The 221255-nt window shown below is 61.1% G+C and carries 217 protein-coding genes, 1 other RNA gene, 1 pseudogene and 1 riboswitch (2 of these 220 running past the window's edge); of the genes and pseudogenes, 97 read left to right on the top strand and 122 right to left on the bottom strand.

The annotated features are described in order from the left end of the window. Together BLU46_RS18400 and BLU46_RS18395 are read right to left on the bottom strand one after the other, a co-directional pair. Window positions 1-68, bottom strand: the start of a protein-coding gene (locus BLU46_RS18400; protein ID WP_093204166.1) for a formate/nitrite transporter family protein. The gene continues 820 nt to the left of window position 1, outside the view; 68 of the gene's 888 nt are visible here — the first part of the coding sequence; its start codon is at window positions 66-68; its stop codon lies beyond the left edge, outside the window. A 76-nt stretch (window positions 69-144) separates the two neighbouring features. Further along, a complete protein-coding gene (locus tag BLU46_RS18395) occupies window positions 145-549 on the bottom strand; it encodes an acyl-CoA thioesterase (RefSeq protein ID WP_003216852.1) in 405 nt (134 codons plus the stop codon). A gap of 198 nt (window positions 550-747) precedes the next feature. Further along, window positions 748-853: riboswitch (S-adenosyl-L-homocysteine riboswitch) on the top strand. Window positions 854-874: 21 nt separating this feature from the next. Between BLU46_RS18395 and ahcY the strand changes: the two genes are divergently transcribed. From ahcY to BLU46_RS18370, 5 genes are all read left to right on the top strand, one after another. Beyond that, complete coding sequence (gene ahcY / locus BLU46_RS18390) at window positions 875-2284, top strand: adenosylhomocysteinase (RefSeq protein ID WP_063026571.1); 1410 nt, start codon at window positions 875-877, stop codon at window positions 2282-2284. A 174-nt stretch (window positions 2285-2458) separates the two neighbouring features. Next, entirely contained in the window at window positions 2459-3304 is an 846-nt protein-coding gene (gene metF, locus BLU46_RS18385) for a methylenetetrahydrofolate reductase [NAD(P)H] (protein ID WP_063033886.1), read from the top strand. Between the two features lie 75 nt (window positions 3305-3379). Next, entirely contained in the window at window positions 3380-4462 is a 1083-nt protein-coding gene (locus BLU46_RS18380; protein WP_063026569.1) for a hypothetical protein, read from the top strand. Between the two features lie 70 nt (window positions 4463-4532). Then, window positions 4533-5336, top strand: coding sequence for a substrate-binding periplasmic protein (locus tag BLU46_RS18375; RefSeq protein ID WP_093204161.1), 804 nt, complete (start codon window positions 4533-4535; stop codon window positions 5334-5336). A 223-nt stretch (window positions 5337-5559) separates the two neighbouring features. Next, the gene (locus BLU46_RS18370) at window positions 5560-7446 is read left to right on the top strand and encodes a DEAD/DEAH box helicase (RefSeq protein ID WP_093204157.1); all 1887 of its coding nucleotides are present in this window, start codon (window positions 5560-5562) and stop codon (window positions 7444-7446) included. A gap of 70 nt (window positions 7447-7516) precedes the next feature. Here the strand turns inward: BLU46_RS18370 and BLU46_RS18365 are convergent, their stop codons facing one another. Together BLU46_RS18365 and BLU46_RS18360 are read right to left on the bottom strand one after the other, a co-directional pair. Next, window positions 7517-8113, bottom strand: a complete 597-nt coding sequence (locus BLU46_RS18365) for a YceI family protein (protein ID WP_010167625.1) — start codon at window positions 8111-8113, stop codon at window positions 7517-7519. A gap of 32 nt (window positions 8114-8145) precedes the next feature. Then, complete coding sequence (locus BLU46_RS18360) at window positions 8146-8697, bottom strand: cytochrome b (RefSeq protein WP_063026565.1); 552 nt, start codon at window positions 8695-8697, stop codon at window positions 8146-8148. 280 nt (window positions 8698-8977) lie between these two features. On the opposite strand from BLU46_RS18360, the gene BLU46_RS18355 reads away from it, so the two are divergent. Further along, window positions 8978-10384, top strand: coding sequence for an adenosylmethionine--8-amino-7-oxononanoate transaminase (locus BLU46_RS18355; protein WP_093204152.1), 1407 nt, complete (start codon window positions 8978-8980; stop codon window positions 10382-10384). Window positions 10385-10475: 91 nt separating this feature from the next. Further along, entirely contained in the window at window positions 10476-11195 is a 720-nt protein-coding gene (locus BLU46_RS18350; protein ID WP_093204148.1) for a 16S rRNA (uracil(1498)-N(3))-methyltransferase, read from the top strand. A 75-nt stretch (window positions 11196-11270) separates the two neighbouring features. Here BLU46_RS18350 and BLU46_RS18345 read toward each other — a convergent pair whose 3' ends face one another. The 3 genes from BLU46_RS18345 to BLU46_RS18335 are packed head-to-tail and all read right to left on the bottom strand — an operon-like array spanning window position 11271 to window position 13806. Next, window positions 11271-12173 (bottom strand): transporter substrate-binding domain-containing protein, encoded by a 903-nt coding sequence (locus BLU46_RS18345; protein WP_017476490.1) that lies wholly within the window; start codon window positions 12171-12173, stop codon window positions 11271-11273. A 27-nt stretch (window positions 12174-12200) separates the two neighbouring features. After that, the gene (locus BLU46_RS18340) at window positions 12201-12554 is read right to left on the bottom strand and encodes a RidA family protein (RefSeq protein WP_093204144.1); all 354 of its coding nucleotides are present in this window, start codon (window positions 12552-12554) and stop codon (window positions 12201-12203) included. 10 nt (window positions 12555-12564) lie between these two features. Continuing rightward, entirely contained in the window at window positions 12565-13806 is a 1242-nt protein-coding gene (locus BLU46_RS18335; protein ID WP_093204140.1) for a D-amino acid dehydrogenase, read from the bottom strand. A gap of 108 nt (window positions 13807-13914) precedes the next feature. On the opposite strand from BLU46_RS18335, the gene BLU46_RS18330 reads away from it, so the two are divergent. Beyond that, window positions 13915-14817, top strand: a complete 903-nt coding sequence (locus BLU46_RS18330; RefSeq protein WP_093204136.1) for a LysR family transcriptional regulator — start codon at window positions 13915-13917, stop codon at window positions 14815-14817. Here BLU46_RS18330 and trhA read toward each other — a convergent pair. Continuing rightward, window positions 14812-15429, bottom strand: a complete 618-nt coding sequence (gene trhA / locus BLU46_RS18325) for a PAQR family membrane homeostasis protein TrhA (RefSeq protein WP_003216828.1) — start codon at window positions 15427-15429, stop codon at window positions 14812-14814. The two genes, BLU46_RS18330 and trhA, sit on opposite strands and share 6 nt — an antisense overlap. A gap of 235 nt (window positions 15430-15664) precedes the next feature. Between trhA and BLU46_RS18320 the strand changes: the two genes are divergently transcribed. The 3 genes from BLU46_RS18320 to BLU46_RS18310 are packed head-to-tail and all read left to right on the top strand — an operon-like array spanning window position 15665 to window position 17725. Beyond that, entirely contained in the window at window positions 15665-16231 is a 567-nt protein-coding gene (locus tag BLU46_RS18320) for a chromate transporter (RefSeq protein ID WP_093204131.1), read from the top strand. After that, window positions 16231-16773, top strand: a complete 543-nt coding sequence (locus tag BLU46_RS18315; protein ID WP_093204126.1) for a chromate transporter — start codon at window positions 16231-16233, stop codon at window positions 16771-16773. Before BLU46_RS18320 ends, BLU46_RS18315 begins: the two co-directional genes overlap by 1 nt. Before the next feature lie 37 nt (window positions 16774-16810). Further along, entirely contained in the window at window positions 16811-17725 is a 915-nt protein-coding gene (locus BLU46_RS18310) for a LysR family transcriptional regulator (RefSeq protein ID WP_017476497.1), read from the top strand. 120 nt (window positions 17726-17845) lie between these two features. On the opposite strand, the gene madM is transcribed toward BLU46_RS18310, so the two are convergent. The 10 genes from madM to BLU46_RS18260 all read right to left on the bottom strand — a co-directional run bounded on the left by madM (window position 17846) and on the right by BLU46_RS18260 (window position 25650). After that, window positions 17846-18610 (bottom strand): malonate transporter subunit MadM, encoded by a 765-nt coding sequence (gene madM / locus BLU46_RS18305; RefSeq protein WP_003216820.1) that lies wholly within the window; start codon window positions 18608-18610, stop codon window positions 17846-17848. A 1-nt stretch (window position 18611) separates the two neighbouring features. Further along, a complete protein-coding gene (gene madL, locus BLU46_RS18300; RefSeq protein WP_003216818.1) occupies window positions 18612-19025 on the bottom strand; it encodes a malonate transporter subunit MadL in 414 nt (137 codons plus the stop codon). A gap of 67 nt (window positions 19026-19092) precedes the next feature. After that, window positions 19093-19998 (bottom strand): malonate decarboxylase subunit epsilon, encoded by a 906-nt coding sequence (gene mdcH / locus BLU46_RS18295; RefSeq protein ID WP_093204122.1) that lies wholly within the window; start codon window positions 19996-19998, stop codon window positions 19093-19095. After that, window positions 19995-20591, bottom strand: a complete 597-nt coding sequence (locus BLU46_RS18290; protein ID WP_093204117.1) for a malonate decarboxylase holo-ACP synthase — start codon at window positions 20589-20591, stop codon at window positions 19995-19997. The genes mdcH and BLU46_RS18290 overlap by 4 nt, the downstream gene beginning before the upstream one ends. After that, on the bottom strand, window positions 20585-21361 hold the full coding sequence (mdcE, locus tag BLU46_RS18285; protein WP_063026546.1) for a biotin-independent malonate decarboxylase subunit gamma: 777 nt from the start codon (window positions 21359-21361) through the stop codon (window positions 20585-20587). Before mdcE ends, BLU46_RS18290 begins: the two co-directional genes overlap by 7 nt. Continuing rightward, window positions 21358-22200 (bottom strand): biotin-independent malonate decarboxylase subunit beta, encoded by an 843-nt coding sequence (locus BLU46_RS18280; RefSeq protein WP_093204112.1) that lies wholly within the window; start codon window positions 22198-22200, stop codon window positions 21358-21360. Before BLU46_RS18280 ends, mdcE begins: the two co-directional genes overlap by 4 nt. Next, window positions 22193-22492, bottom strand: a complete 300-nt coding sequence (locus BLU46_RS18275; protein WP_003216806.1) for a malonate decarboxylase subunit delta — start codon at window positions 22490-22492, stop codon at window positions 22193-22195. The genes BLU46_RS18280 and BLU46_RS18275 overlap by 8 nt, the downstream gene beginning before the upstream one ends. Then, window positions 22492-23340 (bottom strand): triphosphoribosyl-dephospho-CoA synthase, encoded by an 849-nt coding sequence (locus BLU46_RS18270; RefSeq protein WP_093204108.1) that lies wholly within the window; start codon window positions 23338-23340, stop codon window positions 22492-22494. Before BLU46_RS18270 ends, BLU46_RS18275 begins: the two co-directional genes overlap by 1 nt. Further along, the gene (gene mdcA, locus BLU46_RS18265; RefSeq protein WP_076017749.1) at window positions 23341-25011 is read right to left on the bottom strand and encodes a malonate decarboxylase subunit alpha; all 1671 of its coding nucleotides are present in this window, start codon (window positions 25009-25011) and stop codon (window positions 23341-23343) included. A 315-nt stretch (window positions 25012-25326) separates the two neighbouring features. After that, a complete protein-coding gene (locus BLU46_RS18260; protein WP_093204104.1) occupies window positions 25327-25650 on the bottom strand; it encodes a DUF6124 family protein in 324 nt (107 codons plus the stop codon). A 422-nt stretch (window positions 25651-26072) separates the two neighbouring features. Between BLU46_RS18260 and BLU46_RS18255 the strand changes: the two genes are divergently transcribed. Then, the gene (locus tag BLU46_RS18255) at window positions 26073-26360 is read left to right on the top strand and encodes a HigA family addiction module antitoxin (protein ID WP_063026533.1); all 288 of its coding nucleotides are present in this window, start codon (window positions 26073-26075) and stop codon (window positions 26358-26360) included. Between the two features lie 9 nt (window positions 26361-26369). Here the strand turns inward: BLU46_RS18255 and BLU46_RS18250 are convergent, their stop codons facing one another. The 6 genes from BLU46_RS18250 to pilG form a co-directional block, all read right to left on the bottom strand. Beyond that, window positions 26370-26825, bottom strand: a complete 456-nt coding sequence (locus tag BLU46_RS18250; RefSeq protein ID WP_093204100.1) for a chemotaxis protein CheW — start codon at window positions 26823-26825, stop codon at window positions 26370-26372. After that, on the bottom strand, window positions 26818-32658 hold the full coding sequence (locus BLU46_RS18245; protein WP_093204095.1) for an Hpt domain-containing protein: 5841 nt from the start codon (window positions 32656-32658) through the stop codon (window positions 26818-26820). Before BLU46_RS18245 ends, BLU46_RS18250 begins: the two co-directional genes overlap by 8 nt. Before the next feature lie 185 nt (window positions 32659-32843). Beyond that, window positions 32844-34895 (bottom strand): methyl-accepting chemotaxis protein, encoded by a 2052-nt coding sequence (locus tag BLU46_RS18240; RefSeq protein ID WP_063026524.1) that lies wholly within the window; start codon window positions 34893-34895, stop codon window positions 32844-32846. After that, entirely contained in the window at window positions 34892-35416 is a 525-nt protein-coding gene (locus BLU46_RS18235; protein WP_093204090.1) for a chemotaxis protein CheW, read from the bottom strand. Before BLU46_RS18235 ends, BLU46_RS18240 begins: the two co-directional genes overlap by 4 nt. A 12-nt stretch (window positions 35417-35428) precedes the next feature. Next, the gene (gene pilH, locus BLU46_RS18230) at window positions 35429-35794 is read right to left on the bottom strand and encodes a twitching motility response regulator PilH (RefSeq protein ID WP_017476512.1); all 366 of its coding nucleotides are present in this window, start codon (window positions 35792-35794) and stop codon (window positions 35429-35431) included. A 47-nt stretch (window positions 35795-35841) separates the two neighbouring features. Then, window positions 35842-36249, bottom strand: coding sequence for a twitching motility response regulator PilG (gene pilG, locus BLU46_RS18225; protein WP_003213736.1), 408 nt, complete (start codon window positions 36247-36249; stop codon window positions 35842-35844). A 239-nt stretch (window positions 36250-36488) separates the two neighbouring features. Between pilG and gshB the strand changes: the two genes are divergently transcribed. From gshB to BLU46_RS18190, 7 genes are all read left to right on the top strand, one after another. Then, entirely contained in the window at window positions 36489-37442 is a 954-nt protein-coding gene (gene gshB / locus BLU46_RS18220) for a glutathione synthase (RefSeq protein WP_010167673.1), read from the top strand. A 77-nt stretch (window positions 37443-37519) separates the two neighbouring features. Further along, a complete protein-coding gene (locus tag BLU46_RS18215; RefSeq protein WP_093204085.1) occupies window positions 37520-38419 on the top strand; it encodes an energy transducer TonB in 900 nt (299 codons plus the stop codon). Window positions 38420-38486: 67 nt separating this feature from the next. Continuing rightward, window positions 38487-39056 (top strand): YqgE/AlgH family protein, encoded by a 570-nt coding sequence (locus tag BLU46_RS18210; RefSeq protein WP_010167675.1) that lies wholly within the window; start codon window positions 38487-38489, stop codon window positions 39054-39056. Then, the gene (gene ruvX / locus BLU46_RS18205; protein ID WP_003213744.1) at window positions 39056-39493 is read left to right on the top strand and encodes a Holliday junction resolvase RuvX; all 438 of its coding nucleotides are present in this window, start codon (window positions 39056-39058) and stop codon (window positions 39491-39493) included. The genes BLU46_RS18210 and ruvX overlap by 1 nt, the downstream gene beginning before the upstream one ends. Before the next feature lie 84 nt (window positions 39494-39577). Beyond that, on the top strand, window positions 39578-40084 hold the full coding sequence (pyrR, locus tag BLU46_RS18200; RefSeq protein ID WP_003213746.1) for a bifunctional pyr operon transcriptional regulator/uracil phosphoribosyltransferase PyrR: 507 nt from the start codon (window positions 39578-39580) through the stop codon (window positions 40082-40084). A 24-nt stretch (window positions 40085-40108) separates the two neighbouring features. Beyond that, window positions 40109-41113, top strand: a complete 1005-nt coding sequence (locus BLU46_RS18195; RefSeq protein WP_093204081.1) for an aspartate carbamoyltransferase catalytic subunit — start codon at window positions 40109-40111, stop codon at window positions 41111-41113. Further along, window positions 41110-42381: a dihydroorotase gene (locus tag BLU46_RS18190; protein WP_093204076.1), complete on the top strand. Its 1272-nt coding sequence runs from the start codon at window positions 41110-41112 to the stop codon at window positions 42379-42381. Before BLU46_RS18195 ends, BLU46_RS18190 begins: the two co-directional genes overlap by 4 nt. Window positions 42382-42528: 147 nt before the next feature. Here BLU46_RS18190 and BLU46_RS18185 read toward each other — a convergent pair whose 3' ends face one another. Beyond that, the gene (locus BLU46_RS18185; protein WP_003213752.1) at window positions 42529-42957 is read right to left on the bottom strand and encodes an NINE protein; all 429 of its coding nucleotides are present in this window, start codon (window positions 42955-42957) and stop codon (window positions 42529-42531) included. Window positions 42958-43206: 249 nt separating this feature from the next. On the opposite strand from BLU46_RS18185, the gene BLU46_RS18180 reads away from it, so the two are divergent. After that, window positions 43207-43842 carry a C40 family peptidase gene (locus BLU46_RS18180; RefSeq protein ID WP_032868331.1) on the top strand — a complete coding sequence of 212 codons (636 nt, stop codon included), beginning with the start codon at window positions 43207-43209 and terminating at the stop codon, window positions 43840-43842. Window positions 43843-43983: 141 nt separating this feature from the next. Here BLU46_RS18180 and BLU46_RS18175 read toward each other — a convergent pair whose 3' ends face one another. Next, window positions 43984-45018, bottom strand: coding sequence for a type IV pilus twitching motility protein PilT (locus tag BLU46_RS18175; RefSeq protein ID WP_063026516.1), 1035 nt, complete (start codon window positions 45016-45018; stop codon window positions 43984-43986). Between the two features lie 57 nt (window positions 45019-45075). Here BLU46_RS18175 and BLU46_RS18170 point away from each other — a divergent pair, with 57 nt between their 5' ends. The 9 genes from BLU46_RS18170 (at window position 45076) to BLU46_RS18130 (ending at window position 51815) form a co-directional block, all read left to right on the top strand. After that, window positions 45076-45762 (top strand): YggS family pyridoxal phosphate-dependent enzyme, encoded by a 687-nt coding sequence (locus BLU46_RS18170; protein WP_093204071.1) that lies wholly within the window; start codon window positions 45076-45078, stop codon window positions 45760-45762. Between the two features lie 33 nt (window positions 45763-45795). Further along, on the top strand, window positions 45796-46614 hold the full coding sequence (gene proC, locus BLU46_RS18165; RefSeq protein WP_093204066.1) for a pyrroline-5-carboxylate reductase: 819 nt from the start codon (window positions 45796-45798) through the stop codon (window positions 46612-46614). 24 nt (window positions 46615-46638) lie between these two features. Next, on the top strand, window positions 46639-47226 hold the full coding sequence (locus tag BLU46_RS18160) for a YggT family protein (protein ID WP_017476523.1): 588 nt from the start codon (window positions 46639-46641) through the stop codon (window positions 47224-47226). 230 nt (window positions 47227-47456) lie between these two features. Beyond that, a complete protein-coding gene (gene metX / locus BLU46_RS18155; RefSeq protein WP_093204061.1) occupies window positions 47457-48596 on the top strand; it encodes a homoserine O-succinyltransferase MetX in 1140 nt (379 codons plus the stop codon). A 7-nt stretch (window positions 48597-48603) separates the two neighbouring features. Further along, a complete protein-coding gene (gene metW, locus BLU46_RS18150) occupies window positions 48604-49224 on the top strand; it encodes a methionine biosynthesis protein MetW (protein WP_076012994.1) in 621 nt (206 codons plus the stop codon). A gap of 21 nt (window positions 49225-49245) precedes the next feature. Next, entirely contained in the window at window positions 49246-49680 is a 435-nt protein-coding gene (locus BLU46_RS18145; RefSeq protein ID WP_017476526.1) for a DUF4426 domain-containing protein, read from the top strand. Beyond that, window positions 49677-50273: an RdgB/HAM1 family non-canonical purine NTP pyrophosphatase gene (gene rdgB / locus BLU46_RS18140; protein WP_093204057.1), complete on the top strand. Its 597-nt coding sequence runs from the start codon at window positions 49677-49679 to the stop codon at window positions 50271-50273. The genes BLU46_RS18145 and rdgB overlap by 4 nt, the downstream gene beginning before the upstream one ends. Further along, a complete protein-coding gene (gene hemW, locus BLU46_RS18135; protein ID WP_093204052.1) occupies window positions 50270-51472 on the top strand; it encodes a radical SAM family heme chaperone HemW in 1203 nt (400 codons plus the stop codon). Before rdgB ends, hemW begins: the two co-directional genes overlap by 4 nt. A gap of 19 nt (window positions 51473-51491) precedes the next feature. After that, on the top strand, window positions 51492-51815 hold the full coding sequence (locus BLU46_RS18130; protein WP_003213776.1) for a DUF3392 domain-containing protein: 324 nt from the start codon (window positions 51492-51494) through the stop codon (window positions 51813-51815). A 138-nt stretch (window positions 51816-51953) separates the two neighbouring features. Here BLU46_RS18130 and trmB read toward each other — a convergent pair whose 3' ends face one another. The 4 genes from trmB to BLU46_RS18110 form a co-directional block, all read right to left on the bottom strand. Next, window positions 51954-52679: a tRNA (guanosine(46)-N7)-methyltransferase TrmB gene (gene trmB, locus BLU46_RS18125; RefSeq protein ID WP_063026504.1), complete on the bottom strand. Its 726-nt coding sequence runs from the start codon at window positions 52677-52679 to the stop codon at window positions 51954-51956. Between the two features lie 9 nt (window positions 52680-52688). Beyond that, a complete protein-coding gene (locus BLU46_RS18120; RefSeq protein ID WP_093204048.1) occupies window positions 52689-53483 on the bottom strand; it encodes a thiazole synthase in 795 nt (264 codons plus the stop codon). 64 nt (window positions 53484-53547) lie between these two features. Then, on the bottom strand, window positions 53548-53748 hold the full coding sequence (thiS, locus tag BLU46_RS18115; protein ID WP_063026500.1) for a sulfur carrier protein ThiS: 201 nt from the start codon (window positions 53746-53748) through the stop codon (window positions 53548-53550). Between the two features lie 71 nt (window positions 53749-53819). Next, window positions 53820-54197 (bottom strand): DUF423 domain-containing protein, encoded by a 378-nt coding sequence (locus BLU46_RS18110; RefSeq protein ID WP_093204045.1) that lies wholly within the window; start codon window positions 54195-54197, stop codon window positions 53820-53822. Between the two features lie 74 nt (window positions 54198-54271). Between BLU46_RS18110 and mtgA the strand changes: the two genes are divergently transcribed. Next, window positions 54272-54994, top strand: coding sequence for a monofunctional biosynthetic peptidoglycan transglycosylase (gene mtgA / locus BLU46_RS18105; protein ID WP_063026496.1), 723 nt, complete (start codon window positions 54272-54274; stop codon window positions 54992-54994). A 195-nt stretch (window positions 54995-55189) separates the two neighbouring features. Here mtgA and rpoH read toward each other — a convergent pair whose 3' ends face one another. The 4 genes from rpoH to ftsY form a co-directional block, all read right to left on the bottom strand. Beyond that, window positions 55190-56044, bottom strand: coding sequence for an RNA polymerase sigma factor RpoH (gene rpoH / locus BLU46_RS18100; protein ID WP_003176698.1), 855 nt, complete (start codon window positions 56042-56044; stop codon window positions 55190-55192). A gap of 129 nt (window positions 56045-56173) precedes the next feature. After that, window positions 56174-57196, bottom strand: coding sequence for a permease-like cell division protein FtsX (gene ftsX / locus BLU46_RS18095; protein WP_017476532.1), 1023 nt, complete (start codon window positions 57194-57196; stop codon window positions 56174-56176). Continuing rightward, the gene (gene ftsE / locus BLU46_RS18090) at window positions 57193-57864 is read right to left on the bottom strand and encodes a cell division ATP-binding protein FtsE (protein ID WP_017476533.1); all 672 of its coding nucleotides are present in this window, start codon (window positions 57862-57864) and stop codon (window positions 57193-57195) included. The genes ftsX and ftsE overlap by 4 nt, the downstream gene beginning before the upstream one ends. Continuing rightward, window positions 57861-59276 carry a signal recognition particle-docking protein FtsY gene (gene ftsY / locus BLU46_RS18085; protein WP_093204042.1) on the bottom strand — a complete coding sequence of 472 codons (1416 nt, stop codon included), beginning with the start codon at window positions 59274-59276 and terminating at the stop codon, window positions 57861-57863. The genes ftsE and ftsY overlap by 4 nt, the downstream gene beginning before the upstream one ends. 232 nt (window positions 59277-59508) lie before the next feature. On the opposite strand from ftsY, the gene BLU46_RS18080 reads away from it, so the two are divergent. From BLU46_RS18080 to BLU46_RS18065, 4 genes are all read left to right on the top strand, one after another. After that, window positions 59509-60864 (top strand): M16 family metallopeptidase, encoded by a 1356-nt coding sequence (locus BLU46_RS18080; protein WP_093204039.1) that lies wholly within the window; start codon window positions 59509-59511, stop codon window positions 60862-60864. Next, the gene (locus BLU46_RS18075; RefSeq protein ID WP_093204034.1) at window positions 60857-62347 is read left to right on the top strand and encodes a M16 family metallopeptidase; all 1491 of its coding nucleotides are present in this window, start codon (window positions 60857-60859) and stop codon (window positions 62345-62347) included. Before BLU46_RS18080 ends, BLU46_RS18075 begins: the two co-directional genes overlap by 8 nt. Next, window positions 62347-62958, top strand: coding sequence for a 16S rRNA (guanine(966)-N(2))-methyltransferase RsmD (rsmD, locus tag BLU46_RS18070; protein WP_063026488.1), 612 nt, complete (start codon window positions 62347-62349; stop codon window positions 62956-62958). The genes BLU46_RS18075 and rsmD overlap by 1 nt, the downstream gene beginning before the upstream one ends. A 91-nt stretch (window positions 62959-63049) precedes the next feature. Beyond that, window positions 63050-64045: a hydrolase gene (locus BLU46_RS18065; protein WP_093204030.1), complete on the top strand. Its 996-nt coding sequence runs from the start codon at window positions 63050-63052 to the stop codon at window positions 64043-64045. Between the two features lie 120 nt (window positions 64046-64165). Here BLU46_RS18065 and BLU46_RS18060 read toward each other — a convergent pair whose 3' ends face one another. Together BLU46_RS18060 and BLU46_RS18055 are read right to left on the bottom strand one after the other, a co-directional pair. After that, window positions 64166-65020, bottom strand: coding sequence for a sulfurtransferase (locus BLU46_RS18060; RefSeq protein WP_063026484.1), 855 nt, complete (start codon window positions 65018-65020; stop codon window positions 64166-64168). 39 nt (window positions 65021-65059) lie between these two features. Further along, a complete protein-coding gene (locus BLU46_RS18055) occupies window positions 65060-65731 on the bottom strand; it encodes a TetR/AcrR family transcriptional regulator (protein ID WP_003213791.1) in 672 nt (223 codons plus the stop codon). Window positions 65732-65878: 147 nt separating this feature from the next. Between BLU46_RS18055 and BLU46_RS18050 the strand changes: the two genes are divergently transcribed. The 5 genes from BLU46_RS18050 (at window position 65879) to BLU46_RS18030 (ending at window position 70457) form a co-directional block, all read left to right on the top strand. After that, window positions 65879-67306, top strand: a complete 1428-nt coding sequence (locus BLU46_RS18050) for a coniferyl aldehyde dehydrogenase (protein WP_093204025.1) — start codon at window positions 65879-65881, stop codon at window positions 67304-67306. A gap of 28 nt (window positions 67307-67334) precedes the next feature. Further along, window positions 67335-67880 carry a hypothetical protein gene (locus BLU46_RS18045; RefSeq protein ID WP_063026481.1) on the top strand — a complete coding sequence of 182 codons (546 nt, stop codon included), beginning with the start codon at window positions 67335-67337 and terminating at the stop codon, window positions 67878-67880. 33 nt (window positions 67881-67913) lie between these two features. Next, window positions 67914-69509, top strand: coding sequence for a GMC family oxidoreductase (locus BLU46_RS18040; RefSeq protein WP_003213795.1), 1596 nt, complete (start codon window positions 67914-67916; stop codon window positions 69507-69509). Window positions 69510-69623: 114 nt separating this feature from the next. Next, window positions 69624-70103, top strand: a complete 480-nt coding sequence (gene coaD, locus BLU46_RS18035) for a pantetheine-phosphate adenylyltransferase (RefSeq protein WP_003176711.1) — start codon at window positions 69624-69626, stop codon at window positions 70101-70103. A gap of 102 nt (window positions 70104-70205) precedes the next feature. Then, window positions 70206-70457: a YfhL family 4Fe-4S dicluster ferredoxin gene (locus tag BLU46_RS18030; protein WP_003213796.1), complete on the top strand. Its 252-nt coding sequence runs from the start codon at window positions 70206-70208 to the stop codon at window positions 70455-70457. 133 nt (window positions 70458-70590) lie between these two features. Here the strand turns inward: BLU46_RS18030 and mutM are convergent, their stop codons facing one another. Further along, the gene (gene mutM / locus BLU46_RS18025; RefSeq protein WP_017476543.1) at window positions 70591-71403 is read right to left on the bottom strand and encodes a bifunctional DNA-formamidopyrimidine glycosylase/DNA-(apurinic or apyrimidinic site) lyase; all 813 of its coding nucleotides are present in this window, start codon (window positions 71401-71403) and stop codon (window positions 70591-70593) included. 21 nt (window positions 71404-71424) lie between these two features. Further along, a complete protein-coding gene (locus tag BLU46_RS18020) occupies window positions 71425-72237 on the bottom strand; it encodes an HDOD domain-containing protein (protein ID WP_172834596.1) in 813 nt (270 codons plus the stop codon). A 313-nt stretch (window positions 72238-72550) separates the two neighbouring features. On the opposite strand from BLU46_RS18020, the gene BLU46_RS18015 reads away from it, so the two are divergent. From BLU46_RS18015 to ilvD, 4 genes are all read left to right on the top strand, one after another. Further along, window positions 72551-73747, top strand: coding sequence for a class I SAM-dependent rRNA methyltransferase (locus BLU46_RS18015; RefSeq protein WP_003213799.1), 1197 nt, complete (start codon window positions 72551-72553; stop codon window positions 73745-73747). 386 nt (window positions 73748-74133) lie between these two features. Further along, the gene (locus tag BLU46_RS18010) at window positions 74134-75216 is read left to right on the top strand and encodes a SagB/ThcOx family dehydrogenase (RefSeq protein ID WP_093204018.1); all 1083 of its coding nucleotides are present in this window, start codon (window positions 74134-74136) and stop codon (window positions 75214-75216) included. Between the two features lie 122 nt (window positions 75217-75338). Further along, on the top strand, window positions 75339-76538 hold the full coding sequence (locus tag BLU46_RS18005) for an MFS transporter (protein ID WP_093204013.1): 1200 nt from the start codon (window positions 75339-75341) through the stop codon (window positions 76536-76538). A 259-nt stretch (window positions 76539-76797) separates the two neighbouring features. After that, entirely contained in the window at window positions 76798-78639 is a 1842-nt protein-coding gene (gene ilvD, locus BLU46_RS18000) for a dihydroxy-acid dehydratase (protein ID WP_093204006.1), read from the top strand. A 184-nt stretch (window positions 78640-78823) separates the two neighbouring features. Here the strand turns inward: ilvD and BLU46_RS17995 are convergent, their stop codons facing one another. After that, window positions 78824-79882, bottom strand: a complete 1059-nt coding sequence (locus BLU46_RS17995) for an HAD family hydrolase (protein ID WP_093204002.1) — start codon at window positions 79880-79882, stop codon at window positions 78824-78826. Window positions 79883-80123: 241 nt separating this feature from the next. Between BLU46_RS17995 and BLU46_RS17990 the strand changes: the two genes are divergently transcribed. Continuing rightward, window positions 80124-81515, top strand: coding sequence for an L-cystine transporter (locus BLU46_RS17990; RefSeq protein ID WP_093203997.1), 1392 nt, complete (start codon window positions 80124-80126; stop codon window positions 81513-81515). 94 nt (window positions 81516-81609) lie between these two features. Here BLU46_RS17990 and BLU46_RS17985 read toward each other — a convergent pair whose 3' ends face one another. Further along, window positions 81610-82122, bottom strand: a complete 513-nt coding sequence (locus BLU46_RS17985; RefSeq protein WP_093210167.1) for a dihydrofolate reductase — start codon at window positions 82120-82122, stop codon at window positions 81610-81612. Between the two features lie 90 nt (window positions 82123-82212). On the opposite strand from BLU46_RS17985, the gene BLU46_RS17980 reads away from it, so the two are divergent. Both BLU46_RS17980 and BLU46_RS17975 read left to right on the top strand, forming a co-directional pair. After that, window positions 82213-83592 carry a DUF2868 domain-containing protein gene (locus BLU46_RS17980; RefSeq protein WP_093203993.1) on the top strand — a complete coding sequence of 460 codons (1380 nt, stop codon included), beginning with the start codon at window positions 82213-82215 and terminating at the stop codon, window positions 83590-83592. Next, window positions 83585-84958 (top strand): DUF3482 domain-containing protein, encoded by a 1374-nt coding sequence (locus tag BLU46_RS17975; protein ID WP_093203988.1) that lies wholly within the window; start codon window positions 83585-83587, stop codon window positions 84956-84958. The genes BLU46_RS17980 and BLU46_RS17975 overlap by 8 nt, the downstream gene beginning before the upstream one ends. Here the strand turns inward: BLU46_RS17975 and BLU46_RS17970 are convergent. From BLU46_RS17970 to BLU46_RS17940, 7 genes are all read right to left on the bottom strand, one after another. Beyond that, window positions 84955-85509 (bottom strand): phosphonate degradation HD-domain oxygenase, encoded by a 555-nt coding sequence (locus tag BLU46_RS17970; protein WP_093203983.1) that lies wholly within the window; start codon window positions 85507-85509, stop codon window positions 84955-84957. The genes BLU46_RS17975 and BLU46_RS17970 overlap by 4 nt on opposite strands. Beyond that, window positions 85509-86633: a TIGR03364 family FAD-dependent oxidoreductase gene (locus BLU46_RS17965; RefSeq protein WP_093203978.1), complete on the bottom strand. Its 1125-nt coding sequence runs from the start codon at window positions 86631-86633 to the stop codon at window positions 85509-85511. Before BLU46_RS17965 ends, BLU46_RS17970 begins: the two co-directional genes overlap by 1 nt. A gap of 125 nt (window positions 86634-86758) precedes the next feature. Continuing rightward, window positions 86759-87775, bottom strand: coding sequence for a putative 2-aminoethylphosphonate ABC transporter substrate-binding protein (locus BLU46_RS17960; protein ID WP_017476554.1), 1017 nt, complete (start codon window positions 87773-87775; stop codon window positions 86759-86761). 23 nt (window positions 87776-87798) lie between these two features. Then, window positions 87799-89523, bottom strand: coding sequence for a putative 2-aminoethylphosphonate ABC transporter permease subunit (locus tag BLU46_RS17955; RefSeq protein ID WP_063026460.1), 1725 nt, complete (start codon window positions 89521-89523; stop codon window positions 87799-87801). Between the two features lies 1 nt (window position 89524). Beyond that, window positions 89525-90589 (bottom strand): putative 2-aminoethylphosphonate ABC transporter ATP-binding protein, encoded by a 1065-nt coding sequence (locus BLU46_RS17950; RefSeq protein ID WP_063026458.1) that lies wholly within the window; start codon window positions 90587-90589, stop codon window positions 89525-89527. Between the two features lie 225 nt (window positions 90590-90814). Then, window positions 90815-91678 carry a LysR family transcriptional regulator gene (locus BLU46_RS17945; protein ID WP_008438952.1) on the bottom strand — a complete coding sequence of 288 codons (864 nt, stop codon included), beginning with the start codon at window positions 91676-91678 and terminating at the stop codon, window positions 90815-90817. A gap of 16 nt (window positions 91679-91694) precedes the next feature. Next, window positions 91695-93971: a heavy metal translocating P-type ATPase gene (locus tag BLU46_RS17940; protein ID WP_093203973.1), complete on the bottom strand. Its 2277-nt coding sequence runs from the start codon at window positions 93969-93971 to the stop codon at window positions 91695-91697. A gap of 85 nt (window positions 93972-94056) precedes the next feature. Here BLU46_RS17940 and cadR point away from each other — a divergent pair, with 85 nt between their 5' ends. Continuing rightward, on the top strand, window positions 94057-94506 hold the full coding sequence (gene cadR / locus BLU46_RS17935) for a Cd(II)/Pb(II)-responsive transcriptional regulator (RefSeq protein WP_017476559.1): 450 nt from the start codon (window positions 94057-94059) through the stop codon (window positions 94504-94506). 125 nt (window positions 94507-94631) lie between these two features. On the opposite strand, the gene BLU46_RS17930 is transcribed toward cadR, so the two are convergent. The 3 genes from BLU46_RS17930 to BLU46_RS17920 form a co-directional block, all read right to left on the bottom strand. After that, a complete protein-coding gene (locus BLU46_RS17930; RefSeq protein WP_008438950.1) occupies window positions 94632-95465 on the bottom strand; it encodes a thymidylate synthase in 834 nt (277 codons plus the stop codon). Window positions 95466-95516: 51 nt separating this feature from the next. After that, on the bottom strand, window positions 95517-96329 hold the full coding sequence (gene lgt / locus BLU46_RS17925) for a prolipoprotein diacylglyceryl transferase (protein WP_008438947.1): 813 nt from the start codon (window positions 96327-96329) through the stop codon (window positions 95517-95519). Window positions 96330-96395: 66 nt separating this feature from the next. Beyond that, complete coding sequence (locus tag BLU46_RS17920) at window positions 96396-97178, bottom strand: sulfite exporter TauE/SafE family protein (RefSeq protein WP_017476560.1); 783 nt, start codon at window positions 97176-97178, stop codon at window positions 96396-96398. Window positions 97179-97267: 89 nt separating this feature from the next. Between BLU46_RS17920 and BLU46_RS17915 the strand changes: the two genes are divergently transcribed. Continuing rightward, window positions 97268-98014, top strand: coding sequence for an NRDE family protein (locus BLU46_RS17915; RefSeq protein ID WP_093203969.1), 747 nt, complete (start codon window positions 97268-97270; stop codon window positions 98012-98014). A gap of 137 nt (window positions 98015-98151) precedes the next feature. Here the strand turns inward: BLU46_RS17915 and ptsP are convergent, their stop codons facing one another. Beyond that, on the bottom strand, window positions 98152-100431 hold the full coding sequence (gene ptsP / locus BLU46_RS17910) for a phosphoenolpyruvate--protein phosphotransferase (protein ID WP_010167790.1): 2280 nt from the start codon (window positions 100429-100431) through the stop codon (window positions 98152-98154). A gap of 22 nt (window positions 100432-100453) precedes the next feature. Next, window positions 100454-100933 (bottom strand): RNA pyrophosphohydrolase, encoded by a 480-nt coding sequence (locus BLU46_RS17905; RefSeq protein ID WP_003176750.1) that lies wholly within the window; start codon window positions 100931-100933, stop codon window positions 100454-100456. A 143-nt stretch (window positions 100934-101076) separates the two neighbouring features. On the opposite strand from BLU46_RS17905, the gene BLU46_RS17900 reads away from it, so the two are divergent. Continuing rightward, a complete protein-coding gene (locus BLU46_RS17900) occupies window positions 101077-101733 on the top strand; it encodes a histidinol-phosphatase (RefSeq protein ID WP_093203964.1) in 657 nt (218 codons plus the stop codon). A gap of 112 nt (window positions 101734-101845) precedes the next feature. Here the strand turns inward: BLU46_RS17900 and BLU46_RS17895 are convergent, their stop codons facing one another. After that, window positions 101846-102259 carry a DUF2269 family protein gene (locus BLU46_RS17895; protein WP_093203960.1) on the bottom strand — a complete coding sequence of 138 codons (414 nt, stop codon included), beginning with the start codon at window positions 102257-102259 and terminating at the stop codon, window positions 101846-101848. 40 nt (window positions 102260-102299) lie between these two features. Continuing rightward, window positions 102300-103814 (bottom strand): threonine ammonia-lyase, biosynthetic, encoded by a 1515-nt coding sequence (gene ilvA / locus BLU46_RS17890; RefSeq protein ID WP_003213834.1) that lies wholly within the window; start codon window positions 103812-103814, stop codon window positions 102300-102302. A 136-nt stretch (window positions 103815-103950) separates the two neighbouring features. Between ilvA and rpiA the strand changes: the two genes are divergently transcribed. Then, on the top strand, window positions 103951-104622 hold the full coding sequence (gene rpiA, locus BLU46_RS17885) for a ribose-5-phosphate isomerase RpiA (protein WP_008438935.1): 672 nt from the start codon (window positions 103951-103953) through the stop codon (window positions 104620-104622). Window positions 104623-104755: 133 nt separating this feature from the next. Here rpiA and BLU46_RS17880 read toward each other — a convergent pair whose 3' ends face one another. The 4 genes from BLU46_RS17880 to BLU46_RS17865 form a co-directional block, all read right to left on the bottom strand. After that, on the bottom strand, window positions 104756-105661 hold the full coding sequence (locus BLU46_RS17880; RefSeq protein ID WP_093203956.1) for an SdiA-regulated domain-containing protein: 906 nt from the start codon (window positions 105659-105661) through the stop codon (window positions 104756-104758). A 117-nt stretch (window positions 105662-105778) separates the two neighbouring features. Continuing rightward, window positions 105779-106708, bottom strand: coding sequence for an SdiA-regulated domain-containing protein (locus tag BLU46_RS17875; protein WP_063026441.1), 930 nt, complete (start codon window positions 106706-106708; stop codon window positions 105779-105781). 248 nt (window positions 106709-106956) lie between these two features. Continuing rightward, window positions 106957-107622: a fumarylacetoacetate hydrolase family protein gene (locus BLU46_RS17870; RefSeq protein WP_003213842.1), complete on the bottom strand. Its 666-nt coding sequence runs from the start codon at window positions 107620-107622 to the stop codon at window positions 106957-106959. 22 nt (window positions 107623-107644) lie between these two features. After that, complete coding sequence (locus tag BLU46_RS17865; RefSeq protein ID WP_093203951.1) at window positions 107645-109039, bottom strand: FAD-binding oxidoreductase; 1395 nt, start codon at window positions 109037-109039, stop codon at window positions 107645-107647. A 204-nt stretch (window positions 109040-109243) separates the two neighbouring features. Between BLU46_RS17865 and serA the strand changes: the two genes are divergently transcribed. Continuing rightward, on the top strand, window positions 109244-110473 hold the full coding sequence (gene serA, locus BLU46_RS17855; RefSeq protein ID WP_010167810.1) for a phosphoglycerate dehydrogenase: 1230 nt from the start codon (window positions 109244-109246) through the stop codon (window positions 110471-110473). 61 nt (window positions 110474-110534) lie between these two features. On the opposite strand, the gene BLU46_RS17850 is transcribed toward serA, so the two are convergent. Continuing rightward, window positions 110535-110975: a DUF4399 domain-containing protein gene (locus BLU46_RS17850; protein ID WP_063026439.1), complete on the bottom strand. Its 441-nt coding sequence runs from the start codon at window positions 110973-110975 to the stop codon at window positions 110535-110537. Window positions 110976-111109: 134 nt separating this feature from the next. Between BLU46_RS17850 and BLU46_RS17845 the strand changes: the two genes are divergently transcribed. Beyond that, on the top strand, window positions 111110-111889 hold the full coding sequence (locus tag BLU46_RS17845) for a transporter substrate-binding domain-containing protein (RefSeq protein WP_017476568.1): 780 nt from the start codon (window positions 111110-111112) through the stop codon (window positions 111887-111889). Between the two features lie 110 nt (window positions 111890-111999). Here the strand turns inward: BLU46_RS17845 and BLU46_RS17840 are convergent, their stop codons facing one another. Continuing rightward, window positions 112000-112494: a DUF523 domain-containing protein gene (locus BLU46_RS17840; RefSeq protein WP_093210166.1), complete on the bottom strand. Its 495-nt coding sequence runs from the start codon at window positions 112492-112494 to the stop codon at window positions 112000-112002. Window positions 112495-112496: 2 nt separating this feature from the next. Further along, window positions 112497-113129 (bottom strand): 2OG-Fe(II) oxygenase, encoded by a 633-nt coding sequence (locus tag BLU46_RS17835; RefSeq protein WP_076013039.1) that lies wholly within the window; start codon window positions 113127-113129, stop codon window positions 112497-112499. Window positions 113130-113260: 131 nt separating this feature from the next. On the opposite strand from BLU46_RS17835, the gene BLU46_RS17830 reads away from it, so the two are divergent. Then, window positions 113261-114013, top strand: coding sequence for a DUF2059 domain-containing protein (locus BLU46_RS17830; RefSeq protein WP_063026433.1), 753 nt, complete (start codon window positions 113261-113263; stop codon window positions 114011-114013). A gap of 110 nt (window positions 114014-114123) precedes the next feature. Here BLU46_RS17830 and BLU46_RS17825 read toward each other — a convergent pair whose 3' ends face one another. Beyond that, window positions 114124-115065 carry a phospholipase BipL gene (locus BLU46_RS17825; protein ID WP_063026431.1) on the bottom strand — a complete coding sequence of 314 codons (942 nt, stop codon included), beginning with the start codon at window positions 115063-115065 and terminating at the stop codon, window positions 114124-114126. 111 nt (window positions 115066-115176) lie between these two features. Between BLU46_RS17825 and BLU46_RS17820 the strand changes: the two genes are divergently transcribed. The 4 genes from BLU46_RS17820 to BLU46_RS17805 all read left to right on the top strand — a co-directional run bounded on the left by BLU46_RS17820 (window position 115177) and on the right by BLU46_RS17805 (window position 117867). Continuing rightward, a complete protein-coding gene (locus BLU46_RS17820) occupies window positions 115177-115761 on the top strand; it encodes a DUF6436 domain-containing protein (protein WP_017476573.1) in 585 nt (194 codons plus the stop codon). A 113-nt stretch (window positions 115762-115874) separates the two neighbouring features. Beyond that, on the top strand, window positions 115875-116231 hold the full coding sequence (locus BLU46_RS17815; RefSeq protein ID WP_003213864.1) for an EamA family transporter: 357 nt from the start codon (window positions 115875-115877) through the stop codon (window positions 116229-116231). Beyond that, the gene (locus BLU46_RS17810; RefSeq protein WP_008438917.1) at window positions 116231-116644 is read left to right on the top strand and encodes a DMT family transporter; all 414 of its coding nucleotides are present in this window, start codon (window positions 116231-116233) and stop codon (window positions 116642-116644) included. The genes BLU46_RS17815 and BLU46_RS17810 overlap by 1 nt, the downstream gene beginning before the upstream one ends. Then, window positions 116641-117867, top strand: a complete 1227-nt coding sequence (locus tag BLU46_RS17805; RefSeq protein ID WP_063026429.1) for a DegT/DnrJ/EryC1/StrS family aminotransferase — start codon at window positions 116641-116643, stop codon at window positions 117865-117867. Before BLU46_RS17810 ends, BLU46_RS17805 begins: the two co-directional genes overlap by 4 nt. On the opposite strand, the gene BLU46_RS17800 is transcribed toward BLU46_RS17805, so the two are convergent. Both BLU46_RS17800 and BLU46_RS17795 read right to left on the bottom strand, forming a co-directional pair. Continuing rightward, the gene (locus BLU46_RS17800) at window positions 117857-118738 is read right to left on the bottom strand and encodes a hypothetical protein (RefSeq protein ID WP_093203941.1); all 882 of its coding nucleotides are present in this window, start codon (window positions 118736-118738) and stop codon (window positions 117857-117859) included. The two genes, BLU46_RS17805 and BLU46_RS17800, sit on opposite strands and share 11 nt — an antisense overlap. Continuing rightward, window positions 118735-119820 carry a GNAT family N-acetyltransferase gene (locus tag BLU46_RS17795; RefSeq protein ID WP_063026425.1) on the bottom strand — a complete coding sequence of 362 codons (1086 nt, stop codon included), beginning with the start codon at window positions 119818-119820 and terminating at the stop codon, window positions 118735-118737. The genes BLU46_RS17800 and BLU46_RS17795 overlap by 4 nt, the downstream gene beginning before the upstream one ends. A 239-nt stretch (window positions 119821-120059) precedes the next feature. Here BLU46_RS17795 and BLU46_RS17790 point away from each other — a divergent pair, with 239 nt between their 5' ends. Next, entirely contained in the window at window positions 120060-122423 is a 2364-nt protein-coding gene (locus tag BLU46_RS17790; RefSeq protein WP_093203937.1) for a penicillin acylase family protein, read from the top strand. A 132-nt stretch (window positions 122424-122555) separates the two neighbouring features. Here BLU46_RS17790 and BLU46_RS17785 read toward each other — a convergent pair whose 3' ends face one another. Beyond that, window positions 122556-123458, bottom strand: a complete 903-nt coding sequence (locus tag BLU46_RS17785) for an AraC family transcriptional regulator (RefSeq protein ID WP_093203933.1) — start codon at window positions 123456-123458, stop codon at window positions 122556-122558. A 99-nt stretch (window positions 123459-123557) separates the two neighbouring features. Here BLU46_RS17785 and BLU46_RS17780 point away from each other — a divergent pair, with 99 nt between their 5' ends. After that, window positions 123558-123911 carry a carboxymuconolactone decarboxylase family protein gene (locus tag BLU46_RS17780; RefSeq protein ID WP_016973032.1) on the top strand — a complete coding sequence of 118 codons (354 nt, stop codon included), beginning with the start codon at window positions 123558-123560 and terminating at the stop codon, window positions 123909-123911. Here BLU46_RS17780 and BLU46_RS17775 read toward each other — a convergent pair. Next, entirely contained in the window at window positions 123889-124854 is a 966-nt protein-coding gene (locus BLU46_RS17775) for a GlxA family transcriptional regulator (RefSeq protein ID WP_093203929.1), read from the bottom strand. The two genes, BLU46_RS17780 and BLU46_RS17775, sit on opposite strands and share 23 nt — an antisense overlap. Before the next feature lie 267 nt (window positions 124855-125121). On the opposite strand from BLU46_RS17775, the gene BLU46_RS17765 reads away from it, so the two are divergent. Further along, entirely contained in the window at window positions 125122-125763 is a 642-nt protein-coding gene (locus tag BLU46_RS17765; RefSeq protein WP_076013051.1) for an HD domain-containing protein, read from the top strand. A 144-nt stretch (window positions 125764-125907) separates the two neighbouring features. On the opposite strand, the gene BLU46_RS17760 is transcribed toward BLU46_RS17765, so the two are convergent. From BLU46_RS17760 to BLU46_RS17725, 8 genes are all read right to left on the bottom strand, one after another. Next, a complete protein-coding gene (locus tag BLU46_RS17760; RefSeq protein WP_008438909.1) occupies window positions 125908-126795 on the bottom strand; it encodes an ABC transporter permease subunit in 888 nt (295 codons plus the stop codon). Continuing rightward, on the bottom strand, window positions 126792-127712 hold the full coding sequence (locus BLU46_RS17755) for an ABC transporter permease subunit (RefSeq protein WP_003213882.1): 921 nt from the start codon (window positions 127710-127712) through the stop codon (window positions 126792-126794). Before BLU46_RS17755 ends, BLU46_RS17760 begins: the two co-directional genes overlap by 4 nt. After that, a complete protein-coding gene (locus tag BLU46_RS17750) occupies window positions 127709-128851 on the bottom strand; it encodes an ABC transporter ATP-binding protein (protein ID WP_003195240.1) in 1143 nt (380 codons plus the stop codon). The genes BLU46_RS17755 and BLU46_RS17750 overlap by 4 nt, the downstream gene beginning before the upstream one ends. 75 nt (window positions 128852-128926) lie before the next feature. Next, window positions 128927-130021 carry a polyamine ABC transporter substrate-binding protein gene (locus tag BLU46_RS17745; RefSeq protein ID WP_063026413.1) on the bottom strand — a complete coding sequence of 365 codons (1095 nt, stop codon included), beginning with the start codon at window positions 130019-130021 and terminating at the stop codon, window positions 128927-128929. 164 nt (window positions 130022-130185) lie between these two features. Continuing rightward, window positions 130186-131280, bottom strand: coding sequence for a polyamine ABC transporter substrate-binding protein (locus BLU46_RS17740; protein ID WP_026077851.1), 1095 nt, complete (start codon window positions 131278-131280; stop codon window positions 130186-130188). Between the two features lie 208 nt (window positions 131281-131488). Next, entirely contained in the window at window positions 131489-132853 is a 1365-nt protein-coding gene (locus BLU46_RS17735) for an aspartate aminotransferase family protein (RefSeq protein ID WP_093203921.1), read from the bottom strand. Window positions 132854-132911: 58 nt separating this feature from the next. Then, on the bottom strand, window positions 132912-134270 hold the full coding sequence (locus BLU46_RS17730; protein WP_010167850.1) for a glutamine synthetase family protein: 1359 nt from the start codon (window positions 134268-134270) through the stop codon (window positions 132912-132914). A 39-nt stretch (window positions 134271-134309) separates the two neighbouring features. Further along, window positions 134310-135089, bottom strand: coding sequence for a gamma-glutamyl-gamma-aminobutyrate hydrolase family protein (locus BLU46_RS17725; RefSeq protein ID WP_093203916.1), 780 nt, complete (start codon window positions 135087-135089; stop codon window positions 134310-134312). Window positions 135090-135367: 278 nt separating this feature from the next. On the opposite strand from BLU46_RS17725, the gene BLU46_RS17720 reads away from it, so the two are divergent. Next, complete coding sequence (locus BLU46_RS17720) at window positions 135368-136744, top strand: glutamine synthetase family protein (RefSeq protein WP_003213894.1); 1377 nt, start codon at window positions 135368-135370, stop codon at window positions 136742-136744. Between the two features lie 252 nt (window positions 136745-136996). Continuing rightward, a complete protein-coding gene (locus tag BLU46_RS17715; protein WP_093203911.1) occupies window positions 136997-137632 on the top strand; it encodes a TetR/AcrR family transcriptional regulator in 636 nt (211 codons plus the stop codon). A gap of 147 nt (window positions 137633-137779) precedes the next feature. On the opposite strand, the gene BLU46_RS17710 is transcribed toward BLU46_RS17715, so the two are convergent. The 8 genes from BLU46_RS17710 to BLU46_RS17675 form a co-directional block, all read right to left on the bottom strand. Further along, the gene (locus BLU46_RS17710) at window positions 137780-137995 is read right to left on the bottom strand and encodes a TOBE domain-containing protein (protein ID WP_003213899.1); all 216 of its coding nucleotides are present in this window, start codon (window positions 137993-137995) and stop codon (window positions 137780-137782) included. Between the two features lie 29 nt (window positions 137996-138024). Further along, window positions 138025-138831 carry an aliphatic sulfonates ABC transporter ATP-binding protein gene (ssuB, locus tag BLU46_RS17705; protein ID WP_008438906.1) on the bottom strand — a complete coding sequence of 269 codons (807 nt, stop codon included), beginning with the start codon at window positions 138829-138831 and terminating at the stop codon, window positions 138025-138027. Further along, window positions 138828-139616 carry an aliphatic sulfonate ABC transporter permease SsuC gene (gene ssuC, locus BLU46_RS17700; RefSeq protein WP_010167854.1) on the bottom strand — a complete coding sequence of 263 codons (789 nt, stop codon included), beginning with the start codon at window positions 139614-139616 and terminating at the stop codon, window positions 138828-138830. The genes ssuB and ssuC overlap by 4 nt, the downstream gene beginning before the upstream one ends. Before the next feature lie 9 nt (window positions 139617-139625). After that, a complete protein-coding gene (gene ssuD / locus BLU46_RS17695) occupies window positions 139626-140774 on the bottom strand; it encodes an FMNH2-dependent alkanesulfonate monooxygenase (RefSeq protein WP_003213905.1) in 1149 nt (382 codons plus the stop codon). Window positions 140775-140799: 25 nt separating this feature from the next. Then, on the bottom strand, window positions 140800-141768 hold the full coding sequence (locus BLU46_RS17690) for a sulfonate ABC transporter substrate-binding protein (protein WP_063026405.1): 969 nt from the start codon (window positions 141766-141768) through the stop codon (window positions 140800-140802). Window positions 141769-141875: 107 nt separating this feature from the next. Further along, complete coding sequence (gene ssuE, locus BLU46_RS17685) at window positions 141876-142469, bottom strand: NADPH-dependent FMN reductase (protein ID WP_017476595.1); 594 nt, start codon at window positions 142467-142469, stop codon at window positions 141876-141878. A 315-nt stretch (window positions 142470-142784) separates the two neighbouring features. Beyond that, window positions 142785-143423, bottom strand: a complete 639-nt coding sequence (locus BLU46_RS17680; protein WP_003213910.1) for a peroxiredoxin — start codon at window positions 143421-143423, stop codon at window positions 142785-142787. Between the two features lie 273 nt (window positions 143424-143696). Beyond that, window positions 143697-145040, bottom strand: a complete 1344-nt coding sequence (locus tag BLU46_RS17675; protein ID WP_093203906.1) for an OprD family porin — start codon at window positions 145038-145040, stop codon at window positions 143697-143699. A gap of 342 nt (window positions 145041-145382) precedes the next feature. Here BLU46_RS17675 and BLU46_RS32875 point away from each other — a divergent pair, with 342 nt between their 5' ends. After that, window positions 145383-145628 carry a hypothetical protein gene (locus BLU46_RS32875; protein WP_148666938.1) on the top strand — a complete coding sequence of 82 codons (246 nt, stop codon included), beginning with the start codon at window positions 145383-145385 and terminating at the stop codon, window positions 145626-145628. A gap of 51 nt (window positions 145629-145679) precedes the next feature. Here BLU46_RS32875 and argA read toward each other — a convergent pair whose 3' ends face one another. Next, window positions 145680-146978, bottom strand: coding sequence for an amino-acid N-acetyltransferase (gene argA, locus BLU46_RS17670; RefSeq protein WP_010167865.1), 1299 nt, complete (start codon window positions 146976-146978; stop codon window positions 145680-145682). A 136-nt stretch (window positions 146979-147114) separates the two neighbouring features. Further along, the gene (argE, locus tag BLU46_RS17665; RefSeq protein ID WP_026077852.1) at window positions 147115-148263 is read right to left on the bottom strand and encodes an acetylornithine deacetylase; all 1149 of its coding nucleotides are present in this window, start codon (window positions 148261-148263) and stop codon (window positions 147115-147117) included. Window positions 148264-148421: 158 nt separating this feature from the next. Here argE and BLU46_RS17660 point away from each other — a divergent pair, with 158 nt between their 5' ends. Continuing rightward, window positions 148422-149789 (top strand): CYTH domain-containing protein, encoded by a 1368-nt coding sequence (locus BLU46_RS17660; RefSeq protein ID WP_003213918.1) that lies wholly within the window; start codon window positions 148422-148424, stop codon window positions 149787-149789. A gap of 121 nt (window positions 149790-149910) precedes the next feature. Here BLU46_RS17660 and BLU46_RS17655 read toward each other — a convergent pair whose 3' ends face one another. Continuing rightward, window positions 149911-150381, bottom strand: a complete 471-nt coding sequence (locus tag BLU46_RS17655) for an Lrp/AsnC family transcriptional regulator (protein WP_063026401.1) — start codon at window positions 150379-150381, stop codon at window positions 149911-149913. A gap of 127 nt (window positions 150382-150508) precedes the next feature. Between BLU46_RS17655 and BLU46_RS17650 the strand changes: the two genes are divergently transcribed. The 7 genes from BLU46_RS17650 to BLU46_RS17620 all read left to right on the top strand — a co-directional run bounded on the left by BLU46_RS17650 (window position 150509) and on the right by BLU46_RS17620 (window position 156593). Further along, window positions 150509-150847: a hypothetical protein gene (locus tag BLU46_RS17650; protein WP_093203901.1), complete on the top strand. Its 339-nt coding sequence runs from the start codon at window positions 150509-150511 to the stop codon at window positions 150845-150847. Window positions 150848-150931: 84 nt separating this feature from the next. After that, window positions 150932-152635: a GspE/PulE family protein gene (locus BLU46_RS17645; RefSeq protein WP_093203897.1), complete on the top strand. Its 1704-nt coding sequence runs from the start codon at window positions 150932-150934 to the stop codon at window positions 152633-152635. A gap of 59 nt (window positions 152636-152694) precedes the next feature. Next, on the top strand, window positions 152695-153615 hold the full coding sequence (locus BLU46_RS17640; RefSeq protein ID WP_003213925.1) for an SPFH domain-containing protein: 921 nt from the start codon (window positions 152695-152697) through the stop codon (window positions 153613-153615). Window positions 153616-153625: 10 nt separating this feature from the next. Next, complete coding sequence (locus BLU46_RS17635; protein WP_017476600.1) at window positions 153626-154072, top strand: NfeD family protein; 447 nt, start codon at window positions 153626-153628, stop codon at window positions 154070-154072. 69 nt (window positions 154073-154141) lie between these two features. Continuing rightward, window positions 154142-154459, top strand: a complete 318-nt coding sequence (locus BLU46_RS17630; RefSeq protein ID WP_010167882.1) for a DUF2388 domain-containing protein — start codon at window positions 154142-154144, stop codon at window positions 154457-154459. A gap of 160 nt (window positions 154460-154619) precedes the next feature. Next, window positions 154620-155291 carry an outer membrane protein gene (locus BLU46_RS17625; RefSeq protein WP_093203892.1) on the top strand — a complete coding sequence of 224 codons (672 nt, stop codon included), beginning with the start codon at window positions 154620-154622 and terminating at the stop codon, window positions 155289-155291. A 159-nt stretch (window positions 155292-155450) separates the two neighbouring features. Beyond that, window positions 155451-156593, top strand: a complete 1143-nt coding sequence (locus tag BLU46_RS17620) for a DegT/DnrJ/EryC1/StrS family aminotransferase (RefSeq protein WP_063026393.1) — start codon at window positions 155451-155453, stop codon at window positions 156591-156593. Between the two features lie 39 nt (window positions 156594-156632). Here BLU46_RS17620 and gcvH read toward each other — a convergent pair whose 3' ends face one another. The 9 genes from gcvH to BLU46_RS17575 form a co-directional block, all read right to left on the bottom strand. Further along, window positions 156633-157016: a glycine cleavage system protein GcvH gene (gcvH, locus tag BLU46_RS17615; RefSeq protein ID WP_017476603.1), complete on the bottom strand. Its 384-nt coding sequence runs from the start codon at window positions 157014-157016 to the stop codon at window positions 156633-156635. Window positions 157017-157067: 51 nt separating this feature from the next. Continuing rightward, on the bottom strand, window positions 157068-158150 hold the full coding sequence (gene gcvT, locus BLU46_RS17610) for a glycine cleavage system aminomethyltransferase GcvT (protein WP_063026391.1): 1083 nt from the start codon (window positions 158148-158150) through the stop codon (window positions 157068-157070). A 155-nt stretch (window positions 158151-158305) separates the two neighbouring features. Beyond that, complete coding sequence (locus tag BLU46_RS17605) at window positions 158306-159922, bottom strand: ABC transporter permease (protein WP_093203887.1); 1617 nt, start codon at window positions 159920-159922, stop codon at window positions 158306-158308. A gap of 161 nt (window positions 159923-160083) precedes the next feature. Next, window positions 160084-161088, bottom strand: a complete 1005-nt coding sequence (locus tag BLU46_RS17600) for an extracellular solute-binding protein (RefSeq protein WP_093203882.1) — start codon at window positions 161086-161088, stop codon at window positions 160084-160086. 96 nt (window positions 161089-161184) lie between these two features. Then, window positions 161185-162402: a 2-octaprenyl-3-methyl-6-methoxy-1,4-benzoquinol hydroxylase gene (locus tag BLU46_RS17595; RefSeq protein ID WP_172834594.1), complete on the bottom strand. Its 1218-nt coding sequence runs from the start codon at window positions 162400-162402 to the stop codon at window positions 161185-161187. Between the two features lie 9 nt (window positions 162403-162411). Then, complete coding sequence (locus tag BLU46_RS17590; RefSeq protein ID WP_063026385.1) at window positions 162412-162897, bottom strand: DUF4442 domain-containing protein; 486 nt, start codon at window positions 162895-162897, stop codon at window positions 162412-162414. After that, window positions 162890-164077 (bottom strand): 2-octaprenyl-6-methoxyphenyl hydroxylase, encoded by a 1188-nt coding sequence (gene ubiH / locus BLU46_RS17585; RefSeq protein WP_093203873.1) that lies wholly within the window; start codon window positions 164075-164077, stop codon window positions 162890-162892. The genes BLU46_RS17590 and ubiH overlap by 8 nt, the downstream gene beginning before the upstream one ends. Then, entirely contained in the window at window positions 164074-165396 is a 1323-nt protein-coding gene (gene pepP / locus BLU46_RS17580) for a Xaa-Pro aminopeptidase (protein WP_093203868.1), read from the bottom strand. The genes ubiH and pepP overlap by 4 nt, the downstream gene beginning before the upstream one ends. 20 nt (window positions 165397-165416) lie before the next feature. Then, window positions 165417-165974, bottom strand: a complete 558-nt coding sequence (locus BLU46_RS17575; RefSeq protein ID WP_003213952.1) for a YecA/YgfB family protein — start codon at window positions 165972-165974, stop codon at window positions 165417-165419. A 138-nt stretch (window positions 165975-166112) separates the two neighbouring features. Between BLU46_RS17575 and BLU46_RS17570 the strand changes: the two genes are divergently transcribed. From BLU46_RS17570 to BLU46_RS17555, 4 genes are all read left to right on the top strand, one after another. Then, window positions 166113-166322: a TIGR02449 family protein gene (locus tag BLU46_RS17570; protein WP_003213954.1), complete on the top strand. Its 210-nt coding sequence runs from the start codon at window positions 166113-166115 to the stop codon at window positions 166320-166322. Then, complete coding sequence (locus BLU46_RS17565) at window positions 166319-166636, top strand: cell division protein ZapA (RefSeq protein ID WP_003213956.1); 318 nt, start codon at window positions 166319-166321, stop codon at window positions 166634-166636. Before BLU46_RS17570 ends, BLU46_RS17565 begins: the two co-directional genes overlap by 4 nt. 30 nt (window positions 166637-166666) lie before the next feature. Then, window positions 166667-166845: non-coding RNA, 6S RNA (ssrS, locus tag BLU46_RS17560), on the top strand. Between the two features lie 56 nt (window positions 166846-166901). After that, window positions 166902-167531 carry a 5-formyltetrahydrofolate cyclo-ligase gene (locus BLU46_RS17555; RefSeq protein ID WP_093203865.1) on the top strand — a complete coding sequence of 210 codons (630 nt, stop codon included), beginning with the start codon at window positions 166902-166904 and terminating at the stop codon, window positions 167529-167531. A 7-nt stretch (window positions 167532-167538) separates the two neighbouring features. Here the strand turns inward: BLU46_RS17555 and BLU46_RS33060 are convergent, their stop codons facing one another. Further along, window positions 167539-167688: a hypothetical protein gene (locus BLU46_RS33060; RefSeq protein WP_003213959.1), complete on the bottom strand. Its 150-nt coding sequence runs from the start codon at window positions 167686-167688 to the stop codon at window positions 167539-167541. A gap of 196 nt (window positions 167689-167884) precedes the next feature. Between BLU46_RS33060 and BLU46_RS17545 the strand changes: the two genes are divergently transcribed. The 4 genes from BLU46_RS17545 to BLU46_RS17530 all read left to right on the top strand — a co-directional run bounded on the left by BLU46_RS17545 (window position 167885) and on the right by BLU46_RS17530 (window position 173277). Next, a complete protein-coding gene (locus tag BLU46_RS17545) occupies window positions 167885-168334 on the top strand; it encodes an EVE domain-containing protein (protein WP_063026375.1) in 450 nt (149 codons plus the stop codon). Between the two features lie 140 nt (window positions 168335-168474). Further along, window positions 168475-169440 (top strand): HlyD family secretion protein, encoded by a 966-nt coding sequence (locus BLU46_RS17540; RefSeq protein WP_063026373.1) that lies wholly within the window; start codon window positions 168475-168477, stop codon window positions 169438-169440. After that, the gene (gene rbbA, locus BLU46_RS17535) at window positions 169437-172157 is read left to right on the top strand and encodes a ribosome-associated ATPase/putative transporter RbbA (protein WP_093203861.1); all 2721 of its coding nucleotides are present in this window, start codon (window positions 169437-169439) and stop codon (window positions 172155-172157) included. The genes BLU46_RS17540 and rbbA overlap by 4 nt, the downstream gene beginning before the upstream one ends. Window position 172158: 1 nt before the next feature. Then, window positions 172159-173277: an ABC transporter permease gene (locus BLU46_RS17530; RefSeq protein WP_063026369.1), complete on the top strand. Its 1119-nt coding sequence runs from the start codon at window positions 172159-172161 to the stop codon at window positions 173275-173277. A 118-nt stretch (window positions 173278-173395) separates the two neighbouring features. Here BLU46_RS17530 and BLU46_RS17525 read toward each other — a convergent pair whose 3' ends face one another. Next, window positions 173396-173803, bottom strand: a complete 408-nt coding sequence (locus tag BLU46_RS17525) for a flagellar basal body-associated protein FliL (RefSeq protein WP_063026367.1) — start codon at window positions 173801-173803, stop codon at window positions 173396-173398. Between the two features lie 149 nt (window positions 173804-173952). Between BLU46_RS17525 and BLU46_RS17520 the strand changes: the two genes are divergently transcribed. From BLU46_RS17520 to glpT, 3 genes are all read left to right on the top strand, one after another. Further along, window positions 173953-174930 (top strand): NADPH:quinone oxidoreductase family protein, encoded by a 978-nt coding sequence (locus BLU46_RS17520; RefSeq protein ID WP_093203856.1) that lies wholly within the window; start codon window positions 173953-173955, stop codon window positions 174928-174930. A gap of 74 nt (window positions 174931-175004) precedes the next feature. Continuing rightward, a complete protein-coding gene (locus tag BLU46_RS17515; RefSeq protein ID WP_063026363.1) occupies window positions 175005-175619 on the top strand; it encodes a hypothetical protein in 615 nt (204 codons plus the stop codon). Window positions 175620-175815: 196 nt separating this feature from the next. Next, entirely contained in the window at window positions 175816-177153 is a 1338-nt protein-coding gene (glpT, locus tag BLU46_RS17510) for a glycerol-3-phosphate transporter (protein WP_093203852.1), read from the top strand. Here the strand turns inward: glpT and BLU46_RS17505 are convergent. Both BLU46_RS17505 and BLU46_RS17500 read right to left on the bottom strand, forming a co-directional pair. Further along, entirely contained in the window at window positions 177150-177803 is a 654-nt protein-coding gene (locus BLU46_RS17505) for a gamma-glutamylcyclotransferase (protein WP_076013086.1), read from the bottom strand. The genes glpT and BLU46_RS17505 overlap by 4 nt on opposite strands. A 40-nt stretch (window positions 177804-177843) precedes the next feature. Further along, on the bottom strand, window positions 177844-180237 hold the full coding sequence (locus BLU46_RS17500) for a TonB-dependent receptor plug domain-containing protein (protein WP_063026357.1): 2394 nt from the start codon (window positions 180235-180237) through the stop codon (window positions 177844-177846). Between the two features lie 329 nt (window positions 180238-180566). Here BLU46_RS17500 and BLU46_RS17495 point away from each other — a divergent pair, with 329 nt between their 5' ends. Next, window positions 180567-181043, top strand: coding sequence for a hypothetical protein (locus BLU46_RS17495; protein WP_063026355.1), 477 nt, complete (start codon window positions 180567-180569; stop codon window positions 181041-181043). 151 nt (window positions 181044-181194) lie between these two features. Here BLU46_RS17495 and BLU46_RS17490 read toward each other — a convergent pair whose 3' ends face one another. From BLU46_RS17490 to BLU46_RS17460, 7 genes are all read right to left on the bottom strand, one after another. Then, window positions 181195-182163, bottom strand: a complete 969-nt coding sequence (locus BLU46_RS17490) for a CDP-6-deoxy-delta-3,4-glucoseen reductase (RefSeq protein WP_003213981.1) — start codon at window positions 182161-182163, stop codon at window positions 181195-181197. Continuing rightward, complete coding sequence (gene ubiD, locus BLU46_RS17485; RefSeq protein WP_017476626.1) at window positions 182163-183629, bottom strand: 4-hydroxy-3-polyprenylbenzoate decarboxylase; 1467 nt, start codon at window positions 183627-183629, stop codon at window positions 182163-182165. Before ubiD ends, BLU46_RS17490 begins: the two co-directional genes overlap by 1 nt. Before the next feature lie 89 nt (window positions 183630-183718). After that, entirely contained in the window at window positions 183719-185704 is a 1986-nt protein-coding gene (locus tag BLU46_RS17480) for an acyltransferase family protein (protein WP_093203847.1), read from the bottom strand. A 156-nt stretch (window positions 185705-185860) separates the two neighbouring features. Continuing rightward, complete coding sequence (gene rho, locus BLU46_RS17475) at window positions 185861-187120, bottom strand: transcription termination factor Rho (RefSeq protein WP_008438874.1); 1260 nt, start codon at window positions 187118-187120, stop codon at window positions 185861-185863. 226 nt (window positions 187121-187346) lie between these two features. After that, window positions 187347-188678: an IS4 family transposase gene (locus BLU46_RS17470; RefSeq protein ID WP_093203842.1), complete on the bottom strand. Its 1332-nt coding sequence runs from the start codon at window positions 188676-188678 to the stop codon at window positions 187347-187349. A gap of 109 nt (window positions 188679-188787) precedes the next feature. Continuing rightward, complete coding sequence (gene trxA, locus BLU46_RS17465; RefSeq protein WP_003213989.1) at window positions 188788-189117, bottom strand: thioredoxin TrxA; 330 nt, start codon at window positions 189115-189117, stop codon at window positions 188788-188790. A gap of 121 nt (window positions 189118-189238) precedes the next feature. Further along, complete coding sequence (locus tag BLU46_RS17460; RefSeq protein ID WP_093203838.1) at window positions 189239-189934, bottom strand: FadR/GntR family transcriptional regulator; 696 nt, start codon at window positions 189932-189934, stop codon at window positions 189239-189241. A gap of 254 nt (window positions 189935-190188) precedes the next feature. Here BLU46_RS17460 and BLU46_RS17455 point away from each other — a divergent pair, with 254 nt between their 5' ends. The 4 genes from BLU46_RS17455 to BLU46_RS17440 are packed head-to-tail and all read left to right on the top strand — an operon-like array spanning window position 190189 to window position 193035. Further along, on the top strand, window positions 190189-190974 hold the full coding sequence (locus BLU46_RS17455) for a transporter substrate-binding domain-containing protein (protein ID WP_017476630.1): 786 nt from the start codon (window positions 190189-190191) through the stop codon (window positions 190972-190974). Between the two features lie 21 nt (window positions 190975-190995). Next, window positions 190996-191664: an amino acid ABC transporter permease gene (locus BLU46_RS17450; protein WP_093203835.1), complete on the top strand. Its 669-nt coding sequence runs from the start codon at window positions 190996-190998 to the stop codon at window positions 191662-191664. Next, window positions 191661-192311, top strand: coding sequence for an amino acid ABC transporter permease (locus BLU46_RS17445; RefSeq protein ID WP_003213996.1), 651 nt, complete (start codon window positions 191661-191663; stop codon window positions 192309-192311). Before BLU46_RS17450 ends, BLU46_RS17445 begins: the two co-directional genes overlap by 4 nt. Further along, window positions 192298-193035: an amino acid ABC transporter ATP-binding protein gene (locus BLU46_RS17440; protein ID WP_093203830.1), complete on the top strand. Its 738-nt coding sequence runs from the start codon at window positions 192298-192300 to the stop codon at window positions 193033-193035. Before BLU46_RS17445 ends, BLU46_RS17440 begins: the two co-directional genes overlap by 14 nt. Before the next feature lie 4 nt (window positions 193036-193039). On the opposite strand, the gene BLU46_RS17435 is transcribed toward BLU46_RS17440, so the two are convergent. The 4 genes from BLU46_RS17435 to BLU46_RS17420 all read right to left on the bottom strand — a co-directional run bounded on the left by BLU46_RS17435 (window position 193040) and on the right by BLU46_RS17420 (window position 197532). Continuing rightward, a complete protein-coding gene (locus tag BLU46_RS17435) occupies window positions 193040-193588 on the bottom strand; it encodes a DUF1120 domain-containing protein (RefSeq protein ID WP_093203826.1) in 549 nt (182 codons plus the stop codon). Next, window positions 193560-196058, bottom strand: coding sequence for a fimbria/pilus outer membrane usher protein (locus BLU46_RS17430; RefSeq protein ID WP_231988822.1), 2499 nt, complete (start codon window positions 196056-196058; stop codon window positions 193560-193562). Before BLU46_RS17430 ends, BLU46_RS17435 begins: the two co-directional genes overlap by 29 nt. Window positions 196059-196064: 6 nt before the next feature. Next, entirely contained in the window at window positions 196065-196778 is a 714-nt protein-coding gene (locus BLU46_RS17425; RefSeq protein WP_081253072.1) for a fimbria/pilus chaperone family protein, read from the bottom strand. Window positions 196779-196878: 100 nt separating this feature from the next. Then, the gene (locus BLU46_RS17420) at window positions 196879-197532 is read right to left on the bottom strand and encodes a DUF1120 domain-containing protein (protein WP_093203817.1); all 654 of its coding nucleotides are present in this window, start codon (window positions 197530-197532) and stop codon (window positions 196879-196881) included. Between the two features lie 491 nt (window positions 197533-198023). Here BLU46_RS17420 and ppx point away from each other — a divergent pair, with 491 nt between their 5' ends. Beyond that, window positions 198024-199526, top strand: coding sequence for an exopolyphosphatase (ppx, locus tag BLU46_RS17415; protein WP_063026338.1), 1503 nt, complete (start codon window positions 198024-198026; stop codon window positions 199524-199526). 186 nt (window positions 199527-199712) lie between these two features. Here the strand turns inward: ppx and ppk1 are convergent, their stop codons facing one another. Both ppk1 and hemB read right to left on the bottom strand, forming a co-directional pair. Beyond that, window positions 199713-201941, bottom strand: coding sequence for a polyphosphate kinase 1 (gene ppk1 / locus BLU46_RS17410; protein ID WP_063026336.1), 2229 nt, complete (start codon window positions 201939-201941; stop codon window positions 199713-199715). Between the two features lie 18 nt (window positions 201942-201959). Then, complete coding sequence (gene hemB / locus BLU46_RS17405) at window positions 201960-202973, bottom strand: porphobilinogen synthase (protein WP_063026334.1); 1014 nt, start codon at window positions 202971-202973, stop codon at window positions 201960-201962. Window positions 202974-203202: 229 nt separating this feature from the next. Between hemB and BLU46_RS17400 the strand changes: the two genes are divergently transcribed. Next, on the top strand, window positions 203203-203841 hold the full coding sequence (locus tag BLU46_RS17400; RefSeq protein ID WP_003214015.1) for a DedA family protein: 639 nt from the start codon (window positions 203203-203205) through the stop codon (window positions 203839-203841). On the opposite strand, the gene BLU46_RS17395 is transcribed toward BLU46_RS17400, so the two are convergent. Beyond that, complete coding sequence (locus BLU46_RS17395) at window positions 203822-205057, bottom strand: sterol desaturase family protein (protein ID WP_093203813.1); 1236 nt, start codon at window positions 205055-205057, stop codon at window positions 203822-203824. The genes BLU46_RS17400 and BLU46_RS17395 overlap by 20 nt on opposite strands. Before the next feature lie 115 nt (window positions 205058-205172). On the opposite strand from BLU46_RS17395, the gene elbB reads away from it, so the two are divergent. Beyond that, on the top strand, window positions 205173-205838 hold the full coding sequence (elbB, locus tag BLU46_RS17390; RefSeq protein WP_017476644.1) for an isoprenoid biosynthesis glyoxalase ElbB: 666 nt from the start codon (window positions 205173-205175) through the stop codon (window positions 205836-205838). Here the strand turns inward: elbB and BLU46_RS17385 are convergent. Continuing rightward, entirely contained in the window at window positions 205835-206287 is a 453-nt protein-coding gene (locus BLU46_RS17385; protein WP_017476645.1) for a YaiI/YqxD family protein, read from the bottom strand. The two genes, elbB and BLU46_RS17385, sit on opposite strands and share 4 nt — an antisense overlap. Before the next feature lie 2 nt (window positions 206288-206289). Beyond that, the gene (locus BLU46_RS17380; RefSeq protein WP_093203808.1) at window positions 206290-208185 is read right to left on the bottom strand and encodes a cytochrome c/FTR1 family iron permease; all 1896 of its coding nucleotides are present in this window, start codon (window positions 208183-208185) and stop codon (window positions 206290-206292) included. Window positions 208186-208187: 2 nt separating this feature from the next. Between BLU46_RS17380 and BLU46_RS32870 the strand changes: the two genes are divergently transcribed. The 5 genes from BLU46_RS32870 to BLU46_RS17360 all read left to right on the top strand — a co-directional run bounded on the left by BLU46_RS32870 (window position 208188) and on the right by BLU46_RS17360 (window position 211641). Beyond that, window positions 208188-208400 carry a hypothetical protein gene (locus tag BLU46_RS32870; protein ID WP_148666937.1) on the top strand — a complete coding sequence of 71 codons (213 nt, stop codon included), beginning with the start codon at window positions 208188-208190 and terminating at the stop codon, window positions 208398-208400. Between the two features lie 91 nt (window positions 208401-208491). Next, on the top strand, window positions 208492-209889 hold the full coding sequence (locus BLU46_RS17375) for a COG3014 family protein (protein WP_063026326.1): 1398 nt from the start codon (window positions 208492-208494) through the stop codon (window positions 209887-209889). Window positions 209890-209899: 10 nt separating this feature from the next. Further along, on the top strand, window positions 209900-210271 hold the full coding sequence (locus BLU46_RS17370) for a YcfL family protein (protein WP_093203803.1): 372 nt from the start codon (window positions 209900-209902) through the stop codon (window positions 210269-210271). Window positions 210272-210306: 35 nt separating this feature from the next. Further along, on the top strand, window positions 210307-210894 hold the full coding sequence (gene lpoB, locus BLU46_RS17365) for a penicillin-binding protein activator LpoB (protein ID WP_017476649.1): 588 nt from the start codon (window positions 210307-210309) through the stop codon (window positions 210892-210894). Window positions 210895-210897: 3 nt separating this feature from the next. Next, the gene (locus BLU46_RS17360; RefSeq protein WP_093203799.1) at window positions 210898-211641 is read left to right on the top strand and encodes a penicillin-binding protein activator LpoB; all 744 of its coding nucleotides are present in this window, start codon (window positions 210898-210900) and stop codon (window positions 211639-211641) included. A 138-nt stretch (window positions 211642-211779) separates the two neighbouring features. Here the strand turns inward: BLU46_RS17360 and BLU46_RS17355 are convergent, their stop codons facing one another. The 3 genes from BLU46_RS17355 to BLU46_RS17345 all read right to left on the bottom strand — a co-directional run bounded on the left by BLU46_RS17355 (window position 211780) and on the right by BLU46_RS17345 (window position 215089). Further along, entirely contained in the window at window positions 211780-212412 is a 633-nt protein-coding gene (locus tag BLU46_RS17355; RefSeq protein ID WP_003208844.1) for a LysE family transporter, read from the bottom strand. Window positions 212413-212615: 203 nt separating this feature from the next. After that, window positions 212616-213179, bottom strand: coding sequence for a mechanosensitive ion channel family protein (locus BLU46_RS17350; protein WP_063026322.1), 564 nt, complete (start codon window positions 213177-213179; stop codon window positions 212616-212618). After that, complete coding sequence (locus tag BLU46_RS17345) at window positions 213179-215089, bottom strand: ATP-binding cassette domain-containing protein (RefSeq protein ID WP_003208841.1); 1911 nt, start codon at window positions 215087-215089, stop codon at window positions 213179-213181. The genes BLU46_RS17350 and BLU46_RS17345 overlap by 1 nt, the downstream gene beginning before the upstream one ends. A gap of 50 nt (window positions 215090-215139) precedes the next feature. Here BLU46_RS17345 and BLU46_RS17340 point away from each other — a divergent pair, with 50 nt between their 5' ends. Next, entirely contained in the window at window positions 215140-215601 is a 462-nt protein-coding gene (locus BLU46_RS17340) for a TIGR02444 family protein (protein WP_063033882.1), read from the top strand. Between the two features lie 191 nt (window positions 215602-215792). On the opposite strand, the pseudogene BLU46_RS17335 reads toward BLU46_RS17340, so the two are convergent. Further along, window positions 215793-216908 (bottom strand): annotated as a pseudogene (locus BLU46_RS17335) (AlgP family protein); the annotation flags it as partial. A gap of 192 nt (window positions 216909-217100) precedes the next feature. On the opposite strand from BLU46_RS17335, the gene BLU46_RS17330 reads away from it, so the two are divergent. After that, window positions 217101-217766 carry an FKBP-type peptidyl-prolyl cis-trans isomerase gene (locus BLU46_RS17330; RefSeq protein WP_063033881.1) on the top strand — a complete coding sequence of 222 codons (666 nt, stop codon included), beginning with the start codon at window positions 217101-217103 and terminating at the stop codon, window positions 217764-217766. Window positions 217767-217819: 53 nt separating this feature from the next. Here the strand turns inward: BLU46_RS17330 and BLU46_RS17325 are convergent, their stop codons facing one another. The 4 genes from BLU46_RS17325 to BLU46_RS17310 all read right to left on the bottom strand — a co-directional run. Then, window positions 217820-218278, bottom strand: coding sequence for an Rsd/AlgQ family anti-sigma factor (locus tag BLU46_RS17325; protein WP_008439329.1), 459 nt, complete (start codon window positions 218276-218278; stop codon window positions 217820-217822). A gap of 206 nt (window positions 218279-218484) precedes the next feature. Continuing rightward, window positions 218485-219006 carry a disulfide bond formation protein B gene (locus BLU46_RS17320; protein ID WP_063033880.1) on the bottom strand — a complete coding sequence of 174 codons (522 nt, stop codon included), beginning with the start codon at window positions 219004-219006 and terminating at the stop codon, window positions 218485-218487. Window positions 219007-219243: 237 nt separating this feature from the next. Then, window positions 219244-220485, bottom strand: coding sequence for a heme biosynthesis protein HemY (locus BLU46_RS17315; protein ID WP_093203789.1), 1242 nt, complete (start codon window positions 220483-220485; stop codon window positions 219244-219246). A 5-nt stretch (window positions 220486-220490) separates the two neighbouring features. Then, window positions 220491-221255: the 3' portion of a uroporphyrinogen-III C-methyltransferase gene (locus BLU46_RS17310; protein WP_093203784.1), read on the bottom strand. Its footprint extends 354 nt past the window's final position; only the last 765 of its 1119 coding nucleotides appear in the window; its start codon lies beyond the right edge, outside the window — the gene reads right to left on this strand; its stop codon occupies window positions 220491-220493.

The raw sequence follows: 221255 nt of genomic DNA, 5'->3' as shown, positions 1-221255 counted from the left end.
TTCTTGTCGACGTCGTGCTGCTCTTCCTGCGACAGATTGGGGGTCTTGCCGTCTTCTTGCGTGGCCATGGTGATACCTGAACGGGGGGCGATATTCAGGTACGACCTATGGTTGATCAAGAGCGTTCACTGGCCCTGCGCAGGATTATTCGCCGAGGCCTTCCGACTGGAACTGATCCTTCACGTACTTGATCTCGGTACGGCCATGGGGCGCCGGCAAACCGTCTTCACCCAGGTTCACGAAGACCATTTTTTCCACGGTCAGGATGCTCTTGCGGGTGATCTTGTTACGCACTTCGCAGGTCAGGGTGATGGAGGTACGACCGAACTCGGTGGCGGTGATGCCCAGCTCGATGATGTCGCCCTGGCGCGAGGCGCTGACGAAGTTGATTTCAGAGATGTACTTGGTCACCACCCGTTGGTTGCCCAGTTGGACAATCGCGTAGATGGCCGCTTCTTCGTCGATCCAGCGCAGCAGGCTGCCACCGAACAGGGTGCCGTTGGGGTTGAGGTCTTCGGGTTTTACCCATTTGCGGGTGTGGAAGTTCATGTTCACTCCAAAGCGTGTTGCGAAATGATGGGCAACATCATGGCAGAGGCCGGGCCCAAGCTCTATGAGCCATTGCCTATCAACCCCATGAGCGATCTTCATGCCGCCGACAGAAAGGCTTTAGAAGTCAGGCGCGGACGGCTATAATCGCCTCCGCTTCAAAACGGTCATCTTCGATTGATACCGTTCTCCCGCCACCTGTCCGAGGGGCGCTGCAGCAGGCTCGACCTGTCAGGCTCGGATGGGGCGTTGTCCGGCCTGGTTAGCCAGCTGGATACTAAACGCACAACGGCGCCCATTCGCACACTACGAATGGAGGCTCTTCATGAGCGCTGTAATCACGCCTGCAGGTTTTACCGACTACAAAGTCGCCGACATGTCCCTCGCTGCCTGGGGCCGTCGCGAAACTTTTATCGCCGAATCCGAAATGCCAGCCCTGATGGGCCTGCGTCGCAAGTACGCCGCTGAGCAGCCGCTCAAGGGCGCGAAGATTCTCGGCTGCATCCACATGACCATTCAGACTGCCGTGCTGATCGAAACCCTGGTTGCCCTGGGTGCCGAAGTACGCTGGTCGTCCTGCAACATTTTCTCGACTCAAGACCAGGCCGCTGCCGCTATCGCTGCTGCCGGTATCGCCGTGTTCGCCTGGAAAGGCGAGACCGAAGAAGAGTACGAGTGGTGCCTGGAGCAAACCATCCTCAAGGATGGCAAGCCATGGGACGCCAACATGATCCTCGACGACGGCGGCGACCTGACCGAGTTGCTGCACAAGAAGTACCCGCAGATCCTCGACCGCGTCCACGGCGTGACCGAAGAGACCACCACCGGCGTCCACCGCCTGCTGGACATGCTGGCCAAGGGCGAGCTGAAAATCCCGGCCATCAACGTCAACGACTCGGTGACCAAGAGCAAGAACGACAACAAGTACGGCTGCCGTCATAGCCTGAACGATGCGATCAAGCGCGGCACCGACCACCTGTTGTCCGGCAAGCAAGCGCTGGTGATTGGCTACGGTGACGTGGGCAAGGGTTCGTCCCAGTCCCTGCGTCAGGAAGGCATGATCGTTAAAGTCTCCGAAGTTGACCCGATCTGCGCCATGCAAGCCTGCATGGACGGTTTCGAAGTGGTTTCGCCGTTCATCAACGGCCAGAACGACGGCACCGAAGCGAGCATCGACAAAGCGCTGCTGGGCAAGATCGACCTGATCGTGACCACCACCGGCAACGTGAACGTGTGCGATGCAAACATGCTCAAGGCCCTGAAAAAGCGCGCCGTGGTGTGCAACATCGGTCACTTCGACAACGAAATCGACACCGCTTTCATGCGCAAGAACTGGGCATGGGAAGAAGTGAAGCCACAGGTACACAAGGTTCACCGTACCGGTGCGGGTGATTTCGACCCACAGAACGATGACTACCTGATCCTGCTGGCCGAAGGCCGTCTGGTCAACCTGGGCAACGCCACTGGCCACCCAAGCCGCATCATGGATGGCTCGTTCGCCAACCAGGTACTGGCCCAGATCTTCCTGTTCGGCCAGAAATACGCCGACCTGTCGCCCGCCCAGAAAGCCGAGCGCCTGACCGTGGAAGTACTGCCGAAGAAACTCGACGAAGAAGTGGCCCTGGAAATGGTCCGCGGCTTCGGCGGCGTAGTGACCCAACTGACCAAGACCCAGGCCGACTACATCGGCGTGACGGTCGAAGGCCCGTTCAAGCCGCACGCTTACCGCTACTAAGTCCTACTGTAGGCACCGGCTTAAGTGGGAGCTGGCTTGCCTGCGATAGCATCACCTCGGTGTGACTGACGCACCGAGGTGCCTGCATCGCGGGCAAGCCCGTCTCCCACACAAGCCCGCTTCCACATTGACGGTGTACACCTTCTGGCTTTATGAGTTTCCATAGGTATGACCATGTCCCAAGACCGTCGCTACAGCTTCGAGTTCTTCCCGACCAAGACCGATGCTGGGCATGAAAAACTGATGGCGACTGCCAAGCAGTTGGCCAGCTTCAACCCCGATTTCTTCTCCTGCACCTACGGTGCCGGTGGCTCCACCCGCGATCGCACGATCAACACCGTGCTGCAGCTGGAAAGCGAAGTCAAAGTCCCTGCTGCTCCGCACTTGTCCTGCGTGGGTGACAGCAAGGCCGACCTGCGCAGCCTGCTGACCCAATACAAGCAAGCCGGCATCAAGCGCATCGTCGCCCTGCGCGGTGACCTGCCGTCCGGCATGGGCATGGCCAGCGGCGAGCTGCGCTACGCCAATGACCTGGTGAGCTTCATCCGTGAAGAAACCGGCGATCACTTCCATATCGAAGTGGCCGCTTACCCGGAGATGCACCCTCAGGCGCGCAATTTCGAAGACGATCTGCAGAACTTCGTGCGCAAGGCCAACGCCGGCGCCAACAGCGCGATCACCCAGTACTTCTTCAACGCAGAAAGCTACTTCTACTTCGTTGAACGTGTACAGGCGATGGGTGTAAATATCCCGATCGTGCCGGGTATCATGCCGATCACCAACTACAGCAAACTGGCGCGCTTCTCTGACGCCTGCGGCGCTGAAATCCCACGCTGGATTCGCAAACAACTGGAAGCCTACGGCGACGACGTCAAGAGCATCCAGGCGTTCGGTGAGCAGGTCATCAGCGAGATGTGTGAACAATTGTTGCAAGGTGGCGCGCCAGGGTTGCACTTCTATACCCTGAACCAGGCTGAGCCTAGCCTCGCTGTCTGGAACAACCTGAAGCTGCCACGCTAAGGTCTGTTCCGAAATGCAAAGGCCCTCATAATGAGGGCCTTTGCCGTTCTAAACGCCCACGGAATCCTGCAGTCCATGAATACAACCGCCCCGACGTCCCGCCCGCAACTGGTCTACCTGGTATTCGGCGCAGAGACTTACCATCAGGAAGCGGTATTCAGCATCGCCAGCGCCCTGGCTTTCCTGCGAGATACGCCGGATGCGGGCATCGACATCCAGGTCTTCAGCGACAACCCCGAGCCCTATCGCCTGCTGCCGGTACGGGTACGCCCGCTGGACGAAGCCACGCGCAAACGCTGGAGCGAGCCCCATGGCTACCACTTCCGCACCAAGCACGTGGTGCTGCGGCAAGTGTTGCAAGAATCGGAAGTGGCGCTGCTGATCGACACCGACACGTTTTTCCACCATTCGCCCCTGGCGCTGTTTGAACGCGTGCAGCCCGGCACCCTGCTGTGCAACGCCTTCTACACCAAGTACGGCGACAACCACGAAAGCATTCTGTACAGCGCCTTGTACCAGCGCCTGCTGGACATGGGCGTGGCCGACGACGACATGATGACCCTCAACTCCGGGGTCATGGGCCTGACGCAGCAGGACGCGCACATCCTCGACCGTTCGATCGAGTTGATGGACGAACTGTTTCCCCATGCCCAGGGCGCCTACACCCTGGAAGAGTTCTGCCTGTCGATCGCCGCCTATCGCACCCTCAATGTGCGCGAATGCCCAGACCTGATCCACCACTACTGGAGCCGCAAGCAGCTGTTCCGCGCCAAGGTCAAGGCGTGGATCACCAAGCACGGGGCTAACCCCACCAGCGCCACGGCCTTGGACGATACCCGCCAGGTCTCCGCTCACCTGCCCCGCCCGCCGCGCCTGCAACGACTGATGTACAAGCTGATCACCCTGGCATTGCCCAAGCACCAGCAGCAGTTCATCCGGGAAATTCTCTACGGTTGCTATGAACATGAGAACGAATTCGACCAGGCGTGTGGCCCGGTTTGGTGGGACAAGGCCCGACAAAATCAGGAAGAGCGCCAGGGTCGACCCGTGGATGCCCACCTGCTGGAGCACTGGTTTGCCAATCCCGTGGTGCGGCTGATTCTCGGTGAGCGGCGCGAGGCGATCTACGAACACTTGATCAAATCTCCGGGCAAGTAAAACCTGCAGGTGCCCGCAGATCGCTGTGCCAGAGCTTCTCTTTAGCCCGCCACAGTCGTAATCTCAGGGCATGCCTGTCACTTTCCGGTTGTTGACTGCTGTTCTTTTCGCTTGCCTGAGCCTCGGCGCCCATGGCGAGAAATTGCGTATTGTCACCGAGCCCTGGGCGCCTTACGTGTATGACGACCACGGCACCATGCGCGGGCTCGACTACGAGACCACGGTGATTGTGTTCCAGCGCCTGGGCATCGACGTGGATTGGCAATTCTTGCCCTGGAAGCGCTGCCTGGCGATGCTCGACCAAGGCCAGGCCGATGGCGCGCTGGATATTTTCCACAGCCACGAACGCGATGCGGTGCTGCTGTACCCCAGCGAGCCGCTGTCCGAGGTGGAGTTCGTGCTGTTCTATGCCAACAAGCGCCCATATCCGTTCCAGACCTTCGACGACCTGCGCGGCCTGACCATCGGCACATCGCCGGGTTACCTCTATGGCGCCGAATTCAGCGAGTCCACCCTGTTCAAGCAGGAACCGGCCGCCAGCCACGAGGCCAACTTCGGCAAGCTGGCCCTTGGCCGGATCGATCTGGTCATCACGGACCGCCGGGTCGGCCAGCATGTGCTCAAGGCCCTCGGACTTGAGCACCAGATCACCCAGGCGCCCCAGGTGGTCAGCAGCCAGCCACAGTTCTTGGCCGTGCGCCGGGGTGCCGGCATGGACTTGCTGGTGCAACGCTTTGCCGCCGAACTCAAACGCTTCAAGCAAGAGCCGGCCTACGCGGCCTTGAGCGCCAAATATGCCGGTGCGAGCCTCCAAACCAGCGCATCAGCCCTGCCTGCAAGCACCGTTGAGCAGCAGGAAAGCAGCGCGAAGTGATTGCTCTGTTATACTCCGGCCTTTCCGCCAGGCTTACGCCCGGACGCTTCGGTCTTGCAAAAGGCACCCGACCCCGCTACAGCGCAGCTTTACAAGCCCGCGCGAGCCGTCTGAGTGCCTGCCAGCCCCAGCAGGACCGGACGGGATTGCGTTCATCTAAACGCCATTCACGCCAGGCAAGACTATCCCTCTGGGCCAAGCCCTAACTAAAACAGGATTACTCATGTCCTTTGCTTCCCTCGGTCTCTCCGAGGCTTTAGTCCGCGCCATCGAGGCAGCGGGCTATACCGAGCCTACTCCGGTGCAACAGCGGGCCATTCCCGCCGTGTTGCAAGGCCGCGACCTGATGGTTGCGGCTCAGACAGGTACTGGTAAAACCGGCGGCTTCGCCCTTCCGATCCTGGAGCGGTTGTTCCCCAACGGTCACCCGGACAAATCCCAGCGTCACGGCCCGCGCCAACCGCGCGTATTGGTCCTGACCCCTACCCGCGAACTCGCCGCCCAAGTGCATGACAGCTTCAAGCTGTATGCCCGCGACTTGAAGTTCGTCAGCGCCTGCATCTTCGGCGGCGTCGGCATGAACCCACAGGTTCAGGCCATGTCCCGTGGTGTCGACGTACTGGTTGCCTGCCCGGGTCGTTTGCTTGACCTGTGCGGCCAAGGCAGCGTCGATTTGTCCCACGTGGAAATCCTCGTGCTGGACGAAGCCGACCGCATGCTCGACATGGGCTTTGTCCATGACGTGAAAAAGGTCCTCGCACGCCTGCCGGCCAAACGCCAGAACCTGCTGTTCTCGGCCACGTTCTCCAACGACATCACCGCTTTGGCGGGCAAGTTGTTGCACAACCCGGAGCGTATTGAAGTCACACCGCCGAACACCACGGTCGAGCGTATCGAGCAGCGCGTATTCCGCCTGCCGGCCGCTCACAAGCGTTCGCTGCTGGCCCACCTGATCACCGCCGGCGCGTGGGAACAGGTGTTGGTCTTCACCCGCACCAAGCACGGCGCCAACCGCCTGGCCGAGTACCTGGACAAGCACGGCCTCACCGCCGTCGCGATCCACGGCAACAAGAGCCAGAACGCCCGCACCAAAGCCCTGGCCGACTTCAAGGCCGGTGAAGTGCGCATCCTGGTCGCCACCGACATCGCCGCTCGCGGCCTGGACATCGACCAACTGCCCCACGTGGTCAACTTCGAGCTGCCAAACGTCGACGAAGACTACGTGCACCGTATCGGCCGTACCGGCCGGGCCGGTCGTTCGGGCGAGGCCATTTCCCTGGTCGCACCGGACGAAGAAAAGCTGCTGAAAAGCATCGAGCGCATGACCAAGCAGAAAATCGCCGATGGCGACCTGATGGGCTTCGACTCCAGCGCCGTTGAGGCTGAGAAGCCTGAAGTGCGCGAGCGTCCGGACGTGCGTAACCCGCGCAACAACCCACGCGGTCCGAAAGGCGATGGCCCGAACGGCGGCGGCGGTGGTGGCGGTCGTAAAGACAAGGGCAAGGACAAGGGCGGCAAGGACAAGGCTGCGACCAATGGCCGTGGCGAACGCCCGGCCCGTGAGCAAAAGCCCCGTGAAGGCACCCCGGCCCGCGAACAGCGCCAGCCGAGCCAACCGCCACGTGCTGCTGCCGACCGTGCTCCGGACGAGTTCCTGGACGACGACGTAGACAACTTCGGTAACCGCGTTGACTACGTGCCCCAGGCCAAGCCGGCCCAAGGTCGCGGTCGTCGTCCGGGCGCTCCCGCCCAGGGCGCAGGCGCAGGTTCTGCACCACGCACAGGCGGCCAGCCACAAGATCGCCAGAACGGTCCGCGCAGCAGCAACGGTGCCACCACCGGCACCCCGCCGGCCAAGCGCAGCGGCCCACGCAACGGTGCACCCCGTGACGGCCAGGCCCGTCGCGAAGAGTCCCGCAACCGTCGCCCGGCCCGTGATGATCAACCTCGCCTGTCTGAGCCAGCGGTGCAAAACCCGCGCGGCGGCCCGGCACCGAAGATCATCCACAAAGAGTCGAAAAGCGATCGCACGCTGACACCTGAGCAGTTGGATCAACTGCCGGGCCGTCCACGTGGTGAAAAACCGGCGCTGCTGACCCGCAACCGCTGAGTTTTCAAAGCGCCATAAAAAATGCCCCGGATCGCGAGATCCGGGGCATTTTTGTGTGGCCGGCGAAAATTTACTTCGCTTTCACACCTTCAAAGGTCACATACAGCTCAACCGTGTTGGACGCTGGGCCCAGGTCCATCTGCTTGCCGAAGTCCTGGCGATTGAAGGAGGTAGTACCTTCAAAGCCGGCACGGTAGCCGCCCCATGGATCCTTGCCTTCACCCAGGAAGGTCGCCTTGACGACGATCGGCTTGGTCACGCCGTGAAAGGTCAGGTCGCCGGTCACGTCAGCAGTGACTTGGCCAGCAGCGTTCTTACCAGTGGTCTTGACGCTGGTGGAGACGAACTTGGCGTCGGCAAACTTGCCAACGTCCAGGAAGTCTTTGCTGGCGATGTGCTTGTCACGTTCGGCGTGGTTGGTGAACACGCTGGCGGTGCGGACGTTGAACTCAATCTTGCTGTCTTCAGGCTTGGCAGCATCGAAGCTGAATTTGCCGTCCAGGTCCTTGAAGGTACCGGTGATGAAGCTGTAGCCCAAGTGGCTGATCTTGAAGTCAACGAAGGCGTGCTGGCCTTCCTTGTCGACAACGTAGTCAGCTGCCATCGCCTGACCGGCAGTCAGCAGGGCGGAACCGATGGCCAGAGCGGCGAGAGTCTTTTTCAACATGCTTTCTATTCCTTGTGAGTCGAGGTTGAACATCAGGCTTTGCGCCCCAGCATACGAACCAGGGTCACATCACGATCAATGAAATGGTGTTTCAGCGCGGCCACGCCATGCAGGCCGGCGAACACCACCAATACCCAGGCCAGGTACAAATGCACCACGCCTGCAGTGTCTGCCTGGTCCGGTAGCCCGGAAACCAGTGCAGGAATCTCAAACAGGCCAAACACCGGGATCCCGACACCGTCTGCGGTGGAAATCAGGTAACCGGCAATCATCACGGCAAACAGCCCGAGATACAGGAATGCGTGGCCAAACGCAGCCCCCAGACGCGTCATGCGGCTATAGCTGGCAAGCGGTGGTGGCGGCGGGCTGACCAGGCGCCAGACGATCCGCACGAGCATGATGGCGAACAGCGTGATGCCAATGCTTTTGTGCAGGTCCGGGGCGTCTTTGCGCCAGGTGCTGTAGTAGTCGAGACCGACCATCCACAGGCCCAATGCGAACAGACCGAACACCACCAGGGCCACGCCCCAGTGCAAAACGATGCTGACCCAGCCATAGCGGGCCGGTGAATTACGTAGTTGCATGTCCCAAATTCCGTAAGAGCTGTGGCAAGACTATCGATTTACCTATCGAATTAAAGCGGAAAATTTCGCTTTGAAATATCGAGAAATACGATCAAGAGCGTATGCAGAGTAAGTTAACAAGAGATTAAGGACTATCCAGAAGAAACGTGACGGACTGTCCTGCGTTTACCACCAATTTACGCTTCAAACTCGCAATGGGTTGTGACACACGTCTGCATTGCATAGGCTTGCGCGATTGTTTCGCCCGCGCACGTCGCGAGCCGCTTCGAGGAGAATGAACATGGGTTTGAATAATCAGTGGATGCAACGCGACCTTGCAGTGCTGTGGCATCCCTGCACCCAGATGAAAGACCACCAGCAACTGCCGTTGATCCCGATCAAGCGCGGTGAAGGCATCTGGCTGGAAGACTTCGAAGGCAAACGCTACCTCGACGCCGTCAGCTCCTGGTGGGTCAACGTGTTTGGCCACGCCAACCCGCGCATCAACCAGCGCATCAAGGACCAGGTGGACCAGCTGGAGCACGTGATCCTCGCCGGTTTCAGCCACCAGCCGGTGATCGAACTGTCCGAGCGCCTGGTGAAGATGACCCCCGAAGGCCTGACCCGCTGCTTCTACGCCGACAACGGTTCGTCGTGCATCGAAGTCGCGCTGAAGATGAGCTTTCACTATTGGCTCAACCGTGGCCTGCCGAACAAGAAGCGCTTTGTCACCCTGACCAACAGCTATCACGGCGAAACCATCGCCGCGATGTCGGTAGGCGATGTGCCGCTGTTCACCGAAACCTACAAGGCCTTGCTGCTGGACACCATCAAGGTGCCGAGCCCGGACTGCTACCTGCGCCCCGACGGCATGAGCTGGGAAGAGCATTCCCGGAACATGTTCCTGGCCATGGAACAGACCCTCGCCGAACACCACGACACCGTGGCCGCCGTGATCGTCGAACCGCTGATCCAGGGCGCCGGCGGCATGCGCATGTACCACCCGGTGTACCTCAAGCTGCTGCGTGAAGCCTGCGACCGCTATGGCGTGCACCTGATCCACGACGAAATCGCCGTGGGCTTTGGCCGCACCGGCACGATGTTCGCCTGTGAACAGGCCGGCATCCGCCCGGACTTCCTGTGCCTGTCCAAGGCCCTGACTGGCGGCTACCTGCCATTGGCGGCGGTGGTCACCACCGACGATGTGTACGACGCCTTCTACGACGACTACCCGACCCTGCGCGCCTTCCTGCATTCCCACAGCTACACCGGCAACCCGCTGGCCTGTGCGGCGGCCCTGGCAACCCTGGATATCTTCGAAGAAGACAACGTCATCGAAAACAACAAGGCCCTTGCCCAGCGCATGGCAACCGCCACCGCGCACCTGGTGGATCATCCCCACGTCTCGGAAGTGCGCCAGACCGGCATGGTGCTGGCCATCGAGATGGTGCAGGACAAGGCCACCAAGACCGCCTACCCGTGGCAGGAACGCCGTGGCCTGAAGGTATTCGAGCATGCCCTGGAACGTGGCGCGTTGCTGCGGCCGTTGGGCAGCGTGGTGTATTTCCTGCCACCGTATGTGATCACCCCGGAGCAGATCGACTTCCTGGCTGAAGTGGCCAGCGAAGGGATTGATATCGCCACCAACAGCAAGGTCAGCGTGGCGGTGCCCAAGGATTTCCACCCGGGGTTTCGTGATCCGGGCTGATTGAGTTCACTTGATTAATCGGGTGCACGGGCTGCCGCGATCGCGAGCAAGCTCGGCTCCCACAGGTTTTGTATTTCTTCCGAGAACAGAAATGAGACTGTCCCGCTTTTTTGTCGACGCCCCCCTGAGCCTTGGCGACCACGAGCTGCCGGAGGCCCAGGCGCATTACATCAGCCGCGTCTTGCGTATGAACGAAGGCGACGCCGTGCAACTGTTCGACGGCTCCGGCCAGGAGTTTCGCGCCAGCTTGCTGGAAGTCGGTAAAAAACGCGTGGTGGTGCAGGTCACCGAAACCTTCGCCGGGCAGGTCGAATCGCCCTTGCAGATTCACCTCGGCCAAGGCCTGTCCCGTGGCGAACGGATGGACTGGGCGATCCAGAAAGCCACCGAGCTTGGGGTGAATGAAATCACCCCGATCTTCAGCGACCGCTGCGAAGTGCGCCTCAAGGACGAACGCGCCGACAAACGCCTGCAGCACTGGCGCCAGGTGGCGATCAGCGCGTGCGAGCAATGCGGTCGCTCGCGGGTGCCGGTGATTCACCCACCGCAGCTGTTGGCGGATTGGCTGAAACAGGCAGAGGCGGATTTGAAACTGGTGCTGCACCCGGTAGCCGAGCCGCTGGTGAGCCACGCCAAGCCTGGGAGCCTGGCCTTCCTGATCGGGCCGGAGGGTGGATTGACCGATGGGGAAGTCGAGACGGCACAAGGTGCGGGTTTTCATTCTGCACGCCTGGGCCCACGGGTACTGCGTACCGAAACCGCGCCGGTCGTGGCGCTGGCCGTAGCCCAACAACTCTGGGGCGACTTCTAAACCCTGCCTTGCAAACCCAATCAAATGTGGGAGCTGGCTTGCCTGCTCCCACATTTTGATCGGGTTTCCACTCCACTACTCCACCGGGTCACTCACAGGCGTCGCAATAATCGCCTTCAACTCACTGGTCATCGGGAATTCCAGGTTCAGGCCCTTGGGCGGAATCGGCTGCTCAAACCAGCGCTGGTAAATCCCGTTGATCTCCCCCGAGCTGTACAGCCCGGCCAGGGTCTCGTTGACCACCGCGAGAAACTGCGGGTCGTCCTTGCGCACCATGCAGCTGTAGATTTCCCGCGACTGCTCTTCCCCCACCACCACCCACTTGTGCGGGTCCTTGGCCTTGGCGCGCTCGCCGTAGAGCAATGCGTCGTCCATGTAGAACGCCGCCGCCCGGCCCGATTGCAGCATCTGGAAGGCTTCGCCATGGTCCTTGGCGCTGATCACCGACATGTTCAGTTTGTGATCAACGTTGTAGCTCTTGAGAAACCGCTCGTTGGTGGTACCGGCGGTGGTTACCACGTTCTTGCCTTGCAGGTCGGCGAAGCTTTTGATGCCGCTGTCGTTGGCGGTCAGCAACTGGCCCTTCACGTAGATAAACCCGTAGGAAAACGCCACCTGCTTCTGCCGCTCGGCCGTCACACCGGTGGAACCGCATTCCAGGTCCACGGTGCCGTTTTGCACCAGGGCTATGCGGGTCTGGGAAGTCACCAGGTTGTACTTCACGTTGAGCTTCGGCACGCCGGTTTTCTGCTGGATGCGCTCGACGATCTTGTTCGCCAGCTCCACCGAATAGCCCATCGGCTTGCCGCTGTGGTCACCCACATAGGAAAACGGCACCGAGGCATCGCGGTAGCCGAGGGTGATGCTCTTGGCGTTGGCGATCTTGCTCAGCGTGCCTTCCAGGGGTGCCTCGTTGGCGTGGGCCTGAGCACCCAATAAAAGCCCCAGGGTGCAACCGATCAACGTGATTTTTTGCATTGTTATTCTCCGTTGGTGTTTAAAGGTTCAGGTACGGCGCACCGCAATGACACTGATCTCGACCAGCACGTCCGGTCGCGCCAACTGTGCCTGCAACGTGGTACGCGTCGGTGCCTGCCCCGGCGACAACCAGGCGGACCAGACTTCATTCATCGGCGCAAAACCCTCCTGAATATTGTTCAGGTAGATGGTCGCATTCAGCAGATGATCCTTGTCGCTGCCGGCCTCGGCCAGCAGCGCATCTATCTTGGCCAACACCTCTTCGGTCTGGGTCTTCACATCGCGGCCTTCCCCCGGCACCTGGCCGGACAAAAACACCAGGTCCTGAAACACCACGGCGCCAGACAGGCGACTGTTGCTGTTGATTCGGGTGATGGTCATCTAAACATCCTCAAGCGGCACGGGGCGCGAAGCCCTGCATATCAATGGAAGTGGTGTGCCGGCCAATCAACTCGGCCAGCACCTGGCCGCTGCCGCAAGCCAGGGTAAACCCAAGGGCGCCGTGGCCGAGGTTAAGCCACAGGTTGCTATAAGCGCTGGCGCCAATCAGCGGCACACCCGTAGGCGTCGCCGGGCGCATGCCGGCCCATTCGACCGCCTGCGAGTAATCTCCGGCCAGCGGGAACGTCTCAAGTGCCTGACGTTTAATCAGCGCCAGGCGCTTGGGTTCAAGGCGGGTGTCGAAGCCGACGATGTCCACCATCGCCGCGACCCGCAGTTGCTCACCGATGCGCGCGTAGACGATCTTGCGGTCGTAGTCGGTGATGCTGATGTTCGGCGCCTGATGCTGCGCGCCAATCGGCACGCTCAGGCTGTAGCCCTTGAGGGGATAGAGCGGCAGCGACATGCCGGGCAAGGCCAGCACGGGGCTGCGGTGCCCGGCGGCGAGCACCAGGTGCTGCACGGGCAGCCGCTCACTGCCCATCTCGATCGCCTGCACGGTGCCCGCACTGTGGAGAATCCCCGTCACCTTACGCCCCAGCAGGAACGTGCAACGCCCCGACGCTTCAAGCCGCGCCGCCAACTGTTGGCAGAACCCATGGCAGTCACCGACTTCTTCATTGGGCGTATAGATACCGCCGGCAAAACTGGCACCGTCCAGGGTCGGTTCCAGCCGTGCGCAGTCCGCCGCCGAGAGCACTTGTTGCTGCAACGGGTCGGTCACTTTATTCAGCGCGCGCTCATAGCTGTCGAGGCTGCGAAAGGTCACCAGCTTGCCATTGCGCCGCCAGTGGAAATCCCCCAACTGGTCCTCTTCACGCCAGCGTTGCAGGGTGTCCTGGCTCAGGGACGCCAGGCGCAGTAGATGGCCCGCATTGCGCTGGTTCACCGAGCCACGGCAGGCACCCAGGAACGACGCCATCCAGCGCCACTGCGCCGGGTCCATGCGCGGGCGCAGCTTCAGCGGCGAGTCACCGCGCAGCATCCAGCCGATGGCTTGCAACGGCACGCCCTTGTCGGCCAGCGGTGCGACATAGCGGTAGGACAGCTGCCCGCCGTTAGCGAAACTGGTCTCGCTGCCCAGGGTTTCCCGAGCCTCGACCACAGTCACCTGCATACCGGCACGCACCAGGGCGTAGGCACTCGCCAGGCCGATAACCCCACCACCGATGATGCAAACCTGCTGAGCCATGTGCGTCCCTTAACCGTGCGATGTCAGGCTTGAAGGTTAGAGGCAGGTGACAGCGGCGGGACAATGAATAAAGATGGGTCACCCATAAACAAAGGTTATGGACTGCCCATGCGCTTGCGTCATATCGAAATCTTCCAGGCCATTCGCCAGACCGGCTCCATCAGCGCCGCGGCTCAACTGCTGCATGTCTCGCAGCCGGCGGTGAGCAAGGTGTTGCAGCATGCCGAGTTGCAGCTGGGGTTCCCGCTGTTCCTGCGCATACGTGGCAAGTTGCAGCCGACGCCGGAAGCATTGGCGCTGGAGCGGGAAGTCGACAAGGTGACCGAAAGCCTGCAAGGCGTGCGGCGCCTGGCGCAGAACCTGCGCCGCGAGCCGGGCCAGAGCCTGCGTATCGGCGCCACACCCGCGCTGGCCTTGTCGTTGCTGCCGCCGGCCATCCGCGAATGGACCCAACGCTACCCGGACATCGCCTGCGAGCTGTCCAGCGCCCACAGCCGCGAGCTGGTGCAAAACCTGTTGATGCGTGAGGTCGACGTGGCACTGACCCTGCAACCGCCCGATCACCCGGGCCTGACCGCCCAGGCCCTGGCCCACGGCGTGCTGGTGGCGCTGGCGCCGAAGGCTTACTGGAAAGAAAACGAGTTGGGCAAACCCCTGCCGCTGATGGCCCTCGCGGGAGCACCGTTGATTGGCCTGTCCAGCGCCGACCCGTTGTCGGCGAAGCTGGACAGCTACCTGGAAGCGGTCGATCCACCGCCACGGGTCAGCATTGCAGTGCAGACCTATTCCCTGGCCAGGGCCATGGTCGAGTCCGGCGCCGGGCTGGCCGTCATCGACCCGTTCACCGCCCTCGGCGCGTCACCGGCCACCACCTGCATTCGCCCGTTGGCGCCGCCGCTGCCAATCACCTTGTACGCCCTGACCCGCGCCGACGAACCGCCGCCACATATGCTGGCGAGCCTGCTGGAGATCTTCGGCAGCCGGGCCCAAGAGCAATTGGACCGGCTATAACACGTACCCCATGATCGCCACGAAATGCAGCAGGCTGCCGCCGATCACGAACAAATGCCAGATCCCGTGGGAGTGCCGCAAGCGGTCCTCCAGGGCAAAGAAAATAATGCCCACGGTGTACAACACCCCACCCGACGCCAGCCACGCAAACCCCGTGGGGCCCAGCGCGGCAATCAGCGGCTTGACCGCCACCAGCACGATCCAGCCCATCACGGCGTAGATCACGATCGACAGGATCCGCGCCTCGGAGCGTGGCTTGATCTCCTGCAGGATGCCGATCACCGCCAGCCCCCACACAATCCCGAACAGCGTCCAGCCCCACGGCCCGCGCAGCGTCACCAGGCAAAACGGCGTGTAGCTGCCGGCGATCAGCAGGTAGATCGAAAAGTGATCGACCTTCTGCATGATCGCTTTCTTGCGCCCGCGCACGCTGTGGTAAACGGTGGACGCGCTGTACAACACCAGCAATGTGAAACCGTAGATCGCTACGCTGACAATCTTCCAGGGGTTGCCGTCCATACTGGCCACCACCAACATCCATACCGCACCCACAAAAGCCGCCACCGCCCCGAGCAAGTGGCTCCAGGCGTTGAATCGTTCCCCGTGATACATGTGTCACTCACCTCGAATAACGGTTATCACCCAGACCATTCTGACGTCACCCATCCAATATCAGGTAACAACCTTTCTTCATTTGCCCAAATACACGAGCCGATGGATGATTCGCTTCATCCTGTGGGAGCTGGCTTGCCTGCGATAGCGGTGTATCAGCAGCAGATACATGTCTGACCCACCGCTATCGCAGGCAAGCCAGCTCCCACATAAAAACCCCTCATCGGTAACGCCCATGCCCGACCTTGAACCTGCCCAGCCCCACCCGAGTCTGTGGCAGTTGTTTTACAACTTCGCCATGGTCGGCCTGTTTGGCTTCGGCGGCGTGATGCCTTGGGCGCGGCAGATGATGGTCGACCGCAGGCAGTGGGTCAGCGAACAAGGCTTCAACGAGCTGCTGACCACCGGCCAATTCTTCCCCGGGCCGAATATCGCCAACGTCGGCATCATCTACGGTCGGCGCCTTCACGGCTTGCCGGGTGCGGTTGTGACCGTGGTCGGCTTGTATCTGTTCCCCTCGCTGATCACCGTGCTGGCCGGCTTCGCCTATGCCAAATGGTGGAGCCATGACGTGGTGCAGCAGATCTTCGGCGCGGTGATGCCGATCGCCACCGGCCTGATGCTCGGTACCACCTTGCGCCTGCTCAAGGCCATGCCGCGGACCCTGGCGAATTACAGCGCGTTCGTCCTGACCTTCGTGTTGATGGCGGTGCTGGTGTTGCCGTTGTGGATGGTCTTGTTGATCTGCATCCCAAGCTCCTTGGCCTTGAGTTTCATCGGTTCGCATAAGGTGGCCGGCTGATGCAGAGCGTGTTGTTTCACCTGATGATCCAATGCGCGCTGTGGTCGCTGATGGCGATTGGCGGCAACACCGTGGCCCTGAGCGATATCCACCGCTACACCGTCACCGACATGAACTGGATCACCGACGCGCAATTCGTCGCCTTCTTCGCCCTTTCCCAGGCCTTGCCCGGGCCCAACGGCATGTTCCTGGTATTTATCGGCCAGCAAGCCGCCGGGTTGCCGGGCGCGCTGGTGGCGCTGACCGCCAAGCTGGTGCCCTGCTCGGTGCTCACCTACTTCGGCGCCGGCTGGCTGGAAAAACACACCGAGACGCCGTGGGTGCAGCGGGTCAAAGGCAGCCTGCTGCCGATCTCCATCGGGCTGATCCTGGCCGCCAGCTACATCCTGATGAACAGCCTGGAAAACAATGCCACCAGCCTGGTGCTGACCCTGGCCAGCGCCGCCGTGGTGTATTACACCAGGCTCAACGCGATCTGGCTGATCATCCTCGGCGTGCTGCTGGGCCTGTGCAGTGCATGGCTGGGAGTGAACTGGTTTTAGGGGCACAATCGACGGCATTCGAACAAGAGTCACGCCCATGCTGATCGACGAAGAGTTCACCCTCAAAAAGCTGGAAATCTTCCTGGCGTTCATGCGCACCGGCAACCTGGCGCGGGCGGCGGCTGAATTGCAGACCAGCAACGTCAGCGTGCACCGGGCGATCCACTCCCTGGAAAACGCCCTGCGCTGCCCGCTGTTCAAACACGAAGGTCGCAACCTCACACCGCTGGAAAGCGCCTATGTGCTGGAAGAGCGTGCGCAGAAGCTGGTGCAGGATGTGGTGGACAGTGTGCGGGTGACCCGCGAGGCCGCCGGCTTTTCCGCCGAGCGTTTCAAGCTGGGCTCGCTGTATTCGCTGACGGTGAAGACCGTGCCGCAGTTGATCATGGGGCTGAAGATCCGTCGCAGCGAACTCAACATCGACCTGATCCTCGGCTCCAATTTCGACTTGCTCTACAAGTTGAAAAACATGGAAGTCGACGCGATCCTGATCTCCCTCGACGAGCACGCCAACGATCCCGACTGCGAGCAGATCGCCCTGTTCTCCGACGATATCTTCCTCGCCACCCCGGCCGATTCACCCCTCGACCGCGAGCAGGAAATCGACCTGGCGGATGTGCGCGACGCCACCTTCATCACCCTCACCCAAGGCTTCGCCACCCACCAGGACGGCAACCGCGTATTCAAGCAGGCAGGCTTCGAGCCGAAGGTGGCGATGCAGGTCAACGACATCTTTACCCTGCTGAGCATGGTCAGCTCGGGTGTGGGCTATGCGCTGCTGCCGGGGCGGATAGCGGCGGTGTACGAGAACCGGGTCAAGCTGATTCCCCTGCAACCGCGCTACCGTTTGCAGCAGCACATTGGGGTGGTGTTTCTGAAAGCCAAGGAGCGCGACCCGAACTTGCTCGCGCTGTTGGCAGAGTGCCGGATGTATGCGAACCGCCAGACTTGAGACCGCTATCGCAGGCAAGCCAGCTCCCACATTTGACCGAGTACTCCCAGACACCCCAGTCAAATGTGGGAGCCGGGCTTGCCCGCGATGAGGCCAGCCCATTCAACCCAGCGTTTGGATCTAGCCAACAATCCCGCGCACGATGAAGTAGAGCACCGACGGCCCCAGCAAGCACCCAAGCCCGGTGTGAAAGGTGGCGGTCAACGCGCCATACGGCACCAACCGACGATCCGTCGCTGCCAGGCCTGCCGTCACACCGCTCACAGTACCGGCCAGGCCGCCAAACACCATCGCCGAGCGCGGATTATCCAGGCCCATCCAGCGTGCCGCCATGGGCGTGCCCACCATCACCAGGATCGCCTTGATCAACCCAGTCGCAATGGACAGCGCCACCACATCCGAGCTCGCACCCAACGCCGCCCCGGTCACCGGCCCGACGATGTAAGTCACCGCGCCCGCACCAATGGTGGTCATGCTGATCGCATCGCGATAACCAAACGCCCAGGCGATACTCGCGCCCACAATAAACGGCAACACCGTGCCCAGCAGCAAGGCAATCGCACCAATCAAACCGGCCTTGCGCGCCTCGGTGGCCTGTACTTCAAACGCCGTTGCCACGATGGCAAAGTCCCGCAGCATGGCCCCGCCCATCAAGCCGATCCCGGAAAACAGCGCCACATCCGCCAAGCCTTTCTGCCCACCGGTCAAGGTGCCGCCCACCCAGGCCAGCACCAGCCCGATCACAATCGCGATGGCAGAGCCGTGGATGCGTCCGAAGGTCAGGCGCTTGGACAGCACCACCGAAATCCACATCACCACGCCGACAAATGCAAAGGCGGTGACCAAGCCGTTATTTGCCAGGCCTTTCTCGATGAGTTCCCACATATCAGCGACCTCCCGCGACAGGTGCAGCCGCGATCAGCGGCTCTTCATCGGGCAGCGGTTCGCCTTTGTGCGTACGGCTGATCAAGGCAATCGTGCAACCGCACACCACCACCGAACCAATCGCCGCCAGCACCGCCACCGGGCCGCCGTGCAGCGCGGTCACGACGTTTTGCTGGGCCGCCATCGCCACCACCACCGGGATGTACATGGCGCCCCAGAAGCCGACACCCATCTCGCATTCCTTGGTCATGCCGCCGTGCTTGTGCATCCACAGCCGCGCGCAGATCAGCAGGATCATTGCGATGCCCACCCCGCCCACGTTGGATTTCACGCCCAGCAACACGCCGAGCATGTCTCCCAGAATCACGCCTGCCAACATGCAGATCGCCAGCAACGCCACACCGTAAATAATCATGATGGTTGTCCTCAAAGTGCTTCATCGAAATTGTTGTTTTTGTGCTTCGAAAGCCTTGGGTGGAGCTTTATCGGTGGTGGGCGCCCTCCTCTCGCAGCAAGGCCTGCAAGGTGTCCAGGCGGGCACCTTCGAAGGCGATGACGGTGCCTTGCTCGAACACCCGCCGCGCGAGGCCCGTGAGCACGGCGCCGGGCGGCAGTTCGAGATGCAGGCGCACGCCACGCTCATAGGCGCTTTGCACGGTGCCGCGCCAATCGACGATGCGGCACATGTTAAAGGCGAGGTCGTCGCGCAGGTGTTCGGTGTTGTGGATCGGCCGGGCGCGGGTGCTGCTCAAGTAGGTAATGCTCGGCGTTTTCAGCGTCACTTCAGCGAAGGCTTGGGCCAGTGTTTCGGCAGGTTTTTCCAGCAGCGCACAATGGGACGGCACGCTGACGGCCAAGCGTTTGGCGACGCCGTTGCCGCGGACCAGATTGGCGACTGCTTTCATTGCCCCGTCGCTGCCCGCGATAACCGTCTGGTTATCGGCATTGATATTGGCCAGGTACACCGGGGTTTGTGTGCTGTGGACCTGGGCGAGCAAGGCTTCGACGGTGGACAGGTCCGGGCCGATAAGCGCGGTCATGCCGTAGCCGTGGGGATACGCGTGTTGCATCAATTCGCCGCGCAGGCTGACGAGTTTCAACGCGTCGGCAAAGTCCAGGGAGCCGGCAATTACAGCTGCCGGATAGGCGCCGATGGACAGGCCGGCTACGTAATCGGGGGTGTGTTCCAGCAAGCGCGCACTGGCGACACCGGCAATCAAAAGGCAGAGCTGCACGGCACGGGTCGAGGCCAGCGCTTCGGCAGAATCGAGTTTCAGCACGTCTTCATTCAAGGCAGCACTGGCTTCGTCCAGCACCGCGCGCGGCAGTTGCTGGAGCATGCCGGGACGCTGGGCGCCCTGCCCCGGGAATGCCAGGAGGCTACTCATGCCACGGCCTGCCACGGGTCGACCACCAACTGCGCGCCGCTGGCATTTTTCAGCAGCACGCGACGTGAACCACCGGCCCACTCGCGCAACGCGACGGCGCCAAACGGCGTTTGCAGTTGCAGGTCCACGGCGCACACCGCTGTATCCAGTATCGCCAGCAAGTCTTCGGCATCGCCGCGATCAAGTCGCTCGGGCGTGCGCAAAATCAAATCCAGATCACTCTTGGCGTGCAGCGCTTCGATGCCGCTGGCCAGTTCGAAACCGGCACTGCCGGTGACGCCCCAGTCCTCCTTCGCCAACACCGGACGCAATTGAGCGAGGGCCTGCAACGTCGGTAAATCCCGTGGCGAAATCACGTCCCGCAGGTCTTCCGGCACCACGCGTCGCCGCACGGCGGCCATCGGCATCACGGCGGCGAAGCGCTGCTCGCGCAAGCGTCCACGCACACCCACCGGCACATAGCCCGGCGGCGCGATGGCACGCCGCACCACCACCGGATGCCCAGCGGCCAATGCATCCAGCACCCAGGCCGGTGCATCAGCGGGGGCATGCACCGGGGTCATGCCCCAGAGCAAGTCGTGGGCGTTCACCATTGCTCCCGCAGCAGTTGACGCACATGGCTGGAGGCCGCGCGATTGGTGGCGCCCAGGCGGCTGCTCAGGTCACGGCCGCCTGCCTGCACATCCTTGATCGCCTGCACCAGGCAATCGCTGACACGCGCCACATCTTCGGTGGTGGGCCGCTCAATCTGGCTGACAGATAATGTCTCCCAGAGCAGGCCGAGGCTGGCATAACTGTCGATGTCATAGGCCATCGGCGGCACGCTGGCGGCCAAGGCTTCCAGCTCTTCGACACTGCGCAGGGTTACCCGCGCCGCCGAGGCTTTGCCCATGGCATGCACCATCACGCCGGGATCGCGCAGGGCAATCAGGCGGTTGGCCTGGTAACCATGGGCGAGGAAGGCGCCGGACATCGCCTTGCCCACCAGCAGCGCGATCACCGGGTGACCGGCCAATCGAGCGCGAGCGTAGCTGTCGGCAGCGGCGGCGAGGGCTTGATGGATGCCCAGAGCCTCTTCGCGACGACCGTAGGCCTGGCTCGGCACATCGACGATGGCAATCAGCGGACGCTTGTCGCCGGTGTCGATTGCTTCATCAACCGCCTTGGCCAAGCCCCAGCCTTCCAGCAAACCGACCTCACCGTTGCGAGCGCGAGGAAAGCGGTTTTGCGCATCGGTGACCACCGCGATAAAGCGCACTGGCTGATCACCGAGCACACCGTCGGCGACTTTCAGCGAGTTCGGCAAACCGCTCACCGGCGTTGCATCGCCGCTCAATGCGTTGAACCACTGCAAACCTCTCATGAGCGTTCTCCCTGATACAGATCGCGAACCGTCGCCGGGTCGATTTGCGGTTCGGCATCCAGTGCGGCCAGGCGCTCCAGATAGTGATCAACCTGACGGCTGCGCTGTTTTTCCGGCAAGCCCTGTTGCAGTAGTTCAATGATTTGCTGCTGAATCTGCGCCACGTCGTCGGCCATATAACGATCGGCCAAGCCGCTGTTAAAGCGTTGCTCGCCGCCGGTCAGGCTCCAGATGAAGGGCCGGTCGCGGGAGTCATATTCCTCAAGCCCGGCTTCCTGCTCGATCACCTGCGGGCCGTTCAGGCCAAGGCGCGCCTCACGGGTCACCAGCAGATAACTGCACAGGCCTGCCGCGATGGACATGCCGCCAAAGCAACCCACACTGCCCGCCACCACGCCGATTACCGGCTGGTACTGGCGCAGGTCGACAATCGCCGCGTGGATATCGGCAATCGCGGCCAGGCCCAGGTTGGCTTCCTGCAAGCGCACGCCGCCGGTTTCCAGCAGCAGGATGGCGCGCGTCGGGATGCCGTTGCGGTTGTCTTCAGCGGCCAGCTCCAGGGCACCGGCCATCTTTGCGCCGCCGACTTCACCGAGACTGCCGCCCTGAAAATTGCCTTCGATAGCGGCGATGACCACCGGCAAGCCGGCGATGCTGCCCTTGGCGATCACCACGCCGTCATCTGCCTGAGGCACCACACCCTGGCGACTCAGCCATGGCGACATGACGCGCTGGAACGGATCGATCAGTTCGCGATAGCTGCCTGCATCAAGCAAGGCCTTGGCCCGCTGCCGGGCGCCGAGTTCGACGAAGCTGTGTTTGTTGAGCAAGTCAGTCATGACCGATCTCCTCGAAGCCCTGCTCCAGGCGCAAGCGCACCACGCCGGGTGTGGCGCCGAAGTCGTGGATATCGATGTTCAATGCGGGAGGCGTCTGTTCCTGGAAGATCCGTTCAAACAGATGCTGCCAACGTAGCTGCGCACCGTTCACCGAGGTCTGCACCTGAATCGTCAGGGTGCCGGCGGTGCCCGGTTCCAGCAGCACTTCCAAATCGCCGGAGCCGACGCAACCCACTAGCGCGCGGCCCTTGGCGGGCTGCCCGGCGGGGAATTCAAAGGATAAGGTTTCCATCACAGCGCTCCGTCGAGGCGGTCGATAAACAGGCAGGCGGCCAACAGGTCGGCGGCGCCACCGGGGGAGGCATTCAGCACCAGCAGTTGCTGGTCCAGCTCGTGCAGTTGGCGGCGGCCGGCGAGGCTTGCACTGCCACCGGCGTCCAGCACCGCTTGGGCGCCTTGTTGCATGGCCTGCAAGCCTTCAGGGCCGGCGCGGTAGAGCACGCAGGTGTCGGCCAGGTCCGTCATGATCGCCAGCAAGGCATCGAGGCGCGCGTTCTGTTCGCCGTGTTGTTGCAGGCGGCTTTTTTTCAGCTGTGGCAGGCCGCGCTGTAGCACTGACGGGAAGCCCAGTTGCGCTTCTTCACGGGCCCCCCGTGCGCCGTAGCGTTGTGCGACCTGGGCACCGTGGCTCAGCGGTTGAGGTGCGTAGCGATCGTTGAGCAAGGCCAGGCGGGCGGCGCGCAACGTCACCGCGCTGGCAGTGCAGGATTCGGGTTGCAGTGCGGCAGCAGCGACTAACAGGCCGAGGGCCCAGATCGCACCCCGATGGGTATTCACGCCGCTGGTGGTGACGAGCATCGCCTGTTCGCCTTCGCGACCGATCCGCCCGAGGGCTTCACGCAAGGGCAAACCCACTTCGCCAAATTCGATAGCGGCCTCGGCCATTTCCTTGAACGCCGGCCACAGCGACAGCGCCGAGGCGTGCATCAAGCCGAGGTGCAAATCGGTATGGGCGCCATTGCCGCGACGGTCCACCAGGGCAGGTTTCGGCGACAGGTCGGCTTCATCAATCAAGGCGTCAACGGCCATATCAGCCAGGCGTTCGGCCAGCGTCAGATCGTGCAGTTTGAGTGCGTGCATTTACCAGCTCCTGAACTTGGCGGGCGGGTTGTACAAGCCACCGGACCACTCCACCAGATCGGCCACGCTCTTGGCGGCCAGCAACTCGCGGGTGGCGTCGGTGCGGCGGATGCCGAGGTCTTCGGGCAGCGCGATCAGGCCTTCGCGGCGCATGCGCGCGGTGTCCTTGGGGTTGTGGCGCATGCCGATGGCGGTTACACCGGCGACGGCGGCGATCATCGCCTGGCGCTCTTCCAGGGAACGGGCCTTGTACAGATAGGCGATGCCTTCTTCGGTGAGCAGGTGGGTGACGTCATCGCCGTAGATCATGATCGGCGCCAGGGGCATGCCGCTTTTTCGTGCGACTTCCACTGCATCGAGGGTTTCAACGAAGGTCGGTTTGCCGCCTTCCTGGAAGGTCTCGACCATCTGCACCACGAGTTTTTTGCCGCGTTCGAGCAAGGCTTCCGGGGCATCGTCGTGGCGCATGTCGAGCCAGGCGGGCGTGCCATGGCGGCGACCGCGCGGGTCGTGGCCCATGTTCGGTGCGCCGCCAAAACCGGCGAGGCGGCCACGGGTGACGGTGGAGGAATGCCCGTCGCCATCGACCTGCAGGGTGGCGCCGATAAACAGGTCCACCGCGTATTGGCCGGCCAGTTGGCAGAACATTCGGTTGGAACGCAGCGAGCCGTCGCGGCCGGTGAAGAACACATCCGGCCGGGCGGCGATGTAGTTTTCCATGCCCAGTTCGGTGCCGAAGCAATGCACGCTTTCCACCCAGCCGCTTTCGATAGCCGGGATCAGGGTTGGGTGCGGGTTGAGGGTCCAGTTGCGGCAGATCTTACCCTTCAGGCCCAGGGATTCGCCGTAGGTTGGCAGGATCAATTCGATTGCGGCGGTGTTGAAACCGATGCCATGGTTCAGCGACTGAACGTTGTGTTTTTCGTAGATGCCACGGATCGCCATCATCGCCATCAACACATGCACCGGCTTGATGTGCCGTGGGTCGCGGGTGAACAGCGGTTCGATGTAGAAAGGCTTGTCGGCGACCACCACGAAATCGACCCAGCTCGCGGGAATGTCAACGCGAGGCAGGTCGGTGACGTCATCCACCAACTGGTTGACCTGGACGATCACGATGCCATCGCTGAAGGCGGCCGGCTCAATCAGCGCGGGAGTGTCTTCGGTGCTGGGGCCGGTGTAGATATTGCCGGCGCGGTCGGCCATGAAACCGGCGGAGAGCACGACGTTGGGGATCAGGTCCACCACCAACCGCGCGTAGAGTTCGATGTAAGTGTGGATCGCGCCGATTTCCAGCAGGCCGTCTTCCAGCAACTGGCTGATGCGCAGGGATTGAGTGCCAGCGAAAGAGAAATCCAGCTTGCGGGCGATGCCCTTTTCAAACAGATCCAGGTGCTCGGAGCGGCCGACACTGGGCATGATCATGTGCAGGTCGTGGAGCTTGGCGGGGTCGGTCTTGGCCAGGGAGCGGGAGAGGAAATCGGCCTGCTTCTGGTTGTTGCCTTCCAGCACCACACGGTCGCCGGGGAGGATCAGGGCTTCCAGGGCTTCGACAATGCGCTCGCTGGGGAGCACGGCGCCATCGGCGAAGGATCGCACCAGTGCGAGGCGGCGCTGCTTCTCATCGCGCCGCCGCGTCCAGCGCGAGTCGGGGGAAGTTGTTGTTGTCATGGTCGCTCCACGGGATTTGCTGTCGTGGGCTGTACCTTAGGAGGGTATTGGGGGGGCATCAATCAAGCTGCGCGGTGAACCGTTACGATTGGAGTAATGGTTTGCCAGCAAACGCTGAGGCTCCGGCTAAGCGCAGTTCAAATGTGGGAGCGGGCTTGCTCGCGAATGCGGTGGGTCAGTTGATAAATCTGGTACTGACACACCGTATTCGCGAGCAAGCCCGCTCCCACATTTGCTCAGCGCTGTTCGGGAGAACGTGCGCAGAAGTCCCAAAAGGGGAACGATCAGTCCCTTTTTGGGACCGATCCCACTTCGTCACATCGCCGCTGGGCTCACCTGCTCCAACGCCTGATCAACCAGTAACTGCCCCAGCTCACTCATCTGCTGAATGGCCAGCAGCACGCCGCGCTGGGAGCCTTCCAATTCGAAGGCCAGGTTGGAGGTCAACGCGTTGAGTGAGGCAAAGGTTTCAGAAGCGTTGGCCAGCAGGGCTTCGGTGGATTGAGAGGGAGAGACGGCAAAGAGTGACGATGACGCAGGAGTCGGAAAGTAATGATCCATGGCACGCTCGGCGGCGGCCTGGAGTTTGCGGTGTTCGATTTCGGTGTTATGCGGCGGATTGGGGGTAGGTTTGAACATGATGAAACTCCTAAACAGATGAGTAAGGAGCGCCACCGTTCGCTTGCACGCGAATGAGGGTGGCGACCGTGCGCAGGTGTGCAAGACCGGGCCTGTTTAGGACACCCAGCAGGTCCGAAGACCTCCTGCGCGCAGCCGCCATAAAGCAGCGAGCACAAAAAACGCCCGTTGAATGGCTGGGCGTTTGTACGCCTAAACAGTTTCGTCGGACTTGCACGTCCGTGTCACCGTTTTTTGCGATGACGGACGAAGACTAGGCGCGATCACAGGGCACAACAAGTTCATGCACAGCGCGAGAGGTTGCAGGAAAAATCCGACTGTAAAGCGCACGCCGATTGCTCCTACAAACTTTTCGGGTTGTTGCTCGGAACCCGTCTCTTTAGCCTTCATGGCTAAATCAGATAGCCGCAGGACACAACCGAATGGGTATGCATAATCCTCCCCACCCTGGCGAAATCCTGCTTGAGGACGTGATCCCGGCCTTGGGCATCACCATTACTGAAATGGCACGGCGCCTTGGCTTCGCCAGAGAAACATTCTCTAGAATCCTCCACGGACACGCGCCAATCAGCCCGGATCTTGCGGTAAGGCTTGAACGGGCAGGTATCAGCAAAGCTCGGTTGTGGCTTTCGATGCAAAGTGCCTATGACCTGTGGCAGGCAGAGCATCGAGATCAACCGAAAATCGAACGGTTTGCACGGATTGACTGACGGTTACACTCAGGCCAACCCCGCCTCCACCAACAACGCCTCCAACCCCATCAAGTCCGGCACCCGGGCCACATGCTCCCCCACCTGCACCGCCGCCAGTTCCAGCGGGCACAACGGCACGTCCACATAACTCAGCTGGCTATCGAGCTTGTACGAACGCGGAATCCCCTGGATCACCAACGCAATAAACTTCAACGTCGGCCGTCCGCCCAAGGTATTCAGCACCACAATCCGTGCCCGCTCCCCGACCACGCCCGACTCACCACACGCGGCCTCAAAGCTGATCAACGGCAACTGCCGATCCCGCCAGGTAACCTGCCGCAAATACCACGGCGGCGCGTCGCTGGCCGGTTCGCCGCGCTGGAAGTCGATCAGCTCGGCCACGGCGACGTTGGGCAGCAACAGGTAGCGATCCGCCAATGGCAGCAGCAAGCCGGTGAGTTGCGTAGCGCGGTGATCAAGCACGGGACTTGCTCCAATAAGCGATGCTTTCCAGCAACACCGACTCTTGATAAGGCTTGCCGAGGTAGTCGTTGACGCCAATCGCCATGGCCCGGTCGCGATGCTTTTGCCCGGTGCGGGAAGTGATCATGATGATGGGCATGCGCATCAGCCGTGGGTCGTCGCGCACCTGGATCGCCACTTCGAAGCCGTCCATGCGCGGCATTTCAATGTCGAGCAGCATCAGGTCCGGCGTGTGTTCTTCCAGCACGGCCATGGCATCGATGCCGTCCTTGGCGGTGAGCACGTTCATGCCGTTGCGCTCCAGCAGGCGGCTGGTGACTTTGCGTACGGTGACCGAGTCGTCCACCACCAGCACCAGCAACGGGCGCTTTTTCAGGGGGTCGTTGAGGATCAACGGTGCATCGGCTGCCTGGGCTGGCAACGCCGGGGGCCGTGCGCGGATATGCGCCAGCAGGTCGATGATCAGCACCACGCGGCCATCGCCAAGGATGGTTGCGCCCGACAGGCCCTTCACCCCGGCAAATTGCGGCCCCAGGCCCTTGACCACGATCTCCCGGGTCCCGGCCATGGCGTCCACCTGCACCGCCACGCGCCGTTCGTTGCACTGCACCAGCAACACCGGCAGCGGCTGGTACTGACCCAGCAGATTCGGACGGCCGACGGTGTGCAGCAGGTCGCCAAGGTAGAACAGCTCGTAGCGCTGACCGGCGTATTCGTAACGCGGCGGATTCAGTTGATAGTGCCCTTCCAGCTCATGGGGCATGACCCGCACCAGGCCTTCGATGGTGTTCAGCGGGATCGCGTATTGATCGTCCGCGCACTGCACCATCAACGCCTGGTTGACCGACACGGTGAACGGCAGGCGAATGCGAAAGTGCACGCCCTCTCCCGGCGTCGAGTCGATGACCATCGAGCCGCCCAGCTGGCGCACTTCCTCATGCACCACGTCCATGCCCACGCCACGCCCGGAAATCTGGGTGATTTTTTCGGCAGTGGAAAACCCCGGTTGCAGGATGAACTGCAACACGTCGCGGTCGCTGATTTCCAGGTTGGGGTCGAGCAAGCCACGCTTGATCGCCTTGCGCCGCACGGCTTCAAGCGGCACGCCGGCGCCGTCGTCGCGCATGTCGAAAACGATGTCGCCGCCTTCGTGGGTCAGGTCCAGGGTGATCCGGCCTTTCTCGGGCTTGCCCGCCAGCAACCGCGCATCGCGGGATTCCAGGCCATGGTCGACGGCGTTGCGCAGCATATGCTCCAACGGCGCAACCATGCGCTCCAGCACGTTGCGGTCCATCTCGCCTTCAGCATTGCCGACGATGAATTCCACATCCTTGCCCAGCTCTCCGGCCACTTGCCGCACGATGCGCTTAAGCCGCGGCAGCATGCGCTCGAAGGGCACCATGCGCGTGCGCATCAGGCCTTCCTGCAGCTCGGTGTTGATGCGCGCCTGTTGCTGCAAAAGGTTGTGGGCGTCCTGGTTGCGACGCTCGAGGGTTTCCTTGAGGTCGAGCAGGTCGGAGGCGGACTCGAACAGGGCCCGGGACAGTTGTTGCAGTTGGGAATGGCGGTCCATTTCCAGCGGGTCGAATTCTTCATAGCCCAGGCGTTCGGCCTCAGCTTGTTGGCGGCTGAGAATGCGGCCCTGGGTTTCGGTGTCGAGCCGGCGCAATTGGTCGCGCATGCGCTCGATGGTGGTTTCCACTTCGTTGAGGGCAATGCGCGCATCGTTGACCTGCTGCTCGATACGCCCACGGAAGATTGAGGTTTCACCGGCCAGGTTGACCAGGTCATCCAGCAAGTCGGCAGAGATCTTCACCATATCGGCAGCCGGATCGCTGGCCGGCACCGCGTCGGTTTTGGTAGCCGCCAACGCCACCGGTGCGGCCGTCACTTCAGCCGGATGCACCAGGCTTTTGATCCGCTCGATCAGCAGATCCACCGAGCCCACCGGCATACCCGCCGCCACTGCATCGATCATCTGCGCCAGGCGGTCGTGGCAGCCTTGCAGCAACGCGAAGAGTTCCGCCGAGGGCGCCAGCAAACCGGCCGACAAGCCTTCGTAGAGAAACTCCAGCTCATGGGCCAGGTCGCCAATCGGGCCGATCTCGACCATACGCGCGCCACCCTTGAGGGTGTGCAGGTCCCGCAGCAGTGTCTCGACTTCCTGGCGATTTTTCGGCTCGGCCTGCCAGCGCAACAGCGCGGCGCCAGAACTGTCGAGGATGTCAGCGGCTTCTTCGAGAAAGATATCCAGCAGCTCGGGATCACTGCCCGCCGTCTCGACTTCGACGGCTGCGGCGGGCGCCGCTTGTCCGATGCCGTGGCGCAACTCACGCAAATGGCTGATCAGGTCGGAGGAGTCGCTCAACGGTTGCTGATGTTGCAACTGCTCAAGCAGCAGCGCCAGTCGCTCATGACTGGCCATCAACACGTTCGCCAACTCGCTGGAATAGCTGTAGCGACGGTCCACCAAGCCTTCGTAAAGGTTTTCCAACTCAAGGGCCAGGTCGCCCACCGCACCGATTTCAGCCATGCGTGCACCACCCTTGAGGGTGTGCAAATCCCGTTGCAACGACGACAGCGGTGCTGCGTTATCCGGGTCCAGCAGCCAGCGTTTCAGGGACTGGCCGGCGCTGTCGAGAATGTCTACCGCCTCTTCAAGGAAGACCTCGACGATCTCATCGTCTACCGCAAAACCTTGGTCCAGCTTCGCCGTGGCGGCACCCAGTTCGGAGATGCTCAGCGCACGGCTGCCATCGGTTTTGATCAAGCCGGTGGCCGACGGGTCGAGGCCTTCATCCAACAGCTCGCGCAGGGCTCGAACCCGTGCCGGAGCCGCGCTGATTTCCTGGCCGGCAGCCAGTTGGTCGAGCATGTTGATCAGCGCTTCGTGGGCCTGTTCAGCCTCGTGGAAGAAGCGCTCGCTGACCGCCAGGCTGCTTTCTTCCACCGCGCCGTAGAGGTCGAGCAAGGCTTCGCACAACTCATCCATCGGGTGCAGGTCGGCCAGGTGCGCGCCTTCGCCGAGGGTGGTCAGCTCGTCCAGCAGTGCACTCAGTTCCTGCCGCTCGCCGGGATGTTGTTGCCAGCGGCGCAGCAGGCTTTCGGCGTCCAGCAGGATATCCATGCCCTGGGCCAGGAAGTTGGCAATCAACTGCGGGTCGCGCTTGATCCGCAGGCCGGTGTTGGGCGCATTCAGCAAGGCTTCAAGCTGGCTGTTCAGCAAGTTCTGTGTGCGTTCGATCAACCCTGCCGCACCGGTGATGGGCGCATGGGGATCGCTGTCCAGCTGGCGCACGCCGCGCTGGAACAGCGCCTCGGCCTCCAGCAGCAATTCAATTTCATCCAGGTCCAGCGGCAGGCGATGGGCCTTGTATTCGCGGGTCAGGTGATCCAGCGGTCGCGCCAGTTCGGCGATGGGCAACACGCCGGCCATGTAGGCGCTGCCCTTGAGGGTGTGCAGTGCCCGTTGCAGTTCATCGCTGACTTGCAGCGGCAGGTGCTCGGTGGCCTGTTGCAGGAAATGGTTGAGGCTGTCGAGGTGGCTCTGGGCTTCGTTGCGGAAGATTTCCAGCAACTGCGGGTCCAGGGCGGCCGGGTCGGTGGCCGAGGGTCCGACACCGCTGGCCAAGGCATGGGCGCGTGCCGCCAGTTCGTCTACGTCTTCGCGCTGGCGCTGGGCATCGTCGGCAAAATCGGTGATCAGCTCCGGCAGCAATTCCAGCACATCATCCAGCACCGCTTGCACATCAGGGCCCGACGCAACGCTGCGTTCCAGCACGCGGTTGAGCAGGTTTTCCACCGCCCAGGCCAGCTCCGCCAACACTAGGGCGCGCACCATGCGACCACTGCCTTTCAGGGTGTGGAAGGCGCGGCGCATTTCGCTCAGGGTGGCCTTGTCTGCCAGGCTCGCAGTGCCGGCGGGTACGTAGCGGTGCAGCACGTCGAGGACTTCGGCGGTTTCTTCGAGGAAGACTTCCCGCAGTTCATCATCGATGGCTTCTTCACCGGCGGGCGGTGGCAACAGGCTGCCGGGACGCTGGAGTGCTGGCGGGTTGAGGCGTGAAGTGGGGCTGGCCAACGCATCGGCGAGGAACGGGGTTTGCTCCGTGGGCGTCTCACCCTGCTCAAGCAGGGCCTGGCGCCACGGCTTCTCGGCCGGCAAATAGCCCAGTGCAGCGAGGCCTTCGGCGGCGACTTCCAGCACCCGTTCCCCCGGGGCGTCGTGGTCCTGCAGCATGCGCTCCAGGTAGTACTCGAGGCTGGTGAGCACATCGGCAAAATGCTCAAGCTGCGCCTCGGAAGGCGCGGCCTCACTGACCATCAATTGCTCGTTGACGTAATCGTTGCAGCCGCGCATCAGGCTCGCCGCACGGGGCAGCGGAATCATCGCCAGCGCACCGCGCACCTGGGTCAGCAACTCGGGCAGTGACTCCAGGCGCTGACGATCCCAGTGGGCCTCGATGCAGTCGATCACCAGCTCTTTCGCCTGGGTCAGGCACTGGCAGGATTCGCGGATCACCAGGTGATGGATCTGCGTCAGGTCGGTGGTGGGCAGGCGGCTTTCTTCCCGGCGTTCCGGCTCAACCGTGCCGACCATCCCGGCCAACGTCGCCTCGACGTAGAGCAAGGCGCCGGCGACGTCCATCAACACCGCATCGTTGGGCTCACGCTGCCCTTGGGCCAGGCCGAGCACCACCGCCAATTGGTCGATGATCACTTTGCGCGGCTGGCCGAAACCCAATACCGCCAGGGTATCGGCGATCTGCCGCAAGGGCGCCAGCAAGGCCTCAAGGTCCGAGGCGTGCTGGCGGTCGCTGCGTACGAACAGGTCCAGGCGTTCCTTGACCCGCACCAACTCCTCGCACAACGCGCCGAGTACCGAGCCCATCGCGTCGCGGTCCGGGCCGGCCAGGCGGGCGCGTTCGGCATCCACCACGGCGCTGTCGGGCAGGGCTTCATCGAGGCCATAACGTTCTTTCAAACTTTGCATCCGTGGAGTCGGTCGGGTGACTTTGGCAACGTAGAACAACAGGCTCTTGAGCAACTCATCCGGGGCCGGGGTGTTGATGCCGTTGATACCCTGGATCAGCAGACGCTTGAGTTCCTTGTCGCAGGCTTTGAGCAAACTGCGTAACGCCGGGCTATTGGCAACCACGCCAATGAGCATGCCTTCCACCAGCGCCGAGGTCACCTGCCACAACGGTAACAGCGGCGCACCATGGCACAGGGCTTCGAGACGGGCGAACACCCGCGCCATGTCTTCCAGGTTGCTGGGGCCGTGGTCTTCGCGCAGCAAGCCGACCAACGCCTGTTGCAGCATCTGCCGCCACTGACGCAGCAGCTCGGGGAAATCCTCCGGCGTGCGCTGGGCCAGCGCTTCCTCGGGCAGCGACGGGATCACCAGCAGTTGCGGGGCGAACAGGCTGGTTTCCGAGAGCAGGCTTTCGCCGCGCACGCTGCGCAGGTCGTTGAGCAGCGGCAGCACCACCAGGGGCAGGTCGCGCCGGGCGCTGTGCACGCGGTCGAGGTACAGCGGCAGTTGGCCGAGGCCCTGTTGCAACAGGCGAATGCCTTCGTCGCGCTGGCTGACGCGCGCGCCTTGCAGGGCGAGGGCCAGTTGCTCCATTTCTTCGGCGAACAGGGCTGCGCCGTAAAACTCGACCATCAGCAAACTGCCATGGACCTGATGGATGCATTCCAAGCATTGGCCGATGGCCTCGCTGCTGCCTTCTTCAACATAGGCGTCCAGCGCCGAACGGGCCTGTTTCAGGGTTTCGGCAATTTCGCCCTTGACCCATTCGAGGGCCACGTAGTCGTGCCGATCAACCATAACCGCTCCCGTCTGAATTCATTTGTCGCTTTGTGAATGACGACTCCAAGGACCATGGAGATCGAATGTGGGAGCTGGCTTGCCTGCGATGGCGGTGCATCAGTTTGCATCTTCGGCACTGACACACCGCTATCGCAGGCAAGCCAGCTCCCACAGGGATTCGGTGGTGCCTGACAGATAGCATTTCACTCATCCACCTGCCGTGCCGCCGGCAAGGTGAACCCCGACACCGACCGCCGCAACTGACTGGCCATTTTTGCCAGGTTGCCGATGCTCTCGGCAGTGGCCGTGGAGCCCGATGAAGTCTGAGTGGTGATCTGTTGAATCACGTTCATCGTCAGGGAAATCTGCCCTGCCGACGACGTCTGCTGCTGCGCCGCGTTGGAGATACTCTGGATCAACGCCGCCAGGGTTTTCGACACGCCTTCGATCTCTTCCAGCGCCACGCCGGCGTCCTGGGCCAGCCGCGCACCGCGCACCACTTCGGTGGTGGTCTGCTCCATGGAAATCACCGCTTCGTTGGTGTCCGTCTGGATCGCCCGCACCAGGGTTTCGATCTGCCGTGTCGCCGCTGAAGAACGCTCGGCCAGGCGCTGTACTTCATCGGCCACCACCGCAAAACCACGCCCGGCGTCACCGGCCATGCTCGCCTGGATCGCGGCGTTGAGGGCAAGGATGTTGGTCTGCTCGGCGATGTCATCGATCAGGCTGACGATGTCGCCAATCTCCTGGGACGATTCCCCCAGGCGCTTGATGCGCTTGGCGGTGTCCTGAATCTGTTCGCGAATGTTGTCCATGCCGTGGATGGTGTTGTGCACCACCTCATTGCCTTTGTTGGCAATCTCTACCGAACGCTCGGCCACTGCCGAAGATTCGGCGGCGTTGGCCGACACCTGGTCGATGGACTGGGCCATCTGGTTGATCGCCGTGGAGGCTTCGGCAATCTGCTGCGCCTGATGCTCCGACGCTTGGGCCAGGTGCATCGCGGTGGCCTGGGTGTCCTGCACCGCGCCAGCCACTTGGCCGGCGGTAAGGTTGATCGTGGCCACCAGGTCGCGCAGTTGGTCCACGGAATAGTTGATGGAGTCGGCGATGGTGCCGGTGAAGTCTTCGGTGACCGAGGCGGTGACGGTCAGGTCGCCGTCGGCCAGGTCTTCAATCTCGTCCAGCAGGCGCATGATCGCGTTCTGGTTGCGCTCGTTCTTCTCGGCGGTCTCCCGCAACTGGCGGTTGGTCTCGCGGACCATCACCAGGCCGATCAGGATGATCGAGGCCAGCGCCAGCAAGCCCAGCACGTAGCCGCCGATGGTGTCGAAAGTGCGCCCGTCCGCCAGGTTTTCAAAACCGGTGGCGAGGTGCGAGGCTTCGTCCAGCAGGGTTTGCGACAGGTTGAAAATATTGCTCGCCGAGGCGCGCACCTGGAACAGCTGCGGCGAAGTCTCGAGGATTTCATCCACGGAGCCGGAGACGAATTCGAATAGCTCGGAAATCTCCGCCAGCCGGGCGCGGGCGTCGTGATCTTCAACCTGGGTAATACGCAGCCCGGGATTGCCGTTGAGCATGCCGCTGAGCACCACGCCAAAACGGTTGGCATCGCGGCCAAAGGCATCGGCGGCCTGCACGGCGGTTTCGTCGCCCGCCAGCACGGTGTTCACTGCGCCGAGGATGCGTTCGGCCAGCAACGATTGGCGCTGGGCCAACGCCACCTGGCTGGCCGGAGCACCGCGCTGCAGGAGGATATCGACGACCTTTTCCGACTCCATCTGCAATTGCGGAACGGTTTCCGCCAGGGTCGCGGCCACTTGATGCAGTGACAGCACCGTTTGCTCGCTGGCCAGAATCGCATCGGCGTTTTTCAGCAGCGCTTCCCAGTCGGTCTGCACAGCGCGCATTTCTGCACGCACGGCGGTGGGTGCAGCGGGCAGGCCGGTGGCGGGGTCACCTTTTTTCAGGTAACCCCAGCGCTGGGCAAAATCGTTGCGTGCATCCCCCAGCAGCTTGAACGCAGCAGCCTTGCCGGCGGCGGCCTCGGTGGCGTTCTTGGCGATGCGCTGGGACAGCACCCGCAGCTCACCGGCGTGACCGATGTACTGTTTGTCGTAGGTGGACTGGGTATTGAGGTACGCGAAGTTGGCGAACAGCAGCATGATGAACACGATCAGCGCGATAAACAGCACGATGATCTGCGAGCGGCTGCGGGACGCTTCCTGGGGTTTGGCGGGGGTAACGGTACTCATGCGGCAACATCCATGAAGCCTGGAGCCTGGGCCAGGGCGAAGGGGCTGAAGACCTGCCACAGCTGGTCGCCGTCGAACTGGCCATGGATAAACGGCGCGTCGCCTGCGGTGCTCGTCGACAATGCGTCTTGTGCGAAATGCTGCATGCCCACCACCTCGTCCACCAACAGGCCGACAAACACGTCCTGATATTCCACCACCAGCACCCGCCGCTGTTTGCGCGCCACCGACAGGTCAAGGCCGAGGAACCCGCCCAGGTCCATCACCGGCAGCAAGCGCCCACGCAGGTTGGCCACGCCCTTGACCCACAGCTTGACCCCCGGCATCAAGGTGCAGCGCGGTTCGTGCAGCACTTCTGCGACCTCACCCATGGGCGCCACGTACCAGTGCTCACCCAGGCGAAACCCGATCCCGCTCCAGCTGTGCAGCCGGGTTTCCTGGGACGGCAGGTCGGCGGCCAGCAAGCGGCAGCGGCGGTCGATGTCCAGCAGCAGCTCGAAGGCGGTTTGCGACTCGGTCATGGGAACGTGCCGTCAGCCGGCCAGCACCTTGTTCAGGGTGGCGATCAGGGTTTCTTCGTCCACCGGCTTGGTCAGGTAATCCTTGGCGCCCTGGCGCTCGCCCCAGATCTTGTCGGTTTCCTGATCCTTGGTGGTGATGATGATCACCGGGATGTGCCCGGTTTCAGGGTCTTTGGTCAGCTGCCGGGTGGCCTGGAAGCCATTGAGGCCCGGCATGACGATATCCATCAATACCGCGTCAGGCTTTTCCTGGCGGGCCAGCGCGACGCCGTCGCCGCCGTTCTGGGCCTTGAGGACTTCGTGACCATGCTTTTCGAGCATTTCAGTCAGTTTGTACATTTCAGTCGGCGAGTCGTCGACGATCAGAACACGTGCCATGGTTATCCCCACTTCTTTAGTAGACGCCAGCCCTCGTGGGGCCCTCGTCAGTGTGCTTGTTCTACTGCGGCGAAGCCCGGCACATAGGCCTTGATCGCGCTCAGCAGTTCTTCCTTGCTGAAAGGTTTGGTCAAAAACTGATCAGAACCGACGATGCGCCCCTTGGCCTTGTCGAACAGACCATCCTTGGAAGACAACATGATCACCGGGATCGACTTGAACGCCGGGTTGTTCTTCACCAACGCGCAGGTCTGATAGCCATCCAGGCGCGGCATCATGATGTCGACAAAGATAATGTGCGGGTGATGGTCAACAATCTTGGCCAGGGCATCGAAACCGTCGATGGCCGTGATGACGTCACACCCTACGTTCTTCAACAGTGTTTCGGCCGTGCGGCGAATCGTTTTCGAATCGTCGATCACCATCACTTTCAAGGCGTTGGAATGCTGTTCCATATCTGCTCTACCATCGCCACAGCGAATAGGTTTTCGGTGTGTACTGCCTGATGTTGCACAGGACGAGCGTCAAAAGCCTCGGAATTCAAGGGCTGATGTGCCATGGCAGCCTTTTTAGCACAGTCTCAGAACGCAATCTATCGGCCGACCCGCGCGGTGGTTTTTCCTTGACCCACAACAGCCGCAGCGCCACTCTGACGCCACTTTTATGCGCCCTTATTTGCTAGAGGAAATCCCCCATGAGCGTTCGCGTCGGCATTGTCATGGACCCTATCGCCAGCATTTCCTATAAAAAGGACAGCTCGCTGGCCATGCTGCTGGCCGCCCAAGCCCGCGGCTGGAGCCTGTTCTATATGGAGCAGCCGGACCTTTACCAGGGCGACGGTGAAGCGCGGGCGCGGATGCGCCCGCTGCAGGTGTTTGCCAACCCTGAGAAGTGGTTCGAACTGCAAGACGAAATCGACAGCCCCCTGAGCGACCTCGACGTGATCCTGATGCGCAAGGATCCGCCGTTCGACATGGAGTTCGTCTACTCCACCTACCTGCTGGAGCAGGCCGAGCGCGCGGGCGTGCTGATCGTCAACAAGCCCCAGAGCCTGCGCGACTGCAATGAAAAGCTGTTCGCCACCTTGTTCCCACAGTGCACACCGCCCACCGTGGTCAGCCGCCGCGCCGATGTGCTGCGTGAATTCGCCGCCAAGCACGGTGATGTGATCCTCAAGCCGCTGGACGGCATGGGCGGCACGTCGATCTTCCGCCATCGTGCGGGCGACCCGAACCTGTCGGTGATCCTGGAAACCCTGACCGCGCTGGGCACCCAGCAGATCATGGGCCAGGCCTATATTCCGGCAATCAAGGACGGCGACAAGCGCATCCTGATGATCGATGGCGAGCCGGTGCCTTATTGCCTGGCGCGCATTCCAGCGGCCGGCGAGACCCGTGGCAACCTGGCAGCCGGCGGCCGGGGTGAAGCCCGCCCGCTGACGGACAAGGATCGCTGGATTGCCGCCCAAGTCGGCCCAACCCTGCGCGAAAAGGGCCTACTGTTTGTAGGACTGGACGTAATTGGCGAGAACCTCACCGAAATCAACGTCACCAGTCCGACCTGTATTCGCGAGATCGACAATGCATTTGGCACGAACATCGGCGAAATGCTGATGGCGGCCATTGCCTCCAAGCTACAAGCCAAGTGACATAGAACAGCCGGACACAAACCAACATTGCGTTATCATGCGCCACCTGTGAAACGCGCGATGTTGGTTTTCTTGTCATGACGCTCCCGCCCGATCTGCCCCCCGAACTCTCCCACAGCGGCGTGCGCCCGGCTGATCGGCTCGGATTTACCCTGTTTCTCGCGGCGTTGATTCACCTGGCGTTGATCCTCGGCCTGGGCTTCACCTTTGCCGAACCCAAGCAGATCACCAAGACCCTGGAAATCACCCTCGCCACCTTCAAAAGCGAAAAGAAGCCCGAGAAGGCTGATTTTCTCGCCCAGGACAACCAGCAAGGCAGCGGCACCCTCGACAAGAAGGCCGTGCCCAAGACCACCGAAGTGGCGCCGTTCCAGGACAACAAGGTCAATAAGGTCACGCCACCGCCAGCGCCCAAGTCGGAGGTGAAACAGGCTGCACCCAAGGCCGCTGTCACTACCGTCGCGCCCAAACCGCAAAAAGCGCCCACTCAACGGGAAAAGGCCAAGACCGAACCCACGCCTGCCCCGCCGGCCCCGACGTTTGATAGCTCGCAACTCTCCAGTGAAATTTCCAGCCTGGAAGCCGAACTGGCCCACGAACAACAGCTGTACGCCAAGCGCCCGCGGATCTACCGCCTGAATGCTGCCTCCACCATGCGCGACAAAGGCGCCTGGTATAAGGACGAGTGGCGCAAGAAGGTCGAGCGCATCGGCAACCTGAACTACCCGGACGAAGCCCGCCGCCAGCAGATCTACGGCAATTTGCGACTGCTGGTGTCGATCAACCGCGACGGCACCTTGTACGAAGTGCAGGTGCTGGAGTCCTCCGGCCAACCGCTGCTGGACCAGGCGGCGCAACGCATCGTGCGCCTGGCGGCGCCTTTTGCGCCGTTTACCGGGGACTTGAACGACATCGACCGTCTGGAAATCATTCGCACCTGGCGCTTTGCCAAAGGTGATCGGCTGTCGAGCAATTGACGCTGACGGTGATTTCCTGCGCATCCTCAGCTTGTCAGTTCGCCCCTCCAACGCCACACTAGCGGACATGAAAAATGTCAGCCCGACCTACCTCAAGCACCAATTCCTGATCGCCATGCCCCATATGGCCGACCCGAACTTTGCGCAGACCTTGACCTACATCGTCGAGCACACCGCCAATGGTGCGATGGGGTTGGTGGTCAACCGCCCGCAAGACCTGAACCTGGCCGATATCCTTGAGCAATTGCGCCCGGACATCGACCCACCCGCCAGCTGCCAGCACGTACCGATCTACATCGGCGGGCCAGTGCAGACTGACCGGGGTTTTGTGCTGCACCCCACCGGGCCGAAATTCCAGGCGACCGTGGACCTTGAAGGGCTGTCGCTTTCCACTTCCCAGGATGTGTTGTTCGCCATCGCCGATGGCATCGGGCCTGATCAAAGCGTGATCACCCTGGGCTACGCCGGTTGGGAAGCCGGGCAACTGGAGGCCGAGCTGGCGAGCAATGCCTGGCTGACCTGCCCGTTTGATGCCGACATCCTGTTCAACACCCCCAGCGAACTGCGCCTGGAAGCGGCGGCCGCCAAGCTGCGGATCAACCTCAGCCTGCTGACCAGCCAGGCGGGGCACGCCTGATGGCCTTGCGTCTGATCCTCGGTTTTGACTACGGCACCAAACAGATCGGCGTTGCCGTCGGCCAGGTCATTACCGGCCAGGCCCGCGAGCTGTGCACCTTGAAAGCCCAGAACGGCGTGCCGGACTGGAACCAGGTCGAAGCCCTGATCAAGGAGTGGAAGCCCGATGCCGTCGTGGTCGGCCTGCCCTTGAACATGGACGGCACCCCGAGCGAGATGTGCCTGCGAGCCGAAAAATTCGCCCGACGCCTGAATGGCCGCTACAACCTGCCCTTCTATACCCACGACGAACGCCTGACCACGTTCGAAGCCAAGGGCGAGCGCCGCGATCGTGGCGGGCAGAAAGGCAGCTACCGCGACAACCCGGTGGATGCCATCGCCGCGGCCTTGCTGTTGCAGGGCTGGCTGGATGAAAACACCGCTTTATTTGAATCCTGACTGACGCGGCTTGCCGCGTCTTCTTACGTTTGAGCCCGGACCTTGCAGGCAACCCCCGCCGCGCAAGGCCTTGAAGGAGCCACCATGAGCCTGCCCAATCCCGCCGACCTGATCAGCCAGATGGCGATCCGCCTCAAGGCGCACCTGGAACACCGCGCCATCAGCGAGCCGCGTTTTATCGGCATTCGTACCGGTGGCGTGTGGGTGGCCCAGGCGCTCTTGGAAGAACTGGGCAGCGACTCGCCCCTCGGCACCCTGGACGTGTCCTTCTACCGCGACGACTTCAGCCAGAACGGCCTGCACCCGCAAGTGCGTCCTTCGGCCTTGCCGTTCGAGATCGAAGGCCAGCACCTGGTGCTGATCGATGACGTCCTGATGAGCGGTCGCACCATCCGCGCCGCCATGAACGAGCTGTTCGACTACGGCCGCCCGGCCAGCGTGACGCTGGTCTGCCTGCTGGACCTGGATGCCGGTGAATTGCCGATCAGCCCGGACGTGGTCGGTGCCACCCTGTCCCTGGAAGCCCACCAGCGGGTAAAATTGTCCGGTCCCACGCCGCTCGAACTCGAACTGCAAGACCTTGCCCTTTAAACCGCCTTGTAAAGAGTCCCCGCGATGACGCCTCTAGATGCCAAGCGCCCGCTGCAGCTCAATGCTCAGGGCCAGCTGCAACACTTCCTGTCCCTCGACGGCTTGCCCCGCGAACTGCTCACCGAAATCCTCGACACGGCCGACTCGTTCCTCGAAGTCGGCGGTCGGGCGGTGAAAAAAGTCCCGCTGTTACGCGGCAAGACCATCTGCAACGTGTTCTTCGAGAACTCGACCCGCACCCGCACCACCTTTGAGCTGGCGGCCCAGCGCCTGTCGGCCGACGTGATCACCCTGAACGTGTCCACCTCGTCGGCGAGCAAGGGCGAAACCCTGCTCGACACCCTGCGCAACCTGGAAGCCATGGCCGCCGACATGTTCGTGGTGCGCCACGGCGACTCCGGTGCTGCGCACTTCATCGCCGAGCACGTGTGCCCGAACGTGGCGATCATCAACGGCGGCGACGGCCGTCACGCCCACCCGACCCAAGGCATGCTCGACATGCTGACCATCCGCCGGCACAAGGGCAGCTTTGAAAACCTCTCGGTGGCCATCGTCGGCGACATCCTGCACTCGCGGGTAGCGCGCTCGAACATGCTGGCCCTGAAAGCCCTGGGTTGCCCGGACATCCGCGTGATCGCCCCCAAAACCCTGCTGCCGATCGGCATCGAGCAGTACGGCGTGAAGGTCTACACCGACATGACCGAAGGCCTCAAGGATGTGGACGTGGTGATCATGCTGCGCCTGCAGCGCGAGCGCATGGCGGGAGGCCTGTTGCCGAGCGAAGGCGAGTTCTATCGCCTGTTCGGCCTGACCACCGCGCGCCTGGCCGGCGCCAAGCCGGATGCCATCGTGATGCACCCGGGGCCGATCAACCGAGGGGTGGAGATTGAGTCGGCAGTGGCCGACGGCGCGCAGTCGGTGATTCTTAACCAGGTGACCTACGGCATCGCCGTCCGCATGGCCGTGTTGTCCATGGCCATGAGCGGGCAAACCGCACAACGTCAATTCGAGCAGGAGAACGCCCAGTGAAGCTCAGCATTCTCGGCGCCCGAGTCATCGATCCGGCCAGCGGCATGGATCAAGTCACCGATCTGCACCTGGAAGCCGGCAAGATCATTGCCATCGGCACCGCGCCCGCAGGCTTCAGCGCCAGTGAAACCATCGACGCCAAAGGCCTGATCGCCGCGCCCGGCCTGGTGGACCTGAACGTCGCCCTGCGCGAGCCGGGTTACAGCCGCAAGGGCAACATCACCAGCGAAACCCGTGCCGCCGCCGCCGGTGGCGTCACCAGCCTGTGCTGCCCGCCCCACACCAAGCCGGTGCTGGACACCTCGGCCGTGACCGAGCTGATCCTCGACCGCGCCCGCGAAGCCGGTAACTGCAAAGTGTTCCCCATCGGCGCCCTGAGCAAAGGCCTGGACGGCGAACAGCTGGCCGAGCTGATCGCCTTGCGCGATGCCGGCTGTGTAGCCTTTGGCAATGGTCTGGAGAGCTTTCGCAGCACCCGCACCCTGTGCCGCGCCCTGGAATATGCAGCGACCTTCGACCTGACGGTGATTTTCCACTCCCAGGACCGCGACCTGGCCGAAGGCGGCCTGGCCCACGAAGGCGCCACCGCCAGCTTCCTCGGCCTGCCGGGCATCCCGGAAACCGCCGAGACCGTGGCCCTGGCCCGGGACCTGCTGCTGGTGGAGCAAAGCGGCGTGCGTGCGCACTTCAGCCAGTTGACCAGCGCTCGGGGCGTGGCCCTGATCGCTCAGGCCCAAGCCCGCGGTTTGCCGGTGACGGCGGATGTGGCGTTGTATCAGCTGATTTTGACGGACGAGGCGCTGATCGACTTCTCCAGCCTGTATCACGTGCAGCCACCCCTGCGTACTCGCGCTGACCGTGACGGTTTGCGGGCGGCGGTGAAGTCCGGGGTGGTTTCGGCGATTTCCAGCCATCACCAACCCCACGAGCGTGACGCCAAGCTGGCGCCGTTCGGCGCGACGGAACCGGGTATCAGCAGCGTCGAGCTGTTGCTGCCGCTGGCAATGACATTGGTGGAGGATGGCTTGCTGGACCTGCCGACGCTGCTGGCGCGCCTCAGTGCAGGCCCTGCCCAGGCCCTGCGCCTGCCGGCGGGCAAGTTGGCAGTGGGTTCGGCGGCGGACCTGGTGCTGTTTGATCCGGCCAGCTCCACGATTGCCGGGGAGCACTGGCTGTCCAAGGGTGAGAACTGCCCGTTCATCGGCCATAGCCTGCCGGCGACCGTGCGGTACACCTTGGTGGATGGGCGGATCAGCTACCAGGCCTGAAAACCGATCCAGAGTGGGCACAGTCAGTGTGGGAGCTGGCTTGCCTGCGATGCGGGCACCTCGGTGTATCTGATGCACCGAGGCGATGCTATCGCGGGCAAGCCCGGCTCCCACATTGGCCGTGCCCACATGGGATTTGTGTGAGGCTTAACGACCGCCGTTGCGCTCGGCATTGCGGATCGAAATCTGCGTATTCAACGTCCAGAAGTCATACAACACGCCGATCAGGAACAAGCCCCCAGTCAGCAAGTAAATGATCCCGCTGATCCATTTGCCCTGATACATGCGGTGCAACCCGAACACGCCCAGGAACGCCAACAGGATCCAGGCCACGTTGTATTCAATCGGCCCGGCCGTAAATCGCAGGTCCGCTTCCCGGTCCATTGCCGGAATCAGGAACAAGTCGATCAGCCAGCCAATCCCGAACAAACCGAAGGTGAAAAACCAGATCGTCCCGGTCACCGGCTTGCCGTAATAAAAGCGGTGAGCACCGGTAAAACCGAAAATCCAGAGCAGGTAACCGATCACCTTGCTGTGGGTGTCTTGTTGCGAAACATCCTGTCGATAGGTGTTCATGGAGTACCTCTTTTGCCTCGATAGATAAATTTTTTCATTTTCTTTGTGACTTTTTTACGGGCGCCCGACGCACGGCAAATGGTATCTTCCTTCCCGCAAAGCCTTATGCCACCTGACCTGAGTAGGACAATAGCGGCAATTCGTCGCGTTTTTCCTGAATTTGACCCCAGGGTTCAGTCGACAAACGGCCTTAGAACGACACAAAAAACTGTTATAAAGTTGCGCGCAAACCAAAAAGAGCCACGCCTAATGCGACCATTTTTCAAGACATGGCTAACCATCTGCCTATTAATGCCACTGGCCGCCCACGCCACCAATCGTGAGCAACGACTTCCCAACGTTAACGGTTTCACCCCTAAAGTTCACGCTACCACCAGCTCCGCCAAATCGGTGAAGCTGACCGTGAAACGCCCGACTCAACTGAGCAAGGCCCATGGTAAAACAGCACCAGGGCTGATGGCCGTCAACACCAAGCAAAGCAGCAACGTCCTCAGCCGCGCCGTCAACGTGCTCGGTACCCCTTATCGTTGGGGCGGCAGCAGCCCAAGTAAAGGGTTCGACTGCAGTGGTTTGGTGAAATATGCGTTTAACGACGTAAAAGCCGTGGATTTGCCGCGCACTTCAAACGCCATGGCCGCCGGCCACGGGCTGAAAGTTGAGCGCAAGGACTTGAAACCGGGTGACCTGCTGTTCTTCAAACTGAAGAGCCGCCAGGTCAACCACGTTGCCATTTACCTGGGCAACGACCGTTTCATCCACGCACCGCGTCGTGGCAAGTCCGTGAGCATCGATACGCTGAAGAAGCCGTTCTGGGACAAGAACTACGTGATTGCCAAGCGTGTCCTGCCTAAAGAGCAGAACAATCTGCGGATTGTGCAGCGCTGATACCCGGCCGACTTGGGAGCGGGCTTGTGTGGGAGCGGGCTTGCTCGCGAATGCGGAGTGTCAGTCGATACATGCTTGACTGATACACCGCATTCGCGAGCAAGCCCGCTCCCACATTAGTTTTTCATCGCCCACGCGACCTCAAATATCCCCAGGCACCCTCGCCTTCTCCCGCGCATGTTCCCGGCTGATCAGCCCCTGGCTGACCAACGCCTTCAAGCTCATGTCAAGCGTCGTCATCCCCAGCGCCCCACCGGTCTGGATCGCCGAATACATCTGCGCCACCTTGTCCTCGCGGATCAGGTTACGGATCGCCGGTGTACCCAGCATGATTTCATGCACCGCCACCCGCCCGCCGCCGACTTTCTTCACCAGCACCTGAGACACCACCGCCTGCAATGACTCCGAGAGCATCGAGCGGACCATGGCCTTTTCCCCTGCCGGAAACACATCCACCACCCGATCCACGCTTTTAGCCGCCGACGTGGTGTGTAACGTGCCGAACACCAGGTGCCCGGTTTCCGCCGCCGTCAACGCGAGCCGAATGGTTTCCAGATCCCGCAATTCGCCCACCAGGATCACATCCGGGTCCTCCCGCAATGCCGAACGCAGGGCGGCCGAGAAGCTATGGGTGTCGCGATGCACTTGCCGCTGGTTGACCAGGGCGTTTTTCGGTTGATGGATGAACTCGATCGGGTCTTCGAGGGTGAGGATGTGCTGGCGACGATGGGTGTTGAGGTAATCGATCATCGCCGCCAGGGTGGTGGACTTGCCAGAACCGGTCGGCCCGGTGACCAGTACCAGCCCCCGAGGCAGGTCCGCGATGCGCCGGAACACCTCGCCCAACCCGAGGCTTTCCAAACTCTGCACCGTTGAGGGAATGGTACGAAACACGGCGCCCATGCCCCGGTGCTGCTGGAACACATTCACCCGAAACCGCGCCACCTCGGGTAACTCGAAGGCAAAATCCGTTTCAAGAGATGTTTCGAAATCCTTTTGCTGATGATTGTTCAGCAAGGGGCTGAGTAACTCCGCGATTTGCGTAGGTTCAAGCACCGGCCAGTCCAGAGGCCAGACTTCGCCATCAACTCGCAACATTGGCGCCAACCCGGCCGACAAATGCAGGTCCGAGGCCCGCCGGCGTACGCCGGCAGCCAGCAGTTCAGTGATATCCATAGGGCTTTCCATTTCCAGTAGAATGCCGCGGACTCCATATCCACGGGCGCAACTTGAATGTCGACCATAGCAGACAACATAAGCCTGGTTTCCGAGCGGATCCGAGCCGCGGCCCAAGCCTCGCAACGCGACGCAGACAGCGTGCACCTGTTGGCCGTGAGCAAGACCAAACCCGCACAAGCCGTGCGCGAAGCCTATGCCGCCGGGCTGCGTGATTTTGGCGAGAACTATCTGCAGGAAGCCCTGGGCAAACAGGCCGAATTAACCGACCTGCCCTTGAGTTGGCACTTCATCGGCCCCATTCAATCGAACAAGACTCGTGCGATCGCCGAGAACTTCGCTTGGGTGCATTCCGTGGACCGCCTGAAAATCGCACAACGCCTGTCCGAGCAACGCCCGGCTGACCTGCCACCGCTGAACATCTGCATCCAGGTCAACGTCAGTGGCGAAGCCAGCAAGTCCGGCTGTACACCCGCCGACCTGCCCGCCCTGGCCGAAGCCATCAGCGCCCTGCCGCGCCTGAAGCTGCGTGGCTTGATGGCGATCCCCGAGCCAACCGGCGACCGTGCAGAGCAGGACGCAGCCTTCGCCACCGTACGCGACCTGCAAGCGAGCCTGAACCTGGGGCTCGATACACTTTCCATGGGCATGAGCCATGACCTTGAGTCGGCCATCGCCCAAGGGGCCACCTGGGTGCGGATCGGTACTGCCCTGTTTGGTGCCCGCGACTACGGCCAGCCGTGAAATGGCTGACTTCCATTTGAATAAGGACCTGTCATGAGCAACACGCGTATTGCCTTTATCGGCGCCGGCAACATGGCGGCCAGCCTGATCGGCGGCCTGCGGGCCAAGGGCCTGGAAGCACAACAGATTCGCGCCAGCGACCCGGGCGCCGATACTCGCGCCCGCGTCAGCGCCGAGCACGGCATCGACACCTTCGCCGACAACGCAGAAGCGATTGAAGGCGTGGACGTGGTGGTGCTGGCGGTTAAGCCACAAGCCATGAAAGCCGTGTGCGAAAGCCTGCGCCCAAGCCTCAAGCCCCATCAACTGGTGGTGTCCATCGCCGCCGGCATCACCTGCGCCAGCATGACCCACTGGCTCGGCGCCCAGCCGATTGTGCGTTGCATGCCCAACACCCCGGCGCTGCTGCGCAAGGGCGTGAGCGGCTTGTACGCCACGTCCGAAGTCACTGCCCAACAGCGTGATCAGGCACAGGAGCTGCTATCCGCCGTGGGTATCGCCGTGTGGCTGGAACACGAGCAGCAACTGGACGCTGTCACCGCCGTGTCCGGCAGCGGCCCGGCGTATTTCTTTCTGCTGATCGAGGCCATGACCGCTGCTGGCGTGAAACTCGGCCTGCCACAGGAAGTCGCCGAGCAATTGGCCGAGCAAACCGCACTGGGCGCCGCGCAGATGGCCGTGACCAGTGATGTCGACGCCTCCGAGCTGCGCCGTCGCGTGACCTCGCCGGGCGGTACAACCCAAGCGGCAATCGAATCGTTCCAGGCCGGGGGCTTTGAAGCCCTGGTGGAAAAAGCACTGGGTGCCGCAGCACATCGTTCGGCCGAAATGGCCGAGCAGCTGGGCAAATAGTCGTCCCCCACATAGGAATTAAACATGCTCGGAATCAATGACGCTGCCATTTTCATCATCCAGACCCTGGGCAGCCTGTACCTGCTGATCGTGCTGATGCGTTTTATCCTGCAACTGGTGCGGGCGAACTTCTACAACCCGCTGTGCCAGTTCGTGGTGAAGGCCACGCAACCGCTGCTCAAGCCACTGCGCCGGGTAATCCCGAGCATGTTCGGCCTGGACATGTCCTCGCTGGTGCTGGCGCTGCTGCTGCAGATCCTGCTGTTCGCGGTCATCCTGCTGCTCAACGGCTACCAGGCCACCACGCTGCTGTTGCTGCCGTGGGCATTGATCGGGATTTTCTCGCTGTTTTTGAAGATCATTTTCTGGTCAATGATCATCAGCGTGATCCTGTCGTGGGTCGCCCCGGGCAGCCGCAGCCCTGGCGCAGAGTTGGTGGGGCAGATCACTGAACCGGTGCTGGCACCGTTCCGTCGCCTGATACCGAACCTGGGTGGCCTGGATATCTCGCCGATCTTCGCGTTTATCGCCATTCAGCTGCTGCAAAGCTGGGTGATTCCGCGTCTGGCTTTCTATGCATTCATGCCCAAAGAACTGTTCGGTCTGATCTGACGACAATGTGGCGAGGGAGCTTGCTCCCGCTGGGCTGCGCAGCAGCCCCAAAAAGGCCGACCGCGTTGCACGTGCAGAATCGCGATGGCCGGCTTGGGACCGCTTCGCGCTCCAGCGGGAGCAAGCTCCCTCGCCACAAAAAGCCTTAAAAACACCAGCAGCAGGCCTTTGCTTGCCGCTGGGTGCAGCGGTCTTTAGACTTACGCCTCATTTAAACGAGAGCAGGGTCGATGCCAGCTGCCTTCCCCCCCGATTCTGTTGGACTGGTCGTGCCCCAAGTGGCGCACTTCAGCGAACCGCTGGCCCTGGCCTGCGGCCGTTCGCTGCCCGCCTACGACCTGATCTATGAAACCTACGGCCAACTGAACACCACGGGCAGCAATGCCGTGCTGATCTGCCACGCCCTGTCCGGCCATCACCACGCTGCTGGGTTCCACAGCATGGACGAGCGCAAGCCCGGCTGGTGGGACAGCTGCATCGGCCCCGGCAAACCGATCGACACCAACAAGTTCTTCGTGGTCAGCCTGAACAACCTCGGCGGCTGCAACGGTTCCACTGGCCCCAGCAGCCTCAACCCGGAAACCGGCAAGCCGTTTGGCGCCGATTTCCCGGTACTGACCGTGGAAGACTGGGTGCACAGCCAGGCGCGCCTGGCCGACGTACTGGGCATCGCCCAATGGGCCGCCGTGATCGGCGGCAGCCTGGGCGGCATGCAGGCCCTGCAATGGACCATCACCTACCCGGACCGCGTACGCCACTGCCTGGCCATCGCCTCGGCCCCCAAGCTGTCGGCCCAGAACATCGCCTTCAACGAAGTGGCGCGCCAGGCAATCCTCACCGACCCGGAGTTCCACGGCGGTTCGTTCCAGGAAGCGGGGGTGATCCCCAAGCGCGGGCTGATGCTCGCGCGCATGGTCGGGCACATCACCTACCTGTCGGATGATTCCATGGGCGAGAAATTCGGCCGTGGCCTCAAGAGCGAGAAGCTCAACTACGACTTCCACAGCGTCGAGTTCCAGGTCGAGAGCTACCTGCGTTATCAGGGTGAGGAGTTTTCCGGGCGTTTCGACGCCAACACCTACCTGCTGATGACCAAGGCCCTGGACTACTTCGACCCGGCGGCGAACTTCGACGACGACCTGGCGCGCACCTTCGAGGCGGCCACCGCCAAGTTCTGCGTGATGTCGTTCACCACCGACTGGCGCTTCTCCCCGGCCCGCTCGCGAGAACTGGTGGATGCGCTGATGGCCGCGAAGAAAGACGTCTGCTACCTGGAGATCGACGCACCGCAAGGCCACGACGCCTTCCTGATCCCGATCCCGCGCTACCTGCAGGCCTTCAGCAACTACATGAACCGAATCGCACTGTGAGAACGCCATGAGAGCCGACCTGGAAATCATCCAAGACTGGATCCCCGCCGGCAGCCGCGTGCTCGACCTGGGTTGCGGCGATGGCGAACTGCTGAGCTGGCTGCGCGACAACAAGCAAGTCACCGGCTATGGCCTGGAAAACGACCCGGACAACATCGCCCAGTGCGTGGCCAAGGGCATTAACGTGATCGAGCAGGACCTGGACAAGGGCCTCGGCAACTTTGCCAGCAACAGCTTCGACATCGTGGTCATGACCCAGGCCCTGCAAGCCGTGCACTACCCGGACCGGATCCTCGACGAAATGTTGCGGGTCGGCCGCCAGTGCATCATTACTTTCCCCAATTTCGGCCACTGGCGCTGCCGCTGGTACCTGGCCACCAAGGGCCGCATGCCGGTATCGGATTTCCTGCCCTACACCTGGTACAACACGCCCAACATCCACTTCTGCACCTTCGAAGACTTCGAAGCGCTGTGCAGCGAGCGCGAAGCCAAAGTCATCAACCGCCTTGCCGTCGATCAACAGCACCGTCACGGCTGGGCGAGTAAGCTATGGCCCAACCTGCTGGGTGAGATCGGGATCTACCGGGTCAGCAGCCCGGGCCTGACGGACCACCAGATTGCCGTCTAACCATTTTCAAGGAGGACGAACATGAGTCGTTTGGCTACTTTTTTACTCACCGCGTGCCTGAGCGTCAGCGCTATGGCGGCGGATGTTATCGATGGTAATCGCCAGAAAGAATTCGGCGATATCACGGTGCACTACAACACCCTGACCACCAGTTTCCTGACACCGGAAATGGCCCAGGAAGCCGGGATCGTACGCAGCAAAGAGCTGGGCATGATCAATGTGTTCGTGAACAAGGGCGTCGAATCGATAGACGCCACCGTCACCGGCACGATCAAAGACCTGAGCGGCAAGAGCGAGATGCTGACGTTCAAGAAAATCACCCAGAAAGGTTCTACGCTTTACGTCGCCCAGTACCCGGTGCCGCAGCAGGAAACCAAGATTTTCACCATCAACGTTGAAACCGGTGGCAAAGCCCACGGTTTCAGTTTCAACCAGGAACTGTTTCCGGCCGAATGATGAACCTCACACAACTCGTACTGGCCAGCCATAACGCCGGCAAGCTCAAAGAACTCCAGGCCATGCTCGGCGACTCGGTGCAATTGCGCTCGATTGGCGAGTTCAGCCAGGTAGAGCCGGAAGAGACCGGCCTTTCGTTCGTCGAGAACGCCATCCTCAAGGCCCGTAATGCTGCGCGCATTTCCGGCCTGCCGGCACTGGCCGATGATTCGGGCTTGGCCGTGGATTTCCTCGGTGGTGCCCCAGGCATCTACTCGGCGCGTTACGCCGACGGCAAAGGCGATGCGGCCAACAACGCCAAACTGCTCGACGCCCTCAAGGACGTGCCCGACGCGAAGCGCGGCGCACAGTTCGTCTGCGTACTGGCCCTGGTGCGTCACGCCGATGATCCACTGCCGATCCTCTGTGAAGGCCTGTGGCACGGTCGCATCCTGCACGCGGCCAGCGGCGAGCACGGCTTTGGCTACGACCCGCTGTTCTGGGTGCCGGAGCGCAATGTCTCCAGTGCCGAACTGAGCCCGGCCGACAAGAACCAGATCAGCCACCGCGCCCGCGCAATGGATTTGCTGCGCCAGCGTCTGGGCCTGAAATGACCCAGAACACCTCCGCGCAGCCACTGATTCTCGGTGGCGCGCAAACACCTCGGGCGGCCCTGCCTCACCTGCCGCCCCTGGCGCTGTACATCCACATCCCGTGGTGCGTGCGCAAATGCCCCTATTGCGACTTCAACTCCCACACCGCGAGTAAAGTGCTGCCGGAAGAAGAGTACGTCGACGCATTGCTGGCCGACCTCGATCAGGACCTGCACGCGGTGTATGGCCGTGAGCTGAGTTCGATCTTTTTCGGCGGCGGCACCCCGAGCCTGTTCAGCGCCACTGCGCTGGGCCGGTTGCTCAAGGGCGTGGAAGCGCGCGTCCCGTTTGCCAGCGACATCGAGATCACCCTGGAAGCCAACCCTGGCACCTTCGAGCAAGAGAAGTTCGTGGCGTACCGCAAGCTGGGGATCAATCGGCTGTCGATTGGTATCCAGAGTTTCCAGCAGGAAAAACTCGAAGCCCTGGGCCGTATCCACAACGGTGACGAAGCCGTGCGTGCCGCCGGGATGGCGCGCCAGGCCGGGTTCGACAACTTCAACCTGGACCTGATGCACGGCTTGCCCGATCAGTCCCTGGACGACGCCCTGAGCGACCTGCGCCAGGCCATTGCCCTCAAGCCCACGCACCTGTCCTGGTATCAACTGACCCTGGAACCCAACACCGTGTTCTGGAACCAGCCGCCCGTGCTGCCGGAAGACGACACCCTGTGGGACATTCAGGAAGCCGGCCAGGCGTTGCTCGCCGAACACGGTTACGCCCAGTACGAAGTCTCGGCCTACGCCCAACCGGGTCGGCCGGCGCGGCACAACCTGAACTACTGGAGCTTTGGCGATTTTATCGGCATCGGCGCCGGTGCCCACGGCAAGCTCAGCCATCTGGATGGGCGCATCGTGCGCACCTGGAAAACCCGGGCGCCGAAGGACTACCTCAACCCGGCGAAAAACTACCAGGCCGGTGCGAAAGAACTGACCAACGAAGAGTTACCGTTCGAGTTCCTGATGAACGCCCTGCGCCTCACCGACGGCGTCGAAGCCAGGCTTTATGCCGAGCGCACCGGCCTTGAGCTGGCGAGTCTCGATGAGGCCCGTCGCGAAGCAGAACAAAGTGGCTTAATGCAGGTCGAACCGTCACGCCTGGCGGCCACCGACCGCGGGCAACTCTTTCTCAATGACCTGCTGCAGAAGTTTTTGAGCTGATTGCTCTTAAGGAAATCGAATGGATCTGGTACTCGACCTGCTCGCCACCGTATCCCGCTGGAGCCGTAGCAACCTGTCGGAAATCTCCCTGGCGTTAGTAGGCTGCCTGCTGGTGCTGTTTGGCGCCGACATCAAGGGCTGGGTCGAAGCACGACTGGGCAGCATCGCGGGCGCGCTGCGCGTACCGCTGATGGCGCTGGTGTGCATGATCGGCAGCGGCGCGGCACTGATCTATGCCACACCGTGGATTGTTCGCGGGTTGAGCCAGTTCAACAACTACAGCCTGGCACCGGTGTTGTTGGTGGTGCTGGTGTTGATTGGGGTGGTGGCGGATCGCCGCTGACTCAAGCCCCACACAAAACAAAATGTGGGAGCTGGCTTGCCTGCGATGCAGAAACCTCGGTGTATCAGTGATACCGAGGTGATGCTATCGCAGGCAAGCCAGCTCCCACAGTTGATTGCATTTCAGCTTTCGAGCTAATTACGCCAGCTTCTCGAACTTCAAATCCCAAACCCCATGCCCGAGTCGCTCGCCGCGACGTTCGAACTTGGTGATCGGCCGCTCGGCCGGGCGCGGGACGCATTTGCCGTCTTCCGCCAGGTTGCGGTAGCCAGGGGCGACGTTCATCACTTCCAGCATGTATTCGGCATACGGCTCCCAGTCGGTGGCCATGTGCAGGATGCCGCCCACTTTCAGCTTGCTGCGCACCAGTTCCGCGAAGGAAGCCTGGACGATGCGGCGCTTGTGGTGACGGCTCTTGTGCCATGGGTCGGGGAAGAACAGCATCAGGCGGTCGAGGCTGTTGTCGGCGATGCAGCGGTTGAGCACTTCGATCGCGTCGCAGTCGTAGACCCGCAGGTTGGTCAGGCCCTGAGTCAACACGCCGTTAAGCAGCGCGCCAACACCCGGACGGTGTACTTCAACCCCGATAAAATCCTGCTCCGGCGAAGCCGCAGCCATTTCCAGCAGGGAATGGCCCATGCCGAAGCCGATTTCCAGGGAACGTGGCGCCGAGCGGCCGAACACCTGGTCGTAATCCACCGGTGCGTCCACCAGCGGCAGGACGAACAGCGGCGTGCCCTGCTCCAGGCCTTTTTGCTGGCCTTCGGTCATGCGACCGGCGCGCATCACAAAACTCTTGATGCGGCGGTGCTTGGACTCGTCGCCTTCTTCCAGGGTGTTCGGCGTTTCGTTTGATTCAGTCATCAATGGCTCTTACTTGATCAGACCATCCAGCGGCGAGGAGGCGCTGGCGTAAAGTTTTTTCGGCATGCGCCCGGCGAGGTACGCCAGGCGGCCGGCGACGATTGCGTGTTGCATGGCTTCGGCCATCATGATCGGCTGCTGGGCATGGGCGATGGCCGAGTTCATCAGCACCGCATCGCAACCCAGTTCCATGGCGATGGTAGCGTCGGAGGCAGTGCCCACGCCCGCATCCACCAGTACCGGGATCTTGGCTTCTTCGAGGATGATCTGCAGGTTGTACGGATTGCAGATACCCAAACCGGAACCGATCAGACCGGCCAGCGGCATTACCGCGATGCAGCCGATTTCGGCCAGTTGGCGGGCAATGATCGGGTCATCGCTGGTGTAAACCATCACGTCGAAGCCTTCCTTGACCAGGGTTTCGGCGGCCTTGAGGGTTTCGATCACGTTGGGGAACAGGGTTTTCTGGTCGGCCAGCACTTCCAGCTTCACCAGGTTGTGGCCGTCGAGCAACTCACGGGCCAGGCGGCAGGTGCGCACGGCTTCGATGGCGTCGTAGCAACCAGCAGTGTTTGGCAAGAAGGTGTAGCGATCCGGCGACAGCACTTCGAGCAGGTTCGGCTCGCCCTCGATCTGGCCGAGGTTGGTACGGCGCACGGCGAAGGTAACGATCTCGGCACCCGAGGCTTCGATGGCCAGGCGGGTTTCTTCCATGTCGCGGTACTTGCCGGTGCCGACCAGCAGACGCGACTGGAAGGTACGACCGGCCAGGACGAAAGGCTTGTCGCTACGAACGATGCTCATGGGAAATCCTCGAGTTGGGGTGAGGTTCTGCAGAATACGGGTTGGCGCTCTTGGCGCGGGGCGGCTAGCCGCCGCCGATGGCGTGGACCACTTCGACCTGGTCACCTTCGGTGAGCGCGGTCTCGGCGTGTTGGCTACGCGGGACGATATCCTGGTTGAGCTCCACTGCGACGCGACGCCCGGTCAAATCCAGACGGGTCAGCAGGGCCGAAACGGTTTCACCGTCGGGCAGTTCAAAAGATTCGCCGTTCAATTGAATGCGCATGCCACGGGCCGCCATCGTTTTTAGGGGCCAGCATTCTAGCGTGATTGGCGTTGCTGGCCCAAGCCCCTTGGTCAGGCAGCCTGTAGACGCCACGCCGCCAAACCGAGGAAGAACCAGCCCAGCAGGAACGCCAGGCCACCAAACGGGGTGATGATGCCGAGCTTGCTGATGCCGGTCATGGTCAGCACATACAGGCTGCCGGAGAACAGCAGGATGCCGATGGTGAACGAGATGCCCGCCCAGGTGACCAGTCGACCGGGAATGTGCACCGCCAGCAATGCCACGCCGAACAGCGCCAGGGTGTGCACCAGTTGGTAGGTCACGCCGGTGTGGAAAATCGCCAGGTACTCGGCGCTCAGGCGGTTTTTCAGGCCGTGGGCGGCAAACGCGCCCAGGGCAACGCCGGTGAAACCGAAAAAGGCAGCCAGCATCAGAAAGCCACGCAACATGAGGAACTCCAGTCAGACTCAGTGGGCAGGGTCTGTATAATGGCCCGCTCAACGGGTTCGGCCAAGCCATCTCTATGCTGCGTCTCCTCTTCAAGCGTTTTCTCAAAGTCCTCAAGTGGTTTGCCATCGGCAGCGTGCTGCTGGTGCTGCTGTTCCGTTTCGTGCCGCCACCGGGAACTGCGCTGATGGTTGAGCGCAAGGTCGAATCCTGGGTCGACGGCGAGCCGATTGACGTACAGCGCACCTGGGTGCCGTGGGATCAGATCTCCGACGAGCTTAAAGTGGCGGTGATGGCGGGCGAAGACCAGCGCTTCCCGCAGCATTGGGGTTTTGATTTCGACGCGATCCAGGCGGCGTTGCTGCATAACGAGCGCGGCGGTTCGATTCGCGGCGCCAGCACCTTGAGCCAGCAGGTGTCGAAGAACCTGTTTTTGTGGACCGGACGCAGCTATTTCCGCAAGGGCCTGGAAGCCTGGTTTACCGGGCTGATCGAGATTCTCTGGCCCAAGCAGCGAATTCTTGAGGTCTACCTCAACAGCGTGGAATGGGATGAAGGCGTGTTCGGCGCCGAAGCGGCAGCGCGGCATCATTTTGGGGTGAGTGCCAAGGCGCTGACCCGCCAGCAGGCCAGCTACCTGGCGGCGGTGCTGCCTAACCCACGGGTGTGGAGCGCCAGCCATCCAACATCGTATGTGGCGCGACGGGCGGCGTGGATTCGGCAGCAGATGAGTCAGTTGGGTGGCGACAGCTACCTGAATGAGCTGAACAACTCGCGCAAGGCGCCTTGGGCTGACTGACACCCCACAAAACAACTGCAGGAGCTGGCTTGCCTGCGATAGCGGTGTGTCGGCCTGCAGGTGTGTTGGCTGACGGGCCCTCATCGCAGGCAAGCCAGCTCCCACAGTGGACCGAGCTGAATTCGAGTTGTGCGAACACAAACAAAAATGCCCCGATCTCTCGATCGGGGCATTTTTTTGTCACTTCGCTGCCGTTTAGGCGGCGATCGACAGTTTCAGCTTGTTCATCGCACTCTTCTCGAGCTGGCGAATCCGCTCAGCCGACACGTTGTACTTCTGCGCCAGGTCGTGCAGCGTGGCTTTTTCTTCTGCCAGCCAACGCTGGTAGAGGATGTCACGGCTGCGGTCGTCCAGCACTTCCAGCGCTTCGTGCAGGTTGTGGTTGGAGTTGTCGCTCCAGTCAGCATCTTCCAGTTGACGCGCCGGGTCGTACCGGTGGTCTTCCAGGTAGTTGGCCGGCGATTGGAAGGCGCTGTCGTCGTCCGCTTCAGCGGCCGGGTCGAAGGCCATGTCATGGCCGGTCAGGCGACTTTCCATCTCGCGCACTTCACGTGGCTCTACGCCAAGGCTTTCGGCCACGCGATGCACTTCTTCGTTGTTCAGCCAGGCCAGGCGTTTCTTCTGGCTGCGCAGGTTGAAGAACAGTTTGCGCTGGGCCTTGGTGGTCGCGACTTTCACGATGCGCCAGTTGCGCAGGATGAATTCGTGAATTTCCGCCTTGATCCAGTGCACAGCAAACGACACCAGGCGCACACCCATTTCCGGGTTGAAGCGCTTTACAGCTTTCATCAGGCCAACGTTGCCTTCCTGAATCAGGTCAGCCTGGGCCAGACCGTAGCCGGAATAGCTACGGGCGATATGTACGACAAAACGCAGGTGGGCGAGCACCATCTGCCGAGCCGCCCCCAAATCCTGCTCATAGTAGAGACTCTCGGCCAGTTCACGCTCCTGCTCGGGCGTCAGCAATGGAATGCTGTTGACCGTGTGCACATAGGCCTCCAGGTTCGCACCCGGGACCAGAGCATAAGCAGGTTGCAAAGAAGTGGTCATACGAAAAAACCTCCGACTCACATAACTCGTGCAGTTCAGCACTGCGAAAATTGACCGGGAACCGTAGGACAAGTTCCCTAAACCACTGATACGGTCAATACAAACGAAACCACATTACCCTGACATTAACTACTTCGGTGCCAGCTCACGTAAATGCCGTGCGACCGCAATCCACGCACCGATATACCCCAAGAGCACTGCCCCAAGCAACAATGACAGACCATCGGCTGCCGGCACGCCGGCCAAGGCAAAATCACTGCCGTACAGGCCAGCAAGCCCCACCACCGCGTCGTTCAGCCAGTTCAGGCCAAAAGCCAGTACGCCCCAGGACAAAATCCCCGCACCGAAGCCATAAAGCGCGCCCATGTACAGAAAAGGCCGACGCACATAGCTGTCCGTGCCGCCGACGAGTTTAATCACTTCTATCTCGGTGCGGCGGTTTTCAATATGAAGACGAATGGTATTACCTATCACCAAAAGTAATGCAGAAACCAGCAACACCGTCAGGCCGAACACAAACCGGTCGCCCAGCTTGAGAATTGCCGCCAACCGCTCCACCCAGACTAGATCAAGTTGGGCCTGCTGCACCTTCGGCAGCTCTGCGAGTTTTTGTCGCAGGGCTTCCAGGGTCGTCTTGTCCACCTCATTCGGCGTTACCAGCACCACGCCCGGCAGCGGGTTTTGCGGCAGCTCCTTGAGCGCCTCACCCAGGCCGGACTGTTGCTGGAACTCTTCCAGGGCCTGATCGCGGCTGATGTATTCAGCCTCGGCCACACCTGGAAGCTCTTTGATCTCGTCGCGCAGGGACTCGCCGTCTTTGGTGCTGGCATCCAGGTTCAGGTACAGCGAAATCTGCGCCGCCCGCTGCCATGAGCCGCCAAGGCGCTCGACGTTATTGAGCAGCAGCGACAACCCCATCGGCAGGCTCAAGGCCACGGCCATGACCAGGCAGGTAAAGAAGCTGCCAATCGGCTGTTTGCCCAGGCGACGCAGGCTGTCTACCAGGCTCGCGCGGTGACTTTCGATCCAGGCGTGCACCAGGGTGCCGAAGTCCGGGCCGTCGTCTTCGTCGCGTTTCTTCTTCTGAGGTTGCGGGTCGGCCGCTTTCGGCGCGACGCGTTCGGAAACCTTAGGGCTGCGTGTAGCACTCATACCCCAGCCTCCCCGTCGCCAATCAGGCGGCCGCGCTGCAGGGTCAACATGCGGTGACGCATGCGGGCGATCAGCGCCAGGTCGTGACTGGCGATCAGCACGCTGGTGCCGAGGCGGTTGATGTCTTCGAACACCCCCATGATTTCGGCGGCCAGGCGCGGGTCGAGGTTACCGGTGGGTTCGTCCGCCAGCAGCAAGGCCGGGCGATGGACGATGGCGCGGGCGATGCCGACGCGCTGTTGCTGGCCGGTGGACAGGTCGCCTGGGTACAGGTCGGTCTTGTCCGAGAGCGCGACGCGCTCCAGGGCCGAATCCACGCGCTTGATGATTTCGGCCTTGGACAGCCCGAGAATCTGCAATGGCAAGGCGATGTTGTTGAACACCGTGCGATCGAACAGCAACTGGTGATTCTGGAACACCACGCCGATCTGGCGACGCAGGAATGGAATCTGTGCGTTGCTGATGGTGGCCAGGTCCTGGCCCGCCAGCAGCAATTTGCCGGTGGTTGGGCGTTCCATGGCCAGCAGCAGGCGCAGCAAGGTACTTTTACCGGCACCCGAATGGCCGGTCACAAACAAGAATTCGCCGCGACGCACCCGGAAACTCAGCTCATGCAAGCCGACATGCCCGTTGGCGTAGCGTTTACCGACCTGTTCGAAACGAATCATGAACGCTCCCGCTCGGCAAACAGTGCCTGTACAAAGGGTTCGGCTTCAAAAGTGCGCAGGTCGTCGATGCCTTCACCGACGCCGATATAACGAATCGGCAACCCGAACTGCTTGGCCAGGGCGAAGATCACGCCGCCTTTGGCCGTGCCGTCGAGCTTAGTCAATGCCAGGCCGGTCAGTTGGACCGTCTGGTGGAATTGTTTGGCCTGGCTGATGGCGTTCTGGCCGGTACCGGCGTCCAGCACCAGCAACACCTCGTGGGGCGCGTCGGCATCGAGCTTGCCGATCACGCGGCGAACTTTCTTCAATTCTTCCATCAGGTTGTCTTTGGTGTGCAGGCGACCGGCGGTATCGGCGATCAGCACGTCAATGTTGCGGGCCTTGGCAGCCTGCACCGCATCGAAGATCACCGAGGCCGAGTCGGCGCCGGTGTGCTGGGCGATGACCGGGATCTTGTTGCGCTCGCCCCAGACCTGCAACTGCTCCACGGCAGCAGCACGGAACGTGTCACCGGCGGCCAGCATGACCTTCTTGCCTTCCAGCTGAAGCTTCTTGGCCAGCTTGCCGATGGTGGTGGTCTTGCCGGCGCCGTTGACGCCGACCACCAGAATCACAAACGGTTTTTTCTGCGTATCAATGACCAGCGGTGCTTCCACCGGCTTGAGCATGGCCGCCAGCTCAGCCTGCAGCGACTTGTAGAGTGCATCGGCGTCGGTCAACTGCTTGCGCGCAACCTTCTGGGTCAGGCTCTGGATGATCACGGCGGTGGCTTCGACGCCCACGTCGGCCGTCAGCAGACGGGTTTCGATGTCTTCCAGCAGCTCGTCATCGATGGTCTTTTTGCCGAGGAACAGGCTGGCCATGCCTTCGCCGATGCTGGCGCTGGTCTTGCTCAGGCCTTGCTTGAGGCGGGCAAAGAAGCCGGTCTTGCTGGTTTCGGCAGGAGCAGCAGGCTCTTCGATGATGGCTGGCGCGGCGACTGCGACCGGAGCAGGCTCGGCGACAACCGGTGCAGGCACCTCAATCACTGGCGGCGCTTCGACCACAACCGGCGCAGGCTCCACGAGGGCCGGAATCGGCGGCGTCACATGCCCGGCCTGCTCGTCTTCAACCAGTGCCACGGGCTCTTCCGCCACCGGCAACACCAGCCACGGTTTGTGCTCAGGCTCGGCTTCTGGCTCAGGCTCTGCCTCAATCACCGGCTGCAACACCGGCTCGGCCATCGGCAACACCACCGGGGCCGGGGTTTCGGCAACCGGTTCGGCTTCTACTGGGGATTCAGGGATCGGTTCTGCTTGAACCTGTGGCTGTTCGACGACGGTTTCCTGCGGCTTTTTGCGCAGCCATCCGAACAGGCCTTTTTTCTCGCCAGCCGCAGCTGGGGTCTTCTTGTCGTCGTTGGAACCAAACATGGAGACGGCTATCTCAAGGTAGCGACGCGCCGAGGGGCACGTCGGTAAATAAAATTCGATGCGTAACAGACTGTTTTTTAGCCAGCTCGTTCATGCGCAACATTTTGTAAGGCCTAAATAGGGCCTCAACAAGACAGCCGTAGTGGCCGTCCCTAGGTCGGATCAGTATCCTAGCACCTCCTCGCCCGCCTACGCTAAGACCAAGCGGGCAGCTCAACAGGTTTAAAAACGAATGAATGCTCTAGCCCGCCGCGCCGCAGGCCTGCTGCTCAGCACAGTTTGTCTGCCCCTTTCAGCTTTGGCTGCCGACCCACAACCCACCCACGAATTCACCCTCGACAACGGCCTCAAGGTCGTCGTGCGCGAGGACCATCGCGCCCCGGTGGTGGTTTCCCAGGTCTGGTACAAGGTTGGCTCCAGCTATGAAACCCCGGGCCAGACCGGTTTGTCCCACGCCCTGGAGCACATGATGTTCAAGGGCAGCGCCAAGGTCGGCCCCGGCGAAGCCTCGTTGATCCTGCGTGACCTGGGCGCCGAAGAAAACGCCTTCACCAGTGACGACTACACCGCTTACTACCAGGTGCTGGCCCGTGACCGCCTGGGCGTTGCCTTCGAACTGGAAGCCGACCGCATGGCCAGCCTGCGTCTGCCGGCCGACGAGTTCAGCCGCGAGATCGAGGTGATCAAGGAAGAGCGCCGGATGCGCACCGACGACAACCCGATGTCCAAGGCCTACGAGCGCTTCAAGGCCATGGCCTACCCGGCCAGCGGCTACCACACGCCGACCATCGGCTGGATGGCCGACCTGGACCGCATGAAGGTTGAAGAGCTGCGCCACTGGTACCAATCCTGGTACGTGCCGAACAACGCCACCCTGGTAGTGGTGGGCGACGTGACCCCGGATGAGGTCAAGACCCTGGCCCAACGCTACTTCGGCCCGATCCCCAAGCGCGACGTGCCACCGGCGAAAATCCCACTGGAACTGGCCGAGCCCGGCGAACGCCTGCTGACAATGCACGTACAGACCAAACTGCCCAGCGTGATCCTTGGTTTCAACGTGCCCAGCCTCGCCACCGCTGAAGACAAGCGTTCGGTCAACGCCTTGCGCCTGATCTCGGCCCTGCTGGACGGCGGCTACAGCGCGCGCATCTCGACGCAACTGGAGCGCGGCGAAGAGCTGGTGTCCGGCGGTGCGTCGAGCTACGACGCCTACACCCGCGGTGACAGCCTGTTCACCTTGACCGCCACCCCGAACCTGCAGAAGAAAAAGACCGTGGCCCAGGCTGAAGCCGGCCTGTGGCGCCTGCTGGATGAACTGAAGGCCAAGCCACCGAGCGCAGAAGAACTGGAGCGTATCCGCGCCCAAGTCATCGCCGGGGTGGTTTACCAACGCGACTCGATCACCAGCCAAGCCACTGCCATCGGCTCCCTGGAGACCGTCGGCCTGTCCTGGAAACTCATGGACACCGAGCTTGCCGAGCTGCAAAGCGTAACCGCCGAAGATATCCAGAAAGCTGCACGCACTTATTTCACCCGCGAACGTCTCAGCGTCGCCCATGTTTTGCCTGAGGAGACCGCTCATGAGTGAACGTAAAAACAACCGTCTGGTGCTGCCCGGTTTGATCGTGGTCACGTTGGCTGCGGCGTGCGCGGTGTATTTCCTGCGCCCGAGCGAATCCGTCGCCAGCCAGGCGCTGGAGCAGGCCAAGTCCGCCAACAAGCTGCAATCCCTGGCCGAGCTGGACGACAAGGCACCGACCAACCGCAAGCTCGACGTGCAAACCTGGACCACCGCCGAAGGCGCCAAGGTGCTGTTCGTCGAAGCCCATGAACTGCCGATGTTCGACATGCGCATCCTGTTCGCCGCCGGCAGCAGCCAGGACGGCAACACACCGGGCCTGGCGCTGTTGACCAACGCAATGCTCAACGAAGGCGTGCCAGGCAAAGACGTCAGCCAGATTGCCGCCGGTTTCGACGGCTTGGGTGCCGACTTCAGCAATGGTGCCTACCGCGACATGGCGCTGGTTTCCCTGCGCAGCCTGAGCGCCAGCGACAAACGTGACGCTGCCCTGTCGCTGTTTGACGACGTGATCGGCAAGCCGACCTTCCCCGCCGACTCCCTGGCGCGGATCAAGAACCAGCTGCTGGCCGGCTTTGAATACCAGAAGCAAAACCCCGGCAAACTGGCGAGCATCGAGCTGTTCAAGCAGCTCTATGGCGACCACCCTTACGCCCATCCGAGCGAAGGCAACGCCGAGAGCGTGCCGAAGATCACCCTCGCGCAGTTGAAGGACTTCCACGCCAAGGCCTACGCCGCCGGCAACGCGGTGATTTCTGTAGTCGGCGATCTGACCCGCGCCGAAGCCGAAGCCATGACTGCCAAGGTCTCCGCTTCACTGCCTAAAGGCCCCGCGCTGGCGAAGATCGCCCAACCGGCGGAGCCGAAGGCTGGCACCACACATATCGAGTTCCCGTCCAAGCAGACAACCCTGCTGCTGGCGCAACTGGGCATCGACCGTGCCGACCCGGACTATGCCGCGCTGTCCCTGGGCAACCAGATCCTCGGCGGCGGCGGCTTCGGCACCCGCTTGATGAGCGAAGTACGCGAGAAACGTGGCCTGACCTACGGCGTATACTCTGGCTTTTCGCCGATGCAGGTACGCGGCCCGTTCATGATCAACCTGCAAACCCGCGCCGAAATGAGCGCTGGCACCTTGAAACTGGTGCAGGACGTGCTGGCCGACTACCTGAAGACCGGCCCCACCCAAAAAGAACTTGATGACGCCAAGCGCGAACTGGCCGGCAGCTTCCCGCTGTCCACCGCGAGCAACGCCGATATCGTCGGGCAACTGGGCGCCATGGGTTTCTACAACTTGCCGCTGAGCTACCTGGAAGATTTCATGAAACAATCCCAGGCGCTGACCGTTGACCAGGTCAAAGCTGCTTTGAACAAACATTTGAGTGCCGACAAGCTGGTCATCGTGACCGCCGGCCCAACGATTGCGCAAAAGCCACTACCGCCCCCCACAGATAAACCCGCCGAGCAGCCGCTCGGGGTTCCGGAGCATTAATGGCCCGTCCATCCCGTCCCAAAAAACCCGTCCACAACGTTCACAACGGTGTGGGCCAACTGCGCATCATCGGTGGAGAATGGGGCAGCCGTAAGCTGAGCTTCCCCGACGTCGTGGGCCTGCGCCCGACGCCCGACCGCGTGCGTGAAACCCTGTTCAACTGGCTAGCGCCGTATATCGCCGGGGCCAAGGTGCTGGACCCGTTCGCGGGCAGCGGCGCGTTATTCCTCGAAAGCCTGTCCCGTGGCGCTGCACTGGGCCAGGCGCTGGATGCCAGCAACGTGGCGGTTGCCAGCCTCAAGGAACACCTGGGCACCCTGCGTTGCACCACGGGGCAAGTGCAGACGGCTGATGCGCTGCGTTACCTGGAAACCCAGGAAGCCCGTGAGTTTGACGTGGTGTTCCTCGATCCGCCGTTTAACCAGAACCTGCTGCCGACCGTTTGCGCGTTGCTGGAAGAGCGCCAGTGGTTGGCTCCGGATGCCTGGATCTACACTGAAAGCGAAACCGCACCGTCCACGCTCGGCCTGCCGGGCACCTGGCGCCTGCACCGCGAGCAGAAATCCGGCCGGGTGTATTACGCATTGTGGCAACGCACGACACAAAGCTAACCCCTGTGGCGAGGGAGCTTGCTCCCTCGCCACAGCAAGCTCCCTCGCCACAGGTTGCTTATCCGCTCTGCCACCTGCCGCGAGAACCATCGTGTCAAAAACGTCCGACCGCTTCACCCCCGCCTTCGGCCTCGGCAACCCGCACCTGCAAACGCTGTGGGGACCGCTGTGGCGCAAAACCACCCACATCGAACGCCAGCGCGAACGGCTGTGGCTCGCAGACGGGGACTTCCTCGACCTCGACTGGCACGGACCCCATGACGCAACCACCCCGTTGGTGCTGGTACTGCACGGGCTGACCGGCTCGTCCAACTCGCCCTATGTAGCCGGCCTGCAAAAAGCCCTGGCGGCTCAAGGCTGGGCCAGCGTGGCGCTCAACTGGCGTGGCTGTTCCGGCGAGCCCAACCTGCTCGCCCGCAGCTACCATTCCGGCGCCAGTGAAGACCTGGCCGAAACCATCGCTCACTTGCGGGCCAAGCGCCCGTTGGCGCCGCTGTATGCGGTGGGTTATTCGTTGGGCGGCAATGTGCTGCTCAAGCACTTGGGTGAAACCGGTGAAGCCTCCGGGCTGCAAGGCGCGGCCGCCGTGTCGGTGCCGTTTCGCCTGGATCAGTGCGCTGATCGCATCGGGCTGGGGTTTTCGCGGGTGTATCAAAAGCATTTCATGCGCGAAATGCTGGCCTATATCCGTGTCAAACAAAGCCGTTTTCTAAAGGATGGCCACGAGGCTGGCCTGAAAACCCTGGCCGACTTGGGCTCGCTGGAGAAGATGCGCACGTTCTGGGACTTTGACGGCCGCGTCACCGCGCCGCTGCACGGGTTCCTCAGCGCCGAGGACTATTACCGCCGGGCCTCAAGCCGCTATTACCTCGGAGCGATTCGCACACCCACCCTGATCATCCAGGCCGCAGACGACCCATTCGTGTTCACCCACAGCCTGCCCGAGGCCAGCGAGCTGTCGGACTGCACCGAGTTCGAACTGCTGACCAAGGGCGGGCATGTCGGGTTTGTCGATGGCTCGCTGAAACAGCCAACTTACTACCTGGAACGACGAATCCCAGAGTGGCTACTGACACAACGCCGATAAAAATGTGGGAGCGGGCTTGCTCGCGAAGGCGGTGTATCAGCCAATATATCTGCGACTGACACACCGCCTTCGCGAGCAAGCCCGCTCCCACACTTTGGATCAGACCGGGTCAGGCAGACCTCAGTCGCCTGTCGCAACTTCCCGCTTTGGATCAGTGATCCACTCGCTCCACGACCCCGCGTACAACTTGCCCAACGGGTAACCCGCCAGACACAACGCAAACAGGTTGTGGCAGGCAGTCACGCCCGAACCGCAGTAAGCCACCAGGTCATCCGGCGAGCGATCTTGCAGCTTGGCGGCGAAACGTTGCTTGAGCTGGTCCGCCGGCAGGAAACGGCCGTCGCTGCCCAGGTTTTCATTGAACGCCGCACACTGCGCACCGGGAATATGCCCGGCAACCGGATCGATCGGCTCCACTTCACCGCGAAAGCGCGGCTGGGCGCGGGCGTCGATCAGGGTCAGGCCGGGTTGGCCGAGGCGTTTTTGCAGGTGTTCGGCATCCAGTTGCAGGTGGTTGTCCGGCGAGCCGCTGAAGGTACCGGGCTCGATCACCGGGGCATCCAGGCTCAGGGGGAAGCCCGCCGCGTGCCAGGCTTTCAGGCCACCATCGAGGATAAACACCCCGTCGCGCTTGCCCAGCCAGGCCAGCAGCCACCAGGCGCGGGCGGCATAGGCACCGGGGCCGTCGTCATACAAAACGATATCGCTGTCAGCGTTGACGCCCCAAGCCCGCAGTTGCCGGATAAACGCATCCGGCGCCGGCAGCGGATGACGGCCGGTCACGCCCTTGGTTACCGGCCCGCTGAGGTGGCGTTCCAGATCGGCATACTGCGCCCCTTCGATATGCCCTTCGGCGTAGCTGCACAGGCCGTAATCCGGGTCTTCCAGGGCAAAGCGGCAATCGAGGATCACCAGCCCGCCGGACTGCTGGCGCTCGGCCAGTTGCTGGGGGCTGATCAGTTGAGCAAGCGGCATGACTGACTCCTGTGGCTAGGTTAGCGTTCGGGAAACATCCTACTTCACTTCTTCCAGCGCCTGATTCAACGGCACGTAAAACTCTTTGAACAGAGCATCCACCGCGTCCTTGGCCTTAGGGGTGATAAACCCGGCTTCCAACACCAGCACCTGGTACACACCGCGCTTGATGGCCTCAGCGCTCAGGTGCGTGGACTTTTCATTGGTGGTGCACAGGAAGCGCACCCATGAGGTGAGGATGATCCAGGCGTTGAGGGTCAGGGCTTCGGTTTGTACCGGGTCCATGTTCAGGATGCCGGCATCGACAAAACCCTGATAGATGGCCGCACCCTGGATCAGGCAGCGCTGGGAAAACCGCCGGTAGCCGGTAGCCAGCTCCGGGTCGCTTTCCAGCAGGTGTTCGAGGTCACGGTGCAAAAAGCGGTAGCGCCACATGCCGGCGAGCACCGCCTGCAGGTAGAAGCGCTTGTCTTCCACGGTCACCGCACGGCCCTGGGGCGGGCGCAGGAAACTGTCCACCAACGCTTCGTACTCACGAAACAGCACCGCGATAATCGCCTGCTTGTTGGGGAAGTGGTAGTACAGGTTGCCCGGGGAAATTTCCATATGGGCAGCGATATGGTTGGTGCTGACACTGCGCTCGCCCTGCTGGTTAAACAGCTCCAGGCTGGTTTGCACAATGCGCTCGCTGGTCTTTACTCGTGGTGCCATGGGAAATCAACTTCTAGACCCGTGATGGCGGCATCTTACGGACTATCCTTGCCCGGATAAATCGGCACGTATGTGCAATGTTATTTGACAATTTAGAGCAATGACTCTAATAAATGAAGCATTCCAATAACAATCGGGAACTTCGCCATGTCTGCCAACGTTGCCTACCTGCAAGATTCCCAGGCGCTGGACCAACTCCAGGACCTGTTCGACGCTCAACGCCGGGCCTACGCGGCCAACCCGATGCCGCCCGCCGCCCAGCGTCAGCAATGGCTCAAGGCCTTGCGCGACCTGCTGAGCGATGAGCGCCAGGCGCTGATCAACGCCATCAGCAGTGATTTCAGCCATCGTAGCGCCGACGAAACCCTGTTCGCCGAATTGATGCCCAGCCTGCATGGCATTCACTACGCCAGCAAACACCTCAAAGGCTGGATGAAACCTTCCCGCCGCGCTGTAGGCATCGCCTTCCAGCCCGCGTCGGCCAAGGTTATCTATCAACCGCTGGGCGTGGTCGGGGTGATCGTGCCCTGGAACTACCCGTTGTACCTGGCCATCGGCCCTTTGGTAGGCGCCTTGGCGGCCGGCAACCGGGTGATGCTCAAGCTCAGCGAATCTACTCCCGCCACCGGCCAGTTGCTCAAGGCGCTGCTGGCGAAGATCTTCCCCGAAGACCTCGTGTGCGTAGTGCTCGGCGAAGCGGAAGTCGGCATGGCGTTTTCCAAGTTGCGCTTCGATCACCTGCTGTTCACCGGCGCCACCAGCATCGGCAAGCACGTGATGCGCGCGGCGGCCGAACACCTGACACCGGTCACCCTGGAACTGGGTGGCAAGTCACCGGCGATTGTTTCCGCCGACGTACCGCTCAAGGACGCCGCCGAACGCATCGCCTTCGGCAAGGCGCTGAATGCCGGGCAAACCTGCGTGGCGCCGGACTACGTGCTGGTGCCGGAAGACCGTGTAGACGGTTTCGTCGAGGCCTACAGCAAGGCGGTTCGCGGGTTCTATCCGACTCTAGCCGACAACCCGGACTACACCGCGATCATCAACGAACGACAACTGGCCCGGCTCAACGGCTACGTGAAAGACGCCACTGACAAGGGCGCCACCTTGGTCCCACTGTATGACCGAGGCCAGGACCGGCGCATGGCCCACAGCCTGCTGCTGAATGTCAGCGACGACATGACGGTGATGCAGGACGAGATCTTCGGCCCGGTGCTGCCGATCGTGCCGTATCGCGGCCTCGACCAGGCCTTCGCCTACATCAATCAGCGCCCTCGCCCACTGGCGCTGTATTACTTCGGCTACAACAAGGCCGAACAGAACCGCGTACTGCACGAGACCCATTCCGGCGGCGTGTGCCTGAACGACACCTTGCTGCATGTGGCCCAGGACGACATGCCCTTCGGCGGCATCGGCCCGTCGGGCATGGGCCATTACCACGGCCATGAAGGTTTCCTGACCTTCAGCAAGGCCAAGGGCGTGCTGATCAAGCAACGCCTGAACGCCGCCAAGCTGATTTACCCGCCCTACGGCAAATCCATCCAGAAGTTGATCCAGAAGCTGTTCGTCCGCTAACAAACCCATCACCGGGATAACAATAAGAATGAACCCTAGCCTGACTGAATCACCCGCGCTGTCACGGCGCGGCGTCTTGAAACTCGGCCTGTGCGCCAGCGCCTTCCTGGCCACAGCCGGGCTTGGCGCCAGCCTCAGCGGCTGCTCCAGCAGCACCCCGGCCAGCGGCTTTGCGATGTTGCGCAGCAGTGACCTGCCGTTTTTGCGGGCAGTGATTCCGGTGCTGCTGGAGGGCGTGGCCAGCGCCGAGGTGGTGGTGGCCGGCATCGACGACACCCTGAAAAAACTCGATTTCAGCCTGCAACACCTCTCGCCCGAGATGTTCAAGCTGACCCAGCAACTGTTCGACGTACTGGGCATGGCGGTCACCCGTGGACCGCTGACCGGTGTGTGGGGCAGTTGGGAAAACGCCAGCGCCGAGCAGATCCGCAACTTCCTGCACCGCTGGGAAAACAGCTACCTGAACCTGCTGCGCATGGGCCAGGGTTCGTTGCTCAAACTGGTGATCATGGCCTGGTATTTCCGCCCCGAGTCCTGGGCGCATTGCGGCTACCCCGGCCCACCGAAAATCTGATTCGCATCCCGATAAAAACAAGAGACGACCCTGATGCCCGTACCTGATCTGTTCCGCGATGGCATGGCCCGCGGCTGGAAAACCCATAATGGCGCCGCCCTCGACCAGGACCTGACCCTGGAAGCTGACGTCGCAATCATCGGCAGCGGCGCCGGCGGCGGCACCACCGCCGAAATCCTCAGCGCAGCCGGCTACAAGGTACTGTTGATTGAAGAAGGGCCGCTGAAAACCAGCAACGACTTCAAGCTGCTGGAAGACGAGGCCTACGCCAGCCTGTATCAGGAAGGCATCGGGCGCATGAGCAAGGACGGCGCCATCACCATCCTGCAGGGCCGCGCGGTTGGCGGTACCACGCTGATCAACTGGACCTCCAGTTTCCGCACCCCGGACCCGACCCTCGCCCACTGGGCCAGCGAATACGCGGTCAAGGGCCACAGCAGCGCCGAGATGGCGCCCTGGTTCGAAAAAATGGAGCAGCGCCTGGGCATCGCGCCCTGGGCGATGCCGCCGAACGCCAACAATGACGTGATCCGCAAAGGCTGCGAAAAACTCGGCTACAGCTGGCACGTGATCCCGCGCAACGTGCGCGGCTGTTTCAACCTGGGGTATTGCGGCATGGGCTGCCCGGTCAATGCCAAGCAATCGATGCTGGTGACGACCATTCCGTCGACCCTGGAGAAAGGCGGCGAACTGCTGTACCTGGCCCGCGCCGAACGCCTGAAGTTCAGCGGTGACACCATCACCAGCCTCGAATGCGTGGCCATGGATCAGTATTGCGTGGCTCCCACAGGCCGCAAAATCACGGTTAAAGCCAAGCACTACGTACTGGCCGGCGGCGGCATCAACAGCCCGGCGCTGCTGCTCCGTTCCGATGCGCCCGACCCCCACTCGCGCCTGGGCAAGCGGACCTTTTTGCATCTGGTTAATTTTTCCGCCGGGCTGTTCGACGAGGTGATCAACCCGTTCTACGGGGCGCCGCAGTCGATCTATTCCGATCACTTCCAATGGCAGGACGGCACCACCGGCAAAATGTCCTACAAGCTCGAAGTGCCGCCACTGCATCCGGGACTCGCCAGTACCTTGCTTGGCGGCTACGGCACGCAGAACGCGCTGGATATGGGCCAACTGCCCAAGACCCACGCAATGCTTGCCCTGCTGCGCGACGGTTTCCACCCCGACAGCCCGGGCGGCACAGTCGAATTGCGCGGCGATGGCACCCCGGTGCTCGATTATCAGGTCTCGCCCTACGCCTGGGATGGCCTGCGCCGGGCGTTCCACAGCATGGCGGAGATTCAGTTCGCCGGCGGTGCCAAGTCGGTGATGCCGCTGCACGGGGATGCACGCTACGTGAACACGCTGGCCGAAGCCCGCAGCATGATTGACGGTTTGAACCTTGAATTGCATCGTACGCGGCTCGGCAGCGCGCATGTGATGGGCGGTTGCGCCATGGGTGAAGAACCGAAAAATGCGGTGGCCGACAGTCTTGGGCGCCATCATCAACTGCGCAACTTATCGATCCACGATGGCTCGCTATTCCCCACCAGCATTGGGGCTAACCCGCAGTTATCGGTCTACGGATTGACCGCGCAACTGGCGACAGCATTGGCCGAACGTCTGAAAACGGCCTGAAAAAACCGGGTATTCGCGGTGTCTATAGTGCTTTCTTCTGAATAAGTTGACTTGGCCGACCGGGATGGCTGCGATACCATCCGGTTCCCCAACGGACTCCGCCAGGACGACGCGATGAACCGAGTGTTGTACCCAGGTACCTTCGACCCAATCACCAAGGGCCATGGCGATCTGGTCGAACGCGCCTCGCGCTTGTTCGACCATGTGATTATCGCGGTCGCTGCCAGCCCCAAGAAAAACCCGCTGTTTCCCCTGGAGCAGCGCGTGGAGCTGGCCCGTGAGGTCACCAAGCATCTGCCCAACGTTGAAGTGGTCGGCTTCTCGACGCTGCTGGCGCACTTTGCCAAGGAACAGAACGCCAATGTCTTCCTGCGCGGCCTGCGGGCGGTGTCGGACTTCGAATACGAGTTCCAACTGGCCAACATGAACCGCCAACTGGCGCCGGACGTGGAAAGCCTGTTTCTTACGCCGTCGGAGCGTTATTCGTTCATTTCCTCGACATTGGTCCGAGAAATCGCGGCGTTGGGCGGGGATATCACCAAGTTTGTGCACCCGGCTGTGGCGGATGCGCTGACGCTGCGCTTCAAGAAGTAAGACCGCTCAATCGGCGCCCGCTCGCACTGCGGGCGCCAATGCGGCACAATTGCGCGCATTAGTTTTCAGATGCCTTGGCTGACAGCCCTGGCAGGAGTTTCCATGTCCCTGATCATCACCGACGATTGCATCAACTGCGACGTCTGCGAACCCGAGTGCCCGAACGCTGCCATTTCTCAGGGTGAGGAGATCTACGTGATCGACCCCAACCTGTGCACCCAGTGTGTCGGCCACTACGACGAACCTCAGTGCCAGCAGGTCTGCCCGGTGGATTGCATTCCGCTGGACGAGGCTCATCCGGAGACGGAAGAGCAACTGATGGAGAAGTACCGGTTGATTACCGGCAAAGCCTAAGTCCCTTGGCGATTCGTTAGGTCCCTTCGCGAGCAAGCCCGCTCCCATATTCGACTGCATTCCAAAGGTGGAACTCGGACGAATATGGGAGTGGGCTTGCTCGCGAAGAGGCCATCAGCAGCACCACAAATTGTCAGCTCTGACACTTCGGGCAAAACACACTCGCCCGCTGGCCCAGCATCACGTTGCGCAACTCAGCCCCGCAGACCTTGCACGCCTCGCCACCACGGCCATAAACGAACAATTCCTGCTGGAAATACCCCGGCTGCCCGTCGCCGCCGATAAAATCCCGCAGCGTGGTGCCGCCGCGCTCGATGGCCGCCGCCAGGATGCGTTTGATCTCGATCGCCAGCTTCAGGTAACGCCCACGGGAAATGCCCTTGGCTTCCCGACGCGGATCAATCCCGGCGGCAAACAGCGCCTCCGTCGCGTAGATATTGCCCACCCCCACCACCACCGCGTTATCCATGATGAACGGCTTCACCGCCATCGAGCGTCCACGGGACAGCTGGAACAACCGCTCGCCGTCAAACAGGTCGGTCAACGGCTCCGGCCCCAGGCGGATCAGCAGTTCATGGTTCAGTGGGTCGAGGCTCCAGAGCATCGCGCCAAAGCGTCGCGGGTCGGTGTAGCGCAGGGCCAGGCCCGACTCCAGCTCGATATCCACATGTTCATGCTTGGCCGCCGGGCTGCCGGCTTCTACCAGGCGCAGGTTGCCCGACATGCCCAGATGGCTGATCAAGGTGCCGACTTCGGCATTGATCAACAGGTACTTGGCCCGCCGTTCCACCAGCACGATCCGTTGCCCGGACAGCCGCACATCCAGGTCTTCCGGGATCGGCCAGCGCAGACGCCGCTCACGCACCACCACACGGCTGACCCGCTGGCCTTCCAGATGCGGCGCAATTCCGCGCCGGGTGGTTTCGACTTCCGGTAACTCGGGCATGTTTACCTCATGGAGAAAGGGTTAGTGCGCGCCCAGCTCGCGGATCGACAACTTCAAACTCTCGAAGTCGTAGTCCGACAGGCCGATATGGTCCAGCACCAGCGGGCCGATGGCACTCCACTCATGGTCATCCACCTGGTTGCCCAGCACGCGGTACGACGCACAAATGTGCTCGGCCATTTTCAGGATCGCCAGCAGGTTTTTCAGCTGCGGCTTGTGGTTGGACTCGTCGCTGAAAATCGCCAGGGCATTGTGGTGATTGGCGATGGCGTCGGTCACATGCTCCGGCAGGCGCCAGGATTTGGCGGTGTAGTAGCCCACCACGGCATGGTTGGTGTTGAACGCCTGGTTCTCGGTGTCGACCACACGGCATTCCGGGCCGGCGTTGGCATAGGCCTCCTCCAGCACGCTCATGTAGTTCGGGAAACGCTTGAGCATCAGCGGCACGCCGCAATCGTGGAACAGCCCCAACGCGTAGGCTTCATCGACCGCCTGGCTGCCGGTGCGCTTGGCCAGGGCCAGGCAGGTCATGGCCACATCCTGGGCGGTGTCCCAGAAACGGTTGAGGGTGACGATGGTGTCGTCGCTCATCTCGCCCTTGATCGACTGCGCGTTAATCAGGTTGACGATGGAGCGGCTGCCCAGCAGGTTCACCGCGCGCTGGATCGAGACAATCTTGTTGCTCAGCCCGTAATACGGCGAGTTGACGATCTTCAGCAGCGAGCCGGAAAGGCCCGGGTCCTGGGCGATCAGCCGGGCGATCACTTCCAGATCCGGATCGGGCATGTACTGCTCCATCTGCAAATCCACCATGATTTGCGGTTGAGGCGGCACGCTGATGCCTTGGAGGCTCTGTTGGATCTGTTCGGCGGATAGCTCTTGGGACATAGGGGGCACACTCTGGACTAGGCGGCGATTCTAACCTTTATGGCAACCGGGCTGACACCTCAAAAACCCGAACTGAAACCGGATCGAATGTAGGAGCTGGCTTGCCTGCGAAGCAGACGGCTCGGTCTTTCAGATAACCGAGGTGATGCTATCGCAGGCAAGCCAGCTCCCACAGGGATATCACAACCCACATGTCCGGCGGCGCGGCCAAGTACTGCACAACACGGTATACTCCCGCTCTTTTTTCCGGAGCGACGTCATGTCCCTGCCAAGCCTGCGTCTCAAAGCCAACGCCGATCGTCGTTTGCGCAACGGCCACCTGTGGGTCTACAGCAACGAAATCGATGTGGCCGCCACACCTCTTCACGGCTTCCAGGCAGGCGACCAGGCGATCCTGGAAGCAGCCGGCGGCAAGACCCTCGGCATCGTGGCCATGAGCCCGAACAACCTGATCTGCGCCCGCCTGCTGTCCCGCGACATCAAGCTGCCGCTGGACAAGTCGCTGCTGGTACACCGCATCAACGTGGCCCTGTCCCTGCGTGACCGCCTGTTCGACAAGCCGTTCTACCGCCTGGTGTACGGCGATTCCGACCTGTTGCCAGGCCTGGTGGTCGACCGTTTCGGCGACATCCTGGTGGTGCAGATCGCTTCGGCGACCATGGAAGCCCACAAGGAAGACGTGATCGCCGCACTGACCCAAGTGCTCAAGCCAAGCGGCATCCTGTTCAAGAACGACTCCGCCGCGCGTGATGCCGAAGGCCTCAACCGCTACGTCGAAACCGTATTCGGCCTGGTGCCGGAGTGGGTTGCCCTGGAAGAAAACGGCGTGAAGTTCGAAGCGCCGGTGATCCAGGGTCAGAAGACCGGCTGGTTCTACGACCACCGCATGAACCGCGCTCGCCTGGCTCCGTATGCCAAAGGCAAACGCGTACTCGACCTGTACAGCTACATCGGCGGCTGGGGCGTGCAAGCGGCTGCCTTCGGCGCCAGTGAAGTGTTCTGCGTCGACGCCTCCGCCTTCGCCCTCGACGGCGTGGAGCGCAACGCGGCACTGAACGGCGTTGCCGAGAAGATGACCTGCATCGAAGGCGACGTGTTCGAAGCCCTCAAAGAGCTGAAAGCCAGCGAAGAGCGTTTCGACGTGATCGTGGCCGACCCGCCGGCCTTCATCAAGCGCAAGAAAGACATGAAAAACGGCGAAGGCGCCTACCGCCGCCTGAACGAGCAAGCCATGCGCCTGCTCAGCAAGGACGGCATCCTGGTCAGCGCTTCGTGCTCGATGCACTTGCCGGAAGATGACCTGCAAAACATCCTGCTGACCAGCGCCCGTCACCTGGACCGCAATATCCAGATGCTGGAACGCGGCGGCCAGGGCCCGGATCACCCGGTGCACCCGGCGATTGCCGAGACTCGGTATATCAAGAGCATTACGTGCCGGTTGTTGCCGAATAGCTAAGTTTTTCCCGCGATGCTGCCCGACTGGCTCCGGGCAGCATCAATTCACAAAGCCGCCCCTTCAAATAAAAGCAAACTTTTCATTTCTTGTACAAAGTCAAAAACAACATATAGCTTCATCGATACAGCAAAAACATACTACAACGCCAGCAGAATCCTCCTACGCCTCCTGACTAGATAAATCTAAAACCAGCGCCTAGCCTAGTTTCTGTCACAATCATTTTGTGTGACAGCCATTTAACTTAATGAAATGGAGAGCTGATATGAATGCAATCTTTCTTGAGTCAAAAGCACTGGCAGCATTCGCATTGATTGGAATGCCTAAATAAGTCGTTGATGACAAGCTGGGTTGTACGCCAACCCAGCCCTAAGAATGGGAAGAAAACAATGCAAATGAATCCCAACTTATTTTTCTTAACCAAATCACAACATCTGATTATCTGGAACTACAAAACTCATGAGCAATTTGAATTAGATCGCGCGCACTCGCAGCGACTGCTAGAGCTAATATACGACCTTTCGCTTTATAACCCTGAGTTTGAGATCGACTCGACGTTCACTCACCATGCAATTATTCAACAAGGTGCGCCAACGTTAGATAACCAGTGGGGATGGGATGATTTGTCGAGGATATTCCACATCGGTACAAAAGACTTATCAGACGCTGATCAACCTACAGACGGCGTCAGTTGGGCAGCTCATTATTTGGCCCACTGCCAGGGCGTAATGCGCAAGAGTCCTCCTGATTCGAATCGGTTCGCCCATCTCCAATCAGAAGACTTTATCAGTCTACCGCAACCCTCACCAAACGAATCGCTCAGAACATACCCGTTACTGCAACACACGTTAGTTAAGCGAAAAACCTGCCGCACTTATTTAAACAAAAGCATTTCTTTAGAAGACCTAAGTACGCTGCTCTACCTGTCTCTAGGGCACTTAAAAGAACGCCTGCAAGACACCTCACATTTAACGCCCCCCTCTTTCCGCGCTAGACGAAGCAGCCCGTCAGGTGGTGGATTAAGCTCCAGCGAAGGTTATGTGTATGCGCACAACATAAGAGGCGTAAATCCCGGATTTTATTATTACCACCCGGAGTTACACGCACTCAGGCTGATTCGTCGAATACAAGAGCCTCTTGGAAATTACCTTAACGGCCAGCACTTCATCGACAATCTTCCCTTTGGTATTTTCATTACATCACGATTCGACAAACTGTGGTGGAAGTACCCACACTCCAGAGCCTACCGAGTTGCCCTGATAGAAGCCGGACACATCTCACAAACAGCTCAGCTCATTTCAACCGCCATGGGGCTTAACACTTGGATTTCCTCCGCTCTCAACGACACCAAGATCGAGAAAGCCCTTGGCATACAGGACCTTAAAGAGCAGTTGGTACTTTTCGTAGGCGCCGGTTACAGCGACGGTCAGGTTTTCAGCGATGAATTCGAAAAGCTTTTGAGGACTGATTGAGGCCTTGGCGATGCAGCCTTTTACAGCATGCCTTTGGAAGAGAATGACTCCACCTTTATTGATTGAATTCTCGCCACCCAAGGCTAATATCGGTTTTTGGCACCCCACCGGAAATAAAAACAATGTCTGAGTCTTCCTGCTCGCCCTTACTCGGCAGCGAGATAAAACGCCACCAACTCTCACGCTTCATCCTCATCACCTGCATTTCGCTGATCAGCTTTTTCCCGATCAATATCCTGCTGCCCTCATTCCCGGCCCTCGCCGCCCGATTCGACATGCCCAGCGCAGATGTCGCGCTGTCCATCAGCCTGTTCACGTTGGTTTTTTCGATTTCCCAACTGGTCGCCGGCCCGCTGTCGGATAAATGGGGCCGCAAGGAAGTCCTGCTCGGTTGCATCACGCTGTCGATCCTGGGTGCGATAGGTTGCGCATTATCGACGGACTACCTGAGCTTCCTGCTGTTTCGCTCGGTCCAGGCCATGGGTTGCGGCTTCTTCGTACTGGGCCACGCGTTAGTGGAGGACCTGTTCGAAGAACAGGATCGAGCCCGTGTTCGCCTCTACTACATGACCCTGAGCGGCTCGTTCGTCGCCTTGTCACCGCTGATCGGCTCCTGGTTGCAAACCACCTTCGACTGGCAAGGTAGTTTCTATGGATTCGCACTGATGGCGTTGGGCATGTTGATCCATGCGTTCTGCATACTGCCCTCCAAGTCCGCCAGCCCGCACCGCACGCCGGTGTCGATCATCGGCACTCTGAAAGATGTCGCGACCAATCGCGACTTCCTGCGTTACTGGTGGATCGCCGCGCTGGTGTTCGCCTGCTACTTCGCCTTGATCAGCGTGACACCGTTGATTTTCATGGACTCGTTGAAACTCTCCGAATACCAGTACGCACTGGTACTCATGGTGTATGGCGTGGCCTATCTGCTCGGTGGCTTGGCGGCGTCGTATCTTCAAAAACGCATCTCGCTGTCCCGGCAAATCAACATCGGCCTTGGATTGCTGCTTATTGCAGGCGTGCTTCTGATACTGATCGTCGGTCTTGGAGCTATCACCACCATCACCCTGCTGATCCCGATGCTGATCAGCGCCCTGGCCGTGACCCTGGTACGCCCCGCCGCGATTTCCGCGGCCATGTTGCTGTTCTCCAGCAGCGCCGGCACCGCCGCTTCGGCCGGCAATAGCATCATGTTCATCACCGCCGCCGTCAGCAGCGCCGCCCTCGCCCAAGCGGGAGCCAACCTGCTGCTGACCATCGCCATCAGCTTCATCGTGTTCAGCGTTTGGGGCGTGGTGACGAACGCTCGGGTCGGCCGCTGACAGTGAAATTTGCGCCCCCACACGTCTCGTAAGCGCTATCTACACGCTGGCGGCCATTCCCTCCGGCCGCCAGCGGTGTAGAATCGGACCTATTCATCGCCAGTCATCCCCCGGCGGGTTTATGAGCTCGAGGCCCAAGCAAGCGGCGATCCCGCGACGCGAGTGGCAACTTCCGGACACACGGCCATTTTCTGAGTGTTCCAGACGTCAATAGAAGCTCACTCCCCTTAGTCCCTGATTAGCCGCCCGGAGTGCTCCAATGCCCGATTACCGCTCGAAAACATCCACCCACGGCCGCAACATGGCCGGCGCCCGCGCATTGTGGCGCGCCACGGGGATGAAAGATGACGACTTCAAAAAGCCGATCATCGCGATTGCCAACTCGTTTACCCAGTTCGTACCCGGCCATGTCCACCTCAAGGACCTGGGCCAACTGGTCGCCCGCGAGATCGAACGCGCCGGCGGTGTAGCGAAAGAATTCAACACCATCGCCGTGGATGACGGCATCGCCATGGGCCATGACGGCATGCTGTATTCCCTGCCGAGCCGCGAGATCATCGCCGACTCCGTGGAATACATGGTCAACGCCCACTGCGCCGACGCCATCGTGTGCATCTCCAACTGCGACAAGATCACCCCTGGCATGCTGATGGCCTCCCTGCGCCTGAACATCCCGGTGATCTTCGTCTCCGGCGGCCCGATGGAAGCCGGCAAGACCAAGCTCGCCTCCCACGGCCTCGACCTGGTGGACGCCATGGTCATCGCCGCCGATTCCAGCGCTTCTGACGAGAAGGTTGCGGAATACGAGCGCAGCGCCTGCCCTACCTGCGGTTCGTGCTCCGGCATGTTCACCGCCAACTCGATGAACTGCCTGGTGGAAGCCTTAGGGCTCGCCTTGCCGGGCAACGGCTCGACACTGGCCACCCACAGCGACCGCGAGCAACTGTTCCTGCAGGCAGGCCGCACCATCGTCGAACTGTGCAAGCGCTACTACACCGAGAACGATGAGTCGGTGTTGCCGCGCAACATCGCCAACTTCAAGGCGTTCGAAAACGCCATGACCCTGGACATCGCCATGGGCGGTTCCACCAACACCATCCTGCACTTGCTGGCCGCCGCGCAAGAAGCCGAGATCGACTTCGACCTGCGGAACATCGACCGCCTGTCGCGCCACGTGCCGCAACTGTGCAAAGTCGCGCCAAACATCCAGAAGTACCACATGGAAGACGTGCACCGCGCCGGCGGGATCTTCTCGATCCTCGGTTCGTTGGCCCGTGGCGGCTTGCTGCACACCGACCTGCCGACCGTGCACAGCAAATCCCTGGCCGAAGGCATCGCCAAGTGGGACATCACCCAGACCACCGACGAAGCCGTGCATCACTTCTTCAAGGCAGGCCCGGCCGGCATCCCTACGCAAACCGCGTTCAGCCAGTCGACCCGTTGGGAAACCCTCGACGACGACCGTGAAAACGGCTGCATCCGCAGTGTTGAGCATGCCTATTCGAAAGAAGGCGGCCTGGCCGTGCTGTACGGCAACATCGCGCTGGATGGCTGCGTGGTGAAAACCGCCGGTGTGGACGAGTCGATCCACGTGTTCGAAGGCCGCGCCAAGATCTACGAAAGCCAGGACAGCTCGGTACGCGGCATCCTCGCTGACGAAGTGAAGGAAGGCGACATCGTCATCATCCGTTACGAAGGCCCGAAAGGCGGCCCGGGCATGCAAGAGATGCTCTACCCGACGTCGTACCTGAAATCCAAAGGCCTGGGCAAAGCCTGCGCCTTGCTCACCGACGGCCGCTTCTCCGGCGGTACCTCGGGCCTGTCCATCGGCCATGCTTCTCCGGAAGCCGCTGCGGGCGGCGCCATCGGCCTGGTGCAGGATGGCGACAAGGTGCTGATCGACATTCCGAACCGCTCGATCAACCTGTTGATCAGCGACGAAGAACTGGCGGCACGCCGCATCGAGCAGGACAAGAAAGGCTGGAAGCCGGTAGAGAAGCGTCCGCGCAAAGTCACTACCGCGTTGAAGGCTTACGCCCTGCTGGCTACCAGTGCCGACAAGGGTGCGGTGCGTAACAAGGCGATGCTCGACGGGCTGTAAGCCTCGCCCATAAAAATGCCCCGCCACGTGCGGGGCATTTTTTTGTCTGGAGAAAATCCCCAGAACGCAGGAGATCAAAAAATGTGGGAGCTGGCTTGCCTGCGATAGCAATCTGTCAGTTGATACATCTGCCGACAGACACACCGCCATCGCAGGCAAGCCAGCTCCCACACTGATCGCGGGTTTACTGAATCTCGTCCGGCTTGACGATCACCCAGTTTTTATCCGCCGTCACCGGCAACCCTTCCTTGGCCTGGGCCGCTGCGTGCTTGGCCATCATGCCGTTGAGCTGGGTCATGTATTTGTCTTTACGGTTGACCCACAGGTGGATGCCGCCCTTGGCCACGTCCACGTCATGAAACAGCATGTAGCCGTCACTGGTTGGCGTGTCGCCACCGACGATCACCGGTTTTTTCCACTCATCGATGTAGGTCAGGATCGCCGCGTGCTTGCCGGCCATCCAAGTGGCAGGGGTCCACAGGTACGGGGTCAGTTCCAGGCCAAGGTTGGCCTTCTCGTCATACTTGCCGGCGGCGATCTGTTTGCGGGCAGTGGTCAGCTCGCCGGTCTTGCGGTCCTTGAGCAAGGTGCTCACGCCGATGACGTTCTCGGGTTTGACGTTGTAGCCGTACTTCGGATCGGCCGCGACCATGCGTACCAGTTCCTCGGACGCGGCGGTCATCACGTAGACCTCAATGCCGTTTTCCATCAGCTTGTTGAACAGCTCAGCCTGGCCGGTGAAGACTTTCGGCGGCTGCACTTCCATATTCTTGACCACGTCACCTTCGTAGTAGGTGACCGGCACCGGCTTGCCCGACGCCATCATCTCGTCGACGTAGCCCTTGAGTTCCTTGAGGGTGAAGCCGGAGAAAATCTGCGCGACCCACGGGTAGCAGACCATGTCGTCGACTTCGCAGAGGCGGTAGTAGTAACTGAACAGGCTTTCCTTGTGGTCAGCGGTGTCTTTGAACGGGATCAGCTTCAGGGAAGGGTCCATGGTATCGCGGGTGATCAGGCCCTTGTTTTCCAGGTACGGCAGCAACGACTCTTCAAGGTCGTAGCGGTAACTGGTGTTGTCCATATCGAACACCGCGAAGTTGCCCTTGTTGGCATTGGCGGCAATCATCGTGTCCAGTTGCTTGGCGGCAGCCGCCGGCCAGTGTTTCAACTCGGTGGCGGCAAAGGCCTGGCTCGCGAGGCCCAGGCACAGCGCGGCGGCAAACAGTTTCGGCGCTAGCTTCATGTGCGTTTTCTCCCTGAGTGAAAGACATCGACGCTAACAAATCTGTGTGACAGTTATCGCCCGAGCGCGACCGCTTTCGTCGTGATCGCGCCAATGCCATACGCCTGGGCGCCATCCGCTTATTCCAAAAACGACAGTCACCATGCGATAACGTTATTAAATCAATATATTTCAAGCTGTTAGGCTTGCCGGTTCGCAATCGCAGGCTCCTGCGATTGGCTGCCTTCTCAACGGAGCTTCAATGAATCTGCCCCTGATTCTCAACTTACTGGTGTTCGTGGTCCTGTTGCTGGGCCTGGCACAAACCCGCCGAACCAACTGGAGCCTCGCCAAGAAGGTGTTGTTTGCGTTGGTCCTCGGCGTGATCTTCGGTGTGGTGCTGCACGCGATCTACGGTGCCGGCAACCCGGTGCTCAAGGCCTCGATCGGCTGGTTCGACCTGGTCGGCAACGGTTACGTGCAGTTGCTGCAAATGATCGTGATCCCGCTGGTGTTTGCCTCGATCCTCAGCGCCGTGGCCCGCCTGCATAACGCCTCGTCCCTGGGCAAGATCAGCTTCCTGACCATCGGCACGCTGCTGTTCACCACGGCGATCGCGGCGCTGATCGGTATCGGCCTGACTAACCTGTTCGGGCTCACTGCCGAAGGCCTGGTGGCCGGCACCCAGGAAATGGCACGCCTGCAAGTGATCCAGAGTGACTACGCGGGCAAGGTCGCCGACCTGAATATCCCGCAACTGCTGCTGTCGTTCATCCCGCAGAACCCGTTCGCCGACCTGGCTCGGGCCAAGCCGACGTCGATTATCAGCGTGGTGATCTTCGCTGCATTCCTTGGGGTTGCCGCGCTGCAATTGCTCAAGGATGACGTGGAAAAGGGCCAGAAAGTCCTCAACGCCATCGACACCCTGCAAGCCTGGGTGATGCGCCTGGTGCGCCTGGTGATGAAACTGACCCCGTACGGCGTATTGGCCCTGATGACCAAAGTGGTCGCCAGCTCCAACCTGCAAGACATCATCAAGCTCGGCAGTTTTGTGGTGGTGTCGTACCTGGCCCTGGGCCTGATGTTTGTGGTGCATGGCCTGCTGCTGTCCCTGGCCGGGATCAACCCGCTGCGGTTCTTCCGCAAGGTCTGGCCGGTGCTGACGTTTGCCTTCACCAGCCGCTCCAGCGCCGCCAGCATCCCGCTGAGCATTGAAGCGCAGACCCGTCGCCTGGGGATTCCGCAGTCCATCGCCGGCTTTGCCGCCTCGTTTGGCGCGACGATTGGCCAGAACGGTTGCGCGGGTCTTTACCCGGCGATGCTGGCGGTGATGGTTGCACCGACAGTGGGCATCAACCCACTGGACCCGCTGTGGATCGCAACACTGGTGGCGATTGTGACCTTGAGTTCGGCCGGTGTGGCGGGCGTGGGCGGCGGTGCGACATTTGCCGCGCTGATCGTGCTACCGGCGATGGGCTTGCCGGTGTCACTGGTGGCGCTGCTGATTTCGGTTGAGCCGCTGATCGACATGGGCCGTACGGCGTTGAACGTGAACGGTTCGATGACGGCCGGGGCGATTACCAGCCAGATCATGCAGCAGACGGATAAAGAGCTGTTGAATGCGGATGAGCATGCGGAACTGGCGCAGGCCTGACAGACCGCTATCGCAGGCAAGCCAGCTCCCACATTGAACCGGTTTTTTCAGTAATACTCGGTCAACTGTGGGAGCTGGCTTGCCTGCGATGCTCTTAGGCTTTTTCCCAGACTTCGAAGTTATACGCCGGCTTGTCACCCTCTGCCGCATTCTCGACATTCGACACCAGCTTCCACTGGTTCAAATCAAACTCGGGAAACCACGCATCGCCGTCCGGGCTCAATGCCACCCGCGTCAAATACAGGCGGTCCGCCTGCTCCAGCCCCTGGGCATACAACTGCGCGCCGCCGATCAGCATCAGCTCATCCACGCCCTGCGCCTTGGCCCATTGCTCAGCCCGCTCTACTGCTGCGTCCAGGGACGGAAAAACTTCCGCACCTTCCAGCGCCAAGTCGGTCTGACGGCTGACCACAATGTTCAACCGGCCCGGCAAGGGTCGCCCCAGGGAATCCCAGGTCTTGCGCCCCATGATGATCGGCTTGCCCAAGGTGGTGGCCTTGAAATATTTGAAATCCCCCGGCAAATGCCAGGGCATGCTGTTGTCGACGCCGATCACACGGTTTTCACCGAGGGCTGCGATCAGGCTTAAAGGGAGAGTTTTTTTCATGGCGACGAGAATACCAGAGGCGCGCGCGGCATACCCCAACCGGCGTTCCAGCGGTTATGCTCCAAACTCACTGGCTCAACAGGACGGCGCGTGACAGCTCTGAATCCCCTGCAAACACTCTGGCTGACCGAAACCGTGCGCCTGCGGGAGGAACACGCGGGCGCCCTAGAAGACCAGGAAGCCAATCGCCTGGCCCGCAGCACCGGCGGTGACTTGCCGACGCGCATTCAAAACCGCGCGCTGTGGCTGGCTGAACGCGATGGCCTGACCGCCGCCCTGACCCGCTGGCTGCAGGGCGCGCGCCTGGCGCTGATCCTGCTGGCGGTGGTTGCCATCATCAGCGGTGCCGGCCTGGCCTTTGCCGCGCTGGGCAACGGGCTGGCGCCGGTCAATGTGTTCTGGGCCCTGGGCAGCCTGCTGGGTTTGAACCTGATCCTGCTGTTGAGCTGGGCCCTGGGCCTGTTGTTTGCCGGTGAACACGGCGCGAGCCTCGGCCGCCTGTGGTTATGGCTCAGCGAAAAACTCGCCCGCGACGCCAAGGCCGCGCAACTGGCGCCCGCCCTGCTGCTGTTGCTGCAACGGCGCAAACTCAATCGCTGGGCCGTCGGTGTGCTGGTCAACAGCTTGTGGCTGCTGGCCCTGCTCAGCGCCCTGGTGATCCTGCTGACGCTCTTGGCCACCCGGCGCTATGGCTTTGTGTGGGAGACCACCATCCTGCGGGCCGATACCTTTGTCGCCGTGACCCAAACCCTCGGCGCCCTGCCCGCCTTGCTGGGCTTCAATGTGCCCACCGTCGAGATGATCCGCGCCAGCGGCGATGCCGCCCTGAATATCGAAAGCGCCCGCCAGTCCTGGGCTGCATGGCTGGTGGGCGTGCTGCTGGTGTACGGCATCCTGCCGCGGCTGATCCTCGCGTTGATGTGCCTGTGGCGCTGGAAACGCGGGCGCGCCGCCCTGTGCCTCGACCTTAACCTGCCCGGCTACAGCCAACTGCGTGAGCGGCTGATGCCCAGCAGCGAACGGCTTGGGGTCAACGATGCGGCGCCCGAACAGTTGCACCACGTGACCGGCGGCGTCAGCGAACTGGAAAGCGACGGCGCTCTGCTGGTGGCCATTGAACTCGATGACCAACGCACCTGGCCTCCGAAGCTCCCGGCCAGCGTCAAGGACGCCGGCATCCTCGACAGCCGTGAATCCCGCAACAAGCTGCTGGAGCAACTCACCCGCTTCCCGCCCGCACGCCTGGCCATCGCCTGCGACCCACGGCGCTCGCCGGATCGTGGCAGCCTCGCGCTGATTGCCGAACTGGCCCGCAGCGCCACCGCCACCCGCGTCTGGCTGCTGCAAGCGCCGGCGGGTCAGGCGCTGGACGCGGAACGCTTGGGTGACTGGCATACAGCGTTGCAGCAGTTGCAGATCCCGTTCGCTGATTGCGCGCCGCTCACTTGGCTGGAGACCGGTCATGACTAAGCCCCTGAAACTCGCCGTGGTCGGCCACACCAACGTCGGCAAGACCTCGTTGCTGCGCACCCTCACGCGAGACGTCGGCTTCGGAGAAGTCTCCCATCGGCCCAGCACCACCCGGCATGTCGAAGGTGCTCGGCTGTCGGTAGACGGCGAAGCCTTGCTGGAGCTGTACGACACGCCCGGACTGGAAGATGCCATCGCCCTGCTCGATTACCTCGAGCGCCTGGACCGCCCCGGCGAACGCCTCGACGGCCCGGCACGGCTGGCGCGTTTTCTGGAAGGCAGCGAGGCCCGGCAACGCTTCGAACAGGAAGCCAAGGTGCTGCGCCAACTGCTGGCCTCGGATGCCGGTCTGTATGTGATAGATGCCCGAGAGCCGGTGCTGGCCAAGTACCGCGATGAGCTGCAAGTGCTGGCCAGCTGTGGCAAGCCGCTGCTGCCGGTGCTCAATTTTGTCAGCAGCGCCGACCACCGCGAGCCGGACTGGCGCGAAGCCCTCGCCCGCCTCGGCCTGCACGCGCTGGTACGTTTCGACAGCGTCGCACCACCCGAAGACGGCGAGCGCCGCCTCTATGAAAGCCTCGCCCTGCTGCTGGAAAATTCCCGTGGGCAACTGGAGCGGCTGATCCTCGATCAGGAAGCCCAGCGCCAGGCTCGCCAGCAAAGTGCTGCGCGGCTGATCGCCGAACTGCTGGTCGACTGCGCCGCCTGCCGCCGCAGCGTGGTCAGCGAAGCCGAGGTAGAACAGCAAGCCATCAGCGAACTGCGCAAAGCCGTGCGCCAGCGCGAACAGCGTTGCGTGGAAGCCTTGCTCAAGCTATTCGGCTTCCGCCCGCAAGACGCCGCCGCCAGCGATTTACCGCTGCTGGACGGGCGTTGGGGCGATGACCTGTTCAACCCCGAAACCCTCAAGCAACTGGGCGTACGGGTCGGTGGCGGTATCGCAGCCGGCGCGGCCGCCGGTGCGGGTGTGGATCTACTCGTAGGCGGCCTGACCCTCGGCGCCGCCGCGCTCGCCGGGGCCATCGCCGGTGGCGCCCTGCAAACGGCTCGCAGTTACGGCAGCCGCCTGCTGGGCAAGATCAAGGGCCAACGCGAGCTGACCGTCGACGACAGCGTGCTGCGCCTGTTGGCCCTGCGCCAGCGGCAACTGCTCAAGGCCCTTAACCTGCGCGGGCATGCGGCGATCCACAGCATCAAGGTCGACACGCCCCAGGACAAGACCTGGCGCGAAGGCAAGCTGCCGGAAGCCCTGAACAAGGCCCGCGCCCATCCGCAGTGGTCGTCCCTCAACCCGCACCCCAGGTTGAGCCAGGCCGAACGCCAGGAACAAATCGAAGCCCTGGCCCAGCGCCTGGACGAAACCTAAGCCGCCAACAACTGCCGGGCCTTGGACTTCAGCACTTCAAGGTCCAGCACCGGCACATGCATTTCCTTGGCCTGTTCATCCCAGTGACGCATGCGCAGGCTGACGGCGCACAGCGGGTCCTGCTCAAACGCCCGTGCCTCCTCGGCAGTCATCACGCCGCCCTGGTAACCCAAGGTACGACGGCTGGCTTCGCTCAAGCGCGCGTAGTAATCCGGCTGGCTGAAGGTCAGGTAACGCTTGGCCTGCACGTGGTATTCCACCAGTTTTGCCATGCGCTCGCTGAAGCCCGCCTGGCGCAGATAGTCGGCCCCCAGCCGCTCATGGCTGACCACGCCATAGCCGCCCATGTTCTCGCCACCTTGGCCGCAGATATGCCCGATATCGTGGAAGAACGCCGCCAGCACCACTTCATCATCGAAGCCTTCGGCCATGGCCAGTTGCGCGGCCTGGGACATGTGCTCAATCTGCGAGACCGGTTCGCCAATGTAGTCGGCCGTACCGTGCTGTTCGTACAGGCCGAAGACTTCGGCGATTGCCTGTTCAGTATTCATCACGCACTCCCCCACAGCTCAGTGATATTGCGCTCGGCCATCGCCGGCCCGACGCTCATACCGACGCCGGTGTGCATCAACGCCGCACTCACCCCCGGCGCCGCCCGCAGGAACGAAAACGGCCCTGGGCCACGGGAACCATAGACACCCTGCCAGCGTTCCACGACCTGGATCTTGCAGCCCAAGGTGTGTTCGGCCAGTTCGATCATCCAGGTGTCCACTTGTTCGGCATTGAACGGTGATGGATCGCTGCCGTAATGGTGGGAATCACCGATGATCAGTTCACCGTAAGGCGTTGGGCTGATCAGCAGGTGAATGCCATTTTCGTGCAGATGCGGTACATCCCGCAGGATTTCGGCCTGCACCGGCGCGGCTTCCGGCAAATCGGCGAAGGCGCCGTAGTGGACGCAGCTGAGACCTGTCAGCAGTGCGTGTTGCAGGTTCAACGCCACCGCAGGCCGGGCGCGCAGCATTTGCAGGCGGCAGATTTGCGGGTGGAGTTCGGCGATCTGCTCGGCCAGCAGCGTCTGGTAGTCGTGACCGGAGCAGACAATGATCTGCTCACCGCGAAAGGTGCCAGCGGTGGTGTGCACCTGGCCGGGTTCGATGTCGCGCACCAGGGTGGAGAAATGAAACTCCACGTTCAATTCGCGGCTCAGGTAGTTGATCAGCGCCGGGATGGCTTCGCGGGAATACAGTTGTTGATCGTCCAGGCCGTGAAGCGCGGCACGGTGATGAGCGAACTGGCCACCGTACAGACCGTGCAGGGCCGCGCCTTGCAGCAACTCGACGCGATAACCGTGCTCCAGGGCGCGACCGGCGTAGAAGGCTTCAAGCAAGTGCTCTTCGGCTTCGGTGCGGGCGAACAGATAGGAGCCGTTGCGTTTGAGCTGGATACCGGCGAGCTGTGCCCACTGGCCCCAGATTTCGCGGCTTTCCCGCGCCAGGTCGAGCATCGGCCCGGGCGGCTGGCCGGTGACCAGTGCCTGGCCGAAGTTGCGTACGGAAGCACCCAATGGAGTGGCGCTGCGCTCGAAGACCTTGACCTTGAGGCCGCGTTTGGCGGCCGCGTAGGCGTGGGAAAGGCCGAGGATGCCGGCGCCGATGATCAGCAGTTGTGTCATGAAGACCTCTCGTTCCCACGCTCCGTGTGGGAATGCATCCTGTGACGCTCCGCGTCACGACTACAAAAGCGGACGCAGAGCGTCCAGAGCCGCGTTCCCACGCAGAGCGTGGGAGCGATCGGTGGTTATTGTTTTTCCGACTTGCCGTCATAGCGCTTGCGCCATTCGGTCAGGATGCTGTCGCGATTTTTCGACGCCCAGGCAAAGTCGTTCTTGATCAGCCGCTGCTCATAGTCAGCCGGCAATTCGGTCTGCGGCTTGGCAATACCCGGCTGGGCCAGTACCGCGAAGTTTTCCTTGTACAGCTCCATCGCCGCAGGGCTTGCGGAGAAGTCGGCGAGTTTCTGTGCCGCGTCCGCGTGGGCAGTGCCTTTGATCACGGCAGTCGCTTCGATGTCCCAGCCCAGGCCTTCTTTCGGCAGGATGATGTCCAGCGGTGCACCCTGGCGCTTCAGTTGAACGGCCGGGTATTCAAACGAGATACCGATCGGAAACTCACCTGACGCCGCCAGCTTGCACGGCTTGGAGCCGGAGTGAACATACTGGCCGATGTTCTGGTGCAGATCGTCCATGTACTGCCAGCCCTGCTTCTCGCCGAAGGTCTGCAGCCAGGCGCTGACATCCAGGAAGCCGGTGCCGGACGAGGCCGGATTGGGCATCACGATCTTGCCTTTGTACTCAGGCTTGGTCAGGTCTTGCCAGCTCACCGGCTTGCTCAGGCCCTGCTTTTCGGCTTCGACGGTGTTGAAGCAGATGGTCGCAGCCCACACGTCCATGCCGACCCAGGCCGGTGGGTTGGCGGCGTCGCGGTAGTTCGCGCCGATCTTGCCCAGGTCCTTGGGTGCGTAGTTTTGCAGCATGCCCTGCTGGTCGAGGATCGCCAGGCTGGAAGCCGCCAGGCCCCAGACCACGTCAGCCTGCGGGCGGGCTTTTTCGGCCAGCAGCTTGGCGGTGATGATGCCGGTGGAGTCGCGCACCCATTTGATATCGATGTCCGGGTTAGCCTTTTCGAAGGCTTGTTTGTAAGTCTTCAATTGCTCGGCTTCGAGGGCCGTGTACACGGTCAACTCGGTCTTGGCGGCAAAGGCATTCAGGCTGAACGCAGTGAGCACAGCAGCGGCTAACGCCAGGGGCTTGAACATGGTGCAGTTCCTTTATGGATGATTTATTGACCGGGCGCGGTTTGGCGCCAGGCCTGGGAGCGGCGCAACAAGCCGCGTGAGGCCCACGCCAGCAGCAAGGACACGCCCGCCGAGGTGAACAGAATCAGGGTCGACATGGCCGCCGCGCCGCCGACGTTGCCGGCGTCGTCCATGTTCAGCACGGCAACTGCCGCGAGGATGGTGTCGGGGCTGTAGAGGAAGATCGCGGCGGAGACGGTGGTCATCGCCGAGACGAACAGGTAGCGCACGATGTCCAGCAGCGCCGGCAAGCAGATCGGCACGGTGACCCGCAGGTAATGCCGGTACAGCGGCGCCTTGAGGGACAATGCGGCGGCTTCGAACTCGGCGTCCAACTGACGCAGGGCCGTGGTGGCGGTCATTTGTGCGGTGGTCAAATAGTGAGCAATGGTGCACACCACCAGCAGCGTCATGGTGCCGTAGAGCACATGCAGCGGGTTGCCGTTGAGGTTGAAAAAGAACACGTAGCCCAGGCCCAGCACCAACCCTGGCACCGCCATCGGCACGAAGCTGAGCATGCGCAGCGCCAGGTTCAGGCCCTTCTGGCCCTTGGTCTTTTCCATCAGGTAGGCGCCGGTAAAGATCAGCACGCTGCCGATCAACGCGGTGCACAGGGCCATGGTGATGCTGTTGCGGTAGGCCAGCCAACCGCCGCCGGCCGTGTCCTCGAACTGGTAGTGGGCCAGGGACAGCGACAGGTTGTAGGGCCAGAACTTCACCAGCGACGAGTAGACCGCCATGCCGAACACCAGCAACAGGATCGCGCAGATCAGCAGGACGATGGCCAGGTAGCAGCCATCCCGCAGTTTCGACGGCGCCGGCTGGAACACCTGGGCGCGGCCGCTCATGGAGTCGCCATGACGGCGGCGCAGCCAGGCGTCGACACCGAAGCTGAACAGCGCCGGCAGCAGCAGGACCATGCCGATCAAGGCACCGCGGCCGAATTGTTGCTGCCCGACCACGGCTTTGTAGGCTTCCAGGGCCAGTACTTGATAGTCGCCACCGACTACCACGGGCACGCCGAAGTCAGTGATGGTCAGGGTGAACACCAGGCAAAACGCGGCAAACACGGCCTGGCGGGTCGCCGGCCAGGTGATGCTGCGAAACGCCCGGGCGGGACTCGCGCCCATGCTCGATGCGGCGTCGAACAAGCGTGCATCCGCCAGGGAAAGCGCCGACAACAGGATCATCAAGGCATGGGGAAAGGTGTAGATCACTTCGCCGAGGACGATGCCCCAGAAGCCATAGATGTTGTCCGACAGCAGCCCGCGCAGCATACCCTGGTTACCGAACAGGTAGACCAGCGCAATCCCGGGCAGCATCGACGGTGCCATCAACGGCAGCAGCGACATGCCACGCCAGATCGCCTTGCCCGGAATCAACGTGCGTTGCAGGGCGTAGGCAAACAGGTAGGCCAACGGTACGACGATGGCCGCCACGCTGCCGGAAACCTTCAGGCTGTTACCCAGCAACCAGTGGAAGTTGTCGCTGGTGACCAGTTCCCGCGCCGCCACCAGGCCACCGCCCTGCCCGGCTTCACTGCTGAAGCCGCGCCAGAAGATGGCCAGCAGCGGCAGCAGTACCGCGACGCCCAGCAAACACAGCCAGAGCAGCTTGCCGCCGACCACAAAAATACGGTCGCCGACTTCGGCACGGGAAACCTGACGAGCCACGTTATCGGGTATCGGCAGAGTCATATCGCGGGCCATCTCAGGCAAACACCTGCAGGCTGCGCGGGGGCAGCGCGACCCAAATGTCCTGGGCGCCGAGGCGCGGCATGGCTTCCGGGGCCAGTTCGGCCAGCAGCGGATGTCCGGGCAGTTGGTCCAGCTCAAAGCTCATGCGGCAGCGGTTGCCGAGGAAGGTGATCTCGCGGACCTTGGCCGGGAACAGGTTTTCTTCATGCACCGGCGGGTTGACGCTGATGGCTTCCGGGCGGCAGAACAGACGGCCCGATTTTGCGGCACCGGAGTTTTCCGCCAGGCGCATATTCATCCCGCCGACCTGGGCGTGGCTGGCGCTGTTGCGGCTGAACGGCAGCCAGTTGCCCTGGCCGACGAACTCGGCCACGAACGGTGTGGCCGGGCGGTCGTAGATTTCCTGGGGCGTGGCGTACTGCTCGACCTTGCCGTTGTTCATCACAGCGATGCGGTCGGCCATCAGCATGGCCTCGTCCTGGTTGTGGGTGACCATCAGGGTGGTAATGCCCAGGCGGCGTTGCAGTTGGCGCAGCTCGGTGCACAGATGCTCGCGAACCCGGGCGTCGAGGGCCGACATGGGTTCGTCCAGCAACAACAAGGACGGCGCCGGCGCCAGGGCGCGGGCCAGGGCAACGCGCTGCTGTTGGCCGCCGGAGAGTTGACCGGGGAATTTCTTTTCGCTGCCCACCAGGCCTACGAGTTCCAGCATCTGCCCGACGCGCTTGCGCACTTCATCGCGGCCACTGCCGGTGAGGCCGTAGCCGATGTTCGCTTCGACGGTGAGATTGGGAAACAGCGCGTAGGACTGGAACAGAATGCCGTAGTCCCGTGCCTGGGGTGCAAGTAGGGAAACGTCGCGGTCGCCGAGGTACAACTCGCCGCTGTCCTGGCGTTCCAGGCCGGCGATGCAGCGCAGCAAGGTGGTCTTGCCGCAGCCCGACGGGCCCAGCAGGCACACCAGTTCGCCGGCGGCGACATCCAGGGACACGTTATCCAGCGCGGTAAAGGCGCCGAAGCGTTTCTGCACACCGCGCACCTTCATTGGCGCGCCGGGGTTGGTCATGGCTGTGTTCATGGAGGCACCTCATCAAACTGATGAAGGTCATCCTAGGCAGGCAATGCGTCCCTCTTGTGGCAGAAAGGCAAAACGTGGCGATAGTGGTATTGGTGGATTTGGGTAGGGCCAACAGATTGTTCCTACGCTCTGCGTGGGAATACATCTTGTGACGCTCCGCGTCACGACCTTAAGAGCGGACGCGGAGCGTCCAGGCCGGCATTCCCACGCAGAGCGTGGGAAAGATCAGAGAGGGGACATTTCCTGGGCCAACCCCAGGAAAGCTGCCGGCAATCGGGCGCCCTTTCGCTCTTTGAGGCAGTACAAATACTCGGGAATCTGCGGCGCATTTTCGATGGTCAGCACGCGCAATTGCGGGTCGTGGGGCACTTCCTGGCGGGCAATGATGCTGATGCCGATATTGCGCAGCACTGCCTCACGGATCGATTCCCGACTGCCAATCTCCAGCAGCGGCCCGTAACTCACGCCGGCGCCCTGCAACATCTCCTCGGTCAATCGACGGGTGGTCGACCCCGGCTCGCGCATCAGCAAGGTATGCCCAGCCAGCGCGGTCAGCGGTACATGTTCAAGCACCGCCAGCGGATGATTGCGATGCACCGCCAACACCAGCGGGTCCATGCCCAGCACCCGGCGGATCAGGCGTGGGTCTTCAAGCAGTTGGGACGAGGCGGCAACGTCGACGCGGTAGTCATCCAGCGCTTCCAGCACCTGTTGGGAATTGCCGATCTCCACCGAGACCTCGACCTGCGGCAGCCGCTCGCGGAAGGTTTTGACCAGGTCGAGGATGTAATAAGGTGCCGTCGCGGCAATCCTCAAGGCCCCTTGTACCTGGCCACTGTTGCGCAGGAAAAACTCGATGTCCGCTTCCTGCTGCAGCAGCGCCTTGACCATCGGCAACAGCCGCGCGCCTTCGTCGCTGACGGTCAGGCGGCGCCCGCCTCGGTAGAACAGCTCCACCGAATACTGGCTTTCCAGGTGACGAATCTGAGTGGTCACCGTGGGCTGGCTCAGCCCGAGCTTTTTCGCCGCCTGGGTAATACTGCCCAGGCGGGCGACCATGTAAAACGCCTTCAGCTCGGCACTCAGCACACCACCCTCTCATCGACTATTTGCGCAGCAGGCGCAGACCATTGAATACCACCAGCAGGCTCACGCCCATGTCGGCGAACACCGCCATCCACATGGTGGCCATCCCAAGGAAGGTCACCGCGAGGAAGATCGCCTTGATCACCAAGGCCAGGGCGATGTTCTGCTTGAGGATACTCGACGTTTGCCGCGACAGCCGAATGAATGCCGGAATCTTGCGCAGGTCATCATCCATCAGGGCCACGTCGGCGGTCTCGATGGCGGTGTCGGTACCGGCCGCAGCCATGGCAAACCCGATCTCGGAACGGGCCAGGGCCGGGGCGTCATTGATACCGTCGCCGACCATGCCCACCCGGTGGCCCTTGGCGTAGAGCGCTTCGATGGCCTGCAGCTTGTCGGTAGGCAACAGGTCGCCCTGAGCCTGGTCGATGCCGACCTGATCAGCAATCGCCTTGGCCGTATGGGAGTTGTCGCCGGTCAGCATCAGGGTCTTGATGCCCAGGTCGTGCAGCTGCTGGATGGCTTCGCGGCTGGTGTCTTTCACGGTGTCGGCCACGGCGAACAGCGCCAGCGGGCCGGATTTGTCCAGCAACAGGACCACGGACTTGCCTTGTTTTTCCAGGGCGAAGAGCTTCTTCTCCAGGGCCGGCGAGCACAGGTTCAGCTCTTCCACCAGGCGGTGGTTGCCCAGGTAGTAGACCTCGCCATTGATTTCACCCTTCACACCGCGACCGGTCAGGGCCTCGAAGTTATCCACCGTGTGAACGGCGAGATTCTTATCCACAGCCGCGTTGGCGATGGCCAGGGACACCGGGTGATCGGAACGCCCAGCCAGACTGGCGGCCAGGGCCGGCGCGCTGTCTTCCATGTTCGGGAACAGCGCCAGGTAATCGGTTTGCACCGGTTTCCCGTGGGTGATGGTGCCGGTCTTGTCGAGGGCCAGGTAGTCGAGCTTGTAACCGCCCTCCAGGTACACGCCGCCCTTGATCAGGATCCCTTTGCGCGCCGCAGCGGCCAGGCCGCTGACGATGGTCACCGGAGTGGAAATCACCAGTGCACATGGGCACGCGACCACCAGCAGCACCAGCGCGCGGTAAACCCATTCAAACCACACGCCGCCCATGAACAGCGGCGGGATCAACGCCACGCCCAAGGCAAAGATGAACACCGCCGGGGTGTAGACCTTGGCGAAGGTGTCGACAAACCGCTGGGTAGGCGCGCGGGCGCCCTGGGCCTGTTCCACGGCGTGGATGATCCGCGCCAGGGTGGAGTTGTTGGCGGCTGCAGTGACTTTGTATTCCAGAGAACCGGCCTGATTGATGGTGCCGGCGAAGACTTTATCGCCCACAGTCTTTTCAATCGGCAGGCTTTCACCGGTAATCGGCGCCTGGTCGATGGTGGACTGGCCAGAGGTGACTTCACCGTCCAGGCCAATACGCTCGCCGGGACGAACCCGTACGATAGAGCCCAATTCGATAACTTTAACGTCCTGTTCAACCCAACTGCCGTCCGCTTGACGGACCGTGGCCTGTTCCGGCGTCATCTGCATCAGGCCGCTGATGGCGTTACGTGCACGGTCCAGAGACTTGGCTTCGATCAACTCGGCCACGGTGAACAGGAACATCACCATCGCGGCTTCCGGCCACTGGCCGATCAGGATCGCGCCGGTGACGGCGATGCTCATCAGGGCGTTGATGTTCAGGTTGAGGTTCTTCAGGGCAATCCAGCCCTTTTTGTAGGTGGTGAGGCCGCCGCTGAAGATCGAGATCAGCGCGACCAGGGCGATCACCCACGTCGGGGCTGCGTTGGTGAAGTGCAGCACTTCAGCACCTAGAGCACCCACGCCGGACACAGCCAGCGGCCACCAGTGCTTCTTCGCCGGCGGCTCAGCCGGGGTAACGCCTTCCTCGATGGGATCCGCCTGCATGCCCAGGGACTTGATGGCGTCGATGATCGGCGCGGTCGTCGGCAGGTCGTGGGTCACGCCGAGAATGCGGTTGATCAGGTTGAATTCCAGCTGCTGCACACCCGCAAGCTTGCCCAGTTTGTTCTGGATCAGCGTCTGCTCGGTGGGGCAGTCCATGGCTTCGATGCGGAAGGTGCTCAGCCGCGAGCCCGCTGTCGGGGCTTCGGTCAGCTTCACCAGTGTCGGCGCGGCCTTGCTGGAACAGCAGGAATCGCCATGGCTGCCATGGTCGTGCTTCTGCACAGGCTTGAGCTTGGGGCCGTGATCGTGCGCGTGGTCATGATCATGGTCGTGGTCGTGCTTGTGCGGGGTGTGGATGGAGTCGCTCATTCTGTCGCGTCCGTAAAGGTGCCTGTTGCCAAGTAAAGACCCTGTAGCCACTATAGGGTCAAGCACCCTTTTGGAGATTGCTGCGATGAAGATCGGCGAATTGGCAAAATTGACGGATTGCCAGGTGGAAACCATCCGTTATTACGAGAAAGAAGGCCTGCTGCCGCCGCCTGCGCGCAGTGACGGTAATTACCGGCTGTACACCCAGGCGCACACCGAACGGCTGGTGTTTATCCGCAACTGCCGCAGTCTGGACATGACCCTTGAGGAAATTCGTAGCCTGCTGGGCCTGCGGGACAGTCCTCAGGACCAGTGCGAAAGCGTGAATGCATTGATTGATGAGCACATCCACCACGTGAAGGCGCGGATCGACGGGCTGCTGGCGTTGCAGGAACAGTTGCTTGACCTGCGCCAACGCTGCGGCGGCGGGCCGGATCTGGATCAGTGCGGGATTTTGCAGCGGCTGGAGGTCAGCGGGAGTGTCGCGGCCAGCGAGGCTGAGCCCTCACATGTAGGCAGAAGCCACGGCCATTGAATGTGTACACAAAACAAATGTGGGAGCGGGCTTGCTCGCGAAAGCGGAGTGTCAGCCACTGAGTGTGTTTCTGATACACCGTATTCGCGAGCAAGCCCGCTTCCACATTGGGACCGAGAGCGCTTTTAGATAGCCACGTCGGCCTTGATGCTCGGATCAGCGTCATAGCCCACGATTTCAAAGTCTTCGAATTTGTAATCGTAGATCGACGCAGGTTTGCGCTTGATCACCAGTTCCGGCAGCTTCTTCGGCGTGCGCGCCAGCTGGGTCTGGATCTGTTCCATATGGTTGCTGTAGGCATGGGTGTCGCCCGTGGTGACGATGATCTCGTGAGGGATCAGGTCGCACTGCTGGGCCAGCATATGGGTCAGCAGCGCCAGGGCCGCAGTGTTGTACGGCAGGCCGAGGAACACGTCGGAGCTGCGGATGTACAACTGCATCGACAGATGTCCGTCATGCACAAAGGCCTGGTACAGCAGGTGGCAAGGCGGCAGCGCTTGCTTGCCGTCCCGGGCGTTTTGCTGGGGGCTCTTGGTCTCGTCCGGCAGGTACTCGACGTTCCAGCCGTGGAACAGGATGCGGCGGCTGTTGGGGTTGGTCTTCAGGGTCTCGACCATGTAGTCGATCTGGTTGATCTTGCCGCCGTCCTTGGTTGGCCACGCGGTCCACTGCTCGCCGTACACCGGGCCCAGGTCACCGTCTTCGGTGGCCCATTCGTCCCAGATCTTTACGCCATTCTCGTTCAGCCACTTGATGTTGGTGTTGCCACTCAACATCCAGATCAATTCGTTGGCGATGCTTTTGAAGTGAAGCTTCTTGGTGGTCAGCAGCGGGAAGCCGTCGGCCAAGCTATGCCGAAACTGACGGGCAAACACGGCCTTGGTGCCGGTGCCGGTGCGGTCGCCCTTGGTCAGGCCATTGGTCACGACATCGTTCAGTAGTTCGAGATATTGCTTCATGTCTATACCTGTATCGTTGAAGCCGGGCCCCTCGGGCCCCGGCGTTCGAATTTAAAGCGCGGTGTTCTTGATGCCTTGCGGGCGATTGTAAGCCCACCACAGCAGGCCCAGGCCGGCGATGATCATCGGCAGGCTGAGAATCTGACCCATGGTCAACCAGCCCCACGCCAGGTAGCCCAGCTGCGCATCCGGCACCCGCACGAACTCGACGATAAAGCGGAAGATCCCGTAGAACAGCGCGAACATGCCCGACACGGCCATGGTTGGGCGTGGCTTGCGCGAAAAGATATAGAGGATCAGGAACAGCGCCACACCTTCCAGGGCGAACTGGTACAGCTGCGACGGGTGACGCGGCAATTGCGCCGGGTCGCTGAACGGCGGGAACACCATGGCCCACGGCACGTCGGTCGGCTTGCCCCACAATTCGGCATTGATGAAGTTACCGATGCGCCCGGCGCCCAGGCCAATCGGCACGAACGGTGCGACGAAGTCCATCAGCTGGAAGAACGACTTGCCGTTACGCCGGCCAAACCACCAGGCGGCGATCATCACCCCCACAAACCCGCCGTGGAACGCCATGCCGCCCTTCCACACCTCGAAGATCAGCGTCGGGTTGGCGATGTAGGCTGGCAGGTCGTAGAACAGCACATACCCCAGGCGTCCGCCGACGATGACCCCCATCGACATCCAGAACACCATGTCGGAGAGCTTCTCCTTGGTCCAGGTCGGATCGAAACGGTTCAGGCGCCGGGAAGCCAGCAACCAGGCACCGCCGATGCCGATCAGGTACATCAACCCGTACCAGTGGATTTGCAGCGGACCGATGGCCACGGCCACCGGGTTGATCTGCGGGTAAGGCAGCATTGCGACTCCTCGTTAAATCAATAGTCATGGCGCATCGGACCATGCCGGTGCGCGATTAAGCCTGCGTTACAGCAAAAAATTCAGCCCTACACAAAACAGCAGCCCGGCGAACAGCCGCTTGAGCAAGCGCGGCGACAACCGATGCGCCAGGCGCGCGCCAAAGCGGGCTGCCACCATGCTGGTCAGGGCGATGCCCAGCAGCGCCGGCAAGTACACAAAGCCGAGACTATGCTCGGGCAGCAGCGGATCATGCCAGCCCAGAATCATGAAACTTAACGCACTGGCCAGGGCGATCGGCAAGCCGCAGGCCGACGAGGTGGCCACTGCCTGCTGCATCGGCACGCTGCGCCAGGTCAGGAACGGCACGGTCAACGAACCGCCGCCGGTGCCGAAAATCGCCGACGACCAGCCGATCACGCCGCCCGCCAGGGTCAGGCCGAGCTTGCCCGGCACCTGGCGGCTGGCCTTGGGCTTGAGCTCCAGGGTCATCTGCAAGGCGATCACCAGGGCGAATACACCAATGATCTTCTGCAAGTGCGGCCCGGAGATCGCTTCGGCGGTCAGCGCGCCAACGCCTGCGCCCAGCAGGATGCCCACGGCCATCCACACAAAGATCGGCCAGCGCACGGCACCGCGCCGGTGATGCTCACGCACCGCATTGACCGACGTGAAGATAATAGACGCCAGGGATGTGCCGACAGCGAGGTGGGTCAACACCGAGGGATCGAAGCCCTGCAAGGTGAAGCTGAACACCAGCACGGGCACGATAATGATCCCGCCGCCCACGCCGAACAGCCCGGCGAGCATGCCCGCACAGGAACCCAGCAGCAAATACAGCAGAAATTCCATGGGAGCCCCCGAAAACAGACCGGCATGTTAACGGATGCAAAGCACAGGGTTCTATGGGTAGAGTGGGCAAAACACAAAGGGATTGCCTTATGTGCCTGATTGTTTTTGCCTGGCGGCCGGGCCACGCCCAGCCGCTGATCGTCGCGGCCAACCGTGATGAGTTTTATGCCCGGCCCAGTCTGCCGTTGGCCCAGTGGCTGGATGCGCCCCATGTTTACGCCGGACGCGACCAGGAAGCGGGCGGGACTTGGCTGGGGGTTGGGGCGGAGGGGCGCTTTGCGGCGCTGACCAATATTCGTGACCCGCACCAGCCGCCGGCCCGCAAGTCGCGGGGCGAATTGGTGGCGCGATTTCTCAGCGGTTCGCTGTCGATTGACGACTATTTGGCCGACGTTAATGGCAGATCCATTGAGTATGCCGGGTTTAACCTGTTGGTCGGGACGCGGGACGAGCTTTGGCATTACAACGCCAAGGAGTCTGCGCCAACGCGCCTGGAAACAGGGGTTTATGGGTTATCCAATGCGGGACTGGATACGCCGTGGCCGAAGTTGTTGAAGGCCAAGGCGGCGCTGGCGCAAGTGCTGGAAGATCCGCAGCCCGAGGCCTTGTTGGAGATTTTGAGCGACCCGCAGACCGCCCCGTTTGCCGACTTGCCGGACACCGGCGTGGGACTGGCGACGGAGAGCCTGTTGTCGAGTGTGTTTATTGCCAGCCCCAGTTACGGGACGCGGGCGAGCACGGCGCTGATTGTGAATGCCGACGGGACACGGCATATCGTGGAGCGCAGTTTCGGGCCGTATGGCGGACAGTTGGGTGAAGTTGAACTCAAAATCTGAACCTCACGCAAACTAAATGTGGGAGCGGGCTTGCTCGCGAAGGCGGCGTGTCAGCCAATACATAAGCTGACTGATGCACCGCTTTCGCGAGCAAGCCCGCTCCCACATTTCGATTGGGGACAGGCTCTGAAATCCGGTTAGAGGGTTTTTGCAGACGCCGGATTGATCATCCGCGCCAACCCAAGGTTCTTCAGCGCCAATTGCAGCGAGCTGTGGATAACTTGCGGGTTGTCGATGGTCATCAACTCCGCCAGCAATTCCTTGGCCCGGCTCAGGTTGATCTGGCGCAGCATCCATTTCACCTTCGGCAAGTTGGTGGCGTTCATCGACAGGCTGTCAAAGCCCATCGCCATCAACAGCACGGCCGCCGCCGGGTCACCGGCCATCTCACCGCAGATACTCACTTGCTTGCCTTCGGCATGGGCGTCGCGCACCACGTTCTGCAAGGCTTGCAGCACCGCCGGGTGCAGGTAATCGTAGAGGTCGGCCACCCGTGGGTTGTTGCGGTCCACGGCCAGCAGGTACTGGGTCAGGTCGTTGGAACCCACCGACAGGAAGTCCACCTGCCGCGCCAGCTCCTTGGCCTGATACACCGCCGCCGGAATCTCGATCATCACGCCAATCGGCGGCATCGGCACGTCGGCGCCTTCGTCGCGCACTTCGCCCCAGGCCCGGTGGATCAGGTGCAGGGCTTCTTCCAGCTCGTGGGTGCCGGAAATCATCGGGAGCAGGATGCGCAGGTTGTTCAGGCCTTCGCTGGCCTTGAGCATGGCGCGGGTCTGGACGAGGAAGATTTCAGGATGGTCGAGGGTAACGCGAATACCGCGCCAGCCAAGGAAGGGGTTGTCTTCCTTGATGGGGAAATATGACAGTGACTTATCGCCGCCAATGTCCAGGCTGCGCATGGTCACCGGTAACGGATGGAAGGCGGACAGTTGCTCGCGATAAATCGCCAGCTGCTCCTTCTCACTCGGAAAACGTTGGTTGATCATGAACGGCACTTCGGTGCGGTACAGCCCTACACCTTCGGCGCCGCGCTGTTGTGCGCGTGCCACGTCCGCCAGCAGGCCAGTGTTGACCAGCAGCGGTACACGGTGGCCGTCGAGGGTCACGCACGGCAGTTCCCGCAGGGCGTCGAGGCCCTGGGACAGCTGGCGTTCTTCTTCCACCACCTCGGCGTATTGCTTGCGCAGCACTTCGCTGGGGTTGGTGTAGACCTCGCCGTGGTAGCCGTCGACGATCATTTCGATGCCGTCGACCTTGGAATACGGCAGGTCCACCAGGCCCATCACCGTCGGGATGCCCATGGCCCGGGCCAGGATCGCGACGTGGGAGTTACCCGAACCCAATACCGAGACCAGGCCCACCAGTTTGCCTTCCGGCACTTCGCCGAGCATGGTGGCGGTCAGTTCTTCACTGATCAGGATGGTGTTGTCGGGGTACACCAGCGTGGTCGAGCGTTCCTCCTGCAGGTAGGCCAGCAGGCGGCGACCGAGGTCTTTCACGTCCGAGGCGCGTTCGCGCAGGTAGGCGTCGTCCATCAATTCGAAACGGTTGACGTGATCGGTGACCACTTGGCGCAGCGCGCCCTGGGCCCACTGGCCGGTCTTGATCACGTCCTTGACTTCGCTGCCCAGGGACGCGTCGTCGAGCATCATCAGGTACACGTCGAACAGCGCCCGTTCTTCAGGCCGCAGCTGGGTGGCCAGCTTGGTCGACAGGGTGCGCATGTCATTGCGCACCCCTTCGAGGGCGGTCTTGAAGAGGATGATTTCAGCGTCGATGTCGGTGACGGTCTTGTCCGGCACCACGTCCAGGTCGGCCGGCGGCAGCATCACCACGGCGGTACCGACGGCTGCGCCCGGCGAACCCGGTACGCCGACGAACTTGGCTTCCTGGATACCCTTGCCCTGGCGCCCCAGGCCGCGAATCGAACCGGTGGCCTCGGCGTGGGCAATAACCCCGGCGAGCTGCGCGCTCATGGTCACGAGGAAGGCTTCTTCACCTTCGTCGAACTGGCGGCGTTCTTTCTGCTGGATGACCAACACGCCGACAACGCGGCGGTGGTGAATGATCGGTGCACCGAGGAACGAGGCGTAGCGCTCTTCGCCGGTTTCGGCAAAGTAGCGATAACGCGGGTGATCGGCAGCGTTTTCAAGGTTCAGGGGTTCTTCACGCGTCCCCACCAGGCCCACCAGACCTTCATTGGGCGCCATGCTGACCTTGCCGATGGAGCGCTTGTTCAAGCCCTCGGTGGCCATCAGGACAAAACGGTTGGTCTCGGGGTCCAGCAGGTAAACCGAGCAGACCTGGCTGCCCATGGCTTCCTTGACGCGCAACACAATAATCCCCAACGCCGCCTTGAGATCCTTGGCGGAGTTAACTTCCTGGACGATCTTGCGCAGCGTATTGAGCATGGCTCGGGGTCGAACTCCGTCGTCAGTCGCGCGCTAAAAGGCGCGGGGCAAGCTCTTTAAGAGCGCGACGATAAACCTCGCGCTTGAATGTCACCACCTGGCCCAACGGATACCAATAACTGACCCAACGCCAGCCATCGAACTCCGGTTTACCGGTCAAATCCATCCGCACCCGCTGCTCGTTGGAGATCAGGCGCAGGAGAAACCATTTCTGTTTCTGGCCGATGCACAGCGGTTGGCTGTGAGTACGCACCAGACGTTGCGGCAAACGATAGCGCAACCAGCCTCGGGTGCAGGCCAGAATTTGCACATCTTCACGTTCAAGGCCTACTTCTTCGTTCAACTCACGGTACAAGGCGTCTTCAGGGGTTTCGTCGGGGTTGATTCCGCCTTGAGGAAACTGCCAGGCATCTTGGTTGATACGGCGAGCCCATAGCACCTGTCCGGCATCATTCGTAAGAATAATCCCGACATTAGGACGGAAACCATCGGGGTCGATCACGGCAACAACCTCGCAAACGCATGTCACCGCATTGTTCCACAAAGATTGATACAGCGGCAACGAGGCTGCTTACCTTATGTGCACTCTTGTGAAAAGACCGTATTCTGGACGCCTTTTTACAGACTTTTCAGCGAGTAACTGCAATGCGCCTGGCTTTATTCGACTTGGACAACACGCTTTTGGGGGGTGACAGCGATCACGCCTGGGGCGATTACCTCTGTGAACGCGGGATTCTCGACGCCGTGGCCTACAAGGCCCGCAACGATGAGTTCTACCAGGACTACCTGGCCGGCAAGCTGGATAACGCCGAGTACCTGAACTTCTGCCTGGAAATCCTCGGCCGCACCGAGATGGCCCAGTTGGACGAGTGGCACCGTGACTACATGCGCGACTGCATCGAGCCGATCATGCTGCCCCAGGCGGTTGAGTTGCTGGCCAAGCACCGCGCCGCTGGCGACAAGCTGGTGATCATCACCGCCACCAACCGTTTCGTCACCGCGCCAATTGCCGCACGCCTGGGCGTGGAAACCCTGATCGCCACCGAATGCGAGATGGAAAACGGCCGCTACACCGGACGCAGCACCGATGTACCGTGCTTTCGCGAAGGTAAAGTGACGCGCTTGAATCGTTGGTTGGAAGAGACCGGGTTTAGCCTGGAGGACAGTTACTTCTATAGCGATTCGATGAATGACCTGCCGCTGTTGGAGCAGGTGACGCATGCAGTGGCAGTGGATCCGGATCCTAATCTGCGGGCTGAGGCTGAGAAGCGTGGTTGGCCGGTAATTACTCTGCGCAGCTGATAACGCTTTCGCGAGCAAGCCCGCTCCCACATTTGATCGAGTTCCACCTTTGGAATGCAGTCGAATGTGGGAGCGGGCTTGCTCGCGAATGAAGGCGACCCGGTTTCAAGCCCTAAACGGGTTTAGCCCCCATCAACCCGGCAATCGCCACAAACCCCACCAAACTGACCACGGCCAGCGCCAAAGTAAAGTTCACACTCCCCGCCCCGCCCAACCGCAGTCGATTAAGCCGCGCCACCAGCCAGAACCAGCTCAGCGCCGCCACGGTGTAGATCACGCTCGAGCCCAGAATCCAGGTTTGCCCCAGCGGCCAGCCGATCAAGTGCGCCAGCCACCAGCCAGTGAACGGCATGCTCACCACGCAAATCCCCATCAACAACCACACAAACACCCACGGCCGCTGCACGGTATAGGCCGGCCCCGCACTGCGTTTGCGCCAGGCCAGCACCGCCAGCGCGACACCGCTGAGCAGCAGCAACACCGTGGCCGCGATGTGGATAACTTTAAGGGTGGTCAGCGTTTCCATGTTCTCGATTCCTTGTAGGCCGCTCAGTCAGCGTAGTCGCTCAACCGAGGAACAGTTGGTAGGCCGGGTTATCACTTTCATCCCAGTACGGGTAGCCAATGGCTTCCAGCGCCGCGGGCACCAGGTGGCGCTCGTCCGCCGGCACTTGCAGGCCCGCCACCACGCGCCCATCGGCAGCACCGTGGTTGCGATAGTGGAACATCGAGATGTTCCAGCGCCCGCCCAATTTGTTGAGGAAGTTGAACAGCGCCCCCGGACGTTCCGGGAATTCGAAGCGGAACACCACTTCGTCGCTGACGTGCGCCGCATGGCCACCGACCATATGGCGGATGTGCAGCTTGGCCAGTTCGTTTTCCGTCAGGTCCAGCACCGGGAAACCCTGGCTGGTAAGGCTGGCGATCAGCGCACTGCGCGGGTCGTTTTCCGGGTGGGTCTGCACGCCGACAAAAATGTGCGCCTCGCGGCCGGAGTGGTAGCGGTAGTTGAATTCGGTGATCTGGCGCTTGCCCACGGCCTCGCAGAAGGCCTTGAAGCTGCCCGGCTTCTCGGGAATGGTCACGGCGATGATGGCTTCGCGGCCTTCACCCAGCTCGGCGCGCTCGGCCACATGGCGCAGGCGGTCGAAGTTGACGTTGGCCCCGGAATCAATGGCCACCAGGGTTTGCCCGGTGATGCCACGGGTCTCGACGTACTTCTTGATGCCCGCCACGCCCAGGGCGCCAGCCGGCTCCGTGATGGAGCGGGTGTCGTCGTAGATGTCCTTGATCGCCGCGCAGATTTCATCGGTGCTGACGGTGATCACTTCATCCACGTAGTCCTTGCAGATGTCGAAGGTGTGCTGGCCGATCTGCGCCACTGCCACGCCGTCGGCGAAGATGCCCACGGTCGGCAGGACCACGCGCTCGCCCGCCGCCATGGCGGCTTGCAGGCAGTTGGAGTCGTCCGGCTCGACGCCAATGATCTTGATTTCAGGCCGCAGGTATTTCACGTAGGCCGCGATACCCGCGATCAGGCCACCGCCGCCCACCGGGACGAAAATCGCGTCCAGCGGCCCCGGGTGCTGGCGCAGGATCTCCATTGCCACGGTGCCCTGCCCGGCAATGGTGTGCGGATCATCGTAGGGGTGAATGTAGACATAGCCCTTTTCGTCGACCAGCTTCAGCGAATACGCCAGCGCTTCCGGGAACGAATCCCCGTGCAACACCACTTTGCCGCCACGGGAGCGCACGCCTTCGACCTTGATTTCGGGGGTGGTCTTGGGCATCACGATGGTGGCCTTGACCCCCAGCACCTTGGCCGCCAGGGCCAGGCCCTGGGCGTGGTTGCCCGCTGAAGCGGTGACCACACCGCGCGCCCGTTCTTCGGCGCTCAATTGGGTCAGCTTGTTGTAGGCACCGCGAATCTTGAACGAGAACACCGGCTGCAAGTCTTCGCGCTTGAGCCAGACCTTGTTGCCCAGGCGCTCGGAGAGCTGGCGGGCGGTCTGCAGCGGGGTTTCTACGGCAACGTCGTAAACGCGCGAGGTGAGGATCTTTTTGACGTACTGTTCAAGCATCGGAAAGCATCACTGGGCGGGTTGGGCAGGGCCAAGGAGTCTAACCCAGCGTTTGGCCGGGCGACCACACGAAAACCGAGGTTTTGTTGGGTTATACTCGCGCCCCTCTTTACTCCCCGCCCGTTCCGGAGCCCGCATGACCCAGGATCAACTCAAACAGGCAGTGGCCCAGGCCGCCGTCGATTTAATCCTTCCTAAACTCGACGATAAAAGCATCGTCGGTGTCGGCACCGGCTCCACCGCCAACTGCTTTATCGATGCGCTGGCCCTGCACAAGGGCGCGTTCGACGGCGCGGTTGCCAGTTCCGAAGCCACCGCCGCGCGGCTCAAGGGCCACGGTATCCCGGTGTATGAGCTGAACACCGTCAGCGACCTGGAGTTCTACGTCGACGGCGCCGATGAAAGCGACGCACACCTGAACCTGATCAAGGGCGGCGGCGCAGCCCTGACCCGCGAGAAGATCGTAGCGGCCGTGGCCAAGACCTTCATCTGCATCGCCGACGCCAGCAAACTGGTGCCCGTCCTCGGCGCGTTCCCGCTGCCGGTGGAAGTGATCCCGATGGCCCGCAGCCACGTGGCCCGCGAGCTGGTGAAGCTGGGCGGCGACCCGGTGTACCGCGAAGGCGTGCTGACCGACAACGGCAACATCATCATCGACGTGTTCAATATGCAGATCACCAATCCGGTGGAACTGGAGCGTCAGATCAATGCCATCGTCGGCGTCGTCACCAACGGTTTGTTCGCGGCCCGTCCGGCTGACGTACTGCTGCTGGGCACCCCGGAAGGCGTGAAAACCCTTAAGGCATAAAAGCACCACAGACCCAGTGTGGGAGCTGGCTTGCCTGCGATGGCATCGCCCCGGCACTACTGAAAGACCGCGTCGCCTGCATCGCAGGCAAGCCAGCTCCCACCTTCGATCTTCGCCATGGCTGGGATCGGGTTCATTTCTTGAATACATAGAAAAGATTGGGCTCACTGACCATGTACAACGTGCCGTCGTTGTCCATGGCAATCCCCTCGGCCTGAGGCACGCGCTGCTTCAGGCCATGCCGCCCCCTGAGCAGCGACAAACTGCTCAGGGGACGACCGTCGATATCCAGCTCCAACACCAGGAATGACTCATCCGACAGCGCCAGCAAATGGCCGCTGCGCTCATCGTATTGCAGGCTCGACAGGTCACGCACAAACAACCCGGCATCGCGCTTGGGGTTGTTGATCACGTGCACCGAGTAGGTTTTTTCCGGTTTGAAATGGGGAAAGCCGTGGACCTCGTAGATCAGCATCGGGTCGCGTTCCTTGGCCACAAACAAACGCTTGCCCACCGAGTCATAGGCCAGGCCTTCGAAGCCCTTGTTGCCGCCCAGGTGCACGCCGAGAGTCATTTGCTCGGCGTCGGCGGCATCAAGGAATTTGGTGTCGTCATCCACGTGGACCTTGATCAGCCGCTGCTGGCGCTCGTCGCTGATGACGTAGGTGTTGTCGCTGATGTACTCCACAGCCTCGGCGTCGCCAAAACCCACCAGCGCAATGCGTCGCAGGATTCTGCCGTCCAGGGACAGCTCCACCAGCTCGGCATTCTTGTTGGTCACGGTAAACAGGCTGTTGCGCACCGGATCGAAGGTCAGGGCCGAGACATCATCGTTGAGACCGTCGATCACCTGCGCCTCCAGGGCCACCTGGTAATTCCCCAGGCCAATGGAGTGCTCACCGGCGGGATTACGCCACGACTGCCAGTTGAACCAGGCACGCTCGAACAGTCGCAATTGCTGCGCGACCACGCCGACAGCCACCAAGGCGATCAGGATCAGGATGAAAAAGGCAGGCTTTGGACGGGCAAGTCGACGCATCGGGCGGGGCTCAAAGTGAAAACTGGCGAATGAATATCACGGTCGCCTGAATTTAAACTTAAACGCCCCGGGTGTCTGGCGGATGCCGCAGATAGAGAGAAATCTGACGTAATCGAACTACTGTTTCTGCTTCTCGAAGCGATAGAACAGGTTCGGCTCGCTGACCATGTACAGCGTGCCGCTCTCGTCCATGGTCACGCCTTCGGCACGAGGAATGGTGTTCTTCAAGCCATTGAAGCCGCCGAGCAACGTCATGAAGCTGACTTGCTCGCCCTTCTCGTCCAGTTCCAGCAACAGATGGGAATCCGCCGACAACGCCAGCAGGTGGCCGGTACGCGGATCAACGGTCAGCGCTGAGAGGTTGCGCATGTCCAACTCGGTGCTGGCGAGCTTTTGCTTGTCGCCGGTGAGGGTCTGGCTGCCGTCGCTTTTCCAGGTGAACAGCGCCGGTGGGCGCTCTTCGCCGAGGATCAGTTGCTGGTTGCGCTTGTCCCAGGTCACGGCTTCAAAGGCTTTGTTTTGGTCCTTCGACGGGCCAAGGTCGTAGGACGGGAAGTCAGCTTTGTTCAACTGCTGGGTCTGCGGGTCGACCTTGATGATGGTCAGGCTGTGCTGACGCTCATCGACCACGGCCATCAAGCCGTTTTCCATCATGGTCACGCCTTCCGGGTTGTTCCAGCCGTTGAGCGGCATCTTGCGCAGTACGTCGCCTTGCAGGGTCAATTCAACCAGGAACGGGTTTTTGCCCATGACCGAGAACAGAGTCTTGGTCAGCGGGTTGTAGGTGAGGTCCGAGGCTTCGTCCTTCTCCATTCCGGGCAGCAACTTGGCATCGATCACCGCGCGGTAGTCCGGGAGCCAGACGCTTTCCAGGCGCTCGGTCGGGGTTTCGAAGCCCTCCGCCACCCACAGCACGCCACGGTCATCCCAATGCATCGCCCAGGCCACGCCGTAAATGATCGCGCCGGCTAGGAACAGCCAGGAATACCAGCGCATGGCAAGGCGTGAACGCAACGAGGGTTTTACGGATGGGAGAGGCACGGCCATTACGCTTTCCAGAAAGTCAGCTTTAGGGGATAGCACAGGATCACAAGGTCCGCGCGCAGGAGGCTGAGGATTATCCGGATGGGGTGTGAAAAAAATGCAAAAACCGGTGCTTCCAGGCAAACACAAAACAATGTGGGAGCCGGGCTTGCCCGCGATGGCGGCGGCTCAGTCAACATTCAAGGCGACTGACACACCGTTATCGCGGGCAAGCCCGGCTCCCACATTTTGAACCGCGTTTCGCCCGGTATTTAGCGAACGCTGCTTTCGAAGCGGCTCACACCCGGCAATTCCAGCACCAGCTCGTCACCCACATTCAGCGGGCCCACGCCGGCCGGTGTACCGGTGAGGATCACATCGCCGGCCTGCAGGGAGAAGCAGCCGGCCATGTACTGGATCATCGGGATGATCGGGTTGAGCATGATCGCGCTGTTGCCGTCCTGGCGCACTTCGCCATTGATGGTCAGGCGGATGCCGATGTCGGTCACGTCCGGGAACGTGCTGCCGACCACGAACGGGGCAATCACTGCCGCGCCATCAAACGACTTGGCGATTTCCCACGGCAGGCCCTTGGCTTTCAGCTCGGCCTGTTTATCCCGCAGGGTCAGGTCGAGGGCCGGGGCGAAGCCGGAGATGGCGTCCAGCACTTCCTCGCGGCTCGGCTTGGCCGACAGAGGCTTGCCGATCAACACGGCGATTTCCGCTTCGTAGTGCACCGAACCGCGCTCGGTGGGGATGGCAAAACCACCTTCCAGCGCCACCACGCAGCTACCGGGCTTGATAAACAGCAGCGGCTCGGTAGGCACCGGGTTATCCAGTTCCTTGGCGTGTTCGGCGTAGTTACGCCCGATGCACACCACTTTCCCCAGGGGAAAGTGAATATTGGTGCCGTCGACATACTTGTGCTGGTAGCTCATGGACCGACTCCTTCAGGGACTGTTAAACAGCGAAAATCTTGCCCGGGTTCATGATCCCGTTAGGGTCGAACACCGCTTTCACTGCCTTCATGTATTCGATTTCAACCGGCGAGCGGCTGTAGGTCAGATAGTCGCGCTTGGTCATGCCCACGCCGTGTTCGGCGGAGATCGAGCCGTTGTACTTCTGCACGGTCTCGAACACCCACTTGTTGACGGTCGCGCACTTGGCGAAGAACTCGTCCTTGCTCAGGTTTTCCGGCTTGAGGATGTTCAGGTGCAGGTTGCCGTCGCCGATGTGGCCGAACCAGACGATTTCGAAGTCCGGGTAGTGTTCGCCGACGATCGCGTCAATTTCCTTCAGGAAGGCCGGCACTTTCGACACAGTCACCGAAATGTCGTTCTTGTACGGCGTCCAGTGGGAGATCGTCTCGGAGATGTACTCGCGCAGCTTCCACAGGTTGTGCAGTTGGGTTTCGCTCTGGCTCATCACGCCGTCCAGCACCCAGCCCTGCTCCACGCAGTGTTCGAACGTGGCCAGGGCGTCGTTGGCCACTTCTTCGGTGGTCGCCTCGAATTCCAGCAGCGCGTAGAACGGGCAGCCGGACTCGAACGGCGCCGGAACATCGCCGCGACCGAGGACTTTGGCCAGGGCCTTGTCGGAGAAGAACTCGAACGCGGTCAGGTCCAGCTTGCTCTGGAAGGCGTGCAACACCGGCATGATCGAGTCGAAATCGGTGGTGCCGAGCACCATCGCGGTGAGGTTTTTCGGCGCACGGTCCAGGCGCATGGTCGCTTCGACCACAAACCCCAGGGTGCCTTCAGCGCCGATGAACAGTTGACGCATGTCGTAGCCGGTGGCGTTCTTGATCAGGTCTTTGTTCAGTTCCAGCAGGTCGCCCTTACCAGTGACGACTTTCATGCCGGCGACCCAGTTACGGGTCATGCCGTAGCGAATCACCTTGATCCCGCCGGCATTGGTGCCGATATTGCCGCCAATCTGGCTGGAACCGGACGAGGCGAAATCCACCGGGTAGTACAGGCCTTTTTCTTCGGCGACGTTCTGCAATTGCTTGGTGACCACGCCCGGCTGACACACGGCGGTGCGGTCGGTGAGGTTCACGTCGAGGATCTGGTTCATATAGTCGAAGGACACAACCACTTCGCCATTCGCTGCCACCGCAGCAGCCGACAGGCCGGTACGACCACCGGACGGCACCAGCGCCACCTTGTGTTCATTGGCCCAACGGACGATGGCCTGCACCTGTTCGGTGGTCTTCGGGAAGACGATGGCGACCGGGGCCGGGGCGAAATGCTTGGTCCAGTCCTTGCCATAAGCCTCAAGGGAGTCAGCATCGGTCAGGACCTTGCCAGGCTCAACCAGGGTCTTCAGCTCATCAATCAGGGCAGGATGGGTCATCGACAGAACTCTCGAACAATTCATGGTCATCCTGAGAACGCTTCACGTCGCAGGAATGGGTGTTTAGCGGGGCACGTATGCTAGCATACCGCCCCCGCAGGATAGTGCCCAAGGGCGTTCTGCGGTGACGGCTTTCCTGCCGTCCGGGTCAGCTTACGTGATCCGATTCCCTGCCATTTTTCTCCGGGATACAGGTTTACGCAGATGAGCAAGACTTCTCTCGATAAGAGCAAGATCAAGTTCCTTCTTCTGGAAGGCGTCCACCCATCGGCCGTCGACGTTCTGAAGGCTGCTGGGTACTCCAGCATTGAGTACATCACCAGTTCTCTGCCGGAAGCCCAGCTCAAGGAAAAGATCGCCGACGCGCACTTCATCGGCATTCGCTCCCGCACTCAGCTGACCGAAGAGATCTTCGATCACGCCAAGAAGCTTGTCGCTGTAGGTTGTTTCTGCATCGGCACCAACCAGGTCGACCTCAACGCAGCGCGCGAGCGCGGCATCGCGGTGTTCAACGCACCGTACTCCAACACCCGCTCCGTGGCTGAGCTGGTATTGGCCGAGGCCATCCTGCTGTTGCGCGGTATTCCTGAGAAGAACGCTTCCTGCCACCGTGGCGGCTGGATCAAGAGCGCAGCCAACTCCTTCGAAATCCGCGGCAAGAAGCTGGGTATCGTCGGTTACGGCTCGATCGGTACTCAACTGTCGGTTCTGGCCGAAGGCCTGGGCATGCAGGTGTTCTTCTACGACACCCTGACCAAGCTGCCATTGGGCAACGCCACCCAGGTGTCGAGCCTGACCGAGCTGCTGGGCATGTCCGACATCGTGACCCTGCACGTACCGGAAACCGCTGAGACCCAGTGGATGATCGGCGAGAAGGAAATCCGCGCCATCAAGAAGGGCGGGATCCTGATCAACGCCGCACGCGGCACTGTTGTTGAGCTGGACGCCCTGGCCGACGCGATCAAGGACAAACACCTGATCGGCGCCGCCATCGACGTGTTCCCGGTAGAGCCGCGCTCTAACGACGACATCTTCGAAAGCCCGCTGCGTGGCCTGGACAACGTGATCCTGACCCCGCACATCGGTGGTTCCACCGCTGAAGCCCAAGCCAACATCGGCCTGGAAGTGTCGGAGAAACTGGTCAAGTACAGCGACAACGGTACGTCGGTGTCTTCGGTCAACTTCCCGGAAGTAGCGCTGCCGGCTCACCCTGGCAAGCACCGTCTGCTGCACATCCACCAGAACATCCCTGGCGTGATGATGGAGATCAACAAGGTCTTCGCGGAAAACGGCATCAACATTTCCGGTCAGTTCCTGCAGACCAACGAGAAAGTCGGCTACGTGGTGATCGACGTAGACGCCGAGTACTCGGACCTGGCGCAAGAGAAGCTGCAACACATCAACGGCACTATCCGTAGCCGCGTGTTGTTCTAATCGTTAAACGCGCCTAAAAAAGGGAGACCCTCGGGTCTCCCTTTTTTTGTCTGAACAAATCTTACTTGACGTTAACCGTGATGACTTTCGAGGCTACAGTCGGGTTGAACTGCATGTGCAGTTTGTCGCCGGCGACCAGTTGCAGCGTGTGCTTGCCTGGGGTGAGGGTCAGCTCGGTTTCGGTCTGGGCCTTGCCGTAGTGGATCACGGTGTCGGTGGCCGGGATTGGCACGCTGGCGTCAGGCAATGCTTTCTGGTCGATCAGCAGGTGGTGGTGGCCGGTGCCCGGGTCCTGGCTGGTGGCCGGGGCCAGTTTCAGGCCTTCCATGCCGAATTTCACGGTGAAGGTTTTATCGACAGTGGCGCCGTCTTTTGGCGACACGATGAACACTTTGGCACCTTCTGGTGGAGCGCTGCGCGGAATGCCATCAGCAGCGGTCGCCAACATCGAAGCACCCAGCAATAGGCTGGCCAGGGTTGCACGGGTCAAAAAGGCTTTCATTCACTTCTCCAGTTTTTCGGTGAAATCTGTAGGGTTATGACAACTTCGCGACAAATTGCTGTCCAAGGCACTCAACACCATAGCAAAGCGAGCCGGAACAGCGCCTCGCTCATTCGAATTCTTTAGGAGAGACCATGCGTTTCCTGCCTGGCCTGTTACTTTTACTTCCCCTTGTAAGCCCGTTGGCCCATGCCGAACTGATTGACGATGTGTTTGACCGCGGGGAATTGCGCATCGCCCTGGAAGCCAACACCCCGCCCTTCAACTTCAAGGAAGGCGACAAACTCACCGGCTTTGAAGTGGAACTGGGTGAGTTACTGGCCAAGGAAATGGACGTACGCCCCTCCTTTATCACCGTCGATGCCGCCGATCTGCTACCTGGCGTGGAAAGCGCCAAGTACGACGTGGCCATCAACCATATCGCTATGACTCCTGAACTGGCGGATCGTTTCGACTTCAGCGAGCCCTACAGCTACTCCAGTGCACAACTGATCGTGCGCAAGCAGGAACAACGCCCGCTGGGCAGCTTCGCGGCGCTCAAGGGCAAGGCGCTGGGCGTGGCCCAGGGCAGTCAGTTTGTGGAGCAGGCGCGCACCGCCGAGGGCGTTGATTTGCGCAGCTATGCCGATGCCAGGCAGCCGATCAAGGACGTCGCTGACCAACAGATCGATGCGGCCATCAGTGACCGGTTGCTGATCCCCTACGCGATTCGCGACAGCCAGTTGCCGGTGAAGGAAGGCGCAGATGTCGGCCCTACGCTGAGCCTGGCGATTCCGTTCCAGAAGGGTAACCCGGCGTTCAAGGCCAGCCTGGACAAGGCCCTGCAACGGATTAAGGCCGATGGCCGGCTGACGGCGTTGTCGGAGAAGTGGTTCGGAATGGATGCGAGCAAGCCGGTCAAAAAGGCCGAATAAACGACTCGGTCAATGTGGGAGCGGGCTTGCTCGCGAATGCGGGGGGTCAGCTTGAGCATCTAGTGACTGACACTCCGCTTTCGCGAGCAAGCCCGCTCCCACATGTTGATCTATGTCGGGCTGGAGAATTTGGCCAGGGCCGCTGCCGCTTCGGGCAGTTCCAGCTCACTGAATACCAACACCCCATGGCGCTTGAGCAATGCCGCCGTCACGCCTTCGCCCGTGACCTTCACGCCGGTGAAGGTGCCGTCATAGGTCAGCAGATTGCCGCAGGACGGGCTGTTGGCCTTGAGCACGGCGACCCGGATGTTGTGACGCTGCACCAAGGCCAACGCCTGGCGGGCACCTTCGAGGAAGGCTTCGCTGAAGTCTTCCCCTTGGGCCGTCAGCACCTGGGCACGGCCTTCCCACACGTCAATCCCCTGCCCGCCCGGAATTTCGGCAGACGGCCGTGGCGTCGGCAAACCTCCCGCAACCTCGGGGCAAACGGCAACCACCCGGCCTTCGGCCTGCCATGCGGCGAGTTGGTCGAAAGGCCCGCTGGCGCCTCCGTCGTAGCGTACCCGGTGCCCCAGCAGGCAGCGGCTGACCAGAATCTTTTGCATCATCAGAACGGCTCGTTACCCCGCCGGCGAAACCAGCCGGTAAGGGACAGGCGTTCGCGGGTGGCGGGCATGACTTCATGGGGGATCTCCCCCGACAGGAACACCACCAGGCAACCGCCGATGGGCACCACATCGTATTCGACGTCGCCCTTGAGGTACATGCGCAACTGGCCACCATGCTCCGGCAGCCAGGCGTTGTTCAAGTAGATCACTGCCGACACCATGCGCCGGTCGTCATCGCGAAAACGGTCTACATGCTTGAGGTAAAACGCACCCGGCGGGTACATCGCGAAGTGGCTTTCGAAGTCTTCCAGGCCGAGGAACAGGCCGCGGTTCATTGCCACCCGCAGGCTGTCCATCAGCTCGAGGTAGGTGTCGCAGGCGACTACCTCACCCGGTTCCAGCCACTGGATATGATCCCCCCGAATGCCCTCGCGAATCTCCTGGGACGGCCCGCGTCCGACGGCGGCGGGCGCCAATTCGCCTTCGGCAGCGCGTTTATGGCACTCAGCCGCCAGTTCGAGGGTCAGAGCCTCGGGCAGGAAGATATTCTGCTGCGACCAGCCTTGTGCGGCCAGGTCATCGACAATGCGTAACAGAAGCGGGTGATCGGAGGGTATGGGCATGGCGCGCATAGTATCCATACGCCTGTGAATCCGACAGAGCCGCCGAGCGTCTGAATACACTTTAGTCAGGAGACCGATAGGATTTCTCGACAAATCCTACGTCCGACACGGACAATAGTGGCCGACTGACAGGAGTCCCTATGCGTCGTTTGTTTTTTTCCTTGCTGATGCTCTGCGTTTTGCCCGCCTGGGCAGACAGCCATGACCAGTTGTACAAGGTCGCCGGCTGGGCAGACCAGCGCGCGCATTTTAATGACGCCCTCAGTGCCGCCCAGCAACGCTACCGCAACAGCTTGCCGCCGGCGGTGTATCAAGCGCTGGTGGACAACAGCAATAAACGCTTTGCGCCGCAGTCGGTAGACCAGCGCGCCGAAGCACAGCTACGCAAGAATCTGGCGGACCCGAAGCCGGCTTTGGCCTTCTTCCAATCGCCCCTTGGCCGCAAGATTGTCGCCGCCGAGTTGCTGGCCACCCGCCGGGATCAACTGGCGAAGAATGCCCAGGGCTTGCCGCATATGGAGGCCGACGCCACCCGCAGCCTGATCATTGGCCACCTGGCCCAGGCGCTGCCTGCGCGGGAAGCCGGGGCTGAAGTCAGCCTGGCGATTGCCGGTGTGGCCGCCGACAGCTTGAGCCAGATGATCCCCGGCCTGTTGGGCGGCGGCCAGGCACAAGGCATGCTGAATGGCCAGCGTGAGCGCCTGATGCAGCAGATTGGCAATGATTTGAACAACACGTTGCTATACGTCTACCGGGATCTGTCCGACCCGGAGCTGGAGGAGTTCGCGACATTCGCGGAGTCGCCGGATGGCAAGGCGTACTACAAAGCGGCACTGGCGGCGATTCGCGCCGGCCTGGCGGTCGGCCAAAGCACCTCAAGCCTGGCACCCTGACACCGATTGATCGCTCCCACGCTCCGCGTGGGAGCGCAGCTGGTGACGCTCTGCGTCACGGGACGCGGAGCGTCCTCGGAGGCGTTCCCACGCGGAGCGTGGGAACGATCTCAGGCCAGGTGATCACTTAGAAACTTGAAGTACACCTGCCGAATCTCCGGAATCTCATTCGCCAAGTGATGCCTGCCGCGCGGCAGCATCAAGATTTCCGGCTGGTCGAACTTGCTGCGCAGTACCTTCAGGTTGTGCTGCCAGTCCACCGTCATGTCTTCCTCACCCTGCACGATCAACGGCCGCCGCGTACTGCGTGGCGCCGCTTCAATGCGTTTGATCCAGCGCGCCAACGCGCCCACCCAGGCGGTGGGCAACTGCCGTGGCTGCAACGGGTCGGCCTCCAGGAACGGCTTGAACTGCGGGTCGTTGGTGTTATCGCTGAAACGCCGGGCGATGCCTTTGACGAACGGCCTGAGCAAGTAATAACTGAGCTGCGACCAGCCCCAGGCGCGGGGACGCACCAGCGGTGAGAGCAAAAAGGTCTTGCCCTGGGCCGGGCTGTCGACGCCATGGTTAAGCAGGTGATCCACCACAATCGCGCCGCCGGTACTTTGCCCGAACAGGTGCCACGGCTGCGGCAACTGCAACGCCTTGGCCTGCTCAAACAGCGCCTGCACCACGTCCTGGTACACCGCAAAGTCATCGATGCTGGCCCGCTCGCCGCTGGACAAACCATGGCCCGGCAAGTCGCAGGCAATCACCACAAAGCCCTGGTCCAGCGCCCAATCCACGGCATTGCGGTACAGGCCCATATGGTCGTAGAAACCATGGAACAGGAACATCGTCGCCACCGGAACGGGCGGCCACCACACCTGGCAGACCACCTCGAACCCATCCACCGCAAACCGCCCCAGGCGGCTCACTGCGGGCACCTTGCGGGCGGGCAGGTCCAGGCCGTAGAAGCGCTGGTAGACCCGGGCCTCGGCAGAAAGCGGCTGCGCGTCCACCAGGGGCCGCAAGCTTTCGCGCAGATGATCAGGGTCAAACGTAACGGGCATAAGAACTTCCAGACTGTGGCTTCAACGCATTGAACAGATGAATATCGAGCCGCGATATTCATCTGTCAGGGCAAGCATGGCAAGCTACGCGTCCTCCGAGGATCGATCCAAATGCGACAGCCCTACCGCACCACCCTCTTCGCCAGCCTGATCGTGATCATTTGCGCCGGGGTGTTATGGGCGGCGTATGACTGGTTCCAGGGGCGTTACCTGCGGGCATTCAGTGAGCATACGGCGGTGTTTTCCGGTGACAGCCTGAGCCTGCCGGCCGAGCTTGCCGGCCCGGGCCCGATCCGCCTGGTGCACTTCTGGGACCCGGCCTGCCCGTGCAATGTCGGAAACCAACAGCACCTCAGCGAACTGATCGAGCAGTACGCCCCCCAAGGCGTGGAGTTCTATTCCCTGCAGAAAGCCGGCAGCCACGGCCAGTTACCCGCCACCCTCGGCGCGATGAAGGCCCTCAAGGCCGTGCCAGGCGCCCAGCACCTGCCTGCCAGCCCTGCCGTGGGCATCTGGGACCGCAGCGGCAAGCTGGCGTATTTCGGGCCCTACAGCGAAGGGCTGACGTGTAACTCCAGCAACAGCTTTATCGAGCCGATCCTGCAAGCCCTCGAAGGCGGGCGCGAGGTCAATGCGACCCACACCCTGGCGGTAGGCTGTTACTGCGAGTGGAACGGGGCCGCGCCTGCACCCTGAACCGGGCGCGCCAAGCTGAACAGACGCTGTTCGTTCGACAAACTCGAACAACTGTATCGGCATGCTCCTGTATCGTAAGCAGCTAGCCGTACCAGCAGACGACACGGGAACACATGAGCCAATTAACCATCATCCTCTGGATACTCAACGTTATCGTCGATACGTCCGGCCAGTTGGCGTTTAAAGCCGCCGCTTCAGCCAGCGCCGAGCATGACGGCATGGCCCACTGGCGCCATATGCTCAAGCGTCCGTGGATCTGGCTGGGCATCATCTGCTATGTCTTCGAATTCGTGCTGTGGCTGGCCTTCCTGACACTGGTGCCGTTGTCGGTCGGGGTGATGCTAGGCTCCATCAACATTGTCGTGATCATGATTGCGGGCCGTTTCCTGTTCAAGGAAAGCCTGAGCAAATGGCGGTTGATCGGCATCATGCTGATCGCCTGTGGCGTGACCGTCGTGGGGTTTGAGTAATGAAACGGTTTTATATCCTGGGTTTTCTGTCGCTGATCATTTTCGATACCTTGGCGCAGGTCAGCTTTAAGTTCGCCTCGATTCATGCCGAACCGCTGACAATGGACGCCGCGTGGCTGATACGCGTGTTTGGTGCGCCCTGGATCTACGGGGCATTCGTTGGCTACATCGGTGCATTTTTTACCTGGATGACGTTGTTGAAATACGCGCCGGTAGGCCCGGCGTTTGCCGCCTCCCACCTGGAGCTGATCAGCGTGACGTTGATCTCCGTGTGGTTGTTCAACGACACCCTGACCCTGCCCAAAATCGTCGGTGGTGCGCTGATCATTGCCGGCATCCTGTGCCTGGCGCGCAGTGAAGACAAAGAGAGCAAGACCGTCGAGGCCGAGCCCTCGCAGACGCTGGCGTCATGACGCCCGTTGTCAGCCAGCGGGAGATTCCGCCGACGGCGGGCCTTCCCCTGCGCTGGCAGGATTTGTTCAACCTCTCGGGCAACCTGGCCCGCGACCTGGCCCAACAGCTCGACATCCCTTTGCCGGCCCTGCCCTGTTCCGGCACGGCCGCCCTGATCATGGCGCTGCGGGTGTTGCAGCAACGTAGCCCTGGGCGCACCGAGCTTATCGTGCCGGCCTATACCTGCCCGCTGGTGGCCCTGGCCGCCCATCATTGCCCGCCATTACGCGTGGTGCCGTGCGATTTAAAGCCCGGCAGCATCGACCTGGACGAGCAACAGCTGGCGCAGCTGTGCAACGAAAACACCTTGGCGATCGTCGTCACCCACCTGGCCGGGCGCGTAGCGGATGTGGATGCCGCCACGCGCATTGCCGAGCCTTACGGCGTGGCGGTCATCGAAGACGCCGCCCAGGCCATGGGCGCGCTGGATGACGGAAAAAGCGTCGGACTCAAAGGCGACATCGGCTTTTTCAGCATGGCACTGGGCAAAGGCCTGACGACGGCCGAAGGCGGCGTGTTGTTCAGCCGGGATGCGGTGCTGCATCAGGCGTTGCACCAGCAATGCCGCCAGGACTTGCCCTTCAGCCTGCGCTGGGAAGTGCAACGCAGCGCCGAGCTGTGGGGCTATGCCGCGGCGTATCAGCCCCGCGGGCTGAAGTACGTGTACGGCAAACCGCTGCGGGCGGCGTTGGCGCGGGGCGATGAAGTGGCGGCAGTCGGCGATGATTTTTCCGTCAACGATATTCCGTTGCACCGGTTGGGCGGCTATCGCCAGAAGGTCGGCGCTGCCGCATTGGCACGCTTGCCCGAACATTTGCAGCAAGGACGCTTACGGGCCTTGCGTCGCGTGGCGCAGCTGAGCAGCTTGCCCGGCGTTTCGGTGTTGACCGACAGCCCGGGCCAGCAAGGTACCTGGCCGTTCCTGATGGTGGTGATGCCCAGCGCACAAACCCGCGATACCGCGATGGCGCAGCTGTGGACGGCGGGCCTGGGCGTCACCCGTCTGTTTATCCACGTCTTGCCGAGCTACCCGGCGCTCACCCCGCTGTTACAGCCAGGCGCCGATATCCCCCGCGCGCAAAGCTTCGCCGCCCAGACACTGTCGATCAGCAACAGCCACTGGCTGACGGACGAACTGTTCGAGCAAGTGCTGGATCATCTACGGCGAATTCTTAAACGCTAGCCCAGCCTTGATCGATACGGGTCAACAAGCGCGCGTTCAACTCATTCTGCTGTTGTTGCCAGATCACCACCTGGTTCTCCGGCAGCTCTTCCTGGCCATCCGACGCACTCAGCCAACGCTTGAACTTACTCTGGTAGTGATAAGCCGAGACATCGCCGGTAATGTCCGCGCCGATAATGCTGCCCTGGCAGGCATCGATCAGCGCATTCAAATGCTTCTCCAGAAACTCGCCCTGGTCCCAGTTGGTATTCACCACCTCCGGGCTCAGCACGTCTTTGTCGATGGAGAGATACACCGGCAATGACCTGTCGAGCTGCGCCAGGAACGCGCTCATCAATTCGTCCGCGCTGGTGAATGCACGGTTGCTGCGGCCTGCGCCGATCCAGTTCAACCAGCGGGTATCGACGTTGGTGTTCCAGTAGGTCAGCTTGCGTTTCACCAGCGGTGACCAGTGATTCTCCCAGGCGTGCTTGAGGGAAATGTCCGGCGAGCCAATGCCCAGCACATGCACATGCTCGACCTGTGGCAGGCGGCTGGCCCAGTAGACCCAAGACCCACAATGGATACCAAACGGATAGCGCATGTTGTCCGGGTGGTTATCGCAAATGATCAGTTGGATCTTTTGCTGGGTGGGAAGACGGTTCAACAACAACTGGCTGAGATGGTGATAGTCACCGCTGCCGGTAAACACACAGCCGTAGTCATTGGGCATCTGCGCTTGCAGGGCGTTCTCCAGCTCCTTGAACTGTGCCCAGCGGCAACCGAACCGGATCTTCTCCTGCCAGGCCTGCAACGGCAGGTTGATGGCGCCGGGAATGTTATTCACGGCGCCATCAAAATCGAGGATCAACGCGGGTCGGGCCTGGCTCATGAGGTTTGCTCCTGCTGCCATTGCATGTCGCTTTCAAAGTGGTGACGGAAGCGGTTCAACACCTTGCGCAACAGCGGGTTGCGCACCCACACCAGATGGCGGGTGAAGGTGAACTTGGCGCCGAGGCTGGATTTGACCTGCGGATCGGTCCAGCCCGCGACATAAAACTGCAGGCCCTTTTCCAGGGCGTACTCCAGGTTCACAAACCAGCTGACGAAATACAGGTTGTGCTCCAGCGCCAGCGGGTAGTTAAGGCCGATGTACTTGTCGAGCAACTTGCCGTCTTGCTGGTAGCACAGGTTATAGCCGACCAACTCGTCCTCGTCCCAGTAGCAGAACACATGCCCGCCGCTGTCGGCATCGGTGAGCAACTGAATGAAGAAATCGGGCGTGAGCAAATCGAAGTGGATTTCGCTCTGTGCGTACACCGCCTTGTACAGCCGATACAGTTCCTGCTGCCATTGCTCATCGCTGAACCGCACATCACCGGTGTCCAGGACCTCAATGCGTAACTCATCACGGCTGCGCAACTTGCGGCGGATATTACGCCGGCGGCTATGGGATAACCGCGACAGATACTCGTCAATCGAGGTGAAGTCGATGGGCACATAGGCCAGCGCCTGGCCCTCTACATTGATGAATCCGCGCTGGGTGCAAGCCTCAATCAGCGCGTGTGCGTAGCGATTGTCCTCGACACTGAGCAGCGGAGAATCCAGCGGCACGTCTTTGACGATGGTGAGTTTGCGTTGCGGCGCACACTCCTGTTGCAGCCATTGCGCCATGTCCTGTGGCGGTACGCTCAGCGGAAACGGGGAGTATTCGCTGACCGTGGTGCCGACAAAACAGGTGTCGATATGCAGCCATGACTGCCACAAACGGTACCCCGGCCAACTGCGCAGGCGGGTGCGCAGCTCGTCGTCGGCGGTGGTTTGCAGGTCGAACCGGGTGAAAAAGTACGGCAGTCCCTGTGCTGACAGCTGGGCGTCGAAGCCCACCGGCGGGTATCGCAAAAAGTTGCTGATCAGCGATGGCGTTTCCATGCAGCAGGCATAAGGCACCTGTGCACGGCTGGGATCTGTCATAAATTGCATTCCGAAAGTGATAGCAAAGGCGCGCACGGATGGCCTGATTGATCACGGCGCGGCTGGTTTCATGTAACAGAGTAAACATAATAACCCGCTCACCCGCATCCAACTTCATAACCCCGACTTCATGCAGGTGAGGTTCAGGGAACGCGAGCCCGACAGCATTTTCCGCAGCGCTCGCCAAACCCACTAAACTGCCCGAATCTTCACGGTGACCGACTAATAAGGGACAACCCATGAAACGCATCCTGACCGCGCTGGCCATCCTGCTCGTAGCCCTGATGGTTGGCGCCGGCTGGTACGTGTACAGCAAGCAGCCGACCCGCCAGGGCACGGTGGAGCTGGCCCACCTGCAAGGTTCGGTCACGGTGCGCTACGACGACCGAGGCGTGCCGCATATCCGCGCCGAGAATGAGACCGACCTGTACCGCGCCCTCGGCTACGTACATGCCCAGGATCGGCTGTTCCAGATGGAGATCATGCGCCGCCTGTCCCGTGGCGAGTTGGCCGAGGTGCTGGGGCCCAAGCTGCTGGAGACCGACAAACTGTTCCGCAGCCTGCGCATTCGCGAGCGTGCCTTGAGCTACGTCGAGCACATGGACCATGAGTCTGCGCCCTGGAAGGCCCTGCAAGCCTACCTGGACGGGGTCAACCAGTATCAGGACAGCCACGCCAGCCCCATGGAGTTCGACGTATTGGGCATCCCCAAGCGCCGGTTCACCGCCGAAGACACCATCAGCGTCGCCGGCTACCTGGCCTACAGCTTTGCCGTCGCCTTTCGCACCGAACCCTTGCTGACGTACGTACGCGATCAACTGGGCAGCGATTACCTGAAGGTCTTCGACCTCGACTGGCAGCCCAAGGGCGCGCTGAATCTCGCGGCCGGTGATTGGAAGGATTTGGGCGCCATCGCCCAGTTGAGCGAACAGGCCATGGCCGACAACGGCCTGCCGCAGTTCGAAGGCAGCAACGCCTGGGCCATCAGCGGCAGCCGCACCAAGAGCGGCAAGCCGTTGCTGGCGGGTGACCCGCATATCCGCTTCTCGGTGCCGTCGGTGTGGTACGAGGCGCAGCTGTCAGCGCCGGGTTTCGAGCTTTACGGTTATCACAACGCGCTGGTGCCGGTGGCGTTCCTGGGCCACAACAAGGATTTCGGCTGGAGCCTGACCATGTTCCAGAACGATGACCTCGACCTGATCGCCGAGAAGGTCAACCCGGACAACCCCAACCAGGTCTGGTACCACGACAAGTGGGTGGACATGACCAGCAGCGAGCAACAGATCGCGGTCAAGGGCCAGGACCCGGTAACCCTGACCCTGCGCACCTCGCCCCACGGTCCGATCATCAATGACGTGCTCGGCGAGAATGCCGGCAAGACGCCGATTGCCATGTGGTGGGCGTTCCTCAACACCGAGAACCCGATCCTCGACGGCTTCTACCAGCTCAACCGTGCCGATACCCTCGCCAAGGCCCGCGCAGCGGCGGCGAAGGTCCAGGCACCTGGCTTGAATATCGTGTGGGCCAATGCCAAGGGCGATATCGGCTGGTGGGCGGCGGCACAGTTGCCGATCCGCCCGGCCGGGGCCAACCCGGGCTTTATCCTCGACGGCAGCACCGCCCAGGCGGACAAGCTCGGCTTCTACCCGTTCAGCGCCAACCCCCAGGAAGAAAACCCGGCCCGCGGTTATGTGGTGTCCGCCAATGCCCAGCCCGCGTCCCCCACCGGCATGCCGATTCCCGGTTACTACAACCTCGCAGACCGTGGCCAGCAGTTGAACGCGCAGCTGAGCGACAACAGCGTGAAATGGGACGTGGACAACAGCCAGGCCTTGCAGCTCGGCACTATCACCGCCTACGGCCCACGGCTACTGGCACCGCTGTTGCCGGTGCTGCGTGAAGTGGTCAAGGACCCGGCACAGTTGAAACTGGTGGAGCAATTGGCAACGTGGAAAGGCGATTACCCGCTGGAGTCCACCAGTGCCACGCTGTTCAACCAGTTCCTGTTCAACCTCACTGACGCCGCGTTCCACCCAAAGCTGGGCGATGCGATGTTCAAGACCTTGCTCACCACCCGAGTGGTGGATGCGGCCTTACCGCGCCTGACCGCCTCAGCGGATTCGCCCTGGTGGGATGGCCACCGTGCCGAGACTGTCAAGCTCGCGTGGGACAATAGCCTGCAACACCTCAGGGCGACCTTCGGTGACGACCCGTCGCAGTGGCAATGGGGCAAGGCCCACACCCTGACCCACGGCCATCCGCTGGGCTCGCAGAAGCCGTTGGACAAGATCGTTAACGTCGGCCCCTTTGCTGCACCCGGCACCCATGAAGTGCCCAACAACCAATCCGCCCAGATCGGCCCGGCGCCATGGCCAGTGACGTACGGACCGTCGACCCGGCGCCTGATCGACTTCGCCGACGCCGCCCATGCGCTGACCATCAACCCGGTCGGGCAGAGTGGCGTGCCGTTCGACAAGCACTACTCCGACCAGGCGGAGACGTATATCGAGGGTGGGTATGAACAGGCGCATTTCAATGATGAGGAAGTGACGGCGAATACCCGCAGTACGCTCAAGCTGTTGCCAGCCCGCACACCGCAATAACTGAAGAAACAGAAGACCCAATGTGGGAGCGGGCTTGCTCGCGAATGCGGTGGATCAGTCAATACATCTGGTGACTGACACTCCGCTTTCGCGAGCAAGCCCGCTCCCACATTTTGATCTGCGTTGTTGCGTCTACCGGGCTCGCAGCCGCCCCGGCGCTTCACCGTAGGTCTCCTTGAATTTCTTGCTGAACGCCGCCTGAGATTGATACCCCGCCTGGGCAGCAATATCCGTCAGGCTCAGCCGCGACTGCTGCAGCAGGTTGAACGCCAGCTCCATGCGCAACTGCGTCAACAACACCCACGGCGACACACCCGCCACTTTGACAAACCCGCGCATGAACGTCGCCCGGGACATCGACGCGGCGCTGGCCAGGCTGTCGATGGTCCACTCATGGCCGGGATCCGCCAGCATCGCCTGCCAGGCCTTGCCCAGGCGTTTGTCGGTCAACAAGGCAAAGGTGCCGGCCACTGGCGCTTGCTGCGTCAGCCACGCCCGCAGGATCAGGGTGAACAACGCCGACGACAGCGCATCGATAAAGAACCTGGCCCCCAGCCGTTGCCCGTCCGCCTCGCTGCGCAGCAGTGCGATCAACGCCGCCAACTGCCCATCGGCCTGCCACTGCCGACTCGACACCACCAGGTAGTCCGGCAACGCACTGAACAGCAACGACTGGCGGTTGTAGCGAAAACTGCCGCAGAGCATGTCCACGTCCGGCTGCTCACCGCCCAGGCGATGGATCGGCAGCAAGCCGCCTTCAATCACGGTCTGCGCCACCGGTTTTACTCGCGCGCCCTGGCTGCGCACCAGGTGCGTTGCGCCACCGGGCATCAACAGGATATCGCCCTCCTCCAGCGTCACCTGCTGCCCACCGGACAATTCGGCGCGGCACGTGCCCGCCAGCACAATGTGATACGGCGCCACGCCCAGCGGCTCGGGCTCGTGGTCCATGGCCCAGGCGCCCTGGAACTGGCAACGCAAGTCCAGGCTGCCCCGCAGGTTGGCCAACGCGATCAGGGTGTCGATGGAGTTCATTTGCGAGCATCGGTCAAAAAGGTGAGTGGATCGAACAAAAGCGCCAAACCTGAACCGCACACACTGGCTTCACACCCAAACCGTTCAGGAGTTAACACGATGTTCAATAACTGGTCCGACTTGCTGCCTACCGTGAAGAAAGCCTTTGGCGCACTGGGCAAGAGCAACCCGAAGATGGTCAAAGCCTACATGGCGCTGGGGGAAGCTGCCGAGGAAAACAACGTCCTGGATGCCAAGACCCGTGAGCTGATTTCCATCGCCGTGGCCATCACCACACGTTGCGACGGTTGCATCGGCGTACATGCCGACGCAGCGATCAAGGCCGGCGCCACCCGCGAAGAAGTGGCGGCGACTCTGGCCACAGCGATTTCGCTGAATGCCGGTGCGGCGTATATCTACTCGCTGCGTGCCCTGGAAGCCTACGACACGCTCAAACCGGCGCCGCAAAGTTAAGTCGGAATTGTTGCGGCGTCACGCCCAGCCGGCGATTGAACACACTGCGCATGTGCTGGGCGTCGCGAAAGCCGCACTGGTACGCCACGGTCTTGAGTGGCGCGTGGGTGCTTTCCAGCATCACCCGCGCCGCATCCACCCGCGCCCGCTCGACAAACTCGGCCGGGGTGATCTGCGCTTCCCGGGCGAATACCCGCGAGAAGTTGCGTGCACTCATGTTGGCAGCCTTGGCCAGATCAGCGATGGTCAGGTCGCCCGTCAGGTTGGCCAATACGTAGAGCTGTACCAGCGCCACCGCCGAGGTGGCTTCTGCGTGGGGTGTCAAAAACGGGCTGAACTGCGACTGCCCGCCCGAACGCTGGGTGAACACCACCAGGCGCTTGGCCACGCTGAGTGCCACTTCCGGCCCGTGGTCCTGCGCGAGCAGGTACAGCGACAGGTCGATGCCTGCCGTCACCCCGGCCGAGGTGTAGAGGTTGCCGTCCTGCACGTAGAGGCGGTCGGCTTCCACTTGGGCCGATGGGCACAAACTGGCCAAGTCGGCGGCGTCGCCCCAATGAGTGGTGACGGTGCGGCCGTCCAGCAGACCGGCACGGGCGAGCATGAAGGCGCCGTTGCAGATGGAGCCGAAGCGCTTGGCTCGCGCGCTGGCGTCACGCAGCCATTGATTGAACACCGGGCCGAAATCCTCGAAGGGCAGCTGCGGCCCGCCGGCCATCAGCAGCAAATCGTAGGGATCAAGGGCTTCGCTGAAATGCCGATGCGCCTGCAACGACAAGCCGTTGGAACAGGCCATGTTGCCGTGGCCCAGGCCAATCACCTCCAACTGGTAATGCTCCTCGGTCGGCAGAAAACGGTTGGCCTCGCAGAAAACATCCAAGGGCCCGGTCACGTCCAGTGACTGGACGCCGGGGAAGATCAGGATGGCAACGGTTTTGCCCATGGGTAGAAACACCTTTTTCCAACTGAATAAATGCAAAATCCCTGTGGGAGCTGGCTTGCCTGCGATACAGGCGACTCGGTCCATCAGGTATACCGAGGTGATGCTATCGCAGGCAAGCCAGCTGCCACATTTGATCGCGCATAGCCTTGGCGCGATATCGCGGCACATTGGCCGGGATCGCACCCTCGCCGCGGTGGCCCCCTCGCGGGCGCACGGCCAGACTGGACTCATCGGCGCCAACCCGGCGCTTTCTTGAGGATAACGACCATGAGCACCACCATCGCCGGCATCAAGATCCCGGACAGCGCCCTGGCCAAGGCCACCACCGAATACATCCGCGACATCGAATCCGACCTGCTCTACCACCACTCCCGCCGGGTGTTCCTGTTCGGCGCCTTGAGTGGTGAGCGCCAGCAGTTGGCTTACAACCCGGAGCTGCTGTACGTCGGCGCGATGTTCCACGATCTGGGTTTGGTGGAAGGTCACCGCAGTGACGACGAGCGCTTTGAAGTGGACGGCGCCAATGCGGCAGCGGATTTCCTCAAGCCTTACGGGCTGAGCGATGACGACATCGAGCAGGTGTGGTTGTCGATTGCCCTGCACACCACGCCGGGCGTGCCCAAGCATTTGCGTCCAACCGTGGCGTTGGTGACGGCGGGCGTCGAAATGGATGTGTTGGGGATGGAGTACGCGGCGTTTACCAGCGTGCAGCGCGAAGCGGTGGTGCATGCGCATCCACGGGGTGAAGGGTTCAAGGAGTGCATCATCTGCGCGTTTGCCGACGGCCTGCGCCATCGTCCGCAGACCACGTTTGGCAACGTGAAGACCGATGTGCTGGTGGATCAGGAGCCTGGGTTCAAGCCGATGAACTTTGTCGAGGTGATTCGCAAGTCGCCTTGGAACGCTTAACCCGAATTGGAATGCAATCAAAATGTGGGAGCGGGCTTGCTCGCGAAAGCGCAGTGTCAGTCACCGGATGTATTGACTGATCCACTGCCTTCGCGAGCAAGCCCGCTCCCACATTTTTGATCCGGTTTCGTCAGGGTTACCTGATTAGACCGGTGCCGGTGCGCGACGCGAGTCCGCCGGCTTCTCCCAGCCATCCGCAGCCGCTTCTTCAATCGCCTGCTGGATCGCTTTCTTGCGGTGCTCTTCGGCACGACGGCTGAAGAACCACACCAGGAACGTCACGATCGACACCGCCAGCAGAATCAAGCTGGCCACGGCGTTGATCTCGGGCTTAACCCCCAGACGCACTGCCGAGAACACTTCCATCGGCAACGTGGTCGAACCCGGCCCCGACACGAAGCTGGCCAGTACCAGGTCGTCCAGCGACAGCGCAAACGACATCATGCCGCCCGCCGCCAGCGACGGCGCGATCATCGGGATGGTGATCAGGAAGAACACCTTCCATGGCCGCGCACCCAGGTCCATCGCGGCTTCTTCAATCGACAGGTCCAGCTCACGCAAGCGCGCCGACACCACCACCGCCACATACGCCGAACAGAACGTGGTGTGGGCGATCCAGATGGTCACCAGGCCGCGTTCCTGCGGCCAGCCAATCATCTGCGCCATGGCCACGAACAGCAGCAACAGCGACAGACCGGTGATCACTTCCGGCATCACCAGCGGTGCCGTCACCAGGCCGCCAAACAGCGTGCGGCCCTTGAACTGGCTGATACGCGTCAGCACGAACGCCGCCAAGGTGCCGAGCGCCACCGCCGCAATCGCCGTGTAGCAGGCGATTTCCAGGGAGCGACCGACCGAGCCCATCAACTGGGTGTTGTCCAACAGACCGACGTACCACTTGATCGACCAACCGCCCCACACCGTCACCAGTTTGGATTCGTTGAACGAGTAGATCACCAGGATCAGCATCGGCAGGTAGATGAACAGCAACCCCGCCACCAGCATGAAGCTTGAGAAACTGACGCGCTTCATATCTTGCCCTCCATCTCTTTGGCTTGGCTGCGGTTGAACAGGATGATCGGCACGATCAGGATCGCCAGCATCACCACCGCCAGGGCAGACGCCACCGGCCAGTCACGGTTGTTGAAGAACTCTTGCCACAGCACTTTACCGATCATCAGGGTTTCCGGGCCGCCCAGCAGTTCCGGGATCACGAACTCGCCCACCACCGGGATAAACACCAGCATGCAGCCGGCGATGATGCCGTTCTTGGACAGCGGCACGGTGATTTTCCAGAAGCTGTTGAAGGTGCTCGAACCCAGGTCCGAGGCGGCTTCCAGCAGGCTCTGGTCATGCTTCACCAGGTTGGCGTACAGCGGCAGGATCATGAACGGCAGGTACGAATAGACCACGCCGATATACACCGCAATGTTGGTGTTGAGGATCTGCAGCGGTTCGTTGATCAGTCCGATGGACATCAGGAAGCCGTTGAGCAAACCGTTGTTGCTGAGGATGCCCATCCACGCGTAGACGCGGATCAGGATTGCAGTCCAGGTCGGCATCATGATCAGCAGCACCAGCACGGTCTGGATTTCCTTACGCGCGCTGGCAATGGCGTAGGCCATCGGGTAGCCGATCAGCAGGCAGAGGATGGTGCTGAAAAACGCCATCTTCAGCGAGCCCAGGTATGCCGCGATGTACAGCTCGTCATCGCCCAGCATGCCGTAGTTGGCCAGGTTCAGCACCAACTGCAGTTTCTGTTCAACGAAGGTGTAGATCTCGGTATACGGCGGGATCGCCACGTCGGCTTCGGCAAAGCTGATCTTCAAGACGATGAAGAACGGCAGCATGAAGAACAGGAACAGCCAGAGGAAAGGGATCCCGATGACCACATGCCGGCCACCGGGGGTTATTCGTTGCAGCTGGCGTTTGAACTTCTTCATGTTCATGAGCGAAGTACCACGCCGCTGTCGTCTTCCCACCACACGTACACCTGGTCACCCCAGGTTGGACGCTGGCCACGGCGCTCGGCGTTGGCCACGAAGGATTGCACCAGCTTGCCGCTCGGCAACTCGACGTAGAACACCGAGTGGCCGCCGAGGTAGGCGATGTCGTGCACCTTGCCGCTGGACCAGTTGTGCTCGCAGGTCGGCATTTCGGTGGTCACCAGCAGCTTTTCAGGGCGGATGGCGTAGGTCACCGACTTGTCTTCCACCGAGGTGGCAATGCCGTAGCCGACGTAGATGTCGCGGTCCAGGTCCGGGCACTTGAGTACCGCGTGGCCTTCGGCGTCGTCCACCACCTGGGTGTCGAAAATGTTGACGTTGCCGATGAACTCGCACACCAGGCGGCTGGTAGGCGTTTCGTAGATATCGATCGGGCTGCCGATCTGGGCGATCCAGCCCAGGTGCATGATCGCGATGCGCTCGGCCATGGTCATGGCCTCTTCCTGGTCGTGGGTCACCATCACGCAGGTCACGCCGACGCGCTCAATGATCTCAACCAGTTCCAGCTGCATCTGCGAACGCAGCTTCTTGTCCAATGCGCCCATCGGCTCATCGAGCAACAGCAGTTTCGGACGCTTGGCCAGGGAACGCGCCAGTGCCACCCGCTGGCGTTGACCGCCAGACAGCTGATGCGGCTTGCGCTTGGCGTACTGGCTCATCTGCACCAGCTTGAGCATCTCGGCCACACGGGCGTCGACCTCGGCCTTGGGGATCTTGTCCTGTTGCAGGCCAAACGCGATGTTCTGGGCCACGGTCATGTGGGGGAACAGGGCGTAGGACTGGAACATCATGTTGATCGGCCGCTCGTACGGCGGCATGTCGGTGATGTCCACACCGTCGAGGTAAATGCGTCCTTCGGTTGGGCGCTCGAAGCCTGCGAGCATGCGCAGCAAGGTGGATTTGCCCGAACCCGATCCGCCGAGCAAGGCGAAGATCTCGCCTTTCTTGATTTCCAGGGACACATCGTCCACCGCAATCGTCTCGTCGAACTTCTTCGTGACCCGGTCGATTTTGACCAGCACCTTTTTCGGTGTCTGGTCGCCCTCGAGGGCTTTCTTATAGGCGCCGGAGGCAACTGCCATTTACGAAACTCCCAGAATAAAAAGAGTGCAGCTCGCCCAATACGGGCCAGCCTTGGATAGTTTGAGCGTTAAGCCTTACTTGCCCGTCTTGACCTTGGTCCAGCTACGGGTCATCAAACGTTGCACTTTCGGGGGTAGCTCGAAGTTGACAAAAGTCCGGTCGAGAACCGCCTGCGGTGGGTAAACCGCTTCGTCGGTGCGTATCGATTGCTCCATCAGTTTGTCCGCCCCTGGGTTAGGGTTGGCGTAACCGACGTAATCACTGACCTGAGCGATCACCTCAGGTTTCAGCAAATAGTTGATGAAGGCGAGGGCCTCTTTGACGTTGGTCGCATCCTTGGGGATGGCCAGTACGTCGAACCACAGGTTGCCGCCTTCCTTCGGAATCACGTAGGCGATGTTCACGCCCTTACCCGCCTCGGCCGCACGGGCCTTGGCCTGGAACACATCACCGGAGAAGCCGGCCGCCACGCAGATATTGCCGTTGGCCAGGTCCGAGATGTACTTGGAAGAATGGAAGTAGGTCACGTAAGGACGCACTTTCAGGAGTTTCTCTTCAGCCTTCTTATAGTCTTCAGGGTTGGTGCTGTTGGGGTTCAAACCCATGTAGTTGAGCACCGCCGGCAGCATTTCATCCGCCGAGTCCATGAACGACACGCCGCAGCTCGCCAGCTTCTTCATGTTTTCCGGCTCGAACAGCACGGCCCAGGAATCGATCTTGTCGACGCCCAGCACTTCTTTGACTTTATCTACGTTGTAACCAATACCGTTGGTGCCCCACAGATACGGCACGGCGTACTGGTTGCCCGGGTCGTTCTTTTCCAGACGCTTGAGCAGCGCCGGGTCGAGGTTGGCGTAGTTGGTCAGTTGCGACTTGTCGATTTTCTGGAACGCCCCGGCCTTGATCTGCTTGCCAAGGAAGTGGTTCGACGGCACTACCACGTCATACCCGGTACGCCCGGCGAGCAACTTGCCTTCCAGGGTTTCGTTGGAGTCAAACACGTCATAAACCGGCTTGATGCCGGTGGCCTTTTCAAAGTTGGCCAGGGTGTCCGGGCCAATGTAGTCCGACCAGTTATAAATATGCACAGTCGGCGCGGCCTGCACGCTGACAGCCAGCGTGATACCTGCACCCACCAGCAAGGCTTTGCGAAATAAAGAAATTGGCAAGTGGAGGTCCTCTTAAATAGTTGGGCCCGAAGTTGTTGCCCGGCAACAAAACCGGCGCGCAACTTACCCTCGATAAACCGATCCGGCAAAACTTTCTGTCATTTAATTGTTTCGCTAACCACCGCGCGCATCGCGGCAGTTAGCGAAACCGGTATCAAAGCGGATTATTTGCCCGATTTGATCTTGGTCCAGCTGCGGGTCATTTCCCGCTGAGTAGCAGCCGGCAAGTCAGCAATGGCATACAGCTTGGCTTGCACGTCCGCTGGCGGATAAATGCCTGGGTCGCTGGTGATGTCTTTGTCGACCAATGCGGTAGCTTTCTCGTTACCGTTCGGGAAACGTACGCTGTTGGTAATGCCCGCCATGACTTCCGGCTTGAGCAGGTAGTTCATGAACTTGTAGGCAGCGTCGACGTTTTCGGCATCTTTAGGGATGGCGACCATGTCATAGAAGCTGCCGGCGCCTTCTTTCGGAATGTCGTAGGCAACCTTGACCTTGCCACCGGCTTCAGCCGCGCGGGACTTGGCCTGTTGCACGTCACCCGAATAACCCACGGCTACGCAGATGTTGCCGTTGGCCAGGTCGGAGATGTACTTGGACGAGTGGAAGTAGCCAATCGAAGGACGCAGTTTGAGGAACAAGGCCTCGGCTTGCTTGAGGTCTTCTTTCTTCTGGGTGTCGGTCGGCAGGCCCAGGTAATGCAGTGCCACTGGCAGCATTTCGGTTGGCGAATCGAGGAAGCTCACACCGCAGCCTTTCAACTTGGCGAGGTTTTCCGGCTTGAGGATGGTGTCCCACGAGTCGATCTTGTCGATGCCCAGTGCAGCCTTGACCTTCTCCGGGTTGTAGCCGATGCCGATCGAGCCCCACATGTACGGGAAGGCGTGCTTGTTGCCCGGGTCACTGATGGACACGGCCTTAAGCAGGGATTTGTTCAGGTTGTCGTAGTTCGACAGCTTGGACTTGTCCAGTTCCTGGTAAACACCGGCCTTGATCTGCTTGGCGAGGAAGTTGTTCGACGGTACGACGATGTCGTAACCGGACTTGCCTGCCAGCAACTTGGCTTCCAGGGTTTCGTTGGAGTCGAACACGTCATAGACCACCTTGATCCCGGACTCTTTTTCAAAGTTCGCGATGGTGTCCGGTGCGATGTAGTCGGACCAGTTATAAACGTGCAGCACTTTATCGTCGGCGTGCGCCGCGCCTGCCATGGCCCCCATCAGGGACAAGGCCAGGAGGGTCTTGCCAGCGTTCTTCAAACCTAATGCCTTCATTCGGTCATGCTCCAATTTTTTCTTTTTTGGGCCACGTTCGTTCTTTAAGTACAACGTGTTTCGCAGCCCGTCTAAGGGGCAACAAAACAGGGCGACAGTCTGGCAAGTTCAGGGGCCGGCTTTCAACCAATGCCCCGCTTTTCTAACACCCCAGAAGCAGCGCCCCACAGGCGCTGCGTTCTGAGCCTAGCATTTAGCCCTGCAATGCCGCCAAAGTCAGGTCCAGGCAGTGCCGCGCCTTGGTCACCAACTCGTCTATCTCGGCCTTGCTGATCACCAGCGGTGGCGAAATGATCATGGTGTCGCCCACGGCGCGCATGATCAGGCCATTCTCGAAGCAGAACGTGCGGCAGATCATGCCAACACCACGGCCTTCATAACGCTTGCGCGTTGCCTTGTCCTGAACCAACTCGATCGCACCGAGCATGCCCACACCGCGAACTTCACCCACCAACGGGTGATCAGCCAGTTCCCTCAAACGCTTTTGCAAATAGGGTGCCGTTTCGTCGTGCACGCGCTTAACAATTTGTTCATCGCGCATGATGCGGATGTTTTCCAGGGCTACCGCTGCCGCCACCGGGTGACCGGAATAGGTGAAGCCGTGGTTGAAATCACCGCCTTCGTTCAGTACTGCGACCACTTCGTCGCGCACGATCAGGCCACCCATCGGGATGTAGCCGGAGGTCAGGCCCTTGGCGATGGTCATCATGTCGGGCTTGAGGTCGTAGAAATCGCTACCGAACCACTCACCGGTACGGCCAAAGCCGCAGATCACTTCATCGGCGACGAACAGGATGTCGTACTTGGCGAGGATTTCCTTGATGCGCGGCCAGTAGCTGGCAGGCGGTACGATCACGCCACCGGCACCCTGGATCGGCTCGGCAATAAAGGCGCCGACGTTGTCCACGCCCAGCTCCAGAATCTTCTCTTCCAGCTGGTTCGCGGCCCACACGCCGAACTCTTCCGGGCTCATGTCGCCGCCTTCGCCGAACCAGTACGGCTGGGCGATGTGGACGATGCCCGGGATCGGCAAGTCGCCCTGTTCATGCATATAGGTCATGCCGCCCAGGCTGGCGCCGGCCACGGTTGAGCCGTGGTAGCCATTCTTGCGGCTGATGATGGTTTTCTTGTTCGGCTGGCCTTTGATCGCCCAGTAGTGGCGGACCATACGCAGCATGGTGTCGTTGCCTTCGGAGCCGGAACCGGTGAAGAACACATGGTTCATGCCTTGCGGGGCGATATCGGAGATGGCTTTGGCCAGTTCCAGCACCGGCGGGTGGGCGGTCTGGAAGAACAGGTTGTAGTAAGGCAGCTCTTTCATTTGCTTGGCGGCCGCATCAGCCAGTTCATCGCGACCGTAACCGATCGCCACGCACCACAGGCCGGCCATGCCGTCGAGAATCTTGTTGCCTTCGCTGTCCCACAGGTAAACGCCGTGGGCTTTGGTGATGATCCGTGGGCCTTTCTCTTTCAATTGCTTGAAGTCGCTGAACGGCGCCAGGTGGTGATCGCTGCTCAAGGCTTGCCATTCACGGGTTTGCGGGTTGTTGCTGGACATACCAATCTCCTAGATGTTTCAGGTGAGGACGCGCCGTTTGAAGGGCGCGCCCGGCGCATCAGACGGCAAAGAGCAGGAATTCCCGCTCCCACGAACTGATCACGCGCTTGAAGTTTTCATGCTCGGCCCGCTTGACCGCGACGTAGCCTGTGATGAATTTGTGACCCAGGTATTTCTCGATGGTCTTGCTGTTTTCCATACGTTCCAGGGCGTCTTCGATGGTCAGCGGCAGGCGCAGGTTGCGGCGCTCGTAACCACGACCCACCACCGGTGCGCTTGGGCTGATGCCTTCGACCATGCCGATGTAGCCACACAGCAGGCTGGCGGCGATCGCCAGGTACGGGTTGGCGTCGGCACCCGGCAGGCGGTTTTCCACCCGACGGTTTTGTGGGCCGGCGTCCGGTACCCGCAGGCCTACGGTGCGGTTTTCTTCGCCCCACTCCACGTTGACCGGCGCCGAGGTGTCGGGCAGGAAGCGGCGGAACGAGTTGACGTTAGGCGCGAACAGCGGCAACAGCTCAGGGATGAATTTCTGCAGGCCACCTATGTGGTGCAGGAACAGCTCGCTCTTGGTCCCGTCTTCATTGGAGAACACGTTCTTGCCGGTGGCGATGTCGATGATGCTCTGGTGCAGGTGCATCGCGCTGCCGGGCTCGCCGGTCATGGGCTTGGCCATAAAGGTGGCCGCCACGTTGTGCTTGAGCGCCGCTTCACGCATGGTCCGCTTGAACACCAGGATCTGGTCGGCCAGGGACAGGGCATCGCCGTGACGGAAGTTGATTTCCATCTGCGCCGTGCCGTCTTCGTGGATCAGCGTGTCGAGGTCCAGCTCCTGCAGCTCGCACCAGTCGTAGACGTCTTCGAACAACGGATCGAATTCGTTGGCTGCTTCTATAGAGAAGGACTGGCGGCCGGTTTCCGGGCGACCGGAACGGCCAATCGGCGGTTGCAGCGGGAAGTCCGGGTCTTCGCAGCGCTTGGTCAGGTAGAACTCCATCTCCGGCGCCACGATGGGCTGCCAGCCTTTATCGGCGTAGAGCTTGAGGACTTTCTTGAGCACGTTGCGCGGCGACAGCTCGATCGGGTTGCCTTGCTTGTCGTAGGTGTCGTGGATCACCTGGGCCGTAGGCTCTATGGCCCAGGGCACGAGGTACACCGCGTTCTCGTCCGGGCGGCAGATCATGTCGATGTCGGCCGGGTCGAGCAATTCGTAATAGATGTCGTCTTCGACATAGTCGCCGGTCACGGTCTGCAACAGAACGCTTTCGGGCAGGCGCATGCCTTTTTCGGCGATGAACTTGTTGGTCGGCGAGATCTTGCCCCGGGTGATGCCGGTGAGGTCGCCAATCATGCATTCGACTTCTGTGATCTTGTGGTCTTTCAACCAATCGGTGAGCTGGTCGAGGTTGTTACTCATAAATGCCTCTGGGCTGTGTTTCCTGACATCCATTAAAGGTCAGGCGTAAGTTGACGCAGCATCCGCGTCGCGTTGCATCACCCGCTTTCGACAGGCATTGCCAAATGCCTGGAAGATTGCGAGGTAGTGCGGGTTAGAGCTTACCTGCCATTCGGGGTGCCATTGCACTCCTAAAGCAAAAGCCTTGCCCGCGGGAACCGAAAAGCCTTCGATCAGGCCGTCCGGCGCGGTGGCCTCGACCTGAAAACCCGGCGCCAGGCGATCGATGCCCTGTGAATGAATCGAGTTGACCTGGATCGTCGACGGCAAGCCCAGGCTTGCCAATACCCCATTCGGGGAGATGGCCACTGCGTGCGCCGGGCCATACTGGATATCCAGCGGCTGGGTGTCGTCTTCGCGGTGATCCATCATGCCCGGCACTTCGTGAACCTTCTGGTGCAGGCTGCCGCCAAACGCCACGTTCATTTCCTGGAAGCCACGGCAAATCCCCAGCACCGGAACGCCTGCCGCAATCGCGGCACGCAGCAGCGGTAGCGTGGTTTGGTCCCGTGCAGAATCATGAGCAGTCCCGGGCGCGCTGGCCGGACCGTCGTAGTGAAAGGGTTCGATATTGGAAGGTGAGCCGGTAAAAAGAATGCCGTCCAGACCGTCAAGAATATTGGCCGGGTCGAGCACATCCGCCAGGGACGGAATAATCAACGGCAAGCCCTTGGCAGCGGTGGCCACTGCACGGACGTATTTGTCGCCACTGATGTGATAAGCATGCAGACCGACCTGTTTGGAGCAGGCGGTGACGCCGATTAACGGCAGGCGAGACATGAAGCACCCCGGTATTATTGCTGTTATGGGTTTGAATCGAGCTTAGCCTTGTTCATTTTTTTACACAACACCCCCGTAAAAAATACAACACGGCCCGCTCAAACGTGCTGGTTCCAAGAGCACCAATCCCAAAAAATCGCCCCAAAAAGCCTCAAAAAAGCCCTCAAGGCGCTTTTTTAGGGCAAAAAAGGCCTCGCTTGACTTCGGCATGCCGTTCGGGTTGACTGAAACCCGAAGAGATCAATGATTGATATTTTTAACAACAAAGGTGTTGCATCATGTCGGTACCCCCGCGTGCCGTTCAGCTTAACGAAGCGAACGCGTTCCTTAAGGATCATCCTGAGGTTCTGTACGTAGACCTTCTAATTGCGGATATGAATGGTGTGGTGCGCGGCAAGCGCATCGAACGCACCAGCCTCCACAAGGTTTACGAGAAGGGCATTAATCTGCCTGCCTCTCTATTTGCCCTGGATATCAATGGCTCAACGGTGGAAAGCACCGGCCTGGGTCTGGACATCGGTGATGCTGACCGAATCTGTTATCCAATCCCCGACACCCTGTGCAATGAACCCTGGCAAAAGCGCCCAACCGCGCAACTGCTGATGACCATGCACGAACTCGAAGGTGAACCTTTCTTCGCCGATCCTCGCGAAGTACTCCGCCAAGTTGTAAGCAAATTTGACGACCTCGGTCTGACCATCTGCGCCGCATTCGAGCTGGAGTTCTACCTGATTGACCAGGAGAACGTGAATGGCCGGCCACAACCGCCCCGCTCGCCGATCTCCGGCAAACGCCCGCATTCGACACAGGTCTACCTGATCGACGACCTCGACGAATATGTCGACTGCCTCCAGGACATTCTGGAAGGTGCAAAAGAGCAAGGCATCCCTGCCGACGCTATCGTCAAGGAAAGTGCCCCGGCGCAGTTCGAAGTGAACCTGCACCACGTTGCCGACCCTATAAAGGCCTGCGACTATGCGGTACTGCTCAAGCGCTTGATCAAGAACATCGCCTACGACCATGAGATGGACACCACCTTCATGGCCAAGCCTTACCCAGGCCAGGCAGGCAACGGCTTACACGTACACATTTCGATCCTGGACAAGGACGGCAAGAACATCTTTGCCAGCGAGGATCCCGAGCAGAACGCCGCATTGCGTCACGCGATCGGCGGTGTGCTGGAGACCCTACCCGCCCAAATGGCGTTCCTGTGCCCTAACGTCAACTCCTACCGTCGTTTCGGCGCACAGTTCTACGTGCCGAACTCGCCGTGCTGGGGCCTGGATAACCGCACCGTGGCGATTCGCGTACCGACCGGCTCGTCCGACGCCGTACGTATCGAACACCGTGTGGCCGGGGCTGATGCCAACCCTTACCTGCTGATGGCTTCGGTATTGGCGGGCGTGCATCACGGCCTGACCAACAAGATCGAGCCTGGCGCACCCGTGGAAGGCAACAGCTACGAGCAGAACGAACAGAGCCTGCCGAACAACCTGCGTGATGCCCTGCGTGAGTTGGACGACAGCGAGGTGATGGCCAAGTACATCGATCCTAAATACATCGATATCTTCGTCGCCTGTAAGGAAAGTGAGCTGGAAGAGTTTGAACACTCCATCTCCGACCTTGAGTACAACTGGTACCTGCATACCGTGTAAGCGGTTGCCGGGTTAAAAAGAACGCCGCAGGCTTTTGGCTTGCGGCGTTTTTTTATGGCTGTTGTGGCGAGGGAGCTTGCTCCCGCCGGGCTGCGAAGCGGCCCCAATAAGAACACCGGGTTCTTTCAGGCAGAACCGAGGCGCAGGTCTTGGGCCTGCTGCGCAGTCCAGCGGGAGCAAGCTCCCTCGCCACAAGGTATGGATCATCCAGTGGCTCTGCGTACAATGCCCGCTGCCCTGTAGGAGACTTCAATGAATCGCCCTGCCACCCCTCGCAAACCCCGCGCCCGCAGCCAGGCTCGGATCGACGCGATCCTCGACGCCGCCCGCACCTTGCTGGCGGCCGAAGGCGTGGCCAGCCTGTCGATCTACAACGTGGCCGAGCGGGCACAGATTCCGCCGTCATCGGTGTATCACTTCTTCGCCAGCGTGCCTGCCCTGCTGGAGGCGCTGACCGCTGATGTCCATGCAGCCTTTCGCGCGGCCATTCAGGCGCCCATCGATCATGATTCACTCAAGCACTGGCGCGACCTGTCCAGTGTGGTGGAGCAGCGCATGCTCAGCATCTACAGCAACGACGCCGCCGCCCGGCAATTGATCCTGGCCCAGCACGGGTTGACCGAAGTGACACAGGCCGACCGCCAGCACGATCTGGAGTTGGGAAACCTGATGTATGAGGTGTTCAACCGGCACTTCGAGGTGCCGAGCCTGCCCGCCGATGTCGACGTGTTTGCCCTGGCCCTGGAACTGAGCGACCGCGTCTACGCGCGCTCGGTGCATCAGCATGGGCAAATCACCCCGCGCATGGCCGAGGAAGGCATGCGGGTGTTTGATGCGTATGTGGGGCTTTATCTGCCGGCGTTCTTGCCCAAGCGCGCACCCACATGATCATTCCCACGCTCTGCGTGGGAATGTCTCAGGGGACGCTCCGCGTCCCGCCAGCCAGCACAAGACTTGAGCCCTGCGCATGAGTGACGCGGAGCGTCACGGGATGCATTCCCACGCGGAGCGTGGGAACGATCAGCGTGGGAACGATCACAGCTTGGCGATCGACACCTCGGTGGATTTAACGAAGGCAATCACTTCACTGCCAATCACCAGTTCCAGCTCTTTCACCGAGCGCGTGGTGATCACGGAAGTGACGATGCCGGACGCGGTCTGCACGTCGATTTCCGACAGCACGTCGCCTTCGACGATTTCCTTGATGGTGCCTTTGAACTGGTTACGCACGTTGATGGCTTTAATAGTCATGGTCGTTCTTCCTGTGTAAGACAAGTGAGTTATTGAGCCCAACGCAATTGCGTAGGCAGCGGTGAAACAGGTTCGGGTTCCGGCGGGGTGCCGGGCAGCGACAACACACGGTTAAGCACTTCGGTTTCCAGCGCCGCCAGGCGGTGGGAGCCACGCACCCGCGGACGTGGGAGTTCCACGTGCAGGTCGAGGCCGATTTCGCCGTCTTCGATCAAAATCACCCGGTCGGCAATGGCTACGGCTTCGCTGACGTCGTGGGTCACCAGCAACACGGTGAAGCCGTGCTTCTGCCAGAGGTTCTCGATCAGTTGCTGCATCTCGATCCGGGTCAGGGCATCCAGCGCCCCCAGCGGTTCGTCCAGCAGCAACAGGCGTGGCTGGTGGATCAAGGCGCGGGCCAGGGCCACGCGCTGCTTCTGGCCACCGGACAACGCCGCCGGCCACTCATTGGCGCGCTCGGCCAGGCCAACCGCTTCCAGCGCTTCCAACGCCTGTGGGCGCCAGTTGCCCTTGAGGCCCAGCCCCACGTTGTCGATGATCTTTTTCCACGGCAGCAGGCGCGCTTCCTGGAACATCAACCGCGTGTCTTCAATCGCTTCGCTCAGCGGCGCGGAGCCGGCGAGCAGTTCGCCGCCGCTGGCTTTGTCCAGCCCGGCCAGCAGGCGCAGCAAGGTACTTTTGCCGCAGCCGCTGCGGCCCACGACCGCAACGAATTGACCGGCGGGAATATGCAGGTCGATTTCCTTCAGCACTTCCCGCGCGCCGAAAGCCTTGCGCAACTTGCGTACGGCCAGGGGAATGCCCCGTAGCAGGCGTGGAGGTTGTTGAGCGGTCATGCCGCACCTCCTTTATTCACTTGATAAGCCGGGTGCCAACGCAGCCAGACACGTTCCAGGCCGCGCGCCGCCAGGTCTGCCAATTTGCCGAGGACCGCGTACAGCACGATCGCCAGCACCACTACGTCGGTCTGCAGGAATTCCCGGGCGTTCATCGCCAGGTAGCCGATACCGGAACTGGCGGAGATGGTTTCCGCGACGATCAACGTCAGCCACATAAAGCCCAGCGCAAAGCGCACGCCCACCAGAATCGAAGGCAAGGCGCCCGGCAAAATCACTTGGCGAAACAGGCTGAAACCGGACAGGCCATAACTGCGGGCCATTTCCACCAGCGCCGGGTCGACGTTGCGGATGCCGTGGTAAGTGTTGAGGTAGATCGGGAACAGCGTGCCGAGGGCGACCAGGAATATCTTCGCGGTCTCGTCGATGCCGAACCACAGGATCACCAGCGGGATCAGCGCCAGGTGCGGCACGTTGCGGATCATCTGCACAGAGCTGTCCAGCAGGCGTTCACCCCAGGTCGACAGGCCGGTGATAAAGCCCAGGGCCAGGCCGATACTGCCGCCGATCACAAAACCCAGGCCTGCACGCCAGCCACTGATGGCCAGGTGCGTCCAGATTTCGCCGCTGCGCACCAGGCTGATACCCGCTTCGATCACCGCGCTGGGCGCCGGCAGAATCCGCGTCGACAACCAGCCGGCCGACACGGACAACTGCCATACCGCCAGCAACAGGATCGGCAGCGCCCAGGGCGCCAATCGATGACTTAATTTTTCAAGGTTCATGGCGGCGCCTCAGCTCTGGGACGCAGCTTTGGGAAGAATGTCGTTGGCGACCATTTCGCCGAACGGGCTGACGTAGCCGGCGCCTTTCGGCAGCTCGGGACGCTCGATGTCCAGATGCGGGAACAGCAACTCGGCCACGCGATACGACTCTTCCAGGTGTGGATAACCGGAGAAGATAAAGGTGTCGATGCCAAGGTCAGCGTATTCCTTCACCCGCGCTGCCACGGTCGGGCCGTCGCCCACCAAGGCAGTGCCGGCTCCGCCACGTACCAGGCCTACACCGGCCCACAAGTTGGGGCTGACTTCCAGGTTGTCGCGACTACCGCCGTGCAAGGCGGCCATGCGTTGCTGGCCTACGGAATCAAAACGCGACAACGACGCCTGGGCGCGGGCAATGGTTTCATCGTCCACGTGGGAGATCAGTTTGTCGGCGGCCTGCCAGGCTTCGGCGTTGGTTTCACGCACGATCACATGCAGGCGAATGCCGAAGCGCAGGGTACGCCCGAGCTTGGCGGCCTTGGCGCGAACCTGGGCGATCTTTTCCGCTACCGCAGCCGGCGGCTCGCCCCAGGTCAGGACCATTTCCACCTGTTCGGCTGCCAGGTCCTGGGCCGCTTCGGAGGAGCCCCCGAAATACAGCGGCGGACGCGGTTGCTGGATCGGCGGATAGAGCAACTTGGCGCCTTTGACGCTGATGTGCTGGCCGTCGTAATCGACGGTTTCGCCTTCCAGTACGCGGCGCCAGATGCGGGTGAATTCCACCGACGCCTGGTAACGCTCTTCATGGCTCAGGAACAAGCCGTCGCCGGCCAACTCATCCGGGTCGCCACCGGTCACCAGGTTGAACAACGCCCGGCCGCCGGACAGACGATCCAGGGTCGCGGCCTGACGCGCCGCCACCGTCGGGGAAATGATCCCGGGGCGCAGCGCGACAAGGAATTTCAAACGTTGGGTCACCGGGATCAGCGACGCTGCCACCAGCCACGAGTCTTCGCAGGAGCGGCCGGTGGGGATCAGCACCCCGCCGAAGCCAAGGCGGTCGGCCGCCTGGGCCACTTGCTGCAAGTAACCGTGATCAACGGCGCGAGCGCCTTCGGCGGTGCCAAGGTAATGGCCGTCGCCGTGGGTAGGCAGGAACCAGAAAATATTGAGGCTCATGGAGTTGTCTCCTGAAGAAGTCGGATTACGGCGCTTTGGCAACGGCGGCGGGTGGCGTCCAGATCACGTCCTTGATGTTCAAGGGTTTGGGGATCAATTTGAGTTGGTAGAAGCTGTCGGCAATTTTCTGCTGCGCGGCGACCACTTCCGGGGTCAGGAACAGCGCGCCGTAGCCCTGGCGTTTTACCGAGGTCAGGGTGATGTCGGCCGGCAGGCCCAGCAGCGGTGCAACTTGTTCGGTGACTTGCTCCGGGTTGGCCTTGGACCATTCGCCCACGGCGCGCACTTCTTCCACCAATGCCTTGATCACTTCAGGGTGTTTTTCGGCGTAGGGCTTGGTGGCCAGGTAGAACTGATGGTTGTCGGCGATGCCGGTGCCGTCACGCAGGGTGCGGGCTTGCAGTTGTTTCTCGGCGGCCGCCTGGTACGGGTCCCAGATCACCCAGGCATCGACGCTGCCACGCTCGAACGCGGCGCGGGCATCGGCGGGCGGCAGGAATACGGTCTGCACGTCGGTGTATTTCAGGCCGGCATCTTCCAGGGCACGTACCAGCAGGTAGTGCACGTTGGAGCCTTTATTGAGGACGACTTTCTTGCCCTTGAGGTCTTGCACCGATTTGATCGGCGAGTCTTTCGGTACGAGGATCGCTTCGCTGGTCGGCGCTGGTGGTTCGTAGGCGACGTAGACCAGATCGGCACCGGCGGCCTGGGCGAACACCGGTGGCGTTTCACCCGTCACGCCGAAGTCGATGGAACCGACGTTCAGTCCTTCCAGCAGCTGCGGGCCGCCGGGAAACTCCGTCCACTGCACTTGCACGCCCTGCTCGGCCAGGCGCTTTTCCAGCGAGCCCTTGGCCTTGAGCAGCACCAGGGTGCCGTATTTCTGATAGCCGATCCGCAGGGTCTCGGCGGCCTGGGCTTGAACAATGGCGCCGAAGGACACAGCCGCAGCAAACAGTGCGACCAGACCACGACGCAAGATGACAGTGCGCATGGCGCTCTCTCCAAAATACGATGAGGGGGTTGGCTGCACCTGCTTGGCCGTTGGCGGCTGAGTAAGGTGAGTAGTACTTGTTGAATCCAGGTAAAGCTGGGTGAGGCTTAAATGCTCCAGCGAGCACTCAACAAACGTTCATTCAACACATTGGGATCAAGGGGTTTCGGGCGGCGGGCCATGGCGCTGTAGAAGGTTTCCAGTGCCTCGCTCAAACGTTGTTCCAGCACCGGCACCAGTTGCGCCTGGGCACTGCCTTCGCCATAAGCGATCTGGCTGTCTTCGGCGAAAATCCCGTGGAGCAATTCCTGGGCTTTCAGGGCCGACAGCACCGGCTTCAAGGCATAGTCCACCGCGAGCATGTGGGCGATGCTGCCGCCGGTGGCCATCGGCAATACCACTTTGTGGGCCAGGGCGCGTTCGGGCAGCAGGTCGAGGATGGTTTTCAACGCACCGGAAAACGAAGCCTTGTACACCGGCGTGGCGATCACCAGGCCGTCGGCGTTTGCCACTTGCTGCAGCAGGTCGATGATTTTCGGGCTGTCGAACCGCGCGTGCAGCAAGTCTTCGGCCGGGAAGTCCCGTATCTGATAACTCACCACTTCCACGCCTTGTTGCTGCAACCAGTTGCGGGTGTGATCCAGCAAGACCCCGGACCGGGAACGTTGGCTGGGGCTACCACCAAGTGTTACGACCAGCATGTAGGCAATTCCTTTGGAAAGTGTCGGCGGTTCGCTATGTGGCGATGGCGCCAAGATGGGACAGACCATATCAGCCAATTTATATATCTATAAATCTTATTTTTTCATTTGTTTATTCTTTAAATGCATATGTCGTCGACTCAATTCCAGGCATAAAAAAAGGCCGTCGAAACGGCCTTAAAACCCCTGCTTTGTGAGACGGTTTACAACTTGAACTCTCTGTTGCTGTCAGGCCGCTATCGCGGGCAAGCCCGCTCCCACAGGGGAATGCTGTCAACTGTGGGAGCGGGCTTGCCCGCGATGGCGATATCAGCCTTAACGATTCGGTTGGGGGGTGAGTCGCAGGTACGGCTTCACCGCCCGGTAACCCTTCGGAAAGCGTTTCTTGATCTCTTCCTCGTCCTTCAGCGACGGCACGATCACCACCTCATCACCATCCTGCCAGTTGGCCGGGGTCGCGACTTTGTGGTTATCGGTCAGTTGCAGCGAGTCGATTACCCGCAGTATTTCGTGGAAGTTGCGCCCGGTGCTGGCCGGGTAGGTGATGGTCAGGCGAATCTTTTTGTTCGGATCGATCACAAACAGCGAACGCACGGTGAGGGTGTCACTGGCATTCGGGTGGATCAGGTCGTACAGGTCGGAGACCTTGCGGTCTGCGTCGGCCAGGATCGGGAAGTTGACGATGGTGTTCTGGGTTTCGTTGATGTCTTCGATCCACTTGTGGTGGGAGTCCACCGGGTCCACCGACAGGGCAATGGCCTTGACGCCGCGCTTGGCGAATTCATCTTTGAGCTTGGCAGTGAAACCCAGCTCGGTGGTGCACACCGGGGTGAAGTCCGCCGGGTGGGAAAACAGCACGCCCCAGCTATCGCCCAGCCACTCGTGGAAGCGAATCTTGCCGGCGCTGGAATCCTGTTCAAAGTCGGGGGCGATGTCGCCCAGTCTGAGGCTCATGGTGTGGCTCCTGATGAGTGCTTATGGAGCCCACTGTGCCTGCGTCGCGGATTATTTAAAAAGAATAAATATCGATTTATCTAGACGATAAAGGAATATTAAAAATCTGTTCATTGGACTTGGCGACAGGCGTGGATCAACATCGACTTCAAGGTTCGAGAAGGCCTTGAGACGCTGTACAAAGAGGGGTTCAGGACGGGCTTGCGGGGGTTGAGCCCGACTTGAAAAGTAAAGCACCCTGCCCGGCGTTGCGCCGGGCAAGGTTTTACGCTCTTACAACAGCGGGATCGAGTAGCTGACGATCAGGCGGTTTTCGTCCTGGTCGCGAGTCGCAACATCGGTACGCCACATTGCGTTTTTCCACGCAACGCCGAGGTTTTTCAGCGGGCCTTCTGGAACAACGTAAGCCAGAGTCAAGTCGCGCTCCCACTCGGTTTTGTCACCGGCGGTAGTTTGGATGTTGCTGCCCTTGAGGTAGACAACACCAGCGGTCAGGCCTGGCAGGCCGACTTTGGCGAAGTCATACGCGTAACGAGCTTGCCAGGTACGTTCGCCAGCACGGGCAAACTTCTGGATCTGCATGTCGGTGGTGGTGCTGTTCGACGAACCGTCACCTTGGTTCAGCCAAGGGAAGTCACTGTCGCCCTTGGTGTACTGGTAACCGCCACCGAAGGTGTGGCCGTTAACCGAGTACAGCGCCAGGTAGCTGTACAGATCGTTGTCAACCTTGCCGCTGGTCGCAGGGCGGGCACCGTCGGTGTAGTAACCCGAGGTGTAGTAGCCAGCGGTATTGGCATTCGCGCCGTTATCGCGGCTGCGGTAGTAACGCAGGTCGCTTTTCAGCACGCCCGGGCCGATTGCCCAGTTGTGTACCAGACCCAGGAAGTTCTGGGAGTAGAAGTCTTTCAGCTCGCCAAAGTAGTACGAAGCGGTCAGATCCTTGGTGATCTTGTAGTCAGCACCGGCGTAGTAGAACTTGTTGCTGAATTTGCCGGTGTCATAGTTGGAGCTTTTGTTCGCGCCAGCAATCGACAGGTTTTCGTTGTTGCTGGAGTTACGGCCCTTGGCGGACTCGATTTGACCAGCAGTCAGAGTCAAGTCTTTGATTTCGTTAGAAACGATCTCGCCGCCCTGGAAGGTCTGAGGCAACAGGCGACCGTCGTTGGTCTTGATCACCGGGTTGTTTGGCTGCAGGGTGCCCAATTTTGCCACGGTCTGGGAGATTTTGACCTTGCCGGTCACACCCAGGCTGGCGAAATCATTGACTGCCTTATTGCCGTCGCTCGGGAACACCGTGCCGCCCGAAGCGGTGCCGCTGTAGTTACCGTGATCCGCGCGGCTGGAGTCCAGACGCAGGCCGTACAGGCCAATAGCGTCAACACCGAACTGAACAGTACCTTGGGTGAAACCCGAGATGAAACGCAGATCGAAGCCTTGGCCCCATTCGGCGTTTTTGCTGCGGCTGCTGGCTGTTGGAGCACCATCACGGTTATCCGTGTTGATGTAGAAGTTACGCAGACCCAGTGTTGCCTTGCTGTCTTCGATGAAACCTGCGGCGCCTGCTTGCTGGGCGATTGCACCCAGGGTCACAGCCAACGCCAATGTCGACTTCTTCATGTACCGCTCCTCTCATTTCTAATTTTTGTATTTCTTAGGTCTCGGGTCTGACGCCCTCGATCCACAGATGCGCGATTAGCGCCAGATAGTGACTGACAAGTCAATCGTAACCTTGTGTGTCTACTACCTTCGTCTAACCGCAGTTGATTTGGTCCTTGCAGGGTAATGAGTTTTTCATACACCCAAAAAGAATTGTTTCATCCTTTTTCATACGATTCAGGAATAAGACTGTCCATGGGCTATCAAGCCGAAGAGGCGGTAAAACTCCATTGGGGTATTCCTGAAGAGTATTTCTCCACGCTTTTTTAGATCGTTTTGTATTCCCCAGACGGGTCATACGTCATGCGCGATCAAAAACGCGACGCCATCATGGCCAAATGCCTATCGTCTCGTCAATTTGTTACAGTTTTTGTATCGATGAAACTTTCTTTTGTCATTTCACCGAACCACCTCACCCTAACGGGCGATCATGACGGTTACCGTATCGGCATGTTTCAGAGTATCGGCAGAAATGATGTCACTTTAATGTCGATCGTATCGACAAATCGACAATCCGGCTGGAAGACCGGTCAGCATAGTCGCGATTGAAAAACACGCAGAACTGACAGACGAGAGGTTTGCCCTCTCGTCCAGTCACGCTTACAACGCCTTTTCGAAAATCTTCGAGTTACGCTGATAGTTGTACAGCGACGCCCGCGCCGACGGCAGGCGATCCACCGTACTCGGCACAAACCCACGCTCGCGGAACCAGTGGGCGGTGCGGGTCGTCAGCACGAACAACGTTTTCAAACCCTGGGCCCGGGCACGGGTCTCGATGCGTTCCAGCAGTTCATCACCGCGACCGCCATGACGGTACTCCGGGTTCACTGCCAGGCACGCCAGCTCCCCTGCGTCCGAGTCGGCGATCTGATACAACGCCGCGCAGGCGATGATCATGCCCTCACGCTCCACCACGCTGAACTGCTCGATTTCCCGCTCCAGCACCTCACGGGAACGACGCACCAGAATCCCCTGTTCTTCCAGCGGGCTGATCAGGTCCAGCAAACCGCCGACGTCTTCAATCGCCGCTTCGCGCACCAGTTCGAACTGCTCCTGGGCCACCAGCGTACCGCCGCCGTCCCGGGTGAACAGTTCGGTCAGCAAGGCACCATCTTCGGCATAACTGACAATATGGCTGCGGCCCACGCCGCCACGGCAAGCTTCAGCCGCCGCGTCCAGCAGCTCGGCCTGGTAATTACTGCCCAGGCGTTGCAGGTGCGCAGGCACCTGTTGCGGCCGCAGTTCACGCACCAGCCGGCCATGTTCATCGATCAAACCAAGATCGGCGCCAAACAGCAGCAACTTGTCCGCGCCCAGGTCAATGGCGGCGCGAGTGGCGACGTCTTCGCAGGCGAGGTTGAAGATTTCACCGGTAGGCGAATAACCCAGCGGCGACAGCAATACGATGGAACGCTCGTCCAGCAGGCGGTTGATGCCCTTGCGGTCGACCCGGCGCACTTCGCCGGTATGGTGATAGTCGACACCTTCAAGCACACCGATCGGGCGCGCCGTCACCAGGTTGCCGCTGGCCACCCGCAGGCGCGAGCCCTGCATCGGCGAGGACGCCATGTCCATGGACAAGCGCGCTTCGATAGCAATGCGCAGATGCCCGACCGCGTCGATCACGCACTCCAGGGTCGCGGCATCGGTGATGCGCAAGCCTTCGTGGTAAGCCGGAGTCAGGCCGCGGGCGGCGAGGCGGGTTTCAATTTGTGGGCGCGACCCATGGACCAGCACCAGCCGCACGCCCAGGCTGTGGAGCAGCACCAGGTCGTGGACGATATTGCCGAAGTTCGGGTGCTCCACACCGTCGCCCGGCAGCATGACGACAAAGGTGCAATCCCGGTGGGCATTGATGTAAGGCGAAGCGTGACGAAGCCAATTGACGTATTCGGGCATAAAACCTGGGCCTGTAATAAAAAGCAGCCAAATAAAGGATGAATCGTGGAAACGCACAGCGGGCTGTTGGTTATCGTCGGAACAGGCTTGGCGACACGCTCGCTCTCCTTCTATGTACGGATAGGCAGGGGTTAATTTATGCAGATGTCAGGCAGTAATGTTGAATCAGTTCCCGCAATAGACGCACTGTAGGCGTCAAGCGTGACATTTCAAGGTACTCGCCGGGCTGATGGGCGCAGGCGATATCGCCAGGGCCAAGCACCAGGGTCTCGCAACCAAGGCGCTGAAGATAAGGCGCTTCGGTGCCGAACGCCACTGCTTCGGCGCGATGACCGGTAAGTCGTTCAGCTACCCGCACCAACTCCGCGTCCTCGGCCTGCTCGAACGGCGGCACTTCGGGGAACAGCGGCGCATAGTCGATCTTCACCTGATGGCGCTCGGCCAAGGGTTCAAGCTTCTGCCGGATGGCGGCGCGCAGCACCTGGGGATCCATGCCCGGCAAGGGCCGCAGATCGAATTCCAGGGAGCATTGGCCGCAGATGCGGTTGGGGTTGTCGCCACCGTGGATGCAGCCGAAGTTCATGGTCGGCTGCGGCACACTGAATTGCGGATTGCGGTATTCGCGCTGCCAGGCCAGGCGCAGGCCACGCAGTTCGCCAATGGCGTCGTGCATGGCTTCTAGGGCGCTGTGGCCCAGGCTTGGATCGGACGAATGGCCGCTGCGCCCGAGGATATCGATGCGCTCCATCATCACGCCCTTGTGCAGGCGGATCGGTTTGAGGCCAGTCGGCTCGCCGATCACCGCCGCGCGGCCTAAAGGACGGCCCGCCTCGGCCAGCGCCCGGGCGCCGGCCATGGAGCTTTCTTCATCGCAGGTGGCAAGAATCAGCAGCGGTTGCTTGAAAGGCTGGTCGAGCAAAGGCTGGACGGCTTCGATCACCAGGGCGAAAAAGCCCTTCATGTCACAGCTGCCCAGTCCTACCCAGCGGCCGTCGACTTCCGTCAACTTGAGCGGATCGGTCTGCCATAGGGCGCCGTCGTACGGCACGGTGTCACTGTGGCCCGCCAACACCAGGCCGCCAGGGCCGCTGCCGAAACTGGCCAGCAAGTTGAATTTGCCGGGGCTGACCTGCTGGATGTCGCAGGCAAATCCCAGGTCCCCCAGCCAGGTGGCGAGCAAATCGATGACCGGGCGGTTGGATTGGTCGAGAGAGGCCTGGGTACAACTGACCGAAGGCGCGGCAATCAGCGCGGCGAATTGTTCTTTCATGGACGGTAAAGGCATGCGCTGTCTCTCAACTTCCCGGACGAAGCCCATCATAGAGCTATCTGAGTGACACAATAAACCGTTGCGGCGCGTTGCCGGGCTCAGTCCTGTACACTGCACGACCTTGGCAGCCACTCTTTTCCCCGGCTGCGCTCCCGATCCTGGATTTTCCGGCCATGCAGAAAGAAACCGAAATCAAGCTCCGCGTCAGCCGCGAAACCCTCGCCGCGCTGCGTGAGCACCCGTTACTGAAAAAACGCAACAAAAGTGGCTGGGAACGCCGTGAGTTGATGAACCAGTACTTCGACACCCCGGAACGCGACCTGGCCCAGGCCAAAGTGGCCCTGCGCCTGCGCAAAGACGGCGACGAAGTGATCCAGACCCTCAAGACCCGTGGCCAGAGCGTCGCCGGCTTGTCGGAACGCAATGAGTACAACTGGGACTTGGCCAAAGCCAAGCTCGACGTGAAGAAACTCGACGGCGAATGCTGGCCCGAGCAACTGGCCGAGCTGGACAAAAAGACCCTCAAACCCATCTTCACCACCGATTTCGTTCGCGAACGCGCCGAAATCGCCTGGGGCCGCGGCAAGGCCAAGGTCGTGATCGAAGCCGCCCTGGACCTGGGCCACGTGGTCGCCGGCAAGCAGAAAGAAGAAATCTGCGAGCTGGAACTGGAACTGCGCGAAGGCGACCCGGCCGCCCTGCTGGAACTGGCCGCTGAACTGGCCGCGACTCTGGCGCTGATGCCATGTGATATCAGCAAGGCCGAGCGTGGCTATCGCCTGTTCGACGCCAACAGCTATTCCCTGAGCCTGCCGGCACCAGTACTACACGCCGAAATGCCGCTGGACGACGCGTTTGCCGCCGTGATGTGGCACCTGTTGGGCAGCAGCCAGCGCCTGGCCGAGCAATACCGTTTCAATGGCCACTGGCGTCTGCTGCAGGACTGGGTGGAAAACCTCGGCGAACTGCGTGCCCTGCTCGGCAGTCTCGGCCAGGCCGCGCCACGCCAATCCACCAGCGAACTGCGCGCCGCACTGGACGCCTTGCTGGAAGACTGGCGTCCGCTGGTTCAGGCCGGTGACGACGATGAAGACATCCGCAAGGCCGCGCCGGAACAGTTCGCCGAAGAACTGGAAGACGTGCGCTGGGGCCTGTTCTCGCTGACCACTTCCCGCTGGCTGCTGGCTCGTACCTGGGCGGCGGATCGCAACGTGCGTGGCAATCGCCAAGGCGCGGCACAGCTCGCCAACTGGCTACCTCGCCTGCTGGCCGACGACGCCGTCGCCCTGCAACTGCCGCGCTACCAGCAACAGCCGGAAGACCTGGCCGAGCAACTGCCGCGTATCGAACGCATCCTGGCCTGGCTGCACCATGCACGCCAGGTGCTGGATATCGCCGAGCTGGACCGTCTGTATGGCGAGTTGAACAAGCTGGCGCACCTGGCCAATCAGCCGATTACCGATGAGTCGCTGGATGCGCGTATGCATCAGGCGATTGCGGTGTATCAGAATCGCGCCTGGAAGACCCTGCTGCGTCTGTAAAACCCTTGCTCCCGCTGGGCTGCGTAGCGGCCCCTAATCCTGGGAGCGCTGCGCACTGGAGCGCCAGCCCGGTCCAGCGGGAGCACGCTCCCTCGCCACTAAAATCAGGCCATGACAACTATCAGCGCAACACCGGCAAACTCGTGGTGGACTTGATCTCCGACAAGGCCACTATCGAGTTGACCTCCTGAATCCCCGGCACCATCGAGAGTTTTTCGAAGAAAAACCGCTCATACGCTTCAATGTCCGACGTGACGATCCGCAGTAAAAAGTCCACCGCCCCCATCAGCACATAGCATTCCAACACTTCCGGAAAACCGCGAATCGCCTCGGTGAACTCAGTGAAGTTGGAACGGCCGTGGGCGTTGAGTTTCACCTCGGCGAAAATCTGCGTGTTGAGGCCGATTTTCTTACGATCCAGCAAGGTAACCTGGCCGCGAATCACGCCCTCCTCTTTCAGCCGCTGAATCCTGCGCCAGCAGGGCGATTGCGACAGGCCGACCTGTTCGGCAATCTGCGCGCTGGAAAGCGAAGCGTCCTCCTGCAACAGCGCCAGGATGCGCCGGTCGTACAGGTCCAACTCACTGTGCATAGAAATACCCGTTAATCGTACTTTCTGGAATCATATGATTCCCTTATAAGCCAATACGGGCTTTTTTAGATAAGAAATCTCCCGCACCGAATGTAAAAATTTCTCCAGTCGAATCCGGAGAATCATCATGCACGTCGTCGAATCCGCCAACCCCGCCCCACGTGTCGATGCCTGGGCCGTCAGCAACGCTCACTGCCAGGCGCACTATCAAATCCTCGCCGAGGCTGAACCCGATGTGTTGTGCCGGGTGCTCAACTATTTTGCCCTGCAGTTCCTGGTTCCTCGCCAGGTGAACGTGCAGCGCGAAGACGACCTGCTGGCGATCGATATCGTGATGGATGGTCTGAGCTGGCACCGGGCCCAGGTGATCGGCGAAAAACTTCGTAACCTGATCAATGTGTGCTCGCTGGAACTGCACCCGGCTGATGCTGTGCGGTCTCTGGCGGTGCAGGCGGCCAGTCAGTAAAAGCCTGTAATAAACCCTGGAGGCCGACGCGCAAAGGGTGACTAGCCTGAGGACTACGCCTAATCGTTGCCCAGGAACGTCACCATGCCCGTTGCGCCAAATACCCAGGATCGCTGGCTGGAAATCCACCAGCTGCTACCTGCCTTGATCGACCAGGGCCTGGTGCCCGCCGACCTGACCGTACCGGCAAACAGCGGGCTGCATCCCCTGGAATGCATTGCCGGCTCGGGGCCGCCGCTGGAAATCCTGACCGAATGGCTGGCCCGTCACTGCGGGCAGCCTTACCTGCGTATCGACCCGTTGAAAATCGATGTCGCCGCAGTGGTGCCGCTGATGTCATACGCCTTTGCCCAGCGCCACAAAATCCTGGCGGTTGCGGTCGACGCCCACAGCGTTACCGTCGCCAGTGCCCAGCCTTACGTGAGCAGTTGGGAAGCGGGCCTGGCTCAAGTGTTGAAGCGTTCCATCAGGCGGGTGGTGGCCAACCCCCAGGATATCCAGCGCTGCACCGTGGAGTTTTACCGGCTGGCAAAATCGGTCAGCGGTGCGGTTGATCAAAAAACATCCGGCGCTCCCAACATCGAGCAACTGCTCAACCTCGGCGCCAGCGACCAGGAACCCGACGCCAACGACGCGCACATCGTCAACATCGTCGACTGGCTGCTGCAATACGCCTTCGGCCAACGGGCCAGTGATATCCATATCGAACCCGGACGCGATCAGGGCCATGTGCGTTTCCGTATTGATGGGCTGCTGCACGACGTCTATCAGTTCCCATCCCAGGTCATGATGGCGGTGGTCAGCCGCCTGAAAAGTCTCGGCCGGATGAACGTGGCGGAAAAACGCAAACCCCAGGACGGCCGGGTGAAGACCAAAAGCCCGGCGGGCGGCGAAGTGGAACTGCGTCTTTCGACCTTGCCCACAGCCTTTGGTGAAAAACTGGTGATGCGCATTTTTGACCCACAGGTGCTACACAAGGACTTCCAGCAACTGGGGCTCTCCGACGACGACCTGCAACGCTGGCAGTCCATGACCGGCCAGGCCAACGGCATCATTCTGGTCACGGGCCCCACGGGCTCGGGCAAGACCAGTACCCTGTACACCACGCTCAAGCAACTGGCCACCCGCGAGGTCAACCTGTGCACCGTCGAAGACCCGATCGAGATGGTCGAGCCGGCCTTCAACCAGATGCAGGTCCAGCACAACATCGACCTGACCTTCGCCAGCGGCATCCGCGCCCTGATGCGCCAGGATCCGGACATCATCATGATCGGCGAGATTCGCGACCTGGAGACCGCAGAAATGGCGATCCAGGCCGCCCTGACCGGGCACCTGGTGCTGTCGACACTCCACACCAACGACGCACCCGGCGCCATCAGCCGCCTGCAGGAACTGGGTATTCCCCATTACCTGATCAATGCGACGTTGCTGGGGGTGATGGCCCAGCGCCTGGTGCGGCTGTTGTGCCCGCACTGCAAGCGACCCAGCGGGCAGGTCTATCAGGCAGTGGGTTGCGGGGACTGTAGGGAAAGTGGTTACCGAGGGCGAGCCGGGATCTACGAGATCATGCTGATGAACGACCGCCTCAAGGCGCTGGTCACCCCGGGCACCGACCTTCAGGTCCTGCGTCACGCGGCCCTTGACCAAGGAATGTGCAGCTTGCGGTCTGCCGGTACGCGCAAGGTAATGGCAGGGCTGACGACCCTGGAAGAAGTACTGCGAGTGACGCCTGGGGATTCAGAAACAAATCCTTTGATTGATGGGCCGGTAAACCGTCCTTATCCCTGACAACACCGTTACAATCGGTTAAACCTCGCGTTACCGCCAACACCAGATAGGGAATCGTTATGCAGATCGGAACCGTACTGCTTCTTTTCGTAGGCTTGGCCGTCGCCATCCTCTTCATGGGTTTCAAAGTGGTCCCCCAGGGTTACCAGTGGACGGTCGAGCGCTTCGGTCGCTACACCAACACCCTCAAGCCGGGCCTCAACATCATTATTCCGGTCATGGACCGCATCGGTCGCAAAATCAACGTGATGGAAAGCGTGCTGGATATTCCACCCCAGGAAGTCATCACCGCCGACAACGCCACGGTGCAGATCGACGCCGTGTGCTTCTTCCAGGTGGTCAATACCGCCCAGGCCGCCTACGAGGTGAACAACCTCGAACACGCCATCCGCAACCTGCTGCAAACCAACATCCGTACCGTGCTCGGCTCCATGGAGCTGGATGCGATGCTCAGCCAGCGTGACGGCATCAACGAAAAACTGCTGCGCACCGTCGATGAAGCTACCGCACCGTGGGGCATCAAGATCACCCGGATCGAGATCAAGGACATCAGCCCGCCTGCCGACCTGATGGCTGCCATGTCCGGCCAGATGAAGGCCGAGCGGATCAAGCGTGCACAGATCCTGGAAGCCGAAGGCCTGCGAGCCTCCGCAATCCTGACCGCCGAAGGCAAGAAGCAGGCGCAGATCCTGGAAGCTGAAGGTGGTCGTCAGGCCGCCTTCCTGGAATCCGAAGCCCGCGAACGTCAGGCTGAAGCTGAAGCCCGCGCCACTCAAGTGGTATCCGAAGCGATCGCCACCGGTAACGTGCAAGCCATCAACTACTTTGTCGCCCAGAAATACATCGACGCACTGGGCAAGCTGGCATCGGCCAACAACAGCAAGGTGATCCTGATGCCGCTGGAAGCCAGCCAGGTGATTGGTGCGGTCGGGGGCATCGGCGAGATCGTCAAGGCAACCTTCGACAACAAGAAAGCCTGAGGCACGCACCATGTGGGAATTCCTGCAGCACCTGTCGTTTTGGGACTGGCTGGCACTGGGCACGGTGCTGTTGATCCTTGAAGTGTTCGGTGCCGGTGGTTATCTGCTGTGGATGGGCATTGCTGCAGCAGCTGTAGGCGTGATCAAGTTCCTGATCCCGAACCTGGGCCTTGAATGGCAACTGCTGTTGTTCGCGGTGTTGTCGATCCTGACGGCGGTGTACTGGTGGCGACGCCAGCGCAGCAGCGCCAAGGTCAGCGACCAGCCGGGGCTGAACATGCGCGGTTCTGAGCTGATCGGCCGCACCTTTGTGGTGCATCAGGCCATTATCGAGGGCCGGGGCAAGATCAAGGTTGGCGACGGCGTGTGGATGGCTTCCGGGCCTGACGCGCCAGTTGGGGCACACGTACGTGTCATTGGTCAGGAAGGCGTGATTTTGCAGGTTGAAACTGTTTAGTCATCCATGGAACTCGGCTGGGCTATCTACAATCAAACTGTTCAGATAACCCAGTCGGAGTCACCCATCATGCGTCTAAAATATGCTGTCGCAACCCTCGCTGTGCTTTCCCTTCCTGTCGGTTCAGCCATGGCCGACAGCTTCTGGCGTAATGTCATCTCATCGGGTGCCACGACCGGCTCGACGTACCTGACCTTCAAGGACCACAAAATGGTAGTCGCCGCTCAAGACGACGCCGGTAGCTTCGTTGCCAGCGACGGCAGCATCCGTGGCCCTTACCTGGAAGCTGCGATGCAGAAGGTCCGCGCCGATAACCCTGGCCTCAAGGCCACGGACATGGACCTGGCCAACGCGATCCTGGCGAAAAACGCCATTGCTTCCGAGTAATACCGTCGCGTAAAAAATGCCGCTCTTCGAGAGCGGCATTTTTTTGCCCAGACTTCCTACACCCGACATTGGCGATTCAACATTCGAACAGGAAAAGTCCTGTCGAGCTGCCTGCGCGCCCGGCAACAAGCTATCGATTCCCTTTAGACCGAGTGAATCGATGACCATGCAAAAACTCTCTTACGCCCTGATACTCGCCGCCATTGCCGCCCCGTATGCCCAGGCAGAAGGCTGGTACGGGTCGGCAAAGCTCAACAGCGCCCGCCAGAATCTCTCAAGTTCCCTGTTGACCAGCCCGCGGGTAACCCACCGGGTAGAGGCGCCTGACAGCAGCAAGACATTCACCGGTTCATTTGCCGTCGGTTATGCCTTGGCTGATGGCTGGCGCCTTGAAGGTGAATACACCACGCCCAGCCACTCGAACTTCAAATCCCATTGGGCACCGTTCAATGTCAACGTCAACAGCCTGCAGACCGACAGCCAGCGCTTGATGCTAAACGGTTATAAAAATATCCCGATCAATGAATGGCTGTCGTTCTACGGTATGGCGGGGGTGGGCCTGGCCCAAATTGACGCCAAGGGTTATCAGACCAACGAAACCCGTCGCTTCGCCAGCCATCGCCAACACAACTTCGCCTACAGCGTGGGCCTGGGGCTGGATGCCAAGGTCAGCGAAACCCTGACCCTGGGCACCGGATGGCGTTACGTGGACATGGGCCGGATCGAAACCGGCTACAACACCTTCGCCAACCGGATAAATGCCCTGGACGAACAGCTCAAAGGCAAGCTCAAGGAACAGAATGTGTTTCTTGAGGCACGCGTCGCCTTCTGACACCGATGCTGAAAATGCCGCTCCCAAGGCGGCATTTTTGTTTAAGGGGGGGACGATTCATTCACAGATGACAGGCTATATTCAGTCGAGCCGTGCAACCATGCCCGGCATTGATATGCTTTTTTCTCATCGCCTTCTGAAACGGATGCCTTCAACGTCATGAGCCAACTGCCCTTTCTGCCGTTCTCCAAGCCCACCATTGATGAAGCCACCATCTCGGCGGTGGGCGACGTACTGCGCTCCGGCTGGATCACCAGCGGGCCCAAAGTGCAGGCGTTCGAAGCGCAGCTGTCGGAATACTTTGGCGGCCGCCCGGTACGCACCTTCAACTCCGGCACCTGCACCATGGAGATCGCCTTGCGCATCGCCGGTATCGGCCCTGGGGACGAAGTCATCACCACCCCGATTTCGTGGGTAGCCACAGCCAACGTGATTCTGGAAGTCGGCGCCACGCCGGTGTTCGCCGATATCGACCCGGTAACCCGCAATATCGACTTGGCCCAGGTGGAAGCCGCGATCACGCCGCGCACCAAGGCAATCATCCCGGTATACCTGGCCGGTCTGCCGCTGGACATGCCTTTGCTCTACGCGCTGGCCAACAAGTACAACCTGCGCATCGTTGAAGATGCGGCCCAGGCCCTGGGTTCCAGCTGGGATGGTCAGCGCATTGGTGCTACCGGCGATTTCGTGTCGTTCAGCTTCCAGGCGAACAAGAACATCACGTCATCCGAAGGCGGCTGCCTGGTATTGAACAACGCTGAAGAAGCGCGCCTGGCGGAAAAATATCGCCTGCAAGGCGTTACCCGTACCGGCTTCGACGGCCTGGACGTGGATGTACTCGGTGGCAAGTTCAACATGACCGACATCGCAGCGGCCATCGGCTTGGGCCAATTTGCCCATATCGAGAAGATCACCGCTCATCGCCAGGAACTGGCGCGGCACTATTTCGAATGTTTCGGCAGTGATTTCGAAGAGCAGTACGGTGCGCAATTGCCGCCAGCAGACTTCGAAAACAGCAACTGGCACCTGTTCCAACTGGTACTGCCGGAACGCCAGGACGGTTTGCCGGCACGTGCCACGTTCATGGAGCAGATGCAGGCCCATGGCGTCGGCATTGGCTATCACTACCCGCCGATCCACCTGCTGAGCTTGTACAAGGCGCAGGGATTCAAGGAAGGCATGTTCCCGGTAGCGGAAAAAGTGGGTCGTTTGATTGTGTCGTTGCCGATGTTCACGGCGATGACGAAGGCAGATGTAGAGCGTTCTGTGGCGGCGGTCAAAGCGGTATTGAAGCGCGGATAAAACCTTTGCGGGAGCCGGTTGCCGGCTCCCGCAGCGGGATCACTCGCCGATGGCTGCCTTGTAACCGGCAGCGTCCAGCAGCTTGTCCAGCTCAGCCGGGTTGCTTGGCTTGAGCTTGAAGATCCAGGCGCCGTAAGGGTCGGAGTTCAACAGCTCTGGCTCGCCGCTCAAGGCGTCGTTCACCGCGATCACTTCGCCAGCAATTGGCGAGTAGATATCCGAAGCGGCCTTTACCGACTCAACCACACCCGCCTGCTGAGTCGCTTCAAAGACGTTGCCGACTTCAGTCAACTCGACAAACACCACATCCCCCAATGCTTCCTGGGCATGGTCCGAGATCCCGACGGTCACGGTGCCGTCAGCTTCCAGACGGGCCCATTCGTGACTTTCGGCAAAACGCAGGTCGGCAGGGATATCGCTCATAGTCTGTGTCCTCAAGAAAAAATGTCAGCGGCCATTGGCCCGCCGGAAACGTTAAATCAATGTTTTGCCATGACGCACGAAGGTCGGTTTGACCACCCGAACCGGGTACCACTTGCCGCGGATTTCCACCTCGGCCCGGTCAGCAGTCGCCGACGGCACACGCGCCAGGGCAATGGATTTGCTTAGCGTAGGAGAGAAACTACCACTGGTGATCTCTCCTTCGCCAACATTGGCGATGCGAACCACCTGATGAGCACGTAAAACCCCACGCTCCTCCAGTACCAGGCCGACCAGCTTGGACTTCACACCGGCAGCCTTTTCGGCCTCCAGGGCGGCGCGGCCGATGAAATTGCGCTCGGCCGGTTCCCAGGCGATGCTCCAGGCCATGTTGGCTGCCAGGGGCGAAACGTCCTGATGAATATCCTGACCGTAGAGGTTCATGCCGGCCTCAAGGCGCAGCGTGTCGCGGGCGCCGAGGCCGATGGGTGAAATACCTGCGCCCACCAGATCGTTGAAAAACGCCGGGGCCTGGTTGGCCGGCAGGACAATTTCCAGGCCGTCTTCGCCGGTGTAACCGGTGCGCGCAATAAACCAATCGCCGTCGGCCAGGCCTTCAAAGGGCTTGAGCTGGTGAATCAAGGTGGCGCGTGATTGGGTGACCAGCTCGGCGATCTTCTGCCGGGCATGGGGACCCTGAATAGCGAGCATGGCCAATTCTGGCCGCTCGTGGATCTGGGCCTGAAAGCTGCCGAGCCGAGCCTGCATCCAGGCCATGTCCTGGTCACGGGTGGCGGCGTTGACCACCAGCCGGTAACCGCTCTCGGTGCGGTACACGATCATGTCGTCCACCACGCCGCCCTGCTCGTTGAGCATGGCGCTGTACAACGCACGGCCACAGCCGTGCAATCGGTCAACATCATTGGCCAGCAAATGCTGGAGCCATTCCTTGGCCTGGGGGCCTGTGATATCGATCACGGTCATATGGGATACATCAAACACCCCGCAGTCACGTCGCACCTGATGGTGCTCCTCAACCTGCGAGCCGTAGTGCAAAGGCATATCCCAACCGCCAAAATCGACCATTTTCGCGCCAAGGGCGAGATGCAGGTCATACAGAGGCGTGCGCTGTCCCATGGGTTTCTCCTTCCGGGCGTGGCGAAGGTGCGGACGGTCGCCTTCGGGCCGCACGCCTTGAAATACAAGGCCTGTAGCCGCGTTCAGCAACCCGATCTGAAAGATCGACCGCACCGAATGCCGCGCATTGTAGCCTCAAGCCGTAGGACTGGCACCTAACCGATTCGTCTCGCCGAACGTCGGATCAACCCGATGACCGGTAACAGGCCCACCAACACCAGCGTCAAGGCAGGCAGCGAAGCCCGCGCCCACTCCCCTTCGCTGGTCATCTCGAAAATCCGCACCGCCAGCGTGTCCCAGCCGAACGGGCGCATCAGCAGGGTCGCCGGCATTTCCTTGAGCACATCGACAAACACCAGCAGCGCCGCGCTCAGGGTGCCCGGCAGCAAAAGCGGCAGATACACTTTGCAAAACAGTCGCGGCCCGCTGACGCCCAGGCTGCGGGCGGCTTCCGGCAAGGACGGTCGGATTCGCGCCAGGCTGTTTTCCAGCGGCCCGTAGGCCACCGCAATGAAGCGCACCAGATACGCCAGCAGTAAGGCCGACAAACTGCCCAGTAACAGCGGTTTGCCGGCGCCCCCCAGCCAGCCTGATACCGGGATCACCAGTTCACGATCCAGGTAGCTGAACGCCAACATGATCGACACCGCCAGCACCGAGCCCGGCAGCGCGTAACCCACGTTGGCCAGGCTGATGCCGGAGCGGATGGCCCGGGTGGGCGCCAAACGATGGGCGAACGCCAGCACCAGGGCCACGCTGACAGTGATCAGGGCCGCCATGCCACCCAGATAGAGGGTATGGACGATCAAGCCGGCGTAGCGCTCGTCCAGATCGAAGCGGCCACGCTGCCAGAACCAGGCCACCAGTTGCAGCATCGGAATCACAAACGCGCAGGCAAACACCAATCCGCACCAACCGCTGGCCGCCGCGGCCTTGAACCCTCGCAGGTGGTACAGCGCCTTGCCGCGAGGCCGCTCATTGCTCGGTCGGCTGGCGCCTCGGGCACGGCGCTCGCCGTACAGCACCAGCATCACCACCAGGAGCAACAGGCTGGCCAGTTGCGCCGCACTGGAGAGGCTGAAAAAGCCATACCAGGTCTTGTAGATGGCGGTGGTAAAGGTGTCGAAGTTGAACACCGAGACGGCGCCAAAATCAGCCAACGTCTCCATCAGCGCCAGGGCCACACCCGCACCGATGGCCGGGCGCGCCATGGGCAAGGCCACACGCCAGAACGCTTGCCACGGCGACTGCCCCAATACCCGCGCCGCCTCCATCAGGCCCTTGCCTTGGGCGAGAAACGCGGTGCGCGCCAGCAGGTAAACGTAGGGGTAGAACACCAGCACCAGCACGATGATCACGCCGCTGGTGGACCGTACGCGAGGCAGGCGCAGCCCCATGCCGAACCAGTCACGCAGCAGGGTTTGCACCGGACCGGAGAAGTCCAGCAAGCCAACGAAGACGAAGGCGAGCACATAGGCGGGAATCGCGAAAGGCAGCATCAACGCCCAGTCCAGCCAACGCCGGCCGGGGAATTCGCAGAGGCTGGTCAGCCAGGCCAGGCTGACGCCCAGCAGCGTGACGCCCACACCGACGCCCAGCACCAGGGTCAAGGTGTTGCCCAGCAGGCGTGGCATCTGGGTTTCCCACAGGTGGGACCAGATTTGATGGTCGATGGTCTGCCACGACAGCAACAGCACGCTCAGCGGCAGCAGCACCAGGGCGGCGACGGTGAAGACCGGCAGGTACCAGCGGCGTTGGGTGGAATGGGCCAAGGAACAGATCTCTGGGGATAATATTTTTAACTCGCCACAAAACAGTGTGGGAGCCGGGCTTGCCCGCGATGCACGCACCTCGGTGTGTCAGTCACACCGCGGTGATGCTATCGCAGGCAAGCCAGCTCCCACACTGTCTTGCGGTGTTTTTAAGCGTGTACTTAGTTCCAGCCAGCCCGATCCATCAAGCGAATAGCCTCAGCCTGACGCTTGCCCGCCACTTCCACCGGCAACGTATCGGCCACAAACTTGCCCCAGGTCGCGACTTCAGCCGACGGCGGCACGGCCAGGTTGGCCGGGAATTCCTGGTTCACATCCGCAAAGATCTTCTGCGCTTCCGGCGTGGTCATCCACTCCACCAGCGCCTTGGCTGCTTCCGGGTGCGGCGCGTGCTTGGTCAGGCCGATGCCCGAGAGATTGACGTGCACCCCACGGTCGCCCTGGTTCGGCCAGAACAGTTTCACCGCCAGGTCCGGCTTCTGCTTATGCAGGCGGCCGTAGTAGTAGGTGTTGACGATACCGACGTCGCACTGTCCGGCATTGATCGCCTCGAGCACGGCGATGTCATCGGAGAACACGTCGGTGGACAGGTTGTTGACCCAGCCCTTGACGATTTCTTCGGTCTTGGCCGCGCCGTGGGTTTCGATCAGGGTGGCGGTCAGCGACTGGTTGTAGACCTTCTTCGCAGTGCGCAGGCACAGGCGGCCTTCCCATTGCTTGTCGGCCAGGGCTTCGTAGGTGGTCAGGTCGCCCGGCTTTACGCGATCGGTGGAATAGGCGATGGTCCGCGCACGCAGGCTCAAGCCGGTCCAGGCATGGGCCGAAGAGCGGTATTGAAGGGGGATGTTCTTGTCGATCACCGCAGAGGTGAACGGTTGCAGGATGCCCATCTGCTCGGCCTGCCAGAGGTTGCCGGCATCGACGGTGAGCAGCAGGTCGGCGGTGGCGTTTTCACCTTCGGCCTTGATGCGCTGCATCAGCGGCGCTTCCTTGTCGGTGATGAACTTCACCTGCACGCCGGTCTTCTTGGTGTAGGCGTCGAACACCGGTTTGATCAGTTCGTCGATGCGCGAGGAGTAGACCACGACTTCGTCGGCCGCCTGCACGGTGGTGCTGCCGATCAGTGTGAGTGCCAGGGCAGTCAGGAGGCGCTTGGGTGCCAACATGGGTGCGGTCTCTCATTTGCGAAAAGAGGGCAAATGATAAGGACTCACATTTGGTAACGCTCGACGGAGCCGTTACCAAATGTTGCGCAGCCCCTCTCAGGTCTTGGCCAGTTCCGGCAAATCCCCGGACAAGCCCAAGGCCTGACGCACAAACAACGCTTTGGCCTCCGGCATCTGCTCAACCACCTTCAGTCCGGCATTACGCAGCCAACGCAACGGCAGCTGATCGGCCTGGAACAACCGCTCAAAGCCTTCCATCGCCGCCATCAGCGCCAGGTTGTGCGGCATGCGCCGGCGCTCGTAACGGCTGAGCACCTTCGCATCCGCCAGGCGCTCGCCACGCTCGTTGGCCGCCAGCAGTACTTCGGCCAGCACCGCCGCATCGAGGAAGCCCAGGTTCACGCCCTGCCCCGCCAACGGGTGAATGACGTGGGCTGCGTCGCCAATCAATGCCAGGCCTTCTGCCACGTAACGTTTGGCATGGCGCTGACGCAACGGCACGCACACCCGTGGATCAGCGCTTAATACTGTGCCCAAGCGCCCTTCGAAGGCGAGTTCCAGTTCACGGCAGAAGCTTTCATCGTCCAGTGCCATCAAGCGCTCGGACTCACTCGGGGTGGTCGACCAGACGATCGAGCACCAGTCTTCCTGCCCGTCCCGCACCAGCGGCAGGAACGCCAGCGGGCCGTTGTCGGTAAAACGCTGCCACGCCGTGCGCTGATGCGACTGACTGCTGCGCACACTGGTGACGATGGCGTTGTGCAAATAATCCCACTCACGGGTGGCGGTGCCGGTCAGGCGGCGCACGGCAGAGTTGGCACCGTCCGCCGCGACCACCAGCGGCGCGCGCAAGGTGCGGCCATCGGCCAGGGTCAGCAGCCAGTCATCGCCGGAGCGGCGCATCTGCTCCAGGCGCGCATTCGCCAGCAGGCCGAGGTCGCAGTCGTGCAGCCGATCGAGCAACGCATCCTGAACCACACGGTTTTCGACGATATGCCCCAGCACCTCGGCATGCACACTGGCTGCCGAGAAGTGGATCTGCCCGGTGCCGCTGCCGTCCCATACCTGCATCTCGCCGTAAGGGCTGGCACGCCGCTCGACGATGCCGTCCCACACGCCAAGGCGCTCGAGGATACGCTGGCTGGCGGCCGACAAAGCGCTGACCCGCGGCTCGAACGCAGCATGAGGGTCGAACGGTTTGACGCTCAGCGGGCTGCCGTCCAGCAGCAGCACCTGCAGGCCACTGCCCTGCAACGCCAGCGCCAGGGCGCTTCCGACCATTCCGGCCCCGACAATCAGCACATCTGCGCGCATGTCCATGCTTTAAGCCTGTCTCGCTTGCGGCTTGCGCCGCACGTAAAGGGTTTTGTCGACCCGCGCCACCAGGGTGCCGGAGCCGTCATGAATCTGCACCTTGAGCTGCGGCAAGTATTTCTCGCCGCCGGCGGTGTGCTGGCGAATCTCGTCCAGCAACCCTTGGTCGATGGAAAATTCGGCAAACACCGGGCCTTTGCCCGGCGAGATGAAATCGATGGCCGCAGCCTTGTCCCAGACAATGTAATCGCGCCCCAGATTCTCCATCAGCATCAGCATGTAGAACGGGTCGACCATCGAATACAGGCTGCCGCCAAACTGCGTGCCGACGTAATTGCGGTTGTACCAGCCCAGGCCCATGCGCACCTTGACCTCGCGAAAATCGCTGCCGATGTGCAACACCCGGACTCCGGCCCCGAGGTACGGCGGGTACAAGGTCATGATCCAGCGCAACAGCCGCGCCTTGCCCAGGCGTTGGGTCAGCCACTCACGCATCGGGACGAGTGCCCAGGCCCATGGCCTGACGCGCGAACCAGCGCTTGGCCGGCGGCAGCAGGTCCAGACCCAACAACCCCATGTTGCGGCCCAGCGCTACCAACGGTTGCGCACTGCCAAACAGACGGGTGACTTGGTCGGAGAAGCCGACGGTGAGTTTCTGGTCCATGCGCTGACGCTCGCGGTACGCCTGCAGTGTCGCCAGGTCGCCAGGGATCGCAGGCCCGGCCAGCAGCGCCTCGGCGAGCGCGTAGGCATCCCGCAGGGACAGGTTGAAGCCCTGACCGGCAATCGGGTGCAGGCTGTGGGCGGCATTACCGAGCACCGCCAGATGGGAGCGCACTTGCTCTTCGGCTTCCACAAGGGTCAGCGGGTACAAGTGACGTGCGCCGACCTGCTTGAGGGTACCCAGGCGGTAGCCGAACACGCCCTGCAATTCACTGAGGAAGCTGCGCTCGTCCAGCTCGGCCAGGCGCTTGGCGTCCATGCCGATGCGGGTCCAGACCAGCGCGCAACGGTTGTCCGGCAACGGCAGCAAGGCCATCGGCCCTTCGTCGGTGAACCGCTCGAACGCCTCGCCGTTGTGAGCTTCGCTTGGGGTGATGTTGGCGATCAGCGCACTCTGGTTGTACGGCCGCTTTTTAACGCCGATGCCCAGTTGTTCGCGCAAGCCGGAACGGCCGCCATCGGCCAGCACCGCGAGGTCGCACTCCAGCACGGTTTCGTCATTGAGGGTCAGGCGGTAGCCATCGGCAAGCGGCTCCATGCGGGTGACTTCCGCCGGGCAGCGCCAACTGACCTCCTCCTTGTCCAGGCCTTGCCACAGGCATTGGCCCAGCCAGGCGTTTTCCACCACGTAGCCGAGGGCGGGCACGCCTTCTTCCATCGCCGACAGGCGCGCAGTGGAGAAGCGGCCACGGTCCGACACATGAATCTGCTTGATCGGCTCGGCGCGACGGGAGATTTCCTGCCAGACGCCCAACCGTTGATAAATCTGCCGCGCGCCAAAAGACAGTGCCGAAGAACGCGCGTCATAGCTCGGCTGGTAACTGTCGCCGGGGGCAAACGGCTCGATCAGCACGATCTTCCAGCCACGGGCCTTGGCCCCGGCCTGCAACGCCAACGCGAGGCTGGCGCCCACCAGGCCGCCGCCGATAATCGCCAGATTGACCCGGCTCATCGGGCACCCGCCATCAGCGCTTCGATCTCGGCGACGGACTTGGGCACGCCACCGGTCAGAATTTCACAGCCTTGCTTGGTCACCACCACGTCGTCCTCGATGCGTACGCCAATGCCACGCCATTTCTTCGCCACGTTCTGGTTGTCCGGCGACACGTAAATCCCCGGCTCCACGGTCAGCGCCATGCCGACTTCCAGCACCCGCCACTCACCGCCTACCTTGTATTCGCCCACATCGTGCACATCCATCCCCAGCCAGTGGCCAGCGCGGTGCATGTAGAAGACTTTATAGGCTTCGCTGGCGATCAGCTCGTCGACGTCACCCTGCAACAATCCCAGCTTCACCAGCCCCGCAGTGATCACTTGCACCGTCGCCTCGTGGGCCTGGTTCCAATGCTTGTTCGGGGCGATTTCGGCAAAGGCGGCTTCCTGGGAAGCCAGCACGATTTCGTAAATCGCCTTTTGTTCAGCAGAGAACTTTCCGCTCACCGGCCAGGTACGGGTGATGTCGCTGGCGTAGCAGTCGATCTCGCAACCGGCGTCAATCAGTACCAGATCGCCATCCTTGAGCACCGCGTCATTCTGCTGGTAATGCAGGATGCAGCTGTTGCGCCCCGAGGCGACGATGGAGCCATAGGCCGGCATCTTCGCCCCGCCTTTGCGAAACTCGTAGTCGAGCTCCGCCTCAAGGCTGAACTCATACAACCCGGCGCGACTGGCTTGCATTGCCCGCACATGGGCCGCACAGGAAATCCGCGCCGCCTCGCGCATCACCTTCACTTCTGCCGCCGATTTATACAGGCGCATGTCGTGAAGCAGATGATCCAGGGCAACAAATTCATTCGGCGGCTGGGCGCCGAGGTGCGCTTTAGAGCGGATCACGTTGATCCACTCCATCAGGTGCCGGTCGAATTCGGCATTGCTGCCCATGGCTGAATACACCCGGTCGCGGCCTTCGATCAGGCCGGGCAGGATGTCGTCGATATCGGTAATCGGGAATGCGTCATCGGCGCCAAAATCGCGGATCGCGCCTTCGGTGCCCGCTCGCAGGCCGTCCCACAGTTCGCGCTCGGCATTGCGTTCGCGGCAGAACAGCACGTACTCGCCGTGCTGGCGGCCGGGCATCAGCACAATGACCGCTTCCGGTTCGGGGAAGCCGCTCAGGTACTGGAAGTCGCTGTCCTGGCGGTAGACGTGCTCGACGTCACGGTTGCGGATGGCCACCGCAGCCGCCGGCAGGATGGCGATGCTGTTGGGTTCCATCTGCGCCATGAGCGCCTTGCGGCGCCGGGTGTATTCCGCTTTGGGGATATGGATCATGGGCAGATGGGCTTCCTTTCTTAGTGCAGCGACGGCTTGGGTGCAGCGGGCTCAGCCGATTTACGGGTCTCGGTGAACAGCAGCAGCGGCGCGACGCGCAGGTATTCCATGACTTCCATGTAGTCGCTTTCGCCGTCTTCGGACTCTTCCAGGGCGTCTTGCACCTGGGAGATGGCGGCCAGGTCTTGCAGCACTTCCTGGGCATCGGTGCTCAGGTCCAGGCCGCCGGCGTTCACGCCGAAACCATGGAGGAAGCCTTGGCACCATTGGCCCAGCGCTGCGGCGCGCTCGGTGAGCGGCGCGTCATCGGTCGGCAGCAGCAACACGACGGTGACGTCATCACCGGTCAGCTCGCCTTTGACCATCTCTTGCAAGCCGATGAGGGCGTTGCGCACGTTCTCGGTGGGCTCGGTTTCCAGCAGCTCGGCGACGTCGGCCAGCCAGTTGTCGGCATCAAAGCCGACACCGGTGCAACTGCGACCCAGCAGCACGCCGTGCAACTCGGCAGGCGAGCAAGGATGACCGCTGGAGCTCAGCAGTTTGGAAAAAGCATCGTACGGGGAATTCTGAATAGGCATGGTGAGCTAGGCGCCAGGCGGCGCAATGTCTAGAATGAAGCGCTGTATCCTAGCATCGGCAGACGTACCAAGACTATCGAGGGCGTCAGATCGTTTATCCAGCAGTTGCCATTCATCAGACAAATCCAGTGGAACCCAATGGAAGACACCGACCTGCAAGCGCTGATGGCCAGACTCGAGCTGCTAATTAACCGGGTCGAGCAACTTAAGAGCCAAAACGGACTCCTATTAGCTCAGGAAAAGACCTGGCGCGAGGAACGCGCTCACCTCATTGAAAAAAACGAAATCGCCCGGCGTAAGGTCGAATCGATGATTTCGCGCCTGAAGGCCCTGGAGCAAGACTCATGAGTTCAAGCAATAGCGTCACCGTGCAGATTCTCGACAAAGAATATTCGATCATCTGCCCACAGGAAGAACGCAGCAACCTGGTGAGCGCTGCCCGCTACCTGGACGGCAAGATGCGTGAAATCCGCAGCAGCGGCAAAGTCATCGGCGCCGATCGCATCGCGGTGATGGCCGCCCTGAACATTACTCACGATTTACTGCATAAGCAGGAACGGCCTGACGTGCAGGCCAGCGGCTCGACGCGCGAGCAGGTGCGCGACCTGCTGGAGCGGGTTGATCTGGTACTTTCTACCGATCCAGAGCCACCCAAGGGCTGATTGCGGCGTCGGTTTCGGGTATACTCGCCCCACTCCCTGGCGTGCTTGCCAGTCGGCGATGTCCCTGAGCCGATTCGCACTACCCTGGAAGTTACACGTTGGGCTGGTGTGCATGTCCGCTAGACGGAAAGCCTTAAAGCCTACTGTTTCTTCCACCTTGAACTTTCGGGTTCAAGGGCTAAGTCGACAGCGGTTCTGTCGGGGAGCCTGATTCCCAAATCCAATGCCAGTCCTAGGACTGGCATTGTTTTATGAGCCGAAAACCATGACCGAACCTGCGCCGCTTTCCCGCCCGCAACTTCGACGCATGCTGCGCAAAGCCCGCCGCGCCCTGACGCCCAGCGAGCAACGCCAGGCCGCCCTGGGCCTGTATCGGCAACTGGCCCAGCACCCGCTGTTTCGCCGGGCCAAACACATCTCCTTGTATCTACCGACGGACGGTGAAATCGATCCGCGCCTGCTGCTGCGCGCTGCACAGCGCCGCGGCAAGGCGACGTACCTGCCGGTGCTCAGCGCGTGGCCGCGAACCAAGATGGTGTTCCAGCGCGTACGGCCCGGCGAAAAGCTGAGCCCTAACCGTTTTCGCATCCTTGAGCCACAGGTGAATGTCAGCCGGCAACGCAAGGTCTGGGCGCTGGACCTGGTGCTGTTGCCGCTGGTGGGCTTCGATGACGTGGGCGGACGGCTGGGCATGGGCGGCGGTTTCTATGACCGCAGCCTGGCCTACATGGCCCGCCGGAAATCCTGGCGCAAGCCGACGCTATTGGGCCTGGCCCATGAATGCCAGAAGGTCGAACGATTGGCGCAGGCAAGCTGGGATGTACCGCTTGAGGGCACAGTTACCGATAAGGATTGGTATATAGCAGAGACGCTACTGGAATCAGCAGCGCCTTGAAGACGGGTCAGCGCTTGAACGGTTGCGGCTGTTGCTGTGCGAGTTCAATCGGTGCGTCAGTCTTGTTCGACCACAAGCTCTGCGCATAGCCGGTGGTCACGACACCAAGACCAAACAAAATGACCAATATCCATAGTAAATCCGGTTTGCGTTTCATCGATTGCCCCCCTTCAGGCATCTTGCACACGATGACAGCAACGTTCCATAAGTAGTCCGTGCCAGCTGCGTCAAGCTCAAAACCCCGGCATTCTGCGTTAACGTGAACCAACACGCAAACCTTGACGTCAACCGACCGTCGGTTTGTCATAAAATTGCCGGACAACTTTCCCAATCGACTTTTGAGGAGCGAAAACATGGCCTATTGGCTGATGAAATCCGAGCCCGATGAACTGTCCATCAAGGGCCTGGAAAAGCTCGGCGAAGCCCGTTGGGATGGGGTGCGCAACTATCAGGCGCGTAACTTCCTGCGCGCGATGGCGGTGGGTGACCAGTTCTTCTTTTATCACTCCAGCTGCCCGGAGCCAGGGATTGCCGGCATCGGTAAAATCATCGAGGCGGCGTACCCGGACCCGACCGCGCTGGAGCCTGACAGCCATTACTTTGACGCCAAGGCCAGCCCTGAAAAAAACCCGTGGAGCGCGATCAATGTCGCCCACGTCGAGACCTTCCCAAAGGTCCTGGGGCTGGGCTATCTGAAACAGCAAACCGCCCTCGCCGAACTGCCCTTGGTGCAAAAAGGCAGCCGCCTTTCGGTGATGCCTGTCACCGCCGAGCAGTGGGCCGCCGTACTCGGCCTGCGCTGAAACAGCAGAACCCTGCGGTCACGCCCATGGCGCATGCATCTGCGCGTCAACCGGGTTAGGCTGGCGCTTCATTTGACCCGCATCAAGGGCCTTCGGGCAGGATCGGTCAAACTAGGACGCTAACGCCGCAGGATGCACCCATGTCGACGAACCACCGCACCTCCCATCTTTTCGCCATTCCATTGATTGTCTTGCTCCTGGCCGCCGGCGGCTTTGGCTATTGGCAATCCACCCAGGACCGCCTGCCCGAAGGCTTGAGCATGGGCAATGGCCGGCTGGAATCGACTGAAGTGCAGATCGCCGCCAAGATCCCTGGGCGCCTCGCCGAGGTACGGGTGGACGAAGGCGACAAGGTGCTCAAGGGCCAACTGCTGGCGCGCATGGACACCCGCACCCTGGAAGCCCAGCGCGCCCAGGCCGAAGCCGAAGTGTTGCGGGCCAAAGAGAATTTCGCCGCCGCCCAAGCCAATGTGCAACTGCGCCAGAGCGAACAACTGCTGGCCAGCCAGGAGCTCAAGCGCACCCAGGAACTGTACAAGCGCGGCTTCGCCAGCGGACAGTTGATCGACCAGCAGCAAGCCCGACAGAACACCGGCAACGCCGCCGTGGTCGCCGCCCAAGCCCAGGTCAATTCGGTGAAGGCCGCCATCGGCGCCGCCCAGGCCCAGGTCGCCCAGCTCACCAGCGAAATCGAAGACAGCAGCCTGCGGGCGCCCATCGACGGCATCATCCAGCTACGCCTGGCCGAACCCGGCGAAGTGCTCGGTGCCGGTGGCCGAGTGTTGCTGCTGATCGACCCCAACGACCAATACATGAACCTGTATCTGCCCGCTTCAGTAACCGGCGCCCTGACCGTCGGCAGCGAGGCGCGGATCGTCCTCGACGCCCTGCCGAAGCAACCGCTGCCGGCGAAAATCAGCTTTGTCGCGGCCAAGTCGCAGTTCACCCCCAAGGAAGTGGAAACCCGCGACGAGCGCCAGAAGCTGGTGTTCCGGGTCAAACTGCGCCTGACCCAACCGAGCGCCGTGCCCCAAGCCAAACCGGGCATGCCCGGCGCCGGTTACGTGCGCACCGCTGACCTGGACTGGCCGGCCAACCTGCAATGAGCGGCCTGGCGCTGCACGCCACGGGGATCAACCATCGCTACGGCAAGCAACAGGCGCTGATCGACATCGCCTTCAGTCTGCCCGCGGGCACCCGCTGCGGCCTGATCGGCCCGGACGGCGCCGGCAAGTCGAGTTTGCTGGGATTGATTGCCGGGGTTAAAAAGCTTCAGGAAGGTCAACTGGACGTGCTCGGCGGCTCCATCGAAGACCGCCGCCATCGCAACAGCCTGTACCCGCGCATCGCCTTCATGCCCCAAGGCCTGGGCGGTAACCTGTACCCCGAGCTGTCCATCAGCGAGAACATCCGCTTCTTCGCCACGCTGTTCGGCCTGTCGAAAGCCGATTGCGACCAGCGCATGCACAACCTGCTGCTGGCCACCGACCTCGCGCGCTTCGCCGAGCGCCCCGCCGGCAAACTCTCCGGCGGCATGAAACAGAAACTCGGCCTGTGCTGCGCACTGATCCACGACCCGGATTTGTTGATCCTCGACGAACCCACCACCGGCGTCGACCCGCTGTCCCGTCGGCGCTTCTGGGAGCTGGTGGAAACCGTACGCAGCGAACGCCCGCAACTGACACTGCTGGTGGCCACGGCCTACATGGAGGAAGCCGAGCAGTTCGAACACTGCCTGATGCTCGACCGCGGCAAGCTGATCGCCGACGGACTGAGCAGTGAACTGGCCGCTGCGACACCCAGCGGCAAACTGGACGAAGCCTTCACCCATTTCCAGGGCGACAGTACCCATAACAACGAACCGCTGGTGATTCCGCCACGGCAAAGCGACAACACCGACATCGCCATTGAAGCCCACGACCTGACCTTGCGCTTCGGCGATTTCACGGCGGTGGACAAGGTCAGCTTCGCCATTGGCCGGGGCGAGATCTTTGGCTTCCTCGGCTCCAACGGCTGCGGCAAGACCACCACCATGAAAGTCCTCACCGGCCTGATGCCCGCCACCGAGGGTACCGCCACGCTGCTGGGCAACCCGGTCAACGCCAAGGACCTGGCGACCCGCAAGCGCGTGGGTTTCATGTCGCAAAGCTTCTCGCTGTACGGCGAGCTCAGCGTGCGCCAGAACCTGGTGCTGCATGCGCAGTTGTTCGACCTGCCGAAGGCTGAAAGCGGCCAGCGCATTGATGAGTTGATCGAGCGTTTTGACCTGGGCGACGTTGCCGAACAGCCTTCCGGCGAGTTGCCATTGGGTTTGCGTCAGCGTTTGTCCCTGGCGGTGGCGGTGCTGCATCGCCCGGAAGTGCTGATCCTCGATGAGCCGACCTCGGGTGTCGACCCGGCCGCGCGGGATGATTTCTGGCGATTGCTGATCGAGCTGTCCCGGGAGCAGGGCGTGACGATCTTCCTGTCCACGCACTTCATGAACGAGGCCCAGCGCTGCGACCGGATCTCGCTGATGCACGCGGGTAAGGTACTGGCCTGCGACACACCAGATGCGCTGCAACAGCAATTCCATGGCGAAACCCTGGAAGCGGCGTTCGTCACCTGCCTGGAACAGGCCCAAGGCGCGCCCGAAGCGGCAACCGCGCCCACCGAAACCGTCAGCGAACCCATGACGCCGCCCGTCAGCAAACGCGGGTTCAGCCTCGCCCGCCTGTTGGCCGTGGCCAGCCGCGAAGGCAAGGAACTGCTACGGGACAAAGTGCGCATGGCCTTCGCCCTGCTGGGCGCGATTTTCATGATGGTGATCTTCGGCTACGGCATTTCCCTGGACGTGGAAAAGCTCGCCTTCGCTGTCTACGACCAGGATCAAACGCCGCAAAGCCGCGCCTACCTGGAAGCCTTTCGCAGTTCCCGTTACTTCGCCGAACAGCCGCCGATCACCGATTCCAACGAGCTGCACAAACGCCTGCAACGCTCGGAAATCAAACTGGCGCTGGAAATCCCACCGGGTTTCGGCCGTGACCTCTACGCCGGCCGCCAACCCGCCGTGGCCGCCTGGCTCGATGGCGGCATGCCGTTTCGCGCGGAAACCAGCCGCAATTATGTCGAGGCCGTGCACCAAGCCAATCTCCAACAACTGGCCGAACTGAACAGCACACCTCTCAACCAACAGGCCGCCGCCAAACTGGAAACCCGCTTTCGCTACAACCAGGACGTGGTCAGCGTGAACGCCATCGGCCCGGGCGTGATGGCGCTGATCCTCGCGTTTATTCCGGCGATGCTCACGGCCCTGGGGATCGTGCGCGAAAAGGAACTGGGCTCGATTACCAACTTCTACGCCACACCGCTGACCCGCCTGGAATTTCTGCTGGGTAAGCAGGCGCCGTACCTGGCCGTGAGCCTGATCAACCTGGGGCTGCTGGTGGCGATGAACCGCTGGCTGTTCGGCGTGCCGTTCAAAGGCAGCGGTGTGACCCTGGCCTTCGGCGGCCTGTTGTATGTGCTGGCCACCACCAGCATGGGCCTGCTGATTTCCGCATTCACCCGCACCCAGATCGCGGCGATCCTCGGCACCATGATCATCACCAGCCTGCCGACCATCCAGTTCTCCGGGCTGATCGTGCCGCGCTCGTCCCTGGAAGGCGCCGCCGCGTTGATGGGCATGCTGTTCCCGGCGGGCTACTTCCTCGACATTGCCGTGGGTACCTTTACCAAGGCGCTGGATCTGCGCCAGTTGTGGCCGCAGTGCCTGGCGCTGTTCGGGTTCTTCCTGGGGTTCACCGGGCTTAGCCTGATCATGCTCAAGAAGCAGGAGGCCTGAGATGCACAAGTTCGCCCATATCCTGCGCCTCGGCATCAAGGAACTGACCAGCCTGCGCCACGACAGCGTGTTGCTGCTGTTCCTGTTCTACGCCTTCACCGTCGCCATCTATATGCCCGCCGCCGGTTCGGTGATCGGCGTGCACAACGCGAGCGTGGCCTTTGTGGATGAGGATCACAGCGCGCTGTCCCGGCAACTGGCCGAAGCCCTGCAACCGCCGGAGTTCCAGGCCGCGGTACCATTGCCCTACGACCAGTTGGACAAGGTGATGGACAGCGGCCAGTACACCTTCGTGATCAACGTGCCGGCGAACTTCCAGGCCGACCTGTTGGCCGGGCGCCAGCCGGGGGTACAGGTCAACGTCGATGCCACGGCCATGAGCCAGGCATTCATGGGCGCCGGGTATATCGGGCGGATTTTCCAGCGGGAATTGCTGACCTATGGCGGCCAGGCTGATGCAGCCCAAAAGAGCCCTGCGCTGCTGACCACCCGGGCGCTGTTCAATACCAATCTGGAAGGTGGCTGGTTTCTCGCCGTAATCCAGATCGTCAACAACATCACCATTCTCGCCATCGTGCTGACCGGCACCGCGCTGCTGCGTGAGCGGGAACACGGCACCCTCGACCATCTGCTGGTGCTGCCACTGACGGCGCTGGAAATCATGCTGGCGAAAATCTGGAGCAACATGCTGGTGGTGGTGCTGTGCACATGGCTGTCGCTGGAGGTGGTGGTGAAAGGTTTGCTCGGTGTGCCGCTGGCCGGGTCGCTGACGTTGTTTTTGCTGGTGACGGCGTTGTACCTGTTTGCCAGCACCGCCTTGGGCATCTTCCTCGCCACCCTCGCCCGCTCGACGCCGCAGTTCGGACTGCTGGCGATCCCGGTGATTATCCCGATGCTGTTGTTGTCCGGCGGCAGCACGCCGCTGGACAGCATGCCGCAGTGGTTGCAATGGGTGATGCAGGGCTCGCCGTCGACGCACTTCGTGAGTTTGAGTGCGGCGATTCTGTTCCGGGATGCCGGCGTGAGTGTGGTGTGGCCGGACTTGTTGGCGCTGACGGGGATCGGGTTGCTGTTCTTTGCGGTGGCGTTGGCGCGGTTCAGGAAGAGCCTGGCTTCCTGAGGTGCCTGTCAGGGCCTCATCGCGAGCAAGCCCGCTCCCACATTCAACCGCATTCGCATGTTAGAACTCGGTCAAGTGTGGGAGCGGGCTTGCTCGCGAAGGGCGCGAAGCGACCGGCTTACTGGATGATCAGGTTGTTGAACAACAAATCCTCAACCTGCGGCTTGCCGGTCTCGTCGTTCATTACTTGCTGGGTCTGCTTCAGGGCTTCCTGGCGCAGTTTTTCCTTCCCATCAACGCTGCTCATAGCGTCGCTGGTTTGCTGGGTAAACAGCGCCACCAACTGGTTGCGAATCAACGCATCGTTGGCTTTGACGGCGGCCGCCGCCTCAGGGCCGGTGACACGCAGGGCGATATCCGCCTTGAATACCTTCAGCTTCGCGGTGCCATCCAGGCCGTAGTTACCGACAAACGGCGGGCTCAGGCTGATATAGCTGACCTTCGGCGCGTCGCCTTCTTTGGCTTCTTCGGCCAGGGCTGCCGTCGGCAGTGTCAGGGCCAGCATCAACAGGATCCACGCTTTCACAATTCATTCCTCAATTCGGTTGCCCAGTAGCATAACGCTAGCAGCCCTGAGCACAAGCTTATGGCGACTTATCAGGCCGGGGCATGCTCGTTGACCCGTCGCCCTGCCCACCTACACTTATCGGCCAACACGCCAAAAGGAATAGTCCGATGAAAGCTGTGCTGTGCAAAGCCTTCGGCCCCGCCGAAACCCTGGTGCTGGAAGACGTCGAAAGCCCGGCGATCAAGAAGAACGAAATCCTGTTGGACGTGCATGCCGCCGGGGTCAATTTCCCGGACACCCTGATCATCGAGGGTAAATACCAGTTCAAGCCGCCCTTCCCGTTTTCGCCGGGCGGTGAAGCGGCGGGCGTGGTCAGCCAGGTCGGTGAGAACGTCAGCCACCTGAAGGTCGGTGACCGGGTGATGGCGTTGACCGGCTGGGGCAGCTTCGCCGAGCAGGTCGCCGTGCCGGGCTACAACGTGCTGCCGATCCCGCCGAGCATGGAATTCAACACTGCCGCCGCGTTCAGCATGACCTACGGCACGTCGATGCACGCATTGAAGCAGCGGGCCAACCTGCAACCTGGGGAAACCTTGTTGGTGCTCGGTGCTTCCGGCGGTGTCGGCCTGGCCGCAGTGGAGATCGGCAAGGCCATGGGCGCCCGGGTGATCGCCGCTGCCAGCAGCGCCGACAAACTGGCGGTGGCCAAGGCGGCCGGAGCCGATGAGTTGATCAACTACAGCGAAGCCAGCCTCAAGGACGAAATCAAACGCCTGACCGGCGGCAACGGCGTGGATGTGATTTACGACCCGGTGGGCGGCGACCTGTTTGACCAGGCCGTTCGCGGCATCGCCTGGAATGGCCGGCTGCTGGTGGTGGGCTTTGCCAGCGGGCGCATTCCGGAGTTGCCGGTGAACCTGGCGCTGCTCAAGGGCGCGGCGGTGGTCGGGGTGTTCTGGGGCTCGTTTGCCCAGCGCCAGCCGCAGGACAATGCCGCCAACTTCCAGCAACTGTTCGGCTGGTTTGCCGAAGGCAAGCTGAAGCCGTTGGTGTCCCAGGTGTACCCGCTGGAGCAGGCCGCGCAGGCGATTAATGACCTCGGCCAGCGAAAGGCCGTCGGCAAGGTCGTGGTGCAGCTACGCTGACGATTGTTTCATTTTGTCCACGGGGTGCCTGGGCCCATGATCGGCCGAGGCACTATTCATTGGCAGGAAGAAAAATGGTCACACGGCTGCGCGCACTGTTTCTGGGGGTCTTGATGGTGGTGTCGGCCCAAGCCCTTGCCCATAAAGAAGACAAGGATGTACGTGGGCTGAGCAATGTGACGGTGCTGATCGTGCGCCACGCGGAAAAACCCGATGAAGGCCCGTTGCTAAGCCCCAAAGGCGAACAAAGGGCGGCAGCCTATGCCAGCTATTTCGACCCGCTGCTGTTGAACGGCATCTCCGTAGTGCCCCAGCGGCTGATCGCTACCAGCGACAGCAAGGAAAGCTCCCGCCCTCGCCTGACCCTGACACCGCTGGCCCAGCGCCTGCAACTCCCACTTGAAACACCCTACTCCGACGACCAAGTCGGCAAGCTGGTGAAGTCCCTGCGCAAGTCCAACCAGGCCCAAACCGTGCTGATCGCGTGGCACCACGGGCATATCGACAAGTTGATCGAAGCCTTTGGCGGGGACGGCCCGGCGCTCACCGGCATGAAGAAATGGCCGGAAAATGTATATGACTGGCTGATCGTGTTGCGCTTCGACGAACAGGGCCAACTGGTGGAGTCCCGCAGCCAGAAAGTCCAGGAACACCTGCTTCCGGGCGACGTGGCGGCCATCGGCCCCTGATCATTGGCCAATCTAGTTACATCCAGACACATCCAAACCTGAAAGCGCCCCTCACTTGCCTGCAAGCGACATGTTCGTAAAAGAACATGCAATTGCACTCAATTCCTATGCCCGCTGATAAGAGGCGGTGCTATTTTCGGTAACGAAACTGTAACATTCGCATCCGCAGTCAAAACAAGAAATTTGGAGCTCTTGAATGTTTGCTTTCTTCCGCCCTGCCGCACACCAGGCGCCCCTGCCTGAAGAAAAAATAGACAGCACGTACCGACGCCTGCGCTGGCAGATCTTCGCCGGTATTTTCTTCGGTTACGCCGGGTACTACCTGCTGCGCAAGAACTTCTCCCTGGCCATGCCGTACCTGATCGACGAGGGTTACACCCGTGGCCAGTTGGGCCTGGCGATGTCGGCGATTGCAATTGCCTACGGCCTGTCCAAGTTCCTCATGGGCCTGGTGTCCGACCGCTCCAACCCGCGCTACTTCCTGCCCTTCGGCCTCCTGGTGTCCGCCGGGGTGATGTTCATTTTCGGTTTCGCACCTTGGGCTACGTCCAGCGTGACCATGATGTTCATTTTGCTGTTCATCAACGGTTGGGCCCAGGGCATGGGCTGGCCGCCAAGTGGGCGGACGATGGTGCACTGGTGGTCGCAGAAGGAACGCGGCGGCGTGGTTTCCGTATGGAACGTGGCGCATAACGTCGGCGGCGGCTTGATCGGCCCGCTGTTCCTGCTGGGCATGGCGTGGTTCAACGACTGGCACGCGGCGTTCTACGTCCCGGCCACCGTGGCCCTGCTGGTGGCGGCATTTGCCTTCATCACCATGCGCGACACCCCGCAATCGGTGGGCCTGCCACCGATCGAGCAATACAAGAACGATTACCCGGAAGGCTACGACGCCAGCCACGAAGACGAATTCAGCGCCAAGGAAATCTTCGTCAAGTACGTGCTGCGCAACAAAATGCTCTGGTACATCGCCTTCGCCAACGTCTTCGTCTACCTGCTGCGCTACGGCGTACTGGACTGGGCCCCGACGTACCTCAAGGAAGCCAAGCACTTCGACGTGGATAAAACCTCGTGGGCGTACTTCTTCTACGAATGGGCAGGCATTCCGGGCACACTGCTGTGCGGCTGGATGTCGGACAAGATCTTCCGTGGCAACCGTGGCCTGACGGGCATTGTGTTCATGGGCTTGGTGACCGTCGCGACCCTGGTTTACTGGCTCAACCCGCCGGGCAACCCGATGGTCGACATGATCGCGCTGTTCTCCATCGGCTTCCTGATCTACGGCCCGGTGATGCTGATCGGCCTGCAGGCGCTGGAGCTGGCACCGAAGAAAGCCGCCGGTACTGCAGCGGGCTTCACGGGCCTGTTCGGTTACCTGGGTGGTTCGGTGGCAGCGAGTGCAGCCATGGGCTACACCGTTGACCATTTCGGCTGGGACGGTGGTTTTGTGCTGCTGATCGGCGCGTGCCTGTTGGCGATTGCGTTCCTGATCCCCACCTTGTGGCACACCAATAGCGTCAGTACCGCACGTTAATCGTCGGAACAGCCTTTGGAACACCGCTTGAGCCGCGCCTCCAGATTCTTGTCTGGCATGGCGTGGCTACGCAGGGCGTTGACGGTCTGCTCGACATAATCGCGAGTGGTCCCGTAACGCCCGCAAGCGCTTTGCAACACGTGATTCAGCACAATGTCGGGCAAATTCCCGGCGTAGCTGGGCAGGTGCCGCTCCAGTACAAATCCCAATGCCTGCACCTGGCTGCCATCTTCAAGACGGCAGGTGAGCCAGTGTGGCCGGTAGGACGGGTAAGGCATCTCGCGCTGCCACAAGGCATAAAGCGAAGCCTCCAGCTGATCTTCTGGCAAGCGGTAGGCAAACCCACTGCACGAGCCACCGCGATCCAGGCCAAACACCAACCCCGGTGTTTCCGGCGTGCCCCGGTGCTCATGGGACCACAGGTACAAGCCGCGGTGATAACCGTGGACCCGTGCCCGCATCCGTTGTGTCGACGAACATTCAGGCCGCCAGATCAGCGAACCATAAGCGAATAGCCAGACCGGCCCACCCTTATGCAAAGCCATGGTGGCTTGCATCGAGCTCATCAACTGTTCGTGAGTGAGTTGCGGCCCCAGATCGAGCCGCGGAGGGTAAGCCAATTGCAAAAGATCAGATTCAATGGCGGTCATGGCAAATCGCTTAGGTCTCCTTTGTCGTTACGAGAAGCTGTTACCAGTTGTAAGCAACTTTACCGTAATAGAACGCGCCGCTGTAACCGTACGGCGAAAAAGTGCTATAGGCCAAATTGCCACCACTGCTAGCGTAGGCATTGAGTTTTTCCGGGTACTTGTCGGTGACGTTGTCGCCGCCAACGGTGAAGGTCCAGTTTTTCAGCTTGTAGTCGGCTGACAGGTCCAACAGCCAGGCGGCCTTGAAGCTCTGGTCGTTGGCCGGGTCGGCCTGGTAGCTGGTAAATGAACCATAGCGCACCAAATTACTGTGCAGCGCCCAATTGCCGAAGCTCAGGTCGTTACCCAGGCTCAACTTGTGCTGGGGTGTGGTGTCGCCCAACAGGCCGATGCGTTCGCGACGATCCACCCGGACCAGGCTCGCACCCAGGCTATCCAGTACAGACGGGTTGGCTTTTACGTCGGTGACCTTGGTGTGGTTGTAGTTGTAGCCCACGGTGCTGTTCCAGCGCACACCGTTATCCAGCTGGTAGCGATAGTTGGCCACCAGGTCGACGCCATTGGTGGTGGTGTCGGTGGCGTTGGTGAAGTAACGCACGGTGGTGTAGTTGATGTTGCCGACGCCGTTGGCCTGCAGGTACGCCAGCGCAGCCGGGTTTTTGCTCAGGTCCAGGTTGGAGGACAGGCTGATGCGGTCGCTGATGTCGATACGGTAGACGTCGGCGGTCACGGTCAGGTTGTCGGTCGGCTCCAGCACCAGGCCGAGGCTGTAGTTGCGGGACTTCTCGGCTTTCAGGTCCTCCGCACCGAGCAGGCGCGCCACCTGGCTGTTGGCCGGGAACGTACCGGCTTCCTGGATGGTGTTGCCGATCAGCTGCGACGAGGTGTAGGCGAAGTTCTGCTGCGCCAGGGACGGCGCGCGGAAGCCGTTGGAAACACTGCCGCGCAACGCCACTTGCGGGGTGAAGTCGTAGCGCGCCGAGAGCGAGCCGCTGACGTTGGAACCAAAATCACTGTAGTCCTCATGACGCACGGCAGCCGAGGCGCTGAGTTTTTCGGTGAAGTTGGTTTCCAGGTCCAGGTACTGCGCCCAGTTATGGCGCGTGCTGGTGCCGGCGTCGGAATCACGGAAGCCACCCAGGCCCGAACTGCCGGTCTGGTAGTAGGACGCCGGGTCACCCGCCTTGATCTGATAACCCTGGTCCAGGTATTCGCCACCAAACGCTACCGACACCGGATACGGCAACCAGCCCAGGCTGAATTCCCGCGACAGGTCCAGGCTGAGTTGCTTCTGGTCATTGACCAGGGTGCCGTTGTCGAACTTGCGCGGCGTCGCCAGGCCCAGCGAAGTGTTTATGGTTTCGGTGCCGATCTGGTACTGGTTCTTGCCGTAGTTCACCGACACGTCGTAGTGCCAGTCATAGGCCAACAGGCCGCGCAGACCGACCGCCAGGGACGTGTCTTCCACGTCGCCGCGAATCAGCGGCAAGTAGCCGTTGGGGTTGAGCGCTGGAATGTTGTTACTCGCGTTGCTGGCCCGGTAGAACGCCGCCGTCTCGCCGCGGGTCTTGCTGTAGCCGCCAAACGCATAGAACTCGGCCGCATCGCTGAAGGAATATTCCGAGTTGAGAAACAGCTTGCCCTGGTCGGTGGCCGGCTCGCCCTGGCGGAACACCCGCTGGCCGTAGGTCGTCGAACCAACGCTGCCCGGACGCAGGTCCTTGCCGGCGCGGTTGGTGTAATCGTTGTCGGCGCCTTCGGCAGAGATGTTGATAAACCCGTTATCGCCCAGCGCAACACCGGTGTTGCCGCTGAGATTGCGCTGGATACCGTCGCCCTTCTTGTACTCACCGAACTTGCTGGTGATCGAGCCGCCGTGGTCGTCATGCTTGAGGATCACGTTGATCACCCCGGCAATCGCATCGGAGCCGTAACGGGCCGATGCGCCATCACGCAGCACTTCGATGTGATCCACCGCCGACAACGGGATGGCATTCAAATCCGCCGGTGCCGAGCCGCGCCCCACTGCGCCCCCGAGGTTGACGAAGGCGCTGGTGTGGCGGCGCTTGCCATTGACCAGCACCAATACCTGGTCCGGCGAAAGGCCGCGCAACTGCGCCGGGCGTACCAGTTCGGCGCCGTCTACCAGGCTCGGACGTGGAAAGTTGATGGACGGGATCAAACGAGCAAGTACCGCGCCCAATTCATCTGAGCCGGTGCTGCGCAAGGTGTCGCCTGAAATCACATCGATGGGGGACAGTGAAGCACTGGCGGTGCGCTCTTGGGCGCGGGTGCCGGTCACGATGACTGTGTCGAGTTTGGGTACATCGGCAGTGGCCGTTTCAGCGGCTGCCACTGGACTGAATCCCACAGCGGTCAGCAAATTAGCCGACAAAATCGCCGTGTACAGCAGGTGCTGCTTGTTGCTCCCCATACCGCTCCCCTTGGAATCAAAAGCCAGAACGTCAATGCTCTGAGCTCATACGATCGATCCGTGTGGCGGACGGTGGCGGTCATTTATTGGTTATTGGCAGAAAGTCGGTAGTCCGTTGTCATATAGCTTAATGATATTTATGTAACAAATTAAATACCTTTAAAGAATAAGCGAATGCATAAGCCCGGGCCGCTCCGCTCATCAGGATTGGCCGCCTCAATCCCTGTAGTTTCAGCGCAGGTTCAGCCTGGAGGCACGCTGAGCCTTCAAAATAGGCGCCTGTCACGACCCACTTAGCCGCCAACCGAACCGACTATCGAGGTCACACCATGAAATACCGACTTCCCAGCCTGTTGTTCCTTGCACAGGCCACCACCGCCCTGGCGGTGGAAGCGCCGCCCCAGGACGAAAAAGGCTTCTGGTACGCCCAGACGAGCGTCTACACCCGGCATTTTTCGCCGGACAAGGACCACAACAACAATCAGGACCTGATCGGCCTGGAGCGCAATGAAGCGTCAGGCCTGGTGTATGGCGGGGCGACGTTTCGCAACTCGTTCAGCCAGCGTTCGTACTACGCCTATGCCGGCAAACGCTACGACATGACCGCTTACCCGGTGTACTTGAAGCTGACGGGCGGCGTGATCCAGGGCTATCGCGGCAAGTACCGCGACAAGATTCCACTGAATGGGCTCGGGGTGGCGCCAGTGATCATACCCTCGGTGGGCACTCACTACGGGCCGGTCGCCGCCGAGTTGGTGTTGCTGGGGTTCAATGCGGCGATGGTGACGACGGGCGTTCGTTTCTGATTGAGCCGCTGAAGGGCTTCTGTGGCGAGGGAGCTTGCTCCCGCTGGGTCGCGAAGCGGCCCCTGAAGTTCATGCGGTCTTTCAGATAGAACACAGCGACTGCTTTGGGGCTGCTGCGCAGCCCAGCGGGAGCAAGCTCCCTCGCCACACGTTACGGGCGGGGCGCGTAGGCAAATACGTCAGCACGCATCTGGTGTGCATCCATGCCGGCTTCGACCAGCGCATCCAGGGTGCCGTAGATCATCGCCGGTGAACCGCTGGCGTAGACGTGCACGGCCTTGAGGTCGCTGATGTCTTCGCACACGGCTTCATGCAATAACCCGCAGCGCCCTTCCCACCCGCACAGGTCGCTGACCACTTTGTGCAGGAACAGGTTGGGCAGTTGCAGCCACTGGTCCCAGTGCTCGATGTCGTAGAAGTCTTCCGGTCGACGTACACCCCAATACAGGTGCACCGGGTGCTTGAAACCACTGGCGCGGCAGTGTTCGATCAAGCTGTGCATCTGCGCCATACCGGTACCGGCGGCGATCAGCACCAGCGGCCCGTCGGGCAGTTCGGCCAAGTGGGTGTCGCCAAACGGCATCTCGATGCGAGCCATCTGGTTACGCTGCAACTGCTCAAGCAGGCTGCGAGCACTGTCTTCCCGGGCCAGTACGTGCAGTTCCAGCTCGCGCCCGGCGTGGGGTGCGGAGGCCAGGGAGAACGCCGACTTCTCGCCGTTTTCCCGTTCGATCATCAGGTATTGCCCGGCGTGGTAACGCACAGCCTTGCCGGCGGGAGCCCGCAGGCGCACGCGCCACACGTCACCGCCCACTTCAACACATTCACTCAGTTGGCAAGACAATTTGCGCACCGGCAACTCTCCCGGCGCCAGCACGCCATCCCACAACACAATGCAATCTTCCAGCGGTTCGGCAATGCAGGTATAGAACTCGCCATGGTCACGCACCTCACCGGCTTGTTGCACCCGGCCCTCTACCAGCAGCGCTGCACATACGTGGCACACACCATTGCGGCACGCCTGAGGGCAATCGTAGCCCAGGCGGCGCGCGCCTTCGAGAATCCGCTCGCCAGGCGTCAGTTCAAGTACCGCACCGGAAGGCTGCAGGGTTACACGCATCAATCTATTCCTAATTCTTTCCAGAGCGCATCCACACGGGCAGTTACCGCTTCGTCCTTGACGATCACACGGCCCCATTCGCGGGTGGTTTCACCCGGCCATTTATGGGTGGCATCCAGGCCCATTTTCGAGCCGAGGCCCGATACCGGCGAGGCAAAGTCGAGGTAGTCGATCGGCGTGTTATCGATCATCACCGTGTCGCGCTTGGGGTCCATGCGCGTGGTGATGGCCCAGATCACGTCGTTCCAGTCGCGGGCGTTGATGTCGTCGTCGGTGACAATAACGAACTTGGTGTACATAAACTGTCGCAAAAACGACCACACACCCAGCATTACCCGCTTGGCGTGGCCGGGATACGACTTCTTCATCGTCACGATGGCCATGCGGTACGAGCAGCCTTCGGGTGGCAGGTAGAAGTCGGTGATTTCCGGAAACTGCTTTTGCAGGATCGGTACAAACACTTCGTTCAACGCCACGCCGAGGATCGCCGGCTCATCAGGCGGACGGCCGGTGTAGGTGCTGTGGTAGATCGGCTTGATCCGGTGGGTGATGCGCTCGACGGTGAACACCGGGAAACTGTCGACTTCGTTGTAGTAGCCGGTGTGGTCGCCGTAGGGGCCTTCATCGGCCATCTCGCCGGGGTGAATCACGCCTTCGAGGATGATTTCGGCGGTGGCCGGCACTTGCAGGTCATTACCACGGCATTTCACCAACTCGGTGCGGTTACCGCGCAACAAGCCCGCGAAAGCGTACTCGGAAAGGCTGTCGGGCACTGGCGTGACGGCGCCGAGGATGGTCGCCGGGTCGGCGCCCAGGGCCACCGAAACAGGGAATGGCTTGCCGGGATGTTTTTCGCACCATTCACGGAAATCCAGCGCGCCGCCACGGTGGCTCAGCCAGCGCATGATGACCTTGTTACGGCCGATCACTTGCTGACGGTAGATGCCGAGGTTCTGGCGGTCTTTGTTCGGACCTTTGGTGACGGTCAGGCCCCAGGTGATCAGCGGGCCGACGTCCCCAGGCCAACAGGTCTGCACGGGGAGCATGCCGAGGTCGACGTCATCGCCTTCGATGACCACTTCCTGGCAGACCGCGTCTTTCACGACCTTGGGGGCCATGGCGATGATCTTGCGGAAGATGGGCAGCTTCGACCAGGCGTCCTTCAGACCCTTGGGTGGCTCGGGCTCCTTGAGGAAGGCCAGCAGCTTGCCGATCTCCCGCAGTTCGCTGACGGACTCGGCGCCCATGCCGAACGCAACGCGGTCGGGGGTGCCGAACAGGTTGCCGAGTACCGGGATATCAAAGCCCACCGGGTTTTCGAACAGCAGCGCCGGGCCCTTGTTACGCAAGGTGCGGTCGCAAATCTCAGTCATCTCCAGGACCGGGGAAATCGGCACCTGGATACGTTTCAACTCTCCGCGCTGCTCAAGTTGCTGCACGAAATCCCGAAGATCCTTGAATTTCATTAACCATGCCACCCGTAAAATAGGCGTACATCCTACCTGCTCTTACGGTCGCTGGCAGCTTATTGAGCAGCATTGCCGACGACAATGACTCAAAGAGCCGAGGCCTGGGTTTCATTGCGCAAGGCCTTGAACAACGGTTCAAGGAACGCCTCGACATACCGCGAACCGACCGCCGAGAGGTGATTGTCGTCGGTGTACAGCGACTGACCGTCCAGTTCCACGCGACACCAGTCATTCGCACTGCATAGCTTGGGCGCCGGATCCATTACCTTTACCCCGGGATCCGCCGCCGCGATTTGCTCGAATACCTGACTGATATAGGCCTGACGCTGAAGGTGCTCAGCCAGGGGCATGCCTTCTTTGTCGGTGGGCCGACCGAGCATCGCCAACCGGCTGAGGCGGTAAGGCGGACTGAATTCCTGCAGCGGGACTTCCTTGACCAGCCACACCCGATGGCCGCTGGCGCGCAATTGCTGCACAAGGGCGCGCACGCTTTCGGCGAAGCGCTGCTCGGCGATAGCACGATCATAAGTACCGGTCGCCGGGTTGAGCAGTGAAGCCTCGGTGTCGCCATCGAGCTGCCCATAGACATAAAGGCTCCAGCGCGCTGCCAGTACTACGTCGCTAAAGGTTTCCTGACCCAGCAGTTGGGTGACTCGCTGGTTAAAGCTCAAGCAACCTGGAACGCTTTCCTTGCGATTAAACGGCAGGCAGCCGGCATACCCTGCCTGAGTGACGCTGACACCGTATTTGCTCGCGCCGTCTTGCAATGCCGGAACCAGCGCCGTGGCATGGCTATCGCCCCAGACCAGCGCGCGTGTCGGCGCGGACTGAGGTCCGAAATGACAAAATCCATGATGGCGATTTTTCCCACCATCCACCAGGCAGGCCATAAGGTCCGGGCTCCACTCGCGCGCCTGGGCAAATTGCAGCGCCTCGGGCGACAGGCGCCAAGGCAAGCCCTTCGTCAAGACCAGGCCTTTGCCGAGCAGTCCCACCCCAAGCAACGCGATACCCGCCGCCACCAGGATTTGCTTGCGTCCTGCCAACAGCCGACGCTCACGGAACGGGGCCTCGACAAACCGCCAGGACGCATAACCCAGCACCAGGCTCAACACAAACAGTGCACCAAGCTCCCACGTGCCCAGCCCGTCGACACTGGCGTACTTGCCAAACACGTACACCGGCCAGTGCCACAGGTACCAGGAGTAGGAGATCAGGCCAATCCCCACCAGCAAGCGGCTACCCAGCAGCTTGCTCGTCAGAGTAGTTTGCTGGCCGTTGGCCCAAATCAGGCAGACCACGCCCACCACTGGCAACAGCGCTGCGGCGCCGGGAAACGGCGTGCTCGGGTCATACGCGAAGACCGCCAGCAGGATCAGGCCGAGGCCGGCAAGGCTGACGGCCTGCGCCAAGGCCGGGCTCGCGCGGTACTCGCGTACCGGCATCACGGCCAGCATTGCGCCCGCCAACAGCTCCCAGGCACGCATCTGCAGCAGGAAAAAGGCTCTTTCCGGAGAGTGGGCCACCGCCCATGTACTCATGCCGAACGACACCAGTAGCAACACGAACAGCGCCGTACGCCAATATTTGAGCCGGCTCGACAGCAGTGTCAGCAGCAGTGGGAAGAGGATGTAGAACTGTTCTTCAACCGATAATGACCAGGTATGCAGCAACGGCTTGATATCGGAAGCCACATCAAAGTAACCGTCCTGGCGCATGAAAAACAGGTTGGAGATAAACACCACCTGGTTATGTATCGAGCGCCCCAACTCGCTGTAATCCTTGGGCGCCAGCAGAAACCAGCCCACCACCAGCGTGCCGAGCATCATCACGAACAGTGCCGGCAGGATGCGCCGCGCTCGACGGGCCCAGAAGCTGACAAAACTGAAACGGCCGGCCTCACGCTCGCGCCAGATGATCGAGGTGATCAAGTAGCCGGAGATCACGAAAAACACGTCGACGCCGACAAAGCCGCCGGTAAAGCCCGGTACACCAAAATGAAACAGCACAACAGCGAGCACAGCTATGGCACGCAGGCCGTCAATGTCCCTGCGATAAGCGAGAATGGTCATAAAATCTTGTAATTTGCCTGATCGGATGGACAGCGAGTGTAGTCACACACGCGAATTTGTTTCTAAACAGACACACACTAAAGCCAAACCTCCTTTTCCAGAAACAAAAAAAATGGCGCCCCATGGGGCGCCATCCTTTTTGACCGAAGCGTCGTGTTACTTGCGCTTCATCGACAGGAAGAACTCGTCGTTGGTCTTGGTGGTTTTCAGCTTGTCAATCAGGAACTCGATGGCAGCCACTTCGTCCATCGGGTGCAGCAGCTTGCGCAGGATCCACATGCGCTGCAGTTCGTCATCGGCGGTCAGCAACTCTTCGCGACGTGTGCCGGAACGGTTGATGTTGATAGCCGGGAACACACGCTTTTCAGCGATACGGCGGTCCAAAGGCAGTTCCATGTTGCCGGTACCCTTGAACTCTTCGTAGATCACTTCATCCATCTTCGAGCCGGTTTCAACCAGCGCGGTGGCGATGATGGTCAGCGAGCCGCCTTCTTCGATATTCCGCGCGGCACCGAAGAAACGTTTCGGTTTCTCCAGGGCGTGGGCATCGACACCACCGGTGAGCACCTTGCCGGAGCTTGGGATCACGGTGTTGTAGGCACGGGCCAGACGGGTGATGGAGTCGAGCAGGATCACCACGTCTTTCTTGTGTTCGACCAGCCGCTTGGCCTTCTCGATCACCATTTCGGCAACCTGCACGTGGCGGGTTGGTGGCTCATCGAACGTCGAGGCAACCACTTCGCCGCGCACGGTGCGCTGCATTTCGGTTACTTCTTCCGGACGCTCATCGATCAGCAACACGATCAGGTGAACTTCAGGATTGTTACGGGCGATGTTCGCTGCGATGTTCTGCAGCATGATGGTCTTACCGGCTTTCGGCGGGGCCACGATCAGGCCGCGCTGGCCTTTGCCGATCGGGGCGCACAGGTCGATGACACGACCGGTCAAGTCTTCGGTGGAACCGTTACCGGCTTCCATCTTCATGCGCACGGTCGGGAACAGCGGGGTCAGGTTCTCGAAGAGAATCTTGTTTTTCGCGTTCTCGGGACGATCGTAGTTGATCGTGTCGACCTTGAGCAGGGCGAAATAACGCTCGCCTTCCTTTGGAGGGCGGATCTTGCCAACGATGGTGTCACCGGTGCGCAAGTTGAAGCGACGGATCTGGCTCGGCGAGACGTAGATATCGTCTGGGCCGGCGAGATAGGAAGCGTCTGCAGAGCGGAGGAAGCCGAAGCCGTCCTGGAGAATCTCCAGCACGCCATCACCGGAGATTTCCTCGCCGCTTTTCGCGTGCTTTTTCAGCAGGGAGAAAATCACGTCCTGCTTGCGCGAACGGGCCATATTTTCTATGCCCATCTGTTCGGCCAATTCGAGCAGTTCGGTAATCGGCTTTTGCTTGAGTTCAGTCAGATTCATATAGGAATGACGTAATCATTTATGGAGGGGGGGAAATTAAGCTTTTGGCTTAATGAGGCCGCGCCGCAGAGAAGGCGACAGGATCGCGTACTAATCGAAAAGGAGAGCGTCGGCGACGGCTTGCAGGGGGCAGTGGAGAAACCAGTGCGGGGCCGAATGTACCACCTGAATTTCAGAGCGTCTAGCCCTGTTTCACGAAAAAGCCCCGCAATTTGCGTAATGCTGTTCACTTAAGCGGAGCAGCCTTACGGTCTACTGGAAATCGGGTTTTTGAGATCTTCACCGTCCTTGGCCTCGAAGGCCTTGGACGGTGATCCAGAAACAATCCTCCGATACCTGCCCTTAACTCTGCCAATCGTCTCCCTGTCGCTGAAATCGGGTTGGCCGCAGCCATCACAATCAATTGCACCGCGATGTACTGACAAGCCGGTTTGAAACGGATGTCCGAGGGCGCTCGGCCAAACGCCACCGCTGCCTGACTGGCTTCCCGACGAATTACGTTGTAAGCCAGCAAAAGTCCCCACACCTCCTGATAAATCAGCTCGACTTTTTTGCTGCGCAAGGTCATAGCGTTCTGTTGCATCGAACTCTTGATGTCCCTGAAGCCCAGCTCGATCTCCCAGCGTTCCTGATAAAGCTTGGCAACGGCCTTGGTGTTGTAGGTCTCGGCCGGCAAGGACGTCATGACGGTCTTCACTTTGCCTTGTATTTCATAGCTGACTTCACGTACCTCCCAGTGCGATGGAAGGACCGGATTTCGCTTTCTGGCCTGCGGTGAGACTTTCATGCGCACCAAACGGTCATGCACGCTGTAACGGGCCACTTCCTCACAGACCAGTCCTTTTTTTGCCGGGATCAACCAATGACGGTGGGTGCCCGAACGGCTCAAACTCGACAGTAGCTCGGCGCCCCAGAACCCTTTGTCGAACAGCGTCACTGAGTGGTCGGGAATCTGCTGCAAAAACTCGTCGGCCAAGCGCATTTCACTGCGTCGGTAAGGGCTCAATTGAGCATCCAGGATCACATGCGAACGCACATTCATCAGCGCCACCAGGCGCAGCATGGGAAACGGTGTCTGGCGCTCACTCGGGGTGTTTCCCGATCCAAAGTGATCTCGCAGCTCGGGCGTATCCGGAGTGCGTAAAAGTGCACCGTCCACCGCGAATACCTGCAGGTCGTGCCAGGCATCATCGTCGTAGCGCTCCGCCCCCCATTGAGTACCGGTCTTGCGAAACAGCCACTCAACAGGATCGGCACCGAGCCGCTTTCGCGCCTCGGTCACACCGCTGCGGGCCAACAAGTGGTCAGAAGCCAGGCCTTGGGCGCAGATGTTCAAACGTCTGGCCAATTCGTGAACCGGCTCATCTCGAAATAGCGCCATCCCCAGTACCAACCAAAGCACTTGATCAGCGGGCAGGCGACGCCGGCGAATGGTGGCCTGACTGGAAAGATCCAGCGCAGACGCTACCCACTCAATGGGAATATTTTGGGTAAAGGTGCTCAGGTCGCAGAAGTTGAAAAGGTCGCCGAGGTCAAGCAGGTCCTGTTGAACAGACATAAAAAATCCGATGCCAGAGGTCTGGTATCGGATTTTCTAGGAAGCCCGGCGTGGGCTCAAATGCTTAAGTGAACAGCATTACGCAATTTGCGGGGCTTTTTAAGGACGCTTAGATGTTGGCGTCGAGGAAAGCTTGCAGCTGGGACTTCGACAGCGCGCCGACCTTGGTGGCCTCGACATTGCCGTTCTTGAACAGCATCAGCGTAGGAATACCACGCACGCCGTGCTTGGCCGGGGTTTCCTGGTTGTCGTCGATGTTCAGCTTGGCAATGGTCAACTTGCCTTCGTAAGTGGTGGCAATGTCGTCCAGGACCGGAGCGATCATTTTGCAAGGACCGCACCACTCAGCCCAGTAGTCAACCAGCACCGGGCCCTGGGCCTTCAGTACTTCGGCCTCAAAGGTCGCGTCGGTGACGTGCTTGATAAGATCGTTGCTCATGGATGTCTCCGGGTTGTAAGCAAAAAAAACGTTGCCCATCATAGCCGCCCTTCCCGCGTTCAGGAAGCCGCAGCTGATTGACTCTTGCTATGGCGCTGCATGAGTTTGGGTATAGCCCAACTCATGGCGTTACGGGAGTGATGAAGGCAATGCCTGTACGCAACGCCGCGTTACGCACATGTTCCTGCATGCTTTTCTGCGCAGCCCCGCTGGCGCGCCGGGTAAGTGCACGGAGGATCTTGCGGTGCTCCTGCCAGGTCTCCATGGCCCGCTCCGGCCGGATGAACGGTAGCTTCTGACTCTCCAGAAACACCTCGGCACTGGCACTGAGGATGCTCACCATCGCCTGATTACCGCTGGCCAGCAGGATGCGCTGGTGGAATTCGAAGTCCAGCCGGGCCGCTGCCTCAAAGTCACCGGCCTTGAGCTCCTTGCGCATCGCCTCGACGTTATCTTCCAGGAGGTCCAGCTCATCGGTGGTCAACGTCACCGCCGCCAGCCCCGCCGCAAAGCCTTCCAGGGCGTAGCGCAGCTGAAAGATATCCAGCGGCGTCGCCTGCGCCGTAAACGGCCACGCCAACCCAGGGAGTTCTTCGGCCGCTTGCACGAACACGCCCTTGCCCGGCTGCACACTCACCACGCCCAACGCACTGAGGGACGACAAGGCTTCGCGCAATGAGGCCCGGCTCACGCCCAATTGCAGCGCCAAATCGCGCTGGGAGGGCAACGCATCGCCCGGCCCGAAGCCCCCGTCAGCGATCAGTTTGCGGATGGCCTGTAGCGCCACTTCCGGTACACCTTGGGCGATGGAATTCATAAAAACTCAAGTTTCCAGTCAACTGAACGGCTAGTTGTAAAGCTATTCGTGACGCCCGGCAAGCCACGCCCCAAAGGGGCTCGCAAGGTTTTTGAGGCGCTCGAAAAAGGTGCAAAAAGCCCTTTAACTGTTCAGACCAGTAAGACCGCCAGAACTCAACGGCCACCGGCCTCCCAGCTGGTTAATGCGCTACTGGCATGGGCTGTGCACTGGCAAAACTCAGAAAATCCTTTCGTCCTTTTCGGAGAGTTGCCATGACCAAGCGTTGCAGCGCCCTGCTCACTGCCCTGTTTGCCAGCCTGATGCTGAGCCAGGCGCCCGCCCAGGCCAACGGTCTGGACGATATCGTCGCCCGTGGCACCCTCAAGGTGGCCGTGCCTCAGGATTTCCCGCCGTTCGGCTCGGTCGGCCCGGACATGAAGCCCCGCGGGTTGGACATCGACACCGCAAAACTGCTGGCCGACCAGTTGAAGGTCAAGCTTGAACTGACCCCGGTCAACAGCACCAACCGCATCCCGTTCCTCACCACCGGCAAGGTCGACCTGGTGATTTCCAGCCTGGGCAAGAACCCCGAGCGCGAGAAGGTCATCGACTTCTCCAAGGCCTACGCGCCGTTCTACCTCGCCGTGTTCGGCCCGCCAGATGCGCCAATCAGTACCGTTGACGACCTCAAGGGCAAAACCATCAGCGTGACCCGCGGCGCCATCGAAGACATCGAGCTGACCGCCGTTGCGCCTAAAGAGGCGACGATCAAGCGCTTTGAAGACAACAACTCGACCATCGCCGCCTACCTCGCGGGCCAAGTGGACCTGATCGCCAGCGGCAACGTGGTGATGGTGGCCATCAGCGAACGCAACCCCAAGCGCGTGCCGGCACTGAAAGTGAAGCTCAAGGACTCGCCGGTGTACGTGGGCGTAAACAAGAACGAGCCGGCGCTGCTGGACAAGGTCAACCAGATCCTGGTCGCGGCCAAAGCCGACGGCAGCCTGGAAAAGAACGCAATGCAGTGGCTCAAAGAGCCGCTGCCGGCTGATCTCTGATCGCGGTAACGAGGGTTAGCTATGGCCTATCAATTCGACTTTGTGCCGGTTCTGGCCAATACCGATCTGTTGCTGCGCGGCGCGCTGTTCACCCTTGAGCTGACCGCCATCGGTGCAGTACTGGGCGTGGCGCTGGGAGTCGTCGGCGCCGTGGTGCGGGCGTGGAAGATCCAGCCGTTCAGCTGGATCTTCGGGGTGTACGTCGAGTTGATCCGCAACACGCCGTTCCTGGTGCAGCTGTTTTTCATCTTCTTCGGCCTGCCGTCCCTCGGTTTGAAAATCACCGAATGGCAGGCGGCGGTGCTGGCGATGGTGATCAACCTGGGGGCGTACTCCACGGAGATCATCCGCGCCGGGATCCAGGCGATCCCGCGGGGGCAACTGGAGGCTGCGGCCGCGCTGGCCATGACGCGTTTCGAAGCGTTCCGCCACGTGGTGTTATTGCCCGCACTGGGCAAGGTCTGGCCGGCCCTGAGCAGCCAGATCATCATCGTGATGCTCGGTTCGGCGGTCTGTTCGCAAATCGCCACAGAAGAGCTGAGCTTCGCCGCCAATTTTATCCAGTCACGCAACTTCCGCGCTTTTGAAACCTATGCACTGACCACCTTGGTCTACCTGTGCATGGCGCTGATGATCCGCCAATTGCTGAACTGGATCGGCCGTCGCTATGTCATGAGGAACGCCCGATGAGTGATTTTTCCTTCTGGGACATCGTGCGCAACCTGCTCACCGGCTTGCAATGGACCTTGCTGCTGTCGCTGGTGGCGTTTATCGGCGGCGGCGTGATCGGCTTGCTGGTGATGACCATGCGCATCAGCACCAAGGCTTTCCCGCGCAACGTCGCCCGTACCTATATCGAGCTGTTCCAGGGCACGCCGCTGTTGATGCAGCTGTTCCTGGTGTTCTTCGGCATTGCCTTGCTCGGCGTGGACATCTCGCCCTGGCTGGCGGCGGCGATTGCCTTGACCCTGTTCACAAGCGCCTATCTGGCCGAAATCTGGCGTGGCTGCGTCGACTCCATTGCCCACGGGCAATGGGAGGCGTCCGCGAGCCTGGCCCTCAACCCGCTTGAGCAATTGCGCTACGTGATCCTGCCCCAAGCGCTGCGCATTGCCGTGGCGCCGACCGTGGGCTTCTCGGTGCAAGTGGTCAAAGGCACTGCCGTGACCTCGATCATCGGCTTCACCGAGCTGACCAAGACCGGCGGCATGCTCGCCAACGCAACCTTCGAGCCCTTCATGGTCTACGGCCTGGTGGCGCTCGGTTACTTCCTGCTTTGCTACCCCTTGTCCCTCAGTGCGCGCTACCTGGAAAGGAGACTGCATGCCTCTGCTTAGAATTTCTGCCCTGCATAAGTATTACGGCGATCACCATGTACTCAAGGGCATCGACCTGACGGTCGAAGAAGGCCAGGTGGTGGCGATCATCGGCCGCAGCGGCTCGGGTAAATCCACCTTGCTGCGCACCCTCAATGGCCTGGAGTCGATCAATGACGGGGTGATTGAAGTCGACGGTGAATACCTCGACGCCGCCCGTGCCGACCTACGCACCTTGCGGCAGAAAGTCGGCATGGTGTTCCAGCAGTTCAACCTGTTCCCGCATCTGACGGTGGGCGAAAACGTCATGCTCGCGCCACAAGTGGTGCAGAAAGTGCCGAAGGCCAAGGTTGCGCAACTGGCGCGGCAGATGCTGGAACGGGTCGGGCTGGGGGAGAAGTTCGACGCTTTCCCCGATCGGTTATCCGGCGGCCAGCAGCAGCGCGTGGCCATCGCCCGGGCGCTGGCCATGTCACCCAAGGTGTTGCTGTGCGATGAAATCACTTCGGCCCTGGACCCGGAACTGGTCAACGAAGTGCTCAGCGTGGTGCGCCAACTCGCCAAGGATGGCATGACGCTGATCATGGTCACCCATGAGATGCGTTTTGCCCGGGAAGTGGGCGACAAGCTGGTGTTCATGCATCAGGGCAAGGTGCATGAAGTGGGTGATCCAAAAGTGCTGTTTGCCAACCCGCAGACCGCCGAGCTGGCCAACTTTATTGGCTCGACAGAGGCCCCGGACTGAGTCGTCAACCAGCAGGCACCAGCTCAAAACGCCCGCTGCCCTCCAACACGGTCTTATCGCGAACGGCGGTGGCCGTGTTGAAGAGATAAGTGTCGACCTGCACCTGAGCTGAAAACACGCGACCCACGGCGGGCAGCCCGGCAGCCAGCACCACCATGGCCTGGTCCGGCAACAATTGGCTGTTCCGCTCGGCCCGATGATGCAAAGGGGCCAACTCGACAGGCCTGCCGTCCAGCACTGGCTGCTGGAGGCTCAGGGTGAAATACCCCTGGTGGCCAAACCTGAAGCCTTGGCCCACAGCGGGCACGCCTCGAAAACGCACGGCGATGACCGTGTCTTGTGGGCACACCACATTCAAATGCACCGTGCGCTTACCAAAAAGTACGCCTTGGGCAGCAACCTGCCCACCTTGGCGTAACGCGCCAAGATCAACTTCTGGCCGGCTCAACGACAGACGACATTCTGCGGCATGGACCTCCCCCACCATCAACAGGCCGGATAACAGCGCGCCCGCAGCGCCTACCTTAACGGCAGGTCGCGGAAGCGGTTTCATAGGGTCGTTCATCATAGGATTGCTCCGCCAGGTCGAGTTGGAGTGTGCACGAGGCCCCGCTCGGCGATGACACCGTGAGGGTTTGCGCGCTATCGATATTGCTCAGGAAAATCATGCCGTCTGCCACCACGTTGGTCAGGAACGCATTACCTGCGCCAAGCACCGATGCCCCCTGAGGCAGAGGCTCGCCCGTCGTATCCGTGGCCCTCAGTAGCACGCGTCGAACTTTAACCACCTCGAAGTCGACCTTGCTGAATGAACCTCGCCCGGCCTCCAGCACTTTCGTACCGTTCTTGATATCCACCTGCCGCGGCAGGGACTTGCCTTCGATTTCAAGCTGACTGACTTGATAGGCGGGCAGCCCGGGAAGCACCGCCATGCCCCAGCGATCAGTCCACACAGGCCCTTGGGGAGTACTGATACGAGCCCCCGTAATATCCCCGGCCGAGGCAACGCCGAACGTATCCTCGACCCGGTACGGCGTAAAGGTCACGCCTCGATCATGGGCCACCACGGCGCCCTGCAATTGCCCGCTGTAGCGTGTACTGGAACCGTCCCGGTCAATGCCCGCACCGACCTGGGTATAACGCGACAACGTATTAACCCAACCGCCCACAGCCTGCTCATGATCGCCCCTCAAGTCTCTCTCGCCACGAAGCTCATAGTTAAGGGTCTCATCCACACGTTCGGTATACGTGGTAGCAATACTGGAGCGACGACCTTGGTGTCGTGCAACAGAGCTGAGGGACCGCTCGCGGCCCAGCGGAACGGCGACCTGCAAGCGAAACCCAACGCCATCCTTATCGCCCCGGGTAGCACCCGACGTACCCACCTGCGAGTCCACCGTCACACCCACGTTCGCGTACCTGAAGTCCTTGCTCCAAGAGCCGTAGATGTTTTGGGTGGTCCTGCTATTGAAATGAGCCGCCCGGGAATAGCCCAACGAAAACTCGCCAAACTCCCGTGCAGCCCAACTGAAGCCCGCGGTGTACTGATTTTTAAACCGTGCGTCCCCAGCGTCGCCGGCGGCAGTACGCAGGGTTTCGAGCACCTCACGATAGCCTGGGGTTTGAGTAGTGGCGCTCAGCGAAACCTGTACGTTGCCAGGCAACGTGCTTCCCACGGAAATGCTATTGCGCGCGCCCTGGCGCTTTTTTTTACGGTCCCGCGCAAGGTTGTTACGCAGCCCCAGGGAAAAACGTTCGCCAAAGCCGGTGTCCAGCGCAAAGCCCACCGAATTGTAGTTGTCGGTGCCCTGCACCCCGGAGCTGAAGGCGCTGCTCTTGCCAAACGCCCAGGTTCCGCTGGCCATTCCTAGCACAGGCTCTTTGGCGCCACTGCGGTCCACATCACGCACCTTGCCCAGCCCAGCCGTATAACCCGCCCTGACCGGTACCGCCGCGCGAAAAGACGCCGCCGGTACCACGAAACTACGTTGTGCCCCTCGTGTATCGATGACGCTGACCTGAAGGTCACTTGTGCCATTGAGCAACGGTAAATTGCTCAATGAAAAGGGGCCTTCGGGCACCACCGTGGTGTAAATCAGGGCGCCTGATTGACGCACTTCAACCCGTGATTGGCTGACGGCTACGCCCTCGACCACCACGCCACCGCCGCTCGAACTGCTCGCGATCCCGTCGGGAAACAACTGTGCGCCCAACAGTTGCACACCGCCAAATACCGGGCTGATGCCGGATATCTGCCCCAATTGGAACGTAGAAGCCAACGGCACTAAATCACGTTGCGCATAGGCAAACAGATGCTCGGCGGTGGAGCGCCCGTTGCTGGAGACGTACAGCTGGCGACTACGTGCAATCCAGTCTCCGAAGTTGAACCCTGCTTCTGTCGAAGCGGAGAAATAACGGCTGGTGTCCTCTCGCGAATGGCTATTACTGCCCTGCAGGTCATAGTTGAGCATCCCTGCGGTACCGCCCCGGGAATAGTGGCCAGACCCGCGTTGCAGTTCGCGCAATGCCTGGGTAGGCACCACCAGGAATACTTCCTCGCTTCCCGGGCGTAACGTTGCGACCGTCTTGGGATACTCAGAGAGGAAGTCATGGCAAGCCTGGTCACCCGCTGCGTCTTTGTTCAGTACCCGGGAAGGCACCTGCAAGCCCGCTCGGTCGAGCAAACCACGGGTGAAACACAACTCGCCTTCATGATTGAAACGCACATCCGCCAGCCCCACCCGGTCACCATTCACCGTGAGCCCGACAACGCGCACGCCTTCGGTGAAACGCGCAGCGCTACGGAAATAACGAGCGACGCCGGGGTCAATACCGCGAGCCTGTAAGGTCGCCAGGTCGAACCCCAGCAACTGGGTGCCGGGCTGGGCAGCGTAAGCCTGCTCAGTCATCCCCGACAGGATCGCCACACACACCAGGCCATTACGCCTGAATCGCTCATCGTCACGCTTGGTTTTAGATAGCTTTTTACTGACTGCACCGGGAACTCTTTTGACTTTTCTCATGACCGGTCAAGGCGCATTGGCTAGGAGTAATGCGTCGTAGCTGTCGACGGTAAATCCATAGATGGTGGCCGGCTCGAGGGTCACTGAAGTGGCGTCCGGTACGGCCTTCTTCAGGTCAACCCTCAACACTTCGCCCGGCAAGATGTAGGCGCGAGGAAGGTTGGCTTGAATGTTTTGCGGGTTGACCTTCACTTCAGTGCCCAGTCGGACCACATACGGACTGTCGTTGCGCACGATCAGCGTGCTGGCCTGCAGTTGCCAGGTCAGTAGCTCCCAGGGTGCTTCATTTCGAGGCAAGCCTTTGGGGTGCAGGATCAGGGGCAAATTCTGCCGAAGGCTGATACCGATCGTCGCACCCGAACCGGGTCGCGTCTGAGGAACGCCCTCGAAAGACACACGCTTCAAACGCTGAGTCTTGAGCGGCTCCTTACCAATTGCCAGGAACCTGACCATCTGCTGCTCCCCTGCATCGACTCGCGCAACAGGCGGCGTTATAAGCACCAGCGGCTCAAGGTCTTCAGGAATATCTTCGATCGTCGAATGAAGTAAGGCGGGCCCTTTATCGGTATTGGTTACGTTGATGCTGACTTCGCCCTCCGACTCGTTCAGCACAATAACAGTTGTTTCAGGACGCATACCATCTGCCCATACATCAGCAGCAAACACAAGACTCAAACAAACATACAAAGGCGCAAGAACTTTGAATCTCAACTTAGTCATTGACCAACCTTCCCATTACCTCAAGATTACAAACCAGTCGACGCAGGTTTTGGCAATTAACTTCCAGCCCTAACCTGCATCGACCCAATTCAAATGGTTCTTAGAGGTAACGCAGTTCCAAAGTCGCCTGACCATCAAGAGCGATTTGACTCGTCATATCAAGCTCAGAAGTTCTATTGATAACTGCCTGAATTTCCAGATTCCCGGCCAGTGTATTCAGTTGGAGTGGCGTATTGGTTCCAATGTGCCATGCCGCAATATTCGCGCCTTGCCCCAAAGCCGGCCCGCCCTGCACCCAACTGGTGCCATTGTTGCTACTGGTAAGAACGTTTACCGCCCGGCCATCAGCGACAGAATTACGCAGATGCACAACGTAACCGCCTATTTTCTGCGCTCTCGCGGTAGTGCCCAAACCGTAGTTATAGGTATCGGTGTAAGGCGCACCGAACTGGCTGACCATCAGGTTCGGGATACGGCTGCTGGCCCGGTTATCCACGGCCTTGATACCCACCTTGGTCTTTACACTGCTGGCGCACCTGATTGCGTAAGGCGTGGTCTTGGCGGCCAACTTGGTATAGTTGGTGGGGCTCAAGGTACTCGGATTGATAGCGCCGTAATCAATAACAGAGTTGGTGATTGTGAAACTGCAGCTGCTGGGCGCAATGGTGCCCTTGACACGAAGATCGGCGGCTTGCGCGCTCAGACCTGCAACAGCTAGAAACATGCCCACCCATACAGCAATATTTTTCTTCATCAGATAGTTACCTTTCAATGAGAGATACGGCTAATTACAGATGGACAGAAACGATCATTGCCCCGTCCGCGCGGACAAGTTCATGCCACATGACGTTCTGATCCATAAATAAATACCGCCACGGCACAAATGCCGAACCGAAGTATCGGCATATCGAGTCCACAATAAAGCCGGAAAAAATTGCAATCCTCGTATGAACCACCAACGCTATTGCCTTGAAGCTTCCGGCGCCGCCGTGCGAGTGAGTGCAAAATCGTTCAGGATGAATACGAAAACGTGTAGGACCTATCAGTTACCCCAGTAAGTGCTGGGTTGCATAAATATGGATTACATCAACTATTAACTTGGTAATACGAGACGAGCGAACATTTCCTACAACGGCAAGTCAACGGTCCCATGCCGGTGCTGGAAAAATTACTCTGGCACTACGCGTTGGCGTCAGCGGTTGATCGTGGCACGATGGCGAGGTTATCGACCGAGATCCCTTAACCATGCCGCAATCCCAAGCCAAGAATCTGTCCCTGATCGCCGCCATCGACCTGGGCTCCAACAGCTTTCACATGGTCGTGGCCAAGGCCCAGAACGGCGAAATCCGCATCCTTGAGCGGCTCGGCGAGAAAGTGCAACTGGCTGCCGGGATCGACGACGAGCGTCAGCTCAATGAAGAATCCATGCAGCGCGGGCTCGATTGCCTGAAGCGCTTTGCCCAACTGATCAACGGCATGCCCCCGGGCGCCGTGCGGATCGTCGGCACCAACGCCCTGCGCGAAGCCCGCAACCGCGGCGAATTCATCCGCCGTGCCGAGGAGATTCTCGGCCACCCCGTAGAGGTCATCTCCGGCCGTGAGGAAGCGCGCCTGATCTACCTCGGCGTGTCGCACACCCTGGCCGACACCCCGGGCAAGCGCCTGGTGGCCGACATCGGCGGTGGCAGTACCGAATTCATCATTGGCCAGCGCTTCGAACCGCTGCTGCGCGAAAGCCTGCAGATGGGTTGCGTCAGCTACACCCAACGCTATTTCAAGGACGGCAAGATCACCCCGGCCCGCTACGCCCAGGCGTATACGGCGGCGCGGCTGGAGATCATGAGCATCGAGCACGCCCTGCACCGCCTGACGTGGGATGAGGCCATCGGCTCGTCCGGCACCATCCGCGCCATCGGCCTGGCCCTCAAGGCCGGCGGCCACGGCACTGGCGAGGTCAATGCCGAAGGCCTGGCCTGGCTCAAGCGCAAGCTGTTCAAGCTGGGGGATGCCGAGAAGATCGACTTCGATGGCATCAAGCCTGACCGCCGCACGATTTTCCCGGCGGGCCTGGCAATCCTCGAAGCGATTTTCGATGCCCTCGAACTGCAACGCATGGACCACTGCGACGGTGCCCTGCGTGAAGGCGTGCTGTACGACCTGCTGGGCCGCCATCACCACGAAGACGTGCGTGAACGCACCCTCAGCTCGCTGATGGAGCGTTACCACGTCGACCTGGAGCAAGCCGCTCGGGTTGAACGCAAGGCGCTGCATGCTTTCGATCAGGTCGCCGCGGATTGGGACCTGGAAGACGGCGTCTGGCGTGAACTGCTGGGCTGGGCGGCCAAGGTCCATGAAGTGGGGCTGGACATCGCCCACTACCATTATCACAAGCACGGCGCCTACTTGATCGAACACTCGGACCTGGCGGGTTTCTCCCGGGAAGACCAACAGATGCTCGCCCTGCTGGTACGCGGCCACCGGCGCAACATTCCGAAGGACAAGTTTGCCGAGTTCGGTGACGAAGGCATCAAGCTGATTCGCCTGTGCGCGCTGCTGCGTTTTGCGATCCTGTTCCACCACATCCGTGGTACCCAGGAAATGCCACAAGTGGTGCTGCGGGCCAATGCCGACAGCCTGGACGTGGTATTCCCGAAAAACTGGCTGGATGAAAACCAGCTGACCCAGGCGGATTTCGCCCAGGAAGCCGAGTGGCTGACGCGGGTTGGGTTCACGCTGAATGTGCGCTGATAGGGGTGAGTGACGCGGAGCGTCACAGGATGTATTCCCACGCAGAGCGTGGGAACAATCTAACGCCACAAAACAAATGTGGGAGCGGGCTTGCTCGCGAAGGCGGAGTGTCAGTCAACAGATTCATCGACTGATCCACCGCCTTCGCGAGCAAGCCCGCTCCCACATTTTTGACCGCGTCGGCTTTTAGTTCACCGTCAGAATCGGGCTGCCCAGCTTCTCCAGCAACGTCGCCTGGGCGCTGCGCGGGTTCTGGTTGCCGGTCGGAGTATTGCGCACATAGCGCCCGTCCGACTGCAGGCTCCAGCTGTGGGTGTTGTCGGTGAGGTAACTCTCCAGCTCCTTCTTCACCCGCATGATCAGTTTCTTGCCTTCCACCGGGAAGCAAGTCTCCACACGCTTGTCGAGGTTGCGCTCCATCCAGTCGGCACTGGAGAGGAACATCTGCTCCTCGCCGCCATTGAGGAAGTAGAACACCCGTGTGTGCTCCAGGAAGCGCCCGATGATCGAACGCACGTGGATGTTATGGGAGACCCCTGCGATGCCCGGACGCAGGCAGCACATGCCACGCACCACCAGGTCGATACGAACGCCCGACTGGCTGGCCTTGTACAACGCACGGATGATCTTCGGATCGGTCAGCGAGTTGAACTTGGCGATGATGTGCGCCGGCTTGCCTTCGAGGGCGAACTGGGTCTCGCGGGCAATCATGTCGAGCATGCCCTTCTTCAGGGTGAACGGCGCGTGCAGCAGCTTCTTCATGCGCAAGGTTTTGCCCATGCCGATCAACTGGCTGAACAGCTTGCCGACGTCTTCACACAAAGCGTCATCGGAGGTCAGCAGGCTGTAGTCGGTGTAGAGCTTGGCGTTGCCGGCGTGGTAGTTGCCGGTGCCCAAGTGGGCGTAACGCACGATCTCGCCGGCTTCACGGCGCAGGATCAGCATCATCTTGGCGTGGGTCTTGAAGCCGACCACGCCATAGATCACCACCGCACCGGCCGCTTGCAGGCGGCTGGCCAGTTGCAGGTTGGATTCTTCGTCGAACCGCGCCCGCAGTTCGATCACCGCCGTCACTTCCTTGCCGTTACGCGCGGCGTCTACCAGCGCATCGACAATTTCGGAGTTGGCGCCGGAGCGGTACAGGGTTTGGCGTACAGCCAATACATGCGGGTCCTTGGCGGCCTGACGCAGCAGGTCGACCACCGGCGTGAAGGACTCGAACGGGTGCAGCAGCAGGATGTCCTGCTTGCTCACCACGCTGAAAATGTTCTCGCTGTTTTGCAGGAGTTTCGGGATCTGCGGGGTGAACGGCGTGTATTGCAGCTCCGGGTGGCTGTCCAGGCCGGTGATGCTGAACAGGCGCGTCAGGTTCACCGGGCCATTGACCTGATACAGCTCGGTCTCGCTCAGGTTGAACTGCTTGAGCAGGTAGTCGGACAGGTGTTTCGGGCAGGTGTCTGCCACTTCCAGACGTACCGCATCACCGTAGCGACGGGAGAACAGCTCGCCGCGCAGGGCGCGGGCCAAGTCTTCGACGTCTTCGGAGTCCAGCGCCAGGTCGGCGTTACGGGTCAGGCGGAACTGGTAGCAGCCCTTGACCTTCATGCCCTGGAACAAGTCATCGGCATGGGCGTGGATCATCGACGAAAGGAATACATAGTTATCGCCAGCGCCCCCCACCTCTTCCGGTACCTTGATGATCCGTGGCAGCAAGCGCGGTGCCGGGATGATCGCAAGGCCGGAATCGCGACCGAAGGCGTCGATACCTTCCAGCTCGACGATGAAGTTCAGGCTCTTGTTCACCAGCAACGGGAACGGGTGCGTCGGGTCGAGGCCGATCGGGGTGATGATCGGCGAGATTTCGTCGCGGAAGTAGCGGCGTACCCAGGTCTTGATCTTGGCGGTCCAGTGACGGCGCCGGATGAAGCGGACCTGATGCTTTTCCAGTTCCGGCAGCAGGATGTCGTTGAGGATCGCGTATTGGCGGTCCACATGGCCGTGCACCAGCTCGCTGATACGGGCCAGGGCCTGGTGCGGTTGCAGGCCGTCGGCGCCGGCTTGTTCACGGGCAAAGGTGATCTGCTTCTTGAGGCCGGCGACGCGAATCTCGAAGAACTCGTCCAGGTTGCTGGAGAAGATCAGCAGGAACTTCAGCCGCTCCAGCAACGGGTAGGACTCATCCAGTGCCTGTTCCAGCACGCGGATGTTGAATTGCAGTTGTGACAGCTCGCGATGGATGTACAGGCTGCTGTCATCCAGGTTGGTAATCGCAACCACCGGCGCCGGTGCGGCAGCGGGCGTTTCGACCACCACGGCAGGCGGTGCCGGCTCCAGCTCCGGCGGGGTCTCGGTGACTTGTTCGACCACCGGGTGAGCGTCTTTTACGGCAACTTCTGTGAGTCCTTCGGTATTCATCGAGTGTTCCTGTGAGGGCTAGTGTTGCTCTCTAAGCAATTGGGCGGCGCGGGCGGCGAAGTAAGTCAGGATGCCATCAGCACCCGCGCGTTTAAAGGCAGTCAGGGATTCAAGGATCACCCCTTCACTCAACCAACCATTCTGGATCGCGGCCATGTGCATGGCGTATTCACCACTGACCTGATAGACAAAGGTCGGCACCTTGAATTCATCTTTGACCCGATAAAGGATGTCGAGGTAGGGCATCCCGGGCTTGACCATGACCATGTCGGCACCTTCAGCCAGGTCCGCCGCCACTTCGTGCAGGGCTTCATGGCTGTTGGCCGGGTCCATCTGGTACGAGGCCTTGTTGGCCTTGCCCAGGTTCAGCGCCGAGCCCACCGCATCGCGGAACGGCCCGTAATAGGCGCTCGCGTACTTGGCCGAGTAAGCCATGATGCGCACGTTGACGTGGCCGGCCAGCTCGAGGGCTTCGCGAATCGCCTGGATGCGACCGTCCATCATGTCCGACGGCGCCACCACCTGGGCACCCGCTGCGGCGTGGGACAAGGCCTGCTTGACCAGCGCATCAACGGTGATGTCGTTCTGAACATAGCCTTCGTCGTCGAGAATGCCATCCTGCCCGTGGGTGGTGAACGGGTCCAGCGCCACGTCGGTGATCACTCCCAGTTCCGGAAAACGCTCACGCAAGGCACGGGTGGCGCGCTGGGCAATACCGTCCGGGTTCCAGGCTTCGGCGGCGTCCAGGGACTTGAGTTCAGACGGCGTGACCGGGAACAGCGCCAGTGCCGGAATCCCCAGTTCAACCCAGTTCGCCGCCTCTTCGAGCAGCAAATCAATGGTCAAGCGCTCCACACCCGGCATCGACGCCACCGCTTCCCGACGATTTTCACCGTCCAGCACAAACACCGGCAGGATCAGATCATTCACCGTCAGGACGTTTTCACGCACCAGGCGACGGGAAAAATCATCGCGACGGTTGCGACGCAAACGGGTGGCGGGAAACAGGCGGTTGGCGGGGGTAAAGCTCACGGCAGACTCCTGAGCCCGGGTTGACGGGCGAGCGTGACAGTTATAAGCGGCCATTATGACGAAGGAATTACAGTTGTGGTTACCTCATGCACCGTAAGCCAACCGGCATGTGACCTGTAGTCGCATTCGTCGTTTATGTAGGAATTGTTCACTTCGTGACACATCTCGATACTTTCATGAATGTTCACGAAGGCGTAGGCTGCGCGTTCATTTCGCCAGCACCCAGACCATGCTTCAACAATTTCTGCATGACTTCGGCTACTTTGCGCTGTTCCTCGGCACCTTCTTCGAAGGCGAAACCATCTTGGTTCTCGCAGGCTTCCTGGCGTTCCGTGGATACATGGATATCAACCTGGTGGTGGTCGTTGCCTTTTTCGGCAGCTACGCCGGCGACCAGCTGTGGTACTTCCTGGGGCGCAAGCACGGCCGCAAACTGCTGGCGCGCAAGCCGCGCTGGCAACTGCTGGGCGACAAGGCCCTGGAGCATATCCGCAAGCACCCGGACATCTGGGTGCTGAGCTTCCGCTTTGTCTACGGTTTGCGCACGGTGATGCCGGTGGCCATTGGTTTGTCGGGCTACCCGCCGGGCCGCTACCTGTTGCTGAACGGGATCGGCGCCGCCGTGTGGGCCGCGGCGCTGGGGGCTGCGGCTTACCATTTCGGCGCGGTACTGGAAGGCATGCTGGGCAGCGTCAAGAAATATGAGCTGTGGGTACTGGGCGCACTGCTGGTGCTGGGCCTGGGCTTGTGGATCCGCCGGCGCGTCAAGAACGCCCGCCTGACCCGCGAAGCCTGTGCCGCCGAGAAGGTTCGCCTGGCGGCCGGCGAACCTGAAAAAGCCGAAAAGCCTACGACGCCAGTCGAGTAAGCCGGTTTCTGCAACAGTAGAGGCCGATGCCGCTGAGCAAGCTGTAACTGACCAGGCCCAGCCAGCCCAACGAGCTGGCCGGCCACAGCCCCACCAGCGGCGCCAGCCATACCAAAGGCACATTCAGTGCCAGGCGCACCAGCTCAGCCTTCAACGCCCACGGGCGATTCTCCAGCGCCACCCCCAGGGTGAACAACCCCAATGCCATCGCGCTCCAGCCCAATACCAGGGCGGCGGTCGGCAAGCCCTCGCCGAAATTCATCAAATAGCTGCCAAAACCCACGTACACGGCAAACTGCAGGGCGATGTAAATTTGTTGGCGCCCATCCAACGGCACCTCGAATTTGCGGAACTGGCTCAAGTCCGGCTTGGCCATCGGGTACTTCGCCGCCACGTCCGCCGGGCGCCAGCCGGTGCGCATGAACCAGATCCGCAGCTTGTCCCACCCACTTTCGGTACGCCGTGCATCACTCCACAACTGTGCATAAAACTGCAGGTTGGCCCACAGCGGGTTCCAACTGGCCAAGGGTGTCGTCACGCCAAAGATCACCGGTTCGTTATCGTCTTCTTCCTGGAAGGAGCCAAACAGGCGGTCCCAAATAATGAACACCCCGCCGTAGTTGCGATCCATGTAGAGAGCGTTCTGTGCATGGTGGGCCCGATGATTGGACGGCGTGACGAAGAACCACTCGTACCAGCCGAGCTTCGGCACATGGCGCGTGTGCACCCAGAATTGATACAGCAGGTTGAGAGATGCCACGCTGATAAACACCACCAGCGGCACGCCGAGTACAGCCAGCGGCAAGTAGAAAATCCAGCTCAGCAGAAAGCCGGTGCTGGTCTGGCGCAAGGCGGTGCTGAGGTTGTAGTCCTCGCTCTGGTGATGCACCGAGTGGGCCGCCCAGAGGATGTTGCGCTCATGGCCCATGCGGTGCAGCCAGTAATAGCAGAAATCGTAGAAGACAAAGGCGAACACCCAGGTCCAGACGCTCTGGGCCGACAGCTCGATGATCGCCAGGTGCTTGAGGGCGAAGGCATAGGTGAGGACGCCCACGCCTTTGGTCAAAAGCCCGGTGGTGGTGGACAACACGCCGGTGCTGAGGCTGTTGATGGCATCGGCCACCCGGTAGTTGCGTTGGCCGCGCCGGTAGTCGGCCAGCAGCTCCACCACGATCAAGGCAATGAAAAACGGTACCGCGTAAGGGACGAAGTCCATGGGCAAGTCCGGTCAATTATTGTTACATCTAGAGTAGGTGTAGCGGCTGGATATCCCATTGGCAATGAGTGACAAATGAGTAGACATTTAACGCCATGAATCAGGAGAAATGCCCATGAGCAAAAAGATTGCAGTGATCCTTTCCGGCTGTGGCGTGTACGACGGGGCTGAGGTTCATGAGAGCGTGATCACCCTGCTGCGCCTGGACCAGCGCGGCGCCGAGGTGCAGTGTTTTGCGCCGAACATTGCCCAACTGCACGTGATCAATCACCTCACGGGCGAGGAAATGCCTGAGTCGCGCAATGTGCTGGTGGAGTCGGCGCGTATTGCCCGTGGCGAGGTGAAGGACATTCGTGAGGCCAACGCCGAGGATTTCGACGCACTGATCGTGCCCGGCGGGTTTGGCGCGGCGAAGAACCTGTCGAACTTTGCCGTGGAAGGCGCCGGGTGCAGCGTCAACCCGCAGGTGCTGGAACTGGCCGAGGCGTTTGCCGAAGCAGGCAAGCCCGTCGGCCTGATCTGCATCTCGCCGGCCCTGGCGGCGAAGATCTATGGCCCCGGCGTGACGTGCACCATCGGTAACGATGCCGACACCGCAGCCGCCATGGACAAGATGGGCGCCACTCACCAGGAATGCGCGGTAGACGACATCGTCGAAGACAAGGCGCGCAAGCTGGTGAGCACCCCGGCCTACATGCTGGGCAAGCGCATCAGTGAAGTGGCTTCAGGCATCAACAAGCTGGTGGACCGAGTGCTGGAACTGACCCACCAGAACGATTAAGCCTTCATCAATCGGGTCAGGATCCGATCCAGTGAGTTGGCAAACGCCTGTTTGTCCTTGTCCCCATGGGGTGGCGGGCCACCGCCCATCTGCCCCTGCTCCCGCAGATCGGTGAAGAGGTTACGCACCGCCAGCCGCTCGCTCATGTTCTGCGGGCTGAACTCCTTGCCTCGCGGGTCCAGCGCCGCCACGCCGTTTTTTACCAAGCGGTCGGCCAGCGGCACATCGCTGCAGATCACCAGCTCGCCAGGCACCGCGTGTTCCACCAGGTAGTCATCGGCCGCGTCCGGGCCGCTGGGCACCACAATCAGCTTCACACACGAGAAGCTCGGTTTGATCTGGCTCTGCCCGGCCACCAGCACCACTTCGAACTGGCGTTTGAGGGCGAACTTCACCACCTGGTCCTTGGCCGCCCGCGGGCAGGCGTCTGCATCGATCCACACGCGCATGGTTACGCCACCACCCGGCGCTTTTCAGCCAGCCGGCTGCGGCCGTACAGCACCACAATTGCCAGGATGGCCACGGCCTGGGCACTCAGGGAATAAGCGTCGGCGTGAATGCCCAGCCAGTCGAAGTCAAAGAACGCCACCGGCCGGGTGCCGAAGATCCCGGCTTCCTGCAACGCCTTGACGCCATGCCCGGCAAACACCACCGACAGCGCACACAGCAACGCCGCGTTGATGCCGAAGAACAGCGCCAGCGGCAGTTTCGCCGAGCCCCGCAGAATCACCCAGGCCAGGCCCACCAACAGCACCAGCGCCGTGGCACCACCGGCCAATACCGCGTTGCGCCCGGCGGGGCCTGCCTGCAACCACAGGGTTTCGTAGAACAGGATCACTTCGAACAGTTCGCGGTACACCGAGAAGAACGCCAGCATCGCAAAGCCAAAACGCCCGCCACCGCCCACCAGGCTGCTCTTGATGTAGTCCTGCCAGGCGGCCGCGTGGCGGCGGTCGTGCATCCAGACCCCGAGCCACAGCACCATCACACTGGCAAACAGCGCCGTGCAGCCTTCCAGCAACTCGCGCTGGGCGCCGCTGACGTCAATCACATAAGCCGCCAACGCCCAGGTGGCCAAGCCGGCCAATAGCGCCAGGCCCCAGCCGACGTTGACGCTGCGCACCGCCGATTGCTGGCCGGTGTTACGCAGGAACGCGAGGATCGCCGCCAACACCAGGATCGCCTCCAGGCCCTCGCGCAGCAGGATCAGCAAACCGGAGATGTAACTCAGGGACCAGCTCAAGCCATCGCTGCCCAACAGGCCGGCCGACTCGGTGAGCTTGCCTTTGGCCACGTCCAGGCGTTGCTGCACCTGCTCGATCGGCAACCCGTCCTGCAAGGACTGCCGGTAGGCCATCAGGGCTTTTTCGGTGTCCTTGCGCACGCTGGCGTCGACGTTGTCGAGGGAGCTTTCAACCAGCTCGAAACCTTCCAGGTACGCCGCTACCGACAGGTCGTAGGCCTGCTCATGTTCGCCATTGCGGAAGGCGGCGAGGCTTTTGTCGAGGGTGGCGGCGGTGTAATCGAGCAACTGCGCCGGGCCACGCTTGACCTGCGGCGGCTGGGCGCGCTGGGCACGGAACGTCGCGACTGCGTCCGGGCCTTCGGCGGCCAGCACTTCGTTGGGGGTCTGGCGCGCAAGGTCGGCGAGGTTGAAGGACTTTTCGCTTTTCGCTGCAGCCGGGTCGGCGGTGAAGCCCGCAATATAGGTGGCCAGGTCCCAGCGCTGGCGGTCGTCCAGCTGATCGGCAAACGACGGCATGTCGGTGCCTTCCACGCCCAGCCCAAGGGTGTTGTAGATCGCGTAGAGGCTCAAGCGGTCGAGGCGTGCAGCATCCCGAAGGTTGGCGGGCGGTGGGGTCATGCCAACGCCTGCGGGGCCATCGCCGGCACCCGTGGCGCCGTGGCAGACCGAACAGTTCTGGGCGTACAGCGGCGCACCACGTGTTGGGTCGGGCGTAATGGCTGGTGCCTGGCTGACTTCATAGGCCACCGCCAGCTTGGCGCCCAACTGCCGGGCTTGGTGCGCAACCACCGCGCCGTCCTGATGGGCCGTTACGGCGGCCAGCAGTTCATCCACCCCTTTTATCAACTCGGCGCGCTCGGGCTTTTCCGGCAGTTCAGCCACCAAGCCTTGCAGGACCCCGAGAAACTCCACCTGCTCGCGGTATTCCGAATCATCGATAACCTTGCCCGCCTCCACCGTCGGGGGATAGTCCGCACCGATGTAGTCCAGTAAATGCAGGGCTTGGGGGGCGCCCTCGGCCGTTGCGGCCAGCAGGTTGAAACTGCACGACATCAACGCCGGCAGCACCAGCCAGGCAAGAAAACGGAAGGGGGCAATCATGAATGAATCTCAAATGGAAATACGAAGTAACACATTGTCAAACCTTACGGGTTTTGACTCAAGGTGTTAGTGATCTGGGTTGGGATTACCAAGGGGCGGATGCTGGCATCCTCTCTGGAAATAGGATCCAAAAGGCCATTGTTTTGCCAGCAATGCAGCTTATAATGCCGCGCCTTCGTTATTGCGAAATGGCATTTTGGCTCCTCTTTTTATGAGGAATTGGCAGGATTGCGACACCTTCCTGCCATTGGTGATTCGGCCCGACCAGCACATTCGGCCGATTACGTTCAGGGAAGAAGCTCCTCAATGGTATCTCGCGCCTTTACCTCGCTCGCGCTCGCAGCAGTCACCTTGCTGTCCGGTTGTTCGATGTTTCGCAGCTACGACACTGAGCTGCAAGCCACCAATCAGCAGTTGGCCACCGGCAATGTCGACGGCGCGCTGACCCTGCTTGAAAAGAACAACACCGGCGACGACAAGGACCTTCTCTACTACTTCGAAAAGGGCGAGTTGTTGCGGGCCAAGGGCGACCTGACCGGCAGCCAGACCGCCTGGCGCAGTGCCGACCTGCAAGTCTACAAGTGGGAAGAGTCGGTCAAGTTCGACACCGACAAGTACCTCGCGCAGTTCGGTGCCTTCCTGGTCAATGACAAGGTCCGCCGCTACGAAGGCTACGACTACGAAAAAGTCATGCTCACCACCCAGATGGCCCTGAACCTGCTGGCGCTGAACGACTTCGACGGTGCCCGTACCGAGATCAAGAAAACCCACGAACGCGAGGCAGTGATCGCCGACCTGCGGGACAAGGAATACCTCAAGAGCGAGAACGAAGCCGAGCGCCAGGGCATCAGCACCCAGTTCAAGGACCTGCGCGGCTACCCGGTGGAAAGCCTCGACGCCCCGGAAGTGGTCGGCCTGAAAAACAGCTACCAGAGCGCGTTCAGCCATTACCTCGCCGGCTTCGTCTACGAAGCCCTGGGCGAAAAAGACCTGGCCGCACCGGGTTATCGCAAGGCTGCCGAGCTGCGCCCCAACACCCCACTGCTGGAACAGGCCCTGCTCAACCTGGACAAGTCCAAAGTCGGCGCCGACGAGACCGACGTGCTGATCGTGGTGCAAAGCGGCCTGGCACCGGCTCGCGACTCGATTCGCCTGCCGTTGCCGATCCCCATCGACGGCCACCTGGTGATCACCCCGCTGTCGTTCCCGGTGATCAAGCCCGACACCTCCACCGCGACCTTCGCCCAGATCGGTGTCGACGGTCAGCAGCAGAACCTCACGGCCCTCAACAGCACCACCGTCATGTCCCGCCGCGCCCTGCGGGATGACATGCCGGGCATCATCCTGCGCACCACCGTGCGCGCCGTCACCCGCGGCATCACCCAGAACAACCTGAACAAGACCAACCCCATGGCGGGCCTGGTACTCGGCATCGCCTCGGCCGTCACCGAAGGCGCCGACACCCGCACCTGGCGCACCCTGCCGGACATGACCCAGGTGACTCGCCTGCGCCTCAAGCACGGCGAACACCAGGTCAGCCTGCCCAACGCCCTGGGCGGCACGCTGGTGACGGTCAAGGCCGATCAGCGCTACCAGGTGATCACCCTGCGGGTGGTCGGCAACCAGGTCTTCGCCGGCGGTCTTGCGGCCCATGTGGTGCAGAGCAATCCGCCCCAGGCCGTCGCCACTCTCAAACAACCTTAAGGAGCACGCTATGCGTCATTTCATCCTCGGCGCCCTGGCGCTGATCCTGCTGGCCGGTTGCGCCACCCCGCCACCGCCGGAACCCGGCAGCGCCGCGAGCAAAATCGTGGTGATGGGCAAGTTCAAGGGCATCGCAGTGGGCGCCATCCGCGTCGCCCGGGAAAACGGTTTCCTGACCGCCAAGGTGCAGTTGAGCAATATCACCAGCAGCAACCAGATGATGTATTACCGCTTCGCCTGGCTGGGTGCCGACGGCTTCCCGGTGGGCGACGAAGATACCTGGAAAGTGCTGAACCTCTACGCCAACCAGGCGACCTTCCTGCCGGCCATCGCCAATCTGCCCCAGGCCGCCGACTTCCGCCTGGAAGTGAAGACGCCTTGATCCGCCCACTCATTCAGTTTCAGAGAGACATCCCCATGTTTGCACGCTTCTCGTTCCTCGCCGTGGTGGCCGTTCTAGCCAGCGGCTGCGCCAACACCTCGCCGGTACTGGGCGGTAAAAACATCAGCTACGGCGACACCAAAGCCGTGGAACTGGTGACCAACGAGTTCGGTTCCACCGACCTGCAGATGATCGCCGAAAGCATGACCCGCTCCCTGGCCCAGTCCGGCATCCTCCAGGGCCGCCCGGTGGTGCAGGTGTATGACGTGAAGAACAAGACCAGCGAGTACATCGATACCCGCGAGATCACCACCTCGATCAAGACCCAGCTGATGAAGACCGGCACCGCCCGCTTCGCCAGCGACAACACCGACATGCAAAGCCAGGTCGACCAGCTGAAGCTGCAGAACCAGAGCGGCCTGTACAAGAAGTCGACCGTCAGCAAGACCGGCAACATGGTCGCCGCCAAATACCGTCTGGAAGGCTCCATCAGCTCCATCGTCAAGCGCAGCTCGGACTACAAGGACGTGTTCTACAAGTTCAGCCTGCAACTGATTGACGTTGAAAGCGGCCTGGCCGAATGGATGGACGAAAAAGAAATCCGCAAGACCACGGAGCGCTAAACAATGCGTGCATGGATCGGCATGATCGGCCTGCTGTGCGCCTTTGGCGCCTCGGCCGCACCGAAGATCGCGGTGACCGACCTGGCCTACGAGGCCCGGGTGGAGGAGTACATCCACCAGGTCGCGGCCAGCAACAACTTCCAGGCCAGCGCCTACAACGCCAGCGGCGGCTCGAGCTACAGCGAGTACGAGAGCCGCAACAGCTACATCGAGCAGACCGAACTGCGCAAGTTCAGCGGCGACATCAAGGGTGAAATCCTCAAGTCGCGGCAGTTCCAACTGGTGCAGGGCACGCCTTACACCGCTGACGCCAAGGGCGATGTGTATGACGTGATCAAGCGGATCAAGGCCGGTAACTTCAAGGGCGCGGACTACGTGTTGTTCGGCACCTTGTCGGACATCGACTTCACCCAGGACGTCAACGCCCTGGACCACACCAACAGTTATTCGGCGGTGCTGGGCCTGACGCTGGTGGCGGATTTCAGCCTGATCAACACCCGCACCTTTGAGATCACCTCGGCGTTTACCGCCATGGGCGAAGGCCAGGACACCAAGCTGGTGAACAACCGTGACGTGCGCGTGAGCCTGAACCGGCCTCGCGTGGTGCGGGAAGTGTCGAAGGCGTTGGGCGAGGATGTTGCGCGGCAGTTGGCCGAGCAACTGGGCGGTGTTTATCAGGAGCAACCGGGGCAGCCTGCATTGCGCAATAACCTGCCACGGGATGAAGCGCCGAAGATCCTGCGCTGAACGAAAATCACGCTACCGACATAAAACCAATGTGGGAGCTGGCTTGCCTGCGATGCAGACACCTCGGTGTATCAGTTACACCAGGGTGATGCTATCGCAGGCAAGCCAGCTCCCACATTTTTGATCCGGTTTCGTGAATTACGCCGTTGCGCGATGCAAACTGGCCAGGAACCCTGCCGCGCCGACGAACAAGCCAGCAAACGTGCGGTTCATGCGTTTCTGCTGTTTCGGTGTGCGCAGCAAGCGCAACACTTTCGATGCGAGCCCGGTGTAGCCAGCCATCACGATCATGTCCACGCAGATCATCGTCGCGCCCAGGATCAGGTACTGGTTCAGCAACGGCGCCTGCGGGTTCACGAACTGTGGCAACACCGCCAGCATGAACACCAGGGCCTTGGGGTTGCTGGCGTTGACCAGGAACCCACGGAACATCATCGCCATCGGTTTGCCGATCGGGCGAATCGCCGCGTCATCGCTAAGGTCGGTTGGCAGCGCGCGCCATTGCTTGATGGCCAGGTACACCAGGTACGCCACACCGAACCACTTGATCGCATAGAACGCGGTGGAAGATGCCGCGAGAATCGCACCCAGGCCGCCGGCAACCACGGCGATTTGCATCGCCAGGCCCAGTTGCAGGCCCAGGGCATTCCAGTAACCGCGCAGGAAACCGTATTGCAGGCCGCTGGACATCGAGGCAATGGCGCCAGCGCCAGGAGAAAGACTGATGATCCAACTGGCCAGGAAAAAGGCCAGCCATGTGTCGAGCGCCATTACACACCTCAGAGCTGAGTTTGCTGAATGTTTCTAAACTAACGCTGCTGGCCGAGAAATGGCTACAAAAATTTTGGGGTGCGCCTTTGTGGCGAGGGAGCTTGCTCCCGCTGGAGTGCGTAGCGCTCCCGGCTTTTTTTGGGGCTGCTACGCAGCCCAGCGGGAGCAAGCTCCCTCGCCACGGCAAGCTCTCTCGCCAAAGGTTAAGGCAGTATGTCGCTGCCGCGCCAACGGCGCACCGAGCGCTGGAAGAACAGGCTGTTGGGCACTTGCACCATGACACTGCCGGTACCGGCCTCTTCCACTTCGATCAGCGTGGTGTAGAGCAGGTTGATCGCCACCACCCGGCCTTTGACGCCGGGCTTGTCGACGGTGTCCACCAACTCGACCACGTCGCCCAAGCGGAACGGCCCGACGGTGAAGATCAGAATGGCGCACAGCAGGTTCGACAACACCGACCACATGGCGAAGAACGCCACTGCGGCCACCGCCACAAAGCCCGACAACGCCGTCCACAGCACCGTGGCGGACACGCCCAAGCGCTCCAGCACAAAGATCAGCGCACTGCCCATGATCAGCCAGCGCAGGCCGCCGCGCAGGGGCATCAGCAACTGCGGCGGGAACGGATAACGTTCCCCCAGGCGGTTCAGGCATTTGGCGACGAAACGCTGAGCGAGATAGCCGGCCAGCAGGATCAGCAGAATCTGTACGGCCACCCAGATCGGCGCGATCCATTGGGCCGGCAGTGGCAGTTGCAGCGCCTCCATCAGGACAGCGCCTCCAACTCCGCTTGCAAGGACTCCAACAGTTCGAGGGCTTCCATCCAGGTCTCCTCCAACTGTGCTTCACGTACCTTGAGCTTGGCCTGCTCGGCCAGCAGGTCGCGCAATTCATCCTTGCGGGCCGGCTCGTACACGGCGCTGTCACCGAGGCTGGTTTCGATCTTCGCCAGCTTCTCGTGGATCTTGCCCAACTCGGCCTCCAGCTTGTCGGCTTCACGCTTGTGCGGTGCCAACTGCTGTCGCAGGGCAGCAGCGGCCTGGCGCTGGGCCTTCTTGTCGGTCTTGTCCGGGTTGACCGGGGTGTTGCTGACCGGCGCGTTGCGCAGGCGGTAGTCCGACAGCCAACGGGCGTAGTCTTCCAGGTCGCCGTCGAACTCCTCGACCTTGCCGTCAGCCACCAGCAGGAAGTTATCCGTGGTGCTCTTGAGCAGGTGCCGATCGTGAGACACCACCAACACCGCGCCGCTGAATTCCTGCAGCGCCATGGTCAGCGCCAGGCGCATTTCCAGGTCCAGGTGGTTGGTCGGTTCGTCGAGCAGCAGCAGGTTTGGCCGGTCCCAGGCGATCAACGCCAGGGCCAGGCGGGCCTTTTCGCCACCGGAGAAATTCAGCACTGGCTCGTCGATGCGCGCACCGCGGAAGTCGAAACCACCGAGGAAGTCCCGCAGGGTCTGTTCGCGCTCAGTCGGCGCCAGGCGCTGCAAGTGCAGCAGCGGGCTGGCCTTGGCGTCGAGGGAGTCCAACTGGTGCTGGGCGAAATAGCCCACCACCAGGTTCTCACCGCGCACCAGGCGACCGGCCAAAGGCTGCAATTCGCCCGAGAGGTTTTTGATCAGGGTCGACTTGCCCGCACCGTTGGGGCCGAGCAGGCCGATCCGCGCGCCGGGGGTGAGCTGCAACTTGACCTTCTCGAGGATGGTCTTGTCGCCATAACCCAGGCGGGCGTCGGACAGGTCGAGCAGCGGGCTGGAGATTTTCACCGACTCGCGAAACACAAAGTCGAACGGTGAATCGACGTGGGCCGCCGACAGTTCTTCCATGCGCTCCAGGGCCTTGATCCGGCTCTGGGCCTGACGGGCTTTGGTGGCCTGGGCCTTGAACCGGGCGATGTAGCTTTCCATGTGCGCGCGTTGCGCCTGCTGCTTCTCGTACGCCTGCTGTTGCTGGGCCAGGCGTTCGGCGCGGGCGCGTTCGAAGGCGCTGTAGCCACCGCGGTACAGGGTGATTTTCTTCTGGTCGACGTGAGCGATGTTGTCGACCACGGCGTCGAGGAAGTCCCGGTCGTGGGAAATCAGCAGCAAGGTGCCCGGGTAGCTTTTCAGGAAGTCTTCCAGCCACAGGATCGCATCGAGGTCCAAGTGGTTGGTCGGTTCATCGAGCAGCAACAGGTCCGAGGGGCACATCAGTGCCTGGGCCAGGTTCAGGCGCATGCGCCAGCCGCCGGAGAAGTCGGCGACCGGGCGGTCCATCTGTTCGTTGGTAAAGCCAAGGCCGGCCAGCATCTTGCGGGCGCGGGCGTCGGCGGTATAGCCGTCGGCGCTGTCCAGTTCCGAGTGCAGGCGGGCCTGTGCGGCACCGTCCTGGGCTTTCTCGGCCTCGGCGAGGTCGTGTTGCACCTGGCGCAGGCGCAGGTCGCCATCGAGCACGTAGTCGATCGCAATGCGATCGAGGGTGTCGATCTCCTGGCGCATATGGGCAATGCGCCAGTCGGCCGGTAGCAGACAGTCCCCGGAATCAGGCGTCAGCTCACCCAGCAGCAAGGCGAACAATGTGGATTTGCCGGCGCCATTGGCACCGATCAGGCCGGCTTTGTGACCGGCGTGCAGGGTCAGCTCGGCGTCTTCGAGAAGACGTTGCGGGCCACGCTGTAATGTTAGGCTTTGAAGTCGGATCATAATGGCGGCGGAGTCTACCAGCTTCGTTGGCCGCTGGCTTGGGTGTGAATATGTGCGCTGACCTGTGGAGCTTTGCCCTCTCGACTTACGCCCGCCCGGGCGTCGAGGACGCGTGCCTGCGCTTGCAGGCGCAAGGGGCTGATGTGTGCCTGATGTTGTGCGGGTTGTGGCTGGAGCAGCGTGGCGTGGCGCCGGAAACGTCGCGTTTGCAGGCACTGCGGCAGGTCGCTGAGCCGTGGCAGGCGGAGGTGGTCGGGCCGCTGCGGCAAGTGCGCACGCAATGGCGGGCCATGGCGCAGCAGGATGCTGAGCTGGGAGCGTTACGGGAGCGGGTCAAGGCCCTGGAGCTGGAAGCTGAGCGGCTGCTGTTATCGCGCCTGGAAGGCGTTGCGCAGGTTTGGCCGATGGCCAAGGCGGGAGCTCAAGCGTGGCTTGAAGGACTGGCGGCCGAAACCGCCAACCTTGACCACGACGCGCTGCATCAGCTGCGCGCCGCAGTCACCAACACTTAGGAAGCGCTGGTTGGGGTGACGCTTGGCGCTGCCGGTGCAGGCGTGCTGCTGGCCGGAGCGGTTGGCGCTGCGGTGCTGGCAGCCGGTGCGGCCGGTGTTGCTGGCTTTGCAGCTGGGGTAGCTGGCTTGGCCGGTGCAGGCTTGGCGGCTGCTGGTTTTGCGGCTGGTTTCGCAGCAGCAGGCTTAGCGGCCGGCTTGGCAGCTGGTTTCGCAGCAGCAGGTTTAGCGGCTGGCTTGGCAGCTGGTTTCGCAGCAGCAGGTTTAGCGGCTGGCTTGGCAGCTGGTTTCGCAGCAGCAGGCTTAGCGGCTGGCTTGGCAGCTGGTTTCGCAGCAGCAGGCTTAGCGGCTGGCTTGGCAGCTGGTTTCGCAGCAGCAGTTTTAGCAGCTGGCTTGGCGGCTGGTTTTGCAGCAGCAGTTTTAGCAGCAGGCTTGGCGGCTGGTTTTGCAACAGCAGTTTTAGCAGCTGGCTTGGCGGCTGGTTTTGCAGCAGCGGTTTTAGCAGCAGGCTTGGCGGCTGGTTTTGCAGCAGCGGTTTTAGCAGCAGGCTTGGCAGCTGGTTTTGCAGCAGCGGTTTTAGCAGCAGGCTTGGCGGCTGGTTTTGCAGCAGCGGTTTTAGCGGCTGGTTTGGCAGCTGGTTTTGCAGCAGCGGTTTTAGCGGCTGGTTTGGCAGCTGGTTTTGCATCAGCGGTTTTAGCGGCTGGCTTGGCAGCTGGTTTTGCAGCAGCGGTTTTAGCCGCTGGTTTGGCGGCTGGTTTTGCAGCAGCGGTTTTAGCAGCTGGCTTCTTGGCAGCTGATTTAGCCGGTGCTTTTGCCGCAGGCTTGGCCGCAGCTTTTGCAGGTGCCTTGGCGGCGACTGCTTTGCTGGCTGGCTTCTTCGCTGCGCTGGCTGCAACAGCTTTGGCCGGAGCACGGGTGCTCAGCACTTTGCCTACAGCTTCCTTCACACGACCAACACCCTGAGCCAGTTTCAGGCTCTCGGAAGCATCACGCTTGAGTTGGGAAATGTAGGTGCGGGTTTCGGATTGACGATCCTTGAGGGCGTCGAGCAAGTCCTCAAGTTCTTTGACGGCGTCCTTGGCCTTGGCTTGTGCCTTGGCTTTGCCAGCGGTCGCTGCGCCTTGCAGTTTGGTGCGGGATTTGTGCAGTTTTTCCTGAGCTTTGCCGCGTTGTTTTTCAAGCTTGGCGAGCAACTTCTCAGCATCAGCCAAGGCTTGTGAACAGGCGCTTTCCAAATGTTCGAGCAGGCTGCCCGAAAGTTGTTGGAGCAAATGCAACGGGGTATTTACAGGCTTCTGTTTGGCCGACATGGTTTACCTCCTGGCTGACGTGGGTGCGGCTCATACTAGCCCTCTGCTCTTACCGCCGCTAGGGCATGTTGACAGTATCGATTGGCTTGCGTTGCACCGCACGAAAATTCTTATTGATATAACGAAAATCCACGCCACTTTTTAAGCATTCACACTGGCATAATCCATCGCACTTTCGGCTGGAGAACGCCCATGTCGCGTTACCTTTTTTTAGTGTTGAGCGTGGCGCTTTCGGTGGCCAATGCGAGTGAGAAATCCCCGTCCAAAGATGACCACGACCTGGCCTACAGCCTGGGCGCAAGCCTGGGTGAGCGACTGCGCCAGGAGATGCCGGGCCTGCAAATCGAGGCACTGATCGACGGACTCAAACACGCCTATCAAGGTAAGCCACTGGCTCTGGACGACACACGCATCGAACAGATCCTTGCCCAGCACGAAGCGCAAAACGCACCAGACAATCGAGCCCCACAAAGTGAAAAGGCACTCGCTGCCGAACAACAGTTTTTAGCCAGTGAGAAATCCAAAAGTGGTGTGCGCGAATTGGCAGACGGCATCCTGCTGACAGAACTGACCCCTGGCAGCGGAAAAAAACCGGCGGCCGATGATCGCGTGCAAGTGAATTATGTTGGGCGGTTACCCGACGGGACGGTCTTCGACAAGAGCACACAACCCCAGTGGTTTCGCCTGGACAGTGTGATCAGCGGCTGGCGCAGCGCATTGCAGCAGATGCCGGTAGGCGCGAAATGGCGGCTGGTGATTCCATCCGACCAAGCCTATGGCGCTGATGGTGCGGGCGAGTTGATCCCACCTTATACGCCGCTGGTATTCGAGATCGAATTGCTTGGCGCGGGTGCCTGAACCCAAACGAAAAACGGTGCGCAATGCGCACCGTTTTTTTGTGTTGCGGCGGGTCAGGCTTTAGCCGTCAACTCTTCCTTGTGAGCGTTGTGCAGCACTTCGATCAGGCAATCTTCCAGTTCGAAACGCTCGTGAAGCAAACCGCCCAGCTCTTTGAATTTTTCTGCAACGCACTTGCCGGCATCACACAGGTCGTTGAACGCCAGCAGCTTCTCGGTGATGACATCGATGCGCGGGTAAATCGTCTCTGCCAAGTCCAGGCCACGTTGATCGTCGAAAGCCTCGGCCTCTTTGGTCAACTGCTCGTAGACACCGAAGTGCCCCGCCGAGACGTAATCCACCAATACCCCACAGAATTCCTGCAACGGCTTGCGGTTCTCGCTGAGCGCTTCGGGTTTGGCACCGAGAGCATCAAAGGCCCGAACCAGTTCGTGACGCGCTTTCAACCAACCATCGATCAGTTTATGCACCCCACCCCAGCGTTCCTGAGCATTCTGACAACTTTCCAGCATGATGATCTCTCTTCCCTATAGGGGCGCCGCACACTGCCCGCGCAACACTTCAAGGTTAAAGCGGCAACCGGGCAACGGTGCATCGAACAGTCTGTTTCAATAACGCGTGCGGGCCAGATTATGCCCGCATGACTATGGCATCAAGGTACGCAGGAGAGAAAGTTCATACAAGTGTTTAATCCCTTCCTACAACCTGCGGGCACCTCTCAGTGCCGTGCAAGGCCAAAACGCTGGCTCAGCAGCAACCGCGAGAACTGCGCTACGCCAAGGATCAGCATGGCCACGAAGAACAGCAGGCTCCACTCGGGAATACTTAAGTCGAACAGGGTCCAGTTGATTTCCACGCAGTCGACGGTGCCCTTGAAGATCAACGCCAACGCCTCCCGGAGCGACAGGTTTTCGATCATGGATTGAAGGCCTGGCCAACAGGCAGGCAGCTGTTCCGGCGGCGTATTTTGCAGCAGCACCTGGCGTACGGCGGTGATGGCGCCCAACACTGCACAGCCCATGCTGGATGCCCAATACAGGTAGATCCCGGACCGCTTGGGCCCATGAATCGCCGCCACCAGGTTGATCAGCGTGAAGGCAGCTACAAGAATTCGTTGCACCTGACACAGGAAACAAGGCCGCAAAAGCGCGGCATATTCCAGGTAAAAGGACGCGCCCAGCGTCAGCGCACCAGCCAGGAACGCCAGAAGGAACAGGGAGCGTGAGGGGGCCAAAGACATTGTTTATCCGCAACGCAAGAGATAGGTAGTTACGGTAGAGGAAAGGCCTTACCCCTTTCAATACGCGCCAGAGCAGACGATTCCGCGAGAGCGTAGGGATATCCCGTCAGAAGATGAGCGATTAAACGCGCGTCTACGTAGGAGTTTACTACAAGCTATATTGACTACAGCTATAGGGCGCTATTGAAGGGTTGGCCACCAGAAAATCCTGAGGCAACCCTTACACTGTTTCCTACATCAAACCCGTGCCGGCACCGGCAGCGGTGACGCCAGCAGACGCTTGTCCAGCAGGCCCAGGCCTTCCTGGAATAACTGGTTGCTGCGCTCGGTGTCACCCAACTGCGCCAGCAGGCGCGCCAGCTCGGCACAGGCTTCGGGGTTGCGCTGCACCTGCAGGCTGCTTTCCAGGTAGTCCCGCGCCTTGCCCCACAGGCTGTTTTGCAAGCACAGGCGTCCCAGGGTCAGCAACAGGCTGGCATCGCCTGGATGATCCTTGAGCCAGCCTTCGGCAAACTTCAGTTGCTTCGCCGGATCGCTGCCACGCAGCAGGCCGTAGAGCCTGATCAGATGGCTGTCGTACTCGCGCTTGAGCGCACCGCGCAGCACTTCTTCAGCCTTGCCATCCGCGCCCAATTGGCGCAGCTGTTCGGCGTACGCCAGCACCAGTTGCGGTTCCTGGCGCTGGGCGGAAGTGAGTTGTTGCCAGGCTCGCTCAAGGGATTGCTGACCGGCCTCGCCCTGCTCTTCGCGCTGGGCCGCCAGGGTAAGGTTCTCGCCCCAGGCGCGACGCTCCAGGTCGGCCAGCTCGGCGGGTGGCAACACCTTGTCCTTGCGCAGCTCCGGCAACAGCCGGATTACCGAAGACCAATCACCACGCTGTTGATAAAGCCGTTGTAGCTGGCGCAATACCTGGACGTTATGCGGATGACGTTCATGCATCGCCTGCAAGGTGACCAGGGCGCCATCAGTGTCGCCACGGTCCATCTGCAACTGCGCATGACTCAAGGCCACCGCCAGTTCGGCCTGTGGCTGGCGCTCAAGCGCGCGCTCCAGCAGGCCGTCCGCCTCCTCATAACGCCCCTGCTCGTTAGCCGCGCGGGCGGCGCCGAGGTAGTAGAGCAATGGCTGGCGTTCCGCTTCGGCCGCTCGGTGCAAGTGACGCTCGGCACTGGCCCAACGCCCTTCGGCGAGATCCATCTGGCCCTGTTCAATGGCGACCTGCACCCGACGGCTGCGATTGCGCCGCGACCACGGGTTGACCACACCACCCGAAGTCAGCACCAGGCTAAGCAGCACCCGGACCAGATAGATCGCCAGGCCGATGGCAAACAGCGCCACCAGCGTCGACCACAGCCCTGACTCGTAACGCAGCACATGGGGATAGGTAATCAGCACATAACCGGTGTGTTTCGAAATGCCCACGGCCAGTGCCAGGGCGATCGCAATCGCCAGCACCAGGATCACATAGAAGCGCTTCATCGGCCTTACTCCTGGGTCGCCGGCTTGCCAGCGGAAGCCTTGGCTTCTTCGGCAGACAGGTGGCGACGGTCAAGGTAAGCCTGCACGGCAGCCAGGCTCGCGGCCAGGTCCGGCGTTACCACCGAGACGGCCTTGGGCTCGAGCTCGGCAATACGCGCCAGCATGGCTTTGCTTTGCGGGTTGTCTTGATTGAAGTTGTCCTGCAACACGCTGCGGGCCTCGCCCAGGGAGCGGCTGTACACCGCCGGCTCGCCATTGAGCGCCGCCCACTGCGCCTGCTCCAGCGCCAGGCTCAGGGCCAGGCGCACCTGGTTCAGGCCTTGCCCTGCCAGCAGCGGACGAATGTTGTCATCGGGGTTGAAGTCGATGCGGAAATACCGCGAGATCTGCTCCCACCACTGGCTCCAGCGGTTGTCCGTATCAGTCGTCGGACGCCCCTCGTTGGCCGCTTCCGGGAGTTGGTATTCCGGAGCGATGGCTGCCAGTTGCACGACCTGATCGCGCAATGCCGCCAGTTGCAGGTACAACCCGGTACGGTCGGGCTGTTCGATATTGCGCAACGCGGCGAGGCTCTTGGCCAACTGCTCACGGGCGGCGTACGAGCCGGGGTCACTTTGTTCGCGCAGGATTTCGTCAGCGCCCTGGACCAGCGCCTGGGCGCTGTTGATGTCCTGCAAGGCGGAAAGACGCAGGCTGGCCAGGCGGATCAAGTGCTCGGCCTCAGCCAGGCGCCAGTCTTGACGGCTGGCGCCCAGCACGGTTTCCAGGCG

The organism is Pseudomonas yamanorum (assembly GCF_900105735.1).
GTDB classification, from domain to species: domain Bacteria; phylum Pseudomonadota; class Gammaproteobacteria; order Pseudomonadales; family Pseudomonadaceae; genus Aquipseudomonas; species Aquipseudomonas yamanorum.
The sequence above is the reverse complement of the archived record's forward strand: the minus strand, read 5'-3'. Positions and strand labels throughout refer to the sequence as shown.

What these genes read in the sequence shown, in the direction of transcription:
- BLU46_RS18080 (WP_093204039.1), top strand. Translation starts at nt 59,509, where the DNA reads ATGAATGCTCTAGCCCGCCGCGCCGCAGGCCTGCTGCTCAGCACAGTT.
- BLU46_RS17375 (WP_063026326.1), top strand. Translation starts at nt 208,492, where the DNA reads ATGGTATCTCGCGCCTTTACCTCGCTCGCGCTCGCAGCAGTCACCTTG.
- ssuE (WP_017476595.1), bottom strand. Translation starts at nt 142,469, where the DNA reads ATGCTGGTCGTAACACTTGGTGGTAGCCCCAGCCAACGTTCCCGGTCC.
- gcvH (WP_017476603.1), bottom strand. Translation starts at nt 157,016, where the DNA reads ATGAGCGATATCCCTGCCGACCTGCGTTTTGCCGAAAGTCACGAATGG.
- gcvT (WP_063026391.1), bottom strand. Translation starts at nt 158,150, where the DNA reads ATGGGACAGCGCACGCCTCTGTATGACCTGCATCTCGCCCTTGGCGCG.
- BLU46_RS18180 (WP_032868331.1), top strand. Translation starts at nt 43,207, where the DNA reads ATGCGACCATTTTTCAAGACATGGCTAACCATCTGCCTATTAATGCCA.
- BLU46_RS18365 (WP_010167625.1), bottom strand. Translation starts at nt 8,113, where the DNA reads ATGTTGAAAAAGACTCTCGCCGCTCTGGCCATCGGTTCCGCCCTGCTG.
- rpoH (WP_003176698.1), bottom strand. Translation starts at nt 56,044, where the DNA reads ATGACCACTTCTTTGCAACCTGCTTATGCTCTGGTCCCGGGTGCGAAC.
- BLU46_RS18320 (WP_093204131.1), top strand. Translation starts at nt 15,665, where the DNA reads ATGCCCGACCTTGAACCTGCCCAGCCCCACCCGAGTCTGTGGCAGTTG.
- BLU46_RS17960 (WP_017476554.1), bottom strand. Translation starts at nt 87,775, where the DNA reads ATGTTCAAGCCCCTGGCGTTAGCCGCTGCTGTGCTCACTGCGTTCAGC.
- BLU46_RS18040 (WP_003213795.1), top strand. Translation starts at nt 67,914, where the DNA reads ATGCCCGTACCTGATCTGTTCCGCGATGGCATGGCCCGCGGCTGGAAA.
- BLU46_RS17625 (WP_093203892.1), top strand. Translation starts at nt 154,620, where the DNA reads ATGACCATGCAAAAACTCTCTTACGCCCTGATACTCGCCGCCATTGCC.
- BLU46_RS18335 (WP_093204140.1), bottom strand. Translation starts at nt 13,806, where the DNA reads ATGGCTCAGCAGGTTTGCATCATCGGTGGTGGGGTTATCGGCCTGGCG.
- BLU46_RS17370 (WP_093203803.1), top strand. Translation starts at nt 209,900, where the DNA reads ATGCGTCATTTCATCCTCGGCGCCCTGGCGCTGATCCTGCTGGCCGGT.
- BLU46_RS18160 (WP_017476523.1), top strand. Translation starts at nt 46,639, where the DNA reads ATGCTCGGAATCAATGACGCTGCCATTTTCATCATCCAGACCCTGGGC.
- BLU46_RS18270 (WP_093204108.1), bottom strand. Translation starts at nt 23,340, where the DNA reads ATGCACGCACTCAAACTGCACGATCTGACGCTGGCCGAACGCCTGGCT.
- BLU46_RS17870 (WP_003213842.1), bottom strand. Translation starts at nt 107,622, where the DNA reads ATGAGCTACCAGCACAAGTATGTCGACGGCACCAATATTCACTTTCCC.
- BLU46_RS17765 (WP_076013051.1), top strand. Translation starts at nt 125,122, where the DNA reads ATGAGCACCACCATCGCCGGCATCAAGATCCCGGACAGCGCCCTGGCC.
- BLU46_RS17555 (WP_093203865.1), top strand. Translation starts at nt 166,902, where the DNA reads ATGACCGAACCTGCGCCGCTTTCCCGCCCGCAACTTCGACGCATGCTG.
- BLU46_RS18185 (WP_003213752.1), bottom strand. Translation starts at nt 42,957, where the DNA reads ATGAACACCTATCGACAGGATGTTTCGCAACAAGACACCCACAGCAAG.
- BLU46_RS17715 (WP_093203911.1), top strand. Translation starts at nt 136,997, where the DNA reads ATGAATCGCCCTGCCACCCCTCGCAAACCCCGCGCCCGCAGCCAGGCT.
- metW (WP_076012994.1), top strand. Translation starts at nt 48,604, where the DNA reads ATGAGAGCCGACCTGGAAATCATCCAAGACTGGATCCCCGCCGGCAGC.
- BLU46_RS18340 (WP_093204144.1), bottom strand. Translation starts at nt 12,554, where the DNA reads ATGACCATCACCCGAATCAACAGCAACAGTCGCCTGTCTGGCGCCGTG.
- BLU46_RS17995 (WP_093204002.1), bottom strand. Translation starts at nt 79,882, where the DNA reads ATGAAGCTAGCGCCGAAACTGTTTGCCGCCGCGCTGTGCCTGGGCCTC.
- BLU46_RS32875 (WP_148666938.1), top strand. Translation starts at nt 145,383, where the DNA reads ATGCGCGATCAAAAACGCGACGCCATCATGGCCAAATGCCTATCGTCT.
- lpoB (WP_017476649.1), top strand. Translation starts at nt 210,307, where the DNA reads ATGTTTGCACGCTTCTCGTTCCTCGCCGTGGTGGCCGTTCTAGCCAGC.
- ppx (WP_063026338.1), top strand. Translation starts at nt 198,024, where the DNA reads ATGCCGCAATCCCAAGCCAAGAATCTGTCCCTGATCGCCGCCATCGAC.
- BLU46_RS18170 (WP_093204071.1), top strand. Translation starts at nt 45,076, where the DNA reads ATGTCGACCATAGCAGACAACATAAGCCTGGTTTCCGAGCGGATCCGA.
- elbB (WP_017476644.1), top strand. Translation starts at nt 205,173, where the DNA reads ATGAGCAAAAAGATTGCAGTGATCCTTTCCGGCTGTGGCGTGTACGAC.
- BLU46_RS17655 (WP_063026401.1), bottom strand. Translation starts at nt 150,381, where the DNA reads ATGCACAGTGAGTTGGACCTGTACGACCGGCGCATCCTGGCGCTGTTG.
- BLU46_RS17645 (WP_093203897.1), top strand. Translation starts at nt 150,932, where the DNA reads ATGCCCGTTGCGCCAAATACCCAGGATCGCTGGCTGGAAATCCACCAG.
- coaD (WP_003176711.1), top strand. Translation starts at nt 69,624, where the DNA reads ATGAACCGAGTGTTGTACCCAGGTACCTTCGACCCAATCACCAAGGGC.
- BLU46_RS17880 (WP_093203956.1), bottom strand. Translation starts at nt 105,661, where the DNA reads ATGCGTCGACTTGCCCGTCCAAAGCCTGCCTTTTTCATCCTGATCCTG.
- mdcE (WP_063026546.1), bottom strand. Translation starts at nt 21,361, where the DNA reads ATGAGAGGTTTGCAGTGGTTCAACGCATTGAGCGGCGATGCAACGCCG.
- BLU46_RS18175 (WP_063026516.1), bottom strand. Translation starts at nt 45,018, where the DNA reads ATGGATATCACTGAACTGCTGGCTGCCGGCGTACGCCGGCGGGCCTCG.
- ahcY (WP_063026571.1), top strand. Translation starts at nt 875, where the DNA reads ATGAGCGCTGTAATCACGCCTGCAGGTTTTACCGACTACAAAGTCGCC.
- BLU46_RS18280 (WP_093204112.1), bottom strand. Translation starts at nt 22,200, where the DNA reads ATGACTGACTTGCTCAACAAACACAGCTTCGTCGAACTCGGCGCCCGG.
- BLU46_RS17500 (WP_063026357.1), bottom strand. Translation starts at nt 180,237, where the DNA reads ATGGGGAGCAACAAGCAGCACCTGCTGTACACGGCGATTTTGTCGGCT.
- mdcA (WP_076017749.1), bottom strand. Translation starts at nt 25,011, where the DNA reads ATGACAACAACAACTTCCCCCGACTCGCGCTGGACGCGGCGGCGCGAT.
- BLU46_RS18195 (WP_093204081.1), top strand. Translation starts at nt 40,109, where the DNA reads ATGACGCCTCTAGATGCCAAGCGCCCGCTGCAGCTCAATGCTCAGGGC.
- argE (WP_026077852.1), bottom strand. Translation starts at nt 148,263, where the DNA reads ATGCCTTTACCGTCCATGAAAGAACAATTCGCCGCGCTGATTGCCGCG.
- BLU46_RS17470 (WP_093203842.1), bottom strand. Translation starts at nt 188,678, where the DNA reads ATGTCTGTTCAACAGGACCTGCTTGACCTCGGCGACCTTTTCAACTTC.
- BLU46_RS17360 (WP_093203799.1), top strand. Translation starts at nt 210,898, where the DNA reads ATGCGTGCATGGATCGGCATGATCGGCCTGCTGTGCGCCTTTGGCGCC.
- gshB (WP_010167673.1), top strand. Translation starts at nt 36,489, where the DNA reads ATGAGCGTTCGCGTCGGCATTGTCATGGACCCTATCGCCAGCATTTCC.
- BLU46_RS18060 (WP_063026484.1), bottom strand. Translation starts at nt 65,020, where the DNA reads ATGCCGCTTGCTCAACTGATCAGCCCCCAGCAACTGGCCGAGCGCCAG.
- ptsP (WP_010167790.1), bottom strand. Translation starts at nt 100,431, where the DNA reads ATGCTCAATACGCTGCGCAAGATCGTCCAGGAAGTTAACTCCGCCAAG.
- BLU46_RS18310 (WP_017476497.1), top strand. Translation starts at nt 16,811, where the DNA reads ATGCTGATCGACGAAGAGTTCACCCTCAAAAAGCTGGAAATCTTCCTG.
- ssuC (WP_010167854.1), bottom strand. Translation starts at nt 139,616, where the DNA reads ATGAACCTTGAAAAATTAAGTCATCGATTGGCGCCCTGGGCGCTGCCG.
- BLU46_RS18375 (WP_093204161.1), top strand. Translation starts at nt 4,533, where the DNA reads ATGCCTGTCACTTTCCGGTTGTTGACTGCTGTTCTTTTCGCTTGCCTG.
- lgt (WP_008438947.1), bottom strand. Translation starts at nt 96,329, where the DNA reads ATGCTGCCTTACCCGCAGATCAACCCGGTGGCCGTGGCCATCGGTCCG.
- BLU46_RS18235 (WP_093204090.1), bottom strand. Translation starts at nt 35,416, where the DNA reads ATGACCGAGTCGCAAACCGCCTTCGAGCTGCTGCTGGACATCGACCGC.
- BLU46_RS17425 (WP_081253072.1), bottom strand. Translation starts at nt 196,778, where the DNA reads ATGACTAAGTTGAGATTCAAAGTTCTTGCGCCTTTGTATGTTTGTTTG.
- BLU46_RS17650 (WP_093203901.1), top strand. Translation starts at nt 150,509, where the DNA reads ATGCACGTCGTCGAATCCGCCAACCCCGCCCCACGTGTCGATGCCTGG.
- ubiD (WP_017476626.1), bottom strand. Translation starts at nt 183,629, where the DNA reads ATGAAATTCAAGGATCTTCGGGATTTCGTGCAGCAACTTGAGCAGCGC.
- argA (WP_010167865.1), bottom strand. Translation starts at nt 146,978, where the DNA reads ATGCCCGAATACGTCAATTGGCTTCGTCACGCTTCGCCTTACATCAAT.
- BLU46_RS17460 (WP_093203838.1), bottom strand. Translation starts at nt 189,934, where the DNA reads ATGAATTCCATCGCCCAAGGTGTACCGGAAGTGGCGCTACAGGCCATC.
- BLU46_RS17835 (WP_076013039.1), bottom strand. Translation starts at nt 113,129, where the DNA reads ATGCGCGCCATGCCCATACCCTCCGATCACCCGCTTCTGTTACGCATT.
- cadR (WP_017476559.1), top strand. Translation starts at nt 94,057, where the DNA reads ATGAAGATCGGCGAATTGGCAAAATTGACGGATTGCCAGGTGGAAACC.
- BLU46_RS18345 (WP_017476490.1), bottom strand. Translation starts at nt 12,173, where the DNA reads ATGCAAAAAATCACGTTGATCGGTTGCACCCTGGGGCTTTTATTGGGT.
- BLU46_RS17785 (WP_093203933.1), bottom strand. Translation starts at nt 123,458, where the DNA reads ATGAACTCCATCGACACCCTGATCGCGTTGGCCAACCTGCGGGGCAGC.
- BLU46_RS18330 (WP_093204136.1), top strand. Translation starts at nt 13,915, where the DNA reads ATGCGCTTGCGTCATATCGAAATCTTCCAGGCCATTCGCCAGACCGGC.
- rho (WP_008438874.1), bottom strand. Translation starts at nt 187,120, where the DNA reads ATGAATCTGACTGAACTCAAGCAAAAGCCGATTACCGAACTGCTCGAA.
- BLU46_RS17575 (WP_003213952.1), bottom strand. Translation starts at nt 165,974, where the DNA reads ATGCCTATTCAGAATTCCCCGTACGATGCTTTTTCCAAACTGCTGAGC.
- BLU46_RS17850 (WP_063026439.1), bottom strand. Translation starts at nt 110,975, where the DNA reads ATGAAAGCCTTTTTGACCCGTGCAACCCTGGCCAGCCTATTGCTGGGT.
- BLU46_RS17990 (WP_093203997.1), top strand. Translation starts at nt 80,124, where the DNA reads ATGAATCTGCCCCTGATTCTCAACTTACTGGTGTTCGTGGTCCTGTTG.
- BLU46_RS17845 (WP_017476568.1), top strand. Translation starts at nt 111,110, where the DNA reads ATGCGTTTCCTGCCTGGCCTGTTACTTTTACTTCCCCTTGTAAGCCCG.
- rsmD (WP_063026488.1), top strand. Translation starts at nt 62,347, where the DNA reads ATGGCCCGTCCATCCCGTCCCAAAAAACCCGTCCACAACGTTCACAAC.
- BLU46_RS17900 (WP_093203964.1), top strand. Translation starts at nt 101,077, where the DNA reads ATGCGCCTGGCTTTATTCGACTTGGACAACACGCTTTTGGGGGGTGAC.
- BLU46_RS17570 (WP_003213954.1), top strand. Translation starts at nt 166,113, where the DNA reads ATGGAAGACACCGACCTGCAAGCGCTGATGGCCAGACTCGAGCTGCTA.
- BLU46_RS17675 (WP_093203906.1), bottom strand. Translation starts at nt 145,040, where the DNA reads ATGAAGAAGTCGACATTGGCGTTGGCTGTGACCCTGGGTGCAATCGCC.
- BLU46_RS18360 (WP_063026565.1), bottom strand. Translation starts at nt 8,697, where the DNA reads ATGCAACTACGTAATTCACCGGCCCGCTATGGCTGGGTCAGCATCGTT.
- BLU46_RS17840 (WP_093210166.1), bottom strand. Translation starts at nt 112,494, where the DNA reads ATGCAAAAGATTCTGGTCAGCCGCTGCCTGCTGGGGCACCGGGTACGC.
- mtgA (WP_063026496.1), top strand. Translation starts at nt 54,272, where the DNA reads ATGCTGCGTCTCCTCTTCAAGCGTTTTCTCAAAGTCCTCAAGTGGTTT.
- BLU46_RS17520 (WP_093203856.1), top strand. Translation starts at nt 173,953, where the DNA reads ATGAAAGCTGTGCTGTGCAAAGCCTTCGGCCCCGCCGAAACCCTGGTG.
- BLU46_RS17895 (WP_093203960.1), bottom strand. Translation starts at nt 102,259, where the DNA reads ATGGAAACGCTGACCACCCTTAAAGTTATCCACATCGCGGCCACGGTG.
- trmB (WP_063026504.1), bottom strand. Translation starts at nt 52,679, where the DNA reads ATGACTGAATCAAACGAAACGCCGAACACCCTGGAAGAAGGCGACGAG.
- BLU46_RS17530 (WP_063026369.1), top strand. Translation starts at nt 172,159, where the DNA reads ATGCACAAGTTCGCCCATATCCTGCGCCTCGGCATCAAGGAACTGACC.
- BLU46_RS17920 (WP_017476560.1), bottom strand. Translation starts at nt 97,178, where the DNA reads ATGGAATTTCTGCTGTATTTGCTGCTGGGTTCCTGTGCGGGCATGCTC.
- BLU46_RS18350 (WP_093204148.1), top strand. Translation starts at nt 10,476, where the DNA reads ATGAGACTGTCCCGCTTTTTTGTCGACGCCCCCCTGAGCCTTGGCGAC.
- BLU46_RS17600 (WP_093203882.1), bottom strand. Translation starts at nt 161,088, where the DNA reads ATGTTGGCACCCAAGCGCCTCCTGACTGCCCTGGCACTCACACTGATC.
- BLU46_RS17315 (WP_093203789.1), bottom strand. Translation starts at nt 220,485, where the DNA reads ATGAAGCGCTTCTATGTGATCCTGGTGCTGGCGATTGCGATCGCCCTG.
- BLU46_RS18290 (WP_093204117.1), bottom strand. Translation starts at nt 20,591, where the DNA reads ATGGTGAACGCCCACGACTTGCTCTGGGGCATGACCCCGGTGCATGCC.
- BLU46_RS17820 (WP_017476573.1), top strand. Translation starts at nt 115,177, where the DNA reads ATGCGACAGCCCTACCGCACCACCCTCTTCGCCAGCCTGATCGTGATC.
- BLU46_RS17955 (WP_063026460.1), bottom strand. Translation starts at nt 89,523, where the DNA reads ATGGCCCGCGATATGACTCTGCCGATACCCGATAACGTGGCTCGTCAG.
- rbbA (WP_093203861.1), top strand. Translation starts at nt 169,437, where the DNA reads ATGAGCGGCCTGGCGCTGCACGCCACGGGGATCAACCATCGCTACGGC.
- BLU46_RS17915 (WP_093203969.1), top strand. Translation starts at nt 97,268, where the DNA reads ATGTGCCTGATTGTTTTTGCCTGGCGGCCGGGCCACGCCCAGCCGCTG.
- BLU46_RS33060 (WP_003213959.1), bottom strand. Translation starts at nt 167,688, where the DNA reads ATGAAACGCAAACCGGATTTACTATGGATATTGGTCATTTTGTTTGGT.
- ftsE (WP_017476533.1), bottom strand. Translation starts at nt 57,864, where the DNA reads ATGATTCGTTTCGAACAGGTCGGTAAACGCTACGCCAACGGGCATGTC.
- BLU46_RS17595 (WP_172834594.1), bottom strand. Translation starts at nt 162,402, where the DNA reads ATGCGCGCAGATGTGCTGATTGTCGGGGCCGGAATGGTCGGAAGCGCC.
- BLU46_RS17825 (WP_063026431.1), bottom strand. Translation starts at nt 115,065, where the DNA reads ATGCCCGTTACGTTTGACCCTGATCATCTGCGCGAAAGCTTGCGGCCC.
- serA (WP_010167810.1), top strand. Translation starts at nt 109,244, where the DNA reads ATGAGCAAGACTTCTCTCGATAAGAGCAAGATCAAGTTCCTTCTTCTG.
- BLU46_RS17830 (WP_063026433.1), top strand. Translation starts at nt 113,261, where the DNA reads ATGCGTCGTTTGTTTTTTTCCTTGCTGATGCTCTGCGTTTTGCCCGCC.
- BLU46_RS17810 (WP_008438917.1), top strand. Translation starts at nt 116,231, where the DNA reads ATGAAACGGTTTTATATCCTGGGTTTTCTGTCGCTGATCATTTTCGAT.
- BLU46_RS17455 (WP_017476630.1), top strand. Translation starts at nt 190,189, where the DNA reads ATGACCAAGCGTTGCAGCGCCCTGCTCACTGCCCTGTTTGCCAGCCTG.
- ssuB (WP_008438906.1), bottom strand. Translation starts at nt 138,831, where the DNA reads ATGACCGCTCAACAACCTCCACGCCTGCTACGGGGCATTCCCCTGGCC.
- BLU46_RS17735 (WP_093203921.1), bottom strand. Translation starts at nt 132,853, where the DNA reads ATGTCCAGCAACAACCCGCAAACCCGTGAATGGCAAGCCTTGAGCAGC.
- BLU46_RS17660 (WP_003213918.1), top strand. Translation starts at nt 148,422, where the DNA reads ATGCAGAAAGAAACCGAAATCAAGCTCCGCGTCAGCCGCGAAACCCTC.
- BLU46_RS17565 (WP_003213956.1), top strand. Translation starts at nt 166,319, where the DNA reads ATGAGTTCAAGCAATAGCGTCACCGTGCAGATTCTCGACAAAGAATAT.
- BLU46_RS17505 (WP_076013086.1), bottom strand. Translation starts at nt 177,803, where the DNA reads ATGACCGCCATTGAATCTGATCTTTTGCAATTGGCTTACCCTCCGCGG.
- BLU46_RS17985 (WP_093210167.1), bottom strand. Translation starts at nt 82,122, where the DNA reads ATGAAAAAAACTCTCCCTTTAAGCCTGATCGCAGCCCTCGGTGAAAAC.
- BLU46_RS18005 (WP_093204013.1), top strand. Translation starts at nt 75,339, where the DNA reads ATGTCTGAGTCTTCCTGCTCGCCCTTACTCGGCAGCGAGATAAAACGC.
- BLU46_RS17780 (WP_016973032.1), top strand. Translation starts at nt 123,558, where the DNA reads ATGTTCAATAACTGGTCCGACTTGCTGCCTACCGTGAAGAAAGCCTTT.
- BLU46_RS17440 (WP_093203830.1), top strand. Translation starts at nt 192,298, where the DNA reads ATGCCTCTGCTTAGAATTTCTGCCCTGCATAAGTATTACGGCGATCAC.
- BLU46_RS18245 (WP_093204095.1), bottom strand. Translation starts at nt 32,658, where the DNA reads ATGGTTGATCGGCACGACTACGTGGCCCTCGAATGGGTCAAGGGCGAA.
- BLU46_RS17545 (WP_063026375.1), top strand. Translation starts at nt 167,885, where the DNA reads ATGGCCTATTGGCTGATGAAATCCGAGCCCGATGAACTGTCCATCAAG.
- BLU46_RS17480 (WP_093203847.1), bottom strand. Translation starts at nt 185,704, where the DNA reads ATGACCATTCTCGCTTATCGCAGGGACATTGACGGCCTGCGTGCCATA.
- mutM (WP_017476543.1), bottom strand. Translation starts at nt 71,403, where the DNA reads ATGCCCGAGTTACCGGAAGTCGAAACCACCCGGCGCGGAATTGCGCCG.
- BLU46_RS17430 (WP_231988822.1), bottom strand. Translation starts at nt 196,058, where the DNA reads ATGAGAAAAGTCAAAAGAGTTCCCGGTGCAGTCAGTAAAAAGCTATCT.
- BLU46_RS18015 (WP_003213799.1), top strand. Translation starts at nt 72,551, where the DNA reads ATGTCCCTGCCAAGCCTGCGTCTCAAAGCCAACGCCGATCGTCGTTTG.
- BLU46_RS18075 (WP_093204034.1), top strand. Translation starts at nt 60,857, where the DNA reads ATGAGTGAACGTAAAAACAACCGTCTGGTGCTGCCCGGTTTGATCGTG.
- BLU46_RS17750 (WP_003195240.1), bottom strand. Translation starts at nt 128,851, where the DNA reads ATGGCAGTTGCCTCCGGCGCCTATAAGAAAGCCCTCGAGGGCGACCAG.
- BLU46_RS17680 (WP_003213910.1), bottom strand. Translation starts at nt 143,423, where the DNA reads ATGAGCCTCAGACTGGGCGACATCGCCCCCGACTTTGAACAGGATTCC.
- BLU46_RS17395 (WP_093203813.1), bottom strand. Translation starts at nt 205,057, where the DNA reads ATGGACTTCGTCCCTTACGCGGTACCGTTTTTCATTGCCTTGATCGTG.
- metF (WP_063033886.1), top strand. Translation starts at nt 2,459, where the DNA reads ATGTCCCAAGACCGTCGCTACAGCTTCGAGTTCTTCCCGACCAAGACC.
- BLU46_RS17800 (WP_093203941.1), bottom strand. Translation starts at nt 118,738, where the DNA reads ATGAGCCAGGCCCGACCCGCGTTGATCCTCGATTTTGATGGCGCCGTG.
- BLU46_RS18110 (WP_093204045.1), bottom strand. Translation starts at nt 54,197, where the DNA reads ATGTTGCGTGGCTTTCTGATGCTGGCTGCCTTTTTCGGTTTCACCGGC.
- BLU46_RS17730 (WP_010167850.1), bottom strand. Translation starts at nt 134,270, where the DNA reads ATGAGTAACAACCTCGACCAGCTCACCGATTGGTTGAAAGACCACAAG.
- pyrR (WP_003213746.1), top strand. Translation starts at nt 39,578, where the DNA reads ATGAGCCTGCCCAATCCCGCCGACCTGATCAGCCAGATGGCGATCCGC.
- BLU46_RS17805 (WP_063026429.1), top strand. Translation starts at nt 116,641, where the DNA reads ATGACGCCCGTTGTCAGCCAGCGGGAGATTCCGCCGACGGCGGGCCTT.
- BLU46_RS17450 (WP_093203835.1), top strand. Translation starts at nt 190,996, where the DNA reads ATGGCCTATCAATTCGACTTTGTGCCGGTTCTGGCCAATACCGATCTG.
- BLU46_RS17435 (WP_093203826.1), bottom strand. Translation starts at nt 193,588, where the DNA reads ATGAAACCGCTTCCGCGACCTGCCGTTAAGGTAGGCGCTGCGGGCGCG.
- BLU46_RS18380 (WP_063026569.1), top strand. Translation starts at nt 3,380, where the DNA reads ATGAATACAACCGCCCCGACGTCCCGCCCGCAACTGGTCTACCTGGTA.
- ubiH (WP_093203873.1), bottom strand. Translation starts at nt 164,077, where the DNA reads ATGAGCCGGGTCAATCTGGCGATTATCGGCGGCGGCCTGGTGGGCGCC.
- BLU46_RS17490 (WP_003213981.1), bottom strand. Translation starts at nt 182,163, where the DNA reads ATGCGTGTAACCCTGCAGCCTTCCGGTGCGGTACTTGAACTGACGCCT.
- BLU46_RS17420 (WP_093203817.1), bottom strand. Translation starts at nt 197,532, where the DNA reads ATGAAGAAAAATATTGCTGTATGGGTGGGCATGTTTCTAGCTGTTGCA.
- pilH (WP_017476512.1), bottom strand. Translation starts at nt 35,794, where the DNA reads ATGGCACGTGTTCTGATCGTCGACGACTCGCCGACTGAAATGTACAAA.
- rdgB (WP_093204057.1), top strand. Translation starts at nt 49,677, where the DNA reads ATGATGAACCTCACACAACTCGTACTGGCCAGCCATAACGCCGGCAAG.
- ruvX (WP_003213744.1), top strand. Translation starts at nt 39,056, where the DNA reads ATGGCCTTGCGTCTGATCCTCGGTTTTGACTACGGCACCAAACAGATC.
- pilG (WP_003213736.1), bottom strand. Translation starts at nt 36,249, where the DNA reads ATGGAACAGCATTCCAACGCCTTGAAAGTGATGGTGATCGACGATTCG.
- BLU46_RS17400 (WP_003214015.1), top strand. Translation starts at nt 203,203, where the DNA reads ATGCTTCAACAATTTCTGCATGACTTCGGCTACTTTGCGCTGTTCCTC.
- BLU46_RS17630 (WP_010167882.1), top strand. Translation starts at nt 154,142, where the DNA reads ATGCGTCTAAAATATGCTGTCGCAACCCTCGCTGTGCTTTCCCTTCCT.
- mdcH (WP_093204122.1), bottom strand. Translation starts at nt 19,998, where the DNA reads ATGAGTAGCCTCCTGGCATTCCCGGGGCAGGGCGCCCAGCGTCCCGGC.
- BLU46_RS17975 (WP_093203988.1), top strand. Translation starts at nt 83,585, where the DNA reads ATGACTAAGCCCCTGAAACTCGCCGTGGTCGGCCACACCAACGTCGGC.
- BLU46_RS18215 (WP_093204085.1), top strand. Translation starts at nt 37,520, where the DNA reads ATGACGCTCCCGCCCGATCTGCCCCCCGAACTCTCCCACAGCGGCGTG.
- BLU46_RS17725 (WP_093203916.1), bottom strand. Translation starts at nt 135,089, where the DNA reads ATGTCTCGCCTGCCGTTAATCGGCGTCACCGCCTGCTCCAAACAGGTC.
- BLU46_RS17950 (WP_063026458.1), bottom strand. Translation starts at nt 90,589, where the DNA reads ATGAACACAGCCATGACCAACCCCGGCGCGCCAATGAAGGTGCGCGGT.
- BLU46_RS18355 (WP_093204152.1), top strand. Translation starts at nt 8,978, where the DNA reads ATGGGTTTGAATAATCAGTGGATGCAACGCGACCTTGCAGTGCTGTGG.
- BLU46_RS17330 (WP_063033881.1), top strand. Translation starts at nt 217,101, where the DNA reads ATGTCGCGTTACCTTTTTTTAGTGTTGAGCGTGGCGCTTTCGGTGGCC.
- BLU46_RS17340 (WP_063033882.1), top strand. Translation starts at nt 215,140, where the DNA reads ATGTGCGCTGACCTGTGGAGCTTTGCCCTCTCGACTTACGCCCGCCCG.
- BLU46_RS18055 (WP_003213791.1), bottom strand. Translation starts at nt 65,731, where the DNA reads ATGGCACCACGAGTAAAGACCAGCGAGCGCATTGTGCAAACCAGCCTG.
- BLU46_RS17795 (WP_063026425.1), bottom strand. Translation starts at nt 119,820, where the DNA reads ATGACAGATCCCAGCCGTGCACAGGTGCCTTATGCCTGCTGCATGGAA.
- BLU46_RS17515 (WP_063026363.1), top strand. Translation starts at nt 175,005, where the DNA reads ATGGTCACACGGCTGCGCGCACTGTTTCTGGGGGTCTTGATGGTGGTG.
- rpiA (WP_008438935.1), top strand. Translation starts at nt 103,951, where the DNA reads ATGACCCAGGATCAACTCAAACAGGCAGTGGCCCAGGCCGCCGTCGAT.
- BLU46_RS17325 (WP_008439329.1), bottom strand. Translation starts at nt 218,278, where the DNA reads ATGCTGGAAAGTTGTCAGAATGCTCAGGAACGCTGGGGTGGGGTGCAT.
- BLU46_RS17350 (WP_063026322.1), bottom strand. Translation starts at nt 213,179, where the DNA reads ATGGAGGCGCTGCAACTGCCACTGCCGGCCCAATGGATCGCGCCGATC.
- BLU46_RS17965 (WP_093203978.1), bottom strand. Translation starts at nt 86,633, where the DNA reads ATGACACAACTGCTGATCATCGGCGCCGGCATCCTCGGCCTTTCCCAC.
- ssuD (WP_003213905.1), bottom strand. Translation starts at nt 140,774, where the DNA reads ATGAGCCTCAATATTTTCTGGTTCCTGCCTACCCACGGCGACGGCCAT.
- pepP (WP_093203868.1), bottom strand. Translation starts at nt 165,396, where the DNA reads ATGATCCATATCCCCAAAGCGGAATACACCCGGCGCCGCAAGGCGCTC.
- BLU46_RS17445 (WP_003213996.1), top strand. Translation starts at nt 191,661, where the DNA reads ATGAGTGATTTTTCCTTCTGGGACATCGTGCGCAACCTGCTCACCGGC.
- BLU46_RS17710 (WP_003213899.1), bottom strand. Translation starts at nt 137,995, where the DNA reads ATGACTATTAAAGCCATCAACGTGCGTAACCAGTTCAAAGGCACCATC.
- glpT (WP_093203852.1), top strand. Translation starts at nt 175,816, where the DNA reads ATGTTTGCTTTCTTCCGCCCTGCCGCACACCAGGCGCCCCTGCCTGAA.
- hemW (WP_093204052.1), top strand. Translation starts at nt 50,270, where the DNA reads ATGACCCAGAACACCTCCGCGCAGCCACTGATTCTCGGTGGCGCGCAA.
- BLU46_RS17755 (WP_003213882.1), bottom strand. Translation starts at nt 127,712, where the DNA reads ATGAACATGAAGAAGTTCAAACGCCAGCTGCAACGAATAACCCCCGGT.
- BLU46_RS17320 (WP_063033880.1), bottom strand. Translation starts at nt 219,006, where the DNA reads ATGTCTTTGGCCCCCTCACGCTCCCTGTTCCTTCTGGCGTTCCTGGCT.
- BLU46_RS17380 (WP_093203808.1), bottom strand. Translation starts at nt 208,185, where the DNA reads ATGATTGCCCCCTTCCGTTTTCTTGCCTGGCTGGTGCTGCCGGCGTTG.
- BLU46_RS18255 (WP_063026533.1), top strand. Translation starts at nt 26,073, where the DNA reads ATGGGTATGCATAATCCTCCCCACCCTGGCGAAATCCTGCTTGAGGAC.
- BLU46_RS17970 (WP_093203983.1), bottom strand. Translation starts at nt 85,509, where the DNA reads ATGAATACTGAACAGGCAATCGCCGAAGTCTTCGGCCTGTACGAACAG.
- BLU46_RS17940 (WP_093203973.1), bottom strand. Translation starts at nt 93,971, where the DNA reads ATGAGCGACTCCATCCACACCCCGCACAAGCACGACCACGACCATGAT.
- ftsY (WP_093204042.1), bottom strand. Translation starts at nt 59,276, where the DNA reads ATGTTTGGTTCCAACGACGACAAGAAGACCCCAGCTGCGGCTGGCGAG.
- ilvA (WP_003213834.1), bottom strand. Translation starts at nt 103,814, where the DNA reads ATGCTTGAACAGTACGTCAAAAAGATCCTCACCTCGCGCGTTTACGAC.
- BLU46_RS17815 (WP_003213864.1), top strand. Translation starts at nt 115,875, where the DNA reads ATGAGCCAATTAACCATCATCCTCTGGATACTCAACGTTATCGTCGAT.
- BLU46_RS17690 (WP_063026405.1), bottom strand. Translation starts at nt 141,768, where the DNA reads ATGCGCACTGTCATCTTGCGTCGTGGTCTGGTCGCACTGTTTGCTGCG.
- ftsX (WP_017476532.1), bottom strand. Translation starts at nt 57,196, where the DNA reads ATGAGTGCTACACGCAGCCCTAAGGTTTCCGAACGCGTCGCGCCGAAA.
- BLU46_RS17760 (WP_008438909.1), bottom strand. Translation starts at nt 126,795, where the DNA reads ATGAAGCGCGTCAGTTTCTCAAGCTTCATGCTGGTGGCGGGGTTGCTG.
- BLU46_RS18045 (WP_063026481.1), top strand. Translation starts at nt 67,335, where the DNA reads ATGAACCCTAGCCTGACTGAATCACCCGCGCTGTCACGGCGCGGCGTC.
- ppk1 (WP_063026336.1), bottom strand. Translation starts at nt 201,941, where the DNA reads ATGAATACCGAAGGACTCACAGAAGTTGCCGTAAAAGACGCTCACCCG.
- ilvD (WP_093204006.1), top strand. Translation starts at nt 76,798, where the DNA reads ATGCCCGATTACCGCTCGAAAACATCCACCCACGGCCGCAACATGGCC.
- BLU46_RS18130 (WP_003213776.1), top strand. Translation starts at nt 51,492, where the DNA reads ATGGATCTGGTACTCGACCTGCTCGCCACCGTATCCCGCTGGAGCCGT.
- madL (WP_003216818.1), bottom strand. Translation starts at nt 19,025, where the DNA reads ATGATTATTTACGGTGTGGCGTTGCTGGCGATCTGCATGTTGGCAGGC.
- trxA (WP_003213989.1), bottom strand. Translation starts at nt 189,117, where the DNA reads ATGAGCAACGATCTTATCAAGCACGTCACCGACGCGACCTTTGAGGCC.
- BLU46_RS17540 (WP_063026373.1), top strand. Translation starts at nt 168,475, where the DNA reads ATGTCGACGAACCACCGCACCTCCCATCTTTTCGCCATTCCATTGATT.
- trhA (WP_003216828.1), bottom strand. Translation starts at nt 15,429, where the DNA reads ATGTATCACGGGGAACGATTCAACGCCTGGAGCCACTTGCTCGGGGCG.
- BLU46_RS17355 (WP_003208844.1), bottom strand. Translation starts at nt 212,412, where the DNA reads ATGGCGCTCGACACATGGCTGGCCTTTTTCCTGGCCAGTTGGATCATC.
- BLU46_RS18050 (WP_093204025.1), top strand. Translation starts at nt 65,879, where the DNA reads ATGTCTGCCAACGTTGCCTACCTGCAAGATTCCCAGGCGCTGGACCAA.
- BLU46_RS17930 (WP_008438950.1), bottom strand. Translation starts at nt 95,465, where the DNA reads ATGAAGCAATATCTCGAACTACTGAACGATGTCGTGACCAATGGCCTG.
- BLU46_RS18030 (WP_003213796.1), top strand. Translation starts at nt 70,206, where the DNA reads ATGTCCCTGATCATCACCGACGATTGCATCAACTGCGACGTCTGCGAA.
- BLU46_RS17345 (WP_003208841.1), bottom strand. Translation starts at nt 215,089, where the DNA reads ATGATCCGACTTCAAAGCCTAACATTACAGCGTGGCCCGCAACGTCTT.
- BLU46_RS17790 (WP_093203937.1), top strand. Translation starts at nt 120,060, where the DNA reads ATGAAACGCATCCTGACCGCGCTGGCCATCCTGCTCGTAGCCCTGATG.
- BLU46_RS17775 (WP_093203929.1), bottom strand. Translation starts at nt 124,854, where the DNA reads ATGGGCAAAACCGTTGCCATCCTGATCTTCCCCGGCGTCCAGTCACTG.
- BLU46_RS32870 (WP_148666937.1), top strand. Translation starts at nt 208,188, where the DNA reads ATGAATCTCAAATGGAAATACGAAGTAACACATTGTCAAACCTTACGG.
- BLU46_RS17865 (WP_093203951.1), bottom strand. Translation starts at nt 109,039, where the DNA reads ATGACCCATCCTGCCCTGATTGATGAGCTGAAGACCCTGGTTGAGCCT.
- metX (WP_093204061.1), top strand. Translation starts at nt 47,457, where the DNA reads ATGCCAGCTGCCTTCCCCCCCGATTCTGTTGGACTGGTCGTGCCCCAA.
- BLU46_RS17635 (WP_017476600.1), top strand. Translation starts at nt 153,626, where the DNA reads ATGTGGGAATTCCTGCAGCACCTGTCGTTTTGGGACTGGCTGGCACTG.
- BLU46_RS18260 (WP_093204104.1), bottom strand. Translation starts at nt 25,650, where the DNA reads ATGTTCAAACCTACCCCCAATCCGCCGCATAACACCGAAATCGAACAC.
- BLU46_RS18145 (WP_017476526.1), top strand. Translation starts at nt 49,246, where the DNA reads ATGAGTCGTTTGGCTACTTTTTTACTCACCGCGTGCCTGAGCGTCAGC.
- BLU46_RS18120 (WP_093204048.1), bottom strand. Translation starts at nt 53,483, where the DNA reads ATGAGCATCGTTCGTAGCGACAAGCCTTTCGTCCTGGCCGGTCGTACC.
- BLU46_RS18395 (WP_003216852.1), bottom strand. Translation starts at nt 549, where the DNA reads ATGAACTTCCACACCCGCAAATGGGTAAAACCCGAAGACCTCAACCCC.
- BLU46_RS17640 (WP_003213925.1), top strand. Translation starts at nt 152,695, where the DNA reads ATGCAGATCGGAACCGTACTGCTTCTTTTCGTAGGCTTGGCCGTCGCC.
- BLU46_RS18315 (WP_093204126.1), top strand. Translation starts at nt 16,231, where the DNA reads ATGCAGAGCGTGTTGTTTCACCTGATGATCCAATGCGCGCTGTGGTCG.
- BLU46_RS17620 (WP_063026393.1), top strand. Translation starts at nt 155,451, where the DNA reads ATGAGCCAACTGCCCTTTCTGCCGTTCTCCAAGCCCACCATTGATGAA.
- BLU46_RS17590 (WP_063026385.1), bottom strand. Translation starts at nt 162,897, where the DNA reads ATGCGTGAGTGGCTGACCCAACGCCTGGGCAAGGCGCGGCTGTTGCGC.
- BLU46_RS18210 (WP_010167675.1), top strand. Translation starts at nt 38,487, where the DNA reads ATGAAAAATGTCAGCCCGACCTACCTCAAGCACCAATTCCTGATCGCC.
- BLU46_RS17875 (WP_063026441.1), bottom strand. Translation starts at nt 106,708, where the DNA reads ATGGCCGTGCCTCTCCCATCCGTAAAACCCTCGTTGCGTTCACGCCTT.
- BLU46_RS18370 (WP_093204157.1), top strand. Translation starts at nt 5,560, where the DNA reads ATGTCCTTTGCTTCCCTCGGTCTCTCCGAGGCTTTAGTCCGCGCCATC.
- proC (WP_093204066.1), top strand. Translation starts at nt 45,796, where the DNA reads ATGAGCAACACGCGTATTGCCTTTATCGGCGCCGGCAACATGGCGGCC.
- BLU46_RS17385 (WP_017476645.1), bottom strand. Translation starts at nt 206,287, where the DNA reads ATGCGCGTGTGGATCGATGCAGACGCCTGCCCGCGGGCGGCCAAGGAC.
- madM (WP_003216820.1), bottom strand. Translation starts at nt 18,610, where the DNA reads ATGTGGGAACTCATCGAGAAAGGCCTGGCAAATAACGGCTTGGTCACC.
- BLU46_RS18275 (WP_003216806.1), bottom strand. Translation starts at nt 22,492, where the DNA reads ATGGAAACCTTATCCTTTGAATTCCCCGCCGGGCAGCCCGCCAAGGGC.
- BLU46_RS17495 (WP_063026355.1), top strand. Translation starts at nt 180,567, where the DNA reads ATGAAATACCGACTTCCCAGCCTGTTGTTCCTTGCACAGGCCACCACC.
- BLU46_RS18240 (WP_063026524.1), bottom strand. Translation starts at nt 34,895, where the DNA reads ATGAGTACCGTTACCCCCGCCAAACCCCAGGAAGCGTCCCGCAGCCGC.
- BLU46_RS17720 (WP_003213894.1), top strand. Translation starts at nt 135,368, where the DNA reads ATGTCGGTACCCCCGCGTGCCGTTCAGCTTAACGAAGCGAACGCGTTC.
- BLU46_RS18010 (WP_093204018.1), top strand. Translation starts at nt 74,134, where the DNA reads ATGCAAATGAATCCCAACTTATTTTTCTTAACCAAATCACAACATCTG.
- thiS (WP_063026500.1), bottom strand. Translation starts at nt 53,748, where the DNA reads ATGCGCATTCAATTGAACGGCGAATCTTTTGAACTGCCCGACGGTGAA.